The organism is Bradyrhizobium sp. CCGB01 (genome assembly GCF_024199795.1).
In the GTDB taxonomy this organism is placed as follows: Bacteria; Pseudomonadota; Alphaproteobacteria; order Rhizobiales; family Xanthobacteraceae; genus Bradyrhizobium.
This window is the reverse complement of the sequence record NZ_JANADK010000001.1, coordinates 1,367,289-1,591,678: the sequence shown is the minus strand read 5'-3', so window position 1 is coordinate 1,591,678 and position 224,390 is coordinate 1,367,289. Positions and strand designations below refer to the sequence as shown.

The window sequence follows — 224,390 nt, the reverse complement described above, 5'->3', positions numbered from 1 at the left end:
GGCCCGGCCGCGAGCGACGACGCCGCGCCGGCCGCCAGCGGCCAGCCGCTGCTTCCGGGCGGCGCCGCGAGCGCAATCGACGTCGCCACCATTCAGGGCCAGGTCCACGCCCAGTCCGTTCATCGCGTCGGCGAGCTCGCCGAACGCAACCCCAACGAAACCGTCGCCATCATCCGCCAATGGCTGACCGAACCAGCCAAGTAATCCTAGCCAAGTGAATCAAGAAGTGATCTGACATGGCCGCCTCCTTGCAAAACGCCAACTCGAACGACATCACCAGCGTGATCTCCACGCTCGGCCAGCGCGCCGGCAGCCGCACGGGCGCCAAGGCCGAAACGGTGGCGGGACCGAAGCGCGCCGCGATCCTGATGCTGGCGCTCGGCGAGCAATATGGCGGCAAGATCTGGTCGCTGCTCGACGACGACGAGGTGCGCCAGCTCTCGCTGGAGATGTCGACGCTCGGCACCGTCGAAGTCGACACGGTGGAGGACATGCTGCTCGAATTCGTCTCGCGCATGTCCGCTTCCGGTGCGCTGATGGGCAATTTCGACGCCACCGAGCGGCTGCTCCAGCAATATCTGGCGCCCGAGCGCGTCAACGGCATCATGGACGAGATCCGCGGCCCCGCGGGCCGCAACATGTGGGAGAAGCTCTCCAACGTGCAGGAAGAGGTGCTCGCGAACTATCTCAAGAACGAATATCCGCAGACAATCGCGGTCGTGCTGTCGAAGCTGAAGCCGGAACACGCCGCGCGCGTGCTCGGCATCTTCCCCGAGGAACTCGCGCTCGACGTCGTCAACCGCATGCTGAAGATGGAAGCGGTGCAGAAGGAGGTGATCGAGAGCGTGGAAAAGACGCTGCGCACCGAATTCATGTCCAACCTGTCGCAGACCCGCCGCCGCGACGCCCACGAGGTGATGGCGGAAATCTTCAACAATTTCGACCGCCAGACCGAAACCCGCTTCATCACCTCGCTGGAAGAGGACAACCGCGAATCGGCCGAGCGCATCAAGGCGCTGATGTTCACCTTCGACGACCTCGTGAAGCTGGATTCCGGCTCGGCCCAGACCCTGATGCGCAACGTCGACAAGGACAAGCTCGGCGTCGCGCTCAAGAGCGCCAACGAGGACGTCCGCAACTTCTTCTTCGGCAACATGTCCTCGCGCGCGGCCAAGATGCTCCAGGACGACATGGCTGCAATGGGACCCGTGCGCCTGCGCGACGTCGACGAGGCCCAGGCGCTGCTGGTCAACCTCGCAAAGGACCTCGCCGCCAAGGGCGAGATCATGCTGACCAAGAACCGCGCCGACGACGAGCTGGTGTATTGATGGGCGCCCCGGCCAAATTCCTGTTCGACACCGACTTCGCGGCGCCGGAGCGGACGACGCGCGAGAAGGCTGCGACCGCGGCCGAGATCGCCCAGAAGGTCGCCGAAGCCGAGGCGCGCGCCTATCAGGACGGCTTTGCCGCCGGCCAGCGCGAAGCCAAGGCCGAGAGCGACCGCCGCGTCGCGCTCGCCATGGAAGAGATCAACATCGCCGTCCGGGGCATCGCGTCCGGCATCGGCAACATCGAGTCCAAGATGGAGACCGAGGCGGTCGACGTCGCGGTCGCGGTGGCGCGCAAGCTGTGCGCCGATCTGGTCGCCGCCGAACCGCTGGGCGAGATCATGGCGCTGGTCAAGGACTGCTTCTCGCACCTGGTCGCGACGCCGCATCTCGTCGTCCGCATCAACGACGCGCTCTACGACAGTGCGCGCGAGAAGATCGAGCGGCTCGCCAAGCAGAGCGGCTTCGAGGGCCGGCTCGTGATCCTGGCCGAGCCCGAAATCATCACCGGCGACTGCCGGATCGAATGGGCCGATGGCGGCGTGGTGCTGGAACGCGGCGCCATCGCGGCCAAGATCGACGAAATGGTCGGACGCTATATCGCGTCCCGCAGGGGGAGCTAAACCATGAGCGATACCGACGGACAGGTCCCGCTGCCCGATCTCAACGGCCCGCTGCCGCCGACCGCCGACGTCGGCTACAACGAGGACGAATATGCGACGCGCGCCGCCGCCGACCTCGAGGCCGTGTTCGACGTGCCGGTGCAGGTCTCGGCCGTGCTCGGCCGCTCCAAGATGGACGTCAGCGAGCTGTTGAAGCTCGGGCCCGGCACCGTGCTCGAGCTCGACCGCCGCGTCGGCGAGGCCATCGACATCTACGTCAACAACAAGCTGGTCGCCCGCGGCGAAGTCGTCCTCGTCGAGGACAAGCTCGGCGTGACCATGACCGAAATCATCAAGACTGAACGCAGCTAGTAGCGCAGGACATGACGCGCGGCAGCGCGACCAGACGGACAGGAGATTGACATGCGGCTTCTCATCGTTGGCACATTGAAGGGCCAGCTCACCACCGCCACCAAGATCGCGATGGAGAACGGCGCCACCGTGACCCACGCCGAGGATCACGAGCAGGCGATGCGCGTGCTGCGCGGCGGCAAGGGTGCCGACCTCCTGCTGGTCGACGTCGCCCTCGACATCCGCGACCTCGTGATGCGGCTCGAAGCCGAGCACATTCACGCTCCGATCGTCGCCTGCGGCATCACCAACGACGCCCGCGCCGCGGTCGCCGCGATCCATGCCGGCGCCAAGGAATACATCCCGCTGCCGCCGGATCCGGAACTGATCGCAGCCGTGCTCGCCGCGGTCGCCAACGATTCCCGCGAACTGGTCTATCGCGACGAGGCGATGGCCAAGGTGATCAAGCTCGCCCAGCAGATCGCGGGTTCGGACGCCTCGGTGATGATCACCGGCGAATCCGGCACCGGCAAGGAAGTGCTGGCGCGCTACGTCCACACCCGCTCGGCGCGCGTCAAGCGCCCCTTCATCTCGATCAACTGCGCCGCGATCCCCGAGCATCTCCTGGAATCCGAACTGTTCGGCCACGAGAAGGGCGCCTTCACCGGCGCGGTCGCCCGCCGCATCGGCAAGTTCGAGGAGGCGACCGGCGGCACGCTGCTGCTGGACGAAATCTCGGAGATGGACGTCCGCCTGCAATCAAAACTGCTGCGCGCCATCCAGGAGCGCGTCATCGATCGCGTCGGCGGCACCAAGCCCGTCCCTGTCGACATCCGCATCATCGCGACCTCGAACCGCAATCTGGCGGAGGCCGTGCGCGAAGGCACGTTCCGCGAGGATCTGCTGTTCCGCCTCAACGTCGTCAACCTGAAGATCCCGCCGCTGCGCGAGCGCCCCGCCGACATTCTCGAGCTGGCCCAGCACTTCGTGAAGAAATACGCCGAGGCCAACGGCGTGCCGATGCGCCCGATCTCGGCGGAAGCGCGCCGCGTGCTCTCCACCAACCGCTGGCAGGGCAACGTCCGTGAGCTCGAAAACACCATGCACCGTGCGGTGCTGATGGCGCAGGGCGACGAGATCGGCCCCGACGCGATCATCACGCCGGACGGCGACCGCCTCGACCTCGCCAAGACCGCGCCGGCCGTGGCGCATGCCACCATGGCCGCCGAGCAGGTGACGCGCGCGCTGGTCGGCCGCACCGTCGCCGACGTCGAGCGCGACCTGATCCTGGAGACGCTGAAGCACTGCCTCGGCAACCGGACCCACGCCGCCAACATCCTCGGCATCTCGATCCGCACGCTGCGCAACAAGCTCAACGAATATTCCGACGGCGGCATTCCGATCACACCGGCGGGGACGCCGGGTGAGTATCCGCGGATGCCGATGGTGGGGGCGTAAGGCTCCAGAGCACACAAGCTGACGAACGAATGCCCGGGCCAGTCCCGGGCATTCTCACGTGAAGCGGGCGAATGGCCGGGACGCGCCGGCCATGGCGACCGAGTGTTTTGCCTCATCGCGGCGCCACGATCACATCAAGCTACTTGCCCGGCGGAACGTAGACGCTTGCAAGCTTCGCGGCCTTTTCCGCGATGCTCTTGAAGTCGCCCATCTTCCAGGCGCGTACGGTTTCGATCTTGGCGATGGCGCCGCTCGCCGCGGCTGCCATTCCGATGGCGACAGCATCGGCTCCGTCGGGGAACTCCGCAACGATCAGCGCGTCATGTGCGCCTGTCGTCATGAACGCTCCCTGGAGCTTCCCGCCAGCCTTCTCGATCATCGCACCAATGACCGCGGTGCGATCGGACGGCTTGTCGACCAATCCCTTGATGCCGGCATTTGAGTATGAGACGTACGAGATGAACAGCGGCATGTTTTCCCTCCGTCGAAGCTAGAACGATGACAAATGTCGCTTTGGAAAGAGCTCTTCGAGCGAGAGCAAGGCACGGCCTGCCGACGGCACGCAAGCTGCCTTGAAAATTCAGTCACGGACTTCGGCACGTCCAACTGGCAGCTTGTCCGAATTATAACTGACACTGCAATGGTGCGCGAACGGTAAGCCAAGCCGACCCATTTGGAACGTTACCATTGTGCCGGGCAGGACAAATTCGTTTTCGGAACCAAGGCCTGCTGCGCGTGAAGCAGTTCACTATCGATACGCGCCGGGACCGGTAGAATTTTCGAGTGAGGCGACATCGGCGAGAGACCGCCTCCGCCTTCGCACACGTCCTTCACCTCGAAAGGGCAAGCCATGAAATACTCCTCCACGACGATCTCCCGCCTATCGATGGTCGTTTTGCTGCTCGCGGCCTCGGCGACGCTCGCGCGCGCTGACGTGATCATGGACTGGAACGCAAAGGCCGATGCGATCGCGGCCGAGAAGCAAATTCTTCCGGCACCCCACAGCCGCACCTTGTCCATGATGCACGTCGCAATGTTCGAAGCCGTCAACGCGATCGACCGCCGTTACACGCCGTACAAATTCTCGTTGTCAGCGGACCGTTCGACGTCGCGGGAAGCTGCCGCAGCAGCGGCCGCTCACGATGTGCTGCTGTCGCTCCATCCAGACCTCAAGCAGGACCTGGATGCGACGTTGACGAACTCTCTGGCGCCGATTGCCGACGGTGTGACCAAGGTCGCCGGCATCAACCTTGGGAAAGAGGCCGCGACGAAGATCATCGAGCTTCGCGCCAATGACGGCAGCGCCGCCACGGAAACCTACCGGCCCCTGACGACAGCGGGCGCCTACGTTCCGACCGCCGTCCCGCTCTTCTCGACCACGGGTGCGACGACGCCATGGGTCCTGGCCTCCGGATCGCAATTTCGCCCCGCAGCGCCGCCGGCGCTCGATTCAGCAGTCTGGACTCGGGACGTCAACGAGATCCGTGAGGTCGGTAGCCGAAGCAGTACAACCCGGACGCCTGAGCAAACGACGATTGGTCGATTCTGGTTCTTCGTCGGCGCCCGCACCTACAATCCCATCGTGAGACAGGCTGCAATGGCCAAGGGCATGGATCTCGTCGACTGCGCCCGGCTGTTCGCGTTGACGTCAATTGCCGGCAACGACGCCATCGTCGCCGTATTCGACGCAAAGTACCATTACAATCTGTGGCGACCAATCACGGCCATACGCAACGCCGACCTGACCTCAAATCCGGCGACGCCCCGCGATCCATCCTGGCTGCCGCTGGGGCAAACGCCGATGCATCCGGAATATCCCTGCGCTCACTGCATCGTCTCGGCTGCGATTTCGACCGTGCTCCAGAATGTCGTCGGAGATTTCGGCGAGTTCTCATTGACCAGCCCCACGGCGCCGGGTGTCACGCGAAAATGGTCGCGGCTGCAGGATTATAGCGACGAAGTCTCCAGCGCCCGCATCTGGGCCGGCTTTCACTACCGGTTCTCGACCGAAGTCGGCAAGGAGATGGGTCGAAAGATCGGCACGTTGACTGTCGCGACGCAGCTTCGCGGCGTGGAGGCGAAAGCAGAACCGCGCCGTTAGACCGTTGCCATCTTGGAGAAAGCATCGTAGGGCGCATGAGCGGAGCGACATGCGGGACAGTGCCGGCACGGCGGCTCCCCGGATATCGCTTCGCTCATCCGGGCTACCGGAGCGAACACATGGCGGCACCGCATCCGGCGACTAGGTCGGGCGCACGCCATGCCCTATAACCCCGCGTGAGAACCACGCGAGGATGACAATGTCTCAATCCCAAATCACGGACTGGCTGGCGTCGCAGCGGCAGGCGATGATCGATCTGCTGCGCGATGTCGTGAACATCGATTCCGGATCCTATGACAAGGAAGGCGTCGATGCGGTCGGTGCGCGGTTCGAGCGGCATTTTGCCGAGCACGGCATTCCGTTCCGGCGCGAGGCCAACGCCACCTTCGGCGATGCGATCCATGCCGATGTCGCCAAGCCCGGCAGCAACGAGAAGCCGGTGCTGTTGATGGGCCATCGCGACACCGTGTTCGGCAAGGGCGAGGCCGGGCGGCGGCCGTTCACGATCAAGGACAACCGCGCCTATGGACCCGGCGTCTCCGACATGAAGTCCGGCCTCGTCATGAACGTGTTCGTGGCAACCGCTTTCCACAAGTTCGGCGGCTCACCGCATCCGATCAAGGTGCTGATCACCTCGGACGAGGAGATCGGCTCGCCCTCCTGCCGCCCCGTGATCGAGCGCGAAGGACGCGCCGCGCGCGCAGTGTTCAACTCCGAGCCGGGCCGGCCCACGGGCAACGTCGTCACCGGCCGCAAGGGCGGCATCTTCATGCATTTTGCCATCACCGGTAAAGCCGCGCATTCCGGCGCCAATTTCGCCGCCGGCGTCAGCGCGATCGGCGAGCTCGCGCACAAGATCGTCCAGATCCACGCGCTGACCGATCTCGACAAGGGCATCACGCTCAATGTCGGTCTCGTCTCGGGCGGCCAGTCCGTCAACACCACGGCGCCTTTCGCCGAAGGCCAGATCGACCTGCGCTATGTCGATCCCGCGGATCGCGCGCGGATCATGGCCGCGATCGAGAAGATCATCGCGACACCTTACGTGCCGGGCACCAGCGCGACGCTGACGATCAAGGGCGAGTTCGTGCCGGTGGTGCAGAGCGCGGAGTCGAAGGCGCTGTTCGAAGGTTATCAGGCCGCCGCAAGGCAGGTCGGCCTCACCACGCTGCAGGGCGAGTTCTCCGGCGGCTGCGCCGATTCCGGCTTCACGGCTGCGGTCGGCACCCCGACCATCTGCGGCCTCGGGCCGGTCGGCGGGCTCGCGCACACGCCGGAGGAATATCTGGAGATCGACAGCATCGTGCCGCGCGCGCAGGCCCTGGCGCTCGCGATTTTAAAGGGTTAGGTGCCGTAGGGTGGGCAAAGCGAAGCGTGCCCACCATTGCTGCTACCGCGAAAGGTGGTGGGCACGGCGCAAGTGCGCCTTTGCCCACCCTACGAGACTGACCAAGTTCTCACGAATAGCTCGGCGCGTCGGGCTTGCGGAAGATGTGGATGGGGTCGCCCGGCACGATCGGCTGGCCTGAAAGCATCGCGTATGCATAGAGCGCGAGATAGGCGATCGCCAACGCGCCGATGGCGTAGAAGGCTAGGGTCGCGACGCGCTTCATCGTTCCGCTCCGTTGCCGTCCCGGCGGGACGCCTCAGGGCGCTTCTAGAGCGATGACGGGGAAAAGGCCAGCCTGAGCGGCCGGCAGCGATCAAACGCCGCGCCGGCCGCGCGCGGGAACGCTGACTTCCGCGAGACGGGCCGCGTCTTCGTCCTGGTCGACCGCCACATACTGGCCGTGCCAATAGGCCAATGCGGCGTTGCGCGTCGAATTCCTGACGTCCCTGACGCGGCCGATGACGATGCCGTGCGAGTGGCGTTCGACGATCTCCTCGACCTCACAATCGACGGCGGACAACGCGCCGACCAGCAGCGGAACACCGGAGACTGATGTCACCCAACGGCTGCCCGCAAAGCGATCAGGGCCCTTCAGCCCGCCCTTGCCGGCAAAACGCTCGGCGACGTCCAGCTGGTCAGCCGCGAGGATGTTCACGCCGAAGGCGCCGTAGCGGCGGATCAGCGGGAAGGACGAGGCATCTCGGTTGATGCTGACCAGGAGCGTGGGCGGCTCGACCGACAGCGAGGTCACCGAGGTCACCGTCATGCCGGTGATGTCCTTGCCCCGCCCGGCGGTGATGACACTGACACCGCCGGTGAGGTGGCGCATGGCACCGCGGAAATCGGCAGGCGAGACGGCAATTTCGGTCATGAGATCGCGGGGCACTACATTCATGGCAAGCTCCCCGAAGTGGGGTTCCCTTCTATTTAGGTACGATCGTCCGCCGACAAAAGGTGGCTCAGGATCGAGCCTTCGAGGCTCGCAAGCTCGGCGGAGCCGCGCTGGCGCGGCCGGGCCGCGTTAACCGTGACGTCGTGGGCAATACGGCCCTCCTCGATCACCAGCACCCGGTCCGCCAGGGCCACGGCCTCGGCGACGTCGTGGGTGACCAGGATCGCGGTAAAGCCCTGATCGCGCCAAACGCGCTCCAGCAGCCGCTGCATCGAGATGCGGGTCAGCGCGTCCAGCGCGCCGAGCGGCTCGTCGAAGGCGAGCACGCGGGGACGAGAGACCAGCGCGCGGCCGAGCGCGACGCGCTGCCTCTGGCCACCCGACAGCACCGAAGGCCACTGGTCGCGCTTGTCCGCGAGCCCGACCTCGGTCAGGGCCTGCTCCGCGCGGGCATGCGCATCGCTGGATGAGCGGTCGCGACCGAGGCCGACCTCGACATTGGCGAGCACGCGCGCCCAGGGCAGCAGGCGGGGCTCCTGGAACATCACGCGGATGTCCTCCGCCTGGACTTCGTCGCCAAAACCGATGCTGCCGGCGTCGAACTTCTCGAGGCCGGCGATGAGCCGCAGCAACGTGCTCTTGCCGCAACCACTCTTGCCGACGATGGCGACGAACTGGCCGGCGGGGATGTGCAGATCGATGCCGCGCAGCACCTCGTTATCGCCAAAGGATTTGCGCAGGCCGCGGATGCTGAGCGGCAGGCCGCTGACCTGCGCCGGGCGATCCTCGCGCACGACGCGGGCGTGAGGCGCGAAATTGGCGCGGCTGGCGAGCTCGGTTTCGGGAAGGGACGTACGAAGCGCTGTCTGCATGTGATTCCCAGTATTTCTGCTCAACGTTTCTGGAAGGCTGGGTGCCAGGAGAGCGTCAGGCGCTCCAGCACGCGGGAGGCGCTGTCGGCGAGCTTGCCGAGCAGGGCGTAGATCAGGATCGAGAGCACGACGACGTCGATCAGCATGAACTCGCGCGCCTGCATCGCCATGTAGCCGAGGCCCGAGGACGCCGCGATGGTCTCGGCGACGATCAGGGTGAGCCACATGATGCCGAGCGCGAAGCGGATGCCGACGAAGATCGAGGGCAACGCGCCCGGGAAGATCACGCGGCGGAACAGCTCGCTGTCGGTCATGCCGTAGATGCGGCCCATCTCGATCAGCTGCGGATCGACGGTGCGGATGCCGTGCAGCGTGTTGAGGTAGATCGGGAAGAACACGCCCAGCGCCACCAGGAACAGCTTTGCGCTCTCGTCGATGCCGAACCACAGGATGACCAGCGGGATCAGCGCCAGATGCGGCACGTTGCGTACCATCTGCAGCGTGGTGTCGGTGAGCTTGGCCGAGAGCTGCGACAGGCCATTGGCGAGACCGAAGGCGAAGCCGATGCCGCCGCCGATCAAAAAGCCGATCGAGGCGCGCCAGAACGAGACCCAGATGTTGCGGCCGAGCTCGCCGGACAGCAGCAGCTTCCAGCCCGCGAGCAGAACGTCGCTCGGCGCCGGCAGCACGCGCGTCGGCACGAAGCCGGTGACGCTGGCGACCTGCCAGACCGCGATGATGGCAAGCGGCACGATCCACTGGATCAGGCCGTCGACGCGCGGCAGACGCAAGCCGCGCGGAAGCGAAACGCTGTCGATCAGGCTCATGACTGCGATACCTTATGCTGCGGACGGTAGTCGCTGCCGACCGTTTCACCGAAGGGACCGCCATTGAAATGCAGCCTGGTCACGTTAGAAGGTTGCTCCAGCGAGAGCAGCGGGAACACCAGCTCGGCGAAGCGATAGGCTTCCTCCAGATGCGGGTAGCCCGACATGATGAAGGTATCGATGCCGATATCCTGATACTCCTTGATGCGGGCCGCGACGGTCTGGGCGTCGCCGACCAGCGCCGTGCCGGCGCCGCCGCGCACGAGGCCGACGCCGGCCCACAGGTTCGGGGCGATCTCGAGCTTGTCGCGCTTGCCGCCGTGGAGCTGTGCCATGCGCTGCTGGCCGACGGAGTCCATGCGGGCAAAGTTCTTCTGCGCGGTCGCGATGGTGTCGTCGCTGACATGCTTGATCAGCTCGTTGGCTGCGCGCCAGGCTTCTTCGTTGGTCTCGCGAACAATCACGTGAAGGCGGATGCCGAAGGAGAGCTTTCGTCCGCGCGCGGCGGCGACTTCCCTCACCTTCGCGACCTTCTCGGCCACCAGCGCCGGCGGCTCGCCCCAGGTGAGGTATTTGTCGACGGCGTCCACGGCGACGTCGATGCCGGCATCCGACGAGCCGCCGAAATACAGCGGCGGGCGCGGCGACTGCACTGGGGGAAACAGCAGCTTGCCGCCCTCGACATGGATGTGCTTGCCCTCGACATCGACGGTCTTGCCGGCGAGCAGGTCGCTGTAGACGCTGAGGAACTCGCGGGTGACCTCGTAGCGCTCGTCATGGCCGAGGAAGATGCCGTCGCCCTTGTTCTCGACGGGATCGCCGCCGGTGACGACGTTGACGAGCAGCCGGCCGTTGCTGATGCGGTCCAGCGTCGCGGTCATGCGCGCGGCGACGCTCGGCGATTGCAGGCCGGGGCGAACGGCCACGAGATAGCGCAGCCGCTCGGTGAAGGGCGCGACGCTCGACGCGACGATCCAGGAATCCTCGCAGGATCGCCCCGTCGGCAGCAGCACGCCGTAATAGCCGAGCTGGTCGGCAGCCTGCGCGATCTGGCGCAGATAGTTGAAGTTGACCTCGCGGCCGCCGATTCCCGTGCCGAGATAACGACCGTCACCGTGGGTCGGCAGGAACCAGAGGATGTTGGCGTTAGACTGCTTACTCATGAACCTGGCCTCCGCGCCACGTCGGAAATCTTGATTGCTTTCGGGATCAGGTTGAGCGCGAAGAACGCGTCCGCAACCTGCTGCTGATCGGCGATGACGGCATCCGTGATCGGCTTGATGCCGTAGGCCTGCCGCTTCAGCGCCACCTCGACCACCGGCACGGACAGCCCGATCGCCGGCGCGAGTTGCTCGGCGACTGCGTGGATGTCGCCCTTCGCCCAGTCGTCGACCGCGCTGAGCTCGGCGAGCACGGCGTCGACGATCTTCGGATTGGCGTCGAGGAATTTCTTCGAGGAGAAGTAGAACTGGTAGTTCGCAACGATGCCGGTGCCGTCGGCGAGCGTGCGCGCACCGGTGGCAGCTTCGGCGGCGGCCTGGAACGGATCCCAGATCACCCAGGCATCGACCGCACCACGCTCGAAGGCGGCACGCGCATCGGCAGGCGCAAGGAACACCGGCTCGATCTCGGAATATTTGACGCCCGCCTTCTCCAGCGCCTTGACCAGGAGATAATGGACGTTGGAGCCCTTGTTGAGCGCGACCTTCTTGCCCTTGAGCTCAGTGACCGACTTCAGCGGGCTGTCCTTCGGCACCAGGATCGCCTCGCCCTTCGGCGCCGGCGGCTCATAGGCGACATACTGGATCGGCGCGCCCGCGGCCTGCGCGAAGATCGGCGGGGCTTCGCCGGTGTTGCCGAAATCGATCGCGCCGACATTGAGCGCCTCGAGCAGCGGCGGGCCGGAGGGAAATTCGGTCCACACCACCTTGTAGCCGTCGGCGGCGAGCTTCGGCTCCAGCGTGCCCTTGCTCTTGAGCAGCACCAGCTTGCCGTATTTCTGGTAGCCGATGCGGACCACCTTGTCCTGGCCATAGGAGGTGCCGACCGCGGCGGCGACGATGCCGATCGACAGCACGATGGCCGCGATCAGACGCTGAATGATACGCCTCATGTTCAAACCCTTGTGCGTGGGGAGAGTGGTCGGCACGATCAGGCTGCCGGGTTGCGCCAGACGATGTCGCGGATGACGATCGGCTTCGGGATCAGGCCGAGCTTGTGGAAGCGGTCGGCGACGCCCTGCTGGGTCACGACGATGTCATCGGTGACGGGGCCGACCACGAAGTTCGCGCGATTGGCCGCGACGGTCTGGATGTCCATCGGGACGCCGGTGATCGCGGCGAGCGATTTGGCGACCTCGTCGCGGTGCTGCTCGGCCCATTTGCCGGCCGCGGTGGTCACATCGACGATCTGTTGCAGGATGGCGCCGTGGTTCTTCGCGAACTCGCGGTTGGCGATGTAGAAGGAATTGGTCTTGGTGACCTCACGCGCATTGATCAGGATGCGGCCGCCCTGCTTGGTCTCGCCGATCGCAAAATACGGGTCCCAGATCGCCCAGGCCTCGATGCTGCCATTGGCAAATGCCGGACCCGCGTCTGGCGGCGTCAGATAGACCGGCGTGATGTCGGCATAGGTGAGACCGGCCTTCTCCAGCGTCTGCACCACGATGTTGTGCGCGCTGGAGCCCTTGGTGAAGCCGATACGCTTGCCCTTCAGGTCGGCGATGTTGCGGATCGGCGAATCCTTCGGCACCAGGATGCCCTGGCCGTTGGTGATGGGTTGGCCCGCGGCATAGACGATCGCAGCGCCCGCCGCCTGGGCGAACACCGGCGGTGAATCGCCGACCGAGCCGAAATCGACGCTGCCGACATTCATCGCCTCCATCATCGGCGGGCCCGACGAGAACTCGACCCATTTCACCTCGATGCCCTGCGGCGTGAAATGTTTTTCCAGGGACGCCTGCTGGCGCGCGATGACCAGCACGCCGCTCTTCTGGTAGCCGATACGAATTTCCTTCACCGCGCCTTGCGCGCTCGCTCGCGAAGCGAATGCAGTAGCGGCTGCTGTTCCAAGGGACAATTTCAGGAAGTCACGACGCTGCATTCAACACTCCGGGCCGCGTGCGGCCGTCATCATTCACGTTTCGAGAATGATGGTGCGGAGCGGCGGAGGTGTCGAGACACGCGGAAAAATAGCGATGCGAGCACTGCGCGCGTGGCGGCGCGCATGATTAATCTTTCAAGCGGCCGCACCAATGAAGATGGAATTTTTCTGCACGCGGATGTGAAGGCCGAGCGCGTTCGCGCCTTGGGACTCGCGACCGGAACCAAATCTGCGAAAACAACCCCATGCACAGTAGCCGGAGCATGGGAAATCAACGACTTACGTATTATCCGAAGTCGATTTGACTCGTCGGGCAAAACAGGGGCATGATGGCATCATGGCGGACCGGGGCTGCTGAGGCGAAAAGCTCGTTCCACCACCTCACTGTCATTCCCGCGAAGGCGGGGAATCCAGTATTCCAGAGATGCCGATGCTTCACACGACTGCCGCGGCGTACTGGATCGCCCGGTCAAGCAGGGCGATGACACCGCACGACTTTGCAAGCTAGTGCCACTTCACCGGCAAATTCTGCAAGCCCCTAAACGCCCAGCCGCCGATGCGCACCGGCTCGTCACCGGCGATCTCGAGCTGTTTGGCACGCGCGAACACCGTCGGCAGCGCGACGTCGGCGATCATGGCGCGCGAAGCCCAGGCGCCGGCGCAGAAGTGCGGGCCGGCGCCGAAGGCGACGCTCTTGGACGTATCACGCCGCACGTCGAACTGATCGGCCCGCTCAAAATGTTTCTCGTCGCGGTTGGCAGAGCCGAACATCAGGAACACGCGCTCATCGGTTTCGAACGTCACGTCGCGGATCGACCACGGCTTTGCGATGCGCCGCGGCGACATGCCGATCGGCGAGATCCAGCGGGCGTATTCCTCGAACGCCTCGAGCCAGGACACCTCGCCCTTGCGCACCAGATCGAGCTGATCGGGATGGCTCAGCAGCGCCCACACCGTGCCGGCGATCGCCTTGCGCGGTTCGTTCTGGCCGCCCGAGATCGCAAGCTTGACGTTGGCGCGCACGCTCTCCATCGGCATGCCGGCGGCGAGGAGCACGCCGAGAATGCTCTGGTCGGGGTTCTTGCGCATCACCGGCAGGATGTCGTCGATCGCGGCATCGATGCCTGATGTGGCCGCATGGCAGCGCGCTTCGACAGCGGGATCGCCGGAATAGTTGGCGATGCCCTCGATCATGCCTTGCGACCACGCGTCCATGTCGCCAAAGCCGATATTGGTGAGGCCGGTGATCGACTTCAGGCATTCGCCCGAGAACGGCAACGCGAAGTCGCGCATGAAGTCGATCCGCCCGGGCTCTACGCAATCGAGAATGCGGTCGGCATGAGCCTGGAACAGCGCGGTCCAGTGCGCCTTCACCGTCTTCGGCGACACCGTCGGAAACATCGCGCGCCGCTCGACCTGATGCGCCTCGCCGTCCTTGCGCATCATGTTGTGGCCCATCAGCCGATTCATCAGGCCGGCGGGCTGGTGCGAGGAGAACACGTCGATCTGCTTCTCGGAGATCGAGATGTCGTCGCGGCTGGTCAGCAGCGTCGAACCGAGCTGCGGCACGAAGGCGATCGGCGCCTCCTTGCGCATTCTTGCAAGCATCGGATAGGGATCGGCCCAGAACGAAGCAGGGTCGATGTCGATGCGCGGCGCGGTGCTCAAGGCCGTTTCCTCTGGATTGTTGTGTCCTTGGGGCCAGACTAGCGCACTACGGTGCGGGCGTCTGTCCCTAGCGATGGGGACAGACGGGAGAAGAGCATTTACTTGCAAGTCAGGTTGACGGGACAAAGCGGCAAGGAATTCCCCGCGGCACAACCTCGATACATGCCAGGTTTGGAGATCGTCGCGACGCAGGCGTCGAAGTTGCCGTGGCAACCGGTTCCTGTACACTCGGCCGGCAAATCCAAGATCTGCAAATCCAAAATCTGCAAATCCAAGACGGGATGATCATGACCACATTGCTCATCGTAGGCGCGACGGGGCTGGTTGGCGGCCGCGCGATGAGGCTCGCCCTTACGGACCCTCGCATCACGCGCATCATCGCGCCGACGCGGCGTGCGATGCCGCCCGAGGAGCGGATAGCCAATCCTCGGCTCGATGATCTGATTGCTGGTGCCGGCGGTGAGGAATGGCGAGCCGACGGCGCAATCTGCGCGCTCGGCACGACGCGGGCGGCGGCAGGGTCGGCAGCAGCATTTCGAGCGGTCGACTACGAACTGGTGCTGCTGATCGCGCGGCGGCTGCGCGACGCTGGAGTCGGTCGGTTCGCGCTGGTGTCGTCCTTGGGCGCCGACCCGCGATCCCCGTTTCTCTACACACGGACGAAGGGCGAGGTGGAGGAGGCGATCGGGGCGCTCGCTTTCCCGTCCCTGACGATCCTGCGGCCAGGTTTCCTGGATGGCGAGCGGGCCGAAAGCAGGCCGGTCCAGCGCGCGGTGCGGAACGTCTTGAGCTTCGCGTCCCCCCTGTTGCCGCGCGTTGCGCGCATCAGCTCGGTGACCAACGTGGCCCGCCGGCTCATCGACGCGGCTGTTGCCGGCAAGCCGGGAACACAAATCATTGGAGCTGCGCAGCTGGCCGAAGCTGGGCCTATCGGTGAGCACGTGGGCTAAGAGCCGCAAGCCGACGTTCGGCAGATTGTCATCTGCTGAGGCAGCATTTAATCTGTTGGCCGCACGCCCTAAGCCGACTGGACTGGAAGTTGAGCAGGCCATGACCAAAGACGATGAGTTCGTTAATTGGTTGGCGACTGGTTATTCACGACAGCGCCGCATCATCGGTAGTCGCCAAAGAACCAATATCGGAAGTAACGGACACGAAGTTGCAGCGTAGGCAGAGGCAGCGTTGAATCCGACAGACGAGGAACGCGACGTATGGAGGCGAGCGCGATAGGATGTGAGGCAAAGGCGTTACAGCCTTGCTTGCCGATCGGGCGCGTTGCCCAATGACTTAAGCAGCGCCGCCAATGCATTTCTGAGTTACACCGACCGTTTTAGCTACCAGACCGTATCAAATACGGATCCAAGGACCCAGCTAATCGGTCCGCCACCTGTATGGCGCTCGGCGTGGACTGCTTTTCGCGATGAAGCGAGCCGACGGAATTCACGACCAGCCCACTACAAGCAAGAACAGCTATCGCAATCGCAGCGAGATATTTGGTCCTCATGACGATGGTCCCCTTTATCGCGCCATGAACTAACCGGGCACTCTCAGAAATGGTTCCCGAACGCTGCACCCCAATGTTTTCGGCCGCATCGGAAGCTGCTTCCATGGCGCCAGCGACTAGCCGCTGGGCAGGTTCCTCTTTCGAAATGGAACATATCGGTCGCGATCAGAAATTGAGGAACGAAAGCGTCCGCCAGGCTTTAGAAAAAGTGAGGCCGTCGCTCGCCGGTAGTAACACGGCGCATGTCGCGGATAGCCAAAGGTCGTGGCGAACGACCCGCTGTTCTTAATACAAGCGCTCGCGCAGATAGCAAAAAGCGACGGTCTTCGGTTTCAATTAAAATCGCCAGCAGTGCCCCGATCGGTTGCGGGGGAGTGCACGGGGGGCTGGCGGAATCGAAGGCTCCGTCATGCGCAACCGAATTGACATTGACCATATACACTGTCGGGCCATCATTCGAGAGATCGGCGAGAGATTACGTGCGTCGCTGAAACCAGAGCCGAAACTACCGGCGAGTCTGAGAGCGCAAATCGATCGGCTCCGCGATCGAAGCGCCCGAGCATTGGAACAAGCCGCGCGGTTGAGCCGCAGTCGGCTCGGCCGAACATGGATGAACGATGCCGCCGGTGAAGCTTCGCGCATCGACGATCTTGAACGAGTACGGTAAGGCGCAATCCGAATTGATCGGCAAAACCGTCGTCCTTACCGACGGAAAGGCAGGCACGGTCGAGAACGTTTGGCTGGATGAATTGCACGGGCTTCGGATTTCAATCAAGGGGCATGACGGAAGATGGCCGGTCTCAACCATCAAGTTCGAGGAGAACTAGACCTCGCACCCGCTGCGCATCATCCCAATAGCGCGTTCAGAACATTCCGATCAGGATGAAAAACCCAATCTCAATCAGGAACGTGGTGCCCGTAAGGAACACGTCGCTCGCCGAAACAGGGTTCATGAATGCCTCGCATCTTGCGAAGCCCCGGGAGTAAATCATTCAGGCTAGAAAATGTTTCAGTTCCAAACGCAGACGGCGCGAGATGCGAGCGGGGTGGACATCCGAGGCGGCCTAAGGCAAGGCCCGCTTCGGGTCACAAGCGGTAGTCGAGGCGAAGGCAGCCCCGCGTCCGGCTTACCACCGACAGCCGACGTGACGATGGGCGCCTCGTTGTTCGGCTTTGGGCCATGAGCCGACATCGCTCCAATCAAGCGGCGATACTTGTCAGGCTCCTTAGCGGCCGTAGGGGAAGCAGCGGTTGCGATCGAGTGTAAGACCGAAATGCGCTCCCAGTGCAGCGATGGCCGCGTCCTGCTGAGGATAAGGATCGGCATTGGATGCGGCAACGATGATGATCCGGAACCCGTCGCGATCTTTGCCACCCGGTGGCAGCATCGCTGTAGTTAGTGCATTGCCCTCCATGTCGCGCAGCGTGAGGAAAAGCGGCATCTCTCGCTGTACATGGGCCTCGAGGCCGATGTCGCGCTCGATCGCGTTGGGCCGCTCGGGACGCCAGGACTGGACTGCCTTCTCCCGCTCGCGGCGGAAATATTTCTCAACTGTGTGGCCCATCAGGCGCGACTCATACATCGCTTCACCTTCCGTCTCGATACGGAACCAGGTCTTGCCCTTCGGCGCGTCGCAAACATACTGCATTTCGCCCGTCCTGCGATCGCCGCAATTCTAGGGCGGTGGGCCTGCAAAGCCAATATGAGACTAGCTCCCGTGTATAGCGCTGCACGATCAGAGGGGCTAAGAGTATTTGATTGGACGTTGAAGTTTTAGTGAGCCCAAACAATACCAGGTCGACCGGAATAATCCTCTTCAAGGAGCGTCCCGATGCCTGACGTAAGGGAGAAGCAACGCGAAGCCCGCCGGAAGATCATTCGCCAATGGGCGAAGCTTCCGAGGGATAAACGGCAGTCTATGGAGGGGATTTCTGAATTCGCCAGGACCGCCGCTCAGCAGAACGAGAACGCATTCGTCCGCAGTCGTCGCGATCCGTATCAGAAGATCATGGGATGGCTATTGTCGCGTGCTCATCTCTGAACGACTGAGTCCTCTGCACATCCTTCGAAGGCGACACCGAAATTTCGGCAAAGTCATCGAATGTCCTGCCGTGTCCGAACCCCCGGCGGGGCCGTCACAAAGCGACGAGATAAGTGTGAAGCTGAAAGCAACAATCATCGTCGTAGCGCTGCTAGCTGCAACGGCTGCACATGCCGAGACGATCGATCTGAAATGCTGGGCGCGGGGCCTTACCGGCGGCGAGCGCAACTCGGTCTACTTAAACGGGGAACAGGTCACCGTTAATCTGGACGAGGGGACGATGCACTCTCGGACATTCGGAAGCAATTTGGCCGTCCACGCCACGGATACGCACTTGTTCTTTGAGACGGCGCTTACGCTCGGCAACATTTGGCAACATCTGTTCGACCCGACCGCTGTCTGGCAAGGTTTCATCAACCGCGTCGACGGCACGCTTAAGGCGCATAAACGCGACGGTACTGTCATCAGCGGGCACTGCCAGCTGGTCGGCTGAACCTGCCCATGTCGCAGATGGGTCAAAAGTCGACTATCCAGGAAGGCGGACTGCGTGTCCGCTTTGCTCTCGGAAGCAGATATCGCGAACCTAGAGTACTCCCTAGTTCAGGCTGCGCGGCCCCGCGAGCAGCCGCAGCACGATCGAAAACAATTCGCTCTGCGAGGAGATGCCGAGCCGTTCATAGGCGCGCTTGCGGTAGGTCAGGGTCGAATGCAGGCTGATGCCGAGCGCCTGCGAGATCGCCTCGGAGTTGAAGCCTTCGAGGATGCGCCGACACACCTCCTGCTCGCGCCGGGTGAGAGCGGCGAGTGGCGCGCGGGTCGCGAACAACGCGTCGAGCGTCTGATCGGGCGTTGCGCCCTGCTGGAAGTGGCGTGCTACGCTGGCGCCGATGGCCGGCGCGATCGCCCGGAGCCGCTCGCGCTGCGCGGCGCTGAAGCGGCCCTGGGCCGTAATGCGGTAGAAATTGACGTAGAAGCAGGTGTCGCCAGTCCAGATCGCGGTGGCGCATTTGTCGACGATGCCGGAATCGTGGAAGAAGATTTTCCGGTATCGCGCGCCGTACATGCGCGGTGCGAATGCCGGCAGCATGATCGGCGCGCCGCCCTCGCCTTCGAACAGCGCATCGCGATTGGGATCGGATTCGTGGAATTGCCCGGCATAGGCGGCGCCGAGATCACCGCCGATCGGGATGTTGCCGGCATCGAGCAGGCAGTGTGCGGCGCCGGCACGGCTCAGCGCGAACACCATGCAATGGCCGACATCGGCCTGCCGGCGCAACGTGTCGATCAGGACTTTTGGGAAATCCGGCCGGCCAATGGCCAGCACCGCGGGCGTGACATCGCCAGCCGCCGGATCGAGGGCCATCCCGTGGGGCCGCATCGTTCTCTCCCTATCGCTTTGCGCCGGTTTTACCAGCAACGGCGATATGCCGAAAGACGGGGGCTGCCGGGATATCACCTGGCCTGCGGCTCGGCCTTGCCACGCGTCGTCCGGTTGGGATCGACTCGGCACACTCAATGCTGGTGGCGCATCCGGCGCCAGAAACGAGCGCCAGGAGTGGCACGTCGCGGCACGACCGGATCGGATCAGCCATCACGACTTATCGTGCGCGTACTTCTCCAACAGCAGCCGATTATATTCATCCCTCACGGCCCTCCGCGAGACATGCCCTCTTCGGTCTTTGGCGATCCTCAGAAGATCAGGATCGGTCGGTGCCCGTGATTTCCGGCTAAATTTCGCAAAAAGTCGGGTAGCAGGCGCCGACGTCCTTCCTAACAGTCGGTCAAACCATCCCATGGTCATGGTGTCCTCCCGGACGGATGCGAGTGACAAGCCTATCACCACGAATCTGGCGGTTCAAACGGACAGTTCAACTGCATCTTTTCGAAATGCCAGCCGCCACATCGTCCGCAACGGCGCCCTACTCCGCCGCCGCCCTGGCCGGCGGCACGTTGATCGCGAGCTTGCCGTAGCGGTCGGTGAAGGCCTCGGTGTCGATCTCCTCGAGCTTGATCTCGCCGCTCATCACGCCCCGCTTCCAGGCGGCCTGGGCCGGGTCGTTCTGGAATTCCGGCATCACCTCGCGGCCGAACAGCTCCAGCGACTCGCAGATGTGCTCGTGGCTGTTCTTGCCGGCCTGGTTGAGCAGGATGACCTGGTCGATATGCGAGCTCTGGAAGCGCTTCAGCTTCTTGCGGATGGTCTCGGGCGAGCCGATCAGGCCGCCGCGCAATGCCGCCTCCTGCGCTTCCGGATTGTCGCGCTTCCACTTGTTGTACTCGTCCCACATGTTGACGGTGTAGGGCGCGGGACGCTGGCGGTTCTGCGAGGCGCCGTAGAAGCGCAGCGCGAACTGGAAGAAGGTGGCGCCGTCGGCCCGCGCCCGCGCCTCCTCGTCGGTCTTGGCGCACATGAAGAAGGAGACCAGCGCCATGTTCGGGTTGATCTCGTAATCGGCCAATTTGTGCAGCCGCTTGGTCATGGCATTGTAATAGGCATGCACCCAGGCATGCGCGGCGTCCGCGCTGACGAACTGGAAACCGAGCGCGCCAAAGCCGTGGCGGCCGGCGCGCTCGATGGTCGGCAGCTGCGAGCACGCCATCCACAGTGGCGGATGCGGCTTCTGCACCGGTTTCGGCACGACGTTGCGCAGGGGGATGTCGAAATACTTGCCGTGGTGCTCGGACCCTGCGTCCTTGAACATCGGGAAGATCGCCTGGACGGCTTCCTCGAAGACTTCCTTCTTGGTCTCCATATCGCGGCCGAACGGCGTCAGCTCGGTGATGGACGCGCTCTCGCCCATGCCGAATTCGCAACGGCCGTTGGAGAGCAGATCGAGCACCGCGACGCGCTCGGCGACGCGCGCCGGATGGTTGGTGGTGAGCTGGAGGATGCCGTGCCCGAGCCGGATGTTCTTCGTGCGCTGGCTGGCCGCGGCGAGGAAGGATTCCGGCGAGGGCGAGTGCGAGTATTCTTCGAGGAAGTGATGCTCGACGACCCAGGCGTGGTCGTAATTGAGCTTGTCGGCGAGTTCCATCTGCGAGAGCGCGTTCTGGTAGAGGGCGAGCTCGTCGCCCGCCACCCAGGGCCTTGGCAGTTGCAGCTCGTAGAAGATGCCGAACTTCATGACGCCGTCTCTCCCGCATTATTGTTGTTAACGTCATCTTAATGCGTGAGGGGCGGCTGTCTACGGAATCGCAATTCCGCCGCGCGGGAGATGGATCCCTCACCCGCACGTAGCAAAGCAAGCCCGATCCGGCGCGTACTACAGGGTGCGGCCAAGTCGACAGGTTGATCCAGATCAACGCGTTAGCGGCTCGAACCTATCTAAAGTGCAGCAAGGTAACGGCCCGGATGCCGTCCCGATTCCCATACCATTCAGAGAGACCGAATATGTCGGCCCCTGACGACACGACTTCGCGCGTGCGCCGTAAGCGCATGGAGATCTTTGCGTTCCTGTTCCTGACCGCGGTCGTGATGCCCGTCCTCGCGGTCGGAACGGTCGGCTCATACGGGCTCGGCGTCTGGATCTACCAGATGTTTGCCGGCCCTCCCGGCCCACCGCCCTCCCCGCATTGATCCCCGAACAGCGAAAGACAGCCATCATGGCACAAGCCACACTCAACCGCCGCGCATTGATCACCGGCCGGGTGCTCAGCACCGAGCGCGTCATCTCCCCGCCCGGCTGTGAGATCGCCAGCATCGTGGTGCAGGCGCGTCCCGAGCGCCTGGACGAGCTGGAGGCCGAGATCACCGCGCTGCCCGGCTGCGAAATTCACGGCCGCGACGCGCGCGGCAAGCTCATCGTCGTGACCGAGGCGCCTGACGCCGGCAGCCTCGGCACGCTGCTCAACACCATCCAGTCGCTGCCGAACGTCTATTCCGCGGCGCTGGTCTTCCACGCCATCGAAACCGCCTGAGTCAGGAAGAGCCACCATGACATCACCAAAGCTCGACCGCCGCCAGATGCTGAAGCTCGAGGCCGCCGCGATCGCGGCCGCTGCCGCGGGCATGCCGGCACCGGCGCTCGCTGCCAATCTCGTCACCGAGCGCGACACATCCGAATTGAAATGGGACAAGGCTGCCTGCCGCTTCTGCGGCACCGGCTGCTCGGTGATGGTCGCGACCAAGGACAACCGCGTCGTCGCCACCCATGGCGACATCAAGGCCGAGGTCAATCGCGGCCTCAACTGCGTCAAGGGCTACTTCCTGTCCAAGATCATGTACGGCCATGACCGCCTGACCCAGCCGATGCTGCGCAAGACGGGCGGCAAGTACGACAAGAACGGCGAGTTCACGCCGGTGTCCTGGAACGAAGCCTTCGACATCATGGAAGTGAAGTGGAAGGAAGCCTTCAAGAAGCGCGGGCCGAACGGCGTCGCCATGTTCGGCTCCGGGCAGTGGACGATCTGGGAAGGCTATGCCGCGTCAAAGCTGTTCAAGGCCGGCTTCCGCACCAACAACATCGACCCCAATGCGCGCCACTGCATGGCCTCCGCCGTCGCCGGCATGATGCGCACCTTCGGCATCGACGAGCCGGCCGGCTGCTATGACGACATCGAGGCCACCGACGCCTTCGTGCTGTGGGGCTCCAACATGGCGGAGATGCACCCGATCCTGTGGACGCGCCTGGCCGACCGCCGGCTCTCCGCGCCGCATGTCCGCGTCGCCGTGCTCTCCACCTTCGAGCACCGCTCGTTCGACCTCGCCGACATCGGCATGGTGTTCAAGCCGCAGACCGACCTCTACATCCTCAACGCCATCGCCAATCACATCATCAAGACCGGGCGCGTCGACAAGGACTTCGTCGCCGCCCATACCATCTTCAGGCGCGGACAGACCGACATCGGTTATGGCCTGCGGCCCGAGCATCCGCTGCAGAAGAAGGCAACGGGCGCGACGAAGGCCAACGACTCCACCGACATGAGCTACGACGAGTACGTCAAGTTCGTCTCGGAGTACACGTTGGAGAAGGCCGCCGAAATGTCCGGCGTACCGCTCAATCGGCTCGAGGCGCTCGCCGAGCTCTATGCCAATCCCAAGACGAAAGTGGTCTCGTTCTGGACGATGGGTTTCAACCAGCACACCCGCGGCGTCTGGTGCAACAACCTCGTCTACAACATCCACCTTCTGACCGGAAAGATCTCCTCGCCCGGCAACAGCCCGTTCTCGCTGACCGGCCAGCCCTCGGCCTGCGGCACCGCGCGCGAGGTCGGCACCTTCTCGCACCGCCTCCCCGCGGACATGGTCGTCACCAACAAGGCGCATCGCGATCACGCCGAGCACATCTGGCAGCTGCCCGAAGGCACCATTCCCGACAAGAACGGCGCACACGCCGTGCTGCAAAGCCGGATGCTGAAGGACGGCCTGATCAACGCCTATTGGGTGCAGGTCAACAACAACTTGCAAGCCGGCCCCAACGCCAACGAGGAGACCTATCCGGGCTTCCGCAATCCCGACAATTTCATCGTGGTCTCGGACGCCTATCCCTCGGTGACGGCTCTGGCCGCCGATCTGATCCTGCCCACCGCGATGTGGGTGGAGAAGGAAGGCGCTTACGGCAATGCCGAGCGGCGCACGCAGTTCTGGCATCAGCTCGTCTCCGCGCCCGGCGAGTCGAAGTCCGATCTCTGGCAGCTCATGGAATTTTCAAAACGCTTCAAGATCGAGGAGGTGTGGCCGGAGGAGCTGATCGCCAAGAAACCGGAGGTTCGCGGCAAGACGCTGTTCGACGTGCTCTACAAGAACGGCCAGGTCGACAAGTTTCCGACCTCGGAGATCGAGGAAGGCTACGCCAACGAGGAATCCAAGGCGTTCGGCTTCTACGTGCAGAAGGGCCTGTTCGAGGAATACGCCTCGTTCGGCCGCGGTCATGGCCACGACCTCGCGCCGTTCGAGAGCTATCACCGCGAGCGCGGCCTGCGCTGGCCTGTCGTCAACGGCCAGGAAACGAGATGGCGTTTCCGCGAGGGCAGCGATCCCTACGTCAAGCAAGGCGCCGGCGTGCAGTTCTACGGCTATCCGGACGGCAGGGCGCGCATCTTCGCGCTGCCCTACGAGCCGCCGGCGGAATCCCCCGACGGCGAATATCCGCTCTGGCTCTCGACCGGCCGCGTGCTCGAGCACTGGCATTCCGGCACCATGACGCGCCGCGTGCCCGAGCTCTACAAGGCGTTCCCCGAGGCCGTGTGCTTCATGCATCCGGACGACGCGTCGGAAGCAAAGCTCCGGCGCGGCGACGAGGTGAAGGTGGTCTCGCGGCGCGGCTTCATCCGCGCCCGCGTCGAGACGCGCGGCCGCGACCGGCCGCCGCGTGGCCTCGTCTTCGTGCCGTGGTTCGACGAATCCAAGCTGATCAACAAGGTGACGCTGGACGCCACCGATCCGATCTCGCTGCAGACCGACTACAAGAAATGCGCCGTGCGCATCGAGCGGGTGAACCTGTCATGATGAAACGATTTGCAATCGCCCTGCTCGCGGTCGCGATCGCCGCCGGCGCGAGCTCGCTGACCGCGCAGACGGTGACGTCAGGCCTGCGCGGTTCGACGCCGCTCAATGACGAGGGCCCGGCGCCGCCGATGCTGCCGAACCGCAACACCTCCGAAAGGGAGTCGCGCAACTATCCGGAGCAGCCGCCGGTGATCCCGCATACGATCGACGGCTACCAGATCGATCTCAACGGCAACAAGTGCCTGTCCTGCCACGCGCGGGCGCGCACCGCTGAATCGCAGGCGCCGATGGTCTCGATCACGCATTTCATGGACCGCGACGGCCAGTTCCTGGCCTCGATCTCGCCGCGGCGCTTCTTCTGCACCGAGTGCCACGTGCCGCAGAACACCGCCACGCCGCCGGTGAGCAACGACTTCACCGACATCGACACGCTGCTCTCGCGCGCCAGCCCCGGTGGTCGGCGATGACGACGACCGCTGACGAGCCCAAAGAAAAGCTGGAACCCAGGCGCGGCTTCATCGCGCGAAGCTGGGCCTTCGCGCTCGAGCTCTGGCAGGTGCTGATCCGGCCGAGCTCGGTGTTCGGGCTCGGCGTGCTGGTGCTCGCGGGCTTTGCGGCCGGCGTGATCTTCTGGGGCGGCTTCAACACCGCGCTGGAATTGACCAACACCGAGAAGTTCTGCACCGGCTGCCACGAGATGAAGGACAACGTCTACGCCGAGCTGAAGTCGACCATCCACTTCACCAATCGCTCCGGCGTGCGCGCGACCTGCCCGGACTGCCACGTGCCGCACAACTGGACCGACAAGATCGCGCGCAAGATGCAGGCCTCCAAGGAAGTCTGGGGCAAGATTTTTGGCACGATCGACACCCGGGAAAAGTTCCTGGACCACCGGCTCGAGCTGGCGGCGCATGAATGGGCGCGCTTCAAGGCCAACGATTCGCTGGAGTGCCGCAACTGCCACAGCGCCGATTCCATGGACATCACGAAGCAGTCGCCGCGGGCCTCAGTGGCGCACCAGCGCTTCCTGTTCACCAAGGAAAAGACCTGCATCGACTGCCACAAGGGCATCGCCCACCACCTGCCCGACATGCGCGGCGTTCCGGGGTGGCAGTAGGGTGGTCTGCGCGGCTTGAAGCCAGGGCGCTTGGTGCGGCTTGAGCAAGCGCCTCGTCCTTCGAGACGACCGCTTGCGCGGTCTCCTCAGGATGAGGCTGACCGGCATCTTTCGCTGTAGAAGACTGCCGCCGCGCACTCCGCCCTCATCCTGAGGAGCCCGCCAAAGGCGGGCGTCTCGAAGGATGGCCACAGAAACAAGGCTCTAAATGCAATTGCCCCGCGCTTGAACCGGCGGGGCGAATGGTTAGTTTTGGGGGATGGCGAATCGGTCGATTTCGCCCCTTCTCAAGACAGATATGACCAATTTCTCCCCGCATCAGGACGCCGCGCTCAAGGCCGTCGGCGACTGGCTCAAGGCAAAACCCGGCCGGAACGGCACGCCGCCGATCTTCCGGCTGTTTGGCTTTGCCGGCACCGGCAAGACCACGCTGGCGCGGCATATCGCCGAGGGCGTCGACGGCGAGGTGAAATTCGCCGCCTTCACCGGCAAGGCGGCGCTCGTCATGCGCAACAAGGGTTGCGACGAGGCCTCCACCATCCACTCGCTGATCTACCGCGCCCGCGAATCCGGCGAGGAGCAGCCGAGTTTTGAACTGTGGGACGACGCGCCGGCCTCCAAGGCCAAGCTGATCGTGATCGACGAATGCTCGATGGTCGATGCTGAATTGGGGCGCGACCTGATGTCGTTCGACTGTCCGCTGCTGGTGTTAGGGGATCCCGCCCAGTTGCCGCCGATCCAGGGCGGCGGCTTCTTCACCAACACCGAGCCCGACGCGATGCTGACCGAAGTGCACCGCCAGGCCCAGGACGATCCGATCGTGCGGATGTCGATGGACGTTCGCGAAGGCCGCGAGCTCGACATCGGCCGCTACGGCGAGAGCGAAGTGGTGTCGCGCAAGGAGCTCGACCCCGACCGCGTCATGGGCGCCGACCAGGTCCTGGTCGGCCGCAACAACACGCGGCGCGCGTACAACATGCGGGTGCGCCAGCGCCAGAACATCGAGGACGTCTTCCCGGTCGCCGGCGACAAGCTGGTGTGCCTGCGCAACAACCGCAAGAAGGGCCTGTTCAACGGCGGCCTGTGGCGCGTGAAATCACGCAACACCTCGCGCTCGAAGTCGCGCATCCTCTCCATGCGGCTGTCGCCGGACGAGGATTTCGGGCACAAGGTGACCAAGGTCTCCGTGCGCGCCGATTGCTTCGAGGGCGGCGTCGAGCAGATCGCCTGGGAGCAGCGCAAGCCCTATGACGAGTTCGACTACGGCTACGTGCTGACCGTGCACAAATCGCAGGGCTCGCAATGGGACGACGTCGTGCTGTTCGACGAGAGTTTTGCGTTTCAGGATTCGCGGGCGCGGTGGCTGTACACCGGCATCACGCGCGCGGCGAAGCGGTTGAGTATCGTGGTGTGAATTCCAGCGGTCATTCCGGGGCGGCTCGAAGAGCCGAACCCGGAATCTCGAGATTCCGGGTTCGATGCTTCGCATCGCCCCGGAATGACGCATTGAGTTGCTTCGCAACCCAATGCCTCACTTCCCCGCAACAAAATAAAAATCCTCCCGCCCCGGCGGCGAGCCGTACGAAAACGGCTGCTGCTCGTGCTTGGTCACGGCCCAGACGTCGTCGCGGATGATGTCGAACAGTTTCCGGATCTCGACCTTCGGCACCTTGATCTCGCGGGCGAGCGCGGTGGCGAAGGGGCTGTCGGCACCGCCGTCGCCGTCCATCGCGGTCTCGCCGTGCTTGGCGGCGTAGACCACCATGAAGCCGGCGCCGGGCTCGATGTTTGAAAAGCCCTTGTCGACCAGCTTGAGCGACAGCGTGCGCTGCATGGTCGGTGCGAACGGATTGTCGCGGCAGGCATCGAGCATGACCAGGCGCACTTTACGTGCAGCGCCCACGGCTGCGATCACCTGCTCCAGCGCGACCGCCTGGGTCTCGGCGTCCCTGTCGGCGGCGAGCTTGGCATCGACGGGCACGAGATAGTTCACGCCGCCGATCTCGAAACCGTGGCCGGCGTAGTAGACCACGGCCCAATCCGCCGTCTCCGCTTCCGCCGCAAACCTCTGCAGCGCTTCGAAGAACTTGTCGCGGGTCAGGTCGCTGACGGATATCACGGTCTGGAAGCCGACATCGCGCAGCACGCCCGCGATCAATTTCGCGTCGCGGGGCGGATTGGGCAATGCGTGGACGTTGTTGTAGGCGCCGTTGCCGATCACCAGCGCGACGCGGCGTCCGGTGGACCCGGCCGGCGCCTGCGGCGTCAGTGCGGCGAGCCGCTCCTGCGCGACGGCGCGCGCGCGCGCGACGTCGAGGTCGTCGAACCTCGTCAGCGAATAGGCCGCGGCGCGATAGTCGGCACGGGCCTGGGCAAGATCTTTCCTGCGCTCGTAGATCTGGCCGCGGCCGGAATGGGCGCGCACACTGTTCGGGTTGATCTGGATGGCGGTGTTGTAGTCCTTCAGCGCGGCGTCGAGGTCGCCCTTCAGCATGCTGACGCCGGCGCGATTGTTGATCGCGAACACGTTTCTCGGCTGCTTCTCGATCAGGCCGTTGCAGTCGGCAAAGGCCTGGTCGAACTTGCCCATCAGGCCCCAGGTGACGCAGCGATTGCCGGCAATCTGCGGCGCGGCCGGATCGATCTTCTCGGCCTCCGCGAAATCGGCGATCGCTCCGTTGAAATCCTTCGTCAGCGTGCGCACGCGGGCGCGGTTGGTCCAGCCGAGCAGGAATTTGGGTGTGTATTTGATCGACAGGTTGAAATCGTCGAGCGCGCTTTGCAGCGCCCCGCGGCGCAGCTGGATGACGCCGCGGTTGTTGTAGGGAACGCCGTAGGTCGGGCGCTTCTGGAGCGCGAGATTGTAGTCGGCCATCGCGAGATCGTCCTGGCCCCTGCGCTCATAGCCGAGGCCGCGCAGGTTGAGCGCCACGACATTGTCGGGATCGAGGTCGATGGCCATGGACAGGGTCTCGATCGCACGGACGTTGTCGCGCTTGTTGATCAGCGTGTTGCCGCGCACGGTGAGCGCGATCGCCTTGTCCTTGCCGGTGAGACGGTCGGCGTTCAGCAGATTGTCGCAGGCCGTCGCGCGGGCCTGTGCCTCCGCCTGGCGGTCGCGACAGGTGGCGAGGTCGTCGCCGGCTGGCGGCTCGGCCGTGGCAATCGCAGCACTCGAGATCAGGATGGCGAAGCTCAGGGGAATGACGCGCAGCATGTTGTCAGGTCAGCTCCAGCCACCAGATTTCAAGGGGATCGTCGATCGCGCGGGGTCATCTAGCCCGGAGTTCCCGGCCTCGCCAAGTGGCGCTGTCTGAGGCTTTTTTTCACAGACTCGTGTCCGTCCCCCCGTAACAATTGCAGCCTGCGCCCGTATCTCCATTGTCCGAAAACGCGGCCAAACGGGCTGTTCGCGCCTCCCCGGCCGCCCTACACTGTCAGACCTTCCGAAAGAGGATCACCATGCGCCGCTCCGCCCTCGCCTCGCTGCTCGCCGCCACCACCGCACTGACGCTGGCCTTTGCCCTGCCGTCCAGGGCCGCGGAGGATGCGGTCGTGATCCCCGCGCCCGCCATGGATGCGGCGCCCGCGTCCGGAATCCAGACCGCCGTCATCGCCGGCGGCTGCTTCTGGGGCGTGCAGGGCGTCTTCCAGCACACCGCTGGCGTCGTCAACGCGGTCTCCGGCTATGCCGGCGGCACCAAGGCGACGGCCGATTACCAGACCGTCTCGAGCGGCCGGACCGGCCACGCCGAGTCGGTCGAGATCAAGTACGATCCGAAGAAGATCTCCTACGGCAAGATCCTCCAGATCTACTTCTCGGTGGCGCACGACCCGACCCAGCTCAACCGCCAGGGCCCGGACACCGGCACGCAATATCGCTCGGCAATCTTCACCACCTCCGACGAGCAGAAGAAGGTGGCGGAGGCCTATATCGCCCAGCTCAACACCGCCAAGGTCTTCAGCAAGCCGATCGTGACCAAGGTCGGCGCGCTGGAGGCGTTCTACCCGGCGGAGGCCTATCACCAGGACTATCTGACGCTGCACCCGAACCAGCCCTACATCGCCTACAACGATCTTCCGAAGGTCGAGAACCTGAAAAAGCTGTTCGCGGATAACTACATTGAGAAGCCGACGCTGGTGAGTGCCAGCAAGGCCACCAACTGATCCTGAGATCACAGAAGAAACGGGAGACCCATGCCCGACACCAAGACGAAAACCACCGACGACAAGGTCATCAAGAGCGAAGAGCAGTGGCGGCGCGAATTATCGCCGATGCAGTACGCGGTGCTGCGCGAGAAGGCGACCGAGCGTCCCTTCTCCGGCGAATATGAGCACGACCACCGCGCCGGCACCTATGTCTGCGCCGGCTGCGGCAATGTGCTGTTCGAGTCCGACGCCAAGTTCGATTCCGGCTGCGGCTGGCCAAGCTTCACCCAGCCTGCGGTCGAGAGCCATATCGACGAGGAGCACGATGCCAGCCACGGCATGATCCGCACCGAGGTGCTCTGCTCCAAATGCAGCGGCCATCTCGGCCACGTCTTCCCCGACGGCCCCGGCCCGACCGGCCTGCGCTACTGCATCAACTCGGCCGCGCTGAAGCTTGAGCCGAAATAACATTGCGTGCCGCCGGTTCCGTCATGGAACCCGGCGGCGCGATGTGCTTTTCTTCTCTGGCGGTGCGGCCGATGAGCGCAGTCCGGCGGCCGCCAGGGAGGACGCCATGACACTCGGGACCATCCTGATCATCCTGGTGATCATCTATCTCGTGGGCGGCATGTCCGGCCGGATCGGGGGCTACGGCTACGGCATGGGCCATTCCGGCATGGGGATCGGCGGTCTCGTGCTGGTGGTCTTGGTCGTGTTGCTGCTTCTTGGCAAGCTGTAAACCATATAAACCATTGAAATTACTTTGTTTATTGCGCCTGCGGGGCTGCCATGCGCGGATTCATCATCTCTCATCGCAGGGGTCGCATTTCTGTCAAATCGGCCTATATTAGTGAGTGAAAATGACCGGTGCGGCGGGCCCACCCGATTGTGGCCCCCTGCCCTTCAAAACCCCACGCGCTTAAAGCCCCAGAGAGATCACGAGGTCTTTGACCATGCGTCCACTGCGTCCGTTCAACTTCAACACTTCCGCCGAGCTCTTCCCCGCCGCAATCCGCAAGAAGAAGCGCGCGGGCTTCACCTATCGCCGGTTCGGCACCGCCGCCGAAGCCGTGCAATTCGCGATGGAGCAGTTGCCGACGGATTCGCTGAACGGCGCCTATCTCCAGGTCGAGGAAGCTCGCTTCGACCAGAACGGCATCCGTTCGCTCTATGAGAGCGAAGCCTTCCCGCTGCCCCGCCGCCCCAAGCCGGTGGAAGCGACCACCGACGCCGACGCGGCGTAAGTTTTCGCAAAGCCCGATGTGCGCTGAAAGCGCGATGGCCGAACGGCCGTCGCGCTTTTTGAGTTTCTGGGCGGGCTCTTTCGTCTCCCTCGCCCCGCTTGCGGGGAGAGGGTCGGGGTGAGGGGGAGTCTCCGCAGGGACGGTAGCAGTCGGATTCGCGGAGACTCCCCCTCACCCGCCACGCTTCGCGTGTCGGCCTCTCCCCGCAAGCGGGGCGAGGCGAAGGAAGAACTCCGTTCCTATATCCGCGGCTGCTTGTCGAGCCAGCGGCGCAAGAGGCGCACGTTGCGCATGTTGGCGCGGAACATGACATCGAAGGCATCGCCCGCGAACGGCACGATGCCGACCACACCGTCGACCGCGACATTGCCGAGCATGCGCGCGGTGATGTACCAGGGCGCGCCGAGCGCGCGGGCCTCGCGCACCAGCCACAGCGAGATCGCGGTGGTGATGATGTCGCCGACGACCGGGATCAGCCCGATCAGCCCGTCGATGCCGTAGCGGATATTCGTGCCGGGCAGGATGAAGGCGACGTCGAGCAGCTTTGCGATGGCCTCGATCCGCGCGATGCGCTGCTCGCGCGTCAGATTGCCGAACGGATTACCGGCGAACGGATTGTCCTTGCCGAATTCGAAGCGAAATTCCTGAAACCCCTGCTCCAGGGTTTCGGGACGGATCTCGCGGCCGTCCTGGTCGATGATCGGCCCGCGTGCTTGGGCGCGCGAAGAACTCGCGCGCGAGCCGGCCCCGGAGGAGGGTCTGCGCGGAGCAAGAATGTCGTCGTCGGACATGGTCATGGCCTTGAGAGAACGCACCAGCGGCGCGGAGGTTGCTGCACCGCGCCCGAACGTCGCGCGTTCAGGTCGGCGACGCAGCCGGCAGCGGCTCCTCGACATATCTATGCACGAGCCAGGATGAAATCACGGCCGGCACGAATCCGACGAGGCCGTACAGGATGAACTGCACCGCGCCCGAATCCGGCCCGCGCGAGCTGTAGGTCAGCGACGCCAGCACGAAGGCGAACAGGCCGACCAGGAGCATCCGCAGCACCGGACCGATCCGTCGGACGTGGATCAGGATGTCGTCGACCGCACCGATCATCAGCGAGGGCAGGAAGCCGAACAAATAGCTGTATTGCAGCGATTTGAAGAACACGGCGAACAGCTTTCCGACCTCGCCCAGACTGGTCTGGGCCCAGTAGCCGGACTGATAAGTCGTCGTCAGCAGCAGCAGGAACCCGCCGACGAACGGACCGACCAGCGCAAACACCAGATAGCGTTTCATCAAGTATCCTCATCCTTCGCCGCTGTTATAGCAGCGGCGCGGGAACCTTGAATAGCGGGGCGCGCGCCCCTGCCGGGGGGAACAAGCGGCAAGGCGACGAGTTCAGACAGGACTGAAATTCATACCCGCAGTCAGATTGGAGTTGTGTCGATGTCCCGGAAATCCGTCCTTATGGCAACGCTCGTCCTGACAACCCTGAGCGGTATGTCGATCACGCCTGCTCTCGCGCAGGGCCACATGGGTACGCCGCAGGAGCAGAACGCCTGCTCGCGGGACGCCTCGCGGTTCTGCCGCAAGGACCTCGGCAATGACGGCGCGGTGCAGGGATGCCTGCAAGCCAACCGGTCCAGGCTGTCGAAGGCGTGCAGCAAGGTATTCCAGAGCCACGGCATGTGAGGCCGGGGAACGATCCCCGGCGAACCGGAGAGTGAAGCCATGTTGCGCGACGAACAGCTCTCGATCCTGCGGGACATCAGCCAGTCGGTCGCGTTTGCCGACGACCGGCACGGCAAGATCGGCGAGCTGATCGCCGATGGCTATGTGATGAAGGACGGCGATCTGTTCGAGCTCACCGCGAAGGGCGTTACCGCCGTCGAGGAACACGCCGCAGCGCTCGGCGCGAGTGACGCGGACGAAGCGAGCGCATCGTCCGATCGGTTGATCTGATCTCGCGCCGCTTTGTGCGTGACGGACTCGTTGTGCGTGACGGACGCGCAACAACTGCGAATTCATTCGAGCGGACCATTGCAGCCGCGTGACAATCGCGCATACTCGAATCGGGCGGCGCAGCACTTTTCGATTCGAACATCACGAGAGATCGAGCGACCACATGCGGGACTAAGGTTCCCGGCGTGAAGGCTGTGACATGCGGCAGATCAAGCCGCGTGCGGCGCCCCAAAACCAAGTGGTTCAACCCACGGAACTCGGGGACGCATTCGTCATGACACGCTACAAGACCATCGTTAAGACCACCACTTCGCTGTTGGCCTTCGCCGCAACCGCCATCGCATTCCAGACATCGCCCGGCCTCGCCTTCTCGTCCGAAGCGCAGCAGATGTGCACGGGCGATGCGATGCGGCTGTGCTCCAGTGAGATTCCCGACATCCCCAGGATCAGGGCCTGCATGGTGCGGAACAAGGCGCAGGTCAGCCCCGGCTGCCGCGCCGTGATGGACCGCGAGCACGCGGCACGGAAGCGGGAAGCCGCCGCGCAATAGGCCGGCTCAATCTCGATTGAATCGTCGGAGAGTTCGGTTCACCTCTCTCGTCGAGAGAGGTGAACATCGGTGATGCGCCGGCCCTAGTCGCCCCACTGCGCGAACGCTTCGTTGAAGGCGCGCTCGCCGGGGGCGCCCTTCTCGATCGCGATGATGGCGCGACGCTGGTTGGCGTAGACCAGCGGCACGTCGAACCACGAGCGCTCCTTCAGGAGCTGGACGTTGCGCGCGCGGTCGGCGTCGACATTGGAGAGGCCGACCAGGAAGAAGCCGTCGGTGACCTTGACCGCGAGACCCGCGAGCGGCGTGCCGCGCGCCTGCTCGTTCGACTTCATCAGGATGCCCGGCACGTTGGAGACGCTGCCGCCCGGGAAATCCGGCGGCAGGATGAAGGTCAATTCCGCGGTGTGGCTCGCCGGCAGCGACGAGTCGGTATTGCGGCGGAACGACATCGTCATCTTGAACTTGCGGTCGGGGATCTCGATGTCGGCGCGCACGGCGACGTCGGCCTTCTGGTTGCCCGACGCCTTGATCGGCTCGAGCCGCCACACTACCGAGCCGACATATTGCTTGCCCTTCGGATCGGCCGGATCCTCGTCATAGAGCACGACCTTCTGCGCCACCGGCGCGACCGGCTGATCGCTGGCCGAGGGCTGGCCGACGCGATCCGGAATCTTGGGCTTGCTCTGCGGCTGGGCCGGATCCTTCGGCGCCTCCACCACCTGGGTCGGCGAGGACTTGAACAGATTGGTCGCGGTCTGGACCAGCTGTTTGCCCCAGAGGATGCCGGCGCCGACCAGGATCAGCACGATGCCGATGGCGATCGCGCTCTTGAACGGGAACATGGAGCCGGTGCGGGCGCGCTTCTTGGCCTCGCGCTCGGGCGCGATGCGCGGACGCGGCGATGGCGGCTGCGGCGTGTAGCGCTCGGCCTCCTCGATCGACTCGTCGTAGGAATAGGGCGCGTCCTGCTCGCCGGCGCGATTTTCCAGGCTCGGCTCCAGCCGGTCGAACTCCGGCGAGGGCGAGGGCACATTGGCGTAGGTGCGGCGCGCGGCGCGGTTGGCCTGCGCGGCGGCGCCGCCGAGATCGTTCACGTCGGCGGTGATGTCACGAAAACCGCGCACGCCCGGCGCTGGCGGCACGGGCAGCGGCGGACCGACGTCCGGCGCGCGGCGAGCGCCCTGGCGGTCACGCCCGGCCGGCGGAGGCGCCGGCGGCTCCGGCATCGGCGACGGCGCCGAGGGACCCGGCGGGCGCGGCGCGTCGAAACGCGGGGCGCGGGGCGGACGCGGGGCCTCGTCCTGGTCGTCGACGTTGAAGGACGGGCGGTCGGCACGCGGCGGCGGCGGAGCCGGACGGGTGCGCGGAGCGGTCGGCTGCGACGGGGGCGGATTGCCCTCGGCGGCGCGGGTGCTGGCCCGGCGGAAAGCGTCACCGCTGCCGCCGCTGCGGGTGGGGCCACCACCGGGGCGCGACGCCTCCCGGGCACGCTGCGCGGCCTCCGATTCGACCTTGCGAACCGCCTCTTCCAGCGACAACCGTTCGCGGGTGATCTCGGATTCGGAGAGCGGCGGCTGCACGCTGCGGAGCTGCGCAATCAGGGCCGTGCGCGCCCGCTCATAGAGCGCGCGACGGCTTTCGCCGGGAGCATTGGGGTCCAGGGCGGCAATAGCGCGGGCGATCAGCGGATAGTAATCAGCCATTTCAACTCAACTATACGCCCGTCCCGGTAAGATTTCGTTAAGCCTCAAACGGATTTTGCACCAGGATAGTATCCTCGCGTTCAGGGCTGGTGGAAAGCAGAGCGACCGGGCACCCCACCAGTTCCTCGATCCGGCGGACATATTTGATGGCCTGAGCCGGCAGGTCGGCCCACGACCGTGCATTGGCGGTCGGCTCCTTCCAGCCCTCGATGGTCTCGTAGATCGGCTCGACCCGGGCCTGGGCGCCCTCGCCGGCCGGGAAATGGTCGATCTCCTTGCCGTCGAGCTTGTAGCCGGTGCAGACCTCGATCGAATCGAAGCCGTCGAGGATGTCCAGCTTGGTCAGCGCCAGGCCGTTGATGCCGCAGGTCCGGACCGCCTGGCGGACCAGCACGGCGTCGAACCAGCCGCAGCGGCGCGGACGGCCGGTGTTGGTGCCGAACTCGCGGCCGCGCTCGCCGATCTTGCGGCCGGTCTCGTTGTCCTGCTCGGTCGGGAACGGGCCCTGGCCGACGCGGGTCGTATAGGCCTTGCACAGGCCGAGCACATAGCCGACCGCGCCCGGCCCGAGGCCGGCGCCGGTCGCGGCCTGCGCCGCCACCGTGTTGGACGAGGTGACGTAAGGATAAGTGCCGTGGTCGACGTCGAGCAGCGCGCCCTGCGCGCCCTCGAACAGCATGCGCTTGCCTTCGCGCCGCTTGATGTCGAGCAGCCGCCACACCGTCTCGGCATAGGGCAGCAGCTCAGGCGCCAGCGCACTCAGTTCCTTCAGGATGACCTTGCCGTCGAACTCCGGCAGGCCGAGGCCGCGGCGGAGTGCGTTGTGGTGAGCAAGGAGCCGGTCGATCTTGTGCGGGAGCGTGTCGAGATCGGCGAGGTCCATCAGGCGGATGGCGCGGCGGCCGACCTTGTCCTCATAGGCCGGGCCGATGCCGCGGCGAGTGGTGCCGATCGCGGTCGCAGCACTCGCGGATTCGCGGTGCGCGTCGAGCTCGCGGTGCAGCGGCAGGATCAGGGTGACGTTCTCGGCGATGCGCAGATTCTCCGGAGAGACCGCAACGCCCTGGGCCCTGAGCTTGGTGACCTCGTCGAGGAAGGCGGCGGGATCGAACACCACGCCGTTGCCGATCACCGACAGCTTCTGCTCGCGCAGCACGCCGGACGGCAGCAGCGCGAGCTTGTAGGTCTTGCCGTTGATGACCAGCGTGTGGCCGGCGTTATGACCGCCCTGGAAGCGGACGACGATGTCCGCCTGCTCCGACAACCAGTCGACGATCTTGCCCTTTCCTTCGTCGCCCCATTGGGCGCCGACGACGACAACATTGGCCATTCGCGGGTAATCCTTCGAAGATTTTAGATGCGCAAGCCCAGCTGACGGCCGGAGCCGTTCGCATGCGAGACAGCCCAACCGGATAAAGGAAGCAGCCTCTCTAGGCAAGCAAGAACGGGGCTTTTTCGGGGCTCTAGAGACTATTTAAGCCTTTGATATCCCCGGAAAATCCAGAAACCTTTTGGGCGGCCCGCAAGGCTTCGACCAAAGCGTGAGATGCTGATCTGCCATTGCATGGTCGCGATGCGTCCGCCCCCCGTTGATGCCACCTCGATTTCCGTGTCTTTGAGCAGGGCCGGGCCATCAGCCGGCCCGACCTCGCCGGGCCGGGGCCTCGGCGCAGTCCACGCGGGGCCATAACAATCACAATGTCCGCCACCAGCCAGACCACGGGCACCGAATCATCCGCCCCCAGCTGGATCGCGAACCAGCCTTATCTGCTGCTCAGCATCACTGCGCTGTGCTGGGCCGGCAATGCCATCGTCGGACGGCTCGCCGCCGGCCACATCCCGCCGGTCACGCTGTCATTCCTGCGCTGGACCTTCGCCTTCCTGCTGGTGCTGCCCTTCGCCTGGAAACATCTCGCCCAGGACTGGCCCGCGATCCGCAGCAGGCTCGGCCTGATGATCGTGCTGTCGATCACCGGCATCGGCGCCTTCAACACGCTGCAATACTGGGCGCTCGAGCATACCCAGGCGCTCAACACGCTGCTGCTCCAGTCGGCCGCGCCGCTGGTGGTGGCGCTGTGGTCGCTGGCCATCCTCGGCGTCCGCCTCACCGCGGCGCAGGCGTTCGGCGTGCTGCTGTCGATGTGCGGCGTGCTGACGATCCTGCTGCATGGCGATTTCACCACGCTGTCGAACATCGCGTTCAACAAGGGCGATCTCATCTTCATCGTCGCGCTGATCATCTTCGCGCTCTATTCGGTGCTGACCCTGAAGCGGCCGCCGATGCACGGCCTGTCGTTCCTCGCCTTCACCTTCGGCGCCGGCGCTGCCTGTCTCATCCCGCTGGAGATCTGGGAATTGTCCGCGCGCCCCGTGATGAAGCTCGACGGGCCGAACCTGCTGACGCTGTTCTATGTCGCGGTATTCCCGTCGACGCTCGCCTATCTCTGCTTCAATCGCGGCGTGCGTCTGATCGGCGCCAACCGCGCCGCGCCGTTCTTTCATGTCGTGCCGGTGTTCGGCTCGATCATGGCGATGGCTTTCCTCGGCGAACACCCGCAAGCCTTTCACTTCATTGGCTTCGCGCTGGTGCTGGCCGGCGTGTTCGCGGCGTCAAGGAAGCAGGCGAGCTGAACGGCAGACCGGCGCACGTTGCGTGCCCGCTGGCGGCCCGTTTGCGGCGGCCGCCCGGCTTCCTTGCAATTTTCCGGAGATCAAGGTTCAATATCGCCATTGCAGGCTTCCCGATCCGATAACCCCAACTTTGATTGTCAGGGAGAGTGGTATGGGCGCGTTTATGGCCGAAGACGATATTTATATCGGTCCGCTTTTCGATCTTTTCAATTTGAGGTTTGGCCCCGAGCAGAGAGATGTCGAACTCACCGCCGGGGGCGTGTCCGAGATCAAGGCCCTGCAGGACGAATTCGAAATCTTCCGGGAAGGGCGGCCGTTCGTCGAAAGCGCAAAGCTCCTCGGACTGGGCGGTCTGCACAACAGCCGCGCGAAGAACCGCTGGTTCACCGTGCTGGCCTGGTTGGCCAAGGTCCCGTCGGACCAGGACGACGAAACAGGCGACCAGCGCATCGTGAATGCACTGATCAAGAACTTTGCCCGCAAGTCGCCGCTCCCCTGCTTCATGCAGGCCCATGATGCCCGCGCGACCAGCGGCGACTATTACGGGCTACGCGTGATCGTTCGTGAGGACAATCCGGTCTTCTACATCGAGCGAACATACCTCACGATCTCGCTGCCGATGGCGCCCAACGTCCCGGGCAAGGGCATGGGTAAGGGCAAGGGCAAGGGCAAGAAAAAGAAGAAATAGAGCGATGCGCGCCGCCGCCGTCGCTCGGGAGCTTGCCTCTCCCGACGAAGACCTGAGCCGGATCTACGCCGGAATCGCCGCGTATTATTCGGGGACCGTCGCGCGCTACGGCGCGACGCCGCCCGGGGTCGACTGGACCTGCCAGGCCACGCAGGAGATGCGCTTCGTCCAGCTCCTGAAATTGTGCGACTTCGGGTCGCCCTTCTCGCTGAACGATCTCGGCTGCGGCTATGGCGCGCTGATCGCCTTTCTCGACCGCCGGCATCACGACTGCACCGTCGACTATCTCGGCATCGACCTCTCGGACGCGATGGTTCGACGGGCGCGGCGGTTGTGGCAGGACCGCAGCAACGCCGCCTTTGTCCTCGGTCATGCCAGCCCGCGGATGGCCGACTATGCGGTCGCCAGTGGCATCTTCAACGTCGCGCAGCAGCAGCCGCGGCACGACTGGGAGCGCTTCATCGCAGCGAGCCTCGACGACCTCCATCGCACCACAAGGCGCGGCTTCGCCGTCAATTTCATGAAGAGCCCGCCAGGAGCGGCCGTCCGCCCCGGCCTCTACACCACCGACACCGCGTCGTGGGCGCGCTACTGCGCCACCCGGTTCAATGCCGCAGCCGAGGTGCATGAAGGCTACGGATTGATGGAGTTCACGCTCATCGTACGGAGAGTCTGAAGCGCGATGAGATCAGGAGGAATCGTCATCGCGCTTCATGCGCCGACCGACAGCCGTCGTCGCGTCTCCTCCAGCAGCCGCCAGTAGATGCCGGTTCCCGTCAGATTGATCAGGGCTTCGGCGCGGTCGACCAGGCGCTCCACCTCACCGAGGTGATCCGCCTCGTTGCTCGCCGCCAGCGCGGCCGCGAGCGTGATGGTGGCGCGGCATTCCGGCAGGCGGGCGTGCCGCTCCTGGGCGACCGCGATCGCTTCCCGTGCTTTCTCGGCGGCCGCAGCATGGGCGCCGGAACGGAGCTGATGGTCGGCGATGCTCGCGAGCATTTCCGGCTCGATCTCCATGGCGACGCGCGCTGCGCGCACGAACTCGACGCCCTCCGTCAACGACAGGATCGACGCCTGATAGTTCTGGGCGATGCCCTGCGCCGTACCGAGGCAGGCCAGCGAATAGGCGCGCAGATAGGGGGTGGCTTGGCGCGCCGCGAGTTCGACCACGCGCCAGGCATGGGTCGAGGCCATCGCGGAATCGCCGAGGCACCAGGCGAGATCGACGTATCCGAGATTGGCGATGAACTGCACCGTCGGATCGATCCGTGTCGGATCGATGGACAGGATGCGATCGAAGCACAGCCGCGCCTCGTCGAAACGTCCGAGCCGACACAGGATCCGGCCGCGCAGGCTGAGGATCCAATGCTCGACATTGTAGCCGAGAAACTGGTGCTCGAAATCGGAGATGCCGGGGGCGCCGGCGAGCGCCGCATCGCTCGCCGCGAGCGCTTCGCGCAAAAGCCCCGCCCACCCATAGGCCTGGCTGAGCGAGGCATTGAGCGTCGCAGCGCGGCTGTTGAGCCGGCGCGATTCCGTCAGCGCCAGCGCCTCCTTGACCGTGCCGACATAGGCATCGGCCTGCCCGCCGCTCGCCCCCGCGATCCGTCCTTCGACGAACAGCAGGAGCGGGATCATGGAATCGTCGATGTCATGCGCCCATTCCAACGCTTCCTGGATGAAGGGCTTCGCATCCTCCGACGTCATGCCCTCGCGCCAGCCGAGCCAGGCGATCTGACTGCTGGCGGCGATCCTGAGCGCATCGCCGGCCGGGCTGCGCTTCTGTCCCGCCTTCAGCGCGCGCACCTTGTGCCAATGCCGGATCGCTTCCGCCGGGTTGGTCGAGCCGATCCAGCGGGCGGCGCGCGCGGCATATTCGGCGGCGGCATCGGCCTCGCCGGCCTGCTCGAAATGGTGCGACAGCAGCGCCGCGAACTCTTCGAGCCGCTCCGGATAATATTGCTCGATCGCCCGCGCCACCCGCGCGTGCAGCAGGCTGCGCCGCGCGCGGAGCTGGGTTGAATAGGCGATCTCCTGGATCAGGGGATGACGGAAGCTATAGCCCTGCCCGTCCTTGCCGCCGCGCGCCTGAAGCATCTCGCCGGAACAGAGCCGGACAAGCGTCGCCTCGAGCTCGGCTGCGGGCAGGCTGGCGACGCTCTGCAGGACCGCGAGCTGAAACTCCTTGCCGATGATCGCCGCCGTGTGCAGGAGGTCGCGATCACCGGGCGCCAGCCGGTCGATCCGCGCGCCGATCACGGCCTGCACGGTCGGCGGCAGCACGTCCGAGGCGCCGGAGATGCCGCGCCGGTAGCCGCCCTGCTCGCCGACGATGACCAGATGCTCGACCAGGGAGCGGATCAGCTCCTCGGCGAAGAACGGATTGCCGCCGCTACGCTCCGCAACGCGCCGCCGCACGTCGAGAAGCTCGTCCTCCGGCCCGAGCAGCTCGTCGACGAGATCGTCCGTATCCGTCGGCGACAGCTCGGCGAGCTCGATCTGCTGGTAGAGCGGCCCGCTCATCCAGGGCGCGAAATAGGCCGGCCGGAAATTCACGATCAGGACCGTCTTGGTGGAGATCACCGCGTCGACGAGCGTTGCGACGAATTCCTCGCTCGCCGGATCGAGCCAATGCAGATCCTCGATGATGATCACCGACGCCGACGCGCCGCGCTGGCGGATCATGTGCCGGATGATGTCGAGCAGACGGACGTTGCGGGCGCGCGGACTGAGCCAGGAAGGCGGGCCCTGGCCATGCCTGATGCCGAGGAAATCGCAGACCAGCCAGAGGTCCGCCTCGAAGGTCGAACCGAGCTCGGCCAGGCGCGTGGCGATCTGCTTCACCGCCAGATCGGGCTCGTCATCCGGAGAGACGTTGAAATAGCTCGAGCGCAGGAATTCCAGCACCGGCTGCAGCGGCGTTGCCGCGCCATAGGGCTGTGCGCGGGCCTCGAACACCGGAATGAGACGCGCGCGGCACCAATCCGCGAACTCGTAGCACAGCCGGCTCTTGCCGGTGCCGGGCGGGCCGACGATGCCGGTGACGCGCGAGCCGCCGGTCTCCACTGCCGCCAGGGTCCGCTGCAACAGGGTCATCTCCCGCTCGCGCCCGCGGAACGTCGCCAAGGCGACGCCGCGGAATTGCTGGCTGGCGACCGCCGGCTTGAGGTTCTTCAGAAGATAAAGTTCGATCGGCTCCGGCACGCCGCGCAGGCGATGACGGCCGAGCGGGCCGACGTCGCAGAACGAGCGCACCAGACGGTAGGTCTCGTCGGTCAGGCAGATCTCGCCCGGCTCCGCCTTGGCCGGCAGGCGGCTTGCGAGATGAATGGCGAGGCCGTAAGCGCCGTGCTCGGTGACGGTGTCGACGATCGGAGCATCCGCGACGATCTCGCCCGAATGCAGGCCGACGCGCACCAGCATGCCATCGTCGCGCGCGCGAAACGCGTCCCGGATCGCCAGCGCGGCCTCGCATGCCAGCAGGGCGTGACCTTCCTGCGCGCGGGGCGCGCCGAAGAAGGCAAGGATGCCGTCGCCGAGCGTGCGCACCACCGTGCCCTCGAACCGCTCCACGGCGTCACACATGGCATCGAGCGCAGGCTTGAGGCGCTGCATGGCGTCTTCGGCGGTGAGGCCGGCAACGATCTCGGTCGAGCTGACGAGATCGGCGAACAGCACCGTCACCTGCTTGAGCTCGCCCCGAACTGGCCTCGTGAAATGCCCCGCCGGTGCCGGGACTGGCCTGCCCGCGGCGCTCAGCGCCGTGCCGCAGGCCCCGCAGAAGCCGGAGCCGGGCGGACTCAGATGATTGCATGCGGGACAGGCCACCGGCAGAGCGGCGCCGCAACCATGACAGAAGCGATTTGTCGCCGGATTATCCCCGCCGCATCGCTCACAAAGCATCTGATCCCCTAACGAAGCAATCATCGACGAGGAGGAAGCAGCACCGGAACGCCTCATGCCGGGCCTGCAATGCCCCGACATGCGCGCCAAGGGCACCATCTTTGGCACCCGCACGCAACCGAATAGTTCACATTTGGCGCGCAACTGCGCCGAAGCTGGGTCGAAAAGGTTGCAAAACCCGGCCCAAACCCGCGCCTCCGGCCGCAGGCCGGCGGCGTCAGCCGGCGCTGAACTTGCTGTACGCCTCGCTGGTCGCGATGATCACATGCTCGGCGCAGCCGTTGAGGCGATGCGGATCGGCCTCGCGCTCGTAAGCCTCCGACGTCATCATGTCGAGGAAGGCCGCGACCGACGGATAAAACACCAGCGCAACGAAATCCCAGCGATTGCCATCATGCGGGCCGAGCGCGACCGCCTTCGCCTCGCCGGTCCAGAGCAGCGTGCCGCCGCGCGCCTTGATCATTGGCACCGTGACCGCACTGTAGCGGAGATAAGCGTCCCAGCCCGAACCGTCGCCGTCGCGCGAGCGCGCATGGAAGCGCATCAGGTTCAGCATCACCACGGGCGCCTGCTGGTCGAGCCCTTCCAGGCCCTCGATGTTCAACATATTAACCGCCAATGGCGCCTCCCCGGGTCAAGCCTGCATTGTAGCATTGCGGCGGCGTGACTTGTGTCACGACGGCAATCCAGCGCAAGGTCGCATGTGACGCCAATGACGATTGCTTCGCCCGCGCCAAAGGCCTCGAATCCGGCCAGTTGGCTCAACAACCAGCCTTATCTGCTGCTGAGCCTGAGCTCGCTGTTCTGGGCCGGCAACATCGTGCTCGCGCGCCATGTCGGCGCCCATGTGCCGCCGTTGACGGTGACCACGATCCGCTGGTTCGGCGTGTTCCTGATCCTGTTGCCGTTCGCCTGGCCGCATCTGAAGCGCGACTGGCCGAATTTGCGCAAAAGCCTGCCGCTGATGCTGTTCCTGTCGCTGGTGGGCTTTGCCTTCAACAATGCGATCTCGTACTGGGCGCTGCAATACACCGAAGCGCTCAACGCGCTGCTGATCCAGTCGGCCGGACCGCTGTTCGTGGCGCTGTGGTCGCTGGTGCTGTTCGGCGTGCGGCTGACGGGCGCGCAGCTCGCCGGCATCGCGATCTCGCTGCTCGGCGTGCTGATCATCATCCTGCGCGGCGATCTCGCCGCGCTCGCGAGCATCAGCTTCAACAGGGGCGACATCATGTTCGCCTCCTCGCTGGTGGCGTTCGGGATCTACTCCGCCTTCATCCCGCGGCGGCCGAAAGTTCATCAGCTCTCCTTTCTTTCGTTCACTACCTGCTGTGGCGCAATCATGCTGCTGCCGACCGCAATCTGGGAAGCCTGGAGCGGCAGCGTGCTGCAATTCGACACGGTGACGCTGGCGACGCTGGGTTACATCCTGATCTTTCCCTCGACGCTCGCCTATCTGTTCTTCAACCGCGGCGTGGCGCTGATCGGCCCGAACCGGGCCGCACCGTTCTTCCATCTGGTGCCGGTGTTCGGCTCGGCGATGGCGATCCTGCTGCTCGGCGAAAAGCTCCAGCCGTTTCACCTGATCGGCTATGCGCTGGTGCTCGCCGGCGTCGTGATCGCCTCGCGCCAGGGTTCTGCGGTGAAGTAATTCCGCGGAGCGGGCGACAAACTCACGCCTTCCGATTTCAGCGAAGAGAAGCTAGGTTCCCCGCCAACGAAAAAGAGGGAACGTCCAGACATGATTTCAGCGCTGTTTCGAAACCTGCGTGCCGTCGGCACGGCCGCCCTTTGTCTCGCCGCCGCATCCGCCGCGCAGGCCGACAATTATCCGAGCCGCAACATCACGCTGGTGCTGCCGTTCGCGGCGGGCAGCGGCACCGACACCACGACGCGGCTGATCTCGCAGCATCTGTCGCAGGCGCTCGGGGTCGGCATCGTGATCGAGAACAAGGCGGGCGCCAACGGCATGATCGCCGCGACCTATGTCGCGCGCGCCGCTCCCGACGGCTACACGCTGCTGGTGACGACCAACACCACGCATTCGGCCAACCCCTATCTGCTCAAGAGCCTGACCTACGATCCGGTCAAGGATTTCACCCCGATCGCGCGGACCGGCGACCTGCCCTTCATGCTGGTCGTTCATCCGGATGTGCCGGCCAAGACCGTGGGCGAGCTTGTCGCCTACGGCAAGGCCAATCCGGGCAAGCTCAGCTACGCGTCGGGCTCGTCCTCGGCGATCGTGTCGGGTGCGACCTTTGCGCACAATGCCGGGCTCGATCTCCTGCACGTGCCGTACAAGAGCTCGCCGCCCGCGCTCAACGACGTCATGGGCGGCCGCGTCTCGATGATGTTCGTCGACATCCTGACCGGCCTGCCGCACGTCAACGGCAACGCGCTACGCGCGCTCGCCGTCACCACCAAGGACCGCTCGCCGCTGGTGCCGAACCTGCCCTCGATGCAGGAGGCCGGCGTGCCGGATTTCGATATCTCGTCATGGCAGGGCTATTTCGGCCCCGCGGGCATGCCCAAGGAGATCGTGACGCGGCTCAACGCCGAGATCAGGAAGATCGTCGAGAAGCCGGAGATCAAGGCCCAGCTTGCGACGCTCGGCATGGACGCCTTCTCCGGCACGCCGGAGCAGCTCGGCACGTTCGTGAACGAGCAGCTGGTGCTGTGGGAGAAGCTGATCAGCAACGCGAAGATCGAGAAGCAGTAGGACGGTCTCGTAGGGTGGGCAAAGCGTAGCGTGCCCACCGAAAGGTCACGGCGCACTCAAAACGAAAAGGTGGGCACGACGCTTTCGCGTCTTTGCCCACCCTACGAATTCAGCTCGAGAACTTACGCCGCGCGGACCTTGGCGAGGAAGCCGTCGACCGCGCTGCGCTGCGCGCCGGACTGGCTGTCCAGCTCGCGGGCGTTGGTGAGCACGTCGGTGGCGGCGTTGCCGGTCGCTTCCGCGGCCGAGGTGACGCTGCCGATATTGGCGTTGATCTCGTTCGAGCCGGCCGCGACCGACTGGATGTTGCGGGCGATCTCGCGGGTGGCTTCGCCCTGCTGCTCGATCGAGGCGGAAATGCCGGCGGTGATCTCGCTCATCTCGGCGATGGTCTGGGTGATGCCGGAGATGGCCGTGACCGCGTCGCTGGTCGAGGTCTGCATCGCCGCAACCTGGGCGGAGATTTCCTCGGTCGCCTTCGCGGTCTGGTTCGCCAGCGCCTTGACCTCGGAGGCCACGACCGCGAAGCCGCGGCCGGACTCGCCGGCGCGCGCCGCTTCGATGGTGGCGTTGAGCGCGAGCAAATTGGTCTGCGCCGCGATCGAGTGGATCAGCTTGACGACCTCGCCGATCTTCTCGGCGCCGGTCGAGAGCACCTGCACGGTGGCGTTGGTGCGTTCGGCGTCGCTGACGGCGCGGCTTGCCACTTCGGTCGAGCGCGTGACCTGGCGGGAGATTTCCGCAACCGAGCTCGACAGCTCTTCGGCGGCTGCGGCAACCGTGCCGACATTGCCGGAGGCCTTTTGCGAGGCAGCGCCGACCGTCGCCGCACGCGACGAAGCGTCGCTGGCCGTCGCGGTCATCGACTGCGCCGTCGACTGCATGCCGGCGGCGGCCGAGGAGACCGAGCGGACGATGCCGTTGACGCTGCGTTCGAAGTCGCTGGCGATGCCTTCCATCGCGCTGCGACGTTCCGCCGCAACACGCTCCTTGGCATCGGCCTCGGTCTTCTCGAGGTCGCGGATGCGGACCGCGTTGTCCTTGAAGATCTGGACGGTCGCGGCCATCGCGCCGACCTCGTCGCCACGGCCGACGCCGGGGATGTCGCCCCCGAGCTTGCCGTCGGCGAGCTCCTTCATGCGGGTACCGAGCAGCGCCAGCGGCACGCTGATGCTGCGGCCGATCAGCCAGGCGACGCCGCCGGCAACGACGAGGATGCCGAGGATGGCGAGGCCAAGCGACCAGAACACCGGGCCCATCTTGGCGTCGATGTCGTCGAGATAGGCGCCGGTGCCGAGATACATGTCGAAGCCGGGGACAGCGACCGCGTAGCCGATCTTGCGGATCGGCGTCTCCTGGCCGGGCTTCACATATTCATAATACAGCAGGATCGAACCGTTGGCCTTGACGCCGTTCATCAGCTCGACCGACAGCTTGCGGCCGTTGGTCACGACATCCATGCGGTTGGTGCCGATCTGCTTCGGATCGGGCGCGAGCTGGGTGATGCCGTCATAGGACGTGCCGAACAGATAGCCCGAGCCGTTGTCGTAGGTCATCGCATTGCCGTAGCGACGAAGGTCGGCCATCGCCGCATCCTTCGTCAGCTCGCCGGCATCGACGCGCTTCTTCAGCGCTGCGGCGTAGTTGCGGCCGAGATCGACGATCGACTTGGCCTGGTCGATTCGCGCATTGACCATCTCGCGCTTCATCAGATAGCCGGCCAGAAGACCGGAGATGCACAGGCCCAACAAGGTGACGGCGACGAGGATGCCGAGCTTGGAGGCGATCTTCAGATTGCTCAACTTCACGGGATGGCTCCGGCAAAAATGGGATACAGGCAAGCGAGTGAATCGATCGAAATTGAATCAACTCTTAGTGTATGACCTCTTAGCAAGTTACTTACACGTCTCCGTAGAAGCCCGGACGATGCCGCGAAAACCGGCAAATTATTCGCACCCCCAACAACCGGGAATTGTACGCGACTGCATCGATTTCGCGTAAAAGACGCAAAGGCCCGCCCAAGAAGGCCGGGTCACAACAAGAACCGACAGACCAAATCGGGAGCAGGAAATGCCGAAATACAGGGTGGTGACGCCGAAGGGCGCGAGCTTCACGGTCGCAGGCAGCGACTATTCCTATGAACGCGAGGCACTCGATCCGATCGACGCCGAGATCGTCGAGGCGCCGGCCGACGAGGCCGGGTTCATCGCCGCCGCAAGAACCGCCGACGCCATTTACGCCAAGGGCATCCCCATCACCAAGTCGATCATCGACACGCTCGACAATTGCAAGGTGATCACGCTCGGCTCGGTCGGCGTCGACAGCGTCGACGTCAAGGCCGCGACCGCTCGCGGCATTCCCGTCACCAACATTCCCGACACTTTCATCGAGGAGGTCGCCGACCACGCCATGATGCTGCTGCTCGCGGGCTTCCGCCGCCTGGTCGAGCAGGACAGGATGGCGCGTGACGGGCGCTGGGCCGAAGGCCGCCCGGCGCTGCTCAAGATCCCCAGGCTGATGGGCCAGACGCTCGGCTTCATCTCGTTCGGCCGCGTCGCGCGTGCCGTTGCGAAACGCGCCGCCCCGTTCGGCCTGCGCATGATGGCCTACGATCCCTTCATCCAGGAAACGCTGATGTACGACCACGGCGTGATCCCGGCGACGCTGAACGAGGTGCTGTCGCAATCCGACTTCGTGTCGATGCACGCCCCCGCCCGGCCCGAGGTGCATCACATGCTCACCGAGAAGCATTTTCGGCAGATGAAGAAGGGATCGGTCTTCATCAATACCGGCCGCGGCGCCACGGTGGACGAGGAGAGCCTGATCAAGGCCCTCCAGGAAGGCTGGATCGCCCACGCCGCCCTCGACGTGCTGGAGAAGGAACCGCCCTCGCACAACAATCCCATCCTCGGCATGGAGAACGTGACCCTGACCGCCCATGTCGCCTCGGCCTCGGCACGGTTCGACGAAGCGCGCAAGCGCCGGGTGGGCTACGAATTGTCACTGGTGCTTCAGGGCATGTGGCCGGTAAGCTGCGTCAATCCGTCGGTGCTGCAAGACACCGCGCTCCGCCGCTGGCAGCCCGTCAGCATGGACCGCGGTCCGAACAGCTGAGGCGGCCGGCCGCAAGACGCGCCGGAAACCGGAACGGCCCTTCACCGGCGATCAACGCCGGGAAGGGAGACATCATAGGGAGGAACTGATGAGGAACGACATCACACGTCGTGATGCCTTGGCGCTGGGCCTGTCTGCTGCGGCGGTCGCCGCAACCGGTACCACCGCGAATGCCCAATCCACGATCAAGGCCGCGGACGTCCCCGCACCGAAACTGCCGATCGAAAAGGGCGCAACCCTGCGCATGCTGCGGCCGGTGCGCTTCGTGCAGGCCGACGAAGACGTGTTCCGCGCCAACGCGGCCAAATTCACCAAGGAGACCGGGGTCGAGGTCAAGGTCGACTTCGTCGGCTGGGAAGACATCAACCAGCAGACCGCGGTGACCTCGAATTCCGGCGCCGGCCCCGACATCATCATCGGCTTTTCCGATGCGCCGCACATCTATGTCGACAAGTTGGTCGAACTCACCGACGTCGCCGACTATCTCGGCAAGAAGTACGGTGGCTGGCAGAACCTTGCGAAGGCCTACGGCATGAAGGCCAAGAGCGATACCTGGATCGGGCTCCCGTTCGGGGCTACGGCCGGTCCGCTGATCTATCGCAAGTCCATTCTAAAATCCGTCGGGTTCGACAAGGCGCCGGAAGACCACGCCGGACTTCTCGACCTCTGCAAGAAGCTGCACAAGGCCGGCAAGCCCGCCGGCTTTGCGCTCGGCAACGCGGTCGGCGATGGCAACGGCTTTGCGGACTGGATGATGTGGTCGCACAACGCCGCGCTGCTGGATGAGGAAGGCAATGTCACCATCAACAGCAAGGAGACCATCGCGGCGCTGAACTACGTGAAGGAGATCTATCCGACCTTCATCGCCGGCACGCCGTCCTGGAACGACGTCAGCAACAACCGCGCCTACTCTTCGCAGGAAATCGGGCTGACGGCCAACGGCGTCTCGCTGTATTTCTCGCTCAAGAACGATCCGGCGACCGCGGCCATCGCCGAAGACTCCGAACATCAGTTGCTGCCGAAGGGCCTTGCGGCGGCCTCGCCGATGTCGGGGCTGACGCTGAACGCCATGGTGTTCAAGCACAGCCAGTATCCCAATGCCGCGAAGGCCTTCCTGCAGTACATGCTGGAAAAGGACCAGTACGAGCCGTGGCTCAACGCCAACAGCGGCTACTGGTCGCAACCGCTCGCGGCCTATGCGGATGCGGCGGTGTGGAAGGGCGATCCCAAGGTGGCGATCTTCAAGGACACCATGAACAGCAAATACTACGCCGGCTACAAGGGTCCGATCTCGACCGCGACCGGTGCGGTTCGTGCGGACTATGTCACGGTGCAGATGTTCGCCTCGGTCGCGACCGGCGCGGCGACGCCCGAAGCCGCGGCTGCGGAAGCCGAGCAGCGCTGCAAGCGGTACTTCCGGCGGCAAAATCGGTAAGGACCGACAGAAGAAATCGTCATTGCGAGCGAAGCGAAGCAATCCAGTCTGTCTTTGCGACTACGGCCTGGATTGCTTCGTCGCTTCGCTCCTCGCAATGACGGCGTCGTGACTTTCACAGACGGGACAAAAAACCGATGTCCGTGACGACACTCTCTTCCCCTGCACTGGCCCAGCGGCAGCCGTCCTGGCTGGTTCGACTGTTCGACTACAAGCCGTTCCTGATCGTGATGTGCCTCGCACCCGCGATCGGGCTGCTCGCCGTCTTCCTCACCTACCCGCTGGGCCTCGGCATCTGGCTCGCCTTCACCGACACCACGATCGGCAAGCGCGGCATTTTCATCGGGTTCGAGAACTTCCAGTATCTGCTCACCGATCCGCTGTGGTGGAACGCGGTGTTCTACAGCGTGTTCTACACGGCGATCGCGACCTTCGGGAAGTTCGCGCTCGGCTTCTGGCTCGCGCTGCTGCTCAACAACCATTTCCCGTTCAAGAGCCTCTTGCGCGCCATCGTGCTGCTGCCCTGGATCGTGCCGACGGTGCTCTCGGCGCTGGCCTTCTGGTGGATCTACGATCCGCAATTCTCGATCATCTCCTATCTCCTGGTCGACGTGCTGCATTGGCGCACGAGCAATATCGACTTCCTCGGCTCGCCCTGGCCGGCGCGATTCTCGCTGATCGCCGCCAACATCTGGCGCGGCATTCCCTTCGTCGCGATCTCGCTGCTGGCGGGCCTGCAGACCATCTCGCCCTCGCTCTACGAGGCCGCGATGCTCGACGGTGCCAGCGCCTGGCAGCGCTTCCGCTACATCACCTTTCCGATGATGATGCCGATCCTCGCCATCGTCATGACCTTCTCGATCATCTTCACCTTCACCGACTTCCAGCTGGTCTACGCCATCACCCGCGGCGGGCCCGTGAACTCGACCCACCTGCTTGCCACGCTGGCCTTCCAGCGCGGCATCGCCGGCGGCGAGCTCGGCGAAGGTGCGGCCATCGCGGTGTCGATGATCCCGTTCCTGGTGTTCGCGACGCTGTTCTCATATTTCGGCCTGGCGCGCCGCAAATGGCAGCAGGGAGAGGCCAATGACTGATACCGTGGTTCAACCGGCCACCGCCGACGCCAAGGCCGCACCCGACACCATGGCCTGGGATTCCGGGCTGCGGCGGCTGATGATGATCTATTTGCCGCTCGGCTGCTTCGTGCTGATCCTGCTGTTTCCGTTCTACTGGATGGCGATCACGTCGTTCAAACCGAACGCGGAACTCTTGAACTACAAGGACCACAATCCGTTCTGGATCTCCTCGCCGACGCTGGCGCACATCAAGCACCTGCTGTTCAACACCGCCTATCCGCGCTGGCTGTGGACGACGATGATGGTCGCGATCGGCTCGACCACGCTGTCGCTGATCGCCAGCACGCTCGCCGCCTACGCCATCGAGCGCCTGCGCTTCCGCGGCAGTCCCTATGTCGGTCTCGGCATCTATCTCGCGTATCTCGTGCCACCGTCGATCCTGTTCATCCCGCTCGCCACCGTCGTGGTGCAGTTCGGCCTGTTCGACTCGCCGATGGCGCTGATCCTGGTCTATCCGACCTTCCTGGTGCCGTTCTGCACCTGGCTCCTGATCGGCTATTTCAAGTCGATTCCCTACGAGCTCGAGGAATGCGCGCTGGTCGACGGCGCGACGCGTCTGCAGATCCTGCGGCGGATCACGCTGCCGCTGGCGGTGCCCGGGCTGATCTCGGCCGGCATCTTCTCCTTCACGCTGTCCTGGAACGAGTTCATCTACGCGCTCGCCTTCATCCAGAGCGGCGCCAACAAGACCGTGCCGGTCGCGATCCTGACCGAGCTCGTCACCGGCGACGTCTACCAGTGGGGCGCGCTGATGGCAGGCTCGCTGCTCGGCTCCCTGCCGGTCGCGATCTTCTACTCGCTATTTGTGGATTACTACGTGTCCTCGCTGACCGGCGCGGTAAAGGAGTAACGGCTTCCGCGCGATCACGAAGGTTCGTGCAATCGTGATAGATCGCTGACCTGTTTCGTTCGATCTTGCCGCGCAGACGGCGAGGGTCGCCCATTGACGCCGTCGTTGATCGCTCGAGATCGCGAGATTCGCATGACATCGTCACGACCTCATCAACTCTCTAGACGCGGCTTCTGTTTGTGTTGCGTCGGCGGCGCGGCGTTCGCCGCCACCGGCGGATGGCTCACCCCGAGGCAGGCCTACGCGGAAGCGCGTGGCCTCGTCAGCCTGATCAAGGACAGCGCGGCGACATCACCGATCAAAACCTACAAGCTGCGCAACAATATCAGCGTTCTGGAAGGATCCGGCGGCAACATCGCCGTACTCACGGGACCTGACGGCAAGCTTCTGGTCGACGCCGGCATCGGCGTCTCGCGCCCGCAGCTCAGCAAGGCACTGGCCGAGCTTGGCAACGAGCCGATCGCGCATCTCATCAACACGCACTGGCACTTCGACCATGCCGACGGCAATGAATGGCTGCATGCGGCCGGCGCAAAAATCATCGCCCACGAGAACACCCGCAAGCATCTCTCCAGCATTCAGCGGGTCGAGGACTGGGACTACAATTTCCTGCCTCTGGCGACGAAGGCAGTCCCGACGGAGGTCTTCGCCAAGGAGCATCATCTCAAGGTCAACGGCGCATCCATCGCGCTGAAATATAGCGGTCCGGCTCATACCGATGGCGACATCTCCGTCATGTTTGCCGAGGCGAACATTCTTCACGCCGGTGACACCTACTGGAATAACATCTACCCCTTCATCGACCATTCGACCGGCGGCAGCATCGGCGGCATGATCGCGGCCTGCGACGCCAATCTGGCGGCCGCCAACAACGACACCATCATCATCACCGGTCACGGCAAGCCCGTCAGCAACAAGGCCGAGCTGCAGGAATTCCGCGACATGCTGGCCGCCATCAGAGACAATGTCGGCAATCTCAAGAAACAGGGAAGAACACGCGACGAGACGGTCGCCGCCAAGCCGACAGCCGCGTTCGACGCGAGGTGGGGACAATTTCTTATCGACCCCGGCTTCTTCACCAGACTGGTCTACGAGACCGCGTGAGACGCAGCGCGCGGTAGAGGAATAGCCTAAGCCTGCGGCCTTTCGCCCGGTTTCACAAAACTGCAATATGCCGACCGCATAAGGCGTCGTCCGCCAACAGGAGACGCACATGCGCGCGACTTTTCTCAGCACCGTCGCAACGATCATTCTCACCGCCAGCACCGCGCTCGCGCAGAGCGAAGGCGAATTCCCCGCCAAGCTCGCCGGCCACGTGGTGATGCCGGCCGCCTCGTTCATCGACGCGCCGGCCGATGCCCCCGCCGATCTCAAGACTTCCGGCAAGTACACCACCGGCAAGCGCGTCGACGCGCTCGGCACCGTGATGGGCAAGTCCTATGAGCGCGCGACCGGCGTCTCGCTGCCGTTCAAGGGCCAGCCGCTCCAGGGCCATTCCGGCATCAAGACCATGCCCGACGGCACCTTCTGGGTCATCACCGACAACGGCATGGGCGCGCGCGCCAACTCGCCGGATTCGATGCTGTACCTCAACCGCTACAAGATGGATTGGGCGAACGGCAACATCGAGCGCCAGGAAACCATCTTCCTGCACGATCCCGACAAGAAGGTGCCGTTCCGCATCGTGCATGAGGACACCCAGAAGCGCTATCTCACCGGCTCCGACTTCGACACCGAAGGTTTTCAGATCATCGGCGATACCTTCTGGATCGGCGACGAGTTCGGCCCCTACATCCTGAAGGCCGACAAGACCGGCAAGATCCTCGGCGTGTTCGAGACCGTTGCCGACGGCAAGCCGGTGCGCTCGCCGGACAACTGGGCGGTGGGAACGCCGGGCGCGCCGGGTGCGACCTACACCAACGTCAACCTCCGCCGCTCCAAGGGCTATGAGGGCTTTGCCTCGTCGAAGGACGGCAAGTTCCTTTACGGCCTGCTCGAGGGGCCGCTGTGGGATGCCGACAAGAAGGACTGGGAGAAGGTGGACGGCAAGGAAGCCTCCCGCATCCTCGAATTCGACGTCGCCGCCGAGAAGTTCACCGGCCGCTACTGGCAGTATGTGTTCGAGCAGAACGGCAACGCCATCGGCGACTTCAACATGATCGATCAGGCCTCCGGCCTCATCATCGAGCGCGACAATGGCGAAGGCACAGCCGACAAGGCCTGCCCGCAGGGCCAGCGCGGCGAGAACTGCTTCCCCGACATCGCCAAGTTCAAGCGCGTCTACAAGATCGAGCTGACCGACGCCAATGTCGGCAAGCCCGTGCGCAAGATCGGCTATATCGATCTGATGAAGATCAAGGATCCCGACAAGAAGGCGAAGAAGCCGCTCAACGACGGCGTCTACACCTTCCCGTTCTTCACCATCGAGAACGTCGATCGCGTCGACGAGACCCACATCATCGTCGGCAACGACAACAATCTGCCGTTCTCGTCCAGCCGCGATCCCAACAAGGCCGACGACGACGAGTTCATGCTGCTCGAAGTCGCGGACTTCCTGAAAGCGAAGTAAGGCCCGGCTCTCTGATCCTCTCCCGCTCTACGCGGGAGAGGAGTTCAGTCACTTCCCGAAGATCACCGGGATGTTGATGGGGACCGTCGCGTATGTGATCTCGGGTGGCATCGCTGGAAATGGCTGGGCCTGACGCATCATCGCCGCGGCCTGGGCGTCGAGCGCGGATACGCCCGACGATCCGCTGACGCGGCTGGACAGAACCTGGCCCCCGCGGCCGAGTGTGAAGCTCAGCCTGACCACACCTTTCTGACCATTGGCACCTGCCGGATACTGGTGGAAGCGCATGAGGTGCGCACGGACGCGCTGGTAATAGGTCGCCATCGCCGATGCGACCGCGCCCGTACTCACGGCGGAGGCAAGTGGAGCTTGACGCTCCGCGCGCGGCGGCGCGCTGGTGCGCGGCGCGGGCGGTGCATCTGATGGCTTCCGGGCGTCGGGGCGCACCACCCTGGGCTTGGCCGGCGCCGGCGTCTCCACGGGTGCGACTTGCACTGGCTCCGGCTTCGGCGAACTTGGCTCGAGCTTCTGCTCCGGCGGCGCCACCACGTCCGGCTTTTCCTGCGGCGGCGTCGGCGCGATGGTTTCCTCGACGGCCTGTTGCTGCGTCGGCTCCGGCGGCGACGCATCCGCCTGCTCCATCACCGGGCCCGGCGCGATATCCAGCGGCGTTGACTGCGGCGCCGACGTCTCCGGCGTCATATCGATGAGGATGGCCGGCATGTCGACGCCCTGCTCGGGCTGCGACCTCAGCCAGCTCATCGCCAGCAGCGCGGCCGCAAGATGCAACGCGACGATCACCGCCGCCGAAACGCCCCAGCGCGCGGTCTCGCGCTCGCCGAGCGGCTCGTGCAGGGCAAAAGCGTTCGCAGACATCAGCTGCGCCCGTCGAGGCCGACCAGCGCGACCTTGAGGTAGCCGGCGTTACGCAAGGTGTTCATCACCTCCATCAGGTCGCCGTAGCTCACAGCCTTGTCGGCGCGCAGATAGATGCGCTCGTCCTTTCGGCCCTTGGTGGCCGCAGCGAGCGCAGTGGCGAGACCATCGCGTGCCATCGTGTCCTCGCCGACGGCGACGGTGAGATCCGGCTTCACCGTCACGAAGGTCGGCTTGTCCGGCCGCGGCGCCGGCTCCGCTGCGGTTGCCGGCAGCTCGACGCCGATGTCGACGGTGGCGAGCGGAGCTGCCACCATGAAGATGATCAGCAGCACCAGCATCACGTCGATGAAGGGCGTGACGTTGATCTCGTGGGTGACGTCGAGATCGTCAGGGCCGCCGCGCTTGAGCGGCGATCCGGAGCGTGCGCCGAGCTTCGCGCCCATGGTCTTACTCCGCTGCCCGTGCCAGGCGGAAATCCCTGTGATCGCGCTGCCGGCTCACCAGCAGCATCAGCTGCGCCGAGGCGTCGCCGAGCAGCGCGCGATAATTGGCGATGCCGCGAACGAGCTGATTGTAGATCACCACCGCCGGGATCGCGGCGACGAGGCCGAGCGCGGTCGCGAGCAGCGCTTCCGCGATACCGGGTGCGACCACGGCAAGGCTCGTGGTGTGGCTCTCGGAGATGCCGATGAAGGAATTCATGATGCCCCAGACCGTGCCGAACAGGCCGACGAACGGCGCGGTGGCGCCGATGGTCGCGAGCACGCCGGTGCCGCGCGCGATCTGCCTGGACATCGCGGCCTCGACGCGCTCCAGCCGCAGCGCAACGCGCTCCTGAAGACCGTCATCAAGCACGCCGCCGGAGAGCTCCGCCTCTTTGGCGCAGGACTGGATGAGTTGGGCGACCGCGTCATGCGCGTTGCCGGCACGCTCTGCGGCCTCCGCCAATTTGATGTTGCCCTCGAGCGCGCGCGTCCGCTGCAAGGCAAGCGCGCCCTTGCGGCGCAGCTCGATGGACTTGGCCAGCCACACCGTCCACGTCACCAGCGAGGCGACGGCCAGTCCCACCATCACCGTCTTCACGACGATGTCGGCACCGAGGAACATGCCCCATGGGGACAAATTGCGCGGCAGCAACGCCTCGTCGATCGCGAAGGCTGGCGCCGGCGCGAGCGCCAGCGCGATTGTTACGATCATTTGCCGAAGCCTGAAAATGCCCTGCATCCTGATCTCCCGACACATAGAAGAGCTACGCCGTGGGCCGTGCCGCGATCCGGTCCGCGAGCTGCCGGAACCGTGCCAGCTGGTCCCCGCGCAGCGCCCGGGTCTCATCGCGGCCGACGAACACCTTGAACATGATGCCGCCGTCGGCGTTCACGAAAGCAACGAAGGCCGAGCTCTTGCCCATGAAGGGACGCTCGACGAAGGCTACGCCTGCGCAGCGCTCGTGGCGGAGATGGCCGTGCAATCCCTTCGGCTGCATCAGGTTGAAATAGCCGCGCCCGATCTCGCCCGCCGGCACCCCACCCGTGAACTCGAAGATCGCATCATCCGTGTGGATGATCAGAGTGACCTCGCCCCATGCCGCAATGTCCTGCATCGCAGCGGCGAAGTGCTCGCCGCCGCCAATGCGCACCATCGACGACGGCAGCGCCTCGATCACTGCGCGCGGCGTGACCTTGCGCTCGCGCGCGACGTCCTCGATCACCGCGCCCGGATTGTCGGTCATGTACGCCTTGAGGTCGGCGAGATCGGTGCTCAACATATCCAGCTCCTCCTCTGCGCCGCCGCCTCAGGCGGCCGCGTTCGCCTTGCGCTCGGTCATGATGACCTCGAACCCCTCGAACTTGGGATGGCCGAGATAGAGGCTTTCCCCAGTCCTGTTGTCAGCACGCGCGTGGGCGCGGCGGAATTCCTCCGAGCGCGTCCAGGCCTCGAAGGCTGCCTTGTCGACCCACACCGTGTGCGAGGAATACAGCGTGTGGTCCTCGAGCACCGGTCCCTTGAGCAGGTGGAATTCGACGAAGCCGGCCATGCTGCCGAGATAGGACTCGCGGGTGCGCCAGACGGTCTCGAAAGCGGCTTCCGAGCCGAGCTTCACCTGGAAACGATTCATGGCGATGAACATTCGATCTTTCTCCTGTCAATCTTGTTGATCGGCGCATGCCGACCGGATGTTTCAGAACGCGCCGAAGCCACGCTGGGACTCAGCGTGGCCCTGGATGTCAATACGGCGTCCCGTTCGGGATCGGCGGCTACTCCCTAGATGCCGCCGAAGTGATACTTCAGGCCTCCCTTGACCACGAGCCCCGCGCCGGCACTCGCCCATTTCACGTCGTTTTGCGTGTCGGTCGTGCTGCCGGCGGGAAGTGCGTAGGGCCGGTAGTACTGGTTCAGAAGGTTCTCGACCGAGAAGTTGAGCGTCATGTCCCGCGTCGGCTGATACTGCAGATACAGGTTGACCAGTTGGTATGAAGTAGCCGGCAAATAGTTGGTCGGAATATCCGTGTTGGCGATCGCCGACGTCCACATCATCGACAGGATGAGCGAACGGTCGAGCAGGCGTACGCCGGCCGTCGTCGTGATCTTCTGCGGCGGAATGCTGGACAGCCCAAATCCGGTCTGGACGTTCTTGCCGTTCATGTAAGAACCGGAGAGGCCGAAGAACCAGAGATTGGCGTCATACATCGTCTCGGCTTCGAAGCCCTGGATCCGGGCCTCCGCGATGTTCTGGTACTGATAGAACGGCATCGGCCCTCCCGGCCCGCCGAGCGGCGCGCCAAAATTGACCAGGTCGATGAAGTTCTCGACGTCGTTGCGGAACACGTTGATCTTTCCGCGCAGCGTGTCGCCCGCAATGAACAGATCGTTCTTCTTGATATTGAAGCCGATCTCCTTGTTCTTGCCGACCTCCGGCCGCAGGTTCGGATTCGAAACGAAGCAGAACGTGGAGTCCGCGCCGGGGCCCGGCGTGCCGGACGGACAACGGAAGAAGCTGTCGAAGGGCGAGGCAGCGGTATGCGAGCCGGTGATCAGCGTCTCGGTGATCGACGGCGCGCGATAGCCTTCGGCATAGCTGACATAGGGCGTGACGACCGCGGTCGGCACCAGCGCGACCGTGATCTTCGGCGACAGCCGATCTCCACTGGAAGAGGTTGTGCCCGACGAGAGCTGGTAGTTGTCGTAACGCAGCGCGCTGATCACCTCGAGCATGGAGGTGTAGTTGGTCTTCCACTGCACGAAGCCGCCGGAAACCGTACGCTTGCCGCCGGGCGTCGTGATCTCGGACGTTCCGGTCGTGTCTCGCGACGAGACCTGATCCTGGAACGCGTCGAGGCCATAAGTAACTGCGTGGCGCCAGTCGCCGGTCACAAAGCGCGACGTGTTGTACAGATCGATACCATAGGTATCGAGCAGATATCCCCGCGTGCTGCCGATACAGCCGGACACCGCGTTGCCGGGCACGCCGCCGCAATAGGCCGATGCCGTGGTGCTGGTGTGCGCGGTCTTGACCTGGTCGTTCTCGGTGCGATTCCAGTAGATCTTCGAATCCCAGTCGAACAACTGATCGTCGGGCTGGTTGTACTTCCAGCCGAGCGTCGTGGTGTAGTTCTTCACATCGGTTTTGTAGATCGAGGTGCCGCCCAGGTTGAGCGTACCGTTCGCGTTGGTCGTGTTGGGATCGCCCGCTTTCCGCGGCGGCTGGCCCACGCTGTAGAGGTCCTCCTGGAAGATGGTCCCGAGCTTGACCTCGTGTCCGTCGGCGGGCCGCAACGTCAGCTTGGCAACGCCGCTCGACAGCCGGTTGCCGGTATTGGCGACCTCGTAGCCGGTCCCGTCCTTGTAGTTCTCCTGGGTGCTGTAGGTGCCACCCGCGAACACGTCGACATTGGGATTGACGTGAACGCCGCCGAAGGCCGAGCCGAGCGCGCGGCCGTAATTGCTGCCGAGCACCGACTTCACGTCGACGCCCCAGCGCTCGCCTGCGCGCACGACGTCTTCGATATCCTTGGTGCGGAACGACGCCACGCCGCCGATCGCGCCCGAGCCATAAATGTTGGCGGTCGGACCGCGGACGATGTCGATGCCGCTGATCAGCTCAGGATTGAGGAAGAACGAGCCGTTGGCGAAGTGACCCGTGCGCTGATAGTTCTGCCGCGCGCCGTCGACAACCACGGCGACCCGGCCGAAATCCTGCAGGCCGCGGATATTGATCGAGGTCGACGGCTCGTCGCCGCGATTCTGGACCCACACGCCCGGCACATTATAGATGAGATCGCCGACGGTGCTGGGCTGGCGGGCTTCGATCTGCCCTGAAGTCACGACGCTGACCGGTGCGAGCGCATCGACCGCGCGCTCTTCGGTCTTGGAGGCAGCAACCGTAATCGCGTCAAGCGTCTGGACAGGCGCGGCGCCGCCGGCCTGGGCACGCGCATTCATGACTGCGGGCGTCGCCTGCTGCTGGTCGGCCTGCGGCTTGGCCGGCTTGCGCTTGGCCTGTTTCGGCTTCGCAGGTTTGGCCGACTGCGCGGCTTGATCCGCGGTCTGGGCGAAACTGCTCGCCGGCAACATCGCAGCAATTGAAACCACTGACGCACCCAAAATCAGCGCGCGCGAATACCTAGCCCCGTCAGCCATAACCCCAACCCAATCATTATGTGTCTTGCTTGGCTGGCGTGCGCCGCACGAGGCGAGCGTCTGGCTGGCTATTTTCTGACGCAGGCCCCCCGGCCCGCATGGTCACAATTGGTTACGTGGCAACACTCTGACGGTCAATGACATCGCGTTGCAGTTTATATCGATTGTAAACTGCCGCCGTTGGAATGCGCCTGTTGCCGCTTATACAAACAAGACGCATCTGAAATTTCGAAAGCGCATCACACCCACCATGTCAGCAGCGTCCGGAGACCATAGCGGCGATGCGGCAGGGCCGACACAAAGCCCTTCTGCAACAACGAGAACTCTCACCATGCGCGGGAGCCGGATCGACAGCCGCGAGCTCTTTGCGGCGGAGCGCGAGATCATCATCGCGCATGGTGAGGACAGCTACCGCCTCCGCCTGACCTCGCAGAACAAGCTGATCCTGACGAAGTAAACCGCAATGACATTTTGTCGCACCCTCACAAACCTTCTGTTTTCCGGCACAATCGCGCTCGCATCGACCGCGCACGCTGCCGGTATCACGGTGCATGATGCGCGCAATCGCGATGTCGCGGTCACCGACTTCGCGCGCACGGTCTCAATCGGCGGCGCCATCACCGAGATCCTCTATGCGCTCGGGCTCGAGAGCCGGCTGGTCGGCGTCGACACCACGAGCCTTTATCCGGCGGCGGCGCTGCACGATAAACCTAGTGTCGGCTACATGCGGCAGATCTCGGCCGAGGGCGTGCTCGGCCTCAACCCCACGCTGATCCTGGCGATCCAGGGGGCAGGTCCACGCGAGGCCATGGACCTCCTGGAGACGGCGAAGGTGCCGCTGGTGCTGGTGCCCGAGACCTATTCCGAGGAGGGCCTGATCGAGAAGATCAAGCTGGTCGGCCATGCCATGGGCGTCGATGCCCGCGCAGAATGCCTGAGCGTCGCGGTCAGCGCCGATCTCAAGCAGCTCCGTGCCCTGCGCGCCAAGGTGACGAAGCCCGTGCGCGTGATGTTCGTGATGTCGCTCCAGAACGGACGTGCGATGGTCGCCGGCCACAAAACTGCGGCCGACGAGATCATCCAGCTCGCCGGCGCGGCCAATGCCGTCGAGGATTACGACGGCTACAAGATCATCGGCGACGAGGCGATCGTGGCGGCCAAACCCGATGTCGTGCTCTCGATCGACCGCGACAAGGATTCGCTCCGGGCCGACGCGGTCTATTCCCATCCCGGCTTTGCCCTGACACCGGTCGCGGCCAACAAGAGCTTTATCGCGATGGACGGGCTTTATCTGCTCGGCTTCGGGCCGCGCACGGCCGCGGCGGCGCGCGATCTGTCGGTCAAGCTGTATCCGGCTCTGGCCGATAACGGCGGCGCCTTCACGTCGGCTCTGTCGGCGACGAACTGCCGGCAATGAGCGTGGCGGCCGGGACCGAGGCGCGGAGCCCGCGACGACACGCCGGTGCAGGACGGCGGTTCTCCTCCGTTGCAATCCCCCTGCTGCTCGCAATGCTCGCCGTCACCACGGTCATCGCGCTGACCGTCGGCGCGGCCGGGATTCCCCTGTCTCGTCTGCCTGCCGCGCTGGGTTTCGCCGGCAACACGGCTTCCGATGCCATGACGGCACGCGACCAGCTCGTGCTGTGGGCGATCCGTATCCCGCGGATCGCAGCGGCCGCAATGGTCGGCGGCCTGCTCGCAGCCACGGGCGCGATCATGCAGGGGCTATTCCGCAATCCGCTCGCCGATCCCGCGCTGGTCGGTGTCTCCAGCGGCGGCGCGTTGGCTGCCGTGTCTGCGATCGTCTTTACCGATTCGGCTCTTGGCGATTCCTTGCGATTTCTCCAGACCGAGCTGCTGCCGCTGGCGGCGTTCGCCGGCTCGCTGGCGACGACCGTGATCCTCTACAGCATCTCCAGCCGTTCCGGCCGCACCTCGATTACGATCTTCCTGCTTGCCGGTATCGCCTTCACCGCAATCGCCAATGCCGGCATCGGCCTGCTCATCTTCATCGCGGACGATCGTCAGCTCCGCGACATCACCTTCTGGATGTTGGGATCGATGAGCGGAGCGAGCTGGGCCAAGGATGCCGTGCTCGCGCCGGTGCTCCTGGTCGGGCTTGCAGCCTGCACCTTCATCGCCCGCGGGCTCGACCTGCTCGTGCTGGGCGAAGCCGACGCGTTTCACGGCGGGGTCGATGTCGAGCGGCTGAAGCGCATATCGATCGTGCTGGTTGCCGCCATGACCGGCGTTGCCGTCTCGGTCTGCGGCGTGATCGGTTTCGTCGGCATCGTCGTGCCGCATTTGCTGCGACTCCTGATCGGGCCCGCGCACCGGCTGCTCTTGCCCGCCTCCGTCCTGCTCGGCGCGATCCTCATGGTCGGCGCCGACACCCTCGCCCGGACCATCGTGGCGCCGGCAGAAATGCCGATCGGCATCCTGACCGCGGCGATCGGCGCGCCGTTCTTTCTTGGCATCCTGCTGCGGCAGCGCGGGCTGGCCTCGCTGTGAGCGCCGTGATCGAGGCGCATGGCTTAACCAGGCGCGCCGGCCGTGCGAGGCTGCTCGATGGCGTCGGCCTGACGGTTTCGGCCGGCGAGATGGTCGCGATCATCGGTCCGAACGGCGCCGGCAAGTCGACGCTACTGCGGCTGCTCTCCGGCGACCTCCGCCCGAACCAGGGCGAGATCCGGCTGAAGCAGCGCGACATCAGCAGCTACACGCCGCGCGAACTCGCCGCGCGCCGGGCGATGCTGTCCCAGCACATCAACGTCACGTTTCCCTTCACGGTCGAGGAGATCGTGCTGATGGGCGCAGGTGACCGCAGCGCGCGCGATGCCGGCCCGCTCGTCGACGCCGCACTGGACGAGGTAGGGCTATTGCATTTCCGCGAACGGCAATTGCCGACGCTGTCGGGCGGCGAGCAGCAGCGCGCCCATTTCGCCCGCGTCTTGGTGCAGCTCGCCTGCGGCGAGGCCCAGCATGGACCGGGGCTATTGCTGCTGGACGAGCCGACGTCGAGCCTGGATCTGCGTCACCAGATCGACCTCGTCGAAGCGGCGCGCCGCCGCGCGGCCGGCGGCACGGCTGTCGTCGCGATCCTGCACGACCTCAACCTCGCGATCCGCTTCGCCGACCGGCTGATCGTGCTGAACGGCGGCAAGCTCGCCGCCGACGGCCCACGCGCCAAAATCGTCACGCGCGAGATCATCCGCGACATCTTCGAGATCGACGCCGTCGTCCATCAGTCCGACGACGGCGTGCCTTACGTGCTGCCGCAATCGATGCGGGCGCCGGGGCCTGCCTCGGGTACCTAGCCCGCCGGCACGATCACCATGCTCTTGTCCTTCGGCCAGCGGATGCGCCAGGCGAAGTTGATGTCCTTGACTTCGCCGGGCTTGGCGTCGAACGACCATTCCAGCACGCCGCGCTTGTCGCGGATGTTGCTTGCGGTCGGCGGCGTGGTCGCGGGCAGCATCTCGACGACGATGTCCTCGCTCTCGCTGACCGGCAGCTGATCCTCGATCACGACCTTGATCGGGAAGTCGTGACCGTTGCGGATCGTGGTCTTGAACGAACGCTCGTCGGTCTTCGACGTCGTCACGAGCAGGCCGGCCGAACCTTCGTTGCGCTTGAGCACGGCGCGCTCGATCCTGACCTTGTCGTCGGCGCCGAAGCCGAGCCGCACGACGTCGTCCTTGGCCGAAGCCGAGAGCTTGCCGCGGCCGACGAAGACGCCGTCACGATAGATCGCGACCTTGCCGGGCAGCAGGGTCGTGTCGTCGGTCTGCTTGAAGCTGGCTTCGAGGAAGGCGGTCGGGTCCATCACCGGTGCCGCGCGCACTGCGAGATCGGCGGGCACGCTCATGGAAGCGATGCGCAGGCTCTTGGCGCCCTCAGCAGCGCCGAGGCTGACGCGGCCCGGAATCTTGAACGTGGCCTGGAAGTCACCGATCTCGGCAACCGCCTGCTGCTCGTCGGCACGCTCGCGCTGCTCGGACGCTTCCGCAATCTTGGCCATTGCCGGCGATTGCGCCTGGCGCGTCATTGGCGCAGGCCGCGCCAGATCGGAGGCCGTGCCGAGTGCCATCGGCCTCGGCGGTTGCGGATATTGCGCCACCAGCGAGCCCAGCTCCGGAGCGCTGCCGCCGCGATTGATCCGGACCGTGGAGACGCCGAGCGTCACGTTCGACCAGTCCTCGCCGGTCGACTGCGTGATCTCGGCGCGGCGGACAAGCTCGAGCTGCGGCTTGCGGTCCTTGGCGCCGGTGTCGAGCCGGGCATCATAGAGCGGCAACCAGCGCGCATTGCGTACGTTATAAGTGACCCGCAGCGTCGCCTTGGTCGCGGCTGTCGCGGCAACATCCATGCGGACCTCGAGCTTGCTCGGCGGCTTGGCCTTGCGCTCGAGCTCGAGCTGGGCGATCTGCCGGTCGATCTCGCGCAGCTTGCGCGTGGCGTCACGGATGGCCGTATCGGCGCTCGCAATTTCGTCGCCGACGGCGGTAAAGGCCGTGCGCCATTCGGCGATCGGCCGTGCCTCGCCCTTCTCGCCGATGCCCACGGGGGAGACTTCCGCAAAGCGCTCCGCAAATTTGCGCCGCGCATTGGCCGAGTCGATGGCGCCTTGCAGGTCGGCGCGCTGGTCGTTCAGGGCCTCGATACGCTTTTCCAGCTCGGGCAGGTTGACCGGCGCGGCGCGCGGCGGCCGCGCATCGATCGTGCCGATGGTGAGTTTTGCGCCGCCTTCGCCCTCGACCCGGATGGAGGACGTATCGAGACCGAGCGGAAAGTCCTTGGCGACCAGCGTCGAGTCCCCAGACGGCAGGTCGATCGCAATGATGCGTGTGACAGTGGCGCCATCGGGGTAGACCGTGACGGCGTCGATCGCCGAATTGGTGTCCACATCGGCGGCCCATAACGGCGACGCCGCCGCCATGGTCACCAGAACCAGGCTCGTCGTTGCCAAACATCTTGCGGTGATGCGCATAAAGTCCTTCCTTCCGTTATCGCCGCGCCGTCAGCCGGACGCGTGATCAAAATGCCTCGCCAACAGGATTGGACGCGGCAGCGAAGGAACCGGTTCGATTGGGGTTTCCGTGGGGCGCCGCTGCGGCGGCACCATGGCCGCGGAACGCGTCATGGGTCTCGCGGTGGAGCCTTGAGGCGCTCCCAGGCTTTAGCCTTGCGTGGGCGAACCCTGGCCGAAGATGCGGCGGAGCAGATCGGTCACGTTCTTGGCGCCGGCCTTCTTCAGGATGCCGGCGCGATAGCCCTCGACCGTCCGTGCGCTCAGATGCATGCGCCGGGCGATTTCCTTGTTGGTGAGGCCGGCCGCAAGGTGCTCGAGCACATCGCCTTCGCGCGCCGTCAGGGGCTCGCAGCCGGGCAGCCAGCGTTGCCGGTTCGAGCCGGGTTGCCCAAACTCGTCGATGGCGGCATCGATCCGGTCGACGATGTCGCGGGTGCGGAAAGGTTTTTCGATGAAGTCGGCCGCGCCGCTCTTGATCGCGTCGACGGCCATCGCGATGCTGCCATTCGCCGAGGTCATCAGCACCGGCGCCATGCAATTCTCCTCGCGCAGCTGCTTGAGCACGTCGAGGCTGGAGCGATCCGGCGGCATCTCCAGCAGCACGCAGGCCGGCATCCGCGCCCTGGCTTCCGAGAGCAGCGACGCACTATCGGCAAAGCAGATCACGTCATAGGCGCTCTGCTGGAGCGCATTGGACAATTGTTCGCGCGAGGCGGCGTCAGTCTCAATGACGAATACCTCACCCTTGGAAAGCATGTTTCCCGGCATAACCTCGATCCAGCAATGTCTTGGTCAAATGGTCCGAGACAGCAGCGGGCCGCGTCGCGCCGCGCCGTCATACGCACGGCATTCACGCCCGTGCTTCGGTTTCCCTTATGTATGTTCCATCCTGTTCCCGGATTTGACGGATCGGGACAGAAACTTTACATTTCGGGACATCTGCGGGAATGGCTGGCAGGAACGGGTCGCATGATCGACCTCATTCGCAGCGCAGGCTTGAGCTACTACCCGGATGTTGCCCGGTCGGTGGGACTCGACCCGAAGCAAATGATGCGCAAGGTCAGGCTGCCGCTGGCCGTGCTCGACAAGCCCGATACGCCCATTGCCGTGACCAGCCTGCGCCGCCTGCTCGAATTGTCGGCAGAAGCGTCAGGTGCCGAAGATTTCGGCTTGCGGCTCGCCGAGCGCGGCGGTCTGACCAACTTTGGCGCGGTCGGCCTGATCGTGCGCGAACAGGCGACCGTCGGCGAGGCCATCGAAGCGTTCTCGCGCTTCATCCATGTCCATCACGACGGCATGAAGCTCGACGTCACCAGGGACAAGCAGACCGTGACCATCACGCTGCATTTGCGCGGCCGGCAGCCGACCGCGCTGCGCCAGTCGATCGACATGGCGCTGGGCAGCATCCACCGCATTCTCCAGTCGCTGTTCAGCAGCGATTGGCGGCCGCTCGAGGTGCATCTGCATTATTCGCCGCCGCACGACCGCAAGCGCTACCGCGACTTCTTCGGTTGCCGCGTGACCTTCAATGCCGATGACGACGCGATCCTGTTGTCGGCGCGCGACATGGAGCGGCGGATTCCGAGCGCGCATCCGCTGATCGCGAGCTATCTGCGCAAGCGGATCGAGGCCATCGAGACGCGGCCGGCAAGCTGGGAGCAGAAGGTCGACGAGGTGGTACGCATCCTGCTCGCGAGCGGCGACTGCACGGTCGAGCGCGTGGCCGAGCATCTCGCCTGCACCCGCCGCACCGTCCATCGGCACCTCGCCGAAGCAGGCACCAGCTTCTCCGCGATCCTCGACGCGCAGCGTGCCGATCTCGTGATCCAGCTGGTCGACGACGCCAGCCGGCCGCTGGCGGACATCGCCACGCAGCTCGGCTTCTCCGCGCAGAGCGCGATGGCGCGCTGGTTCCGCGGCCGCTTCGGTTGCACCGTCACCGAATGGCGCAAGGGCGTGCGGCCGCTGGCAAAGCCGTCCGGCGTTCCTTCGGCCAGCGCGGCTTGAGCTCAGCGTGCCGGGGCCGGCACGCCCATGATGGCCAGCGCGCGGCGGGGGTTGCCGGCGAGCAAGGGGCCGAACGCGATCGCAAAGCCGAGGAACGCGACAACCCAGCCGCAGGCGGCGATGTGCAGCAGCACATCGCCATGCGCCGGTAACACCACGGCGGCGACCCGTGCCACCGCCGCGACGATGATCGCGACGTAGATGCCTTGCGTCGCGGGCGCGGCCGTCAGCGCCTGCCCGGTATGACCGAGGCTTGCGCGCGTCATCACCGCGAGCGTCATGGTTCCGGCCGCGCCAGCCATCCAGGCATGAATGCCCGCGCTCGGCGGCAGCGCGCCGAAGACGGCCAGGGCATGCAGGATGAAGCCGAGCGGCACGAAGACGTACCCGACATGCAGGATCAGCAGCAGCCGCTCGCGTGTGGTGCGATCACCGGCCCAGCGTGCGAGCCGGACCAGATGCAGCACGCCGACGAGCGCCACCACCACCCCGGTCATCGCATTCAGCGGCGTTACGATCCAGGCGATGAGCGCGAGCGCGCTCAATCCGATCACCGCGCCGTCGAAGCGCCCGAACGGCACCGGCAGGCGGCCGGGATTGAACTTGACCAGCCAGTTGCGGGTGAAGCTCGGGATGATGCGGCCGCCGATCAGCGAGATCATCAGCACGACCACACTGATGCCGACGCGGATGCTGACATCGGCCGCGCCCTCGAAATGCGCTTCCAGATGGAACGCGACATTGCCGGCGAGCAGCACCAGCACGAGCACCACCACCGGCAGATTGCGCCAATTGCCGCCGGCGATGATCTCACGCGTTGCGGCCGCGACGACCAGCGCCAGGAAGGCGGCATCGACGACCAGCGCGAACGCCCAACCGATATCGGCGGACAGGGTCACGGCAAACCGTCCGGCAAGCCAGACCACCAGCAGCGCGCCCAGCGACGTCCCCTGGATCGGCAGCCGCCCGGTCCAGTTCGGAATCGCCGTGAACAGGAATCCCGTGATCACCGCCGGCAGGAAGCCGTAGAGCATCTCGTGGACGTGCCAGTCGCGCGGCGCGAAGGCGGAACTGACGGATAATTCGCCGTAGAACATCGGTAGCCAGACCAGGATCGACAGCCCCGCCTGGATCGCGGCGAGCAGGAAAAAGGGCCGAAAGCTGTTCGCAAACAGCGGCCAGCCCTCAAAATTGCGGGATCGGGCGCCAGCCATGGGGGCAACTCCTGTGAATTCGGACCGTTACTTGAATGGTCACTTGGAAAAATACTGCCGTCCGGGCGGTCCGTTTTGCGCTATCGCAAACTGCCTGACGATTGCAGGTGCCATCACACTCCCGAGCGCCAAACTCCTGAGCGCCAAGGAGGCAGAATGGCCAAGGTCGACACATCGCTGGTTGCGCATTTGCCGCTGTTCGCCGGCGTCAAGCCGGAGGACCTCGACGAGATCCTGCGCGAGGCCCGTTCGGCGCGTTATCCGAAGAACACAGCCATTTTCGAGCAGGGCGCCGATGCGCAATCCTTCTTCCTGCTGCTGCACGGCCATGTCCGCGCGGCCAAGACCACGCCGACCGGCGAGCAGATCGTGGTGCGCTATGTCGCCCCCGGCGAGACCTTCGGGCTCGCGATGGCGATCGGAGCCGCGCATTATCCGGCAACCGCGATGGCGGTCGACGACAGCGTGGTGCTGATCTGGCCGAATTCGGCCTGGCCGCGGCTGATCGAGCGGTTTCCGGCGATCGCCGCCAACACGCTCCAGACAGTCGGCGCGCGGCTGCAGGAGAGCCACACCCGCATCCTGGAAATGTCGACCCAGCAGGTCGAGCAGCGCGTCGCGCATGCGCTGCTGCGGCTCGCAAAACAGTCCGGCAAGAAGCTCGACCATGGCATCGAGATCGACTTCCCGATCAGCCGCCAGGACATCGCCCAGATGACCGGCACCACGCTGCACACCGTCAGCCGCATCCTGAGCGGCTGGGAGAGCCAGGGCCTCGTCGAGAGCGGCCGTCAGCGCATCATCCTGCGCGATCCGCACAGGATCGTGGTGCTGGCGGAGCGGACGGCGGACAGCGGCCCGGCGTAGCTCCTCTCCCTCTCCCCGTTCTTACGGGGAGAGGGTTGGGGTGAGGGGCGCTCTCCACACGTGAGATCGCGGTGGGACCTGTACCCCCTCACCCGGATCGCAAGAGCGATCCGACCTCTCCCCGCAAGCGGGGAGAGGTGAACACCACCGCGAGCTCGGAAAATAGGGGTGAGGGCGCTTCCGCTTACGGCGAAAAGTGCGCCCTCACCCGGGAATCCGCGCGCGACCCGCGCGAACTCCAACCCGCCTCACGCCGGCACGCATTCGCACAGCGCAGCGAGGAATTTGTCCTGGTCGATGCCATGCTCGCGGCAGGCGTCTTCCACGGTGTGGAAGGTCGCGATCGGACAGCCGACGCAGGCCATCCTGAAGGCGAGAAACACGCGGATCGTGTGCGGCGCCGTGCGCATGATGTCATCGACCAGATCGTCGGATCGGAAGGGCATGGTCAACTCCGTTCCGAAGTGACGATAGCGGAGCGGGGTGGTGTTTCTTTGTTGGAGCGCAAGCTGCGCTGTCATTCCGGGGCGCGCGCAGCGCGAACCCGGAATCCATCAGGCAGCACGTGACGCAGAACAATGGATTCCGGGCTCGCGCCAAGTGGCGCGCCCCGGAATGACGGAGGGAGCCTACACCGCCCTGCTATGCAACTGCTTCCCCGGATCCAGATGCGCGTCGAACGCGGCAGCAACGCTGCGGACCAGGAAGCGCGAGTCGTTTGCGACCGCGAGCCGGTCGCCGTCGAGCCTGACGATGCCGTCCGAGATCAGCGGCTTCAGGCGCGCGGCCGATTGCAGCATCGCTTCGGGCTGTGCGCCATGGCGCGCGCAGATGTCGCCGAGATCGGCGCTGAACTCGCACATGATGCGCTCGATGATGTCGGCGCGCAGCCGGTCGTCGTCGGTGAGCCCGTAGCCCTTGGCGGTGGCGAGGCGACCAGACGCGACGCTTTGCGCATAGCCTCCGATCTGCACCTCGTTCTGCACATAGCCCTGCGGCAGATGTCCGATGGCGCTGGCGCCGAAGCCGATCAAAACCTCACCCCTGTCGGTGGTGTAGCCCTGGAAATTGCGGCGCAACGTCCGGTCCTCGAAGGCGACGGCCATGGCGTCGCCGGGGCGAGCGAAATGGTCGAGCCCGATCTGCACGTAGCCGGCTTCCTTCAGCGCATTGGCGATCGCGCAGGCCTGGTCGTGACGCGCAAGGCCATCGGGCAGATGGTTCTCGTCGATCATGCGCTGGTGCTTCTTGAACGCGGGCACATGCGCATAGCCGAACACCGAGAAGCGGTCGGGCCCGAGCGCGAGCGAGCGCCGCACGGTGTCCAGGCACGAGGCAACGGTCTGGTGCGGCAGGCCGTAGATGAGATCGAAGTTGATGCCCTTGATGCCCGCATGCTGGAGCATGTCCACGACGGACGCCGTCTGCTCAAAACTCTGCACGCGGTTGATCGCGCGCTGCACGACCGGATCGAAGCTCTGTACCCCGAGGCTGGCGCGGTTGACGCCGGAGAGCCGCATCGCCTCCACCATCCCTGATGTCAGCGTGCGCGGGTCGATCTCGACCGCGATCTCGGCCGACGGCAGCACGAAGAACGAATGGCGCATCGCCGCCATCAATTCGGCAAAGGCCTCCGGCGCCATGATGGTCGGCGTGCCGCCGCCGAAATGGATGTGCTCGACCTTGATGCGGCGGCCGATGGTTTCGGCGACCTGTGCGATCTCGCTGCGCAGCGTCCGCTGATAGGCCGCAATCAGCCCGTCGCGGCGGACGATCTGGGTATGGCAGCCGCAATACCAGCACATCTCACGGCAGAACGGCACGTGCAGGTAAAGCGACGCGCCGGCGCCCGCGGGCAGCTCGGACAGCCACCTTGCGTAAGTATCTGCACCGATCGCCGGCGAAAAATGCGGCGCGGTCGGATAGCTCGTGTAGCGCGGCAGACGTTCTTCGCCATAGCTCGCTGCGAGATCTGTCCTCATGTCTTACCCATTCGTAAATCGATGCCGCGCGGTGGCGCGGCAATCCCGGATGGCATTGGATTACCCGTTTCCGGGCGGACCACCTTGCGCTCGCTCAAAGTCTGGGCGCCTGATCGCGAGCATGATGACGTTCAATCATTGCTTCCTGGAGATAGGCCATGACGTCGCTCGCGCTCGATCTCGTTCTCTGGCTCACCGGCGTTCGCGGCCATATCCCGCGCTTCGACGATTTTCGTCCCGTACCCGCCACGCCCACGGCGGGCGCAGGTCATATCGTGCGCGCCGTCGCGATCACGGCTGCCGTCTTTGCCGCACTGTCGCTCGCGGTCTGGGGCACGGTCTGGATTGCGATCCAGCTTCTCTAGTCGACAACCAAACATTCGCGATCAAAACGCAGTTGAAGATGCGAACGATTTGCCTCTGGCGAAATTGAGCCGCGCGGCAACGCGTCCTTCGCATCGTCGATGCGATCTTCGGCAAACCTCTTAAGGATTTTACCGGAGACGAATCCGGCAAAAGCTTGTCGCAGCGCAAACACTCTTGCCGCAACAGGCGCACACTGCATCCGTCATCAAAACCCTTTCAGATGAAGGATGCTTCCGATGTTCACCCGCAGAGCCGCATTGATCAGCGCCGCCGCGACCGCCTTGATTCTCGCGACACCCACGTTCGCGGCCAGCGAGCTCAAGCTGCCGCGGCAGAAGGTCGAGCTGGTCGCCCCGCCCTTCGTGCATGCGCATGAGCAGGCCACGACGCAGGGCCCCAAGATCATCGAATTCAAGATGACCATCGAGGAGAAGAAGGTGGTCATCGACGACAAGGGCACCACCTTCCAGGCCATGACCTTCAACGGCTCGATGCCGGGCCCGCTGATGGTCGTGCATGAGGGCGACTATGTCGAGCTGACGCTGGTCAATCCCGCGACCAGCACCATGCCGCACAACATCGACTTCCACTCCGCGACCGGCGCGCTCGGCGGCGCCGAGCTCACGCTGGTCAATCCCGGTGAGCAGGTCGTGCTGCGCTGGAAGGCAACGCGGACCGGCGTGTTCGTCTATCACTGCGCGCCGGGCGGCCCGATGATCCCCTGGCATGTCGTCTCCGGCATGAACGGCGCGGTGATGGTGCTGCCGCGCGAGGGCCTCAACGACGGCAAGGGCCACGCGCTGAAATACGACAAGGTCTACTATGTCGGCGAGCAGGACATGTATGTGCCGCGCGACGAGAAGGGCAACTTCAAGTCCTACGACTCGCCGGGTGAAGCCTTTACCGAGACCGAAGAGGTGATGAAGAAGCTGATCCCCTCCCATGTCGTGTTCAACGGCAAGGTCGGCGCGCTCACCGGCAAGAACGCGCTGACCGCCAAGGTCGGCGAGAACGTGCTGATCGTGCATTCGCAGGCCAATCGCGACAGCCGTCCGCACCTGATCGGCGGTCATGGCGACTATGTCTGGGAGACCGGAAAATTCTCCAACGCGCCGGAGACCGGCCTGGAGACCTGGTTCATCCGCGGCGGCTCTGCGGGAGCAGCGCTCTACAAGTTCCTGCAGCCCGGCATCTACGCCTATGTCACGCATAATCTGATCGAGGCCGCGGACCTCGGCGCCACCGCGCACTTCAAGGTCGAAGGCAAGTGGAACGACGATCTGATGACCCAGGTGAAGGCGCCTGCGGAGATACCGGTTCCCAACACCAACTAGACGCGACAAGGGGCCGGTCATCACCGGCCCCTTCTTTCTTCGGGGGACGACTATGTTGATCGCATTCAAGCTGAAGCTGCTGCTCGCCTGCGCCGCCGGGCTCGCAGGGCCGATCGCGATGGCACCGCTGGTCACCGACATCGCGGTGCACGGCACGGCGACGGAGCCCGCCATCATCAGGGTCGCGCCCGGAGATCTGTCCTATCGCGAAGCCGGCGATTTCACGCGCGGCGGGCGGCAGGCCGAAGTGCCGTTGCGCGCGATGCGCTTCAATCGGCCGCTGCACATCATGCGGCACCAGGTCTCGTCATCCGACTATCGGCTTTGCGTGCAGGACGGCGCCTGCCGTGCGCTCGATCGCGGCGTCGCGATTGCGTCTGATCGTCCCGCGGTACAGGTGAGCTGGCATGATGCGCAGGCCTATGCGGGCTGGCTGTCGCGCAAGACCGGCCACAACTACCGCCTGCCGAGCGATGCCGAATGGGCCTTTGCGGCAGGCTCCCGCTTTAGGGATGATGGCGCGCCGGTGGACGCAGACGATCCTTCGAAGCGTTGGCTCAGCCGCTACGAGCGTGAATCCGAGCGCGACCTCTCCGACACGACGGCCTATCCGTTCGGCAAGTTCGGCGCGAACGAGCATGGCATCGAGGATCTCGCCGGCAATGTCTGGGAATGGACCTCGACCTGCTTCGTGCGCTCGCGGATCGACGAGACCGGCAATGCCGGCCGGGCGACCGTGAATTGTGGCGTGCGTGTCGCCGAGGGGGCGCACCGCGCCTACGTCACCGACTTCATCCGCGACGCCCGCGCCGGCGGCTGCGCGCAAGGCGTGCCGCCCGCCAATCTCGGCTTCCGTCTGGTCCGCGAGGAGCCGTCATGGGTCGCGAGCGTGTCGGCGCGGTGGAGCAAGGTGTGGGCGAGGTCGTAACCGAGAACGTCGCGCCGCAAACGAAAATGGCCGGGACGACGCCCGGCCATTCACGCTTATTACGACCGCTGTCTTACGTGTTCTTCAGCGCGACGCGGAATTCGGCTTCGGTCTTGGCCTTGACCTCGTCGAGCGAGACGCCGTCGGCGAGCTCGATCAGGGCCATGCCACCATCACCATGCTTGTCGATGGTGAAGACGGCGAGATCGGTGACGACCATGTCGACCACGCGCTCGCCGGTCAGCGGCAGATTGCACTTCTTCAGCAGCTTCGAGCCGTCCTTGGCTGAATGCTCCATCACGACGACGACGCGCTTGACGCCGGCAACGAGGTCCATCGCGCCGCCCATGCCCTTGACCATCTTGCCGGGGATCATCCAGTTGGCGAGATCGCCGTTCTGGGCCACCTGCATGGCGCCGAGGATCGACAGGTCCATGTGGGCGCCGCGGATCATGCCGAAGGAATCCGCGCTCGAGAAATACGAGGTCGAGGGCAGCTCGCTGACGGTCTGCTTGCCGGCGTTGATGAGGTCGGCGTCCACCTCGTCCTCATAGGGGAACGGTCCCATGCCGAGCATGCCGTTCTCGCTCTGGAGGCTGACATCGACCCCGTCGGGGATGAAGTTCGAGACCAGCGTCGGGATGCCGATGCCGAGATTGACGTAGTAGCCGTCGCGCAATTCCTTCGCGGCGCGCGCGGCCATCTGTTCACGGGTCCAGGCCATCTTCGTCTCCTGTTATTGCTGGCGCATGATCTTGCCGGAAAACCGGTGTCCACTTTTCCGGATCATGCGCGCCTCAAGCTGCCGTGCGCGGGCGGGTGTTGCGGAATTCGATGCGCTTCTTGGCCGTACCGACCTCGACGATGCGCTTCACGAAGATGCCGGGCGTGTGGATGTGGTCGGGATTGAGTTCACCGGCCGGAACCAGATGCTCGACCTCGGCGACCGTGATCTTGGCGGCAGTCGCCATCATCGGGTTAAAGTTGCGCGCGGTCTTGCGGTAGATGAGGTTGCCGGCGGTATCGCCCTTCCAGGCGTGCACGATGGCGAGGTCGGCGAACAGGCCGCGCTCCATCAGATACTTCTCGCCGTCGAACTCCTTCACTTCCTTGCCTTCGGCGATCAGCGTGCCGACGCCGGTCTTGGTGTAGAAGGCCGGGATACCGGCGCCGCCGGCGCGGATGCGCTCGGCCAGCGTTCCTTGCGGATTGAATTCGAGTTCCAGCTCGCCGGCCAGGAATTGCTGGGCGAACAGCTTGTTCTCGCCGACATAGGACGAGATCATCTTCTTGATCTGGCGGGTTTCGAGCAGGCGGCTGAGGCCGATGCCGTCGACGCCGGCATTGTTGGAGACGACCGTCAGGCCCTTGACGCCGGACTCGCGGATCGCGTCCGACAGCTCCTCGGCGATGCCGCAGAGGCCGAAGCCCCCCGACATGATCATCATGTTGTCTTTCAGAATGCCGTCGAGAGCCGACTTGGCGTCGGGATAGACCTTGTTCATGCAAATAACCTTCGACTGAACCTTCGGCGGGCAGGCGTCGCGCCTCATTGGCGGCGATTATTAGGCGAAATCCTCCAAAGCCGTCAATGATACGGGGTTCTCCGTTCCGCGCCCGGGTGATAGAAGCTGCCCACGCCGTGGGCAGAACCGCCCGCGGCCTTGAAAGCGACAAGAAAACCCATCAAGTTGCGGGGGTTGGGTGTGGGCATGCAGGTTTTCCGGCCCGCCCTTCTGGCTCCAACGACCAACCCGATCAGGACATGCCATTGACCATGGCCCAAGGAATGAAGCGCCTCGGGACGCCGATCGCGGCGCTGCTCGGCGTCGCGCTGATCGCCCTGATCGCGACCTCCTGGCTCATCAACCGCGACGCACTGCGCAAGGCCGTGGAGGCGCAGATCCGCGACGTCACCGGGCTCGAGCTCAGCGTGGCAGGGAGCATCGATATCTCGGTGCTGCCGGCAAGTTACATCTCCTTCCATGACGTCGGCCTGAAGGGCGGCGGCACCAGCGACCCGGCTCTGCATGTCGACGTGCTCACCGCCAATCTCCGGCTGCTGCCGCTGCTGCTGCAACGCTTCGAGATCGCCGACCTGACGCTGCTCCGGCCTCGCATCCATGTCAGCCTGAAGCAGGATGGCGAAAGCAACTGGACGCCCTTCATCCAGACCATCGCGCGCACCATGAAGCCGGGCGCCGACAACCAGGTGTCGTTCTCCGAGATCAGGATCCAGGACGGTGTGCTCAATTACGAGGACGCCGTCACCCACGCCTCCGAGAAATTCGAGGATATCGACCTGTCGCTGGCCTGGCCCTCGATCTCGCGGTCGTTCGCCGCGACCGGGCAATTCGATTGGCGCGGCGAGCGCGTCGACGGCTCGATCAGCTTCGCCGACTTCGTCGCCGCCCTCTCCGGCGACCGCTCCGGGCTGAAGGCGCGGATCGCCAGCGCCCCGCTCAAGCTCGCCTTCGACGGCAGCGTCGCCAACCGCACCAGCCCGATGATGGAAGGCACGCTCACCATCGACAGCCCGTCCTTGCGCAACGCGCTACGCTGGACCGGCCAGCCGCAGCCCGGCAGCGGCGGCTTCGGCCGCTTCGCGCTGAAGGCGCGCGCCAATGTCGTCGGCGCCTCGATCGCGCTCACCAACGTCAATGTCGACCTCGACGGCAACACCGCCGAAGGCGTGATGACCTACGCCAATAACGGCCGGCAGACGCTGCAGGCGACACTCGCCGCCGACGCGCTCGACTTCACACCCTACATCTCGACCTTCCGCCTGCTCGCCAGCGGCGCCCGCGACTGGAACAGGCAGCTGTTCGATCTCAACGGGCTCTCGACCACCGACCTCGACATGCGCCTGTCGGCAGCCAGGCTGACGGTCGGGACGTCGAAACTCGGCCGCACCGCGATCGGCGCCAATTTGCGCAACGGCACGCTGGCGCTCTCGGTCGGCGAAGCCCAGGTCTATGGCGGCATCGCCAAGGGCTCGTTCGGGATCGCGCGCTCCGACACCGTCGCCGACGTCAAGGCGCAATTCCAGTTCACCGATGTCGATCTTCAGGCCTGCGCCTCCGAATTGTTCGGCCTCAACAAGCTGTCCGGCCGCGGCAACATCAACGTCTCGCTGCTGGCCTCCGGCTCGAGCCCGTTCGGCCTCGTGCAGTCGCTCGACGGCACTGCCACGGTGACCGGGCACGACGGTGCGATTTCGGGCTTCAACGCCGAGCAACTCCTGAAGCGGCTGGAGCGGCGGCCGCTGTCGGGCGGCGGCAACTTCCGCAGCGGCTCGACCCCTTACGACACCCTCACCATCGCGGTGAGGTTCTCCGACGGGATCGCCACCGCCGAGGACATCCGCATCGAAGGCCCCGCTGCGAAGATCACGCTGACGGGCACCGCCTCGGTGCCGACGCGCGAATACGACATGAAGGGCGTGGCGAGCCTCAACACGTCGTCCGGCTTTCAACTGCCGTTCATGGTGCAGGGTCCCTGGGACGATCCCCTGATCTTCCCCGACCCTGAAAGCCTGATCCGCCAGTCGCCGGCGGCGTCGCCCTTCCTCGACCTGCTGAAGCGGCGTATCACCGGTGAGAAGCACCCTGCGCCGACAGATTCGCCGACGGCCGAGAATGCCAAGGACAACGCAAAGTCCAACTGAGGACGGCGATCGTCGGGCGCTACCGGATCATCGCGAATTGATCCGGCCGAATTGATGCGGCGATTGGATCGATGCGCGCATTAAGCATCTGGTCCGGCCCAACACCCCACGACCTATGTCTGACAAGATGCCGCTAGATCGGCTGACGGCCATGCGCTAGTGTTTTATACGACCGGTTAAAAACACCGGCCGTTTGAGGGAGAAAAACGTGAAATCCAAGGCTATTGGCGCAGTATCATTGGCGGTCGCTGCGGTTGGGCTGTTTGCGGCCACTGCACCCGCTTTTGCGCAGCAGAAAACGATCACGGTCTGGTGGGGCAAGGGCTTCTATCGGTCCGAAGACGACGCGCTGATCGACACGATCAAGAAGTTCGAAGCCAAGACCGGCATCAAGGTCGAATTGTCGCAGTACGCGATCCAGGACATGATTCCGAAGACGGTCGCCGCGCTCGATGCCGGCACCGTGCCCGATGTCGCCTATTCCGATTCCTATGACGTGCAGGCGCAGGGCAAGTGGGCCTATGAGGGCAAGCTCGAGGACCTCTCGGACGTCATGGAGCCGATCAAGGGCCGGTTCGTGCAGAACACGCTGGATGCCTCGATCCTCTACAACGACGTCACCAAGAAGAAGGCTTATTACGGCTTTCCGCTGAAGCAGCAGAGCATGCATGTCGAGATCTGGAACGACATGCTGGAGAAGGCCGGCTTCAAGCTGAGCGACATCCCGACCGACTGGGCCGGCTACTGGACGTTCTGGTGCGACAAGGTGCAGCCGGGAATCCGCAAGGCGACCGGCCAGCGCATCTACGGCGTCGGCCAGCCGATGGGCGTGGAATCCACCGACGCCTTCCAGTCGTTCTACACCTTCATGGACGCCTATCACGTCAAGCTGGTCGACGACGACGGCAAGCTCCTGGTCGACGATCCCAAGGTGCGCGAGAACCTGATCAGCGCGCTGAAGGACTACACCGACACCTATATCAAGGGCTGCACGCCGCCCTCCTCCACAACCTGGAAGGACCCGGACAACAACGTCGCTTTCCACAACAAGACCATCGTGATGACCCACAACTTCACGATCTCGATCGCGGCGAAGTGGTTCGAGGACTCGCAGAACCAGGCTCTCACCCAGGAGCAGCGCGACGCCGGCAAGAAGGCCTATGAGCAGGACATCGTCACGGCGTCCTTCCCGAAGGCGCCGGATGGTTCAACCATCCGCTACCGCTCCGACGTCAAGACCGGGCTGGTGTTCACCGCGGCCAAGAACAAGGCCGAGGCCAAGCAGTTCATCAGCTTCCTGCTCCAGGAAGAGAACGTCCGCCCCTATATCGAGGGCGCGCTCGGCCGCTGGTTCCCGGTGACCAAGGAAAGCCAGGCCAGCCCGTTCTGGCAGGCCGACAAGCATCGCAAGGCGGTCTACGCACAGTTCACCGGCGGCACCGCGGCGTTCGACTTCACCAAGAACTGGAAGTTCACGATCCTCAACAACGAGAACGTCTGGGCCAAGGCGATGAACCGGGTCGTCAGCGAGAAGGTCCCGGTCGACAAGGCCGTCGACGAGCTGATCGCCCGCATCAAGCAGGTTGCAGGCTAAGTTCTCTTTTCTTCCTCTCCCCGCTGGCGCGGGGAGAGGCGAAACGCTAATACCGGCCGCCTCGTGCGGCCGGAAGTCCTTTCAAAGAGTCCTGAAGAATGGCGATCACGCTCTCTGGCGATCAGTCGATGCCCGCTCCGCCCTTGTCGTCGCGGCTGACCCCGGCGCAGGTCTGGGGCATCGTGCTGCTCGCGCCCTATCTGCTCGTATTCCTCGCCTTCGTCGTCTATCCCGTCTGCTACGGGCTGTGGCTCGCGCGGGCCCCGTCGAACTATGTCGCGCTGTATCACGATCCGATCTTCGCGCGCGCCGCGGTCAACACGCTGATCTTCCTGGTCATCGGCATCAACATCAAGATGCTGATCGCGCTGTTCCTGTCCGGCTTCTTCGCGCAGCAACGCACCTGGATCAAATGGCTCTCGGTGATCTTCATCCTGCCCTGGGCGGTGCCGTCGATCCCGACCATCCTGTCGGTGCGGTTTATGCTCAATCCCGAATGGGGCGTGATCAACCACATCATCTTCTCCTTCACCGGCGATGACGGCCCGAACTGGCTGAACGACCCGACCGTGGCGCTGGCCATGGCGATCGGCGTGCACATCTGGAAGTCGCTGCCGTTCTGGACGCTGATCCTGATCACCGGGCGCCTTGCGATCCCGCATGATCTGTTCGAGGCCGCCGAGGTCGACGGCGCGAGCTGGTGGCAGAAATTCCGTTTCATCACCTGGCCGTCGATGCAGACCCTCTACATCACCTGCACGCTGCTCTCGATGATCTGGACGCTCGGCGATTTCAACAGCGTCTATCTGCTCACCGGCGGTGGCCCGGCTGACCTCACGCACGTGCTGGCGACGCTCGGTATCCGCTATCTCCGGCTCGACCAGCTCTCGCTCGCGATGGCTTCCATCGTCTGCGCGATGCCGTTCGTCCTGCCGCTCGTGTACTTTATGATGAAACGGTTGTCGCGATGAAGCTTCCCGGCGTAAGCGAATTTTCCTGGCGCGACGTCGCGACCGAAGCACGGTTGCTGCTGATCGGCATTCCCGTGTTCCTGTGGACGATGATTCCGATCTACCACATGTTCCTGTTCGCGATCTCTCCGAAGGAGGACGCGTTCTCGGGCAAGCTGTGGCCGGATCATCCGACGCTGCACAACTTCGAGATCGTGTTCAAGCAGCAGCACTACTTCCTGCGGGACTTCTACGTGCAGTTCTGGAATTCGCTGGTGATCGCCGCATCCGTCGGCGTGCTGACGCTGGTCATCGCGACCGCCGCGGCGTTCTCGATCTCGCGGCTGAAGGTGCCGGGCGGTCGCGCTGTGCTGAACCTCGCGCTGTTCACCTACTTCATCCCTGCGGCGTTCCTCGCCGTGCCGATGTACCGCACCATGGGCAATTACGGCCTGCTCAACAATCACTGGTCGCTGATCCTGGCCATGGTGACGATCGCCAGCCCCTACGCGATCTGGGTGCTCAAGCAGGCCTCCGACAAGCTGCCGGTCGAGCTCGACGAAGCCGCGGTGATGGACGGTGCCACGACGCTCCAGATCTTCCGCCTTGTCTACCTGCCGCTGATGATGCCCTCGCTGGTCGCGATCGGCACCTATGCCGTGCTGCTCGCCTGGAACGAATATCTCTACGCGTTCCTGCTGCTGTCCAACGACCGCGAGATCACCCTCCCCGTCGCGCTCGGCAACTTCCTCGCTGCCGACGATTCGCCCTGGGAGCTGTTGATGACCACCGGCTTCATCTACGCGCTGCCGCCGGCCGCGGTCTATTACGCCTTCCGCCGCTACATGGTGGGCGGGCTCACGGCGGGTGCGGTGAAGTCCTGACGCAACAGGGCGCATCGGGGCGCCCGCAAGCAGGGCGTTCGAGCGACAACGTGGACAATAGCGGGTTGTCCACGCCTGCTCTAACCGCGCAGCCACGGCGCGCGCAAAGGCCCTCAGGCCGCCTTGCGCACAGTCTGCAGAAACTCGGCGACAGCTGCCTTGAGAGCGCGTGCCTGATCTTGCAATGCTGAAGCCGCCGTGAGTGCGGCTTCGGCACCGGCATCGGTCTCGCCGGCCACGGTACGGACGGCGCCGACCTGGTCGGTCACGGCCGTGGTGCCGTTGGCGGCCTGCTCGACATTGCGCGCGATCTCGCTGGTTGCCGCACCCTGCTCCTCGACGGCTGAGGCGATCGTCGTCGCGATCTCCGTCATCTCGGCAATGGTTCTGCCGATCTGGCCGATCGCAGCGACCGACTGCCCGGTCGAGCCCTGGATCTCGGCGACGAGCCCTGCGATCTCCTCGGTGGCACGCCCGGTCTGGGTTGCGAGGCTCTTCACTTCGTTGGCGACCACGGCAAAACCCTTGCCGGCATCGCCGGCCCGCGCCGATTCGATCGTGGCATTCAATGCCAGCAGGTTGGTCTGGCTTGCGATCGCCTGGATCAGTTGAACCACAGTGCCGATCCGCTCGGCCGAATCCGACAGCGCGCGCATCAGCGCCTCGGTACGCGAGGCCTCCGCCTTGGCCTGATCCGACACCGATACGGAGCGCGCGACCTGGCTCGAAATCTCCTTGATCGAGGCGGCGAGCTGATGCGTCGCGGCCGCGACGGTCTGCACGTTCGAAGACGCCTGGGCCGACGTCGCGGCGACCTGCTCGGCCAGCGAGCGACCGCGCTCGGCGACGCGGGCGAGACTTCCGGCGCTCTGGCCCATCTCCTCGGCGCGGCTCGAGACGCCGCCAATGACGCCCTCCATGCCGCGATCGAAGCGGTCGGCGAGCTGAGCCATCATCGACGCGCGTTCTGTCTCGGCTGCGGCACGCTGCGCGGCAGCGTCCTGCTCCATGCGCCGGACGGTCTGCGCGCTCTGGCGGAACACCTCGACAGCTCCGGCCATATGACCAATTTCGTCGCCGCGCTCACCGCCCGGGATTGCCTCATCGAGCTCGCCTGCCGCAAGGCTCTGCATGCGCAAGGTCATCTGACCGATCGGGCGCGACACGCTGCGTCCGATCAGCCAGGCCAGCAACGCGCCCAGGATGAGCGCGAACGCGGCCACCGTGAACACGAGATTGCGGGTTTGATCGACCGAACCGGCCGTCAGCCGGCTCTGCTCGGTGCGCGTCGCACCGAGGGCCCGGCTGATCTCGGCCGCCTTGGCGTCGATCGCGCTGCTGGACTTGACGAGATCGGCCTGCGCCTTGCGCAGCTCGCCCATCGCGGCAGACAGCTCCGTCAGCGTCGCCGATTGATCGGCAAGCACCTTTTTCAGGGCCGCGATCAGGTTCTTCAGTCGCGGCGCTTCGACGTTGGCGATCTCCGCCTCGCTATCGGCCACCGCGGCCAGCGCGTAGCCGATCGTCATCCCGGCATCGTCGGCGTCGACCTGGGCCTGAGTGATGGTGAAACGCAGCATCGAGACGCGCATCGCATCCACCGTACCGGCCAGACGCAGCGGCTGGAGCAGACGGTCAGGCTGGTTGGCAAGCGTCACATTGATCGCGCCAACGTCGAGGCCTGCCGAGGCGCCGAGCGCCTCGCTCTTGGTGCTCGCGCTGCGCAGACGATCGACCGCGGCGGCAACAGCCGTGAAGGATTTGCGATAGGTGCCGAGCGCATCGACCAGCGCGCTCCGGCCGGCGGCAATCGCCGGCAGGCGGGCGAACTGCTGATCGACCTGGTCAAAGGTCTGGCCAAAGCCGTCGATCGCCTTCATGGCGCTATCGCGGTCGCCGAGATTGCGCGTCCGGATGAACTTCTCGGCGGTGACGTTGGACGAGAGCAGCGCGGCATGCACCCTCGCCATGCCGGCATCGCCGTCGGCGCTGGTGACGAGCTCGCCAACAGTGCCGCCGATCTCGGACAGCCGCATGACGGCAAGCAGCGCCAGCACGCAGAGGAAACCCAGGACCAGCGTGAAGCCGCCGAAGATGCGCGGGCGGATGCCGATGCGCGACAGGAGCAATGACAGGTTCATGATGTTTCCCGCGATTACGGCGTAGCCCGGATCCGGGCGAGCAGATCCTTGCCGAAGCGCTTCTCGAATTCGGGCTCCAGGGGCTTCACGGCGTCGATGAAGGGTTGGCGATCGACCTTCTCGATGATCTCCATGCCGGCCTTGCGCAGCTCCTCGATCTTCTTTGTCTCTTCCGCGACGCCACTCTGCCAGGTCGCCTCCGCACCGGCCTTGGCCGCGGCGATGATCGCGGCCTGGTCGGCGGGCTTCAGGGCCTGGAACACGTCGCGATTGGCGACGAAGGCGATCGGCGCGAAGAAATGCCCGGTCAGGCTGGCATATTTCTGCACTTCCTCGAGATGGCTGGTGGCGATCGTCATGACCGGGTTCTCCTGCCCGTCGATGCGGCCATCCTTCAGCGCGGAATACACCAGTGTGAACTCCATCGGCACGACCTCGGCGCCCAGCGCCTTGAAGGTCATCTGATAGACCTCGTTCGGCAGCACGCGGATCTTCAGGCCGCGAAGGTCCGCCGGAGAATGAATCGGCCGCTTCGAATTGGTGACGTTGCGAAAGCCCTGCTTGCCGATCGCGAGCAGCACCAGTCCCTTGTCGGCGAAATGCTTGGCGAACAGCGCGCCAACCGGCCCCTCTGCGACCGCCTTGGCCTGCGCCGCATCACGAAACAGGAACGGCACGTCGAACACACCGAACTCGGGCACGGCGGAGCTGACCACCGAGCCGGACAGCGTCGCCATGTCGACCACACCGCCGCGCATGGCGGCAAGGATCGCCGTCTCACTGCCCAGCGCGTTGCCGGCGCGTGCATCGAGGATGATGCGACCCTGTGCGAGCTCGGCGAGCTTGCGACGAAATTCGTCGGAGCCGATCTGCTGCGGCGACTGCGGCGAACCGTTGTACAGCAGCGACACCATCTGCGTCGCAGCAGCCGACGGCCGAACAGCAAAACAGAATAAAGCCAGAACCGTGCTGGCCACACCAACGTAAAGCCGCTTCATCGCCCCTCTTCCCCAAGCGAGGCGACGATAACGAGATAAGCTATATGAATTGTTAACCTAGATTCCGGGCGGTGCCCGAGCACCATAGGCGTCCGGCTTCACCGCGCACTCCGGTCGCACTGATCATCTCCCCGCGCTCTTGCGTCGATACGCGACCAGCAGCGCAATGGTCGAACCTATGAAATAACCGGCGGTGGCGCCGGAGATGGCACGCCCAATGATGATCGCGAGCGCGCGGTCGCTGGCATCGATCGCCGAGATCACGCCGACCGCATATTGAAGAGAGAACACGACGACGTTGCGGATCAGGGCAAAGGCGCTGCCCGGCCGGATGATCTCACCGGTGTTGTGATCCACATCGAAAGGCTGCGGCGTCAGGACGCCTAGCGGCAGCAACGCCAGTGCGGCCGCGATCCAGGCGACCAGCGGCCACGCGTTGTCCTGAGGACTGAAGCCGATTCGCGAAATCCCCCAGACGATGAACACGACCGGCACGATCAGCGCGCGCCAGATCGGCGTCGTGCGCGGCTGCATCGCCTGAACACCCTGCCACACCAGATAGGCGAACAGGATCCAGACCCAGACCGGCGTATGGATCAGGACCTGGTAGGCGAATGTCATGATCAATCCTCCCCTACAGCGGCGCCGCGCTCTCGCCCTGCGAGCTCGACAATTTCGAGGCCAGCGAGGCGATGACGATGACCACCGCGATCAGGGCAATCACCAGGGTGCAGATCGCGTTGATCTCGGGCTTCACGCCGAGCCGCACCTCCGAATAGATCCGGATCGGCAGCGTCGCCGAGCCGGGCCCGGTGGTGAAGCTCGCGATCACGAGATCGTCGAGCGACAGGGTGAAGGCCAGCATCCAGCCCGCCACGATCGCGGGCGCGATCAGCGGCAGCGTCACGGCGACGAACGCGCGAACCGGGTTGCAGCCGAGGTCCATCGCAGCCTCCTCCAGCGAACGATCCAGCGAGCCGAGGCGGGACTGCACGACCACCGCGACGAAGCACATCGTCAGCGTGGTATGCGCGATCGTCACCGTCCAGAAGCCGCGCTCGGCGTTCAACGCGACGAACAACAGCAGCAGCGACAGACCGGTGATCACCTCGGGCATGACGAGCGGCGCGTAGAGCATGCCGGAGAACAGCGTGCGCCCGCGAAACCGCTCGCCGCGCGACAACGCAACGGCTGCGAGGGTGCCGAGCAGCGTGGCGATGGTCGCGGAGGAAGCCGCGACCCTCACGCTCATCCAGGCCGCCTCGATCATGGCGCGGTCATTGAAGAACTCGTGATACCAGCGCAGCGACCAGCCGCCCCACACCGTCACCAGCCGCGAGGCGTTGAAGGAATAGATGACGAGGATGAGGATCGGCAAGTAAAGGAACGCCAGCCCCAGCGCGAGCGAGGCGATGTTGAAGCGGGACAGGCGGGAGACCTTGCGCATCGCCTCACCGCCCCTGTTCCAGTTGCCGCTTCTGGAGCCGCTCGTACAGCAGCAGTGGCACCAGCAGCACCGCGAGCAGCACGATGGCCGCCGCGGACGCGACCGGCCAGTCCTTGTTGGTGAAGAATTCGAGCCACAGGGTCTGGCCGATCATCAGTGAGTTGGACCCGGCCAGAAGATCCGGGATCACGAACTCGCCGACGATCGGGATGAAGCACAGCAGCACACCCGCGCCGACACCGGGCAGCGACAGCGGAAAGGTGACGAGCCAGAACACCTGCCACGGCGGCGCGCCGAGATCAGAGGCCGCCTCCTCCAGCACCGGCTCCATCTTCGCGAGCGTGGCGTAGAGCGGCAGGATCATGAACGGCAGATAGGAATAGACGATGCCGATATACATGGCGCTGTCGGTCGAGAGCCACACCACCGGCTGGCTGACCAGATGCAGAGCCAGCAGGATCTGGTTGAGCAGGCCGTCGTGCTGGAGGATGTTGATCCAGGCGTAGATGCGGATCAGGAACGAGGTCCAGAACGGCACGATCACCAGCACCATCGCCACCGCCTGCCAGCGTTTCGGCAGCCGCGCCATGCCGTAGGCGATGGGATAGCCGATCAGCAGCAACAGCGCCGTCGCGGTGAGAGCGACGGTCAGGCTGCGCACATAGGCGAACACATAGATGTCGTCCGAGGCGAGCAGCTTGAAATTGTCGATCGACAAAGCGGCAAAGGCCGCCGTCAGCGCCTCCCATCCCGCAGTCAGGGCGAACACCGGCTCGTAAGGCGGCTGCGCGATCGCGGTCTGCGACAGGCTGATCTTGAGCACGAAGCCGAACGGCACCAGGAAGAACAGCACCATCCAGACATAGGGCGCGATCGCGGCAAAACGCGCCGGTCGCGCGAAGATGCGGCGGGAGCTCATGACGGCAGCACCACGCAGTCGTCAGGCGTGAACCAGGCGACGACGCGCTGGTTCAGGCTGTAGGCGTCGACGTCGAGGCGCGCGCTGTTGGCGACGGAAGCCTGTATCATCCCGCCCGTATCGAGCTTCACCTTGTAGGTGGTGGTGCCGCCGAGATAGCAGATGTCCGCGATCACGCCGTCGAGCGTATTGATCGCGGTTTCACGACCGGCCTCGCTCACCGGGCCGCGGCGCGACAGCTTGACCTTTTCGGGACGGATCGCGATCGAAAATTTTCCTGCGCCAAGTGGCTCGCGCGGCTCGGCCACCACCAATGCACCTGCATCACGCGTGCCAATGACGAGGCGGTGACCGTCGCGCAATCTGGACTCGCCGTCGAACAGATTGACGTCGCCGACGAACTCCGCGATCCAGCGCGAGCGCGGCGCCTCGTAGAGCTCGCGCGGGGGCGCAACCTGGACAAGCTTGCCGTCCCTCATCACGCCGATCCGGCTCGCCATCGTCATCGCCTCCTCCTGGTCGTGGGTGACGATGATGAAGGTCATGCCGAGCCGGCGCTGCAATTCCATCAGCTCGCCTTGCGTGCTCTCGCGCAGCTTCTTGTCGAGCGCCGCGAGCGGCTCGTCGAGCAGCAGTAACTGCGGCCGGCGCGCCAGCGCGCGGGCCAGCGCCACGCGCTGGCGCTGGCCGCCGGACAGCTGGTCGGGCTTGCGCTTCTCCAGTCCCTCGAGCTTCACGAGCGCGATCATCTCCGCGACGCGCGTCGCGATCTCTGCACGCGCCATGCCGGCGCGCTTCAGGCCGAAGGCGATGTTGTCGCGCACCGACAGATGCGGAAACAGCGCGTAGTTCTGGAACATCATGTTGATCGGCCGCTCATGCGGCAGCGCCTGCGCGATGTCCTTATCCCCGAGCAGGATGCGCCCCTCGTCCGGCGCCTCGAAGCCGGCGAGCATGCGCAGCAACGTGGTCTTGCCGCAGCCGCTGGGCCCGAGCAGCGCGAAGAACTCGCCGGCCTTGATGTCGAGCGACACGCCGTCCACGGCCCGGAACGTCCCAAAGGTCTTGGCGACGCCCTCGATGCGCAGCAGCGGCTGACCCGCCACAGGGGGCGCATCTCCGCCGGCCGCTTTCGCCGCGGCGTCTGTTCTGGGCAATTCGTCCGTCATGGTCCCTGCCAACCCCGATTCCGCCGCACGCTAGCGGCCGATCGGCGTTTGCTCAACCGGTCCGGCAATAACTTACATTGCAGTCTGTGGCCCGGATGGAGCGCCAGCGTAGTCCGGGCTACGCCATGAATGCCGCCAGCGCGTCACGATCGGCGGCCGGCATGGTCAGGCCGAGCTTGGAGCGGCGCCACAGGATGTCCTCGGGGAAGCGCGCCCATTCGTGGGTCATGAGATAGCGCACCTCGGCGCCAGTCAGTTCGGGGCCGAAGGCGGGGCCGAGCTCTTCGCGCGTCTTCGCCTCGCCCAGCACCGCCGGCAATCGCGAGCCATAGGCCGCGACCAGGCGCTGGGCCTGCGGCTCCGAGAGGAAGCGCCAGCGGTCGCGTGCGAGGTCGACTTCGGTGTCGAAACGATCCCAGGCAAAATCGCCGCCGGGCAGCGCGGCGCCGGCGGTCCAGCGCGGCGACATCGGATAGAACGGCGTCAGCCGCGTCACGGCCCGCTCCGCGCGCAGGCGCGAGGTGGTGACGTCGCCGCCGAACATCGTGATCAGCGGCGCCTTGCGCCGGCGCGCGTGGAACAGCGCCGTGCCGTCACGCCGCCGCGCGGACGCCGGCGTCAGGTTGACGCCGGAGACCGCGCGCACCACGTCGGTCGGCGCAACGCGCTCGCGGAAGTAACGGCTGGCCGCCTCGCAGAGATAGCTGACATCATCCCCTCGCATCGCGACGATCGCGGGATCGCCGGTGAAGTCGCGCGTGACCGTGCCGATCAGCGTGAAATCACGCTCAAGAGGGCTCGCGAAGATCAGTCGGCCATCGCTGTTCTGGAAGACGTAGACGTTGTCGGACTCGAACAGCCTGGGCACGATGATCTGGCTCATCTGCATCGCCGCCATGGCGGGCTGCGGCTGCCGCAGCACGGTCTCCGCGACCATCGAGGTCCAGCCGCCGGTGGTGTTGGCGAGCGACCGGGCCGTGATCGCGCGGCGATGGCCGCGATCGACCACCGCGAGGCGCCAGGTGTCGGTTCGATCGGCGCGGACACAGCGAGCCCCGGTCCGGATCGTCGCGCCACGCTCGGCGGCATCCAGCGCCGTGAGCACCACCAGGCGGGAATCGTCGACGACGCAGTCCGAATATTCGAAAGCCGTGCCGAATGGCCGTTTCAATGCGTTGCCGACCGGATGATGCGTGATGTCGAGCGTGGTCGATCCCGGCAAGCCGCTGCGGTTCGTCAGGCTGTCATAGACATAGAGCCCGGCGCGCAGCAGCCAGGGCGGGCGCTCCTCGGAATGGGCCGGGATCACGAAGCGCATCGGCCGGACCAGATGCGGCGCGATGGCAAGCCAGGTCCGGCGCTCGGCCAAAGCCCGGCGCACCCGCCAGAAACCGCGGCGCTCCAGCACCGAGAGATCGCCATGGATCAGCCGCGGCGTCGCCGACGAGGCGGCGCCGCCGAGATCGCCCTGCTCCAACAGGATGACGCGCAGGCCGCGGCCGGCCGCATCGCGGGCGAGGCTGACACCGTTCAGGCCGCCGCCGATGATCGCAAGGTCGTAATCCGCCATGAATCCGTCGAATGGGAGCTGAGCGCTCGCCATCACTAGAGCCATTTCCGTTCCGATGAAATCGGAACGGAGCGCCAGATTATGTTTTGACGCGTTTTCTTTACGCGACCCGGGATCCGCTTGGCTCGAAGACGCTCTAGCCGGTCTTGAGCGCAAGCTCCAAGGTCTCGGCGCGGCCGACGAGGCCGGCATATTTCCCGATCGGCAGCGGCTTGCCGAGCAGGTAGCCCTGCACGCCGTCGCAGCCCTCCTTGGCAAGGAAGGCGAGCTGGTCGAGGGTCTCGACGCCCTCGGCGATGATCGACATTTCGAGGCCATGGCCGAGATCGATCACGGCGCGCACGATGGCCGCCGATTGCGGATTGCGGCCGAGATTGATGATGAAGGCGCGGTCGATCTTGATCTTGTCGAACGGGAACGCCTGGAGATAGCTCAGCGAGGAATAGCCGCTGCCGAAATCGTCCATGGAGATGCGCACGCCGAGCGCCTTCAGCCGGCGCAGCAGTGCGAGGCCCCGATCGAAATCCTCGATCAGCACGCCCTCGGTGATTTCCAGCTCGAGCCGGCCGGGTGCGAGGCCCGTCTCGATCAGGATTGAATGGACCAGCCCGACCACGTCGCCGTGCATGAACTGCGCCGGCGACAGATTGACCGCGACCTGGAGCGGCTTCGGCCAGGACGCCGCCTCTCGGCAGGCCTCGCGCAGGATCCACTCGCCCATCTCGACGATCAGGCCGCTCTCTTCCGCGATCGGGATGAATTCGGCCGGGGAGACCTGGCCGCGCACCGGATGCTGCCAGCGCGCCAGCGCCTCGAAACCGATGATGTCGCTTTCCATGACGCTGTGGCCCGCGACGCCCTGCGGCTGGAAGGCGAGCGAGAGCTCGCCGTTCTTGATCGCCATCGAGAGGTCCTGGTGCAGCACGCGGCGATCGCGGATCTGCTGGTCCATCTCCGGCTGGTAGAGGCTGATCGTGCCGCGCGACTTCTGCTTGGCGCGGAACAGGGCCGCGCCGGCATTGGCGAGCAGCGAGGCGGCATCGGTGCCATTGTGCGGGAAGATCGACATGCCGGTGGTGACGCCGGCGCGGACCGCCCGGCCGTCGATCTGGAATTCCTGGGCGACGGCGTCGCCGATTTGCTGCGCCAGCGCAAGACCCGCCTCCGGCTGCTTGCCGTCGATGATGAGGCCGAACTCGTCGCCGGACAGGCGCGCCACCACGCCGCCGCGCGCGGAGTCCTGGAGCCGCTTGGCCACCTCGATCAGGAGCTTGTCGCCGAGCGCATGGCCGAAGACGTCGTTGACCTCCTTGAGGCCGTCGAGGTCGACGCACAGGACGGCGAACTCCTCGCTGGTCCCCTCGCAGGCCTCGATCATCTGGGTCAGCGCCTGCAGGAAGGCGGCGCGGTTCGGCAAATCGGTGAGGCCATCGTGATAGGCCATGTGCGCCATGCGCGACTCGGTCTGCCGGCGGTCGGTGACGTCTTCGTGGGTCTTGATCAGATATTGCGGCTCGCCGGCATCGCTGAGCACGGTGGCGCGGCGGGTCAGGAACAGCCGCAGGCCGTCCTTGGTGGAGATCGGGTGCTCCTCGGTGATCATCCCGCGCTTCTTGATCGCGGCCTCGTCGCGCGCGATGATCAGCTTGGCTTCCTTGGGATTGAAGATGTCGGACGCGGTCAGGCCCGTGGCCTCTTCGCGCCGGCGGTTGAGGATCGTCTCCGCACTGCGGTTGGCGAGCAGATAGCGGCCGTCCTTGACCTCCTCCACGATCAGCGCCACGGGGATGTTGTCGACCACGAGCTCCAGGAACTTCTTCGTGCTCTCCAGCTCCTGCGACAGCGAGCGGCGGTCGGTGATGTCCTCGAACACGAGCATCAGGAATTCGGGCTTGTTGCTCTCGTTGCGGACCACGATCCGCATCGAGGCGACCATGCGCCGCTCACCGGCGCGGTCGACCTCGAATTCATTGCGGAACTGGCCATCCGGCGAATTCAGTGCCGCCCGATCGGTCGCCTCGATGCTGGCCGCCGAGATCGGAGCGAACAGCTCACGCGCATTCTTGCCGACGACGTGGTCGCGCGAAAACCCCCAGAACCGTTCGTAGGCGCTGTTGGCGAAGATGTAACGGCCGTCCTCGATGTTCTTCGCGGCGACGCAGGCCGGCACGTTGTCCAGCACGGTTTCCAGGAATTGCTTGGTGGAGGCGAGCTGCCGCGACAGCCTGCGCTGCTCGCTGACGTCCAGATGCGTCGCGACCGAGCCGCCGTTCGGCAGCACGTAATATTTCACCAGGATGGCGCGGTCATCAGGCAGCTCGGTGATCAGACCGTTGGGACTCGCCGCCTTCTCATAGAACTCTTCGTCGGAGACGCCTCCGAGAACCCCGCGCTCGCGCCGCAACTTGAGGACGTCGTAGCCGGTCATGCCGGTCCACAGATCCGACCGCGACAGGCCGTAGATCTCGAGATAACGGTCGTTGCAGAAGATGATGCGCCGCTGCGCATCCGTCATCACCACGCCCTGGTTGAGATTGTTCATGGCGGAGGAGACGAAGGCGTTGCGCCGCAACTGCAAGCGCCTGGTCCGGCGCAGCGAGGAATGGATCCACAGCGCGATCGCGGCCAGGAACGCACAGACGACGATGCCGCCGATCAGGGCTTCCCAGACCACGTTGGGATCGAGCGTGCCGAGATAGCTCGGCGGGGCCAAACCGTCCGAGAGGGCAAAGGCGCGCGCAGGCGCGACCGCGCTGCCCAGGCCCACGACGGCCTGCACAGCAATCGGAAGCGTGCTGCCCTCGTGCCAGTTCTTCTCAGCCATCAGCCACCCGCGATTTCAACGTCGGATTGTCTGGCTTCACGGGTTTGGATCGGGTAAACGCCTGTACGCGCAACAGAAAAATGTGGCGCCAAATACGGCAATTGCCCTGACATGATAAATGCTTCCTTAATGCAAAACGGACCCGCGCCCTCATTCTCAGGCCTGACGCCACCGGCGCTTTCAGCGGATGCATTGCACAACCATGGATAAAGTCGATTGCGTCGTCATCGGAGCCGGCGTGGTCGGGCTCGCAGTGGCTCGAAAGCTCGCCCAGGCCGGGCGCGAGGTGATCGTGCTCGAGGAAGCCGAGGCCATCGGCACCATCACCTCCTCGCGCAACAGCGAGGTGATCCATGCCGGGATCTACTACCGCGCCGGGAGCTGGATGGCACGCATGTGCGTCAGCGGCAAGCACGCGCTGTACCGCTACTGCGGCGAGCGCGGCATCCCGCACAAGAATTGCGGTAAGCTGATCGTCGCGACCAGCGCGAAAGAGACCGAGAAGCTGCAATCGATCAAGGCGCATGCCGAGGCCAACGGCGTGCTCGACATGCAGCTGCTCACGGGCGAGGCCGCACGCGCGCTGGAGCCGGCGCTCGCCTGCGATGCAGCGCTGCTGTCGCCGTCGACCGGCATCATCGACAGCCACGCCTACATGCTCTCGCTGCGCGGCGAGGCGGAGGCGGCTGGCGCGGCCTTTGCGTTTCACACCCCGCTGCTCCGCGCCAAGGCCGCCGGCGGCGTGATCGAGATCGAGGCCGGCGGCGAAGCGCCAATGACGCTGCAATGCGACCTGCTCGTCAACGCCGCCGGGCTCTCGGCGACAAGTGTCGCACGCCACATCGACGGCATGCCGATGGACCGGATTCCGCTGGCCTATCTCGCCAAGGGAAACTACTTCAGCTGCAATGCCAGGGCGCCGTTCTCGCACCTGATCTATCCGGTGCCCGAGCCAGGCGGGCTCGGAGTGCATCTGACGCTGGACATGGCGGGGCAGGCGCGCTTCGGCCCCGACGTCGAGTGGATCGAGACGATCAATTACGAGGTCGATCCATCACGCGCCGAGCGCTTCTATCCGGCGATCCGGAAATACTGGCCGACGCTGCCCGACGGCGCGCTGATGCCGAGCTATTCGGGCATTCGCCCGAAGATCGTGCCGCCGGCGGTGGCCACGCAGGATTTCCTGATGCAGGGCCCGCGCGATCACGGCGTCGAAGGCCTGATCAACCTGTTCGGGATCGAATCGCCGGGACTGACGTCATCGCTCGCGATCGCGGATCACGTCGCCGAGCTCGCAAACGTCTAGCGCGATTTCGAGCGAAGCGGCTACCGGTGTGCGTCAGGAAAACCCGTCCGGACAAAAAAACACGCCGCGCAAATAGCTTTGCACGGCGCGCACCTTTCGGCAGGGGATGAGTGCAATAGCTCTCACCCCTGCGTGAAAGGGTACGTTCAACTCTATACTGTTACGGGGGTTACTAGTGGAGCGTGTCGCCGGTTTGCTTCAGACGCTCGATCTGGTCCTTGACCATCAACTTCCGTCGCTTCAACTCAACAATTTGCAGGTCGTCCGTTGAAAGGTGCACAAGAGCTTCGTGTAATTCATTTTCGAGAGTCTTGTGCTTCCGCTCCAATTCAACCAGATGTGCCTGAATTGTCATTCGAAACCTCCTCGGTAGGGGTAACCTTGGATTCGATCCGGACGACGAAGTGTACATCACCGATTCGTTCTGTCGATGGATATCCGTCGTCGCAGTGTCATTTTTGAAAATTCATATGTAACGAAGCGTGACCAATGTAATGACGCGCAACTAAGGAACCGCGGCTGAAAAATCCATGATATCAATGCGCTCGCGAAGCGCCGCAGCGGCCCGCAGAAATATGTTGCGGGAGATCGGCGCGCGAGGGTCGCAGATCGCTTGCGATCACGCCGCGCAAGGACGATAATTTCCACAGGCATCCACAGCCTTGAATCTCACGCTATCCGGTTTTCGGCCACCGCAAACATGACCAATGAAGACGAGCGTGAGCTCGAAGCCGAGCTCACCCGGTTGCAGCAGGAACACCGAGATCTCGATGCGGCGATCGATGCGTTGCATCAATCGCCCGCCCCCGACCTGTTGCGGTTACAGCGGTTGAAGAAACGCAAGCTGTTGTTGCGCGACCGTATCGCGTTCATCGAAGACCAGATCACGCCGGACATCATCGCCTGATCCGCGAGCCCCTTTTCGCGGCGGCTCGCCACACGCGAATCCGCTTGACTCGAAAAGAACAAAATAGGAACATTCGGGCATCCCAACGCGCGCCAGGAAACACCCAGGAACCCCCGAGGACAAACGCAGATGTCGGCAACCGCCCTTCTCGACAACAGCCATTATGAACAGGCCTGCGATCAGGCGATCGCGATGTGCGACGGCAACCTGCGCAGCACCATCAAGGCGCTGATCATGGCCAACGAATATCTGGAAGCCGAGCTGGAAGAATTGCAGGCGGCGATTTCGGCCGGCTGCATTCCCGAGGCCTCGCGCAGCAAGATCCGGAGCACCAGCAGCGCCGCCTGAGTTCAACATCGGAGCAACGCCATGTCGGATGTGACCTACTACGTTGCAATGCCCTTCCTGATCGATGCCGACGGATCGCCGGTCGCGGGCGCCGCGGAGGAATGCCAGAGCTCGGAGGCCGCGTTGCGGCGCGCCGAGATCCTGGCGCACGGTGCCGGCCATATCGGCGCGGTTGCGTTCAGCCGCAGCGGCGATCCCATGACCGGCGAATTCGGCGACGCCACGCTGCTGCGCAAATTCGGCAACGTGCCCGAAGATCTGGCCACGCTGTAAGATCAGTTGCTGACCAGCCTGATCCCCGGCTCGTGCCGCCGGTGCGCCTTGCGCACATACATGGCGGCATCAGCCTCCTCCAGCGCGCGGCCTGCATCGGACTGCGCCCCCAGCAGCGCGACACCGGCGGAAGCGCCCGCGGTCACGTGCTGACCGCGAAAGTTAAACGACAATTCGTCGATCGCCTGCTCGAAGGCCGCGGCCTTCGCCTTGGCATCGGTCTCGCTGAGATTCCAGAGCAGCAGCGCGAATTCGTCGCCGCCAAGCCGGCCGACCACGTCCGAGGCGCGGACCTGCTGCGTCAGGGTGGCCGCAATCGCCTTGAGCACCTCGTCGCCGGCGGCATGGCCGAAGGAATCGTTGATCGGCTTCAGACGATCGACGTCGAGTGCGATCAGCGCGCCGCTGGCGCGATAGCGTTTCATGTAGGCGATGGCGCGCGCGAGCTCGCGCTCGAAGCCGCGCCGGTTCGGAATCTCGAGCAGGAAATCGGTGTCGGCCGCGGCTTCCAGTTCCGCGACCCGCCGCTCCGCCTCCTTGAGCTTGCTCCGCAAGCCACGGATGGTCGCCTTGGCGCCGTCGGCGGCCGACGCGCCGCGCCGCGCCGGCCTGGCCGGGCGCCTGGAGGCGGCTTTGGATCGGCTGACGCTGGTTTTCCGGCCCTTTTTGGCCTTCGCAGCGCTTGCCCTTTTTGGTTTCTTCATGGGCATCCTGCTCAATGAAGGCTTGCGGGGATTCACCAAGACAGGATAGTGCATTCCCTTCTCCTTGCCACCGCCTTGCGAGCCACCGGCCGGAACCGTTAATCTGGCCTATCTTTCTGTTTTCCGAGCACAATTGACGTCATGACCGCGCCTATCGCCATCATCATGGGAAGCCAGTCGGACTGGGAGACGATGCGGCATGCCGCCGACACGCTCGCAGCGCTCGGCGTTGCCGCCGAGACCCGCATCGTTTCGGCACACCGCACCCCCGACCGGCTGTTTGCATTCGCCAAGGGCGCCAAGGCCGCGGGCTACAAGGTCATCATCGCCGGCGCGGGTGGCGCTGCGCATCTGCCCGGCATGGCGGCGGCGCTGACGGAACTGCCCGTGCTCGGCGTTCCCGTCGAATCGAGGACGCTGAAGGGCATCGATTCGCTCTATTCGATCGTGCAGATGCCTGCAGGAATCCCGGTCGGCACCCTCGCCATCGGCAAGGCCGGCGCGATCAACGCGGCGCTGCTTGCGGCTTCAGTGCTCGCATTGTCCGACCCGGCCCTGTCCGACCGCCTTGTCGCCTGGCGCAAGGCGCAGACCGAGGCGGTTGCCGAGCGCCCGGAGGACAAGGCGTGACTGACGCAAAGCAGGTGACGCTGAAGCCCGGCGACACCATCGGAATCCTCGGCGGCGGACAATTGGGGCGGATGCTGGCCATGGCTGCGGCGCGGCTCGGCCTGCGCTGCCAGGTCTTCTCGCCCGACCCGGACTCGCCCGCCTTCGACGTCGTGCTGAACGCGACCTGCGCCGAATATGCCGACGTCGAAGCACTCGAGCTGTTCGCCAACGACGTCGATGTCATCACCTACGAATTCGAGAACGTGCCGTCTGCCGCCGCGATGGTGCTGGACGCGCGCCGCCCGGTGCTGCCCAACCGCAAGATCCTCGAGACCACCCAGGACCGGCTCGCCGAGAAGGATTTTGTCACACGGCTCGGCATCGGCACGGCCGCTTACGCCGACGTCACCTCGGTGGCTTCGTTGCGTGAGGCCATCGTCAGGATCGGCCTTCCGGCCGTGCTCAAGACCCGCCGCTTCGGCTATGACGGCAAGGGCCAGGCCATCATCCGCGAGGGCGACGACATCGCCAAGGTGTGGACCAGCCTCGCCACCAAATCGGCGATCCTGGAAGCCTTCATTCCGTACGAGCGCGAGATTTCCGTGATCGCGGCGCGCTCGGCCACGGGCCAGGTCGAATGTTTCGACGTCACCGAGAACGAGCACCGCGACCACATTCTGAAGATATCCCGCGCGCCCGCGCCGATCCCGGATGCGCTGGCCGAGGAGGCCCGCAGCATCGCCGGCAAGATCGCCAGCGCGCTCGACTATGTCGGCGTGCTCGCGGTCGAGATGTTCGTGCTCGCCAACGGCACCGGGCCGAAGGTGCTGGTCAACGAGATCGCCCCGCGCGTGCACAATTCCGGGCACTGGACCCTCGACGGCGCCTCGGTCTCGCAATTCGAGCAGCACATCCGCGCCATTGCCGGCTGGCCGCTCGGCAAGCCCGTGCGCCACGGCGAAACCGTCACCATGACCAATCTGATCGGCGACGAGATCAACGATTACGAGAAGTGGCTGACCGTCCCGGGCGCGACCGTGCACATCTACGGCAAGGGCACCCCGCGCCCCGGCCGCAAGATGGGCCACGTCACCGAAGTCAGGCCGGCGAAGGGCAAGTAGCGGGACCGCGGCGCATGCTGCGATCCCGCCTTTCGATCAGGCCGTCTTCGCGCCCGCGACGACGCCCGAAGGCTCCTCGCTGAGCCAGCGATAGATCACCCCGCCCAGCGCGCCGCCGATCAGCGGTGCGACCCAGAACATCCAGAGCTGCGACAGCGCCCAGCCGCCGACGAACAGCGCGGGCCCCGTGCTGCGCGCCGGGTTCACCGAGGTGTTGGTGACGGGGATGCTGACGAGATGGATCATCACCAGCGCGAGCCCGATCGCGAGCGGGGCAAAGCCCGCAGGCGCGCGGCCATGGGTGGCGCCCATGATGATGAACAGGAACATCATGGTCATCACCACCTCGGTGACGAAGCAGGCGACCATGCTGTACTGGCCGGGCGAATGCGCATCATAGCCGTTCGAGGCAAAGCCCTTGGTAACGTCGAAACCGGGCGCGCCGCTGGCGATCACATAGAGCAACTGGGCGGCGACGATCGCGCCGCAGACCTGCGCGATCACGTAAGGCAGGATCTGTCCTGCCGGGAAGCGCCCGCCGGCGGCAAGCCCGACGGTGACGGCCGGGTTGAGGTGGCAGCCCGAGATGTGCCCAATCGCGTAGGCCATGGTGACGACGCTCAAGCCGAACGCCAGGGACACGCCGACCAGGCCGATCCCGACCTGCGGGAAGCCGGCGGCGATCACCGCACTGCCGCAGCCTGCGAATGTGAGCCAGAATGTGCCGATCGCCTCGGCAGCGTATTTCTTCATATCCATGTGGCGTCTCCCCTGATTCCTGGATTTCCGGAGCTAAGCTCCGGGAACTGCCCCGACCTTGGCGCTAAACCACCCAAATCGGGGCCGTCCAGAGGTATTTTCGCCGCATTTAATGGCTGAACTTGGCCCGAAAACCTGCTTGGCAGGTGGACATCGCGGGTTTTGTCTGATACATCCGCGCCCTCAAGGTTAAGGGCTTGCGCGTTTCGCCATCCCCTTTGACTTACCAGAATTCAAATCCGATCCACTGAAGAGGATGCCGCGTGCAGGTTCTCGTTCGCGATAACAATGTCGACCAAGCCCTCAAGGCGCTGAAGAAGAAGATGCAGCGCGAAGGCATTTTCCGCGAGATGAAGCTCCGCGGTCATTACGAGAAGCCCTCCGAGAAGAAGGCCCGTGAAAAGGCCGAGGCCGTGCGCCGTGCGCGCAAGCTGGCCCGCAAGAAGCTGCAGCGTGAAGGCCTGCTGCCGATGAAGCCGAAGCCGGTGTTCGGCGCCGGTCCCGGCGGTGATCGTGGCGGCCGCGGCGGCCCGGGCGCAGGTCCGCGCGGACCGCGCTGATCTTGTCTCTCTGCAAGACTTGAGTTTTCGATGACGCGGGCCCTTGGCCCGCGTTATTGTTTTGTGAGCGGTGCCTTCTCTGGGACGGGGGCACTACCGATGCGGCACCAGCGCGAGCGAACCGTAGATGGCCTCCCCTTTCCCCGAGCGCAGCTTGGCGCGGCTGCGCCCGATCTGGCGACAGCCGCTCGCGCTCGGTTTGATGGGGATCGTGCTGTGCAGCTGCTCCTTCGACCTGGGCTCCCTGATGCCGGAGAAGGAGAAGCCGCAGGAGGCACCCAAGGCGGCCGCCGCTCCCTCCGACAGTGCCGTCAGTGCCGCGAGTGTCAGCGAGGCCCAGGCGCACACCGCAAAAGGCCAGGCCCTGGCGAAGTCGGGGGAGACAGCCGGCGCGCTGGACGAGTTCAACCGGGCCGTCGCGCTCGATCCCTACAATGCGCAGGCGCTCTATGGCCGCGCGCTGATCTACCAGGGCAACAACGAGCACAACTTCGCCATCGCCGATTTCAGCGCCGCCAACGGGCTCAATCCGCAGAAGGTCGAGCCGCTGCTCGGCCGCGCCGCCAGCTATCTCGCCCTCGGCAAGATCAAGGAAGCGGCAGCCGATCTCGATGAGGCCTCCGAGGCCGATCCGCACAATGCACTGGTGTGGACCGCACGGGGACAGGCCTACGAGCGGCTGGGTGACAAGGCTAAGGCGGCGGCGTCCTACAACAAGGCGGTCGCGCTGCGTCCACGCGACGATGCCGCCCGCAGCGGCCTCGCCCGCGTCGGCGGCTGACGGCGCGGCAGCTACCGGTCTTAATCGGGGGTGGAGTTCTTCGGCAGGACCGAGTGGAACATCGACTTCATGCCCGACAGCATCTCGTCAGCCACGTTGGTCTTCTTCGGCCGCGGCATGGCGCCACCGGCATCGGCGCGCAGATCGAGCGGCGGCGCGATCATCGGGACCGGAATGTCTGCCGGCGGCGTCATCCGGTTCGGATCGTCATTGCCGACCGAGGCCGTGTAGGACGGCGACGAACCGTTGTTGCCATAGGCCTCGGTTGAAGGCGTCGACACCGTGATCGGCGGCGGCAACGGACGCACCGTGGCCGGATCCGTGCTGATGACGCGCGGCGCCTCCGGGGCGCGGGCGGCCTCCCGGACGGCAGGCTCCGGCGATCGCTCGGCCGATTTGGTCTCGGAAGATCTGGCCTCGGCGGCCTTGCCCTCAGGCGACTTGCGCAGGCGCTCGATGGCGGCGCGCGCGAGGTCGTTGGCGTCGGGGGTCGCAGCCGGGGAAGCCGACGCCGAATTGGCCTCGACCACCGGAGCGGTGGCTGCCGGGGGCGCCTTGGCGGCGGCCTTCTCACGCGCCGCCGGGCGGCCGTGCGAAGTGGTCTCGGCGGGCGCAACGTCCGCAGCCTTGGTGTCCGCAGCCTTGGTGTCCGCAGCCTTGGCCTCGGACTTGTCGGCGGGTTTCTCGACCGCCGCCTTCTCGGTCACGTTCTTCTCTGAGACACCCTTGGCCTTGACGCCGGGTGCGGGGAGGTTGGCGGTATCCGCCGGCTTGGCGTCCTTGCCGGCCTCGGCAGGCGCCACCACGGCCGCGGGGGCATCGGCCGCCGGCTTGGCGTTGATGTAGTGGTTAACGATGTACGCCCCGATGATCGTCGCGAGCACCGAGGGGAAAATATCCATCGAGATTTTAGCGAAGTATTTCAGCATTTCTCGGCCACTCCCCGCGCGATCAGATGCGGGAACTTTGGGGCATTGTAAGGGATCAACTGCGACGGATCGATGGCAAAGGGTAACCGGCTCGCCTTACGGCTTCAGCTCGATCTCAAGGAACACGATCTCGGTTGAGGTTTCGTTAAGTACGTCATGTTGGACCCCGGCCTTGCGGAAATAGGATTTTCCAGCCGCCAGCTGCGCCTTGGAACGCTCGCCGCCGGGCGCCACGATGGTCATCTCGCCGGCGACGACGGGAACAATGACATAGTCCATGCCGTGGGTGTGGTGCCCGGTCGCGCTGCCCGGGGCGAGCCGCCATTCGGTCACCCGGACCTCTTCGTTGTCGATCTGAACCTCGGACCTGGCGGCAAGCATCGGAATCTCTCCTGGGGGGAATCGTGCCTCAGGGCACGAAAACCATGAACACGTAGACGGCAAATACCACCATATGGACCAGCCCGAACAGGACGTTCGTCCTGCCCGTGCCGAAAGTCAGCATGCTCAACAAGAATGTCAGGAACAATAGTGCCGTGTTCTGGGGATTGAGGCCGAGCACGAGCGGCTGGTCGAGCGCGTAGGTGGCGAGCCCGACCGCCGGAATGGTCAGGCCGATGGTTGCGAGCGAGGAACCGAGCGCCAGATTGATGCTCTTCTGGAGATCGTTCTTTCGGGCCGCAGCGATCGCGGAGACCCCCTCCGGCATCAGGATCAGGAGGGCGACCAGCAGGCCCGCGAACGCCGGGGGAGCGCCGATCTGGACTGCGACAGCATCGACCACCAGCGAGAACTTCTTGGCGAGGAGAACGACGGCGAGCAGCGAGACCAGCAGCAGCGCGACGCTGAGCGCCAGCATCCTCCCCGACAGGTGCGCCTCCCCGCCCTCGCTGTCCGCCCGGTCGTGGACGAAGTAATCCTTGTGCAGGACGATCTGGGTGTAGAGGAATACGCCGTAGAGCACGATCGTCACGAGATCGACGAAGCCGAGCTGGAGTGTCGAATACATCGGGCCCGGCGTCGTCAGCGTGTAGTTGGGCATGATCAGCGTGATGGTTGCCATTGCCATCAGCACGCTGAGATAGACGTTGGCGCCCGAGACCTGAAAACCCTGCTCGCGGTAGCGCATGCCGCCGATGAAGACGCAGAGGCCGACGAGGCCATTGCAGACGATCATCACGACCGCGAACACGGTGTCGCGCGCGAGCTCCGGCGCCGGCTTGTCGCCCAGCATGATCGTGGTGATCAGCGCGACCTCGATGATGGTCACCGCCAGTGTGAGCAGCAGCGTGCCGTAGGGCTCGCCGATGCGCTCCGCGATCACCTCGGAGTGATGGACGGCCGCGAACACGGTGCCGAACAGGATCACAAGGAGCACGATCGCGAACAGGCCGCCGCTGGCCGACAGGGTGAAGCCGTAGCCGGTCGCGGTCACGATCAGGAACAGCAGCACCGCCAGAGCGGGGAAGATCCATGACGACCGCGGCATCGGTCCGTGTGCGCTCATGCAGGCGATTCCTTCAAGTGACAGACCGATTATGCGCGAGAAGATCGCGCCCGTCAGCCCTCAGGAGCCGTTGATGAACTGCCGCGCCGTCTCGGCGATGCCAAAGTTGCCGAGATCGTCGTGCCCGCCGCCGGGGATCCGAACGAACTGCTTCGGCTCGTGCGCCAGCGCAAACAGCTGCTCGCCGAATGCAATCGGGATGGTCTGGTCCCGTGCACCGTGGACGATCAGGAGCGGTGCCGTGACGCGAGCGATGCGCTCATCCGAGTGGAAGGGGTCGCGGATCAGGAGCCGGACCGGAGCGAACCAGAAATGCGCGGCGGCGACGTCGGCGATCGACGTATAGGGCGCCTCGAGGATCAGCTTTCCGACCGGGTGCCCGGACGCGATCGCAACCGCAACGCCGGTGCCGAGCGAGAAGCCCCACGCAACGATCCGCTGGGGATCATAGCGTGCCGTCGCGAATGAATAGGCGGCCGCGCCATCCCGCAGCAGGCCGTCTTCGCTCGGCGCACCGCTGGAGCCCGCATAGCCGCGATAGGACAGCGCGACGAGGCCGGTGCCGTCGGCCGTGATGTCCCTGAAGCGGCCAGCGAGGCCCGCGAGAGAATCGCCATTGCCATGGAAGAACAGGATGACGGCACGACCCGGCTGTGGCGGAACGTGCCAGACGATGACCTTCTCGCCGTCCGACGTCGTCAGGACGTGCTCCTCGGCTTGTGGAAATCCCGCCGCGGAAGGTGCCGTGCGCTCGGCGGTCGGGATCGGAAACAGCATGCTGCGCTGCTTCACGAACAGCAGGACGAGACCGGCGAGGTAGCCGGACGCAAGAACGATGGCGGTCCATTTCAGGAATGTCATCGCGGCCCCGCTATTCCAGAGCTCAGGGCTTGCGACGACTCTCGAGCAATTTGAGGACGTCGGCACGGATGCTCAAGGGAATCTCGCGGCAGCCGCACGCTTCGGCATGGGCTCTGTGCCAAGCGACGCGCTGCTCGCGCGTCGCCTTGTGTGGCATGCGATGGGACCGGTGCCACTCCTTGTTCATGGCCAGGTCCGCTCGCCTTCTCGCCCTACATCGCCTTGACGATGTTCTCGGTGACCTTCTTGGCGTCGCCGAGCAGCATCATGGTGTTGTCGCGATAGAATAGCGGATTGTCGATACCGGCATAGCCCGAGGCGAGCGAGCGCTTGATGAACATCACGGTGCCGGCCTTCCAGACCTGGAGGACGGGCATGCCGTAGATCGGCGAGGTCTTGTCCTCTTCGGCCGCCGGGTTGGTGACGTCGTTGGCGCCGATCACGAAGGCGATGTCGGCCTGCGCGAATTCGGAGTTGATGTCCTCGAGCTCGAACACCTCGTCGTAAGGGACGTTGGCTTCGGCGAGCAGCACGTTCATGTGGCCGGGCATGCGGCCGGCGACCGGATGAATGGCGTACTTCACCTCGACGCCTTCCTTCTTCAGGATGTCGCCCATTTCACGCAGCGCGTGCTGGGCCTGCGCCACCGCCATGCCGTAGCCGGGCACGATGATGACCTTCTGCGCGTTCTTCATGATGAAGGCGGCGTCGTCGGCCGAGCCGAGCTTGGCGGGCTTCTGCTCGCCGCCGCCACCGCCCGCCGCCGCGGTCTCGCCGCCGAAGCCGCCGAGGATGACCGAGATGAAGGACCGGTTCATCGCGTGGCACATGATGTAGGACAGGATCGCACCCGACGAGCCGACCAGCGCGCCGGTGATGATCAGCGCGGAATTGCCGAGCGTGAAGCCGATGCCCGCGGCGGCCCAGCCAGAGTAGGAGTTGAGCATCGAGATCACGACCGGCATGTCGGCGCCGCCGATCGGGATGATCATGAGCACGCCGAGCGCCAGCGCGAGGATGACGATCATCCAGAAGTCGAACGCGCTGCCGCTCAGCACGAGGCCGACGATGAACACGACCAGCAGGATAGCGAGGACGATGTTGATGGCGTGGCGGAACGGCAGGATGATCGGCGCGCCGCTCATGCGCGCGGACAGCTTCAGGAACGCGATCACCGAGCCGGTGAAGGTCAGCGCGCCGATGGCGACGCCGAGCGACATCTCGACCAGGCTCTGCGGATGGATGTTGCCGGGGGTGCCGATGTCGAAGGCCTCGGGCGCGTAGAACGCGCCGGCGGCGACCAGCACCGCGGCCATGCCGACCAGCGAGTGGAAGGCGGCGACCAGTTCCGGCATCGAGGTCATCGGCACGCGGCGGGCGATGACCGCACCGATGCCGCCGCCGATCGCGACGGCGAGGATGACCAGCACCCAGGCCACGCCGTCCGCCGGCGGATGGCTCGCGAGCGTGGTCGCGACCGCGATCGCCATGCCGATCATGCCGAACAGATTGCCCTGGCGCGACGAAGCCGGGCTCGACAGCCCGCGCAGCGACAGGATGAACAGCACTCCCGCCACGAGATACAAAAATGCAGAGAGGTTGGCGCTCATCTCAGGTCCCCATTATCCCATCAGCCCGAGGTGGCCGCTTACTTCGACTTCTTCTTGTACATCGCCAGCATGCGCTGGGTGACAAGGAAGCCGCCAAAGATGTTCACGCAGGCGAAGATCAGCGCGACGAAGCCGAAACCGCGCGCCCAGCCGGAGCCGCTCGAGACGTTGGCGACGCCAACCGCGAGCAGCGCGCCGACCACGATCACCGAGGAGATCGCGTTGGTCACGCTCATCAGCGGCGTGTGCAGCGCCGGCGTCACCGACCACACCACGAAATAGCCGACGAAGACGGCGAGGACGAAGATCGACAGCCGGAAGATGAAGGGGTCGACGACCTGTGCAGCATGCTCCATGGCGGCTCTCCTTAAACCTTCGGCTGGAAGTTCGGGTGGATCACGGCGCCGTCCTTGGTCAGGGCGGTGGCCTTGACGAGCTCGTCGTCCCAGTTCACGGTGAGCTTCTTCTCCTTCTTGTCGACCATGGTCTCGATGAAGGAGAACAGATTGCGTGCGTAGAGGCTGGAGGCCGAGGCCGCGACGCGGCCGGCGACGTTGGTGTAGCCGACGATCTTGATGCCATCGAGGTCGACGACCTCGCCGGCCCTGGCGCCCTCGACATTGCCGCCGCGCTCGACGGCGAGATCGACCAGCACCGACCCCGGCTTCATCGACTTGACCATCTCGCCCGAGACGAGCTTCGGCGCGGGCCGGCCGGGAATCAGCGCGGTCGTGATCACGATGTCCTGCTTCTTGATGTGCTCGGCGGTGAGCGCGGCCTGCTTGGCCTGGTATTCCTTCGACATCTCCTTGGCGTAGCCGCCGGCGGTCTGCGCGTTCTTGAACTCCTCGTCCTCGACCGCGAGGAACTTCGCACCGAGCGATTCCACCTGCTCCTTGGTCGCGGGCCGCACGTCGGTCGCGGTGACGACGGCGCCGAGACGGCGCGCGGTCGCGATCGCCTGGAGGCCGGCAACGCCGACGCCCATCACGAACACCTTTGCGGCGGGCACGGTGCCGGCCGCGGTCATCATCATCGGGAAGGCGCGGCCGAAGGCTTCGGCACCCTCGATCACGGCGCGGTAGCCGGCAAGGTTCGCCTGCGAGGACAGCACGTCCATCACCTGCGCACGGGTGATGCGGGGCATCAATTCCATCGCGAAGGCGGAGACGCCGGCATCGGCGATCGTCTTCAGCGCAGCCTCGTTGCCGTAGGGGTCCATGATGGCGATGACGAGCGCACCGCGCTTGTACTGCGCGAGCTCGGAGGCTTCGGGGCGCTTCACCTTGATGATGATGTCGGCGTCCTTCAGCGCATCGGCGCTGACGGTGGCGCCCACGGCGGTGAATTCGGAATCCGGCAGGCCCGATTTGAGGCCGGCGCCCGGCTCGACCGCGATCTCGGCGCCCAACGCCTTGAACTTCTTCACCGTATCGGGCGAAGCGGCGACACGCGGCTCCGACGGATCGATTTCCTTGGCAACGGCGATCTTCATAGGTCCTCCGGCGGCGCGGGACAGCGCGCGCGCAAACTTAAGCGTTACTCCCGCAGCGTTCGATACCGGTTTTGTGACCGGCTTAGATGCAAATATTCTGGGCAGCAGCTGCCGTTGACGTGTGCAGCTGCCGATAGGTCAGGTCAGGAAGATCGCCATCAGAATCACGATGAGCGCGACCGAGGCCGTGCCGTACTTCACCAGCTTGATGAAGCCCTCATAGGTCTGCTCGTGGGCAACGTAGTCGTTGCCGTCTGCGGTGGTGTACGCCACTTCGCTATGGTCAGCCATGTATTGTCCCCAGTCGAAAGTCTAAATCTTGGGCTGGGATACCGCAAACCTTCGGGCAGGGCAACGGCAGGGATGCTGGGTTTTCCCGCAAATCAGCCGATTTGGAATTCCGATTGCCGGGATACCGCCGCTCAGCCCTGATCGATCATCGCCGCTGTCGCGCTCGCGGCCTGCCGCTGACGTACCGGAAGACCGAGCGCCTCTCGCACCGCGTCGATCGCCGGCTCGCCCGCTTCGGTGAATCGGGCCATATGCGGATCGACACCGCACCCGACCGCGACCGGATTGTCACCGGACAGGAAACCGTGAGCCATGTGGAAGCCCAGCGCGCGGTAGACCTCGAACTGCTCTTCCGAGAAGAACTGGTCGCCCGTGGTCTCGTGCGGGAAGCGGTCGTTTCGCCGCGCGTAGTCCCGGATGTAGTCGTTCTCGTCGCCATTGAGCGACGATTTGACATAGACGAGGTAACCCTGCTCGTCGCCGCCATAGTCGATGGTGCCGATTGCGACGTGGACGAGGTCCCGCGCAGTCTCGTCATGTTCGTCGGCCGCGCCGGGATCGCCCGCCTTGTCGGCATTGCGCGCCATCAACGCACGCGTGCGCTCGCGAATCGGCGTCCAAGGCAAGTCGATCCGGACGCCGAGATCGATGCGGGCGTAACGCTGCAGCGTCATCAGGGAACCGAAATTCATCGGCGCGTCGGCTTCCGCATCGACCGCGATGATCACCTTGCAGCGGCGGCGCAACAGCTCGTAGACGCCGAGATTCTCGATATGGCCGCCGTCCGTGAGATAGACGCTGTCGCTGTTCTCGTACAGGCGCCCCGAGATCTCCGACCAGAAATAGAGCGGCGTCGAGCGGCGCTGCGGCCGCACGCGCTCGTCGACGTAACGCGGGTTCTTCAGCCAATAGCCAAGCCGGACGTTGAGCAGCGCCAGCGTGGGCGTCAGCGCCTTGATCGAGCTCGACCCCATGTTCGAGGAGGCCGCAGCTCCGGAGATCGCCATTGCGGTGGCGAGGTCGAGACTCTGCTCGTCGTCCTGCACCAACGCCGTGGGCGCATAGCCCGTCGCCTCGCTGCCGACGTTCAGGGCGGAGAACACGAAGAAGTCCGCGTTGCGCCCGCGCCGGTTGGCAAAGTCGGAGCCTTGAATGTTCAGCGCCGTATTGATGAGCTGATAGGGCGCGTGCAGTTTCGGCGTCGCCGGCTGCCCTGGAATCCGGGCCATCGCGGCCGGAGCCGCGTAGAGATCGGTCAGCTTCATGCGATCGAGCGCCTTGAAATCGCGCCCCTGGTCGAGACTGGCTTCGGCGGGCGCGACGCGCCCGTCGGCCGAACGCGTCGGATCGAACAGGAAGGCCTTGCTCAGGCGATCGCGATAGAGCCGATGCAACGAGTTCGCATTCGGCGTCAGGCAGAACGAGATGGCGAACAGGACGACGCCGGCGAACGTGTACAGGATCACCATGTGAAGACTGTAGGAGTAGCCGAGTTCCGACGCCTTGCCCTGGAAAAGGTCGGGAAAGCGGGCCTGAACCACATGTCCCGCCTTCTGGGCCAGGAATTCGAGCCACGCGGGAGCATGCCAGGTCGGCGTCAGCCGCTCGGCATCGGCCACCACCGGCGGCGCGGCCGTCGGCATGATCTCGGCTGACAGGGTTCCCTTGCCGGCATCGAACTGCAGCCTGCCTGCCAGATTGCCGGACGGCGCGTTCGACTTGGCGCTGGCCAGGCACTCTCTTTGCGAGATCGCGCCCAGGGTCGACGGGCACCTCTCGAACAGATCGTTGGCGATGCCCCAATACGACAGATAGAGGTATGCGACCCAGATGACGAGCGGAAGCGCAAGGCCCGCGATCCATAGCGCGACCTTGGCGACGACCGCGAGCACCAGCGAACCCCATTGCGAGGAAGCGCTGTTGCCCTTCAGCAATTCCACGAATTGCTGCCTGAACGCGGTGACGAAGACACCAATGGGCGCAGCCACCGCCGCGAGCGACTTGATCCAGGTGATGGCAACCGCACCCGCCGGTCCACCGATCGCGCTGCTCTCGGCGACATCGAACATCTGCCCCAGCATGAAGGGCTGAAACTCGAAGAACGCAATCACCGCCAGCAGCACCAGGAAGGTCGCGCCCATGCTCGGCCAATGCGAACGGAACTCCTGCCGCTTTCCGGGACTTGCGAGCGACTGCTTGAGGGCCCAGCCGAAGAACAGAAAGCCCCCGATGATCGCGATCGCCAGGGACAGCGCGAAATGCTGGACCTTGAGAAACCGCGCGAAGTCGCACGCGACGCCCAGCAACAACGCGATCCCGCCAATGTAGGCGAACACGACGCTGGGACCGCTGCCGCGGACGGAGCGGGAGGCGAGATAGGCCAGCCCGCTGCAAAGGAACATCACCAGCGCGATCGCCAGGCCGAAGGTGCTGAAGCCATAACGGTCGATGTCGCTGAAATCGTGCAGCTCGCACAACGTCCTGTTGTTGAGACTGACGCCGAAGATGTTCGCATCCGTCAGGCAGCTCCGCAGCGGCGTCGACCAGATGGTGACGGCGGCAAGCAGCAGCACGATGGGCAACGTCAACCCGATATTGGCGACCAGTCCCCGCACGACGATCGCGACGCCGGTCAGAAGATCGCGGGCACCGGCAGGGATCAGATAGTTGGAATAGTTGCGCAGGTGTCCGACCGACGGCGTGTCGCTGATCTCGGCGGCCGTGACGCTTCCGCCGGCGGGCCTTTCGCCGAAGACAAAGCGCCGTGCCGTCGTCATGGTGGCACTGAGAGAGGTGCCGATATAGCCGCCGCCCGATACCGTGGAGAGATAGTCGATCCGGCCGATCAAATTGTGGTGGTTCAGTGCCTGCAGCACACCGAGGCAAACGGCCGACGAGCGAATGCCACCGCCGGACAACGCAAGCCCGACGACGTCGAGCAACTGGCAGGGTTGCAGGCCATCGGCATCGAGGCGCCGTTCCGGCTCGCGCCGCGTGTTGATCGCCTCGATTTCATCGCGGACGATCTGATGGTGTTTCTCGCACCAGGGCGTTTCCTGATCGACGGCAGCAGCATTTCTCGCCATCGGGGCCGGCGCGGCGGGGCTTTGATCGAGCATGGGTGCCTCCCCAGGCAGAAACCGATCAATCCACAATCAATGATAGAAAATCATTTCCCGAGTATCTGTTGAGTTAGTCTTGCGGACTGCGCGAACGTTCAATCCCACGTAGCAGGATGCCGGCCTCCGCCGCGAAGGTCGCCCGGCGCGCAGCAATGGAACTCGTGGCCGCAAAGGCTTGCAGCACCCGCATTCCGCGCACCGGCAAGGATCTCGCGCTTCGCCTCAGCCCATCGCCTCGAGCTCGTCGATCATCCCGGCGATGACCGAGAGGCCGCCGTCCCAGAACTTGGGGTCCTTGGCATCGAGCCCGAACGGCCGCAGCAGCTCGGAATAATGCTTGGTGCCGCCGGCGGCGAGCATGTCGAGATAGCGCTCGGCAAACCCCTCGGCCGCGTTCTCGTAGACGGCATAGAGCGAGTTCACGAGACAATCGCCGAAGGCATAGGCGTAGACATAGAACGGCGAGTGGATGAAGTGCGGGATGTACATCCAGTAGTTCTCGTAGCCCGCCTTGATCTCGATCGCCGGCCCCAGGCTCTCGCCCTGCACCGACAGCCAGATCTCGCCGAGCCGCGTCGCGGTGAGCTCGCCGTTCTTGCGTTCGGTGTGGACCGCGCGCTCGAACGAATAGAACGCGATCTGCCGCACCACGGTGTTGATCATGTCCTCGACCTTGCCGGCGAGCAGCGCCTGGCGCTGCTTGGCGCTCTTGGTCTGCGCCAGTAGCCGCCGGAAGGTCAGCATCTCGCCGAACACGCTCGCGGTCTCCGCCAGCGTCAGCGGCGTCGGCGCCATCAGCGCGCCGTTCTTGGCCGCCAGCACCTGGTGCACGCCATGGCCGAGCTCGTGCGCGAGCGTCATCACGTCGCGCGGCTTGCCCTGGTAGTTCATCAGCACATAAGGGTGCGCCGACGGCGTGGTCGGATGCGAGAACGCGCCCGGCGCCTTGCCGGGGCGAACCGGCGCGTCGATCCAGCGGTCGGTGAAGAAGCGCTCGGCGATATCGGCCATCTCGGGCGAGAAGCCGCGATAGGCCGTCAGCACCATGCTGCGCGCGTCGGGCCAGCCGATGACGTCGGTCGCGGCGAACGGCAGCGGCGCGTTGCGGTCCCAATAGGCCAGCCGCTTCTTGCCGAACCATTTCGCCTTCAACGCATAATAGCGATGCGACAGCTTCGGATACGCCGCACGCACCGAGGCGACCAGCGCATCCACGACCTCGCGCTCGACCCGGTTGTTGAGATGGCGGGAATCCGCGACATCCTGAAAGCCGCGCCAACGGTCGGAGATGTCCTTGTCCTTGGCGAGCGTGTTCGTGATCAGCGCGAAGGTGCGCTCATTGGCCTTGAAGGTTTTCGCCAGAGCCTCGGCGGCGCTCTTGCGCTTGGCACCGTCGCGGTCCTGCAACAGATTGAGCGTCGGCTCGATCGCGAGCTCCTTAGGCCCGACCTTGAAGCGCAGGCCCGAGATGGTCTGGTCGAACAGCCGGTTGAAGGCGGAATAACCGGTCTGCGACTTCTCCAGGAAGAGCTGCTCGAGCTTGTCGTCGAGCTGATACGGCTTCTCCTTGCGCAGATCCTCGATCCAGGGACGGTAATGTGCGAGCTCCGGCGCCTGCATCGCGCGGTTCAAGATATCGTCATCGACGCGGTTGAGCTCGAGCGCGAAGAACAGCAGATGCGTGGACGCCGCCGTCAGGCGCTCCGAGACATCGCCGTAAAACTTTGAAATCGCAGGGTCCACGCTGTCGCCGGCATGGACGAGACCGGCGTAGGAGCCGAGACGTCCGGCGAGATCGTCGATCGCCTCATAGCGTCGCACGGCCCCGGCGAGCCATTTTCCGCCATCTTCATTTGCTGTCCCTGTCGCGAGCTTGCCCTTGTAGTCCGTCTCGAACGCGACGCAATCGGCATCCATCTTTTCGAGATCGCGCGCCACTTCCGGCGCATCGATCCCGGAATAGAGATCGGCGAGGTTCCACTCCGGAAGCTTGCCGGTCTTGCTCGCAGGCTTTGCGGGTGCAGGCTTGGCGAGCGAACGTTTGGCGAGTGAAGCCTTGGCGAGTGAAGCCTTGGAGGGTTTGGCCTTGGCGGCGGATGTCTTGGTGCTCGGCTTGCGGAGAGCGGGCTTGCTGGAAGCGGGCTTCTTGGGAGCAGACGTTTTGAGAGCGGTCTTCTTGAGAGCGGGCTTGGAGCGCGAAATCATTGTGTGGGAAACCTGTGTTCAACAAGCGCGACGGCGGGCGGGGGCATCAAGGTTTAAGAGTGCGTTAATCGGCTTCGGCCAGAGTGCCCCGATTCGAGACAGATAGTAGTAGCGTGCGGGGAACACCATGGCTGCCTGTATTTTGATCGCCGACGACGACGCTGTAGCCCGCCGGCTGGTCGAGAACATGGTGCAGAAATGCGGCTATGAAACGGTCGTCGTGGACTCCGGCGATGCTGCGATCGCCGCCCTCACCGCCCCCGATGCACCGGCGATCGACGGCGTCATCCTCGATCTCGTGATGCCCGGCCTCGACGGCATGGGCGTGCTGGCGAAAATCCGCGAGGCTGGCCTCGGAATCCCCGTCATCGTGCAGACCGCCCATGGCGGCATCGACAATGTGATCTCGGCGATGCGCGCGGGCGCGGCCGATTTCGTCGTCAAGCCGGTCGGCCTGGAGCGGCTTCAGGTCTCGTTGCGCAACGCGCTCAATGCCTCCGCGCTCAAGGGCGAATTGCAGCGCATCCGTCACAGCCGCGAGGGCCGGCTGACATTCTCCGACATCATCACCCGCGCCGAGGCGATGGCCGGCGTGATGCGCGCCGCGCAGAAGGCCGCGGGTTCGTCGATCCCTGTGTTGATCGAGGGCGAGTCCGGCGTCGGCAAGGAGATGTTCGCGCGCGCCATCCATGGCAGCGGCGAGCGCAAGGCCAAGCCGTTCGTCGCGGTCAATTGCGGTGCGATCCCCGACAACCTCGTCGAGTCCATCCTGTTCGGTCACGAGAAGGGCGCCTTCACCGGCGCCACCGAACGCCACACCGGCAAGTTCGTCGAGGCCCATGGCGGCACGCTGTTTCTGGACGAGGTCAGCGAGCTGCCGCTGACCGCGCAGGTCAAGCTGCTGCGCGCGCTCCAGGAAGGTGCGGTCGAGGCGGTCGGCGGCCGCAAGCCCGTGAAGGTCGATGTCCGGATCGTCTCGGCAACCAACCGCAAGCTGCTGGAGCGGGTGAAGCAGGGACACTTCCGGGAAGACCTGTTCTATCGCCTCCACGTGCTGCCGCTGACGATCCCGTCGCTGCGCGCCCGTCGCGAGGACATCCCGCATCTGCTCCGGCATTTCCTGGCGCGCTTCGCCGCCGAGGAGAACCGCCCCATCACCGGGATCAGCGGCGAGGCCGTGGCGCATCTCACCCAGCTCGACTGGCCCGGCAACATCCGCCAGCTCGAGAACGCGGTCTACCGCGCCGTGGTGATGAGCGACGGCGACCAGCTTGACCTTGCCGACTTCCCCCTGCTCACCTCGCAGCTGCCTGCCGAGACCGACATCCCGACCGCCCCGCTGCTGCTGGAGCCGATGGCCGCGCCCTCGGTGGTATCGGGTGGTGAAATACCGATCGCGCCGCTGCCCCTGGCGGGTACCCTGTCCATGCTGACCTCCACCGGCGACGTCCGCCCGCTGGAGGACATGGAGAACGAGATCATCCGTTTCGCGATCTCGCATTATCGGGGCCAGATGTCCGAAGTCGCCCGCCGCCTCAAAATCGGCCGGTCCACCCTCTACCGCAAACTCGATGAAGCCGGGGTTCCCGGACATGGCGGAAAAAGCGGTGAGGAGACGCACTGAGCCTCATGCGAACGGAGGTTCGCGTGGCGCTGCGATGAGGCCGCAAGCCCTTCGCATTACGGCAAAATTCGGCCGCGGCGTGAACCGTGACTTGGAAGTGACAGACACAGGGAAAAGCGCGTGGCAAAGCCGCACAATCCGTTGCAAACGGGCGTCCTTGAAGTCAGTTTGTCGTGAGTTGTCCCGGGTAGCGCTGGCTGCAAAATCGGGGCCTGTATATCGTCCGCGTAAGATTCGTCTGCGTAGGAATCGTTGCGTGCAGGCGTGCAACTTTCGAGAGGCCGGCGCAGTTTAGCCGAAGCTCAATTAGGCGATAACGAAGCTGTTCCACGAGGGACAGTTCACCCGAGGGGTGCGAAATGCGTGACTGTTTGAACCACCGTGCAGGCTTTGACCGCGTCTTGATGACGGTCGCGGCGACCTTCCTCACGGTATCGGCCAGCGCAGCGCTGGCGCAGGATCAGGCGCGCAGCAGCGCCGCCGAGCTCGCGATCGAAGCCGCGATTCCGCGCCCCGAGCCCGCAAACGTCCCGCCCCCGACCGCATCCGACATCAAGCTCGACACCACCGCCACGGTTCAGGATTCCGCGAAGGAGCCGGCCAAGGACCCCGTGAAGGCTGAAGCTGCCCCGGCCCCGGACAAGGTCGAGACCAAGCCGTCCGACGTCGCCACGACGCCCGCCCCCGAGGCGCCGAAGAGCGAAACCGCCAAGACCGAGCCTGCGAAGACCGAGCCCGCCAAATCCGAACCAGCCAAGGCCGACACTGCGACGGTAACGCCGGCCGCGCCTGCGGCACCCGCCGCTGCAGCAATTCCCGCCGCCGAGCCGGTCAAGGCCGCGAGCAACGTTCCCGCCGCCGACCAGCCGGTCGCCGACAAGCTCAAGGACATCATCGGCGCCAAGACTTCGCGCCATTTCGACCGCAAGAACGAGCGTGCGGCGATCGAGAAGTTTTACGGTGCGCGCGACTTCGCGCCGGTCTGGACCCAGGGCGGCAGCCTCACATCCGCGGCCAAGGGCGTGATCGCGCGGCTGAAGGATGCGGCCTCCGACGGTCTCAATCCCGCCGACTATCCGGTGCCGGATTTTGCCGCCGCCACGACGCCCGATACGCTCGCCGATGCCGAGCTGAAGCTCACCGCCAGCATGTTCGACTATGCGCGCCAGGCCCAGAGCGGCCGCATGCATTGGTCGCAGGTCAGCGGCGACATCCTCTATCCCGAGCACCCGGTCGATCCGAGCGAGGTGCTTGCCAAGATCACGACCGCGACCGACGCCTCCGCTGCGCTCGACAGCTACAACCCGCCGCAGAAGCTCTACAAGGAGCTGAAGGCCAAGCTCGCGGAGCTCCGCGGCCTGGGCAACGGCCCGGTGATCGAGATCGGTGACGGTCCGGCGCTGAAGTACACCCCGGCCGGCAAGAAACAGGCTGAAATCGTCGTCGACGATCCGCGCGTGCCGCAGCTCCGCGCCAAGCTCGGCCTCACCGAGAACGCCAGCGACACCCGCTATGACGCCACCGTCGCCGAAGCCGTGCGCAAATTCCAGAACAGCGTCGAGATGAAGCCGACCGGCGTCCTCGACGACAAGACGGTCAGGGCGATCAACACGCCGAAGCGCGACAAGCAGATCGACACCGTGCTGGTGAACATGGAGCGCTGGCGCTGGCTGCCGCGCGACCTCGGCGTCCCCTCGCTGGGCGATGCCTATGTCATCCTCAACATTCCCGACTACACGCTGAAGGTCATGCAGCGCGGCCAGCAGGTCTGGACCACCCGCGTCGTCACCGGCAAGCCGGGCACGCATGCGACCCCGCTGCTCACCGAGACGATGAAGTACATCACGGTCAACCCGACCTGGAACGTGCCGCCGTCGATCGTCTACAACGAATACCTGCCGGCGCTTCAGCAGGACCCGACCGTGCTCCAGCGCATGGGCCTCAAGCTCGAGCAGAACCGCGACGGCTCGGTGCACATCTCGCAGCCGCCCGGTGAAGCCAACGCGCTCGGCCGCATCCGCTTCAACTTCCCGAACAAATTCCTGGTCTATCAGCACGACACGCCGGACAAGAACCTGTTCGCCAGGGAAGATCGCGCCTTCAGCCACGGCTGCATGCGCGTGCAGAATCCGGATCAGTACGCCTCCGTCCTGCTCAACATCGCCATGCCGAACGAAAAGTACACGCCGGAGCGCGTGCGCAGCATGTACGGCAAGAGCGAGATCGATCTGAAATTCCCGACCCCGATCCCGGTCAACATCACCTACCAGACCGCGTTCGTGGACGACGGCGGCAAGCTGCAATTCCGCAAGGACGTCTATGGCCGCGACGCGACCATGATCAACATCCTGAAGAACGGCCGCGGCAAGGACCTCGAGAACGTCGTCGCACACTCCCAGCCGAGCTATTCGCGCCCGGCAACGACGCTGCCCTCGGGCGTGGCGGTGGCCAACAATGGCGGCGGCTTCGGCTCGTCCGGCCCGAACTTCTTCGAGCGGCTGTTCGGCGCCCCGACCCCGCCGCCGGCTCCGGTCGGCCGTCGGCCGCAGCGGGTGTTTACCCGCTGAGCCCGGATCGGCGCCTCGTTTCCTGAAATTCTACAATAAAATCAACGGCCCCATCCTCTGGATGGGGTCGTTTAACGTTAACCATTCTCCACCCGATCTCGGGCAGCGGGCGTTTTTTTGCCACACTAAACCGTTTAGGATTGTAGCCTGACTTGGTTTTGGGGGCGGGAAGGTCAACCTCGAATTAACCTTCTCGCTTTAAGAAAGCGTTCACCCTCTTTCGCGCGCTAACGGGGTTGGCGGGAGAGTCCATTTGAACGCTCGTCGACTGGGTGGGCTCAAACGTGCTGACTGGTCTTGCACGCCAATTCTCTGTGCTGTCGTTGTCCCATGCGGGAGTGAAGGCCGGATCCCGGATCGGCCTTGCTTCCGTATTGCTGCTTGCTGCCGCAGGCTCGGTTCATAACGCCGCCGCGCTGAACGAGACCAAGACCCTCTCCTTCCACCACACCCATTCCGGCGAAGATCTCACGGTCACCTTCAAGCGCGATGGGCGCTACGACGAAGCCGCGCTGAAGCAGCTCAACCACTTCCTGCGCGACTGGCGCACCCAGGATGAGACGGTCATGGACCGTCACCTCTTCGACATCCTCTGGGAAGTCTACCGCGACGTCGACGGCAAGCAGCCGATCCAGATCATCTCCTCCTATCGCTCCCCCGCCACCAACGCCATGCTCCGCCGCCGTTCCTCCGGCGTGGCGCGCTTCAGCCAGCATATGCTGGGGCATGCGATGGACTTCTACATTCCGGGCGTGCCGCTGGAGCAGATCCGCTTCGCCGGCCTGCGCCTCCAGCGCGGCGGCGTCGGCTTCTATCCGACCTCCGGTTCGCCCTTCGTGCATCTCGACACCGGCAGCATCCGGCACTGGCCGCGCATGACGCATGACCAGCTCGCCCGCGTGTTCCCGGACGGCCGCACGGTCCACGTTCCGACCGATGGCACGCCGCTGAAGGGCTATGAGCTCGCCAAGGCCGACATCGAGCGCCGCGGCAGCGGTGACGACGCCGGCAGCAAGCCGAATTTCTTTGCCGCTTTGTTCAAGGGCAAGTCGGCTCCGGCCGCCAGCAGCAGCGACGAGGATGATGAGGGCGCGCCCGCGCCGGCCGCCAAGCCCGTTGCGCCGACCGTGGTCGCCGCCGCAGCCAAGCCCGCCGAACCGGTGCCGACGCCGCGCGCCAAGCCGTCCATGGCCGCCACGATTCAGCTCGCCTCGGCCGATGCGCAGCTCGTTGCGCCGCCCAAGCCGAAGCCCGCGCCCGTGGCTGACAAGCCGGCCGCCGGCAAGCCCGAGACCCCGGCCGACATCATCAATGCCCGCGGCTTCTGGGATGATGTCCCGGCCGCACCGCAGCAGGCGACGCCGGCTCAGGTCGCCGCGCTGAAAGCCCGCCAGGCGCTCGCCGCCGCGACTGACCCGCAGCCGACCGCGAGCGTCACGAGTGCTGCCTTTCAGGCACTGGCCTATGCGCCGGCCGCCTCCCCGGTCGACCGTGCCAACGTCGTCGCCGCCTCCGCGCCGATGCCGCGCTCGACCCGCCCCGCCACGGCGTCCCGCAACGTCGCTCAGGCGACCGAGATCAACACGGTGGTCGGCAAGAGCATCGACGGCATGGTCGCCACCGCCACCCGGCTCTCCGCCGCCAAGAGCGAGAGCATCTGGCTCAAGATCGTGATGCTGTCCCCGAGCGCGAGCCGCGCGATGTCGGTGACGCTGATGGGCGAGCTCGATACGGCAGCCCTGCGCGGTTATTTCGTCAAGCCGCAGGCCGTGATCGCGATGGGCTTTGCGGACGATCCCATGCAAGGCCTGTCCTGCGACAGCTTCTCGGGCAGCGCGACCGCGAAGCTCCAGACGACGTCGTTCGTGATGCGCACCGCGGCGCTGCGCTGAGGCCGGTAGCCCTCGCTGTTTCCAAGCATTCAGTCTCGTAGCCCGGATGAGCGAAGCGATATCCGGGACAGCCGCGCGCGCCGAGACATCCCGGATGTCGCTTCGCTCATCCGGGCTACAAGTGGCCCTACCGCGCTTTCCTGCTCCGCCGGTCCAGATGATATGTCAGCGCCAGCGACAAGCAGACCGATAGCTCCCGCTTCGGCAGCTTGCCCGCCACGGGCAACAGCAACGCCCGCGTCTGCCGGTACTCAAATTGATCCGGAAAGCGCTCGCGAAAGGTGTCGACCAGCGTCGTCTTGCAGTTGAACAGAATGGCGGCGTGCTCGGAGTCCTTGAGGCGCCCGAGCCGGATCGTCGAGCCACTGCCGGTCTCATCGGTCAGGTAGGCCGGCTCGCCCCACTTCAGCGTCTCGGTGAGTTGGCCGACATCCTCATGCGCCGCAGCGGTCACGAAGATCAGCTCGCGCACCTGAAACAGCCGCTTGCCGATCGGCGCCGGAAGGGCGCCAAAGGCACGGTCGACCTCGCGCGGCAGCGGCGGCACGGTCACGGCGGTCTCCGTTCACAGACGAAGTGCAACACGCCACGCTTGTAGCCCGGATGAAGCGAAGCGCAATCCGGGAAATGCTTCCTGTGCTGCACGAACCCGGATTTCGCTACGCTCCATCCGGGCTACGGCAGCAGTGCTGGAGGCGCGAACGCCTCACAGCATCCCCAGTGCCTGCATATAGGTTTCGAGGATCGTCTCGGCCTCGGCGCGCTCGTTCGGGTCCTGCTTGCGCATGCGCACGATGGTGCGCAGCGCCTTGACGTCGTAGCCATTGCCCTTGCTCTCGGCATAGACGTCGCGGATGTCGTCGGAGATCGCCTTCTTCTCTTCCTCCAGCCGTTCGATGCGCTCGATGATGGACTTGAGCTGGTCCTTGGCAAATTTCGTCGCGGGCTCGTCGTCGCGGACGGCGGCGGAGGTGGCCATCTTGGTACTCCCAATGGAACTGGCAAAACGAGGTGACGCCGGCATCCTCACCGCGCGTGCTGGGTAGACCCTTAGGGTTGGCGTCCCCCGCGTTCAAGCAAGCATCGCGCTCGTCCACAGCGCGCCCACACCTTCCTGCGGCGGGGCCAAGAAAGCTGTTGTGTGGTGCGACTCAGCGCGTCGCAGGAATCGAACAGGCCTGTCAGTGCCCGTGGGGGTGGACCTTCTTCATCGCCTCGATCTGCTCGGGCGTGGCCGTACCCTGGTATTTCGACTTCCAGGTCTCGTAGGGCATGCCGTAGACGGCCTCGCGGCTCTCGTCCTTGCTCAGCGCGACGCCTTGCGCGTCGGCGGCGTCCTTGAGCCAGTTCGACAGGCAGTTGCGGCAGAAGCCGGCCAGATTCATCAGATCGATGTTCTGGACATCCGTCCGCGTCTTCAGATGATCGACCAGGCGCCGGAAAGCGGCGGCCTCGAGCTCCGTTCTGGTTTTGTCGTCGATTGCCATGGCTGGATCCCTTGGGCCTGAATTGGCTCTGCCCCCGATGGGGGTCACCCTTACGGGATCAGGTGGGCCCTGTCACAGATTTTGCCAGATCGCGGCGCAAACGGCCCCTGAACCAGGCCCGGGGGCCCGTTCCCCGGCCCTACGCCAAATCGTCAATGATCTGATATAGCTTCCGCGACAATGATCGCCGAATCTCCCCGTTCCCCCCTTCGCCTGCTCGCCCGGTTGGTCCCGGTGCTGGTGGTTGCCCTGCTATGCCTCTGGGCCAAGCCGGCCGCGGCCGATTTCCGCCTTTGCAACAACACGTCGAGCCGGGTCGGCATTGCCTTGGGCTACAAGGACGCCGAGGGCTGGACCACTGAGGGCTGGTGGAACATCTCATCCCGCTCCTGCGAGACCCTGCTGCGGGGAACGCTGGTCGCCCGCTACTATTACATCTACGCGATCGACTACGACCGCGGCGGCGAATGGTCGGGCCAGGCCTTCATGTGCTCGCGCGACAAGGAATTCACCATCCGCGGCACCGAGGATTGCCTCGCGCGCGGCTATGACCGGACCGGCTATTTCGAGGTCGACACCGGCGAGCAGCGGGCCTGGACCGTGCAACTCACCGACGCCAACGAGCAGCCGTCGCAGCAGCAGCGCGTACCCGGCCTGCCAGGCCCGGTGGGCCCGGGTGGTGGCGTTCCGGGTTTGCCCAATAGTCCGCCCGGTGGTACGCCCCCCGCCGCGCCTGGCCTCGCGCCAGCCCCTCCGCCACCGTCTGGAAATAAGCCATGAGGCGTCTTCGCCGTATCAAGATTCTCGCGACCCTGGGACCTGCCTCTTCGGACCTCGCGATGATCCGCCGCCTGTTCGAGGCCGGCGCAGACCTGTTCCGCATCAACATGAGCCACACCCCGCATGACAAGATGCGGGAGCTGGTCGCGACGATCCGCAACGTCGAGAGCAGCTATGGCCGGCCGATCGGCATCCTGGTCGATCTCCAGGGCCCGAAGCTCAGGCTCGGCGCGTTCGCGGAAGGGGCGGTGCAGCTTCAGAACGGCCAGATCTTCACGCTCGATTCCGACAAGACGCCGGGCGATGCCACGCGCGTCAACCTCCCGCATCCGGAGATCCTGGCCGCGCTACGGCCCGGCCATTCGCTGCTGCTCGACGACGGCAAGGTGCGCCTGATCGCGGAGGAGACCTCGAAAGAGCACGCGGTGACGCGTGTCGTGGTCGGCGGCCGGATGTCCGACCGCAAGGGCGTCAGCCTGCCCGACACCGATTTGCCGGTCTCGGCGATGACGCCGAAGGACCGCGCCGATCTCGAGGCCGCGCTGGTGACCGGCGTCGACTGGATCGCGCTGTCCTTCGTGCAGCGCGCCGACGACGTGATCGAGGCCAAGAAGATGATCCGCGGCCGCGCCGCGGTGATGGCCAAGATCGAGAAGCCGCAGGCGATCGACCGCCTCGCCGACATCATCGACGCCTCGGACGCGCTGATGGTGGCGCGCGGCGACCTCGGCGTCGAGCTGCCGCTCGAGCGCGTGCCGAGCCTCCAGAAGCAGATGACGCGCATGGCGCGCCGCGCCGGCAAGCCGGTGGTGATCGCGACCCAGATGCTGGAATCGATGATCCAGTCGCCGGTGCCGACCCGCGCCGAAGTCTCCGACGTCGCCACTGCCGTCTATGAGGGCGCCGACGCCATCATGCTGTCGGCCGAATCGGCGGCCGGTAAATTCCCGGTCGAGGCGGTCTCGACCATGAACCGCATCGGCGAGGAGGTCGAGCGCGACCCGACCTATCGCTCCGTGGTCGCGGCCCAGCGCCCCTCGCCGGAATCGACCGCGGGCGATGCCATCGCAGACGCCGCGCGGCAGATCGCCGAGACGCTCGACCTGCCGGCGCTGATCTGCTGGACCAGCTCGGGCTCGACCGCCGTGCGCGTGGCGCGCGAGCGACCGAAGCCGCCGATCGTGGCGATCACGCCGAACATCACCGCCGGACGCCGGCTCGCCGTCGTATGGGGCGTGCACTGCGTGGTGGCCGACGACGCCCGCGACCAGGACGACATGGTGAGCCGCGCCGGCCAGATCGCGTTCCGGGACGGTTTCGTCCGCGCCGGCCAGCGCGTCATCATCGTCGCCGGCGTGCCGCTCGGCATCCCCGGCACCACCAACATGGTGCGTATCGCCTCGGTCGGCCCCGAGGGCGACGCGAATATCTAGGTCGCCGGCGCACGCCAAAACAAAAATTGTCGAAAACAACCCCATGCACAGTAGCCGGCTGTTCCGGCGAAGGTGCGCGGGTTTCTCGAAAAGACACGCTCAGGCAATGATTTGAGCGCGATCAGGCCTCCGCCTCGATCGCACTGCGAGTTTACGCCCCGACTAACGCCTTCGCCGCCGGCAACAGAGTCTGCTGCACCACAAGGCCGCGGGCGCGGGCGTCCATGACGCCGACAGCGCGCAGCGCCAGCAGCGTCACGGTCTGCACGGCATCGCGCATCCTGGCGGGATCTTCGAGATTGTCAGGCGCCAGCGGCCCGACCAGGGCCTCATGCAGCGCGCCGAGCAGCGCGGTGGCGGCAAGCGCGGTGTCCTGGGCCGGCAGGTGGCCGGCACGCACGGCGGCGTCGATCCGCGCGGCGATCTCGCCGGCGATCTCGCGGCGGCTGGCGAGGCGCGAGGCGCTGACATCGACATCGACGGGCTCGGCCAGGATGCCCCAGGCCAGCCTGCGCTGCGACAGCGTATGGACCGCCACGGTGGTGACGGCCGCCGCCAGCGCCGAGGATGGGCCGGGCGCGGCATCGGCCGCCCGGCGGATCGCCGCGAGCTCGTCGCGCGACACCTCGGCAATCAATTCGGAGATCAGCTCGGCCTTGGACGGGAAGTAGCGGTAGACCGTCCCCGCCGCGACACTGGCCCGGACTGCGACCGGCGCGATCTGCACCGCCGCCATCCCGCCTTCCGCCGCAGCTTCCCGCGCCGCCGCGAGGATCGCACTGCGCCTTGCCGCAAGGCGCTTCACCACTTGATGCGTCCGCCGATAAACCATGGCGCGCTTCCTGTCCCACACGCCAGCCACACGCCCTGCGGCCGCACGCTTCGTTGCAATAGATGCAAATCGTCCCGCAAGGACTGAACAACTATTCAGGGTGGATGACAAGGTCCAAATGCATGATGCGTCACAGCAAACGGACGGGAGCGCCATGTCTGGCCACGAACGCCGTCATGCCCGGGCCGGTCCCGCCTGCGCGGCCGAAGCCACTTCGGCGAGGCGAAGGTCCGGGCACCCACGTTCTTTGGGCAGCGGAGCCAGGACGTCGATGGCGGGGTCATGGCCAGCGGAAGCGGCGCCGTCCTTCGGATGGCTATGCCCGGTCATGACGGCTGTAGCGACACGACCGCCCAAAAGAAAAGAGCCCCGTCCAAGGACGGGGCTCTCGAAATTCCAGGATCGTCCAGTCTTACTTGAGGCTGGTCGAGATCGAGCCGAACTTGGTGTTCAGCGAGCTGCCGAGGTTGTTGACGACGGTGATGATCGCCAGCGCGATGCCGGCAGCGATCAGGCCGTATTCAATGGCGGTGGCGCCGGATTCGTCCTTCACGAAACGCGAAACGAGGTTCTTCATAGACTGCTCCCAAAGAGTACACGAGGCTTACAAATGGTCTGATCTTTCCGGCTTCCCAGCGCCGCCCGACCATGGAACCGAACGTAGACGCAAAGAATTGCGCCGCAGTTAATTCGACTGCGTAAACACGAAGCGGATTGCAGGTATTCGACGATGGTAAAGGGGAATTGAAAACAATCCGTTAAATTGCAGGTATCCGCGGCAATGCTGCGGGGCGCGATTTACTCCAAGTTATGACCGCCCATGGTCCAATGCCGTCCGCTCGAACAAGAATAAACAGGACGACGAGGCGGCATGTCCCTTTCCTTTGCCAATGCAATCGCAGTGCAGAGCCGCGCGCGCGCACTGGTGCCGCTGTGCGTCGGTGCCGGCGCCTATCTCTTCTTCCTCTTTGTCGGCGACACGCTGCTTCAGGACTCCGACTCGTTCTGGCAGATCAAGATCGGGCAATGGATCCTCGATCACGGCGCCGTTCCCTACACGGACTTCTATTCCTTCACGCGGACCGGCGAGACCTGGATCTCGACGTCGTGGCTCTCACAGGTGCTGTTCGCCTTCTCCCATGCGCAATGGGACTGGGCCGGCCCCGTGATCCTCACCGCGATCGGGGTCGCGCTCTCGGCCGCGATCTTCGTCTACCTGCTCGACGCGCAGATCGGCGCACCGCGCGCGGTGCTGTTCGCGATGCTGGCGCTGCTGCTGTCGATCCATCACGTGCTGGCGCGGCCGCATATCCTGGCGCTGCCCGTCATGGTGGCGTGGGTCGGCCTGCTGATGGCGGCAGCCGATCGCAAGAGCGCGCCGTCCTGGTATTGGCTGCCGCTGATGGCGCTCTGGGCCAATTTGCATGGCGGCTTCGTGCTCGGCCTCGCACTGATCGGCCCGATCTCGCTCGAAGCGGTCGAGCATGCCGAGAAGGGACAGCGGCTCCGGCTGTTCATGCGCTGGGTGCTGTTCGGCGTCGCTGCGCTGATCGCGAGCTGCTGCACGCCTTACGGCTGGCGGACGCTGATGGGCGCGACCAACATCCTCAGCCTCGGCGAGCTGCTGTCGCTGATCTTCGAATGGATGCCGGCGAATTTTGCCACCTTCACCTCGTTCGAAGGCGCGCTGCTCGGCCTGATCGCACTCGGCTATTACCGCGGCCTCGTGCTCTCGGCGCCCCGGATCTTCCTGATCCTGTTCCTGACCTGGAGCGCGCTGACCCATGTCAGGAGCATCGAGGCCTTTGCCTTCCTGGTGCCGCTGGTGCTGGCAAAGCCGCTCGGCGAGATGTTTGCGCGCCCGCCAGCGGACGCCGCCAGCGACGACCGCTGGCCGGCCCGCTACGTCACCGCACTCGGCGCGCTGATGATCGTGGCCGCAAGCTGGACCTCGACCTCGCTCTACATGGGCCATCACCGCTTCACCTTCACGATGGCGCAGACGCCGGTTGCGGCGGTCGACCTGCTCGAGAAGCTTGGGGTGCAGCGCATCTTCAACGCCTACCAGTTCGGCGGCTATCTGATCTCGCGCGATATCCCTGTCTACGTCGACGGCCGCGCCGAGCTCTACGGCGAAAAATTCGTCATGGACTTCTTCAAGGCGACGGAGGGCAAGAAGCCCGAGCTGCTGCCGCGCCTGCTTGACCAATACAAGATCGACGCGACGCTATTGGTCGCCGATGCGCCGGGCCCTCAGATCCTCGACCAGCTCAAGGGCTGGAAGCGGATCTACGCGGATGACATCGCAGTGGTTCATGTGCGGGAGAAGACGGACGGCGCGGCGGCGGCGAAGTGAGAGTGCGGCGCCAAGGCGTGTCCCGATAGATGAGACGTCTGTTTCCAGACGCGGAGCAGACTTAAGCAGGCGCTCCGGTCACTTCGCCGATTGACCCGAAGGCGACATCAGTCAGACCCCATCGGGGCCGCTTGAGCCGACATACGCATTGCTTCGCGCATCTCCCGCTTCACGCCACCGCCTGGGCAATGAAGTTGCGGACGATCCTGGAGGTCTCGCCACGCCGGAACGCCAGAGCCAAGCGCACGATTGGAGCGTCCCCTTTGACCTCACGATAGGTGACGCCGGTGACATGAAGCTGGCGCATTGACGCCGGCACGAGCGAAAAGCCAAGCTCAGCTGCCACCAGGCTGACGACAGAGCTGATCTGCGGCGCGGACTGCCCGAGGGTCGGCTCGAAGCCCGCCCGCCGACAGGCCGCGATGACGGTGTCAGCCCAGGCCGATCCGCGTGACGTCAGAACGAGCGGATCCCCCTTCAGCCTGACCAGATCGATTTCAGTCGACTTCGCCACCGGATGGCTTGCGGGCAATACGACGAGCAGCGGCTCGTTGGAGAGACGCCGAAACTGCAGATCGTCCTCGCCCTCATCGGGGCGCAGGAACACCGCGTCCAGCTCTCCTTCCCGAAGGCCCGCAACGAGGCGGGATGTGGTTGCCTCCTCCAGCGTCAGATCCACATCGGGATAGGCTCGGCGAAACGATCGGATTGTCGAGGTGACAACGGGATTAAATGGTGCCGAGTTGGTAAAGCCCACCCGCAGCGAACCGATTTGACCCCGCGCAGCCCTTTGCGCGGCGCGAATGGAGCGCTCCGCCTGCATAGGAATGACCCGCACGCTCTCCAGAAAAGCGCGCCCTGCGTCGGTCAGTTCAGCACCCTGGGGAATGCGATGGAAGAGCGCAGCCCCGACTTCGGCCTCGAGATCCTTGATCTGTTGGCTCAGCGGCGGCTGCCCGATCCCAACGCGCGCAGCGGCGCGTGTGAAGTTTCGCTCCTCGGCAACCGCGAGGAAATAACGGATGTGGCGAAGTTCCATGCCAGTGCCAAAAGCTATCGAGATCGTTCTCGCTATATATTTGACTGTGCGATGACTGAAATCAAATATCTCTTATCAGGAGCCCAATTGACTTGGACGTTGACTTGGACGATCGAAATTGGACCAGGATCTGAATGTCAGCCTGAAAAGCGAGTCCATCCCTGAGCCAGCGGTCAGGAACGAAGAACCTCGTCTCCCGGTTGCTGCACCTTCGCTGTCCGCGAGACCCGAACTCGATCGATCGCACGTTTTTTCGCAACGCCAGCGCGCCTTGCTGTTCCTCCTCGCCCTTGCAGCGACTTTCCTAGCCTGGTGGATGTCGGGCTATCTGTTCGCCTATACGGACGACGCATACGTCACGTCCGATGTGCTGTCGATCACGCCGGAAGTTACGGGTCCGATCGCAGCGGTTCCTGTGAAAGACAACGAATGGGTGAAGCGAGGAACGCTCCTCTTCACCATCGATCCGGTACCGTTCAGATTGGCTGTCGAGCAAGCGCGCGCGGAAGAAGCGCGAACTGAGGCTCAGCTGCCGGTCGACCGGGCACAGTTGCAGGTTCTGCTGGCGCAGAAGGAGGCGGCGGGTGCTGCCGAGAGGCTCGCCGCGGCAAATCTGCGCCGTGACACGCCGCTTGCCCAGTCCGGTACGATCTCCGCGCAGGCCCTCGACACGACCCGCACCACCGAGGAGCAAAGCGCGGCCCAGCAACATGCCGCCGAAGCTGCCTTGCAGAAGGCGAACGAGACTCTGAACCTGGATAAGGCTGCCGTCTCATCGGCCCACGCTGCCCGTCTTCTCGCCGAATGGCGCTTGGGCCGCACCAATGTCGTGGCGCCCGTTGACGGTTATGTGACGCATCTTGCCATTCAAACTGGCGACATGGCTTCCACGAGCCAGGCAGCGGTTGCGATCGTCGATGGGAACGCCTGGCGCGTCGTTGCCAATTACAAGGAATATTATCTACGACACCTCCATCCCGGCGGCCTGGCCTGGATCTGGCTCGACAGCCATCCCTGGCATCTCTACCGCGCGCGCATCCAGGGCCTGGCGCACGGCATCAGTCGCCAGCAAGGAAGCGAGACACTCGTCCCTTACGTATCTCCAACGGTGAACTGGATTCGCCTGCAACGACGGGTTCCTGTTCGATTCACGCTGCTTGAATCTCCTGGGAGGGACCAACTCTTCATGGGCGTCGACGCCCGCGTCCTGGTCATCTACTGATTGGGAGAATCTTGACGATGCCGCTCCTGATATCGGCCCTGCAACCCATACCGCGTGCCCTGGTGCGTGAACTCAAATCGCTCGAGCTTCGCGGCCCACGCGCCAGAGACGCAGCAAAACTCGTGATCTCGGTGTTGGCCGCTGTCGCGGCGGCAACCATTCTCAACCTTGATGATCTCTCCTGGGCAGCGTTCAGCGGCTACATGGTGATACGTGGCAGCCTTGCCGAGACATTCCGGCGGGGACTGATGCGCATCGTGGGCACTGCTGGTGGAGCACTGCTGGGCCTCCTGCTGGCGCCAGGAACAGCGAATGACCCTTTGCTCTTGATGGCCTTCCTCTTCCTGGTGTCATGGATCGGCACCTTTCAGTCGCTGGCGACCAACTACAGTTACGCATGGCTGTTCTTTGGCCTTACGGCCGGGATGGTAACCACCGAGGCGCTCGCCGCGCCAGGCTCTGTCGTGCATTTCGCTGCCACGCGGGTAGCGGAGATTACGGTCGGAACGTGCGCATGCCTTGTTGTTGCAAGCCTGTTCCCGGATACGCCGAGCCGCAGGGACAAACAATTTCACGACATGCTCTGGTGCGGACGCCTGCGTGATGTGTTGAATGAGAGCTGGCTGCGAGGGCATTGGCCGCTGCTCGAGCACTGTACACGCGCGGCACTGGCCGTCGCCTTGCTTCCCCTCATCTGGCGGTGGTTCGGCATCGAGGAGTTCTCACAAACTGCGGTCACATCGTACGTCATCATGATCGTCCCATCGGCCGCGGTGGGGAGCCGCCGATACGCTACGATCTACGAGAGGATAGCCCACAGGGCGCTCGGATGCCTGCTTGGTAGCGCGGTCGCTCTGGTCTCTATTGGCCTGTTCGGCACAGGATTGCTGGTAACCGTGCTCACCCTCGCTGCCGGCGTCTGGATCGGCTACCAAATCCAGACAGGACGGGAGATCAACTATCTCGGAACGCAGTTCACGCTCGGACTTCTCATCACCCTTGTTCAGGGACCAGCTCCGATCACAGATATTTCCCCCGGGCTAGAGCGTTTGGTTGGCATCGCGATCGGCTCAGCCATGCTCTGTCTGACGACCCTCGTCTGGCCTTTGGTTGAAGACCGGTAGCATCTCCGACGGAGGGTTGATCAAGTCATGCTGCGGCGCATGGGTCTGGAACTGGCCGACAGCGGACATTCGACGCTCGGGGCCGATGACCGCTTTTGACGCCGAAGCAGCACTTGCGATATATGAACCAATCGGTCTATATATGTCAGTCATGCCTCGCCAAACCCCAGCGCAGTCGCCCCGTGGGCGCCCCCGAAGCTTCGATGTGGATGCCGCCGTCGAGCGCGCGATGAACGCGTTCTGGTCGCACGGCTATCACGCTACCGCGCTGCCGGACCTGCTTCGTGCGACAAAGCTCTCGCGGGGCAGCCTCTACGCCGCGTTCGGCGACAAGCACTCGCTGTTCCTGCGGGCGCTCGATCGCTACATTGAGGATGCGGTGACACGGATGGATGTCGAGCTCGCGCCCGGCAGGGAGCCGGTCGCGGCCTTGCGGGCTTACCTTGCTGGCTATGTCGAGCGCACCAGCGGCGCCAATGGCCGGCGCGGATGCCTGCTGGTGGCCACGGCCATGGAGCTGGCTGGCCAGGATGCGGAAGTCGCTCGCCGCATCGCGGGCTTCTTCAAGGCGATGGAGACCCGGGTCGCGGGTGCATTGGCTTGCGCTGAAGCGGCAGGCAAGCTGGCCAAGGGGGTCGCCCCCTCAAGCGCCGCAAAAATTCTCGTCTGTTTCGTCGAGGGGCTGCGCGTGGTCGGCAAGACGGCTCCGGCGCGGGCCACATCGCAAGCCACTGCCGACGCGCTGCTCGACCGCTTCATCAAGTAAGTCATCCAATGAAGGCAAACGTCATGGATACCTCCCTCGTCGACTTGCCGACATCTGGACTGTTCGGTCTTGAAAAGAAGATGCCATGACGGCCCTCCAGATCGTCTACGCGGTGGCCGTGCCACTGCTCTGGGGCTATCAGTTCGTGGCCATCAAGATCGGCGTTGCGGAATTTCCGCCTCTGTTCTTCCTTGCGCTGCGTTTCCTCGCCATCGCCCTGCTGCTCGTTCCGTTCGTCAAAAAGCCCACGCGCTCGCAGTTCGGGCCCGTCGCCGCGATTTCGATTTTCCTGGGCGGCCTGAATTTCGGGCTGTTCTACGTCGGCCTCGGGCTCGGCTCGGGAAGCATGTCGGCCGTCGCATATCAACTCGCAACGCCCTTCACCGTGCTATTGGCCTGGCCATTGCTTGGCGAGCGGCCGTCTCTCACCACGACCGCCGGTGTGCTGCTGGCCTTCGCCGGCGTCGTCGTGCTGGCGGCGGGGCCGGGCCTGTCGGCAAACATCCTTCCGCTGCTGCTCGTGGTCGCCGCTGCCTTCGCATTCTCGGTGTCCAACGTCCTGACGAAGCGCTACGGCCCTTTTGATCCCCTGATGCTGATGGGGTGGTCGTCGCTGCTCACGGTGCCGCAGGTCATGGTGATGTCGCTGCTGCTTGAACACGGACAAATGGCGAGCCTCGTCACGGCGGATGAAATTGGCTGGCTGGCCCTCGCCTACACGATTTTCATCGGAGGAATTTTGGGGTTTGGCCTTTGGTTCTGGCTGATCGCCCGCTGCTCCATGGGCCGCGTCGCCCCCTTCGGCCTGCTGCTGCCGGTGTTCGCCTTGACGTCGAGCGTGTTGTTCCTGGGCGAGCGGATGACACCGAAGCTGATCGTCGGCGGGCTGCTCGCGATCTCGGGCGTGGCGATGACACAGGTCAGACCGGGCGTTCGATCCGTTTGAACGCTGTCCATAACGCCGGTGGTTCGGCACATGGCGCTCGCAGGTTTTCACGTCTTGGTGCAGCATCGTGTTGCGAGGTTACGCACCCGTACTACCATGCGGTAATGTCCTGTTGTCGAGCAGGAAGACGCATATGATGTTTCGCAATCTCTTCGTGGCGCTTCTCGTCACGGTCGCAATCGGCGCCGCGCATGCGGCGCCGCGATGGATGAGCCTGCCGCCGACGCCAACCTTGCCCAAGGCGGCGCAGAGCGGCCTCGCACCCGTCAATGGGGTGAAGATCTGGTACGCGGTCTACGGCCGCGGTGAGCCCGTCATCCTGCTGCATGGCGGCCTTGCCAATGCCAGCTACTGGGGCCACCAGGTCCGCGCGTTGCAGCGGCAGTACCAGGTCATCGTCATGGACAGCCGCGGGCATGGGCGCAGCAGCCGCAATCAGGAGCCCTACGGCTACGATCTGATGGCCTCGGACGTGGTCGCCCTGCTCGACCATCTCAAGATCAGGAAGGCCGCGATCGTCGGCTGGAGCGACGGCGCGATCATCGGGCTCGACATCGCCATGAAGCACCCGGAGCGTGTCAGCAGGCTGTTCGCCTTCGCGGCGAACTCGGATCCGTCGGGCGTTGCGGATATTGCGTCCAACGATGTCTTCAATGCCTACATCGCGAGGGCCGGCGAGGAGTACAAGCGCCTCTCGCCGACGCCGACCGAGTACAAGGGTTTCGTCGCGGAGATTACCAAGATGTGGGAGAGCCAGCCGAAATGGACGGCCTCGGATCTTGCGGCCATCAAGGTGCCGACCTGGATCGTGGACGGCGACCACGACGAAGCGATCAAGCGCGACAACACCGAGTTCATGGCCGCGAACATTCCCGGGGCCGGCCTGCTGATCCAGCCTGAGGTCAGTCACTTCTCGTTTTTGCAGGATCCCGAGCAGTTCAATGACGACGTGCTGCGTTTTCTCGGACGTCGCGGCGAGAGGGCTGGACCTGCGCCGAAGTGAGATATCGCAGGGTGGGCAAAGCGACAGCGTGCCCACCACTTCTGATGTGACTGCCGAGAGATGGTGGGCACGGCGCTATGCGCCTTTGCCCACCCTACGAGGCCGGTGCCACGTCATCACGAGCGCAGCTGCATCAACGTCGTCATTGCGAGCGCAAACCGCCATAGCCAACAAAAAACGCGGCGTTTCCGCCGCGTTTTTCGATTTCATCTGCCGCCCTGCCGTTACGCCTGCGGCTGCGGCTCCAGGCCGGGATCCGGATCGGGGCGCGGGCGCGACTTGCCGGCCGGGGGCACGGCGGAGGCGCGCGGCGTGGTCGGCTCGAGCACGGACTCGCGGTTCGGCTTCTTGCCCTTGAGCAGATCGACGATCTCGTCGCCGGAGAGCGTCTCGAACTCGAGCAGGCCCTTGGCGAGAGCTTCGAGATCGGCGCGCTTCTCGGTGAGAATGCGGGTCGCTTCGTTGTAGCCCTCTTCCACGAAACGCCGGATCTCGGTGTCGATCTTCTGAACCGTCGCTTCCGACGCGTTCTGGGTGCGCGACACCGACATGCCCAGGAAGACCTCGTCCTGGTTCTCGCCGTAGGACACGGTGCCGAGCGCCTCGGACAAGCCCCAGCGCGTCACCATCATGCGAGCCAGACGCGTGGCCTGCTCGATGTCGGAAGACGCACCTGACGTCACCTTCTCGCGGCCGAAGATCAGCTCTTCGGCAACGCGGCCACCCATCATGATGGCGAGCCGCGAGGTCATCTGCTCCAGAGACATCGACAGCTTGTCGCGCTCGGGCAGCTGCATGACCATGCCCAGCGCGCGGCCGCGCGGAATGATGGTCGCCTTGTGGATCGGATCGGTCGCGACGACGTTGAGGCCGACGATGGCGTGGCCGCCCTCGTGGTAGGCCGTCAGCAACTTTTCTTCTTCGGTCATGACGAGCGACTTGCGCTCGGCGCCCATCATCACCTTGTCTTTTGCTTCCTCGAACTCGGCCTGGGTCACCATCCGCTTGTTGCGGCGGGCAGCGGTCAGGGCGGCCTCGTTGACGAGGTTCATCAGGTCGGCGCCGGAGAAGCCCGGGGTGCCGCGCGCGATGGTCTTGAGGTTGATATCCGGCGCCAGCGGCACCTTGCGGACGTGAACCTTGAGGATCTGCTCGCGGCCGACGACGTCGGGATTGGGCACCACGACCTGACGATCGAAGCGGCCCGGACGCAGCAGCGCGGGATCGAGCACGTCGGGACGGTTGGTCGCGGCGATCAGGATCACGCCTTCGTTGGCCTCGAAGCCGTCCATCTCGACCAGCAACTGGTTCAGCGTCTGCTCGCGCTCGTCATTGCCGCCGCCGAGACCGGCGCCACGGTGACGACCGACCGCGTCGATTTCGTCGATGAAGATGATGCAGGGCGCGTTCTTCTTGGCCTGCTCGAACATGTCGCGGACGCGGCTCGCGCCGACGCCGACGAACATTTCGACGAAGTCCGAACCGGAAATGGTGAAGAACGGCACGTTGGCTTCGCCCGCGACCGCACGCGCGATCAGGGTCTTACCGGTACCGGGAGGACCGACCAGCAGCACGCCGCGCGGGATCCGGCCGCCGAGGCGCTGGAATTTGCCGGGGTCGCGGAGGAATTCGACGATCTCCTGGAGGTCCTGCTTGGCTTCGTCCACGCCGGCGACGTCCTCGAAGGTGACGCGGCCATGCGCTTCGGTGAGCATCTTCGCACGCGACTTGCCAAAGCCCATCGCCTTGCCGGCGCCGCCCTGCATCTGCCGCGACAGGAAGATCCAGACGCCGATCAGCGCGATGAAGGGCAGCCAGGAGACCAGCAGCGAGACGAACCACGGCACGTTGTCGCCGGGCGGCTTCGCGGTGATCTGGACCTTGCTGTCATAGAGGCGCTTCACCAGCGTCGGGTCGTTCGGCGCATAGGTCTGGAAGCTCGAGCCGTTGGTGAAGGTGCCGTGGATGTCCGGCCCCTGGATCACGACGTCGCGCACATTGCCGCGGTCAACTTCGCTCAGGAGCTGGGAGAAGGCGATGTCCTGCGAGGAGGCGCGCTGACCCGGATTCTGGAAGAGCGTGAACAACGCCAACAGCAGCAAGACAATGATGACCCAGAGGGCGAAATTGCGCAGATTGGCGTTCATCGATCTTCCTTCGTGGTCGCGCGGATCGCGGCCTGATCCTTGGGCAGTTAGCTGGGTGTGTACGAGGAAATCCCCAAGGAATCCTCTTGGTTAGACGCATACAATTTAGGTGCCGCCCCGGTCGCTGCCAAGGGAACGAGATGGGACTATTTATCCCATCTTAGGGCGATTCCGGCTGAAATAATGGCGACGTATCCGGGGTTTTTCCTGCCTGGTTAAGGTGGCCTGACGCCGTGCAGCGGAAACGACCGGTGTCATGATCCGCCTGTCACGTCCCCTCGACGTCCTGTTGGGGACCGCCGGGCCGGCGCCGGCACGATGTGGATACGCCCCCCCGCGAGGCTGATCAAGGCTCCGGCAAGGGTCTGCTTCAAGATCGCACGGCCATTTGCGGGTGCGCGGGGCTTTGCCGCCATGCCCTGATTCATGGCCTGATTCATGGCCTGATCGAGCGCGGCCGAGAGGGCCTCGACCTTGCCGAGTTCCGCCGGCCCCTCATGGCCGAGGGCATTGACGGCCCGCAGCAGCAGCCGCAGCCGGACCTCCTCCGGCAGATTGGCGAACGCCGAGGCCTCGAAGCTGCGAACGCCCGCCTGCGGCGCATCGCCGCGTGCCTGAAGCTGGAGGAAGCGTTCGGCGCCGTCGACCAGCACCTCGACCGCCGCATTGGCGCGCGAAAGCCGCGCCGCGAGCCGCGCCAGACTCCTGCTGTCGCCACCCTCGGCCGCGAGTTGCGGCAGCAGCGCGCGCAGCCGCGGCCGGGTGAAGGCGGTGTCGCGGTTGGTGGGGTCATCGGCAAAGCCGATCTTCGCCCGCTTCAGGGTCGCGATCAGCTGCGACTTCGGGACATCGAGCAGCGGGCGCACCAGCACGATGCCGTCGCGCTCCGTGAGGCGCGCCATCGCCGACAGCCCGGCAAGTCCGCTGCCGCGAACAAGGCGCATCAGCAGGGTCTCGGCCTGGTCGTCGCGGGTGTGGGCGGTCAGCACATGGCTCGCGCCGACGCTGCGCGCGGCTTGCGCAAGCAGGCGGTAGCGGGCTTCGCGTGCGGCCGCCGGCAATCCGGTCTTCGGCTTCGCGCCACGCCAGCGCAGCGTCCGGTGCGCCAGCCCGAGTTCAGCGGCCAGCCGCTTGACCTCGCGCGCCTCGCGCGTCGCCTCCGGGCGCAGGCCGTGATCGACGGTGGCGACGGTCAGTTGCGGACCGCGTGCAAGGCTGCGCTGCCAGCGCGCGGCGAGCCACATCAGCGCGACCGAGTCAGGCCCGCCGGACACCGCGAGCAGCAGAGCAGGCGCGCTTCTGAGCCCGGCGAAGAGCTGCTTCGCCGCGCGAGCGGAGATCGGAGAATTGTCGTCGTCTGACATGACGCGGCCCGGCAGAATGGCAGGCGCAATTTAGCGCAACGCCATTCGCGTTGTCAGGGACGATTGCCGCAGATCAGCACTTCACCCGCTTCTGCTCGCGATCGACCGCGGCTTTGACGCCGGCGGAGGCGCGCGGATATTTGCGGCCGACTTCGCCGAAGGCGGCGCAGGCGGCCTCCTTCTCCTTCAGCGCGGCCAGCGACTGGCCGAGCCGCAGCAGCGCATCCGGCGCCTTGCCGGACTTGTCGTACTTGGTGGTGACGGCAAGGAAGGCTTCCGCGGAGTCGCGGTATTGCTGGCGCTGGAAATAGCTCTCGCCGAGCCAGTATTGCGCGTCCCCGAGCAGCGGGTCGCTCGGATATTTCTGCGCAAAATTCTTCATGGTCTGCTCGGCCAGCGCATAGTCCTTGCGCTGCATGTAGCCGATGCCGAGGTCGAACTCGTCGCGCGGCGTTGCCGAGGGCGGCAGGGTGGTCAGACCGGCGCCGCCTGACGGCGCGGGATTCCCCTGTTGGGCGGGATAGGCCGGCTGCACGGGTGCTGCTGCCTGCGGGTAGCGGGGGCCGTTATTGGAGAGATCGAGCGGCTCGCCGTAGCCACGGCCGCCGGGCGCACCTGCCTGAGCGCCTGCCGGCATCGGCTGCTGCCCGCCACCGAGCGCGCGCGGCGCGCCCGGCGCATTCGGGTTCTGGTTCGGATCGAAGGAATCACCGCGGCGGCGTACGCCGGGCGCGCCGGGCGCCGGCTGCTCCTGAACGATCGGCGCGGGAGCAGCGATCTGCGGCTGCTCGTAGTTCGGCTGAGCCTGCTGCTGCTGGCGATAGGCCGGCGCAACCTGGGTCGGTGCGATCTGGGCTGGAGGCAGCGCCGAGACATTGGGCGCCTGTCCGGGCGCGCCCTGCGCGCCGCCCTCGAGCGCCCGCAGCCGCTCCTCGAGCTGGCGGTTGCGATATTGCAGCTCTTCGTTCTGGCCGGTGAGCTGACGCAGCTGGTTCTCCAGCCGCTCGATCCGCATCTCGGGGTCGGCATCGTCCGACTGCGCAAGTGCGGGCACGCACAAAGAGAGCAGCGCGGCGATCGCCACGGTGCCGGTAATTGCCTTGAATTTCGATGACATCTTGCCCTGACGACGAAAGCGACGTGGCGCACGGCGGATCGTTGGCCGCGGCCCACAATGAGGAAGGGAGTACGCCAAAACTGTGACTGCCACCAAGGGGTTTTAAGTCACGGATTGCTGAAACGAAACCGGCGCCCGAGAGGGCGCCGGCATAATCGGTTCCTGAAGATGAACGGCGCCTGACTGATCGTCAGGAGCTCGCGTTCAGCACGGTGACGGCGCGACGGTTCTGCGACCAGCAGGAGATGTCGTTACAGACGGCGACCGGCCGCTCCTTGCCGTAGGAGATCGTGCGCATGCGGTTCGGATCGATGCCGCGCGAGGCGAGGAACGAACGCACCGACTGGGCACGGCGGGCGCCGAGCGCGATGTTGTATTCGCGGGTGCCGCGCTCGTCGGCATGACCTTCGATGGTGAAGCTGTACTGCCGATAGTTCTGCAGCCACTGTGCCTGCTTCTCCAGGGTCACGATCGCCTGCGGCGTCAGATCGGTCTGGTCGCTCTCGAAGAACACGCGGTCGCCCACGTTCACGACGAAATCCTGCTGGCTGCCAGGCGTCGCAGCGTTGGCCATCGCATCCGTCGCTGCGTTCTTGTTCGCGCACGCGCCCATCGACAGCGCGATCGCGACCACCGCAGCCAGCTTCAATCCCTGGAGGATACGCATAGGATATTTCATTCCGGAGCCTCCACGCTCACGTTCGTCCACTGCTGTCCGGTCTACAGGGGGTTGGTTAAGCGAACGTTCCGTCAACCTTGATGGAACCTTGCCTCAGCCGGTCAAATGCCCCCAACCCGCGAAAAGCAACCGTCATGGTTAATGGGTTCTAAATGTGGCGCGAGGGTGAAGGCAAGCTGCGTGACCAGCAAAAACGCCGGTCTTTGCTGGAATTTTAGGCCCGAACGACGATGTGGGCGAACGGAGCCCCGGCCGAAAGGCGCGCGGCGGCTCGAGACCGTGACGGCGGGAATCAGACGTGCGCGGCTTCCGCCACCAGCACCGGCCGCTGCGGGACCTCGCGCTGCCCGCCGCGCCCGAACAGCATCCGCCGCTCGAAGGCGGTGGACCGCATGATCGGATAGCGCTCGAACACCTTCTTGCGGAAGGTCGGGAAATCCGCCGCCATCAATCCGAACGGTTTCGTCAGACCCGGAACCAGGCGGGGCTCGGCGATCGTCTCGTGCAGGAACACCCGGCGGTAAAACGCCTGATGCTCGGGACGCACGATGGCAAGGCCGAGGTCGGCATTGAAGTGCTCGCACGCCATGTAGGCAAGCCGGGTCGTCAGATAGGGCAATTCCGGAACCCGCTTCACCTGGTCGGGATCGGCGACAAAGCGGGTCGGGTCGATCATGACCTCGCCGCGATCGAGCCGCGGCATCAGGATCTCGGGGAAGACATCGGCCGAAGTGGACTCGCGCCATTCAGAGGTCAACACGCTGATGCGCACGGAGCTGCAGAGCTGGCCACGGAGATAGACGCCGAAGGTCCACGCGTTCGGCAGCTCGTCGTAGCGGTCGGTGACCCGGGCTTCCGCCGATTCCCTGACGGCGCCCTCGCGCAGATAGGCACGGTAGCGGAGGTTGTAAATTTCCTCCTTCTCCGCGGCCGTCTCCGCAAGGTGATAATCGACGTCGGTCAGGAGATCGGCTCCACGTCCAACAGCCGAAATGACAGATCTGGCTGAGGACTGCATTCCAACTCCTTACCCACCGCTCACGATGCGCGAGCCCCGGCCATTGCCGTCGGACAACTTGCGCGCGCGTGAGGATTCATTAACACCTCCTTAACAACGATGCAAAGCAATCGAGGCGATAGGGTTAATCTCCGTAGCACTACGGTAGGTCGGCAACTGCCTGAAACGACGGAAAATTTCTGGAGATGAGACTCAGGCGAAGGAGCGTGAGCTGACGACGTGAAGCAGGCTCTCGCCGCGCCGTCCATGCGAGGCGTTGAGGAGCTGGCGCATCCGCACGGCGGGCACCGGACGGCTGAACAGATAGCCTTGCGCCTCGGAGACGGTGCCGTCGGCGCTGATCAGCTCGAGCTGCTCGTTGGTCTCGATGCCCTCGACCACGACGGCCATGCCGAGATCGGCGGACAGCCGCGCCACGCCGCGCAGCAGCGTCAGCGGCCGGTCGGTGTCGATGCCCTCGAGGAAGGAGCGGTCGATCTTCACCTTCTGCATCGGGAAATTGTGCAGATAGCTGAGGCTGGAATAGCCGGTGCCGAAATCGTCGAGCGAGATGCGCACGCCGAGCGCATGCAGTTGCGACAGGGTGTCGTGGGTGAGCTGGGTGTTGCGCAGCAGCGAGGACTCGGTGATCTCGATCTCGAGGCGGTGCGCCGGCAGCCCTGAGACCTCGAGCGCGTAGCGGATTTCACTGAGCACGTCGCGCTGGTGGAATTGCTGCGGCGAGAAGTTGACGGCGACGCTGACGCCGTCGGGCCACTTCATGCATTCCATGCACGCGCGGCGCAGGATCCAGCGGCCGAGATCGACGATCAGCCCCATGTCCTCGGCGACCGGGATGATGTCGATCGGCGAGACCGTGCCGCGCACCGGATGATTCCAGCGCAGCAGCGCCTCGCAGGTGGTGATCTTGCCGGACTTCAGATTGACCAGCGGCTGGTAGAACAGCTCGAACTCCTCGTTCGCCAGCGCCTTGCGCAGGTCGAGCTCGAGGATGCGGCGGGCCTCGACGGTCGCCGCCATCTCGTCGCGGAAGAAGCAGAAGGTGCCGCGGCCGTCGGCCTTGGCACGGTAGAGCGCCATGTCGGCGTTCTTGAGCAGCGTGTCGGCGCTGACGTCGCCGTCCGGCGAGGTCAGCGCGATGCCGACGCTGGCGCCGATCTCGACCAGATGATTGTCGATGCGGTAGCGCTCGCTCAGCCGCTCGACGATGCGGCGTGCCAGGCTGGCTGCGTCCTCGGGCGAGGCGATGTTCTGCTGGAACACGACGAACTCGTCGCCGCCGAAGCGGGCGACGAAATCCTCGGGGCGCAGCATCTCGCGCAGGCGGTTGGCGACCGCGCACAGCAGCTGGTCGCCGCAGGGATGGCCGAGCGTGTCGTTGACCTGCTTGAACTGGTCGAGATCGACGAACAGCAGCGCGGAAGGGCGCTCGGCGTCGTGCGAGATCGCCAGCAGCCGTTCGATCTCGTCGCGGAAGCTGACGCGGTTGGGCAGCGCCGTGAGTTCGTCATAGCGGGCGAGATGGGTGATCCGGGCTTCGGCGTTGGTGCGTTCGGTGATGTCTTCCAGCAGCAGCACCGTGCCGCCGCCGGTCATCGGCTGGAACGTCCAGGCCAGCGCGCGGCCGCGCGCGGAATCCGGATCGGCGGTGACGATCTCGCGGATCCGCGCATGCTCGATCTCGGCCAGGATCTGCTTGCCGCTGTCCGCCGAGATGGAGCCTGCGGCGACACAGGCCGACACGATATCGGCGGCGGTGGCGCCGCGCTTGACCAGATCCTCGGGCAACGCCATCAGCTCGCCGAAGCGGTGGTTCATCACCGCGAGGCGCCCGTCGGCGCGAAACATGCACAGGCCATGCGGCATGTTGTTGAGCGCGGTGTCGAACTGGCTCGCCAGCGCGGATTCGCGAAAGCTCGAGGTCAGCGCCTTGACGAAGATCGCGTGCAGGGTGAGGTTGATGTTCTTCAGCCCGATGAAGAAGAACACGAGCAGGATGGCGAGCCCGATATGGTAGAAGCCGCCATGCAGCAGAAGCGCGAGCGACATCGGTCCGCAGGCGAGCGCGACGTGCCACTGGATCACCCGGGGCTGGCCGTAATTGCGGGCGGCGCCGCCGGCGGTGTAGCCGATGCCGATGGCGACACAGAGCATGTCGGCAACCGCATCCTCGTTGAGATAGATCACGACGAAGGCCCACACGCCGAGCACGGCCGCATAGCTCAGCGCGCCGAGCCAGTAGCGCGGCGCCAGGTGCCTGGCCTCGTCGAATGACAGCGCCTGCGTGCGGTTTTCGTATCGGCGCATCTGGAAGGCGCGCGCGGTGCCGATGGCGATCAGCAGGAACGCGATCGGCCATAGCCAGACGTCACCGGTCTTCAGCGCAGTCATGACCGCGGCCACGGCCGCGGAGGCCGAGCCGAGGAAGATCGCCCAGAAATTCTGCACCATAGAGTTGATGAGAGCGGCGTAGAGTATCGGCTCCAGCTCGTCTCGATCGCTCTGCTTCTGGTCGGCCAGCTGCATCGACTTGTTACGCGTCCTGTTTGGCGCGTACTTTTACCCAAACCAGATGAAGCCTTTCTGAGGGAACATCGTTAAAGTCGGGTTGTTTTTCGGCAATAGCGAACCTGTTTTTGCTGAAATATCAAGCAACTAGGCAAGCGTTGCCGGGCACAAGGTGAAGGAAAGCTTGCGTCCCGCAGGAAACCCGAAGAAATCGGCGCGTTTTTTCTAAACATCGCGCGTCTGAACGCGCGATGTTTTAGCGGCTCAGCCCGGTGTCGAGGACAGCAGCGGCGACCATGCCGGGTCGGAGGCGAAGCCCGGCGTCGGCACCTTGAGCTCGTTGCGGCCGGAGATGTCGACGGAGTACAGCGACGGTCCGCCGCTGCCGCCGGGATCGCGGAAGAACATCAGCACGCGGCCGTTCGGCGAGAAGGTCGGGCCTTCATTGTGATAGCCGGAGGTCAGGAGCCGTTCGCCGGACCCGTCCGGCTTCATGACGCCGATCGAGAACTGCCCGCCGCCCTGCCTGGTGAAGGCGATGTAGTCGCCGCGCGGCGACCACACCGGCGTCGAATAGGTGGCGTTGGTATCGTCCTTGGAGAAGGAGATGCGCTGCGCCGCCCCGCCGCCCGCCGCCATCACGTAGATCTGCGACCTGCCGCCGCGATCGGACTCGAAGCAGATGCGGGTGCCGTCGGGCGAGTAAGAAGGAGACGTGTCGATCGCCGGCGTGTCGGTAAGGCGCGTGGTCGAGCGCGAGCGCAGATCCATCACGAACAGGTTGGAATTGCCGCCCTGCTGGAGGCTCATGATGACGCGCTGGCCGTCCGGCGAGAAGCGCGGCGCAAAGGTCATGCCCGGAAAATTGCCGACGATCTCGCGCTGGCCGGTCTCGATGTTGAAGAGATATACCTTGGGATCGCCCTGACCGAACTCCATGTAGGTGATCTCTTGCGAGTTCGGCGAGAAGCGCGGCGTCAGCACGAGGTCGGAGCCGCGGGTCAGATAGCGCACGTTGGCGCCATCCTGATCCATCATCGCAAGCCGCTTGACGCGGCGCTCCTTCGGCCCGGTCTCGTCGACGAACACGACGCGGCTGTCGAAATAGCCCTTTTCGCCGGTCATCTGCTCGTAGATCTGGTCCGAGATGATGTGGGCGATGCGGCGCCAATATTCCGGCGAGGTGAAATATTGCTGTCCCGTGAGCTGCTGGCCGGTGACCACGTCCCAGAGGCGGAATTCGGCCTTGAGCCGGCCGTCCTGCTGCCGTGTCATACGGCCGGTGACCAGCGCCTGTGCGTTGAGGGTCTTCCAGTTCTGGAATTGCGGCGCGACGTCGATGTTGCTGATGCGCTCGATGAAGGCGGCCTGGTCGATCGGCGCAAACAGGCCCGAACGTTTCAGGTTGTTGGTGATGACCTGCGTGACGCCGTTGGCGACATCACCGTCGGACGGCGAGCCCGGCACGAAATTGGTGATCGCGATCGGGATCGGCCGAAATTCGGTGGGATCGATGCGAATTCGCGGCTGGCTCTGCGCGAAGGCATGTCCACCTCCGAGCATCGCGAGTGCCGATCCGGTAACGGTCATGAAGCGGCGGCGGGAGATCGATCGAGCGTCATTCATTGCAAAATTCTTTTGTTCGGATGTCACAACATGTCTTTCAGGCCAAAAGTCATCGGAATGAGCTTCCAGCTCTCGTACTGCTGCTTCGGCATGAACGAATAAACCTGACACTGCACAATGGCGCGCTTGGCGCTTTCGGCTATGGCCTGGGCAATCGACCGGGATGGTCCCCTCACCCCGACGATAATCGGTTCGGATGCGAGCGACCCGTCGATCTTCATGGGAATGTCGATGTCGGCTTCGTATTGATCGGCGTCCTGCCCGTTATAGGTCGGCGTGAAGCAGCGCTTGACCGCGCCCTGGAACGCACCTCGCCAGGTCGCGATGTTGTTGGCGGCAGTTCCGGTGGTCGATCCCAGCGAAGCCGACGCATTGAGGGTCGAGCCAGCGAGTTCGTGCCGGGTCGCAGCACGCTTGTCGAGATCGCGCTGAATCTGCGCGGGGTCGAAGCTGCGCTCCTTCGGCTTCGGCTGCTGCTGCGGCTGCACCGCCGCGACCTTCTGCTCCACCGGCTTCGGCGGCGGCTTCTTGGTCTCCAGCTTCTTCTGGAGTTCGGCGATCGGATCTTCCTTGGCCGGGTCAGGCTTCTTTTCCTGCGGCTTCGGCTCTTCCTTCGGCTTGGCCTCGGCGACCGGCTTCGGCGGCTCGGGCTTCTTCTCGACCGGCTTCTCGACGGGCTTTGGCGGCGGCTCCGGCTGCGAATTGGTCTTGATCAGCTCTTTCTTCTCGGTGACCTTGCCGACGGCGTCTTCCTCGGGCTTGGCTTCGGCGATCTTCTCGACCTTGGGCTTCGGCTCTTCCTTCTTACCGGTCTTCTGCCCCGACATCATCTGTGCGAGCTGGTCGGTGGAGATGATGTCGATCGGCAGCGACTCCTCCGGCGCGACGAAGGCCTTGCTGCTAAAGGTGACCAGCCCCCATCCAAGCACGAGGACGTGGAGAGCAATCGACGCAACCAGTGTCTTGTCGACGTTCACCTTCACTGGCCTACGACCCCTGATCCGCCTCGGTGACGAGCGCCAGCTTCTTGAAGCCTGCGCCGGACAACAGGCCCATGACCTTGGCTACCGTTCCGTAATCCGCCTTCTTGTCGGCACGCAGATAGATGCGCTCCTCGAGCCCGCCGCGCGCGTCCGTGATCGCCTTCAGCTTGGGCACCAGTTCGTTGATCGCGATCTCGGCGTCGTTGATGAACACCTTGCCCTTGATGTCGACCGACATCTGGATCGGCTTCTGGTCGTTGTTTTCGAGGCTCTTGGCCTGGGTCTGCGGCAGGTCGAGCGGCACGCCGACCGTCAACATTGGCGCGGACACCATGAAGATGATGAGCAGCACCAGCATGACGTCGACCATCGGCGTGACGTTGATCTCGGCCACGACCGGCTTGCGCCGGCCACGGCGTCCGCCGCCTCCGGACGAACTCGCTACGTTCATCGCCATGATCGAGTGCCCAAATTGCCCTTCACACTATACATGCCGTCCGTCAGCCCCGCTCGTCGATCTGACGCGACAGGATGGCTGAAAATTCATCGGCGAAGCCCTCGAGCCGCTGGGCCTGCCGGTTCACCTCGGAAGTGAACTTATTGTAGAAAATAGTGGCAGGAATGGCAGCGATAAGGCCGACAGCGGTCGCAAACAGCGCTTCCGCAATACCAGGGGCCACCACCGCCAGGGAGGTATTTTTCGATGCCGCGATCGACTGGAAGCTCGACATGATGCCCCAGACCGTGCCGAACAGGCCGACGAAGGGGCCGGCGGAGCCGACGGTCGCGAGCACCAGCAGCCGGCGTTCCAGCCGCTCGACCTCGCGCGCGATCGAGACGTTCATGACCTTGTCGATGCGCATCTGAAGGCCCGCGACCGAGCGCGCGTGGCTCTCGAACGAGCGCTTCCACTCACGCATCGCGGCGACGAAGCAGGCCGCCATGGAATGCGTCGGTTTCGCAGAGAGCGTGCGATAAAGCTCCTCGATCGACTCGCCCGACCAGAACGCCTGCTCGAAGCGGTCCATCGAACGGCGGGTGCGCGCATAGAGGAAGATCTTGTCGATCGCGATGGCCCAGACCCAGACCGAGCAGGCCAGAAGGCCCAGCATGACCCCCTTCACGATCCAGTGAGCCTGCCAGAACAGCGCGATCAGCGACACGTCCGCAGAAGCGGCAACCGGAAGGGCTGACTGAGCCACGTCGGCCGGATTCATAAGCAGTATCCTCTCAAGGCGATCGTTATCCGATGTTCCGCGGCAGCAAATGGCTGCCGGTTCCCCTAACAGCCGCGCTAGAACCGGCGCGGCCGGCAAGCCCGCTCAAAGCCTTGTCTTTCTGGGGTGCAGGGGCTCGTCCAAAGCCGGCCGCCTGCATTCCCTGCCAAGATGTCAAAACTATGGGCCTCGGCCCCAGGCCTTGACTTCGGGCTCCGGGCACGCCTGTCCACGCTTACCAGAGCCCGCCGATGGTTAATGCGGGGTTACCGGCGGCGAATTTGGCTGCGGGAAAGGTAGGCGGTGCAGGGGGATGGGGGCCGGCGGAGGCGGGACAGGATGCCGCGTGGCGCTGCCGGGTAAGAGGGCTGCCGGCCACGAGCGAGGTCGGTTCCCTCCCCCCTTGCGGGGGAGGGTTAGGGAGAAGGGTTCCCACGGGGATTCTCTCTGAGACGAAGATCCCCGGCGCAGAATGAACACCGTTTCCTGGGCCACCCCTCTCCCCCGCCCTCCCCCGCAAGGGGGGAGGGAGCGCAGAGTGCGGCTTGGCGGGCATCGAGCGTCACCACTCCTCCTGCTCCCCCAGCGCCCGCGAGCTGATAGGGTCCGTTCGCGGACAACAACGTGCCGGCATCACCGGCCAGCCCTAGGGAACACCCCATGCCGAAACCACAGACACATGTGCAGTGGATGACCGCTGCGGTCGTATCGATCTGCCTGGTCGCATCCAGCCCCGCGCGCGCGGCCTCGGTTGCGCCGGTCGCGGCGGAAAACGGCATGGTGGTGTCGGCGCAACATCTGGCGACCCAGGTGGGTGTCGATGTGCTCAAGCGCGGCGGCAATGCCGTCGATGCCGCGGTGGCCGTCGGTTACGCCCTGGCCGTCGTCTATCCGGCAGCCGGCAATCTCGGCGGCGGCGGCTTCATGACCATCAATCTCGCCGACGGCCGCAAGACCTTCCTCGACTTCCGCGAGACGGCGCCCAAGGGCGCGACTGCCAACATGTATCTCGACAAGGATGGCAACGTCATCAAGGGCATCTCGACCAAGGGACATCTGGCCGTGGGCGTTCCAGGATCCGTCTCGGGCATGGAATATGCGCGCGAAAAATACGGCACGATGAAGCGCGCCGAGCTGCTCGCCCCCGCGATCCAGCTCGCCGAACAGGGCTTTGCGCTGGACCAGGGCGACATCGACCTACTGCGCACGGCAACCGACGATTTCAAGGACGATCCCGCATCGGCCGCGATCTTCCTCAGGGACGGCCAGCGATTCGGTGTGGGCGACCGGCTGACGCAGTCCGAATTGGCGAAGACCCTGCGCGAGATCAGCAGCAAAGGCACCGACGGTTTCTATAAAGGCTGGGTCGGCAGCGCGATCGTGGCTTCGAGCCAGGCCGGCAAGGGCCTGCTGACGCAGGACGACCTCGATGGCTACAAGACCCGCGAGCTCGCCCCGGTCGAATGCGACTATCGCGGCTACCACGTGATCTCCGCGCCGCCGCCGAGCTCGGGCGGCGTCGTCATCTGCGAAATCCTGAATATCCTGGAGGGCTATCCGCTGAAGGAGCTGGGCTACCACTCTGCGCAGGCCGTGCACGTGCAGATCGAAGCCATGCGCCACGCTTACGTGGACCGCAACAGCTACCTCGGCGATCCGGACTTCGTGAAGAATCCGCTCGACCGCCTCCTCGACAAGGGTTACGCGACCAAGATCCGCGCCGTGATCGATCCGAACAAGGCTGGCGTCTCCAAGGACATCAAGCCGGGCGTTGCGCCCCATGAGGGCAGCAACACCACGCATTATTCAATCGCGGACAAGGACGGCAACGCCGTATCGGTGACTTACACGTTGAACGACTGGTTCGGCGCCAAAGTGACGGCGGCCAAGACCGGCGTCCTGCTGAACGATGAAATGGACGACTTCACTGCCAAGGTCGGGGTGCCGAACCTGTACGGCCTCGTGCAGGGCGAGGCCAATTCCATCGCTCCCGGCAAGCGGCCGCTGTCCTCGATGAGCCCGACGATCGTCACCAAGGACGGCAAGACAGTCATGGTGGTGGGGACGCCCGGCGGCAGCCGCATCATCACGGCGGTCTTGCAGACCATGATCAACGCGATCGATTACGGCATGAACGCGCAGGAAGCCGTCGACATGCCGCGCATCCACCAGCAATGGCTGCCGGACCTGACCAACGTCGAGAACTATGCCCTATCGCCGGATACGCAAAAGATTCTGGAAGGCATGGGCCACAAGTTCGGGCCGCCGCAGCCGGCCAATCATCTGGCAGTCATTATCGTCGGCGCACCATCGCTCGACGGCAAGCAAGTCGGCAACAATCGCTACTATGGCGCCAACGATCCCCGCCGCAACTCGGGGCTCGCCGCCGGGTATTGAGAGAACGCGCGATGCCCTACCATTTCTCCTTCGAGGTCCGCACATCGAGCTCGAAGGACCAGGCGCGTTCGGGCTGGCGGTAGAGGAAGGCGAAGGCATCGACGATGCCCTCGATGTCGATCAGGCTGTCCTCGCGCCCCGCCGCGTCCGGAAAGCGCGTAAAGATCTTGTCGCCGGCGATGGCGCCGTCGACCACGACATGGCCGACATGGATGCCGTCGCTCGCGTATTCCTTGGCCATGGCCTGCGCCAGCGTGCGCACCCCCGCCTTGGCCGAGTTGAAGGCGCCGTAGCCGGAGCGCCCGCGCAGCGAGGCGCTGGCGCCGGTGAACAGCAGCGTTCCCGTCTTCTTCGGTACCATGCGGCGCACCGCCTCGCGGCCGAACAGGAAGCCGCCGAAGCAGACCACGCGCCAGGCCTGCTCGAAATAGTCGGCCTCCATCTCGATGATCCTGCCCGGCGTGTTGTTGCCGGCGTTGTAGATGGCAAGGTCGAGGCTTTCGCCTGCGGCATCGAACAAGGCGGCGATGTCGCGCTCGCTGGTCGCGTCGGCGACGACCGGAACGGCAGCCCCGCCCGCCTTCGTGATGTCATCTGCAACCGCCTGCAACGCGGACAGCGTCCGGCCCGCGACAATCACCTTGAGTCCCTCTGCCGCAAAGCGCTTGCAGAGCCGGGCGCCGAGCCCGCGGTCCGGTCCGACGCCGATCACGATTGCCGTCTTCATTGCACGTCTCCGAAGGTTGAAAGCTGATGATGGTGAGCGGGTCAGGCCGCCGAGGCAGGTTCGGGGCAATTGGTCAGACGCGCGGGATTGCCGACGGCGGTGCAGCCGCCGGGAACGTCTGATGTGACGACCGTGCCGGCGCCGATCTTCGCGAAATCGCCGATGCCGATGTCGCCGAGAATGGTCGCGCCGGCGCCGATGAAGACGCCGCGGCCGATGCGAGGCGAGCGCGTCGGCAGTTCACCATCGCGGCCGATGCTGACATTCTGGAGAATGGTGACCTCATCGCCGATCACCACATTCGCACCGATCACGATGCCGGTGGCGTGGTCGAGATAGACTGACGACCCGATGTGGGCGGCCGGATGAATGCTGACCTGCAAGACGTTCGAGGCCTCGTTCTGAAACAGCAGCGCCGCGTCGCGATGGTCATGACGCCAGAGCCAGTTCGAGACACGCCAGGCTTGCAGCGCGACGTAGCCCTTGAAGTGCAGGAGCGGCGGCAGCAGGTCGGCGATGGCGGGATCGTGGATCGCGATCGCCCGCAGGTCGCGGGCGGCCGCTGCGATCAGGCCCGTCTCCTCGCGAAAGGCGTCGCTCGAAAAAGCCGTGAAGCGCGCACGCTCCGGCGCGCCACCACCAAGCCTGCGCCCGATCAGATCGGCGAGCGCAGCGGCAAAATCGTCATGGACGAGGATGGCATCGGCAACGGCTCTGCCGAAGACGGGGTCAGCCGCCGCAGCACGCTGCGCTTCGTCGCGGATCGCCTGCCAGAGGCCGTCGCCCGCCATGATCGCAGCTGTTGCCATCGTCGCCTCCGCTCGGCCTGCACCGGCAGATATAGGCGGTCCGCATGGAGACGCCAGTCAGGCCGACGGGATGGACCTCGTGCCAACGGGTTCTAAGGCGCCTGCTTTTCCCGCGCACCGGCATGGACCACGCCGCAAAAAGCCTGCCGGCCCGGACAGGGGCCAAAATGGCAGTCGGGATCGGCCGCGCATCCGCCATAGACGATGCCGATGTAGCCCAGCACCGCGAAAGCGGTCACGCCAAGTAGCAAGCGGGTCCAGATATCCATGATACGCTTTGTCCAGGCATGAGCTGCGCCAGCCGACGATACACCACCCGCACGTCTTGGTGTCGGATCGCCTTGGTGTCGGATCGCCAGCGATCGGCTCTCTCCGCCCTCCAAAACCAAACCGCCCGCCTGCGGGTTGCGCAGGCGGGCGGCTCGGGGCCATCAGGACTTTGGGGGCATGCGCCTGAAGGCTTTGAGATCTCGACCCAGATCAGCCTTTCTCAGATCAACCTTGCGGCTGGTCGGTCGGCGGCGGGGTCGGACGCGTCTTGTGCTGGGCCATGAACTGGTCGAACTCTTCCTTGTCCTTGGCGTGACGCAGACGGTCGAGGAAGTTCTTGAACTCGACCTGCTCTTCCTCGAGCCGGCGCAGCGTTTCAGAGCGATACTCGTCGAAGGCACGGTTGCCAGAGGTCGGCGGGCCGAAACCAAAGCCGAAGCCGCGGCGCTCCATCCGATCACGCATGCGGTCCATCTTGTACTGCATCCGCTCCATCTTGTTCTGCCAGCGATCCTGATTGCTCCAGCACGACATTCTTCTGCTCCCGAGTGTGAAAAAGAGAAGGGCAAGTCCGATCGGCCACCAGATGATGAAGCCGAGGATGGTCACGGCGATCCAGCCGGGATGCCACGGAGTGTCCAGCATGCGGGGACGCTCGTATTGTTGGTATTGATCCGAAGGGCCGCGCCATCGATTGACATCAGCGGTGTAGGCCATTTCCCATCTCCATCACGGCACCAGCGCCGTTGTGAATGTAAATAACATTTACATAGCTAGACCATCCCGCGATTTTGTCAAGCTGACCGCCTGACACGCCCGCGTGATTATTTGCGCAATTTTATTTCGGCTTGCCCCAGGGCCCGCCGGGCGGCACGCCAGAACCGGAGGATGCCTCCGGTGGCACCGGGGGCGGCTGAGGGCTTTTCGCCGGAGGACGGCGGTCAGTGGGGAAGCCGAGACCGCGCAGATAGATCAGCACCTCGGCCTCTAACAGCTCATCCGGCGACATCGGCAGTTTTCGCCGCGCGGCGTCGCCGCGTGAGAACAGCGAGGCCACGCCGTGCGCCATCGACCAGATGTGCAGCGCCATCATCATCGCCGGCGGGCGCGGCGTGCCGGGCGGCGCGAGCGCGGCAAGCCGTTCTGCCGCGGCGCGAATGATGTTGAAGGCGCGTTCACTTGCGGCCTGCAGCGCCGGATTTGAATCGACCGGCACGCCCGATTCGAACATCGCGTTGTAGAAAGCGGGCTCCTCGCGGGCAAAGGCGAGATAGGCCTTGCCGACGCGCTCGAACGCCGTGACCGTATCCGGGCGGCCGTCGTCCCAGGCCGCGGTCAGGCGCTGCTCGAACTGCTCGAAGCCGCGCTGTGCGATCGAGGACAGCAACTCGTCGCGGTCGCGGAAATGCCGGTAAGGCGCCGCCGCGCTGACGCCGGCCATGCGCGCGGCATCGGCGAAGGTGAAGCCGGCCGCGCCCTTCTCGGCGATCAGCCCGAGAGCGGCCTGCAACAGGGCTTCCTTCAGATTGCCGTGGTGATAGCCGCGCTCGGCGCGGCGCTGCTCCTTGCGCCAGCTCATGTGAACGGCTTTTACATGAGCCGGGCGCGAAGGTCACTAGCGGGAATGGGGTGTGATTAACCCGTACTCTCCCGGTCAGCCGGGCCGGTGCGTCGGCATCGCGCCCGGAAACGACCTCACCGAGGCTACATTTGCGGAATTGCCAGCACGGGCATGACTTCGACCGCCTCGCCGGGAAAGATCGCAAAATGCGGATGGTTCTCGAACAGCTTGGCAGCTTCCTCCTGCGAGGCAGCCCGCACCACCGTGAAGCCGGTCAACGCATTGCTGATCTCGGCGATGCCGCTTCCGTCGATCCTGCGGGTCTTGCCGAGCGGACCGCCCAACTCGACGATGACGGCCTTGTGCTTCTCGACCCAGCCATGCCAGGCGGCCATGCCCTCGCGCTCCTTTGCCTTGCGCTCGGCCTCGGGCATCGCTTGCCAAGCCTTCATTTTCGCCCCGCTCATGCTCCCGAGATAGACGGCGAGGAATTTGTGTTCGGCGCTCATGGGTATCTCCTGAGGTTGATAGGTTGAAAGTCGGGGCAGCGGTTCTCTCGTTTACTTCTTCAGATCATCAAAACCGGCGGCGGCTGCCTGCACCTCCGGCGGAAAGTCGGCCATTTCCTGCACCTGCCGGATCTCGATGACCTCGTTGGCGGAGGCCGGGCACTTCTTCGCCCAGGCGATCGCCTCCTCGCGCGAGGCGACCTCGATCATCCAGTAGCCACCCAGAACTTCCTTGGCCTCGGCAAAGGGACCGTCGGTCACGATCGGCTCGCCGGTCGCGAACGAGACGCGCGCTCCCGTCGACGGCGGATGCAGGCCGTCGAGCGTGATCAGCACGCCGGCATCCTTCAGCGCCTCGTTGTAGCGCATCATCGCGGCGACGCGTTCGGGATCGAGCTGCACGTCCGGCGGCGCGGTCTCGTAGCCGAGCGGGATCATCAGCATCATGAATCGCATGGGGTCCTCGTTGCTCTCGTCATTCCGGGCGCCGCGAAGTCGCGAGCCCGGAATCTATTCATCCACCATCACTGCCGACCGATGGATTCCGGGCTCGACCCTCCGCGTTGCCCCGGAATGACGGCCGAAAGCTATTTCTTTGCCGCGTAGGCGCGGGTGCGCTCTTCCTGCTCGCGCAGCTCGGGCGTGAAGGCTTCGCCAAAATCCTCGGCCGCGAACACCTGGCGGATCTCGATCTCGGCGCCAGCCTCGAACGGCGCGCGCTTCATCCAGGCGATCGCCTCGTCCAGCGAGGCGGTCTTGATCAGCCAGAAGCCGGCGATCAGGTCGGGGGAGATGTCGAACGGGCCGCGGGTGACGCTCGCCTCCGGCGCGCCATACTTGACGCGGGCGCCCTTCACCGTCGGATGCAGACCCTCGCCGGCCTGGATCACGCCGGCCTTGGCCATTTCCTCGTTGAACTTGCCCATGGCCGCCAGCATCTCGGTGGACGGCATCTTGCCGGCCTCCGTGTCCGGATTCGCCTTGACGATCACCATGAAACGCATCGCGTGCTCCCTGATATTCTCTTCGGTCGCGGGCCGATCCGGCCCTGCTCCCCTGTAAGACGAACGAGGTTTTAAGATACCGACAGGGGCGCGAAAATTATTTCGGAGGTCATTGTTCCAAACGCATCAGCGCGGCTGCGGCGCGAACCGGCCATCCTGGAAGGCCGCACCGAAATAGACCTCGATGCGGCGGACCTTGCCGCCGGCGAAGGTGAAGAATTCCGTGTTGCGAAAGCTCCTGCCATCTGTCGCCAGGCAGAGATAGGTGACGAAGGCCTCGTCGCCCCGGACGAAGATCCGCTCGATGTCGTGCCGCGCGATCCAGCCGGTGTCCTTCCAGCAGCGCTCGAAATAGGCCGCCTTGTCGAGGTCGTCGTCGAACGGACTGGTGAAGCGGAAATCGTCGACCAATGCGTCGGCGACCCGTTGCCGGTCGTTGCCGAGATAGGCGGCGAAGAGGTCTCGAATCAGGTGCTCGCGGTCGTCGGTCATCCTGGTCTCCTCTGCGACATCTGGAAGACGACACATGCGCGACCTCGCCGACATTTCCGGCGATGCGGTGCGAAAAATAATTGAATCGATTCCGTACAAATACGGCTCGCGCACGGATCGCTCTATGAATCTCGCTGTGCATATGGATCGAGAATGCACGTGCATTGAGGGATGTAGCCTCGTCACGTGAAGCTACGGAACCAATGCAGAGCCCTGCAAGGGTTTACGGTTGCTCAAGAAGCCTGTGCAACTTTTTTGATCAGGTGCGCGATCCCGTCGATTCGCCGGCAAACAATTGCGGAGCAACACGTGTTCAATTTTCAGAACAAAAAAGTCAGGCACGCGGTCGCAGAAGTCGAGGCGCTCGATCGCTCGCAGGCCGTGATCGAATTCGGCCTCGACGGCACCATTCTCGATGCCAATGAAAATCTTCTCAAGATGAGCGGCTATTCGCTCGCCGAGATCAAGGGCAAGCATCACAGCATCTTCGTCAGTCCGGCCGAGCGCGAGAGCGCCCGCTACCGCGACTTCTGGGCCAGCCTGAACCGCGGCGAGTTCCAGACCACGCAATACAAGCGCTTCGGCAAGAACGGCAAGGAAGTCTGGGTCCACGCTTCCTACGCGCCGCTGCTCGACGAGAGCGGCAAGGTGGTCAGCTTCATCAAGTTCGCCACCGACATCACGGCGTACAAGATCAAGACCATGGAAGACTCCGGCAGGATCGCCGCGATCAACCGCGCGCAGGCCGTGATCGAGTTCAACATGGACGGCACCATCGTCAGCGCCAACGAGAACTTCCTGGGCGCGATGGGCTACTCGCTCGACGAGATCAAGGGCAAGCATCACAGCATGTTCGTGACGCCCGAGGACCGCGCGAGCCCGGCCTATGCCGCGTTCTGGGCCAGACTGAACCGCGGAGAGTTCGAGGCGGCCGAGTACAAGCGGCTCGCAAAGGGCGCCAAGGAGATCTGGATTCTCGCGACCTATAACCCGATCCTCGACGAGACCGGCAAGCCGTTCAAGGTGGTGAAGTTCGCAACCGACATCACCGCGCAGAAGATGAAGGCGGCCGACAATGACGGCCAGCTCGCCGCGATCCAGAAGTCGCAGGCCGTGATCCAGTTCAACATGGACGGCACGATCCGCACCGCCAACGAGAATTTCCTCGCCGCGATGGGTTACGCGCTGGCCGAGATCAAGGGCCGGCACCACAGCATGTTCGTGGAGCCGAACGAGAAGAACTCGGCGGCCTACCGCCAGTTCTGGGAAACGCTCAACCGCGGCGAATACCAGGCCGCCGAGTACAAGCGGATCGCCAAGGGCGGCCGCGAAATCTGGATCCAGGCGTCCTACAACCCGATCTTCGACCTCAACGGCAAGCCCTACAAGGTGGTGAAATACGCCACCGACATCACCGCGCAGGCGATCGGCCGCAAGAAGGCCGAAAACGCCCGCGGCCTGATCGACGCGGTCGCGGCCGGCAGCGAAGAGATGAGCGCTTCGATCCGCGAGATCTCAGTGACCATGACGAAATCGCGCGAGAACTCCAAGGTCGCGACGAGCCGCGTCGAGGCTGCCGACGGCCAGGCACAGCGGCTGAACGCCGCGGCGCAGGCGATGAGCGGGATCGTCGAGATGATCTCGGGCATCACCGGCCAGATCAACCTGCTCGCGCTCAACGCCACGATCGAATCGGCGCGCGCAGGCGAAGCCGGGCGCGGCTTCGCCGTGGTGGCCTCGGAGGTGAAGAGCCTCGCCAACCAGGCCAAGCAGGCCACCGACACGATCTCCACGGAGATCGCTGCACTGAACACCATCGCCGGCGACGTCGTGGCTTCGCTGACCGCGATCAAGGCGGCGATTGCCGGCGTCAACGAGTTCATCGCCTCCACCGCCGCCGCGGTCGAGGAGCAGAGCGCGGTGACGTCCGACATGTCCTCCAACATGCAGCGCGCGGCAGCGGAGCTGTCGTAGGCAGTCTCTCCTTCTCCGTCATCCAACCGCGCAGGGGCTGTCGCTGGAGGCGCTCACACTGCAAAGCAGCGTGAGCCACGAAGCATGAACCGGCTCGGTCCGTGGCCGTCGCCCTTCGAGGCCGCTTCGCTGCCGCCTCAGGGTGACGGTTCAAACGCGTGAGCGTTCCGCTGCATCGGCAAGGGCCTTTCTCCCCCGGACAAAAGCGCAGTAAAAGGAGCGCGTGCTCACGCACGCCCCTCTTGGATTCAGGACAGATTAGCCCATGCCCGCCTCCCCGCAGAAAGTCGCCCTCGTCACCGGAGCCGCGCGCGGCATTGGACTTGCGGCCGCAAAGAAGTTTTTGGCCGAGGGCTGGCGCGTGGCGCTGCTCGACATCGAGGGGGAGCTGCTCGCCAGGGCCGTGGCTGATATCGGCCAAGGCGAGGCGACGCTGGCGCTGACCTGCGACGTCTCGGACACGCAAGCGGTCGCCGCTGCGATGAAAACGGTCGAACAGCGCTTCGGTCGGCTCGATGCTCTCGTCAACAATGCCGGCGTCGCCGTGTTCGCGCCAGTGCTGGAGACCAGCGACGCCGACTGGAACAGGATCATGGCGGTCAATCTCACCGGCCCGTTCCTGTGCACCAAGGCTGCCGCGCCGCTGATGCGCGAGCAGGGCGGCGGCGCCATCGTCAACATCACCTCGATCTCGGCGGTGCGCGCCTCGACGCTGCGTTCGGCCTACGGCACCAGCAAGGCGGGCCTTGCGCATTTGACCAAGCAGCTCGCGGTCGAGCTCGCCTCGCTCAACATCCGCGTCAACTCCGTCGCGCCGGGGCCGGTCGACACCGCGATGGCGAAGCAGGTGCACACCAGGGAGATCCGCGCCGACTATCACGACGCCATTCCGCTCAACCGCTACGGCCTGGAGGAGGAACTCGCCGAAGCGATCTACTTCCTGTGTTCGGAGCGTGCGAGCTACATCACCGGCCAAACTTTGGCCGTTGATGGCGGCTTCGATGCGGCTGGCATCGGCCTGCCGACGCTGCGTGGCGAACGGCGGAACGGATAGAACCTCGTAGGGTGGGTTAGCACTGCGGCTGCGCGAAGCGCGAGCCGCTGGGCGTAACCCACCTCTTTTCACGCCGCACGAAAGATGGTGGGTTACGCCTTCGGCTAACCCACCCTACGAAATCGAGTTCGTGGAGCGTTCATGCATCGCACGACCTTCCTCAAAGCCCTGACCCTCGCCATCGCGCTGCTCGCCGCCACGCCCGCTATGGCCGAAATCCGCATCATCCAGTCGCCGGGCGGGCAGGTCGGGCCGTTCCTCGATCTGTTCGAGAAGGTCCGCGAGAGCGGCGAGCGCGTGGTGATCGACGGTCCGTGCCTGTCCGCCTGCACGCTGGTGCTGAGCATCGTGCCGGGCGAACGCATCTGCGTCACCAAGCGCGCGGTACTCGGCTTCCACGCGGCGCGTTCGGTCGACCGGCGCGGGCGTTTTTATGCCGAGCCGGAAGCTTCCGACGCGGTGCTTGCCGCCTATCCCGGCCCGGTGCGCGACTGGATCAGCCGCCACGGCGGCCTCTCGTCCAGATTGCTTGTGTTGAAGGGCCGCGATCTTGCGGCGATTTATCCACGCTGCCGCTGAGCAGCAGCCGGCCGCCAGCCCCGTGACCGGGTTGAATCCGCCGCTGTCCGGCGATTAGGCAGTTTTGCAGAATTCCGACGGTCCAGGCGCGGAATCCGCTCAAGCGCTTCGCAACGCCTGCCCAATTTACGCGGTTTCCGGCTTTTTGCGACCGTCTATGATGATGCCGTCCAGATTGAGGCCGCCCGGAGGCGCGATGGCCGAGTTGCCGTCACAATCTAAGCAGTGGTCGCAGACTAGGATGGTTCCGCTTTTTCAGGATGACTCATTTTCAAACGGGTCGCAGGCCGTGCAGCCCCTCGATTTTCGCTACCGCCTGTCGGACCAGGGACGCATCGTCCTTGGCCAGCTGAGCTCCGAGGAAACCGTCGAATTCGAATTGCTGTCGCGGCGCGACCGCGAGGGCCTGATGGACCTGCCGTCCGAGCTGCGGCTGCTCGAACTCTATGTGAAGTATATCGGCGTGAAATATATCGCCTCGGGCGCAGGGGCCACGCTCACTCCACCGGAGCCCGCATCGCAGGCGAGCGGGCCACTCCAGCGGCGGAGGCCGCCGCCCGCGCGAGCGGCACGGCCGCGCGACTACATCCTTTCGATGATCGTAATCGCAAGCGTCAGCTTCACGCTCATCGCGTTGCTCATCGCCTAGGCAAGCGCCACGGCGCAATTGCGCCGGATACGCATTTCGTCAGGCCTAGTAGAACCTCTGGATGGTCTGCGCCAATTCCAACGTCGCGCAGATCAGCATTCCCCAAAGTGCGAAATTGATTTGTAGCGCCGCCACCATCGGTCGCTCCCCTTCCAAGTTACGCCCACCCCAGTTTGTAGAATTTATGAAGAAATTATTAGCGATTCTGTCCGGGAGTTCACAGCCTAATATTTCGCCAGTTGTTGTGCGATGCGATCAGGACCATTTCACGAAGCGGCCTCACTGCTCTCGCAATGTGATGCGACAGCACGATTCCATATTGGGCCCACCGGCCACGTCGTTTCCCTTAGGTTCCATTTAACGGCGCGATGCAAGCTTCCGCACGCGGAGTTTGCGTGTCGCGTACCGCACCAAGGGTCCGGCATGATACGATACCGCTTCGTCTTGCTCGCTTTTTGCGCAACACTCATGGGATGCGCGGTGGCGCACGCGCAGGAGCGCCGACCGATCGCATGGGACGGCCTCGGCCAAGACCCGAACAAGCACCCGAACAAGCATCCGAACCACGCCCCTCAGCGTTCCTCTGTCACAAAGCAGAGTGCAGCGAACCCGACGCCTGCGCCGGACGATCCCAATCAGGAGCGGGAAAGAGTGCTCGGCACCTTGCGCCCGTACTCGGAAGCGTGGTGGGCAGTCCGTGACGAAATAGAAGCCGAGAACGACAGGCAACTCGGCACGAAACTCATGATCTGCCCGCGCTGCGTTCAGTCGCCGCCGAGCGAAGACGCGACCGGATCGGTTCGATGAGAGAGCATACAGCCGACCGGCCGTGTGGCATGACGACGTCATAAGTGGCCCTCTCCCGCAACAACGGGAGAGGGATCGCGGCTTGTCGCATCAGGCGGTAGCGCCTGTCACATTCCCTCGGCCGGGCAGTTCACCATCCAGGGAATCCCGAACTTGTCGACGCACATGCCAAAACCCTTGGCCCAGAACGTCTTGCTGTAGGGCATGGTGACGGTGCCGCCGTCGGCGAGCGCGTTGAATTTGCGCTCACCGTCCGCGGGGTCCTTGACCGTGAACGAGATCGAGAAGCCCTGCGGCTTGCTGAAATGCTCAGGCGGGACATCGGAGGCCATCAGCACACTGCCGTCGGGCAGCGACATCCGCGCATGCATGATCATCTTCTCGCGGCCGGGCGCGGCGGGCATGTCCGGCGGCGCGTCCGACGACCGCATCAGCGCGTCGATCTTGCCGCCCAAAACCTTGGCGTAGAAGTTGAACGCGGCTTCGCAGGTGTCCTGATAGAACAAATAGGCATTGAGCATCGTCTCTCTCCTTCTTCGCTTCTTGTGGGCGTTACTTCTCGGTGAGCTTCTTCAGGCTGGCGAGGCCGGCCTCAAAGTCCTTGCCGATCATGCTGTCCATGTTGATGAAGACCTGCATCACCTTGGACATGAACGGGGCCGGACCATACATCGCCCATGTGACCAGTGTGGCATCGCCTTGCGGCACAAAGGTGAACTCGGCGGTGTTGTGGCCTTCGAACGGACGCTCGAAATCGAGCTTGATGCGGAGCTTCGACGGCGTGCTCGCCTCGAGGATCTCCATATGCCCGGCGCCGACATTATTATTGCCGTCCCACGCATAGGTCGCGCCCTTTCCTGCCGCGGTTCCGCCGAAGGTGCGCTTCATCGCGGGATCGCGGTTCTCATAGGGCGACCAGCCGGTCCAGCGATGGAAATCGGCGACTTGCGGATAGATCGCATCGGCTTGCGCCTTCACGGCGAGCGACCGCTCGACGCGGAACGTATCGGGTTTTGTCGACGCGAAGACGAGGATCGCGGCGATGCCGACGGCAAGCACGACAGCAATGATGGAAATGGCTTTCAGCATGAATGGCTCCCTGGATACGGGCTAAGGACGAACGGGGCGGGCTGGGGCCGACAAATGACGGAGTGATTTTTTGATCGTCATTCCGGGGCGGTCCGCGGGACCGAACCCGGAATCTCGAGATTCTCAGGTGCGCAATTGCGCACCATAGTCTGGTCCTTCGAACCATCCCGGAATGACGGCTTCGCCGTCACTTCGCCTTCGCGCCTTGCCTTGCGTCGGCGCCCTTCGGCTGACTGTCCCTGATCAGGCGATCGATGTGCATGCGGATATGGGCGGCTTCCGCCGAAGTATTGGCGAGGGCGATGGCGCGGTCGAAGGCGACGCGGGCTTCGTCGTTACGGCCGAGCTGCATCAGGAAGGCGCCGCGCACGCCGTAGAAATGGAAGTAGTTGGCGAGCTTCGGCGCCAGCGGCTCGATCAGCTCGAGCGCCGCTTGCGGCCCGCGCACCTTGGACACCGCAACCGCCCGGTTGAGCGTCACCACCGGCGAAGGCTGCATCACCTCCAGCGCGCCGTAGAGCAGGTCGATCTGGGTCCAGTCGGTCTCCTCCGGCGTCGCCGCACGGGCATGCAGCGCGGCGATCGCGGCCTGGATCTGATAGGGACCGCTACGGCGATGCCGCATCGCCTTGTCGATCAGCGCGAGGCCCTCCGCGATCATGGTGCCGTTCCACAGGGTGCGGTCCTGGTCGTCGAGCAGGATCAGCGAGCCATCCGCGGCAAAGCGCGCGGCGCTGCGGGCGTGCTGCAACAGGATCAACGCCGTGAGGCCCATGATCTCGGGCTCGCTCTGGAACAGCCGCAGCAGCAACCGCGCCAGCCGGATCGCTTCCTCGCAGAGCGGCTTTCGGATCTCCGCGGTGTCGCCGCTCGCCGAATAGCCCTCGTTGAAGATCAGGTAGATCATGGCGGCGACACCGGCGAGCCGCTCGGAACGCTCGATCGCGCCGGGCGCTTCGAACGGCGTCCCGGCTTCGGCGACCTTGGCCTTGGCGCGCGTGATGCGCTGCTCCATCGCTGCGTCCGAGACCAGGAAAGCGCGCGCGATCTGCTTCACGGTGAGACCGGAGACGATGCGCAGCGCCAGCGCGATCTGCTGGGTCGCCGGCAGCTGCGGATGGCAGCAGATGAACATCAGCCGCAGGATGTCGTCGCGGTAGTGCGAACCGTCGAGCCGCTCGGCGAGCGCGCCTTCGGCGTCGTCGAGATCGGAGATGGCCTGGTCGTCTTCCGGCAGCGGCTGCTGCTTGCGGGCGCGGCGCACCTCGTCGATGGCGACGTTGCGGCCAACCATGATCAGCCAGGCCGCGGGATCGCGCGGCGGCCCGTTCTGGGGCCAGGTCTTGAGCGCACGCAGGCAGGCGTTCTGGAAGGCTTCTTCGGCGGTGTCGAGATCGCGGAAGTAGCGCAGCAGCGCGCCGACCGCCTGGGGGCGCGCCGAGGTCAGCGCGGTCTCGATCCAGGCGGTATCGGTCTCGCTCACGTCAGATTTCCTCCGGGCCTGAACACGCCCACAGGCCGCACCTCATAGGCGCCGCCGGGATTGGCAGCGCCAAGGTCGCGGGCAACGTCGAGCGCGTCGTCGAGGTTCTTGCAGTCGACGATGTAGAAGCCGAGCAATTGCTCCTTGGTCTCTGCATAGGGGCCGTCGAGCACCAGCGGCGGGTCTTCCTTGCGCAGCGTCGCCGCCGCCGTGGTCGGCAACAGCCGCGCCACCGGGCCGAGCCGGCCCTGCTGTGTGAGCTTGTCCTGCACCACGGCGAGCTTCTTCATCACGGCCTCGTCCTGGTCCTTGCTCCAGGAGCCGACGAAGTCCTCGTCGTGATAGCAAAGGATCGCATAAAGCATGGGCAGTACCTTCCTGAACGCTTGTCTTGAAGACGATCCACTATGCATCGCCCCGACAGGGCTGCGGAAAAAATTTGCGAGAAAATTCCGTCGGATCGTGCCAAGGAGAGCCTTCAAGAGCGGAACCCGACGAGGCAATTCGAATGAGCAAAGGCACACTGGCCGTCCTGATCAACAGCACGCAGCAGAACTGGCTGCCGGAGCGCTGGAAGGCCCGGTTCGATGCGGTCTGCGGCGGCCGCCGCGTGGTGCTGCTGCCGGACTCCTCCATCGACCCGGCCGAGGTGCATTATGCCGCGGTGTGGAAGCCGGTGCCGGGCGACCTCGGCTCATTTCCGAACCTGCGTGCGATCTTCAATCTGGGCGCGGGCGTCGATGCGCTGATGGCGGACAGGAGCCTGCCTGATGTGCCGCTGGTGCGCGTCGCCGTGCCTGATCTCACCAACCGCATGACCGAATATGTCGTGCTGCACGTGCTGATGCACCATCGCCAGGAGCTTTACCTGCGGGATTCGCAGCGCGCAAAACGCTGGGAGCCGAAATATCAGTGGCCGGCGAGCGCGGTGACGGTCGGCGTCATGGGCTTGGGCACGCTGGGCGCCGATGCGGCCGACGTGCTGCGGCGGCTCGGCTTCCGCGTTGCCGGCTGGAGCCGCAGCCCGCGCAAGATCGAGGGCGTCGAGTGCTTCCATGGCACGGACGGAATGGATGCGTTCCTGCGCAAGACCGATATCCTCGTCAGCCTGCTGCCGCTGACGCCTGACACGCACGGCATCCTCAACCGCGACGTCTTCACCAAGCTCAACCGCAACAGCCCGCTCGGCGCGCCGGTTCTGATCAATGCCGGCCGCGGCGGCTTGCAGAACGAAGCCGACATCCTCGCCTGCCTCGACGACGGCACACTCGGCGCCGTCTCGCTCGACGTCTTCGTGCAGGAGCCGCAGCCGGCCGACAGCCGGTTCTGGACCCACCCCAAGGTGGTGCTGACGCCGCACAACGCAGCCGACACCGACGCGGATGCGATCTCGGCCTATGTCGCCGAGCAGATCGCGCGGTTCGAGGCGGGCGGGACGCTGGAGAACGTGGTGGACCGGGCGCGGGGGTATTAGGCGCCACGGTTGTCCGGAAGAGGCCCGCACACGCCCCACCCTCAGGTCGTCCCCGCGAACGCGGGGACCCATACCGCGTGATCTATCGATAGCGAGCGGTAGCAGTACCGAACGGCGAGTCGTCGCCAAAAACCTCCCCTGTGGCTATGGGTCCCCGCGCCCCGTGCGCAATTGCGCACTAGGCGGGGACGACAGCTTTGTTTTGGCAGGCAATCCCGCTCACATTTGCGCCGCTAGCCCCCCACAACCACCCCGCGCCCCGTCCCGTTCACCCTCTCTTAGCGAGAAGTTGATAGGCGTTCTTAACCAACGTTCAAAGAACGAGTCGGACATGCGGGCGAGCCTCGGCCTCAGGATGCGGATCACGGTTGCGCTGGCGGTGACGGCGGCGGCGACCGCGCTGTTTGCCGTCCTGGGCGCGATGTGGATCATCGCCGGGATCATCGACCGGGCCGACCAGAGGGAGCTGCGCAGCCATTACGATGCCTTGCAGTCGCGCATCGCCGAAGAATCGTACCGCGCCGCCGCGATGAGCGCGGTGGTGGCCGCGATGCCGGCGACCCAGGAGGCGATGGCCAAGCAGGATCGCGAGACGCTGGTGCGCCTGTTCGGGCCGGTGTTTGCTGCGACCAAATCCGATTACGGCGTCGATCAGTTTCAATTCCATGTGGCGCCGGCGACGTCGTTCCTGCGGGTGCATCAGCCCGCCAAATTCGGCGACGACCTCTCCGGCTTCCGCAAGACCGTGGTCGTCGCCAACCAGGACCGCAAGGTCGTGGTCGGCCTCGAGGGCGGCGTCGCCGGGCTCGGCATCCGCGGCGTCGTGCCGATCGCGCAAGGGACCAAGCATCTCGGCAGTGTCGAATTCGGCCTGACCTTCGGCCAGCCGTTCTTCGACGACTTCAAAACCAACCGCCATGTCGACGTCGCCTTCCATCTCGCCGACGGCTCGGGCTTCAAGCTGTTCGGCGGTACGCTGAAGGGCAAGAGCTTCTTCGAGGCAGCCGATTACAGCCGTGCCGCCGAGGGCAGCTTCACGGTGCGCCAGGCCAGGCTCGACACCACGCCGGTCGCCGCACTGCTCGGGCCGATCAAGGACTTCTCCGGCAAGCCGCTCGGCGCTGTCGAGCTGGTGATGGACAATGCCGATTACGAGGCGTCCGCCGACAGGGCCTGGATGCTCGCGATCGGCATCGCCGCGCTTGGGCTCGTGCTCGCCGCGATCGTCGGCTATCTCATCGCCCGCAGCATCTCGCGCCCGATCCTGTCCATCACGAACGTGATGCGCGAGCTCGCGGACGGACATCTCGACGTCGAAGTGCCCGCCAGCAAAGCCAATGACGAGGTCGGCGCGATGGTGAAGGCGGTCGCGGTGTTCCGCGACAATGCCGTGAGCTTTGGCAAGCTTCAGGCCGAGCAGCATGAGGCCAAGGCGCAGTCCGAAGCCGAGAAGCGCCGCGCCTTCGCCGCGCTCGCCGACAATTTCGAGGCCAGCATCCGCGACGTCGTCACCACGGTGTCCGCGGCCGCCGTCGAGATGGAGCACACCGCACGCTCGATGTCCGACATCGTCGAGCAGTCGCGCAACCAGACCCGCGCGGTCTCTTCGGCCTCGGCGCTGGCCTCGGAGAACGTGCAGACGGTCGCGGCCGCCGCAGAGGAACTATCCTCGTCGATGACCGAGATCAGCCGCCGGCTTGCGCATGCGACCGAAGTGGTCGGCAAGGCCGCGAGCGACGGACGGGCGTCGAATGCGCGGGTGCAGAGCCTCGCCGACGCCGCGCAGAAGATCGGCGACGTCGTCTCCTTCATCAACGGCATCGCCGGCCAGACCAATCTGCTCGCGCTCAACGCGACGATCGAGGCAGCGCGCGCGGGTGAAGCCGGGCGTGGTTTTGCGGTGGTCGCTTCCGAAGTGAAGGCGCTGGCAACCCAGACCGCGAAGGCGACCGAGGAAATCGGCGCGCAGGTGACGGCGGTGCAGGGCGAGACGACCGGCGCGGTGGACGGCATCCAGTCGATCTGCGCGACGATCCAGCAGGTCGACGAGATCTCGGCCGCGATTGCGGCTGCCGTCGGCCAGCAGGGCACGGCAACTCAGGAAATCGCGCAGAACGTCCAGCAGGCCGCGGCCCGCACCGGCGAGGTCTCGCAGAACATCTCCGGCGTCACCGCCGGCATCGCCGCGACGGGCACGGCCGCGGAGGAAAGGCTGGGCTCGGCGATCGAGCTGTCGAAGCAGTCGCAGCGGCTGCGGGACGAGGTCGATCGTTTCCTCGCGCAGATCCGCGCGGCGTAATTAGCCGGGATCGCGCGACGTTCTCAGTGTCGTCCCCGCGAACGCGGGGACCCATAACCACAGGGAGCAGTGCGACGCGAGACTGGTAACTCCGAGTCTTCGTAACCACGAAGGCCTGTGGTTATGGGTCCCGGATCTGCGCTCCGCTTCGCTGCGCTTGTCCGGGACGACAGCTCAGGCTTTGGCGCCAGAGCCCACCATCACGTCGATCGCGCCCTGCACGATCGCTTCGAGATCCTTGCGCGACACGCGGGCGCGCGAGCGGATGGCGATCGAGTGCACGGTCGATGACGCGACCTGCGCCAGCGCCGCCGGATCGGCGCTCTCCGGCAGTTCGCCCGTCTCCTTGGCCCGGCGAAAGCAATTCGTGAATGCCTTGTCGAGCTCGGTGAGCCCGTCGAGCACCATCGCGCGGATCTCGGGATCGCCGACGGCTTCGGACGCCGCGGTCACCACCGTGAAGCAGCCGCGCGGACCGGTCTCGCCGGACAGATAGATGTTCAGCGCGGCGGCGAAGATGCGCTCCAGCCGCTGGCGCACCGGCATCTCCTGGCGAAAGATCTCCACCATCGATGCGCGCGCTTCCTCGCGGTAGCGCTGGTAGCTCTTGATGTAGAGCTCGCGCTTGTCGCCGAAGGCGCCGTAGAGGCTCGGCCGGTTCATGCCGGTCGCTTCGCTGAGATCGTCCAGCGACGTCGCCGCAAACCCCTGCCGGCGGAACAGGTCGAGCGCCTTGCCGAGCGCGACGTCGGGCTCGTAGGCGCGCGGGCGACCGCGGCGCTTGGGTTCGTTGGCAGCAGCTGGCGGCTTCGCTTTTTGTACCATTTCGCAAATTAATCCTTGACCACCGATATATTATGCAAGATGGTACATAAATCAATCTGGCCAGGTTGAGCGACATTCCGAAAGTCACACGTGAAGAGTCACACCGAGGAATTGCCCAAGGAGGCCCAAGATGGATCTTTATTTCTCGCCGCTCGCCTGTTCGATGGCGACCCGCGTCGCGCTGTATGAAGCCGGCGCGGAGGCGAACTATCTCGAAGTCGATCCGCCGACCAAGAAAGTGCTGAACGACGGCACCGACTTCCGCACCGTGAACCCGATCGGCCTGGTGCCGACACTACGCACCGACGAGGGCGTGGTGCTGACCGAGAACGCGGCGATCCTGCAATACGTCGCCGACCGCTTTCCGCAGTCCGGCATCGGCACGCCGCCCGGCATCGATCGCACGCGGCTGCATCAATGGCTCTGCTTCATCGGCACCGAGCTGCACAAGGGCTTGTTCATCCCGGTGCTCGACCGCAAGGCGCCGCAGGAGGCAAAAGCCTACGTGCTGGAAAAGAACCTGTCGCGGCTCGACTATCTCGACAATTATCTGAAGGGGCGCGAGTTCCTGCTCGATCATTTCAGCGTCGCGGATGCCTATCTCGTCACGGTCATCAACTGGACCATGGCGACGCCGCCGATCGAGCTCGCCAAATGGCCGAATGTGAAGGCGTATTACGAGCGCCTGCGCCAGCGGCCGTCGGTCGCAAAGGCGATCGCGGAGGAGTTCGAGCTGTACAAGGCCGAGCAGGCGCGGAAGAAAGCCGCGGCTTAAGGCCAAAGCGATATCTTCGCATAGCCACGTCGTCCTGGCCAAGCCGGGACGGCGTGGTTCATCGAGCAATTCGGCTACCTCGGCGCTTGCAGTACGATCCCATAGCGACCGTATATCCGCTCGATCGTGCCGTCGTTGCGCAGCCGCTCCAGCGTTCCGTCGATCGCCTCGCGCAACGCATCATCCGGGCGAATCATGCCGACGGCGACATTCCAGTTGAGGTCGGCCACGCCCTCGTCGCGATCCAGGATCCGGAGTGCCTTGTCCGGATGTATCAGGTTGAAATAGCTCGCCGCGGTAGGCGTGACCGCAGCCGCATCGATCTCATGGTTTGATACGGCGTCGAGGCTGTCGGTCTCGAAGCCGAAGGTCGATGTGGGCACGTGCCGTTGACTGATGATCATGGCGGCGACAGAGCCGACCTGCACCCCCACCTTGGTGTGCTCGCTGAGGCTCTTGAACGATGTGAGCGCGCTGGATGACGGCACCGCGAGCGCGACGCCCGTGCGATAGTACGGTTTCGAGATCCTCAAGCGGGTTTCGCCTTGCGCTTCGCGGTCGGCGATGACATCCAGAAGAATGTCGCAACCGGCGCTGCGCATTTGGTACTGCGTGATGATCCAGTCGAGCCGCAGCGAGACACCGAGCTCGCGTGCCAGCACCTGTCCCAACTCGACCTGAAAGCCGGGCGGATCGCCGGCCTTGCTCGCAAAAGGAAGCGAGTTGGGATGCGCGCATAGTCCGAGCACGCCACTCGCGCGGATCGCGTCCAGGGTTCGCGCTTGCGTTGGCCCCGACAGCCCAATGGCAGCACCGACGATCACCAGGACAATTGCCTTCATTCCGCCTCCTCGTCTGGATGTATCAGGTCCCGGCGGGTCAGCCCTCGCGCGGTTTCAAGGCGCGGATATATTTGACGATCTGGTCGATCTGCGCGTCATTGAAGCTCTCGCCGAATGCCGGCATCGCACCTTGCTTGCCGCTCTTGATACGGTTGTGCAGAAACTCGTCGTCGCGTGGCGAATTCATCAGTTGCGGTCCCCTGCCGGCAGCCCGGCCGCCGTCGGAGTGGCAGAAGCCACAGGTCCCCGCGAACAACTGCTCGACGTCCAGCGACCCGTTGTCCGGCGCAGGCGTGGCAGATTGTGCCTGGGCCACCACGACGCAGAGCAACGAAGCGCCCAGCACAGCCGGAAGCGATCGCAAATACAGTTTCAACACGTCCGCTCCATTCCTGAATCACGCGCGGCCGCCGTAATCGATCGAGGAGTGGGCTTGCACCCACTCCCCGGCAGATCGTTTGAGGCAGGCTATTTCAAGCTGAAGACGACGAGGGCGCCGTCGTCACGCGGCATGCTTTTGTATGTGCCGCCGAAGTTTGGCGCGTATTCGTCCGCCAGCATGCCCCCGAAGCCGGCTACTACGGCGATATATTGCTTGCCGCCGACGGAGTAACTGACGATGCCGCCCTGGTGGCCGGTGCCGTTGTTGTGATTCCACAGCTCGGTCCCGGTTTCGGCATCGTAGGCGTGAATGATGCCGCGCGAGTCGGGCACGAACACGAGATTACCGCCGGTCGACAGCACGCTCCCAAGCGGCGGCTCGGGATAGCGAACCTCCCATTTCTTCGCTCCCGTGATCGGATCGCGCGCGTCGAGATGCCCGTAGATCTCGCCGCCCGGAGGAGGCGCCATCTTGAAGTCGGCGCCGATGTTGAGCTGGACCTGGGGCGTGGTGACCGGCGTCGTCTTCTGGACATCCAGCGTCATGCACCATTCCTGGCCGATCTTGTAGTACAGGCCGGTCTTCGGATTGTACGAGCCGGCATTCCAGCTAATGCCACCACCAATGAACGGACACAGCGGCGGTTCGGTGACTTTCCCCGCGGAGAAATCGCGACGACCGATCAGCGCGCCTGTCTTGGGATCGATATCCTTGACGAAGTTGATGTTCTCAACCAGCCGCCAGACGTTCTTCACGCCAAGGTTACGGTCATAGACGAAGACGAAGCCGCCCTTGTTCGGATGAACAACGTATTTCTGGCCGTCGCGCTCGAGCATCACGAACTCGCCGACGGCACTGTCGAAGTCCCAGGCGTCGTGCGGCAGTTCCTGATGGTAGGATTTCAGCTTTCCGGTATCGATATCGAGAGCGATAACCGAACTCGTATAGAGATTGTCGCCGGGACGCGCACCTTGCGTCTTGTAGTCAGCGCCCGACCAATCGTAGAGCGGCGCCGGGTTCGCGGTACCCCACAGGACACTGTTGGTCTCGGAATCGTAAGTGCCCGGCATCCAGCCGCCGCCACCGCCGGTGCGCCAGGAATCGTTGCCCCAGGTCTTCATGGCTTCGTCGGTGCCCGCGACCGTCAGGAACTCCCACTTCTTCTTCCCGGTCGTGGCATCGACGGCGAAGATCGGGCCACGGCCCGGCCATTCACCGCCTTGCGAGCCGATGATCACGCTACCTTTCGCGTAGAGCGGCGCGCCGGTGAAGCCGACCGTGAGCTTCTGCGAGTCGATCAGCCTGGTTTCCCAGAGCACCTTTCCGGACTTTGCATCGAGCCCGAAGAGACGACCGTCCATCGTGCCGACGAAGACCTTGCCCTCACCAAGGGCTACGCCGCGGTTGTAGGGCGAGTGGGTCTGTCGGCTGATGAGCGCCTCATCAAGCTCCGGAAAGAACGACCAGAGGACCTCGCCCGTTGCGCCGTTCAGCGCAAAGACCCGGCTATAAGACCCCGAGTAGTAGAGCACGCCGTCGGCCACCAGCGGCATTGACTGCAGGCCGCGCGTCGATCGTCCGGGAATATGGATCCATGCTACGCCCAGATTGCCTACGTTGTTCGCGTTGATCTGCGCGAGCGGGCTATAGTGATGGGATTTGTACGAACCGTGATAGGTGAGCCAGTCGTTCTGACCGGCGGCCTCGATCCGGGCAGTATTCACTGTTTGGGCCAACGCCGACGACACGATCAGCGTCGCTCCAGCAACAAGAGGTAGACCAGAATTACACCAACGCTTCTTCATCCGTTCCTCCCGCTTTTATGTTTGTTGAACTTGCGTCTCACAGACGCCGCGCGAAGGATGCTTGCAGCTCGTTATGTGTCGGTTCTTCTCCATCGCATATGAGCTGCCAACAGCTCTCGATCTCTCTCGGCGGACATCGCCAAAAGAAGCTACATTCCCAGGACTGGTTGCTGTTGCACTCCTGCTCGCTCTCACAGAGTACGCCGGATGACGGACAGCGCAAAGATGGAATGCGCACGCGGCGCGAATTTGACGCGCAGCATGAATTTGAAATGTCAGTTGCACTGACCGTTCGTCTCGACCGGCAGCTTTCAGACTCGCGCGTCGCAACGTCCGCGGAAAAACTTCGTCGCGTGATCGTTTGGACCAGGGCGGCGTCTTTTGAGCAATGCAAGAACCACCATGATACCGGACCGATATAGCCTTGCTCAAAGCGCGATACCGCGCCATACAAGCGACGCGACACACGACCATCGAATACAAGCATTAATTGATCAACTGACCGCTCTCCCTTCCGCGATTTTGCTCTGAAGACCGATCGGCACCGCTGCCGGCGGCCTGAGCGCGAAGCAGGGCCAAGTTGGAATAAGAAGAATGCCCGTTTCTTTGCGAATTGTTCGTTCGACAAAACGCGCCGCCCTCGTTGCGCTCGCCTGCACCGCGCTCGCGAAAGCCGCGCTCGCCGCCGACAAGCCGCCGCTCGCTCCCGATCCGCCGGCACCGCTCGCCACGACCTCGCGGGTGTCCGCAACCATCGAGTTCGGTCTGCCGGCGATCGCCAAGGCGATCGAGCAGGATATCCCGCAACGGCTTGCCACCATCGACGAGCGCGTCAACTGCGTTCACCGCCGCGTGCTGATGTTCCGCGTCAATGCCAATTGCGACGTCTATGGTTTTGTCAATCGCACCAGTGGTGTCTCGCTCCATGGCCGCGGCGACCGCGTTTATGGTGCGGTCTCGATCTACGGCGCGGCCGAAGGCCAGGGCGCTAACCGCTTCACCGCGCGCATCCGCGGTGAGACCGAGGCACGGGCGACCATCGAGGCCGAGGCACGCCCGTCGCTGCGCAAGGACTGGTCGCTCGACCTGAACTTCAGCGACTCCTTCCACTGGAGCGAGGCACCCTATCTGCACGTGCTCGGCCGCGAGATCGCTCTTGCGCCCTATGTCGAGCCGCGCATCCGCGGGCAGCTGGCACGCGTGCGATCGCGCGCGTTGGCTGCGGCGAAGAAGCTCAATTTGCGCGACAAGGCGAGCGCTGCCTGGGCGCGCGCGTTCGAGCCAGTGAAGCTCGCCGACGAACCGCCGGTGTGGCTGCAGATCACGCCGCAGGGCGCGGCGTTCGCCGGCGTGCGCGCCAACGACAAGGTCCTGTCGGGCACGCTCGAACTCTCCGGAAGCGCCGTGACGTCGATCGGGCAGCAGGGTGCGAGCGTCACGCCGACGCCGCTGGCAGCGCTTGGCACCGACGTGACCGCGCCGGGAACGTTCGACATCATCCTCCCTGTCCGTATCGGTTATGACGCGATCAAGGACAAGATCAGCCAGGCGATCGCCGCGCTGCCAGCTCAGGACACGACGCTGCGCGAGGTGCAGGTCTATCCGTCCTCGGGCAAACTGGTGATCGGCTTGCGCTTCACGAAGGCGTCCGACAGCGATCCCCATGCGGGGCAATGGACCTATCTCGCCGCCGCACTGAAGGCCGACGACGGCAACAAGAGCATCGGGCTCGGCGATCTCGATGTCGCCACACCGGACGGCGGCGAAACGAATCCGGCCCTGCAGTCGATCATCGCGCAACTGAAGCAGGCCGTGAACATCGACTACGGCGTCTCCTACCAGAACCTGCTGATGGCGGCGAACCAGCGACTGACGCGCCCGCTCAAGGACGGTTTTCGCATGGAAGGAAAGCTGTCTTCGGTTCAGTTCGACAAGGCACAGTTGCTGACCGACGGCATGACGCTCGCGCTGCGCGCCAGCGGCGATCTGAAAATCCTGTACGGAATGTGATCATGCGCAGGATCGGACGACAGATGCGGCGCATCTTCCGCCGCGCGACGATGACCGCGCTCGTCACCTTCGCTGTCGGGATGACAGCGGCGCACGCGCAGTCACCATTCTACGACGCGCCGGCATCGCTCGCGGACGGTCCTCCCGGCAGCCTCGTGCGACAGGAGCCAATGGATGGCGCGCCACTCGGCGCTTCGAGCTACCGCGTGCTCTACCGCTCGACCGGACTAAAGGGCGAGTCCATTCTGGTCTCCGGCGTCGTCATCGTGCCACAGGGCCCACCGCCGCCCGGCGGCCGCCCGATTGTGGCCTGGGCGCATCCAACGTCAGGCATCGTGCCGCGCTGCGCGCCGTCACTCGCGATATTCCTGTTTCAGCAGATCCAGGGACTGCGCTCGATGGTGGCGCGTGGGTACATCGTCGCGGCGACCGACTATCCCGGGCTCGGCACGCCGGGTCCGCATCCCTATCTCGTCGGCGAGAGCGAGGGCCGCGCCGTGCTGGATATCGCGCGCGTCGCGCGCGATCTGCCGGGTGCCGGCGGTGCTAGGGATTTTGCCTTGTGGGGACATTCGCAGGGCGGACAGGCCGTGCTGTTCGCAGGGCAGCTGGCGCCGAGCTACGCACCGGATCTCCATCTGCTCGGCGTTGCGGCCGCGGCGCCCGCGACGGATCTCGCCACGCTGATGAGCGACGACATCAATTCGGTCGGCGGCAAGAACATCACGGCGATGACGCTGTGGTCATGGCATCGCGTCTATGGCGCCGCACTCGACGATGTCCTCGATCCGCGCGCACTGCCGGTGATCGACCGGCTGGCGCGCGAATGCATCGAAGGTCCCTTCGACATCTTCGTCAGACAGCGGATCGAGCGGCCGCTCCAGCAATATTTTCTGACCGTGCCGGATCCGACCAAGCGCGAGCCCTGGCGCTCGCTGCTGGAGAAGAACAGCGCTGGCACATTGCCCGCCGGCGTGCCCGTGTTCCTCGCTCAAGGGACTGTCGACCAGATCATCCGGCCCGCGGTGACGCGCGCCTATATGGGCCGGCTGTGCAAGGCGGGCAACCCCGTGAAGATGGTCACCCTTCCCAATATCGGGCACGGCCGCGCGGCCCAGGCGAGCACCATCGCCGCGGTCAACTGGATGACCGACCGCTTCGCCGGCAAGGCGGCACCGAATGATTGCGGCGGGTAGCCCGAACTATCCGTACAGCACCCGCGGCAGGATCGTGACGATGCCGGGCCAGAGCGTCAGCAGCAGCACGAAGCCGACCATGATGATGAGATAGGGCATGGTGACGCGCGCGATGTAGCCGAGGCCGTCTTCGGTCAGGCCCTGGATCACGAACAGGTTGAATCCGACCGGCGGGGTGATCTGCGCCATCTCGACGGCGAGCACGAGGAAGATGCCGAACCAGATCTCGTCGAAGCCGGCGCCCTTCACGATCGGCAGCACGATCGGCAGCGTCATCACGATCATCGAGAAGCCGTCGAGGAAGCAGCCGAGGATCAGGTAGAAGATGATCAGCACCACGATCAGCATGAAGGGCGACAGGCCGAGGCCCTTGACGAAGGCGGCGACCGCCTGCGGGATGCCGAGGAATGCTGCCGCATTGCCGAGGATCGATGCGCCGAGCACGATCAGCGCGATCATCGAGCAGGTCACGACCGAGCCGATCAGCACGTCGCGCATCACCTGCTGAGACATCGAGCCCTGCGCCCAGGCGACCAGCCCGGCGCCGAGCACGCCGACGGCGGCGGCCTCCGACGGCGTCGCAAGCCCGCCATACATCGAGCCGAGCACGCAGGCGATCAGGAACAGCGCCGGCGCGAGGTCCTTCAGCGCGGCGAAGCGCTCGCCCCACGGCACCTGCGAGAGTTTCGCTTCCGTCTCCGGCACCATGCTGCGGTTCAGCGTCGTGTGCAGCATCACCCAGCCCATGAAGGTGCCCGCCAGCAGCAGTCCGGGCAGCACGCCCGCCGTGAACAGCTTCAGGATCGAGACGTCGCCGAGCACGCCGTAGATGATCATGATGTTGGACGGCGGGATCAGGAAGCCGAGCGTGCCGGCGCCGGCGAGCGAGCCGATCGCGATGTCGCGGGAATAGCCGCGGCGCAGCAGCTCGTTGAGCGACATGCGGCCGATCACCTGCGTGGTCGCCGCCGACGAGCCCGAGATCGCCGCGAAGATGGTGCAGCCGATCACGTTCACATGCAGCAGGCGGCCCGGCAGCAGGCCCGCCCAGGGCGCGAGCCCCTGGAACAGCGAGCGTGACAGGCGCGTGCGGAACAGCAGCTCGCCCATCAGAATGAACAGCGGCAACGCCAGCAGCTCCTGTGTGGTCAGGATATTCCAGGCGTATTGGGGCAGCAGCTTGTCGAGCGGGATCGAGCGGAACATCCCAAGCAGCAGCGTCGCGGTGAGCGCGAGCGTGAGGCCGATCCAGACGCCGCCCGCGAGCAGCGCGAAGAGAATGACAAAGAGGGCGACGACTTCGATGGTCATGCGATCTTGAATCCGGAAGCGAGCAAAGCTGTCATTCGACGGGGGAGGCCTTCATGCGGTGATCCTCCAGCGGCAAGCCGAGCACCGCCTGGATCGCGCGCGCCAGGAACTGGAGCGTGAGAAGGAGCATGCCGAAGGTGACCACGGCTTCCGGAAACCACAGCGGCGTATCGCTGGAGGTCGAGACCTGGCCGCGCACATAGGCGCCGTAGGCGAACTTCGCCATGGACGAGGTCAGGAAGGCCATGAAGGCAAAGCCGGCAGCGGCCGAGAGAATCTCGATCGCGCGCTGCACCGGTGGCGGCACGTTCTTGAGCAGCAGCACGACGCGGATATGGCCGCCGACGCGCAAGGTCATGGCGGCGCCGAAGGTGAAGGACGCTGCCATCAGATAAGAGGAGTATTCCCAGGCGATCGAGATGGTCGGCGGGAAGAACGGCAGGAAGTTCGAGAGGAAGCGGGTTGCGACCTCGCACAGCATCAACAGCGTCAGCATCAACAGGCAGCCGCCGCCTATCCAGCCGTCGAGCCGGCCGAGACGGTCAATGCCGTCGAGCAGGATACGCAGCGGCGCCGGCGCCGCCGCGTTGAGACTTTGCGGAGCCGCCGGTGAAACGCTGGTCATGAGCCGGACCTCAGCGCTTCATTTCGGCGAGATAGGCCCGCACCGGCTTGTCGGCCGCCGGCACGCGCTTCAGGAAGGCGTCGAGCTGCGGCGCGGTCTTGGCGCGAATGTCCTTGATCATGGCGTCCGAGACCGGCACCACCTCCATGCCGCCCTCTTTCAGGCGGTTGAGGCTGTCGACATCCGCCTTGAGCGAGTTCGCCCAGAACCCCGGCTCCATCTTCGCGGCGACGCTCGTGACGAGCTGCTGCTGATCGGCAGAGAGCGCCTTCCAGGAGTCAAGATTGACGGTGAGCATCTGCGACGACCAGACGTGGTTGGTCGGATAGACGTATTTGAGGAATTCCCAGAACTTGCCGTCAACACCCGATACCGCCGAGGTGGAGACGCCCGAGACAGCCCCCGACGCCAGCGCGGGGATCGTCTCGCCCCAGGGGATCATCACCGGCGCCATGCCGACCACGGCCAGCATGTCGACCGCGTTCTTGTCGGGGACGCGAATCTTGATGTTCTTCAGGCCCTCGACATCGGCGACCTTGACCTTGAGGTGCAGGTACTGCGTCGGCCACGGCACGATGTAGAGGATCTTCTGGTTGTTGCGCGCGGCGACCTTCTCGTATTCGGGCCGCACATATTTGTGCAGCACCTTCAATTCGTCCATCGAGCCACACAGGAACGGGATGCTCTCGACACCCATGAACGGCTCGTCGCCGACCTGCTGGATGTTGAGGACGTCGGCGAGCGGCACCAGGCCGTCACGCACGGCGCGCAGATGCTCGGGGCCCTTGAAGCCGAGCTGGCCGCCGGCCTTCACCGTGATGGCGACCGAGCCGTTGCTCTGCTTCTTCAGCTCTTCGGCAAAGGCCATCGCGTTCTGGGTGTGGAAATTGCCGTCGGGCCAGACCGTCGACATGTCCCAGCTCACCGTCGCGGCCCGCGCGCGGGTCGAGACGTGTCCGGCGGCGAGCAGCGTCGCGGCGCCCGCGGTGAAATTTCGTCGCGTGATCATTGAGCCCCTCCGTTGACCAAACGCACTGACGCATCAGCGCGCGTACCCATAAACCTCTGCTGCGTTCTCTGAAGACACGAAGCCGCTGTCGATGTCGTCCTTGACCGCCGCGCGATCACGCTCGGTCGGAGCACCGATGCCGGCGCCGCCTGGCGTGAGCACCACCAACCGGTCGTCCGGCGGCACCTGCTGGAAGCCTTTGCCGCGCAGCTTCTTGCCGGACTTCAACCCGACATAGCCGGCCTCGCCGTTCTGGCCGCCATCGCGTCCGCGCGGCGGATGATCGATGCGATCGAACGCGGCCAGGATGTCGAACGGCGCATCGACGCCGCTGCCGACCTCGATGATCTGGCCGAGACCGCCGCGGGTGCGCCCTGCCCCGCCGGAATCCGGACGCAGTTCCTTGCGCCAGAAGATCAGCGGCGTCTGCGTCTCCGCGATCTCGACCGGCGTGCCGCGCACGCCGCTGGGATAGGCGGTCGCCGACAGCCCGTCCTTGCCGAAACGCGCGCCGGTGCCGCCATTCGAAGTCACCGCCATCGAGAACCCGTAATTGCCGCCGACGCCGCTGCGGGTCTGTCCGCGCACGTTGAGATTCCACAGGCAGGAGGTGCCTTCCGCCGGCACGCGCTCGGGAATGATCTGGCGCAGGCAGCCGAACACGACGTCCGGCAGCATCTGGCCGATGATGTGGCGCGAGGCGACCGGCGCGGGTTTCGGCGCATTCAGGATCGCGCCCGCCGGCGCCGACACCGTCAGCGGCGAGAGCGAGCCGGCATTGTTCGGGATCTGCGAGGCAACGACGCAGCCGAGGCCGAACACGGTGTAAGCCGTGGTGTAGGACAGGGGCACGTTGATGCCGAATTTGGAGGCAGCCGAGGTGCCGTCGAAATCGACGTGGATGCCTTCGTCCGAGATCGTCAGCGTCGCCGCCAGCGTGACCGGCGCGTCATAGCCGTCGACAACCATGGTGTTGCGCCAGCTGCCCTTCGGCAATTTGGCGATCTCGGCCAGCACCGCCTCGCGCGAGCGGTCGCAGATGTAGTCGCCGATCTCGTCGAGCGTATCGATGCCGAACTCGGTCATCATCTCGACCAGGCGCTCGCAGCCGACGTCGTTGCAGCCGGCGAGCGAATAGGTGTCGCCCTCGGTGTCGATCGGCAGCCGCGTGTTGGTGCGGATCATCGCCATCAACGTCTCGTTGACGACGCCCTGGTCGATCAGCTTCAGCATGGGGATGTAGAGCCCCTCCATGAACACGTCGGTGGCGTCAGGCCCGAAGCCGATGCCGCCGATGTCCATGAGATGGCTGGTGCAGGAGAACAGCGCCACCGGCTTGCCGTCCTTGAAGCAGGGCGTGGTGACGACGAAGTCGTTGAGATGGCCGGTGCCCATCCAGGGATCGTTGGTGATGTAGGCGTCGCCCTCCTTCATCGTCTCGATCGGGAAATGCGCGATGAAGTGCTTGACCGACTCCGCCATCGAGTTGACGTGACCGGGCGTGCCGGTCACCGCCTGCGCCAGCATCCGGCCCTTGAGGTCGAACACGCCGGCGGAGAGGTCGCCGCATTCGCGCACGATCGGACTGAAGGCGGTGCGGAGCAGCACCTGCGCCTGCTCCTCGACCACGGCGATCAGCCGGTGCCACATGATCTGAAGGTCGATCAGGCTCGCGCCATTTGCCTTGCTCATGATCAGGCCGCCTTCCGTTCCATGACGATGCTGCCGGCACCGTCGATATGGGCGTCAAAACTGGTGGAGATAAAGGTGGAGGTTTCGTCCTCGGCGATCACGGCGGGACCGGCAATGGTCGCGCCGGGCGCCATGTCCTCGCGGCGATAAAGCGGGATCTCGATCACCTCGCCCGCCCGGCCGTCGAAGAACTTTCTGCTGCCGACGGCCTTGCCGGCAGGCTTGCGCGTCACGGCCGCGACCGTGGACGGATTGCGCGCCTCGGTGGTCGCAAGCACCGACCAGCTCAACACCTCGATCGCGGCGCCCGGGATCGGCCGCTCGAACATCGCCGAATAGTCGGCCTCGAACTTCTGGCGCAGGCCGGCGAGATCGGCCGACGTCAGCCGCCGGTTCGGCAATTCGACCGTGATCTCGTGGCCCTGTCCGACATAGCGCATGAAGGCGGCGCGGCGCTCGCGCACCGGCGCACCGGCCGCGCCCGGCTCGACCAGCGCGCGGGCTTCAGTCACCATTTCCTGCAAGAGGTCGGAGACCGCTTCGGTGTCGAAATCGTCGAGCCGGACGTGACGGCTGCGCACCAGCTCATAGGCAATGGGAGCAGCGAGGAATCCGACCGCCGAGCCGACGCCGGCATTCGACGGTACGATCACCCGGGAGACGCCGATCTTCTCGGCGACGCGCGCCGCATGTAGCGGCGCGGCGCCGCCGAAGGCGATCAGCGTGTGCTGGCCGACGATTTCACCGCGCTCGACCGCGTGCACGCGTGCCGCACTCGCCATGTTCTCGCAGACGACCTCGTGCACCGCATAGGCCGCGGTTTCCGCCGACAGCCCCAGCGGCTCGCCGACGGCGCGCAGCAGCGCCTCCTTCGAAAGCTCCGGGCTGAGCTTGATCGTGCCGCCGGCAAAGGCGTCGGGATCGATCATGCCGAGCGCAACGTCGGCATCCGTCACGGCGGGACGCTGGCCGCCACGGCCATAGCAGGCAGGTCCCGGCTCCGACGAGGCACTCTCCGGACCGACGGTGACGCGCTTCATCGCATCGACATGCGCGATCGAGCCGCCACCGGCGCCGATCTCGACCATCTCGATCACGGGAATACGCACCGGCAGGCCGGAGCCCTTGAGGAAGCGCGCAGCACGATCGACCTCGAACACGCGCGAAGTCTCGGGCTGGTATTTTTCGATCAGGCAGATCTTTGCGGTGGTGCCGCCCATGTCGAAGGACAGCACCTTGCTCTCGCCGAGCCGCGCTGCGATCTGCGCCGAGAAGATCGCGCCGCCGGCCGGACCGGACTCGACGAGCCGCACCGGAAAGCGCCGCGCAGTCTCGATCGAGGTGACGCCGCCGCCGGAGGTGACGAGATAGATGGCGCCGCGGAACTGCTCGACCTGCAGGGCATCCGCCATGCGGGCGAGGTAACCGTCGATCAGGGGTTGCACATAGGCGTTGGCGACCGCGGTGGACGTGCGCTCATATTCGCGGATCTCCGGACACACCGCAGACGACACCGTCACGGAGATGCCGGGCATTTCCTCACCGAGGATCGCGGCGGCGCGCCGCTCATGCTCGGGATTGGCGTAAGAGTGCAGGAAGGCGATCGCCACGCTCTCGACCTTCAGCTCACGCAATTTTGGCGCGAGTGCACGGACAGCAGCTTCGTCCAGCGGGAGGCGGACGGCGCCGTGCGCATCGATGCGCTCGGGCACGGTAAAGCGCAGGCTGCGCGGTGTCAGCGGCTTCGGCTTGTCGATGCTGAGATCATATTGATCATAGCGGCTCTCGGTGCCGATATCGAGCACGTCGCGAAAGCCGTCGGTCGCGATCAGCGCTGTCCTGGCGCCGCGCCGCTCGATGATCGCATTGGTCGCGAGCGTCGTGCCGTGAATGAAGACGTCGATGTCGCTGATATGCGCGCGGGCGTCGGTGAGAATGAGCCGCATGCCGTCCAGCACCGCCTGTTCGGGGCGCTGCGGCGTCGTCAGCACCTTGCGGGTTTTGCGCACCTCGCCCACGTCCAGCACGATGTCGGTGAACGTGCCACCAATATCAACGGCAAGCCGCACTTCGGCTCCCTCAAGCATTCCAAATTCTCCGGCTGATCGTCAGAACCCTGGGCGAAAACGCAGCAATTTCCGTGCCATCCAGCACGCGAAAGCGCTGCGCCCGGCTATTCTGCTTGGCACCCATGCAATAGGCAAGACGTGTCGGCGTCGCGCCTGATCAGAGCAGGAATGCAAGCGCCGCTTCGCAGCGCTCCTCGACCTTGAGCGTCAGGAGATCGTCGGCGCGGGTGCGGCCGAGATTGACCGCCGCGATCGGAATCTGCCGTTTCGCCGCAGCCTGCACGAAGCGGAAACCGGAATAGACCATCAGCGAGGAGCCGACGATCAGCATGGCATCGGCCTGCGCCAGATGATCGTGCGCGGTGGCGACGACGTCGCGGGGCACGTTCTCGCCGAAGAACACGACGTCAGGCTTGAGGATGCCGCCGCAGGCTTCGCAGGCTGGCACCTTGAACGACGAGAAATCCGCGTGCTCGAGGTCGGCGTCGCCGTCCGGCGCGTCCGCAGCGTCGAGCGTCAGCCATTCCGCATTGGCACGGCCAAGCGCGTCCTGGAATTCGTTGCGCGGGGTCTTGCGGCCGCAGCCCATGCAGCGGACCAGATCGAGCCGGCCGTGCAAATCGATCACCTGCCGGTGGCCGGCGGATTGATGCAGCCGGTCGACGTTCTGGGTCAGCAGCATCCCGCATTGCCCGTTCGCCTCGAGCCGGGCCAGCGCATGGTGCGCATCGTTCGGCCTGGCCTGGCCGAAGCGCCGCCAGCCGATCAGGCTGCGCGCCCAATAGCGCTGGCGCGTGTGCTCTTCCGACATGAAGGCCTGGAAATTGACCGGCTGGGTCCGCTTCCAGTTGCCGTGGCCGTCGCGGTAGTCGGGAATGCCCGAATTGGTGCTGCAGCCGGCACCGGTCAGCACGAACAGATTTTCGTGCCGGCCAATGAAATCCTGGAGCGGAGGGTTTGCCAGCGGAGCATTTGTCATGGCGCAGATGTAGTCTGCGCTGCCCGCTTTTGCCAGATGTGCTGCGGGCGCTCCGACGCAAGAGCATCACATTGTCGGGCACGGTATCGCGTGGATGAAGCCGGCGCGGTACGGCGTGGCGCCTGCGCGCGTGAATCCAAAAAAGAGCCCCGCTGGTGGGCCGGGCTCTCGTTCAGTGATTGATTCCCGGGGTCTGTGTCCGGGTTTCTAGGGGAACATCAAACTTCGCATCATTTGATTTCCCACGATGTGTTGTGCGGGATGTCCATTGCAAAATAATCGCCGGACCCGGCCAGCGCAGGCATGGCTATGCAAGCAAATGGCTCGCTCCCGGTGATCCCCTTATACTTTCCGGTACCGCCGGTGATAATATGGGTGCCACAATCCATCTTCGGCTGCGACTTATCGAGGTCGCGAGTATCGAAAGTCGAGAAAATCTTGTCGCCGTCGCTGTCGGCCAACACGCAGGCGCCGTCGATGTATTTCTTGTCACCTGACGAAACATTCAGCGCTACGCAACGTGCGGACATCTTGTCCAGCATCTTCTCTCCCTTCATATTTTGGGTGGTCCCGACCGCCTCCAGCGTGGTGGCTTTGCCGAGTTCGGCTGTGTCAATGCTCATCAAGGGTCGAAAAATGAAGTGCGTGACGTAGGGCGTGGTACCCTTCTTTTCAATCGGTTCACCCTGAATAGCCGCGGGGGCAAAGACCACGAGCCCCGCGACCAACGCCGCTGTTTTGGCAAACCTCATCGCTGCGGTGGGTGTAACGACTGTATCCAGGTTAATGGACTCCATTGGTTCCTCCTTGATTCGAGCGGCGGCCTCAGGGCTCTGCCGCGGAGTTGGAGACGATCTGCTTGCACACGCGTAAGAGCGAATATGGAGTTTTGCGTCGGCGCTGAGCGACAACGCGATCATGCTCTAACGACGCTTCGTCTCAACCGACGAAGTATGTGAGAGATTACGGCTTCGATCGCCGGTTCATGACCTTCTCTGGCAGAACCGCACTCGGGCTGAGCTAATGAACGGTCTATACACTTCAAGAAGGTATAACCGCACGATCGGAGCGAGTGGTACGGTAGCACGAAGTCTGGAGGAGGTCAGCCGGTCATGTCCAGAAAGCGCGGCGTGTATCGACAACTGCTCTGACCGATTCAGCCGGGGCAGCGGATTTGGTGCAACTTGGCGGTTGTACAAGATGAAGTCGCCACCCTTTTTCGCGCGGACCGCTATGAGAGGCGCAGCGGACCTTATACGCGCCCTGATTACAGCGCGGGTTCATCGGTACGCGCCCTAGCTTGCCCAATTCTCGCGGAATTCGGGAAACAGCGTCAGACCTCCGCAGGCATAGAGGGTCTGGCCCGTGATGTAGCTCGCATCGTCAGAGGCGAGGAAGGCGAACACGGCGGCGATCTCTTCCGGCGTGCCGACGCGGCCGAGCGGGATGTGGCCGGTGACGACGCCGCGTTTTGCGGGATCGCCGGTCCAGGCCGCGTTGATCGGCGTGTCGATTGCGCCCGGCCCGACCGCATTGACGCGAATGCCGCGGCCGGCGAATTCCAGTGCCAGCGTGCGCGTCAGATTGGCCATGCCCCCCTTGCTGATCGAATAAGCGAGATACCCGGGCTTCGGGACGATCTGGTGGACGCTGGAGCAATTGATGATGCTGCCGCCTGCGCCGCGCGCGACGAAATGGGCGAGCGCCTTCTGCGCGCAGAGCACGGCGCCGTTCAGATTGACGTCGATGATGCGGCGATAGGTTTCGATGTCGAGCGCCTCGCTCGGCGATTCCCGCTGGAAGCCGGCGTTGTTGACGAGACAGTCGAGGCGCTTCCAGCGCGCCAGGATCGTCTCGAACATCGCGCCGACCTCCTCCTCGTTGCTGACGTCGGCCTTGACGACGACATGATCGAGCTTGCCGTGGCCGCGATCGCTCGATGCCGTTCGTGCCAGCGCAAGCGACTCTTCGGCCCTCTCGGGGTGATCGACGTAGTTGATGGCGACGGTCGCGCCCTCCTGGGCGAGCCGGATGGCGACGGCACGGCCGATGCCTTGCGAGGCGCCTGTTACCAGCGCGTACTGGCCGACGAGACGCGAGTGAAACGAGGTCGAGCGATCGGTTTGTGGCATGAGTTCTCTCCGGGATGCCTGATCATCGACGGAACCGGCTTTTTGTTCCATCCCTCAGCGCATCGCTGTGATTCATTCGGCGCGCCGGGCGAGCGACGAGGTCAGGATCTGGTACAGGATGATGGCGCCAAAGGTTGCGGTGCCGATGCCGCCGATCGTAAACGCCCCGAACTTGAGCGTGAGGTCGCCGGCGCCCGCGGTCAGCGCCACGGCGACGGTGATCAGGTTCGCTGGGTTCGCAAAGTCGACCTTGTTCTCGACCCAGATCCGGCCCGCCATCGCCGCGATCAATCCGAACAGCACGATCGAGAGGCCGCCGATGACGGGGCCCGGGATCGACAGGATCAGCGCGCCGAATTTCGGCGAGAAGCCGAGCAGGATCGACACCGTGGCCGCGAAGGCAAACAGCAGGGTCGAATAGACCTTCGTCGCCGCCATGACGCCGATGTTCTCGGCGTAGGTGGTGACGCCGGTGCCACCGCCAAAGGCGGCCACGATGGTGGCGAGACTGTCGGCGAACAGGGCGCGGCCGAGATAGGCATCGAGGCTCCGGCCCGTCATCGCGCCGACGGCCTTGATGTGACCGAGGTTCTCGGCGACGAGAATGACCGCGACCGGCGCGATCAAGAAGATCGCATCGGCCTGGAACGTCGGCGCGGTGAAGCTCGGCATGCCGAGCCACGGCGCGGCCGAGAGCTGCGCAAAATCGATCGGCTTGCCGAAGCCGAGGCCGTTCGCGAGCAGCAGGTACAAGAGATATCCGCCGACCGCGCCGAGGATGATCGGCAGGCGGCGCCACAGGCCGGGAGCGGCAACGGCGACCACACCGATCATCAGGACGGTCGCGAGCCCGATCCCGGTGTCGAACCCATTGGCGCTCACCGCCTTCACCGCCACGGGCGCGAGGTTGAGGCCGATCGCGGCGACCACGGCGCCGGTGACGGCCGGCGGCATCAACCGCTCGACCCAAGCGATGCCCGACCACATCACGATCAGCGCGATCGCGCCGTAGAGCACGCCGGCGCCGACGATGCCGCCGAGCGCGACCGAGAGATTCGGATTCGGGCCCTGCCCGGCATAGCCGGTGGCGGCGATGACGACGGCGATGAACGCGAAGCTCGAGCCGAGATAGCTCGGCACCCGTCCCGCGACGATGACGAAGAAGATCAGCGTGCCGATGCCGGAGAACAGCACCGCAACATTGGGATCGAACCCCATCAGCAGCGGCGCGATGATCGTCGAGCCCGACATGGCGACGCAATGCTGGAGCCCGGAGACGACGGTCTGGCCCCATGACAGCCGCTCCTCCGGCATGATCACGCCCGAGGTCTTGAGCTTCCAGCGCGGAAAATAGCTCTGCCCTTGCTCGTCCGAGCCCGTTGCGATCGTCATGTTCCCCCCAGTTGCGGTGCAGCGATTGATCTTCGTGCGATCCGACAAAAATGTGATTGTCGCTTCTACGGCGGTCATCACATGATGCAAGACATACAAGATTCAAAGCTTGCAAGATTCAAATCCCGCAAGATCAATGCGTTCCGGGGCACACAATATGACACAAGTCGCGATCCAGCCAGCCGTCCATCGCCGGCATCAGCCCTGGTACAAGATCCTCTACATCCAGGTGCTGATCGCGATCGCGCTCGGAGTGCTCATCGGTTACTTCTATCCCGATCTCGGCAAGGCGCTGAAACCGCTCGGCGACGGCTTCATCGCGCTGATCAAGATGATGATCGCGCCGGTGATCTTCTGCACCGTGGTGCACGGCATCTCCTCGATGGGCGATCTCAAGCGCGTCGGCCGGGTCGGGCTGAAGTCGCTGATCTATTTCGAGACGGTCTCGACCGTCGCGCTGGCGGTCGGCCTTCTGGTCGGCGAGATCCTCCAGCCCGGCCACGGCTTCAACATCGATCCCGCCACGATCGATCCGAAGTCGGTGGCGACCTATGTCACCAAAGCCAAGGAAGAGGGCATCGTCGCCCATCTGATGGCGATCATCCCCGACAGCTATGTCGGCGCGATCGCGCGCGGCGACCTGCTCCAGGTGCTGCTGATCTCGATCCTGTCGGGCTTCGCCATCGCCTTCCTCGGCAAGGCCGGCGAGCCCATCGCGGAGGCGATCGACAAGGCCGCCAAGATGTTCTTCGGCATCATCCGCATCATCGTCCGCGTCGCACCGATCGGCGCGTTCGGCGCGATGGCCTTCACGGTGGGCGCCTACGGCCTCGGCTCGCTGCTCAACCTCGCGGCCCTGATCGGTACGTTCTACCTGACCAGCATGCTGTTCGTGCTGATCGTGCTGGGCGCGATCGCCCGGCTCGCCGGCTTCTCGATCCTGCGTTTCATCGCCTACATCAAGGACGAGCTGCTGATCGTGCTCGGCACCTCCTCGTCGGAGACGGTGTTGCCGCAGATGATCCAGAAGATGGAGCATCTCGGCGCCTCGCGCTCGGTGGTCGGCCTCGTCATTCCGACCGGCTACAGCTTCAACCTCGACGGCACCAACATCTACATGACGCTGGCGACGCTGTTCCTGGCGCAGGCGACCAACACCCATCTGACGATCTGGCAGGAGCTCGGCATCCTCGGCATCGCCATGATCACCTCGAAGGGCGCCTCGGGCGTGACCGGTGCCGGCTTCATCACGCTCGCCGCGACGCTCTCGATCGTGCCCGACATCCCGATTCAGTCGATCGCGATCCTGGTCGGCATCGACAAGTTCATGAGCGAGTGCCGCGCGCTGACCAATCTGATCGGCAACGGCGTTGCCTGCGTCGTCATCAGCATCTCCGAAGGCGAGCTCGACCGCGAGGCGCTGCACGAGACCATGGCCCATCCGCTGGAGATGGGCGAAGCGCTGGAGCCCGGCGGAGGTGCGTAGCACCACGCCCGCTCCGACGCGGTAGTTTCCCGGAGTGGAAAACCGGTGAGATACGCGTCACAACAATGACGTTGGGATCACCGATTGATAGTCGATCTTTTCGCCCGACGCGCTGGGGGCAGGGCGTCGGGCTTTTATTGTCGAACAATGAGCCTTAAGGAGCCGGGTTGGCGACCAGCTCGACCCTGCGCGTGATATCGATCGCCTGCAGGAACGCCTCGTCGTGACTGACCACGAGCAGCGCGCCGTCATAGGCTCTCAATCCTGCCTCGACCGCTTCGATGGAGTCGATGTCGAGATGATTGGTCGGCTCGTCCAGCATCAGCAGGGACGGCGGCACAGGCCCGCCCAGAACGCAGGCGAGGCCCGCACGAAACAGCTGTCCGCCGCTCAGGCTCCCCACGATCTGCGAGGCGGCATCGGCGCGGAACATGAACCGGGCCAGGGCGGCGTGGCACTCGTTCGCACCCGCCTTCGGATTGAGCCGCGCAAAATTGTCCAGGATGGAGACCGCTGGATCGAGCAGGCTGACCTTCTGGTCGAACGACGCGAAATCCGGCCTGACCCGCACGGTGCCCGAGACAGGGCGGATCTCGCCTGTCACGAGCTTGAGTAGCGTCGTCTTGCCGGAGCCGTTCGGCCCGACCAGCGCGACGCGTTCCGGCCCGACGATCGTGAGCGACAGTTCGCGCAGGACCGGCTGCTCCGGCCGATAGCCGGCGCTGACCCCGTCGAGCCAAAGCACCTCCCTGCCCGCCGGCAGATTGGTCGGGGGCAGTTTGACCGACAGCGGCTGAAGAATCTCGATGCGCCCGCGCGCCGTATCGACGGCCTCGAGCGCGTCCGCACGGCGTCGCTCGGCGATTTGCGCGCTCTTGCCGCCGGTGTCTTCGCTGCGATCCTTGCGCGCGCCGGCGAGGATGCGCGGCATGTCGCCCTTGGCGCGTTTCTTTCTTCCGCCGCTATCCTTTCGCGCCTTCTTCTCGGCAGCCTCCTGCGCCTTCCCGTCGATCTCGGACAGGCGCTTCTCGGCATGCGCGAGGTCGTGCCTCACAGCCGCAAGCTCAATGGCCTTCTGCGCGCGAAAACTGCTCCAGTTGCCGCCGTATCGTGTTGCCCCGAGTGACGTCAGCTCGACGATCACGTCCATGGTTTCGAGCAGGCCGCGATCGTGGCTGACGACAATCGCGCCGTCGCGCCAGGACGCGAGGAAATCGATCACGGTTTTGCGCCCGTCGCGATCGAGATTGTTGGTGGGCTCGTCCAGCAACAGGAAGTCGGGCTCGGCGAAGGCCAGCGCGGCGAGCCGAACCCGCGTGATCTGGCCGCCGGACAGGCAGGACAGCTCCGTATCGGGAGACGGATCGAACCCGAGGCGCGCCAGAGCGGCCTCCAGCCGCGCTTCAAGCGTCCAGTCAATCGCGGCGATATCATCGACTGAAGCATCGCCGCGTTCGGCACGGCGCATCAGCTCCAGCGCCTGCCGCACGCCGAACAGATCGGCCACAGTCGCGCCTGCAAGGACTTGCACGTCCTGACGCAACAGGCCGACGGTGCCGTTGATGAGAATGCGTCCGGACTGGGGAACGTGCTCCCCCGATATCGACGCAAGCAGCGTCGTTTTCCCGACGCCGTTACGGCCGACGAGACCGGTCCGTTCGGCTGAGAATGTCAGATCGACGTTGGAAAGAAGAGGCCGGCTGTCAGGCGTGGACAGCGACAGGTTCGACAGGATGATTGAAGCAGGCATGGAATTCCCCGTGAGCAAGGCAGGTCGGCTTTGCGGTCGGGGTAGAATCCATGGCTACGAATATCCTGGTTGAGAGACCCTCTAACTAGTCCCATCGAGGAGCGAGATCAAGTCGTAGCGCGAAAAGGACGCCAGCGCACGGAGCGCTGACGTCGCATCGACCTATCGCGATCAACCCTTGAGCGCGGTCACCACCACCTCGATCAGCGCGCCGCCGCCGAGATCGGCGACGCCGACGGTGGCGCGGGTCGGCAGATTGTCGCCGAAGAACTCGGTCCAGGCCGCGTCCATCTCCTTCTTCTTGGAGAGATCGGTGACGAAGATCGAGGTGCTGACGACGCGCGACTTGTCGGTGCCGGCTTCCTTCAGATAGCCGGCGATCTTGCCGAGGATGTTGCGGGTCTGATCGCCCATCGAGACCGAGGTGTCGTCGGCGATGGTGCCGCCGATGAAGACGAAGCCGTTGGCCTCGACGGCACGGTGCATGATGGGCGTGCGGATGCTGCGGGTGATGCTCATGATGTCCTCTTCTTAGAGCGTGGAAGGATGGAAACGGTCGATGCCGAGACCGCCGACGCGGGTCTGGGTGCCGCCGTTGACGATCAGCTCCGCCATCACGGCGCCGGCGCCGGGCCCGAGCTGAAAGCCGTGCAGCGAGAAACCGAACTGGTGATAGAGCCCCTTGTGGCGGCTGCTCGGCCCGAACACGGGAATATCGTCCTTCATCTTCGCCTCGATGCCGGCCCAGGCGCGGACGATGGTGGCGCTGCGCATCACCGGGAACAGCTCGAACACGGTGCGCGCGCTGATCGCGAGGCTCTTCCAGTCCAGCACGGTCTCGTTGCGGTCCTGATAGGGCGTTGCCAGATGGCCGCCGCCGATCAGCACGGTGCCGTTCTTGAATTGCTTGAACGAGAGCTTGCGTCCACGCAGGATCACCACGGGATCGATGAAGTGCGGCACGCGCGAGGTGATCATCAGCATCGGCGCGACGGTCTCGACCGGCACCGGCTCGCCGAGCGCGGCGGCGATGTTGCCGGCCCAGGCGCCGGCGGCATTGACGAGCACCGGCGCGGCAAAGGTTTCGGTGCCGACATCGACATGCCAGAGGCCGTCGCTGTGCCGGATGTTGCTGGCCGCCACGCCCTCGCGCACGGTGGCACCTAACTGCGCGGCCTTGCGCCGGAACGCCGTCGTGGTCTGCGCCGGATTGGCCGCGCCATCACGACGCGAGACGACCCCGCCGGGGCAGGTTTCAGCCACCGCCGGCACGAGGCGCCGTAGTTCAGTCGCATCGATCAGCTCTTCATGGGTGAAGCCGAGCGCGTTGAGCTCCGCGACGCGCGCGCGGCAGACCGCGAGCTCCTCCTCGTTCTCCGCGACGAGAACCTGGCCGTAACTCTCAAAGCTGCAATCGTCGTCCAAGAGCTCCGAAATCTTCTCCCAGATCCCCATCGAGCGGATCGAAAGCGGGATTTCGGGGATGTGCCGCGCAAGCTGGCGGACGCCGCCGGCATTGACGCCGGAGGCGTGGCGGCCGGCATAGTCCTTCTCGATCAGCACCGGCTTCAGGCCGGCGAGGCACAGATGCAGCGCGGTCGAGCATCCGTGGATGCCGCCGCCGACGACGATCGCATCCACGTTCCTGGTCATCCGCGCACCACCGCCTTGATGTCGTCTTCGCTCTTCGGCACGGCGGCGAGCTCGGCGAGCGTGATCGGCTTGACCGGCGCGCGCAGCCGGTAATAGCCGATCTCCTGCGGGGTCTTGCCGCGCGCCTGCGCCATCAGCTCGGTGACGGTGAGGCCGCAGAGCCGGCCCTGGCACGGCCCCATACCGGTGCGGCGATAGGCCTTGAGCTGGTTCGGCCCGGTCGCACCGATCGCGACGGAGTCGAGAACGTCCTTTGCAGTCACCTCCTCGCAGCGGCAGACGATGGTGTCGCCCGAGGGAATGCGGAACTGCGGCGACGGGCGGAACAGCGTGTCGAGGAAGACGCGGCCGCGTTCGGCCTTGGCAAGATCGGAACGGAGCGTTGCCATCGGCACAAGCTTCGCAGCAGCCGCAGGCGCCAGCGCCTCGACCGCCACGCGCGCCGCGATGCGGCCACGCACCACGGCTGCATTCGCACCACCGATGCCGGCGCCATCACCGGCGATCGCAATGCCGGCGACCGATGAATTGCCGCTCGCGTCGAGCACGGGCGACCAGCACAGCTGCAGATCGTCCCAGCGATGCTCGATTCCCGCTGCCATCGCCAGATTGACATTGGGCACGACGCCCTGATGCAGCAGCAGCAGATCCGCAGGAACGGTCTCGCGCTTGCCGTCGGCGACATAGCTCACGCTCGCGAGCTGGCCGTCGCCGGATGCGGCAAGCTCGGTGACGCCTGACACGACCTGCACCTTCGCCTTCACCTCGCGCATCATCGACAGGCCCTTGGCGAAATAGGGCGAGGTCAGGAAGGCGAAGGCGTGAGGCAAGGCGGCGAAATAATTGCCGCGCTCGGTGGTGTCGAGGATACGGTCAATGCGGCCGCCCAGGCGCAGGATTTGCGCGGCGAGCAGCCAGAGCAAGGGCCCCTGCCCCGCGATCACCGTGCGTCCGTCGGGCACCAGCGCCGACGATTTCAGCATGGTCTGCGCCGCACCCGCGGTCATCACGCCCGGCAATGTCCAACCGGGAATCGGGAACGGCCGCTCCAGCGCACCGGTCGCCAGGATCACGCGCTGGGCCTTGACGAAGGCGGAGGCGCCGCCGATCGAGACGGCGATCTCGAGGTTGCGATCGAGGCTCCAGACCGTCGCGCGATGAATGACCTCGGCGCTGCTCGCGCGCAGCGACTGCACGAGATCGGCACCGACCCAATAATCGGCGCCGAGCTGATTGCGCTCGGTGACCGGCGTCGACGAGATGGCGCGAAAGACCTGGCCGCCGGGGCCAATGTTCTCGTCGAGCAGCAGCGTCGACAGGCCGGCTTCGGCGGATGTCGCAGCGGCGGCGAGGCCGGCGGGCCCGGCACCGATTACCACGACGTCATAGGTTTCGCGCTTGGGAGCCACAGTCATCTTCCGATCTCCCGCTTGCCTTTCTGGATCTCGACCTGCATGCCCTCGGCGACGGGCACGAGACAGCCCTGGCGGTTGCCGACGCCGTCGATGGTCACGAGGCAATCGAAGCACACGCCCATCATGCAATAGGGCAGACGCGGCGCGCCGCTCACCGCGGTGGAACGCCGCGCGTCCCGACCGGATGCCAATAGCGCGGCGGAGACGGTGTCGCCCTGGCGCGCCGCGACGGCGACGCCGTCAACGAAGATCTGGACCTGCGGTCGCTTGTCCTGTTCGGATCGTGTAAACATGGGATGCCTCTTGGCTCCTTGATATCTCTAGTAGCCGCTGTTGTTCGCGGCGCCCGCGCCGCCGAAACGGCTGGCCGAGAACGCGCCGACCAGTTCCGGCTCGAGTGCGCCCTGCGCGACCATGCGCGCGATCTCGAAGGCGTGGTTCGAGGCCAGCGTCACGCCGGAATGGCAGCAGGCGACGAAAGCGCCGGGATGCGTCGCCGACTGGTCGTAGATCGGAAAGCCGTCCTGCGGCATGACCCGGATGCCGGCCCAGCTCCTGACCACGTTGAGCCGCGACAGATGCGGGAACATGCGCTGGGCGCGATCGGTCATCACGGCGCTGATCGAATGCTTCAGAGCGCGATCGTCGAGCTCGTCCTCCTTGCTGTCGCCGATCATCACCGTGCCCTCGTCGGTCTGGCGGATCGTGGTCAGCGGATGCGGCAGGAACGGCATGGTGCGCTCGGTCACCACGATCTGGCCCCGGGTCGGGCCCATCGGGGCGTAGAGGCCGACCATCGGCGCCAGCGTCTGGTTGGCGTTGCCGGCGGCCAGCACGATCTTGGCGGCGCGCAGCTCGCCCTTCGGCGTCGTCAGGCGGAATTCGCCGCCGCTCTTGCTGATGGCCGAGACCGGGCGCTCCGGGAAATAGTCGATGCCGAACGCCTTGAAGCCGGTGTGGAAGGCGCGGAACGTCCGCAGCGAATTGACGTGGCCGTCGAGCGGACAATAGCTGCCGCCGGAGACCTCCGGGCCGATCAACGGCAGCGACTTCTTGACCTCGGAGGCGGAAAGCATCTCCATCTTGTAGTCGGCAGCACCAGTCTGATTGTGCATGCGCTTGACGAGATCAGTGCGCTGGCCGAATTCGTCCTCGCCGAGCGTCAGATGGAAGCCGCCATTCTGCTGGAGCGAGACGTCGAGCCCGGTCTGCTGCTTCAGCTCCGAGGCGAGCCGGCCCCAGGCTTCGGAAGCCCGCACGGTCCAGACCGTATAAGCGGGCATGCCGAGCCCCTTGCTCTGCACCCAGACCAGCGCAAAGTTCGCGCGCGAGGCGCGCTTGGTGATGTCGCCTTCATCGAGCACCGCCACGCTCTTGCCGAGGCGGCCGAGGCCCCATGCAATGGCGGAGCCGAGCAGCCCGCCGCCGACGACGGCGACGTCGTAATCTCCTGACATAGGTTCTCCTATCGTCCCGTATCGCCCTTGCCGGCGAGCACACGGTCGAGCCCGTAGAAGCGGTCGAGCAGAATGAGGGCGGTCATGGTGATCGCGATCACGCAGGCCGAGACCGACGTCACCAGCGGATCGATGTTGTCCTGGATATAAAGGAACATGCGCACCGGCAACGTCTCGGTGCCGGGTGCCGCAAGGAAGACGGTCATGGTGAGATCGTCGAAGGACTGGATGAAGGCCAGCGCCCAACCGCTGATGACGCCGGGCAGGATCAGCGGCAGCGTCACGCGGCGAAACAGCGTCCAGCCGTTGGCGCCGAGCGAGACCGCCGCCATCTCGACCGAGAGGTCCATGCCGGTCGCGGCCGCCAGCGTCAGCCGGAGCGCGAACGGAAACACGATGATGACATGCGCGATGATCAGCGCAGCAAAGCTGCCACCCAGCCCGGCCGAGGTGAAGAAACGCAGGAAGGCGATGCCGAGCACGACATGCGGGATCATCAGCGGGGACAGGAACAGTGCCGCCAGCGCATCGCGGCCGCGGAAACGATAGCGCGCGATCGCCAGCGCCGCCGGCACCGCGAACAGCAGCGCCACGAAGGAGGAGAGCGCACCCAGCCCGAGGCTGACCCAGAACGCATGGATGAACTCGGGATAGTTGGCGATCGCCCTGAACCAGCGCAGCGAAAAGCCATTGGTCGGCAGCGACAGGAAGCCCTCGGGCGTGAAAGCAACGAGGCAGACCACCAGGATCGGCGCCACCATGACGATGACGAAGATGGTGTGGAAGATCAGCGCGAGCGGGCCGTTCCGGCTCATCGGAACACCTCCGCGTAGCGGCGCTCGATCAGCGCGTTGCTGCCGACGACGATCAGCACCAGCGCGACCAGCAGAAGCGTTGCGACCGCAGCACCAAGCGGCCAGTTCAGCGTGTTGAGGAATTCATCATAGGCAAGCGTCGCGGCGACCTTGAGCCGGCGGCCGCCGATGATCGCGGGCGTCGCGAAGGCACTGGCCGAGAGCGAGAACACGATGATGGCCCCCGACAGCACGCCCGGCATGATCTGCGGCATGATGATGCGGCGGATGATGGTCACGGGGCCGGCGCCGAGCGACATCGCGGCATTCTCGATCTGCGGGTTGAGGCGCTGGAGCGCGGCCCACACCGACAGCACCATGAACGGCATCATCACATGGGCGAGCGCAACGACCATGCCGGTCTCGGTGAACATGAAGGGAATGGGGGAGCGGATCACCCCGAGCGACATCAGCAGCTTGTTGACGAGGCCGTTGTTGCCGCCGAACAGCAGCGCCCAGCCGAGCGTCCGCGCCACCACGGAGATCAGCAGCGGCCCGAGGATGATCAGCAGGAAGAAGCTCTTCCAGCGACCGCTCATGCGGTTGAGGATGTAGGCCTCGGGTGCACCGAGCACAGCGGTGAGCAACGTGGTCAGGATCGCGATGCGGAACGTGCGCCAGAACATCTCGGCGTAATAGGGATCGGTCGCGATCTCGTGCCAGTTCTTCAGGATGAAGACCGGCTCGATGCCCTTGTACTGGCCCCAGTCGTGGAACGACAGCATCACGGTCATCGCCAGCGGAATCAGCAGCACGCCGACGAACAGCATCAAGGCAGGCGCCGTCAGCGCCCATGGCGCACGCACGCTGCGCTCCTCGGCAACCGCGCTCATGCGCCAGCCCTCGCGCGTACGCTCATGTCCTCGGGCCGCCAGGCGAGGCGGACCGTCTCGCCTTCGACGGGCTGCGCCTGCCCGTCATTCTGGCGAATCACGATCGCGGGGCCGCATTCGCTGTCGCACTGGAACAGCCAGTGATTGCCCTGGAAGATGCGGGTGACAATCTTTGCGCTGAGGCCGGTATCGCCAAAGCCGATTCTTTCGGGGCGAATGCTGACGGTGACAGGGCCGCTGAGGCCAGCCGGCGCCGGCGCATTCCAGGAGCCCGCCGTCAGCCGCGCTGGCGTCGCGGTCCGGTCGATGGTCGCGGCAAAGTCATTGGTCTTGCCCAAAAACTGCGAGACGAAGGCCGAGGCCGGCTTCTCATACGTCTCCTGCGGCGTGCCGATCTGCTCGATGCGGCCCTGGCTCATCACCACGATGCGGTCGGACAGCGACATCGCCTCGTTCTGGTCGTGGGTGACCAGGATCGTGGTGGTGCCGATGGTGCGCTGGATCTGGCGCAGCTCGATCTGCATCTCCTCGCGCAGCTTCGCGTCGAGATTGGACAGCGGCTCGTCGAGCAGCAGCACGCTCGGCTTGATCACTAGCGCACGCGCCAGCGCCACGCGCTGCTGCTGGCCGCCCGACATCCGGCGTGGATGGCGGTCCTCGTACCCCGCGAGGCCGACCATCGCGAGCGCAGCACGAACGCGCTCGGCCCGTTCGTTGCGCGGCACATTGCGCATCTCGAGGCCGAACGCGACATTCTCCGCCGCGGTCATGTGCGGAAACAGCGCGTAGCTCTGGAACACGATGCCGAGGCCACGCTTGGCCGGATGGATCGCGGTCAGGTCCTTGCCCTCCAGGCGGATTGCGCCGCGCGAGGGATCGAGGAAGCCCGCGATCATCTGCAACGTCGTGGTCTTGCCGCAGCCGGACGGGCCAAGGAAGGAGATGAACTCCCCCTTGCCCACCGACAGACTGAAGTCGTCGACAACAGTCTGCGCGCCGAACTGTTTTGCGACCCGATCGAGCTCGAGATAGGCCATGCGCTGTCCCCTACGAACGATCAGATCAACGCTCGACCTCGCGATTCCAGCGCTTGGTCCATTCCTCGCGCTTCTCGTTGATGATGGTCCAGTCGGGATTGTAGAGCTTTGCCGCGCGCTCGCCGATCGGCGCCATCTTGCCGAGCTCCGGCGGGATCACGAGCGATTTCAGCACCGGGCCGTAGCCATAGTCCTTCAGCATCACGAGCTGGATCTTGGGATCGAGCAGCATCTTGACGAAGCTCGAGGCCAGCGGCGAGGCGTTCGGCTTGGTGATCGGACACGCGGTCGTCAGCAGCGTCGCGGCGCCTTCCTTCGGATAGACGAAGTCGACGGGGAAGCCGGTGTTGGCAAAGCTCTGCACGCGCCCGGTGCCCCACACCGCGATCACGGCCTGGCCGGACTGGAACAGCTCGGTCATCTTGCCCGGCGACGGCTCGTAGGCGAGCACGTTCGGATTGATCTGTTCCTTGAAGATCTTGAAGCCCGAATCGACGTTGGACTCGCCGCCGCCGTTCATCTTCGACAGCATCACCAGCGCTTCGAGACCGTAGGTGTTGTTGATCGGCGGGATGACGAGCTGTTTGGCGTATTTCGTGTCCTTCAGATCGTTCCACGAGGTCGGCGGCGCCCAGCCCTTCTCGGCGAACGCCTTGGTGTTGTACATCAGGCCGGTCGCGACGATGCCGATCGCGACAGCGCGATCGTCCTTGAAGCGTGCGGTGTCGTAGAGATCGGCCGGCAGGCCGTCGAGCTTGCCGCAGAAGCCGAGCTGGATCGCCTGATACATCGGGCCATCGTCGACGATGGCGACGTCGATCTGCTGGTTGCCCTTCTGCGCCTGGAGCTTTGCCAGCGTGTCGGTGGAGTTACCGGCAACGTATTCGACCTTGACGCCGTTCTCCTTCTCGAAGGCCGGGATCACCTCGTCGCGAATGGTCTTCTCGAACGAGCCGCCATAGCCGGCGACGTAAAGCGTTTTCTGCTGGGCCGAAGCGGCCGACGGGACGGCGATGAGCGCTGCGATGCTGACTGCGGTCAGAAGGCTGAGAGTCTTCATATGGACCGATCTCCAATACCGGGATGGGGTGGGCGTGCCGAAAAATCTCTGGCTGAAGCGCCTTCCGCATTTCCTTCCGCGCAAATCCTTTCCGGACAGGGCTCCGGCCCCTGTACGGCGGGTTTTGGCGCGATCTGGAGGTTTGAACGCCTCCAATCTGCCGAAAAAGCGGGCTGACTCCAGTCCTGATGAAAAAGATCGCAACCTATACTTCCATCGTCCAATGAATAATGGCACCGTCTACATGCCAAAATGTTATGATTGGATGATGGGATGGCGCGGATCAATTCGCGGCAGGTGGAGGCCTTCCGGGCGATGATGCTGACCGGCAGCGTCACTGAGGCGGCCAAGCTGATGGCGGTGACGCAGCCGGCGGTCAGCCGGTTGCTGCGTGACTTCCAGGCGCTGCTGAAGACCGAGCTGTTCGAGCGGCGTGGCACCGGCCTGGTGCCGACCGCCGCAGCGACCGCGCTCTATACCGAGGTCGAGCGTTCCTTCGTCGGCCTCGAACGCATCACGGCGGCAGCCGAGGAAATCCGCGGCCGCCGCACCGGCTCGCTGCGGATCGCCGCGCTGCCGGCGCTGTCGAACGGTTATCTGCCACGGCTGGCCGGACATTTTTTGAAAGAGCGACCGAACCTCAACCTCGCCTTCTTCGGCGTGATCTCGCCGATCGTGGTCGACTGGGTGCTGAACAACCAATGCGACGTCGGCTTTGCCGAGGTGCCGATCGCCCATTCCGGCCTGCCGAGCCTGCGGCTGCCGGCGCTGGCGCGTGTCGCGGTGTTGCCGACCGGACATCGCCTCGCGGAAAAGGAGGTGCTGGAGCCCAGTGATTTCGAGGGCGAGACCTTCATCTCGCTGTCGGCGGGATCGGCGAGCCGCCATCTCGTCGACCAGATCTTTCACCGCAACGACGTCCGCCGCGTGCTGCGGGTGGAGACCGCGCTGTCGGAGATCATGTGCGGCATGGTGTCGTCGGGGCTTGGGGTCGCGATCTGCGATCCCTTCACCGCCGAGGAATTTTCGACGCGCGGCATCGTCGTGCGGCGTTTCCTGCCGCGGATCGATTTCGAGTTCTCGGCCGTCCTTCCCGCACAGCGCAGCGCCTCGCCAGTGGCGCTCGACCTCGTCGAGACAGTGCGCAAGGCGCTCGTCGAATTCGAGGAGAAAACGACGCTCAGCCGTTGAATGCGGCCTGCGCCTCCGGCAGATCCCAGATCTTGCCGATCGCAGCGGTCCCTGCCGCCGTGATCGCCGCCTCGTCGGCGCCGAGATAGCGGCCGGCATCGACCAGCACGCGGCCGTCGACCATGACCTGATCGATATTGGCGCGGTTGGCGAGCGCGATCAGCGCGCGGCGCGGGTCGAACAGCGGCTGAAGATGCGGATGGGTGAGATCGACCACGGTGAGATCAGCGGTCGCGCCCGGCTCGATCCGGCCGAGATCGGGCCGCTTGATGACGTCGGCGGCGACGGCCGTGTTCGCCTCGATCAGCTCCGGCGAGTTCGCGACGTCGGCGCGCTGCGACGTGACCTTGGAGATCAGCGAGGCCGCATTGAGCTCGCCGAGCAGGTCCATGTTGTAGCCGTCGGTGCCGACCACGGTGCGCACACCGTGCTCCGCAAACCGGCTGAACGCCGCGGTGACGCCGGCGCGCGCGAACACGCGCGGGCAGTTCAGCACGGTCATGCCACGCGCGGCCATCAGCTTGAGATCCTCATCGGAACTGAACATGCAGTGCGCCGCCATGAGATCGGGTGCCAGCAGGCCGAGCCAGTCCAGATATTGCGCCGGGGTGCGGCCGCCGTAGCGCTTGCCGATGGTCTCGACCTCGGCGCGGCTCTGCGCCATATGCGTCGTGATGGGCACGCCAAGCTCGCGCGCCCGCGTGGCGCAGGCCTTCAGCAGATCGGGACCGCAGGTGTCGGTGGCATGCGGGCTCATCGCAAGGCTGATGCGGCCGTCGCCGCGATTGTTCCAGCGCTGATAGAGCGCATCCCATGTCGCCATGTCGGCCACGCCGTCGTCGCCGGAATAGCGGACCACGCCATCCGGGCCGGCCTTGGCGTCCGACGTCGAGAACAGATAGGGCGCCCCGTAGAAGCGGATGCCCATCTCCTCGGCGGCATCGAACATCTCAGGAATGGAATTGCGGAACGGCTCCATCACCGTGGTGGCGCCGCCCTTCAGAAGCTGGAGGATACCGAGCCGCGCCACGGCCATGCGCTCCTCCACCGACAAGAGATCGGCGCCGCGCTTGGTCAGCGGCAGCAGCACCGTATAGACGATGCTCTGGTTGTTCTTGCGACCGTTGCCGTCCTCGGTATGGCTGCGCGCCACGGCTTCGGAGAAGCAGTGATTGTGCAGGTTCAAAAGGCCCGGCAAGACGAAACGGCCGGGACGATCGTAGACCTCGTCGGCGCTCGGCTTGTCGCGTGTGACCGCGGCGATCTTCTTGCCTTCGACCAGGACCCAATGGTCGCGCAGCACATCCTGCGCGCCGTCTTTGCGTGACAGCACATAGCTGCCGAAGATTGCGGTGGTGCTCATGCGGGGCGTACGTTCCAGAAGACGGCGGTGCCGTCGAGAATGCCGGTGATGGCTTTGCGATAGGCGGTCGGCTGCTTGTACAGGCCGATCGGAATATAGGGGATTTCCTCGAACGCCACCCCTTGGATCCCGCGGCAGATGCGCTGTTGCTCGGCAAGCTCGGAGGCCGCCAGCCACTGGCTGCGCAGGGTCCCCATCTTCTCGCTCGCATACCAGCCGGCGACCTTGCCTTCGCCGCGGATGTTGGTGTTGCCGGCGGGGTTGAGCCAGTCGATGCCCTGCCAGTTGCCGACCGCCGCGCTCCAGCCGCCCTGCCCGATCGGGTCTTTCTTGAGCTGGCGCTGCAACACGACGGCGAAATCGAGCCCGGCATATTCGACGTTCATGCCGGCCTTGCGCAGGCTGTCGACTGCGATCTCGCCGAGCGGTTTCTGCGCCAGCGAGTTGGTGGGAACGAGCACCACGATCTTCTCACCGTTATAGCCGGCGGCCTTCAGGTCGGCCTTGACCTTGGCGTAGTCGCGCGGCCCGCGGAACACATCGAGGCCGACATCGCTCGCCATCGGCGTGCCAGGCGCGAAGAAGCCGATCGGCGAGACCTGGAACGCCGGATCGGTGCCGGCAACCGCCGTCATGAACGCGGACTGGTCGATCGCTCCCAGCAGCGCACGGCGGATGGCGGGATTGTCGAACGGCGGCTGGAGGTGATTGAGGCGCAGCATGCAGGCATAGCCGCGGGGATCGAGGACGCGCGTCTCGATGTCGCCGGCGGCCTTGATGATCGGCAACAGATCGTGCGGCGTGGTCTCCTGCCAGTCCTGCTCGCCGGTCTGGAGCGCGGCGACGCCGGTGCCGGCATCGGGCGTGGTGGTCCAGACCACGCGGTCGTAATGCACGATCTTCGGCCCTGCCGTCCAATCCGGCTTGCCGTCGGGACGCGGCTGGTAACGCTCGAATTTGGCATAGGCGTTGCGCGCGCCCTGCACGCGTTCGTCCGTGAGGTAGCGGAACGGCCCGCTGCCGATCACCTCGGTCAGCGGCTTGAACGGATCCTGGCTTGCCAGCCGCTCCGGCATCATGAAGCAGGCGTTGATCGCGGCCTTGCCGAGCGCCTGCGGCAGCAGTGGGAACGGGCGCTTGAGGCGGAAGCGGATGGTGCGATCGTCGGCGGCCGACAACTCGTCGGTCGCTTCCATCAGTTCGCCGCCAAAGCCGTCGCGCGCCGCCCAGCGACGGATGCTGGCGACGCAGTCGCGCGCAAGCACGCGCTCGCCGTCGTGCCAGAACAGGCCATCGCGAAGCGTGAGGTCCCATTGCAGCCCGTCGCCGGAGATAACATGGCCCGACAGCATCTGCGGCGAGACCTGAAGCGAGGAGCTCATGCCATAGAGCGTGTCGTAGACCATGAAGCCGTGGTTCCGCGACACCTGCGCGGTCGAATAGATGGGATCGACGAAGGCAAGATCGATGACGGGAATGAAACGCAGCGTGGTTTGGGATTCGGCGCGCACGATGCCGGGCAGCGACAGCGCCGGCATGGCTGCGGCGGCCTTGAGGAGCGAACGGCGGGAGATAGGCATTACAAGGGGCTCCTGAAGGATCTTAAGTGTTCAACAAGACTGCGCCGATCGCGGCCGCGACGGCCTGCTGCGCCGGCTCGATGACGGGCACGCCGATCGCCTCCGCGATCGCCGCGCGGTGCGAGGCCATGCCGGCGCAGCCCATCACCACGACATCGGCGCGGCATTGCGTGACCAGCGCACGGCCGGCTTCGATCAGCCGCCCGCGGATGTCCGCGCCTGCAGTTTCCGCTGCGCTCGCGCCGACCGACCAGCTTCCGGCATAGCGGCCGTCGACGCCCATCACCCGCGCCATCCGTTGCTGGCGACGGATGCTCGACGGCGACAGCGCGATGACGCCGAAGCGTTCGCCGAGCATCAGCGCACGAAAGATGCCGCATTCGGCGATGCCCAGCACGGGGCGCCCGCCGGCCGCTTCGCGCACCGCATGCAGGCCGGGATCGCTGAAGCAGGCCAGCACGAAAGCATCCGCATCGTCGCGCGACACGCGATTGACCAGCGGCATCACGACGCTGTCGGCGTCGCGCTGCGAGCTGATGCCGGGCGGGCCCTCGGCAAGGCCAACCACTTCGATCTCGGGCCCGCCGGCGATGCGCAGCGGTGCGACTGCGTCGTCGATCGCCGCCGTCACCGACGCCGAGGAGTTGGGGTTGATGACGAGGATGCGGGTCATGGCGTTGCCTAGCGGTTGCCGGCCTCGTGGCGCAGGAAGTTGTCCGCGATCTTTTCGCCGGTCGTGATCCAGACATCCGGGCAGGATTTGGCGTAGGTGAGAAACTCCCGCAGCAGGCGCAGCCGCATCGGGCGGCCGCTGCATTGCGGGTGCAGCACGGTCGTCACCATCGCACCCCAGTCGCGGACCTCATCCAGCTCGTCCTTCCAGATCGAGAGCACGTGCTCCTTGGGGAAGATCGAGCGCGGGCTGAAGCGCGCCGATAGACCATGCATCCAGTCGTCATAGCTCGCGGTAACCGGCAGCTCGATCGTGCCGGGCTTGCCGTCGGCAAGACGATGGCGATAGGGCCGCACGTCGTCGCGGAACGAGGAGGTGTAGACGATGCCGTGGCGCACCAGTGCCGTGCGCAGCTCCTCGGTGAACTCGCCATAGGGCGCGCGATAGCCGGTCGGCCTGACGCCGAGCCGGCGCTTCAGTGCCTCGAAGCCACGCTCCAGCTCTTCCTCGATCCAAGGATCGCCGGGATCGGGCAGCAAATGGTGATAGCCGTGATGGCCGATCTCGTGACCGGCCTTGAGGATGGATTCCGCCATCGCCGGATGCGCATCGACCGACCATCCCGTGACGAAGAACGTCGCCTTGAGATCGAGCTGGTCGAGCAGCTCCAGCAGTTTTGGCGTGCCGACGCGCGCCTCGTAGCCGCCATAGCTCATGGTGATGAGCCGCTGGGCGTGGACCGCGTCCTTGCTGGTCCACGCACTTTCCGCGTCGACGTCGAAGGAAAGGAACATCGCCGAACTGTACGGCTGCGGCCAGGGATATTCCGGCGCGGGATCCGCGGTGTTGGCTGGGATGAGCGGGATGCTGAGGAGTGCCTTACTGTCCAGCATTGATGGTCGCCTTTTCGAGTGCGTTGTCGGTCAGTTTCCACTTGGCAAGCAGGGTGCGATAGGTGCCGTCGGCGATCAGCGCGTCGACCGCCTCCAGCATGGCCTGCTGAAGCGCCTTTTCCTTGACCGGCAGCGCGATGCCGGTGAATTGTTGTGCGATGGGCGAGCCGACCGGCGTATAGGCCCCGGGCTCGAGGTCCATGATGTAGGGCAGCGTCTCGTTGCCCTGCACAGCGGCATCGATGCGGCCCTGCTTGAGCTGGGTTCGGGCATCGGCCGAGCCGTCGGTGCCGACGAAGACGACAGGATTGCTGCCGCAACTCTTCTCGCTCCAGGCATTGATCATGGCCGGGAACATGGTGCGGCGGCTGGCGCCGACCTTCTTGCCGCAAAACGCGGCTGTGTCCTTGAACTCCGCCGCGCGCGACTGCTGCACGAAGAAATTCGGGCCGCTGCGCAAATAGTCGACGAAGGTCGCGGTCTCGTGGCGGCTGGCATAGTCGGTGAAGCCGGACAGGATCGCATCGACACGGCCGGTCGAGATCGACGGCATGAACTGGTCGAAGCTGGTCTCCTGCCATTCGATCTTGACGCCGAGCTTGCGGCCAATGGCTTCGCCGAGATCGATGTCGAAGCCCGTGAGCGTGCTGGTGGCGGGATCGCGGAACTCCATCGGCGGATAGTTCGGCACCAGCGCCACCTTGATGCTGCCGCGCTTGACGATCTCCGGCGGCAGCTCGATGGCCCAAGCCCGAACACTTAGAGCCGAAACGGTCATGGCACCAACCAGCGCCGCCGCAACCGAAAATCTCTTCATCAACACGCCCCCTGTCAGATCACTGCCGAAAGAAATGCCTTGGTGCGCTCCTCGCGCGGAGCGCCCAACACCTCGGAGGCGCGCCCCTGCTCGACGATCGCGCCCTGGTCCATGTAGACGACGCGGTCGGCGACCTCTCGGGCGAAGCCGAGCTCGTGCGTCACCACCATCATGGTCATGCCGCTCTTCGCCAGTTCCTTCATGACCGCAAGCACCTCGCCGACGAGCTCGGGATCGAGCGCGCTGGTCGGCTCGTCGAACAGCATCAGCATCGGCTTCATCGCGAGCGCGCGGGCGATGGCCACGCGCTGCTGCTGGCCGCCGGAGAGTTGGGCGGGATACCAGTCAGCCTTCGCCGAGAGCCCAACGCGCCGAAGCAATTCGAGCGCCTCAGCGCGCACCTCGTCGGACTTGCGGCCCTGAACCTGGAGCGGCCCCTCGGTGATGTTCTCGAGCGCGGTCTTATGCGGAAACAGGTTGAAGCGCTGGAACACCATGCCGGTCTTCAGCCGCTGCCGCCCGATCTCACGCTCGCTGAGACGATGGAGCCGCCCGCTTTGCTCGCGCACCCCCAGCAGCTCGCCGTCGAGCCAGATGCCGCCGGCATCGATCGCAGCGAGCTGGTTGATGCAACGAAGCAGCGTGGTCTTGCCGGAGCCGGAGGCGCCGATCAGGCACATCACCTCGCCGGGCCAGACGTCGAGCGAGACGTTCTTGAGAGCCTGGAACTCTCCGAAATTCTTGCTGACGGTGCGGATCGCGACGAGAGGTTTTGTCATCGCGCAAGCCGCAATGTGCCGCGGGCAAAACGGCGTTCGAGCAGCATCTGGAGCGGTGTCAGGATCGAGACCACGAGCAGGTACCAGAGCCCGGCGACGATCAGCAGCTCGATCACGCGAGAATTGGCGTAGTAGATGTTCTCGGCGTTGTGCAGCAGTTCCGGATACTGGATGACGCTCGCGAGCGAGGTCGCCTTCACCATGCCGATGAACTCGTTGCCGAGCGGCGGGATCACAACACGCATCGCTTGCGGCAGGATGATCCGGCGCAGCGCGCGTAGCCGTCCCATGCCGATCGCCTGCGCCGCCTCGTACTGCCCGATATCGACCGACAGCATGCCGGCGCGCATCACTTCGGAGGTGTAGGCGCCCTGGTTGATGCCGAGTCCGAGCAGCGCGGCGAGGAACGGCGTCATGACATCGACGGCGCGGGCGCTCCACAAGCCGGGAATGCCGATGGTGGGAAACACCAGCGCGAGATTGAACCACAGCAGCAGTTGCAAAATCAGCGGCGTGCCGCGGAACAGCCAGGTGTAGCCGGCGGCGACCGTCTTCAGCACCGGATTGGGCGACAGCCGCATGACCGCGACGACGATGCCGAGGAAGATGCCGAGCCCCATCGCCAGCACCGCCATCACCATGGTGTTGACGATGCCTTCGAGAATGACCTTTGCGGTCAGGAAGCGGCTGACATAGGACCATTCGATCTGGCCGCCGGCGAAGGCGCGCACGATCGCCGCCAGCACGAGGACGATGAGGGCCGCGCTGAGCCAGCGAAACCAGTGCGGCTCGCGCGCGATCCGCATTCCCGACAGGTCGGGAAAACCTTCCGCGAGTGCCGGCGCCGGCCTCATTGCGGCGCCGCGTTCAGCATGGGCTGGGCCACCGCGTTGGCGCCGAGGCCCCATTTGTCGAGGACGGACTTGTAGGAGCCGTCGGCGATCATGGCCGAGAGCTTTTCGGTCACCACCTCGCGCAAGGCGACATCGTCCTTGCGGAACATGATGCCCTGATAGCCCCTGGCGAAGGGCTCGCCGACGACGCGATATTTGCCGGGCTCCTGCGTCTGCGCATAAGGCAGTGTCTCGCTGCCCTGCACGGCGGCGTCGATGCGGCCCTGCTTGAGCTGGTTGCGGACGTCGATCGAGTTCTCGCCGGGCACGTACTGGATCGCAGGCTTGCCGGCCGGCTCGCAGTTCTGCTTGCTCCACTTCTCGATCTCGACCGGGAAGCTGGTGCTGCGGGTGGTGCCGACCTTCTTGCCGCAGAGATCCGTCGCGTCCTTGGCCGCGCTGTCCGCCATCACGAAGAACTGCGGGCCCGTCGCGAGGTAGTCGACGAAATCGGCGGTCTCGCGCCGCGAGGCCCGGTCGGAGATGCCGGAGATGATGAAGTCCGCCCGCCTGGTCTGGAGCGAGGGGATCAGCTCGGCGAACGGCGTCTCGCTCCAGACGATCTTCACGCCCAAGCGCTTGGCGAGCTCGTTCGCCAGATCAATGTCGAGCCCGACGAGCTCGTTGCTGGCGGGGTCGCGATATTCCATCGGCGCGTAGGTGGAGTTGACCGTGAGCTTGAGCGTTCCCGCCTGCTTGATCTCGGCCGGAAGCTCGGCCGCCTGCGCGGACGTCACGGCAGCCAATGCTGCGAGGGCGAGGAAATGCGAGAGGCCTGTCATGTCAGCTCCTTTGCTAACGCTGTGCCATTTGGTCAGTCCGCGTCGAGAACGGCCGGCTCGATGACGCCGGCGCGTTCGGTGATCACCCTGTATTGCTCCGGCCGCCGGTGGGCGGCGAAATTGAACATCTTGTCCTTGCCCTGGCGGCAGAGATCGAGATCGATGTCTGCGACGATCACCTCGTCAGCGAGCGTTTGGGCCTGCGCGACGATGCGGCCATTGGGATCGACGATGCAGGAGCCGCCGATCAGACCGGAGCCGTCCTCCTCGCCCGCCTTCGCAACCGAGATCGCCCAAGTCGCGTTCATGTAGGCATTGGCCTGCGTCACCAGCGTGGAGTGGAACGTGCGCAAGGAGGCATCTTCGGTGACGCCGCCGTTGGGATCGTAGGCCGCCGAATTGTAGCCGATGCAGACGAGCTCGACGCCCTGCAGGCCGAGCACGCGCCAGGATTCCGGCCAGCGGCGATCGTTGCAGATCATCATGCCCATGATCGCATGGGCCCAGGCCGAGCCGGCGCGGAAGGCAGGGAAGCCGAGATCGCCATATTCGAAATAGCGTTTCTCGAGCTGCTGGTAGCGTGCGCCCTCGCGCGGCTCGACCGAGCCCGGCAGATGCACCTTGCGATAGCGGCCGAGAATCTCGCCGTCGCGGTCGACCAGGATGGCGCAATTGTAGCGCCGTCCGTCAGCTGTCTGCTCGGCATAACCGACATAGAAGCCGACGCGCAGCGCACGCGCGCGGTCGAACAGCTTTGCCACGGCCGGGTTCGGCATGCCGCGCTCGAAATAATGGTCGAGCGCTTCGCCTTCGAGCAGCCAGCGCGGGAAGAAGGTGGTGAAAGCGAGCTCGGGGAACACCACGAGGCTGGCGCCGCGGCCGGCGGCCTCCTCCAGCATGTCGAGCATCCGCTTCAGCGTATGCTCGCGCGTATCGGCTTTTTGCGTCGGCCCCATCTGTGCGGCGGCGGCGCGAAGGACACGAACCAAGATTGCCTCCAATCTGTGCGCAGTGCTGCCTCAATGGGCGAATGAACCCTTTGATGCGACGTGCAAATCCGTCGCCATTACGCGGAAGCCGGGCTGTAAAATCAATTCGTTCTGCTATGATGTTTTGGCCCGGAGTATAATCGGCAGTGATATGAACCTGCGTCAGCTCGAGATCCTGCGTGCCGTCATCCGCCACCGCACCACGGTGGCGGCGGCGGACGAATTGGCACTGTCGCAGCCCGCGGTCAGCAACGCGCTGAAGACCATGGAGGCGCAGGCGGGTTTCGCGCTGTTCGAGCGCGTCAACAACCGGCTGTTCCCGACCGCGGAGGCGATGGCGCTCTACAAGGAGAGCGAGGCGATCTTCGCGCTGCACGCCAAGCTGGAGAACCGCGTGCGCGACCTGCGCGAGAACCGCTCCGGGCATCTCGCGATCGTGGCAACGCCGCCGCTCGCCTACAGCATCATTCCTTCCGCGCTATCTGCCTTCCTGCGTCGCCGCCCGGAGACGCGCGTGTTCTTCGACGTGAGGCGCTACGAGGGCATCATCGAGGGCGTGCTCAGCCGCGTCGCCGAGCTCGGCTTCGCGCTCGGGCTGACGCACCATCCCGGCATCGCGCATGAGGTGGTGCATACCGGCGAGATGGTGTGCGTGCTGCCGCCGCAGCACCCGCTCGCGGACAGGCCGGTGATCTCGGCTGCGGATCTGTCGGGCCTGCCCTTCATCGGCCTCGAACGCGGCACGCGCCTCGGCGAGGCCGTGCGCGACAGCTTTGCCCGCGCCGGCGCGCCGTTCCGGCCTACCGTCGAGGTGCGCTACTGCAACACGGCCTGCGTGCTCGCGGCTGCCGGCGTCGGCGCCGCCGTCGTCGATCCCTTCTCGCCGCGGCAGAACGGCGGCAGCGGCCTCGTCGTCCGGCCGTTCACGCCGACGACGCATGCGGTCGCCTATATGCTATGGTCGGAAGCCGAGCCGCTGTCGCGCCTCGCCAAGGCGTTTCTCAACGAGGTCCGCAAGGAGAGCACCCTGCTGGGGGGTACAGCGCCACACCAGCAACATGGGGCAGAAAGCGACTAGGCTACGCAACCATTTTACCTTGGGGAGCACATGGCACGCATCACCATCATCGAGACCGGCCAGGTCCCGCAAAAATATCGCGAACGGCATGGCTCGTTTCCGGACATGTTCGAGCGCATGGTCCGCGCCGAGGATCCCACCGCTACGGTGGACGTCGTCAGCATTCCGGATGGTGACGCACTGCCCGATCCAGGCAAGCTCGAAGCCGTGCTGATCACCGGTGCTGCCGCCGGCGTCTATGACGGGCTCGACTGGATCGCACCGCTGGAGGATTTCGTGCGCACGGCTTACGCCAACAAGACGCCGATGGTCGGAATCTGCTTCGGCCATCAGTTGATCGCGCAGGCGCTCGGCGGCACCGTGCGCCAGTCGGAGAAGGGCTGGGGCATCGGCCGGCACGTCTATCAGGTGCTGCCGGAGAACGGCGTGGTGGAGGGCGAAGCGGTCGCCATTGCTGCCTCGCATCAGGACCAGGTCATCGAGCCGCCAATCGATGCGCTGACGATCCTCTCGTCCGAGTTCACCCCGCACGCCGGCCTGCTCTACGCCAACGGCGCGACGCTGACCGTGCAGCCGCATCCAGAGTTCGACGTGGAGTTCGCGCAAGTGTGCTGCGAGCTGCGCGACGGCAAAGCGCCGGATGATGTCGTTGCGATGGCGAGGGCGTCGCTGGCCGAGCTGATGGACAACGCGAAGCTCGGTGGAGCGATTACGAGGTTTCTGACGAGCAAGTCCATCCCCTCATCCTGAGGAGCGCGCTCTCGCGCGCGTCTCGAAGGATAGAGGCCGAGCTGCAGCAGCCCGGCCTGCATGGTTCGAGACGCCGCTTCGCGGCTCCTCACCATGAGGGTTGAGAGTTAGAACGGCTCCGTTCCCAGCCCCGGCACATCCGCCGGCCGCGGGCCCGGCGCAGCCCAGTGAAACCGGCGGTCCTTCTCCGCAATCGCGATGTCGTTGATCGACGCCTCGCGGCGCCGCATCAGGCCGTGTTCGTCGAACTCCCACTGCTCGTTGCCGTAGGAGCGATACCACTGGCCGCCCGCATCGTGCCATTCGTACTGGAAGCGCACCGCGATGCGGTTCTCGTCGAAGGCCCAGAGATCCTTGATCAGGCGGTAGTCGTGCTCCTTCTCCCATTTGCGGGTGAGGAACGCGACGATGGCCTCGCGGCCCTGAAACACCTCGGAGCGATTGCGCCAGCGGCTGTCCTCGGTATAGGCGAGCGACACGCGCACCGGATCGCGCGAGTTCCAGGCGTCCTCGGCCATGCGCGCTTTCTGCGCGGCGGTCTCTCGGGTGAAAGGCGGAAGCGGCGGGCGCGACATGATGGCCTCATCGGTTGATTAGGGCCGCAATCTATCGCTGCATGCGATGGAGTCGAGTGGCCATCGCAAATCGGGTGATCACTTATCGGGCGATCACGAAATCAAATCGGCCTTCATCAATGTGCGGATGGATTTCGGGATCGGCTGGGCGCGGCCGCCGCTGATGAAGGCGACACGCACCTCGGCTTTCACCAGCACATCCGCGCCGCGGCGCACTTCCTGGGCCAGCATGATGGAGGCGCCCTTCACCGCGACCGGCCAGGTCACGACGTCGAGCACGTCGTCCATCCGCGCGGGTTTCAAAAAATCCAGATGCATCGAGCGCACCACGAAGGCGAAGCTGGCGTCTTCCGCCTCGGCCTGTTCGAACAGCGCCTGCTGCTCGGCGCCCATCAGCCGCAGATGGTTGGTCCGTCCGCGCTCCATGAAGCGCAGATAATTGGCGTGATAGACGATGCCGGAAAAGTCCGTGTCCTCGTAATAGACACGGACCTGCATGTGGTGGCGGCCGTCGCGGATCTCGCCGTCGAGATGAGCTGTCACGTCGCGAGCCTCTTCGCTTGTCGGTAACCAGCCCGTTTTGCGCAAAAACGGCCGGTCGTGCAAGCGTGGCTACACCACCAATGGTCCCCGCCCCAGCGTCACCTCGACGATCTCCGGCGGCACGCCGAAGCGGACGGGCATGATGCTGCAACCGAGGCCGCCCGAAACGATGAGGTCGCATTTCAGCCGGAAATGACCGTAGGCGAGCCGGATGCCGTGCTTCGGCGAAACCGCCGGCGACCAGCCAAGCAAGCGGATCTGGCCGCCATGGGTGTGGCCGGACAGTTGCAGCGCGACGCGCGCGGGCACGCGCAGCGCGACATCGGGCTCGTGCGCGAGCAGGATCACCGGCGCGTCGTCGGTGACCTTTGCCAGCGTGCCCGCAAGATCGTCGGCGCCGAACCGTTGCACGCGGCCAAAGCGTTTCGCCGGAAAATAGGCGAGCTGATCGCCGAGGCCGGCAAGCCAGAAGGAACGGCCGTCCTTGGTTAACCGCACGGCGTCGTTCTCGTAGACAGGGATGCCGGCCGCCTCCAGTGCGCGATGGGCAACGGTCGGCCCGTGGCCGGCCTGCTGCACGGTCCTGTCGTCCCAATAATCGTGATTGCCCATGACCGCATGGACGCCCAGCGGCGCCTTGAGGCCGGCCAGCACCCTCGCCCATTCGCTCGACGGAATGATGCGCGAGACCCGGTGAAGACCCGCGACATAGTCGCCGAGCAGCACGGTGATGTCAGCTTTCAGCGCATTGGTGCGGTCGACGATGGACTCGATCCGCTCCAGCGACATCCAGGGATCGCAGGCATGGATGTCAGTAACGACGGCGATCTTCAGCGGAAAATCCGCCGGCCATTGCCGCGGGGTCGGATGATAGCGGGTGACGCGGAGCCGCAGCGGCTCGACGCCGACGCCATAGGCCGCGCTCGAGATGCCGAGCGCGGACAGGGCGCCGATGGAGCGGATGAGATGACGACGCGTGATCATGGAAGCTCGATCGTGATGCGGCCCGTTGATGCGGTTCGATTGAAGCAGAATTGGGGTCCGCTCGTGCAGACGGTCTGCATTCGCGTGCAGAATTCTGCATAAAGGTTACCACCGGCTCTCGCCGACCAGTGCGTTCAGTCGCGCCTTCAATTCGTCGGGCGCGCGATGGTACCAGACGCCGCCAAGCAGGTCGCGAAAGCGGGCGTCGGCGCGCGCCTCGCGCTCGATGCGGTCGATCGTCCCGACGCTGATCACGTCTTCGAGGGGACCTGCGGCCAGCAGCGACAGCAGCACCGGATTGGACTCGATCTTCAGGATCTGAAGGATCAGGTCGATCATCCTGTCGGGATCGTCCTCGCGCAGGTCGCGCTCGAAATCCATGATCGCGAACAGGTTGTCGTCCTGGTCGCGTTCGGACCTGGAATATTGCTCGACCCAGGCGCGGGCGAGCTCGGCAACCGACATGCTGGCGCAATCGATCGGCTCGCGAGGCGTTCGCTGCGCCAGATGGTCGGCATGCCACGCCTCGCTGTCGGCCAGTCCCGCTATGCGCGACATCAGGGGATCGTCTGGCCCGACATGCACACCGCCAAGCAGCCAGCGCAGCCGATCATTGTGTCCGGCCTCCTGCTCGACACGCGCCATCATCTCCGTGCCGTGCGCGTAGAACAGCGCCAGCAGGAACTTGTCGTTGAGCTGCATCACCGTCGGCTTGTCGGCCTCGGTCCTGAGCACTTCCAGCACGAGATCGAGCGCTGCCTGCGGCCTACGATGCGGCAGGTGATCGAAATAGAGTTTGATGGCCCAGATGCTGCCGACCTGGTCGCGGCGGCTGACCCGCTGAAGCGCACACCACATCGATGCCAGTTCGCCGAGCGGCATCGGATCCAGGAACGCCTCGGTCTCGTCGGGCGTACGCAGCTGCGGCTCTGCCGCGATGGTCGCGAGCAATGTCGCGTCCGTCTGCCCGATGTCCGTCTGCCCCGTGTCTTCCCGCCCCATGTCTTCCCACTCCAATGTCGTTTCGCTCCGGTCATTGTGCGCGAGCGGCGATCCGATCGCCGCGCGTTCGCATTAGTGACGGAGTGAAACGCGTGGGTTCACCGACTGCTGCTGTCAGTCGTCCTCGGACTCGTCCGAGCCGAACAGGCCGAACTGTGTCGCCGCATCGCGCGAGGGCTCGGCAATGCCGAGATGGCGGAAGGCGTGCGAGGTGAGCAGGCGGCCGCGCGGGGTGCGCTGGAGATAGCCGCACTGGATCAGATAGGGCTCGATGATGTCCTCGATCGCATCGCGCGGCTCGGACAAAGCGGCGGCCATCGTCTCGACACCGACCGGACCGCCGCCGTAGTTCATCGCGATGGTCGTGAGATAGCGGCGATCCATGGCGTCGAGGCCGGCAGCGTCGACCTCGAGCGCGCTCAGTGCGTGGTCGGCAATCTTGCGGTCGATCGAGGCGGCATCGGCGGCGGAGGCGAAATCGCGCACGCGCCTGAGCAGGCGGCCGGCAATGCGGGGCGTGCCGCGGGCGCGGCGCGCGATCTCGTTGGCGCCATCAGTGCTCATGCCGACATTGAGCACGCGCGCACCGCGGGTGACGATGCTCTCCAGCTCTTCGATGGTGTAGAAATTGAGCCGGACGGGAATGCCGAAACGGTCGCGCAAGGGATTGGTGAGCAGGCCCGCGCGCGTGGTGGCGCCGACCAGGGTGAATTTCGACAGCTCGATCTTCACCGAGCGCGCCGCCGGACCTTCGCCGATGATCAGGTCGAGCTGAAAATCCTCCATCGCGGGATAGAGCACCTCTTCCACCGCCGGACTGAGGCGATGGATCTCGTCGATGAAGAGCACGTCGCGCTCTTCGAGATTGGTGAGCAGCGCGGCGAGATCGCCGGCCTTGGCGATCACCGGGCCTGATGTGGCGCGAAAGCCGACGCCGAGCTCCTTGGCCACGATCTGCGCCAGCGTGGTCTTGCCGAGGCCGGGGGGACCGACGAACAGCACGTGATCCAGCGCCTCGCCGCGCTTGCGCGCCGCCTCGATGAAGATCGAGAGATTCTTGCGGGCCTGCTGCTGGCCGACGAAGTCCGACAACGATTGCGGTCGCAGCGCGGTGTCGCCGACATCGTCGCTGCGGCGCTCGGGCGAGACCATGCGATTGGCCTTGGGGTCGCTCACTTCGCGAGCTCCTTCAGGCCGAGGCGGATGAGCTGCGCCGTCTCGGCGCCTTCACCGGCGCTGCGCGAGGCCGATGCGATGGCCGCGGCGGCCTGCGGCTGGCCGTAGCCGAGATTGACCAGCGCGGAGATCGCATCCGCCACCGGGCGCGGCGCGCGCTGGTCGTCGACGGCGCCGGCGAGATGTACGACGGCGGGATCGACATTGGCGAAAGCCGGCGCCTTGTCCTTCAACTCGGTGACGATACGCTCGGCAACCTTGGGGCCGACGCCGGGCGTGCGCGCCACCGCGGCCTTGTCGCGCAATGCAATCGCGTTGGCGAGATCAGCCGGCGCGAGCGTGCCGAGCACGGCGAGCGCGACCTTGGCGCCGACGCCCTGCACGGTCTGGAGCAGCCGAAACCATTCGCGCTCCTGGTCGGTGCGGAAGCCGAACAGTTTTATCGCGTCCTCGCGGACATAGGTCTCGATCGACAGCACGGCCGCTTCGCCGGGCGAGGGCAGATGCTGGAGCGTGCGCGTCGAGCAATGCACCTGATAGCCGACGCCGCCGACATCGAGGATCACGAAATCCTCGCCGTAGGAATCGATCAGGCCCTTGAGCTTGCCGATCATAACCCCGCCACCTTCAGCCTGAGCGCGGTGCTCTGGCGGTGATGAGCGTGGGTGATGGCGATGGCGAGCGCGTCGGCAGCGTCGGCTGACGGCGGCTCGGCCTTGGGGAGCAATATCTTCAGCATCATCGCGATCTGGTGCTTGTCGGCGTGGCCGGCGCCGACCACCGTCTTCTTGACCTGGTTCGGCGCATATTCGGCAACACTGATGCCGAACATCGCGGGCGCCAGCATGGCGACGCCGCGAGCCTGGCCGAGCTTCAGCGTCGCAACGCCGTCCTTGTTCACAAAAGTCTGCTCGACCGCAGCTTCCACCGGCTTGTGACTGGAGAGAACGGCTGCGAGCCCTTCGTGGATGCCGAGCAGGCGGCTCGCCAGCGGCAGATCGTCCGGCGGTTCCACCGACCCGCAGGCGACGTAGATCAAACGATTGCCCTCAGCCTCGATCACGCCCCAGCCGGTGCGGCGCAGGCCGGGGTCGATGCCGATGATGCGAACGGGGCCACGAATCGGGAGCGCAGTCATGGGCCAGTGATAGCGGCTGGCTGCCAGGAGCGAAACAGAAACAGAACGGAAGTAACAGGGGAAGTGGGGGGCCCCGTGCCCCGGGCGCGGCGCAGCGCGAAGCGGTGCGTTGCAGAACCGGGGCCCACATCGCCGATGGCACACGACGCACCATGGGTCCCGGCTCTGCGCAGCAGCGTTTCACGCTGCAGCGCGTCCGGGACACGCGCTGCCCTACCCGCCCATCTTCGCGACCAGCGCGTCCGACACCTCGAAATTGGCGTAGACCTGCTGGACGTCGTCGTGCTCGTTGAGCAGATCCATCAGCTTCAAAAGCTTCTCGCCGGTCTCATCGTCGACCGCGACCGTGTTCTGCGGCTTCCAGATCAGAGCGGCCTTGCGCGGCTCGCCGAACTTGGCCTCCAGCGCCTTGGCGACGTCGCGATAACCTTCGGTCGAGGCGTAGATCTCGTGGCCGCCTTCGCTCGAAATCACGTCGTCGGCGCCGGCCTCGATCGCAGCATCGAGCACGGCGTCGTCGGAGGCGACGCTGCGGTCGTATTCGATGATGCCGGTGCGGTCGAACATGAAGGACACCGAGCCGGTTTCGCCGAGATTGCCGCCCGACTTGGTGAAGAAGGAGCGGATGTCGGAGGCGGCGCGGTTGCGGTTGTCGGTCAGCGCCTCGACGATGACGGCGACGCCGCCAGGGCCGTAACCCTCGTAGCGGATCTCGTCATAGTTCTCGCCCTCATTGCCGAGCGCCTTCTTGACCGCGCGCTCGATATTGTCCTTCGGCATGTTCTCCTGGCGCGCCGCGATGATGGCCGCGCGCAGGCGCGGGTTCATGTTGGGATCGGGCGTCCCCAGCTTGGCCGCGACGGTGATTTCCCGCGCCAGCTTGCCGAACAACTTCGACTTCTGCGCATCCTGCCGCCCCTTGCGGTGCATGATGTTCTTGAATTGGGAATGTCCGGCCATGCGTGGTCTCTCGGGGTCTCTTGGAATCGTCCGCCAATGAGGATGGGAAGCGCGGCGTTATAGGCCGCCCACCCACCGGAATGAAAGGGGCTCTACGACTTTAAGGTAATACCGTAGTCCAGGTGCCCGGAAGTCAGGCACTGTTAACCCTGATTTCATTCCGGCTTGCGAAAATAGCGTCCGCCCGTCCCCCGACAAGAGTGACCTGATGGCGTTCGCATTATTTCGGAAGCGTCTGCCGGACTTGCCTGCGCCCGTGGCAACCCCACTGGCCGCGCAGTCGCCGGCCGATCCCGGGCCTGCCCCGGCCGCCGAGGGCGATTCCGCCAGGGAAATCCTGGAACTGCTGGAACTCGAGCTCGGCGCCATGATCCGCCAGCTCGAGCGGGCCGCCAATTCGGTGGCCGGCGGCGCGGAGGCGACCGCGGCAACGCTCGCGGATATTCGTGAGCGCACCGACGCCCTCACGGGCCGCACCAATGCAGCGCAATCGACCGCCTCCACCTTTGCCCATGCCGCCGACAAGTTCACCCAGTCCGCACAAGGCATCGGCGCGCAGGTGCGCGAGGCCGGCAAGCTTGCCGACGAAGCCAGCGCCGCGGCGCAGGAAGCCCGCGCCAATGTCGACCGCCTGCGCGAGTCCTCCGCCGCCATCGGCAATGTGGTCAATCTGATCGCCCAGATCGCGCGGCAGACGACGCTGCTCGCACTCAACTCGACCATCGAGGCCGCACGTGCGGGTGCGGCCGGCAAGGGCTTTGCTGTCGTCGCCACCGAAGTGAAGGCGCTCGCGGTGCAGACGCAAGGCGCCACCGAAGAGATCACACGGAAGATCGACGCGCTCCAGCGCGACGCCGCCGGCTCGGCCGATGCCGTCCACCGCATCTCGCAGGCGATCGAGGCGATCCGCCCGGTGTTCGACACCGTCAACGGCGCGGTCGCCGAGCAGAACGCGACCACGAACGAGGTGTCCGGCAACGCGACAAGCGCGTCGGAATTCATCATCTCGGTCAGCGAGAGCGCGGCCGAGATCGATGCCGCGACGAAGGCCGCCGAGACCCACGGCGAGAACGTCGCCAGCGCCGGCAAGGCGGTCACGACCTTCGCGCAGAAGCTGAAATCGCGCTGCGCGGTGCTGCTCCGCCAGAGCGAGCACGACGACCGCCGCAAGACCGAGCGACTGCCCTGCCATCTCAAGCTCGAAACCGCGCGTGGCGTGCTGCCGGTCTATGAAATCTCGATGGACGGCGTGCTGATCGGCGGCGCGGATGCGGCGAAGCTGGCCACGCAGGCTGTCATCGACGGCACGCTCGAAGACGTCGGCGCCTGCCGCCTGCGCGTGATCGAGCAAACCAAGGCCGGCGCCCGCGCACAATTCGTCAGCCCCAATGCCGCTCTGGCCGAGAAGATCGAAGACAGGCTCTGGTCGATCCACGAGGAGAACACCGAGTTCGTCACCCGCGCCATGGAAGCGGGCACCGCGCTGACCCGGATCTTCGAGCAGGCGGTTACGCGCGGCGAGGTCAGGATCGACGACCTCTTCGACACCGACTATGCGGAGATCGCCGGCACCAATCCGCAACAATACCGCACGAAATATCTGGACTGGGCCGACCGCGCGCTGCCGCCGTTCCAGGAGGCCTTTCTCGCCAAGGAACCGCGCATGGCATTCTGCGCCATGGTCGACCGCAATGGCTTCCTGCCGGTGCACAACAAGATCTATTCGCATCCGCAGCGGCCGGGCGATTCCGCATGGAACACCGCCAACTGCCGCAACCGGCGCATCTTCAACGATCCGGCGGGGTTGGCGGCCGCGCGCAACCTGCGCTCGTACCTGGTCCAGAGCTATGCGCGGGACATGGGCAACGGCAACACCGTGATGATGCGCGAGATCGACGTTCCGATCCGCGTGCAGGGGCGGCACTGGGGTGGATTTCGCACGGCCTACAAGCTGTAGTGCACGCTCAGGCAAGACGCCGACGCGCGAATCACCTTCTTGAATAAAACTGGAATGGGAATGCCGCGGTGAGCCGATCAACGGCTCCGCTTGGAGGAAGCCCGTACATGTCCCTTGCCCAGCTCGCAGTCATGGACACCGGATCCAACCGGACGCTTGCCGAACGGCTGATCGACCAGCTCGCCGACCGCATCGGCGGTCTCGGGGTCGAGCTTGCCGACATCGCCGGCAACGTCCAGGAAGTCGCAAACCGCGTCGTCAACCAGTCCGAACGGTTCCATCACCTCCAGAAGACGGCCGAGACGATGGTCTCGGCCAATCACGACATCGCCAATGCGTCACAGGCGGTGCAATCGACCGCTTCAGCGGCGGTCGGCGAGATCGCACAGTCGCGCGGCGCGGTCGATGCCGCGGTCAGCCACATCTCCGAGCTCGTCGCAGCCGTGGAGCGGATCGAGGGGCGCCTGAGCGCCGTCGGCTCGGCGCTGGCCCAGGTGGCAAAAGTGTCCGGCTCGATCGAGGCGATCGCGAAGCAGACCAATTTGCTCGCGCTCAACGCCACCATCGAAGCCGCGCGCGCGGGCAATGCCGGCCGCGGCTTCGCGGTGGTCGCAAGCGAGGTCAAGAACCTCGCGGAGGCCACCCGCCAGGCCACGCATCAGATTTCCGACACCGTGCGCGATCTCGACGGCCAGATCGAAGGCCTGATCGGCGAGAGCAGCGACGCCTCGCAGCGTGCCAAGACGGCCGGCGAAGGCGCCCAGCAGATCTCCGGCATCATCTCGCGGGTGCAGCAGGGCTTCGCCTCCGTGGAAGCCGAGATCGACAGCGTCACGCGCGCCGCGACCTCCAATCTCGGCCATTGCGACACGGTCATCAGCGAGCTCAACGAGCTCGCCAAGGGCGTCGACCTGTCCTCGCACGATCTCAGGAATGCCGATCAGCGCGTGACAAAACTGCTCGACACCTCCGAAGCGCTGATCGCAATGATCGCCGACAGCGGCGTGGAGACATCGGATGCGCCGCTGATCCGCGCCGTCGTCGAGACCGCAAAGCGGATCTCGGACGAGTTCGAGGCCGCCATCGACCGCGGCGAGATCACGCTCGACCAGCTCATGGACGAGAACTACCGGGAAATCCTCGGCACCGATCCCAAGCAGTACAAGACCAACTACGTCGAATTCACCGACCGCGTGCTGCCCGCCATCCAGGACCCGGTCCAGAAGTCCGATTCCCGCATCGTGTTCTGCGTCGCCTGGGCCAAGGGCGGCTATCTGCCGACCCACAACCCGAACTACCGCCTGCCGCAGGGCAAGGACCCCGTCTGGAATAACGCCAATTGCCGCAACCGCCGCCTGTTCAGCGACCGCGCGGTGAAGAAGGTCGCGGCCAACACCAAGCCGTTCCTGCTCCAGACCTATCGCCGCGACATGGGCGGCGGGCAGTTCGTGCTGATGAAGGACCTGTCCTCGCCGATCGTGATCCGCGGCAGGCACTGGGGCGCCTTCCGGATGGGTTTCCGGCAGAGCTGACGACCGGCACGACCGTGCTCCTGGGTCGCTGAATCAAAAAACCTGGAAAACAACCCCATGCACAGTAGCCGGGGCGTGGAGAATCAACGGCTTACGCCGAGAGGCCACGACGCGGTTTGACCCGTCGGGCAAAACAGGCGCATAATGCTATTATTCCGAAATCTCCATACACTCCTCTTCCCTTCTCCCCTTGTGGGAGAAGGTGGCGCGAAGCGCCGGATGAGGGGTCTCTATCGGCAGACAAAGCTGTTTCGGAATGAAAAGGGATCATGCACGGAGACGGTATCTTAGGGTAGGCAAAGCGAAGCGTGCCCACGCGCCTCCGTTGCGGTCTCGAAGAGCGTGGGCACGGCGCAAGAGCGCCTTTGCCCACCCTACAATTCCGGACTTGCGGAGAGATACCCCTCACCCGAACGCGTTCGTGTCTACCGGCGTCGCTGCCCTCTCCCTCAAGGGGAGAGGGCACAGCAATGGGCCGTGCACCTCTCGTGCACCTTGCTCGCCGCCGCCTGACTTTCGCAATCGCACGAGTTTCGTCTTCGCACGATTTTGCGCGTTCGCACGGTCATGCGCGCCGATCGACGGCGCTCGCGACGAAAATGCGTCAAAACATGACGCTTATCATATCAATTAGCCCAAAACGCTTGCAGCGATCGCCGCACAAATTCGTGAACGTCATGGCGTCACGCGCCTCTCGCGCAAATATGCATTGCCGGAAATTTCGATGCTTCATCGTTTCGCATCGTTATGATTATGGTCGCGCGCAAATTCGCCGACTTGATCGCCGCAAGCGATCGTCGAGCAAGGGGATGCATATGGCAACTGTTCTCACCATCAACGGCGAAACGAAATCCTTCGACGCGCCACCCGAGATGCCGCTGCTGTGGGTGCTGCGCGACATCCTGGGAATGACGGGCACGAAATTCGGCTGCGGCATCGCGCAATGCGGCGCCTGCACCGTGCACGTCGACGGCAAGGCGGTGCGCTCCTGTGTGCTGCCGGTCAGCGCCGTCGAGAACCGCGCCATCACCACCATCGAGGCCGTCGGCAATACGCCGTCGGGCGCGAAGGTGCAGAAGGCCTGGCTCGATCTCGAAGTGATCCAGTGCGGCTACTGCCAGTCCGGCCAGATCATGGCGGCCGCCGCGCTGCTGGCCGCAACGTCGCATCCTGACGATGCCGACATCGACGCTGCGATGGCCGGCAACATCTGCCGCTGCGGCACCTATGTGCGTATCCGCGAGGCCATCAAGCAGGCCGCCAACGGCCGTCAGTCGTGAGGTCCGCCATGATCGCAGGCAAGACTCTTCCCGCCGTCTCCCGCCGCTCGCTGCTGACCGGCGGCCTCGCCACCGGCTTCCTGCTCGCCTTCCATCTGCCGCTGCGCGCCGCGGTCAACGAGCCGGTGCAGCCTGCCGATTCGACCGACGGCAAGTTCGCGCCCAACGCCTTCATCCGCATCGACGAGACCGGGCGCACGATCCTGATGATGCCGCAGGTCGAGATGGGCCAGGGCACCTACACATCGATCTCCGCCGTGCTCGCCGAGGAGTTAGATGCCGACTGGAGCAAGGTCGAGGTCCAGCACGCGCCGCCGAACGACAAGCTCTACGGCAATCCGACCTTCGGTCTGCAAGTCACCGGCAATTCCAATTCGATCCGCGCCTGGTGGTTGCCGCTGCGCAAGGCCGGCGCCACCGCGCGCGCGATGCTGGTGCAGGCGGCGGCCAGCCAATGGGGTGTCGAGCCGGCAAGCTGCACGGCCGCGAAGGGCGAGGTCGCGCATGCCGCGAGCGGCCGCAAGCTCGGCTATGGCGCGCTGGCGCTCGCAGCCCAGGGCCAGACGCCGCCGAAGGATGCCGCGGTCAAGGACCCCAAGGACTTCGTCATCATCGGCCAGCCCCTGAAGCGGCTCGACACGCCCGACAAGGTCAACGGCAAGGCCGTTTATGGAATCGACGCGATTCTGCCCGGTATGAAGTTCGCCACCGTCGCCGCCTGCCCCGTGTTCGGCGGCAAGGTCGGCAAGGTCGACGACAGCGCCGCGGTGAAGCTCCCCGGCGTGCGCAAGGTCGTCGTGCTCGACGACATGGTCGCCGTGATCGGCGATCACATGTGGGCGGCGAAGAAGGGTCTCGAAGCGCTCAAGATCGAGTGGAACGAGGGACCGAACGCCAAAATCACCACCAGGGACGTCTGGGACGATCTGCGCAAGGCCAGCGAGAAGGACGGCGCGGTCGCGAAATCCGACGGCGATATCGCCAAGGCGCTCGCCAGCGGCGACAAGTTCGAGGCGGCCTACGAGCTGCCGTTCCTGGCGCATGCGTCGATGGAGCCGATCAACGCCACCGTGCACGTCAAGCCAGACTCCTGCGAAATCTGGACCGGCACGCAGATCATGACGCGCGTGCAGTCGGAAGCGGCGAAGGCCGCGGGCCTTCCGGTCGACAAGGTGATCGTCAACAATCACCTGCTCGGCGGCGGGTTTGGCCGCAAGCTCGAGCCGGACATGGTGATCGCGGCGGTGAAGATCGCCAAGCAGGTCGACTATCCCGTCAAGGTGGTGTGGACCCGCGAGGAGGACATCCAGCACGACGTCTATCGTCCGGTCTATCGCGACCAGATCACGGCATCGCTGGTCGACGGCAAGGTTGCCGGCTGGAAGTACAAGGTGGCCGGCTCCGCCGTGCTGGCGCGGTGGTTGCCGCCGGCGTTCCAGAAAGGCATCGACATCGACGCGGTCGACGCCGCCGTCGATGCGCCCTACGACTTCGCCAACTTCCACGTCGAATATGTCCGGGCCGAACCGCTGTCGATACCGACCGGCTTCTGGCGCGGCGTCGGGCCGAACAACAACGTGTTCGCGGTCGAATGCGCGATGGACGAGCTGGCGCGCAAGGCCGGCAAGGACCCGATCGAATTCCGCCGTTCCATGCTGACCAAGAACCCGCGCATGCTCGCGGTGCTCAACCAGGTCGCCGAGAAGTCCGGCTGGGGTCAGCCGCTGCCGCCGCGCGCCGGCCGCGGCATCTGTGTGCAGCCGTCTTTCGCGAGCTTCATCGCGACCGTGGTTGAAGCCGAGATCGACGATTTCGGCGAGATCACGCTCCGCCGCATCACCTCGGTGGTGGACACCGGCATCGCGGTCAATCCGGACACGGTGAAGGCGCAGATCGAGGGCGGCCTCATCTTCGGCCTCACCGCCGCGCTCTATGGCGAGATCACCATCGACAAGGGCCGCGTGCAACAATCGAACTTCCACGACTACCGCATGATGCGCATCAACGAGACGCCGAAGGTCGAGGTCATCGTGGTCAAGAGCGGCGAAGCACCCGGCGGCATCGGTGAGGCCGGCGTCAATGCCGGACCACCGGCGCTGCGCAACGCGATTTACGCCGCAACCGGCGTGGCGCTGCGGCGCCTGCCGATCGATCGGAAACTGCTGGCTGCGGGGAAGAAGGCATGAGCGGCAAGATGCGAATCCTCACAAGCCTGGTCGTGATCGCCATCGTGGTGGCGGGGCTCGGCGTCTGGATCATCCGCGGTCCCGGCCCGCTCGACTTCGCGGGCGGCACCAAGGTGGCGCTGGCGGACTACCGCGCGGGCAAGCCGACCGGCGTGCCGGCCAGGCTGGAGAAGGCTGGCATGGTCGAGCGCGGCGAATATCTCGCCAAGGCGGCCGACTGCATGGTCTGCCACACCAAGCCCGGCGAGAAGGAGTACTCCGGCGGGCTTGGCTTCAAGCTGCCGTTTGGCACGCTCTATTCGACCAACATCACGCCGGACAAGGACACCGGCATCGGCAATTACAGCGACCAGGATTTTCTCAACGCCGTCCAGCGCGGCAAGCGTCATGACGGCGCGCGGCTTTATCCGGCGATGCCGTACACGTCCTACACCTACATGACCGACGAGGACGTGCTGGCGGTGAAGGCCTATCTGTTCAGCCTTCCCGCGGTGCGCGCGAAGGCGCCCGACAACACGCTGTCGTTCCCGTTCGACCAGCGCTGGGCGATGATTGTCTGGTCGGCCGTGTTCAATCCGGACACGCGCTTTACGCCTGACACCTCGAAGAGCCCGGAGTGGAATCGTGGCGCGTATCTCGCCGAAGCGCTGGCGCATTGCGGCGAGTGCCACACGCCGCGCAATCCCGGCTTCGCGCTTGATAACCGCAAGAAATTCGCTGGCGCGATCACGGCCGGCTGGCGCGCCTTCAACATCTCCTCCGACAAGGCCACCGGTCTCGGCAATTGGAGCGATCAGGACCTGATCTCGTATCTGTCGCTCGGCCACGCGCCGGGCCACGGTTCGGCCTCGGGTCCGATGGGTGAAGCGGTCGACCACAGCTTCAGCAAGTTCGCGCCCGAAGACATCCGCGCCATCGTCGCTTACTTGCGCAGCGTGCCGCCGATGCCCTCGCCCGATCTGCCGGCCACCACGGCGCCCGTCGCGCCCGCCTCCCACAAGGAGGGCATCACGGCGGATGCGCGCGGCAAGAAGGTGTTCGCCAGCGCCTGCGCCAGTTGCCACGGCTGGAGCGGCGAGAGCCCGGTCTCGCCGATGGCGACGCTGACCGGTACCTGGGCCGTCAACGATCCCGCCGCCACCAACGTCGCGCAGATCGTGCTGTCAGGCACCAAGCGCCACACGCCCGACGGCGCGCTGTCAATGCCCGCGTTCGGAAGCGCCTACACCGACGACGAGATCGCAGCGGTGGCGAACTACGTCACAGCACGGTTCGGCACCAAGGGCTCGAAGCTGACGGCGAAGGATGTGGCTGAGCTGCGCGAGCAGACGGCGGAGTAACTATTGCAACAAAACAGGTGCCCCTTCTCCCCTTGTGGGAGAAGGTGGCGCGAAGCGCCGGATGAGGGGTCTCTTTCCATTTGCACGATGCGAACTCGTGGAGAGAGACCCCTCACCCGGCTCGCCGCTTCGCGGCGAGCCACCCTCTCCCACAAGGGGCGAGGGTGCACGGTGAATGCCGCTCGAAGAATTCAGCCCAACCAAAACTTCGGCGCGGGCTTCTCCCACCCGCGCCGACGCATCCCCTCACGTAATCGCGATCGGGCAGCCGTTGCTTCCCGTAGCGCCCTTGATCGGGGCCGGGGTGAAACTATAGACGAACTGGTATTTCTTGTCGGCGATCAGCTCGTCGAAGATCAGGTTCTCGTGGTTGTGGATGCCGTTCTTGGTTTGCAGCTCGGCGTGGACCACGAAGGCGAGCGTCTTGTCGGGATTGGGCACCACCTCGACGGCCCAGGTGTCGGCCCCCGTGAGCGCGAGATCCTTCTCGACGATCCATTTGGCAGCGTCGAGGCCGATGCCCGGCTCTCCGCTGTTGAAGCGATCATTGTTCTTCATCCAGAGCGAGCCCCAGCCGGTGTGGAACATGATCGCGTCGCCGGGCTTGATGTCGCTCTCGGGGATGTTCTGCTTCGCCAGCCCCGCCTTGATGTCGGCTGAGGAGATCTCCTGCCCCGCATCCATCATGCCGCCCTTGAGGGCGACCATGTCGATCAGATGCGCGCGGGTGAAGATCGGCTTGAGCTTCTCGATGCCGAGCTTCTTCAGGCCGTAGGCGTCGCTGATCTCGGCCGCTGTGAAGCCGTTGTAGAATCGCATCTCGCTCTTGTCGCCCTCCTTGCCCATCTGGATGCCGATGTGACCAAGACCGTCGAACTGCGTGCCGGTCTGGCCGATCTCGGTCGCAAGAAACTCGTCGTGATACACGAGCTTGTTGTCGCCGAACGGGCCGCCGGTCGGGCTGCCGGGAATGCGCAGCGCGAACACACGCGCGCCGAACAGCGGCATCGCGGCCTCGTAGACGCGACCGATCTTGTAGATCTTGCCGTCCTTGATCCATTTCGCCGCGTCGAGGACCTTCGCCGGGGTCATGTGGTTGGATGCGCCGGACTCGTCATCCTTGCCCCATTTCGAGGGCCACCATGGCTTGTCGACGTTCTTGGGCATGGAGGTGGCAGTCTGCGCCTGGGCCTGGCTGATCGGCGCGAGCGAGAACTTGCCGTGCATCGAGCCGGCGAGCGCCGCGCCAGCGACGCCGGCGATGCCCGCGGTGCGGAGCAAGGTCCGGCGGTCGGTCGTGGCGCCGCTGGCATCTTGATCTACGTCGTTGATCTCATTAGACATTGCACCCTCCCTGGTTGTGGTCAGAACAAGATCTGACTCTAAAATTGTTTCGGGTACCCTCCTCCTCCGCTACGCTGTTGTCCAGCGACAAAATTAAGACTGATGGCGCGAGAGCTTCCCATGAGCCTTTTCGAAAGTGACAAATCCGCGCAGCGACTTCCGGTCTCGCTGATCACCGGCTTTCTCGGCAGCGGCAAGACGACATTGCTCAATCGCCTGCTGCGCCACGACGGCATGAAGGACAGCGCCGTCATCATCAACGAGTATGGCGAGGTCAGTCTCGATCATCTTCTGGTCGAGCGCGTCGACGGCGAGGTCGCCGTGCTCGCAAGCGGTTGCATCTGCTGCACCATCCGCAGCGATCTGGAGCAGACGCTGCGAGATCTCCTGGTGAAGCGGGACCGCGGCGAGATTCCGCCGTTCCGCCGTATCCTGGTCGAGACCACCGGTCTCGCCGACCCCGCGCCGATCGTGCAGCTGCTGCTCAACAACCCACTCGTCTCGCACTTCCTGCGGCTCGACACGGTCGTGACCACGGTCGATGCGGTCAACGCGCCGCATCAGCTCGATCGGCAATATGAGGCGGTGAAGCAGGTGGCGTTGGCCGACCGGCTGTTGATCACCAAGAGCGATCTGGTCGAGAGCATCGCGGCGCTGGAGCTGCGCCTGCGGCGGCTCAATCCCGGCGCCAGAATCGAAAGCGTCAGTCACGGCGAGATCGATCCTGCGCAGCTATTCGGCGCCGGCCTGATCGATCCCGAATTGAAAAGGATAGACGTTGAGCGCTGGCTCAACGAGCGGGCCTTCGCGGAATCACATGCGCACGCCGGTCATTCGCATCACGATCATCACGCGCACCATGACCATGGCCATCATGATCACGATGCGTCGATCGCCAGCTTCGTGCTGGCGTTCGACGAGCCGCTCGACTGGATGGCCGTGACGCACTGGCTTGCGTATCTGCGCAACGCGCGCGGTGAGGACTTGCTGCGCGTGAAGGGAATTCTCAATCTCCATGGCGAGCCGACGCCGATCGTGATCCACGGCGTTCACCACGTCTTCCATCCGCCGGTGGCGCTGGCTGCCTGGCCCGACAGCGATCGCCGCTCACGCATCGTGTTCATCACACGCGGCATCGCGCGTGCGGACGTGCTCGAGCTCTGGCAGGCGGTCCGCGCGGCGGCGTGAGGAATGTCCCTCCGCGACCGCGGTATCGTAGGGTGGGCAAAGCGAAGCGTGCCCACCACCTTTAACGATCGAGAAAGATCGTGGGCACGGCGCAAGTGCGCCTTTGCCCACCCTACGATTCCGAAGGTGAGGCGCGGCCGCTCAGCTCAACCAGAACTTCGGCGTAGCCGGCTCCAGCCTTCCGCCGACGCGCACGGGCGCAATCTTCAGTGCGAGCCCTGTCGCGTCATCCGTCTCCACGGCAACGCCGCTCAACGTCGCAACACCCGCCGCCGGCTCGAAGCGGCCCGACGGAATTCCCGACGTGAACCTGCGCAGCGGCTCTTCCTTCTGCATGCCGATGATGGAGTCGTAATCGCCGGTCATGCCGGCATCGGTCATGTAGGCGGTGCCGCCGGTGAGGATCTGGTGGTCTGCGGTCGGCACATGGGTGTGCGTGCCGACGACGAGACTGGCGCGGCCGTCGCAGAAGAAGCCGATGCCTTGCTTCTCGCTGGTCGCCTCGCAATGGAAATCGACGACGATGGCGTCGGCGGCAACGCCGAGCGGACAGGCGCCGAGCTCGCGCTCCAGCGCCGCAAAGGGATCGTCGAACGGGGTCATGAAGACGCGGCCGAGCGCGTTGACGACGAGCGCATGCTTGCCGTTCTTGGTCTCGACCAGCGCGGCGCCGCGGCCGGGCGTGCCGCGCGGATAATTCGCGGGCCGCACTAGGCGCTCGGCGCGCTCGATGAACACCAGGGCTTCACGCTGGTCCCAGGAGTGATTGCCGAGCGTCACCGCGTCGGCCCCGGCATCGATAAACTCCTGATAGATCGCTTCCGTGATGCCGAAGCCGCCGGCGGAATTCTCGCCGTTGACGACGACGAGATCGAGCGACCAGTCCTTGACCATGCCGGGCAGATATTCGGCGATGGCGTTGCGGCCACTACGGCCGACGACATCACCCACGAAGAGAATGCGCAACTTCAGAACTCCGGAAATCGAACACGTCCGATTCCGTTAGCACATAATCCAGCGCCACGTCGTGGGATAGTGCCGGAACCGCCTTGATTTCCTGCGCTGCAAAAGCGAGCCCGATGCCGACGATCTGCTTGGCCTTGCGCAGATGAGCGAAGGTGTGGTCGTAATGTCCCGCGCCATAGCCGATGCGATGGCCGAGACGATCAAAGGCCGCGAGCGGCGTCAGCATGATGTCCGGAATGACTTCGCTTGCTGCCGGCGACGGCTCGGGAATGCCGAGCGGGCCGAGCATCAGGCGGTCGTTCGGGTGGAAGATGCGAAAGATCAGCGACTGGCCGCGCGCGGTGACGCAGGGCAGCGCCAGCCTTGCGCCCTCCTCGGCGAGCTTCTTCATCAGCGGCAGCGGATCGATCTCGCTGCGGATCGGGGAATAGCCGGAGACAATGCTGCCGGGCACGAGATCGAACGGCAGCCCGCGCTTGGCGAGCTTCGTTGCGGCGGCGGTGCGCTTCTTCTCGCTGAGCGCGTCGCGCGCCGCGAGGGCTTTGGCACGGAGCTCGGCTTTCGAATTCGACATGCGCTTTGGTCCCCCACGTCACCACCCGTCTTGTGCGCCCTTGCGCACTGGGGCGGGTGATCCAGTATTCCAGAGGCGGTGGTGATTCACACAAAGGCCGCGGCGTACTGGATGCCCCGGTCCTCCGTGCGCAATTGCGCACTCGGCGGGGCATGACATCTACTGAACAGGCCGCAGTCATTTCGACAGGCACGAACCAGAAGGAAGAAACAGTGCGAAGCCGCGGACGCCGTTGAAGCACTCGATCCCGGAGTTCCCTACGAAAGTAGGTGGGCACCATATGTCCGAGCCCACGGGCCCGGCCAGGGACAGTTCCCTAAAGGATCGATAAGGCCCCGGGGATATATGGCTCCTGACGCACGTCGCAGCCTCGCCGGGGCAATCTAACAACGATACTGACGAATCGCCAGTGGCGCGAAGCTCTTATGCGGCCATCCTTCGAGACGCCCGCTTTGCGGGCTCCTCAGGATGAGGACTGAGTGCTTAGCAGCAATTTTTACGGGCAAAGCTGCCGATCAGCCTCATCCCGAGGAGACCGCGGAGCGGTCGTCTCGAAGGACGAGGCGCTCGCTCAGGCCCCGCCAAGCTCGTACGCGATAGCTTCCCCCGCGAGCGGGGGAGCGAGCGCACCGCCCGCGTGGCAGCAGTCCCTACCCGATCGCGATGCCGTTGCCGACGGTCCGGTTCAGGACCTGGGTCGACTTCTCGATGCGCTCGGCCGCGGCGTTCAGGGCGTTCACCACCGCGGTCTGGGTCAGCCGGGCGCGCTCGACGGCGGCATTGCGGAAATCCCGCAGCTCGGTCAACTCCTGCTCCATGGTGCGGACGCGGTTGCCGACATCGACCAGCTCGTCGCAGACGGTCAGCGCCGCCATCACGGTGAGGCGCGCATCGCCGATCTCGCCGAATTTTCCGCGCAGCGACTGGATCCGCGTCTCCAGGCTTTCGGCGAGCTTCAGCAGCCGCACCTCCTGGCCCTCCTCGCAGGCCATGCGGTATTGCCGGCCGTTGATGGTGACGTTGATGTGGCTCATCCGTCCTCTCCGGTATCGAGCACCGAGCGTATCGTGACGATCGCAGAATCCAGCCGATCGGAGATCTCGCGATTGGTGCGCTCGAGCTTGCGCGCCTTCACCAACGCGCCGTCGAGCTCGTCGGCGAGCCGCGAACGATCCGCGCCCAGCGCCTGGATTCGCGCCGCGAGTTCGTTCTCGTCG

At 64.9% G+C, this 224,390-nt stretch carries 217 protein-coding genes and 1 other RNA gene (2 of these 218 cut by a window edge); 89 read left to right on the top strand and 129 right to left on the bottom strand.

Going from position 1 to position 224,390, the window contains the following annotated elements:
- The 5 genes in view from fliF to NLM25_RS07220 are tightly spaced (at most 51 nt apart) and all read left to right on the top strand, a layout consistent with a single transcriptional unit that may run on beyond the window.
- Positions 1-204, top strand: partial view of a flagellar basal-body MS-ring/collar protein FliF gene (fliF, locus tag NLM25_RS07240; RefSeq protein ID WP_254116263.1) — the 3' end only. The gene continues 1,413 nt to the left of window position 1, outside the view; the window shows 204 of its 1,617 coding nt (coding positions 1,414-1,617); its start codon lies off the left edge, out of view; its stop codon occupies positions 202-204.
- A 32-nt stretch (positions 205-236) separates the two neighbouring features.
- Positions 237-1,328 carry a flagellar motor switch protein FliG gene (gene fliG / locus NLM25_RS07235; RefSeq protein ID WP_254136549.1) on the top strand — a complete coding sequence of 364 codons (1,092 nt, stop codon included), beginning with the start codon at positions 237-239 and terminating at the stop codon, positions 1,326-1,328.
- A complete protein-coding gene (locus tag NLM25_RS07230) occupies positions 1,328-1,951 on the top strand; it encodes a FliH/SctL family protein (protein WP_254136548.1) in 624 nt (207 codons plus the stop codon). Before fliG ends, NLM25_RS07230 begins: the two co-directional genes overlap by 1 nt.
- A 3-nt stretch (positions 1,952-1,954) precedes the next feature.
- A complete protein-coding gene (gene fliN, locus NLM25_RS07225) occupies positions 1,955-2,302 on the top strand; it encodes a flagellar motor switch protein FliN (RefSeq protein ID WP_254116260.1) in 348 nt (115 codons plus the stop codon).
- A gap of 51 nt (positions 2,303-2,353) precedes the next feature.
- The gene (locus NLM25_RS07220; protein WP_254116259.1) at positions 2,354-3,739 is read left to right on the top strand and encodes a sigma-54-dependent Fis family transcriptional regulator; all 1,386 of its coding nucleotides are present in this window, start codon (positions 2,354-2,356) and stop codon (positions 3,737-3,739) included.
- A 139-nt stretch (positions 3,740-3,878) separates the two neighbouring features.
- Here NLM25_RS07220 and NLM25_RS07215 read toward each other — a convergent pair whose 3' ends face one another.
- Positions 3,879-4,211: a GYD domain-containing protein gene (locus NLM25_RS07215; protein ID WP_254116258.1), complete on the bottom strand. Its 333-nt coding sequence runs from the start codon at positions 4,209-4,211 to the stop codon at positions 3,879-3,881.
- Between the two features lie 378 nt (positions 4,212-4,589).
- Between NLM25_RS07215 and NLM25_RS07210 the strand changes: the two genes are divergently transcribed.
- Together NLM25_RS07210 and NLM25_RS07205 are read left to right on the top strand one after the other, a co-directional pair.
- Positions 4,590-5,840 (top strand): vanadium-dependent haloperoxidase, encoded by a 1,251-nt coding sequence (locus NLM25_RS07210; protein WP_254136547.1) that lies wholly within the window; start codon positions 4,590-4,592, stop codon positions 5,838-5,840.
- Positions 5,841-6,039: 199 nt separating this feature from the next.
- Positions 6,040-7,188 carry a M20 family metallopeptidase gene (locus tag NLM25_RS07205; RefSeq protein ID WP_254136546.1) on the top strand — a complete coding sequence of 383 codons (1,149 nt, stop codon included), beginning with the start codon at positions 6,040-6,042 and terminating at the stop codon, positions 7,186-7,188.
- A gap of 109 nt (positions 7,189-7,297) precedes the next feature.
- Here NLM25_RS07205 and NLM25_RS07200 read toward each other — a convergent pair whose 3' ends face one another.
- The 7 genes from NLM25_RS07200 to NLM25_RS07170 all read right to left on the bottom strand — a co-directional run bounded on the left by NLM25_RS07200 (position 7,298) and on the right by NLM25_RS07170 (position 12,923).
- A complete protein-coding gene (locus NLM25_RS07200; protein ID WP_254136545.1) occupies positions 7,298-7,453 on the bottom strand; it encodes a hypothetical protein in 156 nt (51 codons plus the stop codon).
- 90 nt (positions 7,454-7,543) lie between these two features.
- Positions 7,544-8,125: a flavin reductase family protein gene (locus tag NLM25_RS07195; RefSeq protein ID WP_254116255.1), complete on the bottom strand. Its 582-nt coding sequence runs from the start codon at positions 8,123-8,125 to the stop codon at positions 7,544-7,546.
- A 32-nt stretch (positions 8,126-8,157) separates the two neighbouring features.
- The gene (locus NLM25_RS07190; protein WP_254136544.1) at positions 8,158-8,994 is read right to left on the bottom strand and encodes an ATP-binding cassette domain-containing protein; all 837 of its coding nucleotides are present in this window, start codon (positions 8,992-8,994) and stop codon (positions 8,158-8,160) included.
- Between the two features lie 20 nt (positions 8,995-9,014).
- Positions 9,015-9,821, bottom strand: a complete 807-nt coding sequence (ssuC, locus tag NLM25_RS07185; protein ID WP_254116253.1) for an aliphatic sulfonate ABC transporter permease SsuC — start codon at positions 9,819-9,821, stop codon at positions 9,015-9,017.
- Positions 9,818-10,984, bottom strand: coding sequence for an FMNH2-dependent alkanesulfonate monooxygenase (gene ssuD, locus NLM25_RS07180; protein ID WP_254136543.1), 1,167 nt, complete (start codon positions 10,982-10,984; stop codon positions 9,818-9,820). Before ssuD ends, ssuC begins: the two co-directional genes overlap by 4 nt.
- Positions 10,981-11,934 carry a sulfonate ABC transporter substrate-binding protein gene (locus tag NLM25_RS07175; protein WP_254136542.1) on the bottom strand — a complete coding sequence of 318 codons (954 nt, stop codon included), beginning with the start codon at positions 11,932-11,934 and terminating at the stop codon, positions 10,981-10,983. The genes ssuD and NLM25_RS07175 overlap by 4 nt, the downstream gene beginning before the upstream one ends.
- A gap of 38 nt (positions 11,935-11,972) precedes the next feature.
- The gene (locus NLM25_RS07170; protein ID WP_254136541.1) at positions 11,973-12,923 is read right to left on the bottom strand and encodes a sulfonate ABC transporter substrate-binding protein; all 951 of its coding nucleotides are present in this window, start codon (positions 12,921-12,923) and stop codon (positions 11,973-11,975) included.
- A gap of 123 nt (positions 12,924-13,046) precedes the next feature.
- Here NLM25_RS07170 and NLM25_RS07165 point away from each other — a divergent pair, with 123 nt between their 5' ends.
- Positions 13,047-13,253: a hypothetical protein gene (locus NLM25_RS07165; RefSeq protein ID WP_254136540.1), complete on the top strand. Its 207-nt coding sequence runs from the start codon at positions 13,047-13,049 to the stop codon at positions 13,251-13,253.
- Positions 13,254-13,427: 174 nt separating this feature from the next.
- On the opposite strand, the gene NLM25_RS07160 is transcribed toward NLM25_RS07165, so the two are convergent.
- Positions 13,428-14,591, bottom strand: coding sequence for a cytochrome P450 (locus NLM25_RS07160; protein ID WP_254136539.1), 1,164 nt, complete (start codon positions 14,589-14,591; stop codon positions 13,428-13,430).
- A gap of 206 nt (positions 14,592-14,797) precedes the next feature.
- Between NLM25_RS07160 and NLM25_RS07155 the strand changes: the two genes are divergently transcribed.
- Entirely contained in the window at positions 14,798-15,541 is a 744-nt protein-coding gene (locus tag NLM25_RS07155) for an NAD-dependent dehydratase (protein ID WP_254136538.1), read from the top strand.
- Positions 15,542-16,712: 1,171 nt separating this feature from the next.
- Positions 16,713-16,922: a PRC-barrel domain-containing protein gene (locus NLM25_RS07150; protein WP_135217292.1), complete on the top strand. Its 210-nt coding sequence runs from the start codon at positions 16,713-16,715 to the stop codon at positions 16,920-16,922.
- 399 nt (positions 16,923-17,321) lie between these two features.
- Here the strand turns inward: NLM25_RS07150 and NLM25_RS07145 are convergent, their stop codons facing one another.
- A complete protein-coding gene (locus tag NLM25_RS07145) occupies positions 17,322-17,744 on the bottom strand; it encodes a hypothetical protein (RefSeq protein WP_254116247.1) in 423 nt (140 codons plus the stop codon).
- 183 nt (positions 17,745-17,927) lie between these two features.
- Here NLM25_RS07145 and NLM25_RS07140 point away from each other — a divergent pair, with 183 nt between their 5' ends.
- Entirely contained in the window at positions 17,928-18,137 is a 210-nt protein-coding gene (locus NLM25_RS07140; RefSeq protein WP_254136537.1) for a hypothetical protein, read from the top strand.
- A gap of 115 nt (positions 18,138-18,252) precedes the next feature.
- Positions 18,253-18,630, top strand: coding sequence for a hypothetical protein (locus tag NLM25_RS07135; RefSeq protein WP_254116245.1), 378 nt, complete (start codon positions 18,253-18,255; stop codon positions 18,628-18,630).
- Between the two features lie 102 nt (positions 18,631-18,732).
- Here the strand turns inward: NLM25_RS07135 and NLM25_RS07130 are convergent, their stop codons facing one another.
- Positions 18,733-19,515 carry a helix-turn-helix transcriptional regulator gene (locus tag NLM25_RS07130; protein ID WP_254136536.1) on the bottom strand — a complete coding sequence of 261 codons (783 nt, stop codon included), beginning with the start codon at positions 19,513-19,515 and terminating at the stop codon, positions 18,733-18,735.
- 541 nt (positions 19,516-20,056) lie between these two features.
- Positions 20,057-21,262 (bottom strand): LLM class flavin-dependent oxidoreductase, encoded by a 1,206-nt coding sequence (locus NLM25_RS07125; RefSeq protein WP_254116243.1) that lies wholly within the window; start codon positions 21,260-21,262, stop codon positions 20,057-20,059.
- Positions 21,263-21,528: 266 nt separating this feature from the next.
- Here NLM25_RS07125 and napE point away from each other — a divergent pair, with 266 nt between their 5' ends.
- From napE to NLM25_RS07095, 6 genes are all read left to right on the top strand, one after another.
- Positions 21,529-21,714, top strand: coding sequence for a periplasmic nitrate reductase, NapE protein (gene napE, locus NLM25_RS07120; protein WP_027532529.1), 186 nt, complete (start codon positions 21,529-21,531; stop codon positions 21,712-21,714).
- Between the two features lie 26 nt (positions 21,715-21,740).
- Positions 21,741-22,055: a chaperone NapD gene (locus NLM25_RS07115; RefSeq protein ID WP_254136535.1), complete on the top strand. Its 315-nt coding sequence runs from the start codon at positions 21,741-21,743 to the stop codon at positions 22,053-22,055.
- Positions 22,056-22,071: 16 nt separating this feature from the next.
- Positions 22,072-24,585, top strand: coding sequence for a nitrate reductase catalytic subunit NapA (gene napA / locus NLM25_RS07110; RefSeq protein WP_254136534.1), 2,514 nt, complete (start codon positions 22,072-22,074; stop codon positions 24,583-24,585).
- Positions 24,582-25,052: a nitrate reductase cytochrome c-type subunit gene (locus NLM25_RS07105; protein ID WP_254136533.1), complete on the top strand. Its 471-nt coding sequence runs from the start codon at positions 24,582-24,584 to the stop codon at positions 25,050-25,052. Before napA ends, NLM25_RS07105 begins: the two co-directional genes overlap by 4 nt.
- Positions 25,049-25,702, top strand: coding sequence for a NapC/NirT family cytochrome c (locus NLM25_RS07100; protein ID WP_254136532.1), 654 nt, complete (start codon positions 25,049-25,051; stop codon positions 25,700-25,702). The genes NLM25_RS07105 and NLM25_RS07100 overlap by 4 nt, the downstream gene beginning before the upstream one ends.
- Positions 25,703-26,000: 298 nt before the next feature.
- Complete coding sequence (locus tag NLM25_RS07095) at positions 26,001-27,116, top strand: ATP-dependent RecD-like DNA helicase (protein WP_254116238.1); 1,116 nt, start codon at positions 26,001-26,003, stop codon at positions 27,114-27,116.
- A 117-nt stretch (positions 27,117-27,233) separates the two neighbouring features.
- On the opposite strand, the gene NLM25_RS07090 is transcribed toward NLM25_RS07095, so the two are convergent.
- Positions 27,234-28,919 (bottom strand): caspase family protein, encoded by a 1,686-nt coding sequence (locus NLM25_RS07090; RefSeq protein WP_254136531.1) that lies wholly within the window; start codon positions 28,917-28,919, stop codon positions 27,234-27,236.
- A gap of 245 nt (positions 28,920-29,164) precedes the next feature.
- Between NLM25_RS07090 and msrA the strand changes: the two genes are divergently transcribed.
- From msrA to NLM25_RS07070, 4 genes are all read left to right on the top strand, one after another.
- Positions 29,165-29,869 carry a peptide-methionine (S)-S-oxide reductase MsrA gene (gene msrA / locus NLM25_RS07085; RefSeq protein WP_254136530.1) on the top strand — a complete coding sequence of 235 codons (705 nt, stop codon included), beginning with the start codon at positions 29,165-29,167 and terminating at the stop codon, positions 29,867-29,869.
- A 30-nt stretch (positions 29,870-29,899) separates the two neighbouring features.
- The gene (gene msrB, locus NLM25_RS07080) at positions 29,900-30,319 is read left to right on the top strand and encodes a peptide-methionine (R)-S-oxide reductase MsrB (protein ID WP_254136529.1); all 420 of its coding nucleotides are present in this window, start codon (positions 29,900-29,902) and stop codon (positions 30,317-30,319) included.
- Between the two features lie 106 nt (positions 30,320-30,425).
- Positions 30,426-30,590, top strand: coding sequence for a DUF3309 family protein (locus tag NLM25_RS07075; RefSeq protein WP_254116235.1), 165 nt, complete (start codon positions 30,426-30,428; stop codon positions 30,588-30,590).
- Positions 30,591-30,804: 214 nt separating this feature from the next.
- Positions 30,805-31,095 (top strand): hypothetical protein, encoded by a 291-nt coding sequence (locus NLM25_RS07070; protein ID WP_211382302.1) that lies wholly within the window; start codon positions 30,805-30,807, stop codon positions 31,093-31,095.
- A 239-nt stretch (positions 31,096-31,334) separates the two neighbouring features.
- Here the strand turns inward: NLM25_RS07070 and NLM25_RS07065 are convergent, their stop codons facing one another.
- Together NLM25_RS07065 and NLM25_RS07060 are read right to left on the bottom strand one after the other, a co-directional pair.
- Complete coding sequence (locus NLM25_RS07065; protein WP_254141125.1) at positions 31,335-31,892, bottom strand: DUF4112 domain-containing protein; 558 nt, start codon at positions 31,890-31,892, stop codon at positions 31,335-31,337.
- Positions 31,893-31,953: 61 nt separating this feature from the next.
- Positions 31,954-32,379, bottom strand: coding sequence for a DUF5413 family protein (locus NLM25_RS07060; RefSeq protein WP_254116234.1), 426 nt, complete (start codon positions 32,377-32,379; stop codon positions 31,954-31,956).
- A gap of 171 nt (positions 32,380-32,550) precedes the next feature.
- Between NLM25_RS07060 and NLM25_RS07055 the strand changes: the two genes are divergently transcribed.
- The 3 genes from NLM25_RS07055 to NLM25_RS07045 all read left to right on the top strand — a co-directional run bounded on the left by NLM25_RS07055 (position 32,551) and on the right by NLM25_RS07045 (position 33,595).
- Positions 32,551-32,775 (top strand): hypothetical protein, encoded by a 225-nt coding sequence (locus tag NLM25_RS07055; protein ID WP_375167810.1) that lies wholly within the window; start codon positions 32,551-32,553, stop codon positions 32,773-32,775.
- A gap of 39 nt (positions 32,776-32,814) precedes the next feature.
- Positions 32,815-33,045 carry a hypothetical protein gene (locus tag NLM25_RS07050; protein WP_254116232.1) on the top strand — a complete coding sequence of 77 codons (231 nt, stop codon included), beginning with the start codon at positions 32,815-32,817 and terminating at the stop codon, positions 33,043-33,045.
- A gap of 274 nt (positions 33,046-33,319) precedes the next feature.
- The gene (locus NLM25_RS07045) at positions 33,320-33,595 is read left to right on the top strand and encodes a hypothetical protein (protein ID WP_254136528.1); all 276 of its coding nucleotides are present in this window, start codon (positions 33,320-33,322) and stop codon (positions 33,593-33,595) included.
- Between the two features lie 83 nt (positions 33,596-33,678).
- On the opposite strand, the gene NLM25_RS07040 is transcribed toward NLM25_RS07045, so the two are convergent.
- Together NLM25_RS07040 and NLM25_RS07035 are read right to left on the bottom strand one after the other, a co-directional pair.
- On the bottom strand, positions 33,679-35,301 hold the full coding sequence (locus NLM25_RS07040) for a hypothetical protein (RefSeq protein ID WP_254136527.1): 1,623 nt from the start codon (positions 35,299-35,301) through the stop codon (positions 33,679-33,681).
- Positions 35,302-35,338: 37 nt separating this feature from the next.
- Positions 35,339-36,631: an adenylosuccinate synthase gene (locus tag NLM25_RS07035; protein WP_254136526.1), complete on the bottom strand. Its 1,293-nt coding sequence runs from the start codon at positions 36,629-36,631 to the stop codon at positions 35,339-35,341.
- A gap of 368 nt (positions 36,632-36,999) precedes the next feature.
- On the opposite strand from NLM25_RS07035, the gene NLM25_RS07030 reads away from it, so the two are divergent.
- From NLM25_RS07030 to NLM25_RS07020, 3 genes are all read left to right on the top strand, one after another.
- Positions 37,000-37,932 carry a DMT family transporter gene (locus NLM25_RS07030; protein WP_254136525.1) on the top strand — a complete coding sequence of 311 codons (933 nt, stop codon included), beginning with the start codon at positions 37,000-37,002 and terminating at the stop codon, positions 37,930-37,932.
- A gap of 151 nt (positions 37,933-38,083) precedes the next feature.
- Positions 38,084-38,620 carry a hypothetical protein gene (locus NLM25_RS07025; protein ID WP_254136524.1) on the top strand — a complete coding sequence of 179 codons (537 nt, stop codon included), beginning with the start codon at positions 38,084-38,086 and terminating at the stop codon, positions 38,618-38,620.
- A 4-nt stretch (positions 38,621-38,624) separates the two neighbouring features.
- Positions 38,625-39,296, top strand: a complete 672-nt coding sequence (locus tag NLM25_RS07020; RefSeq protein ID WP_254116226.1) for a class I SAM-dependent methyltransferase — start codon at positions 38,625-38,627, stop codon at positions 39,294-39,296.
- Positions 39,297-39,331: 35 nt separating this feature from the next.
- On the opposite strand, the gene NLM25_RS07015 is transcribed toward NLM25_RS07020, so the two are convergent.
- Together NLM25_RS07015 and NLM25_RS07010 are read right to left on the bottom strand one after the other, a co-directional pair.
- The gene (locus NLM25_RS07015; RefSeq protein WP_254136523.1) at positions 39,332-42,523 is read right to left on the bottom strand and encodes an AAA family ATPase; all 3,192 of its coding nucleotides are present in this window, start codon (positions 42,521-42,523) and stop codon (positions 39,332-39,334) included.
- Positions 42,524-42,740: 217 nt separating this feature from the next.
- Entirely contained in the window at positions 42,741-43,130 is a 390-nt protein-coding gene (locus NLM25_RS07010; protein WP_254136522.1) for a DUF1330 domain-containing protein, read from the bottom strand.
- 105 nt (positions 43,131-43,235) lie between these two features.
- On the opposite strand from NLM25_RS07010, the gene NLM25_RS07005 reads away from it, so the two are divergent.
- Positions 43,236-44,171 carry a DMT family transporter gene (locus NLM25_RS07005; protein ID WP_254136521.1) on the top strand — a complete coding sequence of 312 codons (936 nt, stop codon included), beginning with the start codon at positions 43,236-43,238 and terminating at the stop codon, positions 44,169-44,171.
- 90 nt (positions 44,172-44,261) lie between these two features.
- Positions 44,262-45,239 carry a tripartite tricarboxylate transporter substrate binding protein gene (locus tag NLM25_RS07000; protein ID WP_254136520.1) on the top strand — a complete coding sequence of 326 codons (978 nt, stop codon included), beginning with the start codon at positions 44,262-44,264 and terminating at the stop codon, positions 45,237-45,239.
- A gap of 122 nt (positions 45,240-45,361) precedes the next feature.
- Here the strand turns inward: NLM25_RS07000 and NLM25_RS06995 are convergent, their stop codons facing one another.
- Complete coding sequence (locus tag NLM25_RS06995; protein WP_254136519.1) at positions 45,362-47,047, bottom strand: methyl-accepting chemotaxis protein; 1,686 nt, start codon at positions 47,045-47,047, stop codon at positions 45,362-45,364.
- A 262-nt stretch (positions 47,048-47,309) separates the two neighbouring features.
- Between NLM25_RS06995 and NLM25_RS06990 the strand changes: the two genes are divergently transcribed.
- The 6 genes from NLM25_RS06990 (at position 47,310) to NLM25_RS06965 (ending at position 54,343) form a co-directional block, all read left to right on the top strand.
- Positions 47,310-48,353 carry a C-terminal binding protein gene (locus tag NLM25_RS06990; RefSeq protein ID WP_254136518.1) on the top strand — a complete coding sequence of 348 codons (1,044 nt, stop codon included), beginning with the start codon at positions 47,310-47,312 and terminating at the stop codon, positions 48,351-48,353.
- A gap of 88 nt (positions 48,354-48,441) precedes the next feature.
- Positions 48,442-49,788, top strand: a complete 1,347-nt coding sequence (locus tag NLM25_RS06985) for an ABC transporter substrate-binding protein (protein ID WP_254116219.1) — start codon at positions 48,442-48,444, stop codon at positions 49,786-49,788.
- Positions 49,789-49,925: 137 nt separating this feature from the next.
- On the top strand, positions 49,926-50,882 hold the full coding sequence (locus NLM25_RS06980) for a carbohydrate ABC transporter permease (RefSeq protein ID WP_254116218.1): 957 nt from the start codon (positions 49,926-49,928) through the stop codon (positions 50,880-50,882).
- Entirely contained in the window at positions 50,875-51,774 is a 900-nt protein-coding gene (locus NLM25_RS06975) for a carbohydrate ABC transporter permease (RefSeq protein WP_375166812.1), read from the top strand. Before NLM25_RS06980 ends, NLM25_RS06975 begins: the two co-directional genes overlap by 8 nt.
- Before the next feature lie 132 nt (positions 51,775-51,906).
- A complete protein-coding gene (locus tag NLM25_RS06970) occupies positions 51,907-52,878 on the top strand; it encodes an MBL fold metallo-hydrolase (protein ID WP_254136517.1) in 972 nt (323 codons plus the stop codon).
- A gap of 109 nt (positions 52,879-52,987) precedes the next feature.
- The gene (locus NLM25_RS06965) at positions 52,988-54,343 is read left to right on the top strand and encodes an esterase-like activity of phytase family protein (protein ID WP_254136516.1); all 1,356 of its coding nucleotides are present in this window, start codon (positions 52,988-52,990) and stop codon (positions 54,341-54,343) included.
- Positions 54,344-54,391: 48 nt separating this feature from the next.
- Here NLM25_RS06965 and NLM25_RS06960 read toward each other — a convergent pair whose 3' ends face one another.
- The 6 genes from NLM25_RS06960 to NLM25_RS06935 all read right to left on the bottom strand — a co-directional run bounded on the left by NLM25_RS06960 (position 54,392) and on the right by NLM25_RS06935 (position 59,860).
- Entirely contained in the window at positions 54,392-55,219 is an 828-nt protein-coding gene (locus NLM25_RS06960) for a TonB family protein (RefSeq protein ID WP_254136515.1), read from the bottom strand.
- Positions 55,219-55,665: a TonB system transport protein ExbD gene (exbD, locus tag NLM25_RS06955; protein ID WP_254116214.1), complete on the bottom strand. Its 447-nt coding sequence runs from the start codon at positions 55,663-55,665 to the stop codon at positions 55,219-55,221. Before exbD ends, NLM25_RS06960 begins: the two co-directional genes overlap by 1 nt.
- 4 nt (positions 55,666-55,669) lie before the next feature.
- Positions 55,670-56,446, bottom strand: coding sequence for a tonB-system energizer ExbB (exbB, locus tag NLM25_RS06950; RefSeq protein WP_375167809.1), 777 nt, complete (start codon positions 56,444-56,446; stop codon positions 55,670-55,672).
- Positions 56,447-56,471: 25 nt separating this feature from the next.
- The gene (gene hutX, locus NLM25_RS06945; RefSeq protein WP_254136513.1) at positions 56,472-56,987 is read right to left on the bottom strand and encodes a heme utilization cystosolic carrier protein HutX; all 516 of its coding nucleotides are present in this window, start codon (positions 56,985-56,987) and stop codon (positions 56,472-56,474) included.
- Positions 56,988-57,014: 27 nt separating this feature from the next.
- Entirely contained in the window at positions 57,015-57,350 is a 336-nt protein-coding gene (locus NLM25_RS06940) for an antibiotic biosynthesis monooxygenase (protein ID WP_254116211.1), read from the bottom strand.
- Positions 57,351-57,484: 134 nt separating this feature from the next.
- A complete protein-coding gene (locus NLM25_RS06935) occupies positions 57,485-59,860 on the bottom strand; it encodes a TonB-dependent hemoglobin/transferrin/lactoferrin family receptor (protein ID WP_254136512.1) in 2,376 nt (791 codons plus the stop codon).
- A gap of 250 nt (positions 59,861-60,110) precedes the next feature.
- On the opposite strand from NLM25_RS06935, the gene NLM25_RS06930 reads away from it, so the two are divergent.
- From NLM25_RS06930 to NLM25_RS06915, 4 genes are read left to right on the top strand one after another with little or no spacing between them, the layout of a single operon-like run.
- Entirely contained in the window at positions 60,111-60,317 is a 207-nt protein-coding gene (locus NLM25_RS06930; protein ID WP_254124160.1) for a hemin uptake protein HemP, read from the top strand.
- 6 nt (positions 60,318-60,323) lie between these two features.
- Complete coding sequence (locus NLM25_RS06925) at positions 60,324-61,277, top strand: hemin ABC transporter substrate-binding protein (protein ID WP_254136511.1); 954 nt, start codon at positions 60,324-60,326, stop codon at positions 61,275-61,277.
- A complete protein-coding gene (locus tag NLM25_RS06920; protein ID WP_254136510.1) occupies positions 61,274-62,371 on the top strand; it encodes an iron ABC transporter permease in 1,098 nt (365 codons plus the stop codon). The genes NLM25_RS06925 and NLM25_RS06920 overlap by 4 nt, the downstream gene beginning before the upstream one ends.
- On the top strand, positions 62,368-63,177 hold the full coding sequence (locus tag NLM25_RS06915) for a heme ABC transporter ATP-binding protein (RefSeq protein ID WP_254136509.1): 810 nt from the start codon (positions 62,368-62,370) through the stop codon (positions 63,175-63,177). The genes NLM25_RS06920 and NLM25_RS06915 overlap by 4 nt, the downstream gene beginning before the upstream one ends.
- On the opposite strand, the gene NLM25_RS06910 is transcribed toward NLM25_RS06915, so the two are convergent.
- Positions 63,174-64,850: a mucoidy inhibitor MuiA family protein gene (locus NLM25_RS06910; RefSeq protein WP_254136508.1), complete on the bottom strand. Its 1,677-nt coding sequence runs from the start codon at positions 64,848-64,850 to the stop codon at positions 63,174-63,176. The genes NLM25_RS06915 and NLM25_RS06910 overlap by 4 nt on opposite strands.
- A 189-nt stretch (positions 64,851-65,039) precedes the next feature.
- Entirely contained in the window at positions 65,040-65,660 is a 621-nt protein-coding gene (locus NLM25_RS06905; RefSeq protein ID WP_254136507.1) for a response regulator transcription factor, read from the bottom strand.
- A 201-nt stretch (positions 65,661-65,861) separates the two neighbouring features.
- On the opposite strand from NLM25_RS06905, the gene NLM25_RS06900 reads away from it, so the two are divergent.
- Positions 65,862-66,899, top strand: coding sequence for an AraC family transcriptional regulator (locus NLM25_RS06900; RefSeq protein ID WP_254136506.1), 1,038 nt, complete (start codon positions 65,862-65,864; stop codon positions 66,897-66,899).
- A gap of 2 nt (positions 66,900-66,901) precedes the next feature.
- Here the strand turns inward: NLM25_RS06900 and NLM25_RS06895 are convergent, their stop codons facing one another.
- On the bottom strand, positions 66,902-68,113 hold the full coding sequence (locus tag NLM25_RS06895; protein WP_254136505.1) for an NnrS family protein: 1,212 nt from the start codon (positions 68,111-68,113) through the stop codon (positions 66,902-66,904).
- 156 nt (positions 68,114-68,269) lie between these two features.
- Between NLM25_RS06895 and NLM25_RS06890 the strand changes: the two genes are divergently transcribed.
- Complete coding sequence (locus NLM25_RS06890) at positions 68,270-68,980, top strand: Crp/Fnr family transcriptional regulator (RefSeq protein ID WP_254136504.1); 711 nt, start codon at positions 68,270-68,272, stop codon at positions 68,978-68,980.
- 248 nt (positions 68,981-69,228) lie between these two features.
- Here the strand turns inward: NLM25_RS06890 and NLM25_RS06885 are convergent, their stop codons facing one another.
- Both NLM25_RS06885 and hemN read right to left on the bottom strand, forming a co-directional pair.
- Positions 69,229-69,426 carry a DUF1858 domain-containing protein gene (locus NLM25_RS06885; RefSeq protein ID WP_027561005.1) on the bottom strand — a complete coding sequence of 66 codons (198 nt, stop codon included), beginning with the start codon at positions 69,424-69,426 and terminating at the stop codon, positions 69,229-69,231.
- A 183-nt stretch (positions 69,427-69,609) separates the two neighbouring features.
- On the bottom strand, positions 69,610-70,962 hold the full coding sequence (gene hemN / locus NLM25_RS06880; RefSeq protein WP_254136503.1) for an oxygen-independent coproporphyrinogen III oxidase: 1,353 nt from the start codon (positions 70,960-70,962) through the stop codon (positions 69,610-69,612).
- Between the two features lie 158 nt (positions 70,963-71,120).
- On the opposite strand from hemN, the gene NLM25_RS06875 reads away from it, so the two are divergent.
- The 3 genes from NLM25_RS06875 (at position 71,121) to NLM25_RS06865 (ending at position 73,590) form a co-directional block, all read left to right on the top strand.
- Entirely contained in the window at positions 71,121-71,327 is a 207-nt protein-coding gene (locus NLM25_RS06875; protein ID WP_254116200.1) for a hypothetical protein, read from the top strand.
- A gap of 237 nt (positions 71,328-71,564) precedes the next feature.
- A complete protein-coding gene (nirK, locus tag NLM25_RS06870) occupies positions 71,565-72,662 on the top strand; it encodes a copper-containing nitrite reductase (RefSeq protein WP_254136502.1) in 1,098 nt (365 codons plus the stop codon).
- Positions 72,663-72,714: 52 nt separating this feature from the next.
- The gene (locus NLM25_RS06865) at positions 72,715-73,590 is read left to right on the top strand and encodes an SUMF1/EgtB/PvdO family nonheme iron enzyme (RefSeq protein WP_254136501.1); all 876 of its coding nucleotides are present in this window, start codon (positions 72,715-72,717) and stop codon (positions 73,588-73,590) included.
- A 73-nt stretch (positions 73,591-73,663) separates the two neighbouring features.
- Here NLM25_RS06865 and NLM25_RS06860 read toward each other — a convergent pair whose 3' ends face one another.
- Both NLM25_RS06860 and NLM25_RS06855 read right to left on the bottom strand, forming a co-directional pair.
- The gene (locus NLM25_RS06860) at positions 73,664-74,314 is read right to left on the bottom strand and encodes a 3-oxoacid CoA-transferase subunit B (protein WP_254136500.1); all 651 of its coding nucleotides are present in this window, start codon (positions 74,312-74,314) and stop codon (positions 73,664-73,666) included.
- Positions 74,315-74,387: 73 nt separating this feature from the next.
- Positions 74,388-75,095, bottom strand: a complete 708-nt coding sequence (locus NLM25_RS06855) for a CoA transferase subunit A (RefSeq protein ID WP_011089830.1) — start codon at positions 75,093-75,095, stop codon at positions 74,388-74,390.
- A gap of 272 nt (positions 75,096-75,367) precedes the next feature.
- Here NLM25_RS06855 and NLM25_RS06850 point away from each other — a divergent pair, with 272 nt between their 5' ends.
- The 4 genes from NLM25_RS06850 (at position 75,368) to NLM25_RS06835 (ending at position 80,685) form a co-directional block, all read left to right on the top strand.
- Complete coding sequence (locus NLM25_RS06850) at positions 75,368-77,257, top strand: AsmA family protein (protein WP_254141124.1); 1,890 nt, start codon at positions 75,368-75,370, stop codon at positions 77,255-77,257.
- Between the two features lie 208 nt (positions 77,258-77,465).
- Positions 77,466-78,851, top strand: a complete 1,386-nt coding sequence (locus NLM25_RS06845) for an ABC transporter substrate-binding protein (RefSeq protein ID WP_254116197.1) — start codon at positions 77,466-77,468, stop codon at positions 78,849-78,851.
- Between the two features lie 98 nt (positions 78,852-78,949).
- The gene (locus NLM25_RS06840; RefSeq protein WP_254116196.1) at positions 78,950-79,822 is read left to right on the top strand and encodes a carbohydrate ABC transporter permease; all 873 of its coding nucleotides are present in this window, start codon (positions 78,950-78,952) and stop codon (positions 79,820-79,822) included.
- Positions 79,819-80,685, top strand: a complete 867-nt coding sequence (locus NLM25_RS06835; protein WP_254116195.1) for a carbohydrate ABC transporter permease — start codon at positions 79,819-79,821, stop codon at positions 80,683-80,685. Before NLM25_RS06840 ends, NLM25_RS06835 begins: the two co-directional genes overlap by 4 nt.
- Positions 80,686-80,798: 113 nt before the next feature.
- On the opposite strand, the gene NLM25_RS06830 is transcribed toward NLM25_RS06835, so the two are convergent.
- From NLM25_RS06830 to NLM25_RS06795, 8 genes are all read right to left on the bottom strand, one after another.
- Positions 80,799-82,826 carry a methyl-accepting chemotaxis protein gene (locus NLM25_RS06830; protein WP_254136499.1) on the bottom strand — a complete coding sequence of 676 codons (2,028 nt, stop codon included), beginning with the start codon at positions 82,824-82,826 and terminating at the stop codon, positions 80,799-80,801.
- Positions 82,827-82,840: 14 nt separating this feature from the next.
- Positions 82,841-83,824, bottom strand: coding sequence for a TRAP transporter substrate-binding protein (locus NLM25_RS06825; RefSeq protein ID WP_254136498.1), 984 nt, complete (start codon positions 83,822-83,824; stop codon positions 82,841-82,843).
- Positions 83,825-83,947: 123 nt separating this feature from the next.
- Positions 83,948-84,445, bottom strand: coding sequence for a DUF6622 family protein (locus NLM25_RS06820; protein WP_254136497.1), 498 nt, complete (start codon positions 84,443-84,445; stop codon positions 83,948-83,950).
- 13 nt (positions 84,446-84,458) lie between these two features.
- Positions 84,459-85,271 carry an ABC transporter permease gene (locus NLM25_RS06815; protein ID WP_254136496.1) on the bottom strand — a complete coding sequence of 271 codons (813 nt, stop codon included), beginning with the start codon at positions 85,269-85,271 and terminating at the stop codon, positions 84,459-84,461.
- A 4-nt stretch (positions 85,272-85,275) separates the two neighbouring features.
- On the bottom strand, positions 85,276-86,190 hold the full coding sequence (locus NLM25_RS06810) for an ABC transporter permease (RefSeq protein ID WP_254136495.1): 915 nt from the start codon (positions 86,188-86,190) through the stop codon (positions 85,276-85,278).
- Positions 86,187-87,359 carry an ABC transporter ATP-binding protein gene (locus NLM25_RS06805; protein ID WP_254136494.1) on the bottom strand — a complete coding sequence of 391 codons (1,173 nt, stop codon included), beginning with the start codon at positions 87,357-87,359 and terminating at the stop codon, positions 86,187-86,189. Before NLM25_RS06805 ends, NLM25_RS06810 begins: the two co-directional genes overlap by 4 nt.
- Before the next feature lie 118 nt (positions 87,360-87,477).
- Positions 87,478-88,929: a glycerol-3-phosphate dehydrogenase gene (locus tag NLM25_RS06800; RefSeq protein WP_254136493.1), complete on the bottom strand. Its 1,452-nt coding sequence runs from the start codon at positions 88,927-88,929 to the stop codon at positions 87,478-87,480.
- A gap of 136 nt (positions 88,930-89,065) precedes the next feature.
- The gene (locus tag NLM25_RS06795; protein ID WP_254136492.1) at positions 89,066-91,753 is read right to left on the bottom strand and encodes an EAL domain-containing protein; all 2,688 of its coding nucleotides are present in this window, start codon (positions 91,751-91,753) and stop codon (positions 89,066-89,068) included.
- A 202-nt stretch (positions 91,754-91,955) separates the two neighbouring features.
- Here NLM25_RS06795 and NLM25_RS06790 point away from each other — a divergent pair, with 202 nt between their 5' ends.
- Positions 91,956-93,059 (top strand): NAD(P)/FAD-dependent oxidoreductase, encoded by a 1,104-nt coding sequence (locus NLM25_RS06790; protein WP_254136491.1) that lies wholly within the window; start codon positions 91,956-91,958, stop codon positions 93,057-93,059.
- Between the two features lie 172 nt (positions 93,060-93,231).
- On the opposite strand, the gene NLM25_RS06785 is transcribed toward NLM25_RS06790, so the two are convergent.
- Entirely contained in the window at positions 93,232-93,414 is a 183-nt protein-coding gene (locus tag NLM25_RS06785; RefSeq protein ID WP_057757317.1) for a YdcH family protein, read from the bottom strand.
- A gap of 345 nt (positions 93,415-93,759) precedes the next feature.
- On the opposite strand from NLM25_RS06785, the gene NLM25_RS06780 reads away from it, so the two are divergent.
- From NLM25_RS06780 to NLM25_RS06770, 3 genes are all read left to right on the top strand, one after another.
- Positions 93,760-93,966 carry a YdcH family protein gene (locus NLM25_RS06780; RefSeq protein ID WP_008546179.1) on the top strand — a complete coding sequence of 69 codons (207 nt, stop codon included), beginning with the start codon at positions 93,760-93,762 and terminating at the stop codon, positions 93,964-93,966.
- A 129-nt stretch (positions 93,967-94,095) separates the two neighbouring features.
- Positions 94,096-94,314, top strand: a complete 219-nt coding sequence (locus tag NLM25_RS06775; RefSeq protein WP_254116186.1) for a hypothetical protein — start codon at positions 94,096-94,098, stop codon at positions 94,312-94,314.
- 21 nt (positions 94,315-94,335) lie between these two features.
- Positions 94,336-94,587, top strand: a complete 252-nt coding sequence (locus NLM25_RS06770) for a hypothetical protein (RefSeq protein WP_254136490.1) — start codon at positions 94,336-94,338, stop codon at positions 94,585-94,587.
- A 2-nt stretch (positions 94,588-94,589) separates the two neighbouring features.
- Here NLM25_RS06770 and NLM25_RS06765 read toward each other — a convergent pair whose 3' ends face one another.
- A complete protein-coding gene (locus tag NLM25_RS06765; protein ID WP_254116184.1) occupies positions 94,590-95,291 on the bottom strand; it encodes a GGDEF domain-containing protein in 702 nt (233 codons plus the stop codon).
- A gap of 141 nt (positions 95,292-95,432) precedes the next feature.
- Between NLM25_RS06765 and purE the strand changes: the two genes are divergently transcribed.
- Together purE and NLM25_RS06755 are read left to right on the top strand one after the other, a co-directional pair.
- The gene (purE, locus tag NLM25_RS06760; RefSeq protein WP_254116183.1) at positions 95,433-95,921 is read left to right on the top strand and encodes a 5-(carboxyamino)imidazole ribonucleotide mutase; all 489 of its coding nucleotides are present in this window, start codon (positions 95,433-95,435) and stop codon (positions 95,919-95,921) included.
- Positions 95,918-97,024, top strand: coding sequence for a 5-(carboxyamino)imidazole ribonucleotide synthase (locus NLM25_RS06755; protein ID WP_254136489.1), 1,107 nt, complete (start codon positions 95,918-95,920; stop codon positions 97,022-97,024). Before purE ends, NLM25_RS06755 begins: the two co-directional genes overlap by 4 nt.
- Positions 97,025-97,060: 36 nt before the next feature.
- Here NLM25_RS06755 and aqpZ read toward each other — a convergent pair whose 3' ends face one another.
- Positions 97,061-97,783, bottom strand: a complete 723-nt coding sequence (gene aqpZ, locus NLM25_RS06750) for an aquaporin Z (RefSeq protein WP_254116181.1) — start codon at positions 97,781-97,783, stop codon at positions 97,061-97,063.
- Between the two features lie 263 nt (positions 97,784-98,046).
- Between aqpZ and rpsU the strand changes: the two genes are divergently transcribed.
- Both rpsU and NLM25_RS06740 read left to right on the top strand, forming a co-directional pair.
- Positions 98,047-98,343 carry a 30S ribosomal protein S21 gene (gene rpsU / locus NLM25_RS06745; protein WP_008546194.1) on the top strand — a complete coding sequence of 99 codons (297 nt, stop codon included), beginning with the start codon at positions 98,047-98,049 and terminating at the stop codon, positions 98,341-98,343.
- A 127-nt stretch (positions 98,344-98,470) separates the two neighbouring features.
- A complete protein-coding gene (locus NLM25_RS06740) occupies positions 98,471-99,124 on the top strand; it encodes a tetratricopeptide repeat protein (RefSeq protein WP_254136488.1) in 654 nt (217 codons plus the stop codon).
- Between the two features lie 20 nt (positions 99,125-99,144).
- On the opposite strand, the gene NLM25_RS06735 is transcribed toward NLM25_RS06740, so the two are convergent.
- The 10 genes from NLM25_RS06735 to NLM25_RS06690 form a co-directional block, all read right to left on the bottom strand.
- Entirely contained in the window at positions 99,145-100,053 is a 909-nt protein-coding gene (locus NLM25_RS06735) for a hypothetical protein (RefSeq protein WP_254136487.1), read from the bottom strand.
- Positions 100,054-100,149: 96 nt separating this feature from the next.
- Positions 100,150-100,434: a cupin domain-containing protein gene (locus tag NLM25_RS06730; protein ID WP_092186856.1), complete on the bottom strand. Its 285-nt coding sequence runs from the start codon at positions 100,432-100,434 to the stop codon at positions 100,150-100,152.
- A gap of 28 nt (positions 100,435-100,462) precedes the next feature.
- Positions 100,463-101,560 (bottom strand): calcium:proton antiporter, encoded by a 1,098-nt coding sequence (locus NLM25_RS06725; protein ID WP_254136486.1) that lies wholly within the window; start codon positions 101,558-101,560, stop codon positions 100,463-100,465.
- Positions 101,561-101,620: 60 nt separating this feature from the next.
- The gene (locus NLM25_RS06720) at positions 101,621-102,421 is read right to left on the bottom strand and encodes an alpha/beta hydrolase (protein ID WP_254136485.1); all 801 of its coding nucleotides are present in this window, start codon (positions 102,419-102,421) and stop codon (positions 101,621-101,623) included.
- 212 nt (positions 102,422-102,633) lie between these two features.
- Positions 102,634-104,031, bottom strand: a complete 1,398-nt coding sequence (locus NLM25_RS06715; protein ID WP_254136484.1) for an NAD(P)(+) transhydrogenase (Re/Si-specific) subunit beta — start codon at positions 104,029-104,031, stop codon at positions 102,634-102,636.
- A gap of 38 nt (positions 104,032-104,069) precedes the next feature.
- Complete coding sequence (locus NLM25_RS06710; protein WP_212248738.1) at positions 104,070-104,387, bottom strand: proton-translocating transhydrogenase family protein; 318 nt, start codon at positions 104,385-104,387, stop codon at positions 104,070-104,072.
- A gap of 11 nt (positions 104,388-104,398) precedes the next feature.
- A complete protein-coding gene (locus NLM25_RS06705) occupies positions 104,399-105,526 on the bottom strand; it encodes a Re/Si-specific NAD(P)(+) transhydrogenase subunit alpha (RefSeq protein ID WP_254136483.1) in 1,128 nt (375 codons plus the stop codon).
- Positions 105,527-105,664: 138 nt separating this feature from the next.
- Positions 105,665-105,817, bottom strand: coding sequence for an aa3-type cytochrome c oxidase subunit IV (locus NLM25_RS06700; protein ID WP_008136857.1), 153 nt, complete (start codon positions 105,815-105,817; stop codon positions 105,665-105,667).
- 131 nt (positions 105,818-105,948) lie between these two features.
- Positions 105,949-108,936 carry a cell division protein gene (locus tag NLM25_RS06695; protein WP_254136482.1) on the bottom strand — a complete coding sequence of 996 codons (2,988 nt, stop codon included), beginning with the start codon at positions 108,934-108,936 and terminating at the stop codon, positions 105,949-105,951.
- A gap of 225 nt (positions 108,937-109,161) precedes the next feature.
- Positions 109,162-111,144 carry a M3 family oligoendopeptidase gene (locus NLM25_RS06690; protein WP_254136481.1) on the bottom strand — a complete coding sequence of 661 codons (1,983 nt, stop codon included), beginning with the start codon at positions 111,142-111,144 and terminating at the stop codon, positions 109,162-109,164.
- 127 nt (positions 111,145-111,271) lie between these two features.
- Between NLM25_RS06690 and NLM25_RS06685 the strand changes: the two genes are divergently transcribed.
- The 3 genes from NLM25_RS06685 (at position 111,272) to NLM25_RS06675 (ending at position 117,227) form a co-directional block, all read left to right on the top strand.
- Positions 111,272-112,768, top strand: coding sequence for a sigma-54 dependent transcriptional regulator (locus tag NLM25_RS06685; protein ID WP_254136480.1), 1,497 nt, complete (start codon positions 111,272-111,274; stop codon positions 112,766-112,768).
- A 359-nt stretch (positions 112,769-113,127) separates the two neighbouring features.
- Positions 113,128-115,335 (top strand): murein L,D-transpeptidase, encoded by a 2,208-nt coding sequence (locus tag NLM25_RS06680; protein WP_254136479.1) that lies wholly within the window; start codon positions 113,128-113,130, stop codon positions 115,333-115,335.
- A 272-nt stretch (positions 115,336-115,607) separates the two neighbouring features.
- Positions 115,608-117,227 carry a DUF882 domain-containing protein gene (locus NLM25_RS06675; RefSeq protein WP_254136478.1) on the top strand — a complete coding sequence of 540 codons (1,620 nt, stop codon included), beginning with the start codon at positions 115,608-115,610 and terminating at the stop codon, positions 117,225-117,227.
- A 127-nt stretch (positions 117,228-117,354) separates the two neighbouring features.
- Here NLM25_RS06675 and NLM25_RS06670 read toward each other — a convergent pair whose 3' ends face one another.
- The 3 genes from NLM25_RS06670 to NLM25_RS06660 all read right to left on the bottom strand — a co-directional run bounded on the left by NLM25_RS06670 (position 117,355) and on the right by NLM25_RS06660 (position 118,714).
- The gene (locus NLM25_RS06670) at positions 117,355-117,780 is read right to left on the bottom strand and encodes a DUF1801 domain-containing protein (RefSeq protein ID WP_254136477.1); all 426 of its coding nucleotides are present in this window, start codon (positions 117,778-117,780) and stop codon (positions 117,355-117,357) included.
- 153 nt (positions 117,781-117,933) lie between these two features.
- Positions 117,934-118,206, bottom strand: a complete 273-nt coding sequence (locus tag NLM25_RS06665; protein ID WP_014492426.1) for a DUF2312 domain-containing protein — start codon at positions 118,204-118,206, stop codon at positions 117,934-117,936.
- Between the two features lie 202 nt (positions 118,207-118,408).
- Entirely contained in the window at positions 118,409-118,714 is a 306-nt protein-coding gene (locus NLM25_RS06660; protein WP_092186846.1) for a DUF1244 domain-containing protein, read from the bottom strand.
- A gap of 180 nt (positions 118,715-118,894) precedes the next feature.
- Here NLM25_RS06660 and NLM25_RS06655 point away from each other — a divergent pair, with 180 nt between their 5' ends.
- Together NLM25_RS06655 and pyk are read left to right on the top strand one after the other, a co-directional pair.
- Positions 118,895-119,494 carry a DUF1036 domain-containing protein gene (locus NLM25_RS06655; protein ID WP_254116167.1) on the top strand — a complete coding sequence of 200 codons (600 nt, stop codon included), beginning with the start codon at positions 118,895-118,897 and terminating at the stop codon, positions 119,492-119,494.
- Positions 119,491-120,927: a pyruvate kinase gene (gene pyk, locus NLM25_RS06650; protein WP_254136476.1), complete on the top strand. Its 1,437-nt coding sequence runs from the start codon at positions 119,491-119,493 to the stop codon at positions 120,925-120,927. Before NLM25_RS06655 ends, pyk begins: the two co-directional genes overlap by 4 nt.
- A 151-nt stretch (positions 120,928-121,078) precedes the next feature.
- Here the strand turns inward: pyk and NLM25_RS06645 are convergent, their stop codons facing one another.
- Both NLM25_RS06645 and NLM25_RS06640 read right to left on the bottom strand, forming a co-directional pair.
- A complete protein-coding gene (locus NLM25_RS06645) occupies positions 121,079-121,759 on the bottom strand; it encodes a TetR family transcriptional regulator (RefSeq protein WP_254116165.1) in 681 nt (226 codons plus the stop codon).
- 412 nt (positions 121,760-122,171) lie between these two features.
- On the bottom strand, positions 122,172-122,336 hold the full coding sequence (locus NLM25_RS06640; protein ID WP_166813359.1) for a Flp family type IVb pilin: 165 nt from the start codon (positions 122,334-122,336) through the stop codon (positions 122,172-122,174).
- Positions 122,337-122,630: 294 nt separating this feature from the next.
- Between NLM25_RS06640 and NLM25_RS06635 the strand changes: the two genes are divergently transcribed.
- Positions 122,631-124,115, top strand: a complete 1,485-nt coding sequence (locus NLM25_RS06635) for a hypothetical protein (protein WP_254136475.1) — start codon at positions 122,631-122,633, stop codon at positions 124,113-124,115.
- 169 nt (positions 124,116-124,284) lie between these two features.
- On the opposite strand, the gene NLM25_RS06630 is transcribed toward NLM25_RS06635, so the two are convergent.
- Positions 124,285-125,154 carry a LysR family transcriptional regulator gene (locus NLM25_RS06630; protein ID WP_254136474.1) on the bottom strand — a complete coding sequence of 290 codons (870 nt, stop codon included), beginning with the start codon at positions 125,152-125,154 and terminating at the stop codon, positions 124,285-124,287.
- A 118-nt stretch (positions 125,155-125,272) separates the two neighbouring features.
- Here NLM25_RS06630 and NLM25_RS06625 point away from each other — a divergent pair, with 118 nt between their 5' ends.
- The 5 genes from NLM25_RS06625 to NLM25_RS06605 all read left to right on the top strand — a co-directional run bounded on the left by NLM25_RS06625 (position 125,273) and on the right by NLM25_RS06605 (position 130,215).
- A complete protein-coding gene (locus NLM25_RS06625; protein WP_254136473.1) occupies positions 125,273-126,376 on the top strand; it encodes an HlyD family secretion protein in 1,104 nt (367 codons plus the stop codon).
- Positions 126,377-126,393: 17 nt separating this feature from the next.
- Positions 126,394-127,500 (top strand): FUSC family protein, encoded by a 1,107-nt coding sequence (locus NLM25_RS06620; RefSeq protein ID WP_254141123.1) that lies wholly within the window; start codon positions 126,394-126,396, stop codon positions 127,498-127,500.
- 151 nt (positions 127,501-127,651) lie between these two features.
- The gene (locus NLM25_RS06615) at positions 127,652-128,266 is read left to right on the top strand and encodes a TetR/AcrR family transcriptional regulator (protein ID WP_254141122.1); all 615 of its coding nucleotides are present in this window, start codon (positions 127,652-127,654) and stop codon (positions 128,264-128,266) included.
- Between the two features lie 85 nt (positions 128,267-128,351).
- Positions 128,352-129,212, top strand: a complete 861-nt coding sequence (locus NLM25_RS06610; RefSeq protein WP_254136472.1) for a DMT family transporter — start codon at positions 128,352-128,354, stop codon at positions 129,210-129,212.
- Between the two features lie 133 nt (positions 129,213-129,345).
- On the top strand, positions 129,346-130,215 hold the full coding sequence (locus NLM25_RS06605; protein ID WP_254136471.1) for an alpha/beta fold hydrolase: 870 nt from the start codon (positions 129,346-129,348) through the stop codon (positions 130,213-130,215).
- A 224-nt stretch (positions 130,216-130,439) separates the two neighbouring features.
- On the opposite strand, the gene ftsH is transcribed toward NLM25_RS06605, so the two are convergent.
- The 10 genes from ftsH to tolQ form a co-directional block, all read right to left on the bottom strand.
- Positions 130,440-132,362: an ATP-dependent zinc metalloprotease FtsH gene (gene ftsH / locus NLM25_RS06600; protein ID WP_008136887.1), complete on the bottom strand. Its 1,923-nt coding sequence runs from the start codon at positions 132,360-132,362 to the stop codon at positions 130,440-130,442.
- Between the two features lie 254 nt (positions 132,363-132,616).
- Positions 132,617-133,726, bottom strand: a complete 1,110-nt coding sequence (gene tilS / locus NLM25_RS06595) for a tRNA lysidine(34) synthetase TilS (protein ID WP_254136470.1) — start codon at positions 133,724-133,726, stop codon at positions 132,617-132,619.
- A gap of 73 nt (positions 133,727-133,799) precedes the next feature.
- Positions 133,800-134,843: a tol-pal system protein YbgF gene (gene ybgF / locus NLM25_RS06590; RefSeq protein ID WP_254136469.1), complete on the bottom strand. Its 1,044-nt coding sequence runs from the start codon at positions 134,841-134,843 to the stop codon at positions 133,800-133,802.
- 190 nt (positions 134,844-135,033) lie between these two features.
- Positions 135,034-135,522 carry a peptidoglycan-associated lipoprotein Pal gene (pal, locus tag NLM25_RS06585; protein WP_028152222.1) on the bottom strand — a complete coding sequence of 163 codons (489 nt, stop codon included), beginning with the start codon at positions 135,520-135,522 and terminating at the stop codon, positions 135,034-135,036.
- Between the two features lie 292 nt (positions 135,523-135,814).
- The gene (locus NLM25_RS06580; protein WP_254116156.1) at positions 135,815-136,540 is read right to left on the bottom strand and encodes a hypothetical protein; all 726 of its coding nucleotides are present in this window, start codon (positions 136,538-136,540) and stop codon (positions 135,815-135,817) included.
- Positions 136,541-136,732: 192 nt separating this feature from the next.
- Positions 136,733-139,066: a bifunctional diguanylate cyclase/phosphodiesterase gene (locus NLM25_RS06575; RefSeq protein WP_254116155.1), complete on the bottom strand. Its 2,334-nt coding sequence runs from the start codon at positions 139,064-139,066 to the stop codon at positions 136,733-136,735.
- Positions 139,067-139,312: 246 nt separating this feature from the next.
- Positions 139,313-140,674, bottom strand: a complete 1,362-nt coding sequence (gene tolB / locus NLM25_RS06570; protein WP_254116154.1) for a Tol-Pal system beta propeller repeat protein TolB — start codon at positions 140,672-140,674, stop codon at positions 139,313-139,315.
- Positions 140,675-140,697: 23 nt separating this feature from the next.
- On the bottom strand, positions 140,698-141,657 hold the full coding sequence (locus tag NLM25_RS06565) for a cell envelope integrity protein TolA (protein ID WP_254116153.1): 960 nt from the start codon (positions 141,655-141,657) through the stop codon (positions 140,698-140,700).
- Between the two features lie 4 nt (positions 141,658-141,661).
- Positions 141,662-142,114 carry a protein TolR gene (gene tolR, locus NLM25_RS06560; RefSeq protein ID WP_254116152.1) on the bottom strand — a complete coding sequence of 151 codons (453 nt, stop codon included), beginning with the start codon at positions 142,112-142,114 and terminating at the stop codon, positions 141,662-141,664.
- 43 nt (positions 142,115-142,157) lie between these two features.
- A complete protein-coding gene (gene tolQ / locus NLM25_RS06555; protein ID WP_254116151.1) occupies positions 142,158-142,874 on the bottom strand; it encodes a protein TolQ in 717 nt (238 codons plus the stop codon).
- Between the two features lie 660 nt (positions 142,875-143,534).
- On the opposite strand from tolQ, the gene ggt reads away from it, so the two are divergent.
- A complete protein-coding gene (gene ggt / locus NLM25_RS06550; RefSeq protein ID WP_254136468.1) occupies positions 143,535-145,271 on the top strand; it encodes a gamma-glutamyltransferase in 1,737 nt (578 codons plus the stop codon).
- Between the two features lie 16 nt (positions 145,272-145,287).
- Here the strand turns inward: ggt and NLM25_RS06545 are convergent, their stop codons facing one another.
- From NLM25_RS06545 to NLM25_RS06505, 9 genes are all read right to left on the bottom strand, one after another.
- Complete coding sequence (locus NLM25_RS06545) at positions 145,288-145,998, bottom strand: SDR family NAD(P)-dependent oxidoreductase (protein ID WP_254136467.1); 711 nt, start codon at positions 145,996-145,998, stop codon at positions 145,288-145,290.
- A 41-nt stretch (positions 145,999-146,039) separates the two neighbouring features.
- On the bottom strand, positions 146,040-146,807 hold the full coding sequence (locus NLM25_RS06540) for a serine acetyltransferase (protein WP_254136466.1): 768 nt from the start codon (positions 146,805-146,807) through the stop codon (positions 146,040-146,042).
- Between the two features lie 92 nt (positions 146,808-146,899).
- A complete protein-coding gene (locus NLM25_RS06535) occupies positions 146,900-147,076 on the bottom strand; it encodes a hypothetical protein (RefSeq protein ID WP_254136465.1) in 177 nt (58 codons plus the stop codon).
- Between the two features lie 226 nt (positions 147,077-147,302).
- Complete coding sequence (locus tag NLM25_RS06530; RefSeq protein WP_254116146.1) at positions 147,303-147,794, bottom strand: DUF2852 domain-containing protein; 492 nt, start codon at positions 147,792-147,794, stop codon at positions 147,303-147,305.
- A gap of 121 nt (positions 147,795-147,915) precedes the next feature.
- Positions 147,916-148,656, bottom strand: a complete 741-nt coding sequence (locus NLM25_RS06525; RefSeq protein ID WP_254116145.1) for a TetR/AcrR family transcriptional regulator — start codon at positions 148,654-148,656, stop codon at positions 147,916-147,918.
- A 125-nt stretch (positions 148,657-148,781) separates the two neighbouring features.
- Positions 148,782-149,147, bottom strand: coding sequence for a YciI family protein (locus NLM25_RS06520; protein WP_254136464.1), 366 nt, complete (start codon positions 149,145-149,147; stop codon positions 148,782-148,784).
- 51 nt (positions 149,148-149,198) lie between these two features.
- On the bottom strand, positions 149,199-149,603 hold the full coding sequence (locus NLM25_RS06515; RefSeq protein ID WP_254136463.1) for a YciI family protein: 405 nt from the start codon (positions 149,601-149,603) through the stop codon (positions 149,199-149,201).
- 131 nt (positions 149,604-149,734) lie between these two features.
- On the bottom strand, positions 149,735-150,151 hold the full coding sequence (locus tag NLM25_RS06510) for a YciI family protein (RefSeq protein ID WP_254136462.1): 417 nt from the start codon (positions 150,149-150,151) through the stop codon (positions 149,735-149,737).
- A 126-nt stretch (positions 150,152-150,277) separates the two neighbouring features.
- Entirely contained in the window at positions 150,278-150,643 is a 366-nt protein-coding gene (locus tag NLM25_RS06505) for a nuclear transport factor 2 family protein (RefSeq protein ID WP_254136461.1), read from the bottom strand.
- 309 nt (positions 150,644-150,952) lie between these two features.
- Between NLM25_RS06505 and NLM25_RS06500 the strand changes: the two genes are divergently transcribed.
- The 5 genes from NLM25_RS06500 (at position 150,953) to NLM25_RS06480 (ending at position 155,706) form a co-directional block, all read left to right on the top strand.
- On the top strand, positions 150,953-152,617 hold the full coding sequence (locus NLM25_RS06500) for a PAS domain-containing methyl-accepting chemotaxis protein (protein WP_254136460.1): 1,665 nt from the start codon (positions 150,953-150,955) through the stop codon (positions 152,615-152,617).
- A 265-nt stretch (positions 152,618-152,882) separates the two neighbouring features.
- Positions 152,883-153,671: an SDR family NAD(P)-dependent oxidoreductase gene (locus NLM25_RS06495; protein WP_254116139.1), complete on the top strand. Its 789-nt coding sequence runs from the start codon at positions 152,883-152,885 to the stop codon at positions 153,669-153,671.
- Between the two features lie 141 nt (positions 153,672-153,812).
- A complete protein-coding gene (locus tag NLM25_RS06490) occupies positions 153,813-154,250 on the top strand; it encodes a hypothetical protein (RefSeq protein WP_254136459.1) in 438 nt (145 codons plus the stop codon).
- 196 nt (positions 154,251-154,446) lie between these two features.
- Positions 154,447-154,899 (top strand): hypothetical protein, encoded by a 453-nt coding sequence (locus NLM25_RS06485; protein WP_254136458.1) that lies wholly within the window; start codon positions 154,447-154,449, stop codon positions 154,897-154,899.
- Positions 154,900-155,322: 423 nt separating this feature from the next.
- Complete coding sequence (locus NLM25_RS06480; protein ID WP_254136457.1) at positions 155,323-155,706, top strand: hypothetical protein; 384 nt, start codon at positions 155,323-155,325, stop codon at positions 155,704-155,706.
- Positions 155,707-155,813: 107 nt separating this feature from the next.
- On the opposite strand, the gene NLM25_RS06475 is transcribed toward NLM25_RS06480, so the two are convergent.
- The 4 genes from NLM25_RS06475 to NLM25_RS06460 all read right to left on the bottom strand — a co-directional run bounded on the left by NLM25_RS06475 (position 155,814) and on the right by NLM25_RS06460 (position 158,643).
- Positions 155,814-156,227: a VOC family protein gene (locus NLM25_RS06475; RefSeq protein WP_254116135.1), complete on the bottom strand. Its 414-nt coding sequence runs from the start codon at positions 156,225-156,227 to the stop codon at positions 155,814-155,816.
- Between the two features lie 31 nt (positions 156,228-156,258).
- A complete protein-coding gene (locus tag NLM25_RS06470) occupies positions 156,259-156,795 on the bottom strand; it encodes an SRPBCC family protein (RefSeq protein WP_254136456.1) in 537 nt (178 codons plus the stop codon).
- Positions 156,796-156,982: 187 nt separating this feature from the next.
- Positions 156,983-158,278 carry an RNA polymerase sigma factor gene (locus NLM25_RS06465; protein WP_254136455.1) on the bottom strand — a complete coding sequence of 432 codons (1,296 nt, stop codon included), beginning with the start codon at positions 158,276-158,278 and terminating at the stop codon, positions 156,983-156,985.
- Positions 158,275-158,643, bottom strand: a complete 369-nt coding sequence (locus NLM25_RS06460) for a YciI family protein (protein WP_254116132.1) — start codon at positions 158,641-158,643, stop codon at positions 158,275-158,277. The genes NLM25_RS06465 and NLM25_RS06460 overlap by 4 nt, the downstream gene beginning before the upstream one ends.
- A 143-nt stretch (positions 158,644-158,786) precedes the next feature.
- Between NLM25_RS06460 and NLM25_RS06455 the strand changes: the two genes are divergently transcribed.
- Complete coding sequence (locus NLM25_RS06455) at positions 158,787-159,752, top strand: glyoxylate/hydroxypyruvate reductase A (RefSeq protein WP_254136454.1); 966 nt, start codon at positions 158,787-158,789, stop codon at positions 159,750-159,752.
- A gap of 331 nt (positions 159,753-160,083) precedes the next feature.
- The gene (locus NLM25_RS06450) at positions 160,084-162,051 is read left to right on the top strand and encodes a methyl-accepting chemotaxis protein (RefSeq protein ID WP_254136453.1); all 1,968 of its coding nucleotides are present in this window, start codon (positions 160,084-160,086) and stop codon (positions 162,049-162,051) included.
- A 174-nt stretch (positions 162,052-162,225) separates the two neighbouring features.
- Here the strand turns inward: NLM25_RS06450 and NLM25_RS06445 are convergent, their stop codons facing one another.
- Positions 162,226-162,876: a TetR/AcrR family transcriptional regulator gene (locus NLM25_RS06445; RefSeq protein ID WP_254136452.1), complete on the bottom strand. Its 651-nt coding sequence runs from the start codon at positions 162,874-162,876 to the stop codon at positions 162,226-162,228.
- A 130-nt stretch (positions 162,877-163,006) separates the two neighbouring features.
- Between NLM25_RS06445 and NLM25_RS06440 the strand changes: the two genes are divergently transcribed.
- A complete protein-coding gene (locus NLM25_RS06440; RefSeq protein ID WP_254136451.1) occupies positions 163,007-163,651 on the top strand; it encodes a glutathione binding-like protein in 645 nt (214 codons plus the stop codon).
- Between the two features lie 74 nt (positions 163,652-163,725).
- Here NLM25_RS06440 and NLM25_RS06435 read toward each other — a convergent pair whose 3' ends face one another.
- The 3 genes from NLM25_RS06435 to NLM25_RS06425 all read right to left on the bottom strand — a co-directional run bounded on the left by NLM25_RS06435 (position 163,726) and on the right by NLM25_RS06425 (position 166,680).
- The gene (locus NLM25_RS06435) at positions 163,726-164,493 is read right to left on the bottom strand and encodes an ABC transporter substrate-binding protein (RefSeq protein WP_254136450.1); all 768 of its coding nucleotides are present in this window, start codon (positions 164,491-164,493) and stop codon (positions 163,726-163,728) included.
- A gap of 37 nt (positions 164,494-164,530) precedes the next feature.
- A complete protein-coding gene (locus NLM25_RS06430; RefSeq protein WP_254116126.1) occupies positions 164,531-164,872 on the bottom strand; it encodes a cytochrome c in 342 nt (113 codons plus the stop codon).
- Positions 164,873-164,961: 89 nt separating this feature from the next.
- Positions 164,962-166,680, bottom strand: coding sequence for a PQQ-binding-like beta-propeller repeat protein (locus NLM25_RS06425; RefSeq protein ID WP_254136449.1), 1,719 nt, complete (start codon positions 166,678-166,680; stop codon positions 164,962-164,964).
- Between the two features lie 594 nt (positions 166,681-167,274).
- Between NLM25_RS06425 and NLM25_RS06420 the strand changes: the two genes are divergently transcribed.
- Positions 167,275-168,690 (top strand): DUF4403 family protein, encoded by a 1,416-nt coding sequence (locus NLM25_RS06420; protein ID WP_254136448.1) that lies wholly within the window; start codon positions 167,275-167,277, stop codon positions 168,688-168,690.
- A gap of 2 nt (positions 168,691-168,692) precedes the next feature.
- Positions 168,693-169,886 carry an alpha/beta fold hydrolase gene (locus tag NLM25_RS06415; protein ID WP_254136447.1) on the top strand — a complete coding sequence of 398 codons (1,194 nt, stop codon included), beginning with the start codon at positions 168,693-168,695 and terminating at the stop codon, positions 169,884-169,886.
- Between the two features lie 6 nt (positions 169,887-169,892).
- Here NLM25_RS06415 and NLM25_RS06410 read toward each other — a convergent pair whose 3' ends face one another.
- The 9 genes from NLM25_RS06410 to NLM25_RS06370 all read right to left on the bottom strand — a co-directional run bounded on the left by NLM25_RS06410 (position 169,893) and on the right by NLM25_RS06370 (position 181,095).
- Positions 169,893-171,197, bottom strand: coding sequence for a TRAP transporter large permease (locus tag NLM25_RS06410; protein WP_254136446.1), 1,305 nt, complete (start codon positions 171,195-171,197; stop codon positions 169,893-169,895).
- A gap of 31 nt (positions 171,198-171,228) precedes the next feature.
- The gene (locus NLM25_RS06405; RefSeq protein ID WP_254136445.1) at positions 171,229-171,822 is read right to left on the bottom strand and encodes a TRAP transporter small permease subunit; all 594 of its coding nucleotides are present in this window, start codon (positions 171,820-171,822) and stop codon (positions 171,229-171,231) included.
- A 10-nt stretch (positions 171,823-171,832) separates the two neighbouring features.
- Positions 171,833-172,831 carry a TRAP transporter substrate-binding protein gene (locus NLM25_RS06400; protein ID WP_254136444.1) on the bottom strand — a complete coding sequence of 333 codons (999 nt, stop codon included), beginning with the start codon at positions 172,829-172,831 and terminating at the stop codon, positions 171,833-171,835.
- Positions 172,832-172,864: 33 nt separating this feature from the next.
- Positions 172,865-174,523, bottom strand: coding sequence for a hydantoinase B/oxoprolinase family protein (locus tag NLM25_RS06395; protein ID WP_254136443.1), 1,659 nt, complete (start codon positions 174,521-174,523; stop codon positions 172,865-172,867).
- A gap of 2 nt (positions 174,524-174,525) precedes the next feature.
- Entirely contained in the window at positions 174,526-176,610 is a 2,085-nt protein-coding gene (locus NLM25_RS06390; protein ID WP_254116118.1) for a hydantoinase/oxoprolinase family protein, read from the bottom strand.
- 139 nt (positions 176,611-176,749) lie between these two features.
- Positions 176,750-177,571, bottom strand: coding sequence for an NAD-dependent protein deacetylase (locus tag NLM25_RS06385; protein WP_254136442.1), 822 nt, complete (start codon positions 177,569-177,571; stop codon positions 176,750-176,752).
- A gap of 230 nt (positions 177,572-177,801) precedes the next feature.
- On the bottom strand, positions 177,802-178,368 hold the full coding sequence (locus tag NLM25_RS06380) for a hypothetical protein (protein WP_254116116.1): 567 nt from the start codon (positions 178,366-178,368) through the stop codon (positions 177,802-177,804).
- Between the two features lie 498 nt (positions 178,369-178,866).
- A complete protein-coding gene (locus NLM25_RS06375) occupies positions 178,867-179,703 on the bottom strand; it encodes an SDR family oxidoreductase (protein WP_254136441.1) in 837 nt (278 codons plus the stop codon).
- A gap of 72 nt (positions 179,704-179,775) precedes the next feature.
- On the bottom strand, positions 179,776-181,095 hold the full coding sequence (locus NLM25_RS06370; RefSeq protein WP_254136440.1) for a solute carrier family 23 protein: 1,320 nt from the start codon (positions 181,093-181,095) through the stop codon (positions 179,776-179,778).
- A 157-nt stretch (positions 181,096-181,252) separates the two neighbouring features.
- Between NLM25_RS06370 and NLM25_RS06365 the strand changes: the two genes are divergently transcribed.
- Positions 181,253-182,581, top strand: a complete 1,329-nt coding sequence (locus NLM25_RS06365) for a dicarboxylate/amino acid:cation symporter (protein WP_254116113.1) — start codon at positions 181,253-181,255, stop codon at positions 182,579-182,581.
- A 154-nt stretch (positions 182,582-182,735) separates the two neighbouring features.
- Here NLM25_RS06365 and NLM25_RS06360 read toward each other — a convergent pair whose 3' ends face one another.
- The 10 genes from NLM25_RS06360 to NLM25_RS06315 form a co-directional block, all read right to left on the bottom strand.
- Positions 182,736-184,331 carry an ABC-F family ATP-binding cassette domain-containing protein gene (locus NLM25_RS06360; RefSeq protein ID WP_254136439.1) on the bottom strand — a complete coding sequence of 532 codons (1,596 nt, stop codon included), beginning with the start codon at positions 184,329-184,331 and terminating at the stop codon, positions 182,736-182,738.
- Positions 184,332-184,502: 171 nt separating this feature from the next.
- Complete coding sequence (locus tag NLM25_RS06355) at positions 184,503-184,850, bottom strand: RidA family protein (protein ID WP_014492360.1); 348 nt, start codon at positions 184,848-184,850, stop codon at positions 184,503-184,505.
- A 12-nt stretch (positions 184,851-184,862) separates the two neighbouring features.
- Positions 184,863-185,984, bottom strand: coding sequence for an FAD-binding oxidoreductase (locus tag NLM25_RS06350; RefSeq protein ID WP_254136438.1), 1,122 nt, complete (start codon positions 185,982-185,984; stop codon positions 184,863-184,865).
- Positions 185,981-187,399 (bottom strand): NAD(P)/FAD-dependent oxidoreductase, encoded by a 1,419-nt coding sequence (locus NLM25_RS06345; protein ID WP_254136437.1) that lies wholly within the window; start codon positions 187,397-187,399, stop codon positions 185,981-185,983. Before NLM25_RS06345 ends, NLM25_RS06350 begins: the two co-directional genes overlap by 4 nt.
- Positions 187,396-187,692 (bottom strand): (2Fe-2S)-binding protein, encoded by a 297-nt coding sequence (locus NLM25_RS06340; protein ID WP_254136436.1) that lies wholly within the window; start codon positions 187,690-187,692, stop codon positions 187,396-187,398. Before NLM25_RS06340 ends, NLM25_RS06345 begins: the two co-directional genes overlap by 4 nt.
- Before the next feature lie 27 nt (positions 187,693-187,719).
- A complete protein-coding gene (locus NLM25_RS06335; protein ID WP_254136435.1) occupies positions 187,720-188,856 on the bottom strand; it encodes an FAD-binding oxidoreductase in 1,137 nt (378 codons plus the stop codon).
- 8 nt (positions 188,857-188,864) lie between these two features.
- Positions 188,865-189,671 (bottom strand): ABC transporter permease, encoded by an 807-nt coding sequence (locus NLM25_RS06330; RefSeq protein ID WP_071909709.1) that lies wholly within the window; start codon positions 189,669-189,671, stop codon positions 188,865-188,867.
- Complete coding sequence (locus tag NLM25_RS06325; RefSeq protein ID WP_254136434.1) at positions 189,668-190,543, bottom strand: ABC transporter permease; 876 nt, start codon at positions 190,541-190,543, stop codon at positions 189,668-189,670. Before NLM25_RS06325 ends, NLM25_RS06330 begins: the two co-directional genes overlap by 4 nt.
- Positions 190,540-191,580, bottom strand: a complete 1,041-nt coding sequence (locus NLM25_RS06320; protein WP_254136433.1) for an ABC transporter ATP-binding protein — start codon at positions 191,578-191,580, stop codon at positions 190,540-190,542. The genes NLM25_RS06325 and NLM25_RS06320 overlap by 4 nt, the downstream gene beginning before the upstream one ends.
- 25 nt (positions 191,581-191,605) lie before the next feature.
- Positions 191,606-192,640, bottom strand: coding sequence for an ABC transporter substrate-binding protein (locus NLM25_RS06315; protein ID WP_254136432.1), 1,035 nt, complete (start codon positions 192,638-192,640; stop codon positions 191,606-191,608).
- A 273-nt stretch (positions 192,641-192,913) separates the two neighbouring features.
- Between NLM25_RS06315 and NLM25_RS06310 the strand changes: the two genes are divergently transcribed.
- On the top strand, positions 192,914-193,831 hold the full coding sequence (locus tag NLM25_RS06310; RefSeq protein ID WP_254116104.1) for a LysR substrate-binding domain-containing protein: 918 nt from the start codon (positions 192,914-192,916) through the stop codon (positions 193,829-193,831).
- On the opposite strand, the gene NLM25_RS06305 is transcribed toward NLM25_RS06310, so the two are convergent.
- The 9 genes from NLM25_RS06305 to NLM25_RS06265 are packed head-to-tail and all read right to left on the bottom strand — an operon-like array spanning position 193,821 to position 202,600.
- Positions 193,821-195,194 (bottom strand): amidohydrolase family protein, encoded by a 1,374-nt coding sequence (locus NLM25_RS06305; protein ID WP_254136431.1) that lies wholly within the window; start codon positions 195,192-195,194, stop codon positions 193,821-193,823. The two genes, NLM25_RS06310 and NLM25_RS06305, sit on opposite strands and share 11 nt — an antisense overlap.
- Positions 195,191-196,774: an ABC transporter substrate-binding protein gene (locus NLM25_RS06300; RefSeq protein WP_254136430.1), complete on the bottom strand. Its 1,584-nt coding sequence runs from the start codon at positions 196,772-196,774 to the stop codon at positions 195,191-195,193. Before NLM25_RS06300 ends, NLM25_RS06305 begins: the two co-directional genes overlap by 4 nt.
- A gap of 22 nt (positions 196,775-196,796) precedes the next feature.
- On the bottom strand, positions 196,797-197,447 hold the full coding sequence (locus tag NLM25_RS06295; RefSeq protein ID WP_254136429.1) for an aspartate/glutamate racemase family protein: 651 nt from the start codon (positions 197,445-197,447) through the stop codon (positions 196,797-196,799).
- 8 nt (positions 197,448-197,455) lie between these two features.
- Positions 197,456-198,340, bottom strand: a complete 885-nt coding sequence (locus NLM25_RS06290) for a polysaccharide deacetylase (RefSeq protein ID WP_254136428.1) — start codon at positions 198,338-198,340, stop codon at positions 197,456-197,458.
- Complete coding sequence (locus tag NLM25_RS06285) at positions 198,327-199,157, bottom strand: ABC transporter substrate-binding protein (protein ID WP_254136427.1); 831 nt, start codon at positions 199,155-199,157, stop codon at positions 198,327-198,329. The genes NLM25_RS06290 and NLM25_RS06285 overlap by 14 nt, the downstream gene beginning before the upstream one ends.
- Positions 199,158-199,171: 14 nt before the next feature.
- Complete coding sequence (locus NLM25_RS06280) at positions 199,172-199,936, bottom strand: amino acid ABC transporter ATP-binding protein (RefSeq protein ID WP_254116098.1); 765 nt, start codon at positions 199,934-199,936, stop codon at positions 199,172-199,174.
- Entirely contained in the window at positions 199,933-200,790 is an 858-nt protein-coding gene (locus NLM25_RS06275) for an amino acid ABC transporter permease (protein ID WP_254116097.1), read from the bottom strand. The genes NLM25_RS06280 and NLM25_RS06275 overlap by 4 nt, the downstream gene beginning before the upstream one ends.
- Positions 200,787-201,611, bottom strand: coding sequence for an ABC transporter substrate-binding protein (locus tag NLM25_RS06270; protein WP_254136426.1), 825 nt, complete (start codon positions 201,609-201,611; stop codon positions 200,787-200,789). Before NLM25_RS06270 ends, NLM25_RS06275 begins: the two co-directional genes overlap by 4 nt.
- 32 nt (positions 201,612-201,643) lie before the next feature.
- Positions 201,644-202,600, bottom strand: coding sequence for an N-carbamoyl-D-amino-acid hydrolase (locus NLM25_RS06265; protein ID WP_256570667.1), 957 nt, complete (start codon positions 202,598-202,600; stop codon positions 201,644-201,646).
- 151 nt (positions 202,601-202,751) lie between these two features.
- On the opposite strand from NLM25_RS06265, the gene NLM25_RS06260 reads away from it, so the two are divergent.
- A complete protein-coding gene (locus NLM25_RS06260) occupies positions 202,752-203,678 on the top strand; it encodes a LysR family transcriptional regulator (RefSeq protein WP_254136425.1) in 927 nt (308 codons plus the stop codon).
- Between the two features lie 30 nt (positions 203,679-203,708).
- Positions 203,709-204,428: a type 1 glutamine amidotransferase gene (locus tag NLM25_RS06255; protein WP_254136424.1), complete on the top strand. Its 720-nt coding sequence runs from the start codon at positions 203,709-203,711 to the stop codon at positions 204,426-204,428.
- Between the two features lie 107 nt (positions 204,429-204,535).
- Here the strand turns inward: NLM25_RS06255 and NLM25_RS06250 are convergent, their stop codons facing one another.
- From NLM25_RS06250 to NLM25_RS06215, 8 genes are all read right to left on the bottom strand, one after another.
- A complete protein-coding gene (locus NLM25_RS06250; protein WP_254116093.1) occupies positions 204,536-205,003 on the bottom strand; it encodes a nuclear transport factor 2 family protein in 468 nt (155 codons plus the stop codon).
- A gap of 93 nt (positions 205,004-205,096) precedes the next feature.
- A complete protein-coding gene (gene ybgC, locus NLM25_RS06245; protein ID WP_254141120.1) occupies positions 205,097-205,501 on the bottom strand; it encodes a tol-pal system-associated acyl-CoA thioesterase in 405 nt (134 codons plus the stop codon).
- Between the two features lie 114 nt (positions 205,502-205,615).
- The gene (locus NLM25_RS06240; RefSeq protein ID WP_254136423.1) at positions 205,616-206,530 is read right to left on the bottom strand and encodes a metallophosphoesterase; all 915 of its coding nucleotides are present in this window, start codon (positions 206,528-206,530) and stop codon (positions 205,616-205,618) included.
- A 105-nt stretch (positions 206,531-206,635) separates the two neighbouring features.
- Positions 206,636-207,532 carry a DUF6869 domain-containing protein gene (locus tag NLM25_RS06235; RefSeq protein ID WP_254136422.1) on the bottom strand — a complete coding sequence of 299 codons (897 nt, stop codon included), beginning with the start codon at positions 207,530-207,532 and terminating at the stop codon, positions 206,636-206,638.
- Positions 207,533-207,646: 114 nt separating this feature from the next.
- Positions 207,647-208,684, bottom strand: a complete 1,038-nt coding sequence (ruvB, locus tag NLM25_RS06230) for a Holliday junction branch migration DNA helicase RuvB (protein WP_254141119.1) — start codon at positions 208,682-208,684, stop codon at positions 207,647-207,649.
- A gap of 20 nt (positions 208,685-208,704) precedes the next feature.
- Complete coding sequence (gene ruvA, locus NLM25_RS06225) at positions 208,705-209,322, bottom strand: Holliday junction branch migration protein RuvA (protein WP_254136421.1); 618 nt, start codon at positions 209,320-209,322, stop codon at positions 208,705-208,707.
- The gene (gene ruvC / locus NLM25_RS06220; RefSeq protein ID WP_254136420.1) at positions 209,319-209,846 is read right to left on the bottom strand and encodes a crossover junction endodeoxyribonuclease RuvC; all 528 of its coding nucleotides are present in this window, start codon (positions 209,844-209,846) and stop codon (positions 209,319-209,321) included. Before ruvC ends, ruvA begins: the two co-directional genes overlap by 4 nt.
- 213 nt (positions 209,847-210,059) lie before the next feature.
- Positions 210,060-210,806 (bottom strand): YebC/PmpR family DNA-binding transcriptional regulator, encoded by a 747-nt coding sequence (locus NLM25_RS06215; RefSeq protein WP_254136419.1) that lies wholly within the window; start codon positions 210,804-210,806, stop codon positions 210,060-210,062.
- A gap of 208 nt (positions 210,807-211,014) precedes the next feature.
- Between NLM25_RS06215 and NLM25_RS06210 the strand changes: the two genes are divergently transcribed.
- From NLM25_RS06210 to NLM25_RS06190, 5 genes are all read left to right on the top strand, one after another.
- A complete protein-coding gene (locus tag NLM25_RS06210; RefSeq protein WP_254136418.1) occupies positions 211,015-212,763 on the top strand; it encodes a methyl-accepting chemotaxis protein in 1,749 nt (582 codons plus the stop codon).
- A gap of 107 nt (positions 212,764-212,870) precedes the next feature.
- Complete coding sequence (locus tag NLM25_RS06205) at positions 212,871-214,295, top strand: methyl-accepting chemotaxis protein (RefSeq protein WP_254136417.1); 1,425 nt, start codon at positions 212,871-212,873, stop codon at positions 214,293-214,295.
- An 815-nt stretch (positions 214,296-215,110) separates the two neighbouring features.
- Positions 215,111-215,575 carry a (2Fe-2S)-binding protein gene (locus NLM25_RS06200; RefSeq protein ID WP_254116084.1) on the top strand — a complete coding sequence of 155 codons (465 nt, stop codon included), beginning with the start codon at positions 215,111-215,113 and terminating at the stop codon, positions 215,573-215,575.
- Between the two features lie 8 nt (positions 215,576-215,583).
- Positions 215,584-217,761 carry a xanthine dehydrogenase family protein molybdopterin-binding subunit gene (locus tag NLM25_RS06195; protein ID WP_254136416.1) on the top strand — a complete coding sequence of 726 codons (2,178 nt, stop codon included), beginning with the start codon at positions 215,584-215,586 and terminating at the stop codon, positions 217,759-217,761.
- Entirely contained in the window at positions 217,758-219,101 is a 1,344-nt protein-coding gene (locus tag NLM25_RS06190) for a c-type cytochrome (RefSeq protein WP_254136415.1), read from the top strand. The genes NLM25_RS06195 and NLM25_RS06190 overlap by 4 nt, the downstream gene beginning before the upstream one ends.
- A gap of 246 nt (positions 219,102-219,347) precedes the next feature.
- Here the strand turns inward: NLM25_RS06190 and NLM25_RS06185 are convergent, their stop codons facing one another.
- Positions 219,348-220,445 (bottom strand): cyclase family protein, encoded by a 1,098-nt coding sequence (locus NLM25_RS06185; protein ID WP_254136414.1) that lies wholly within the window; start codon positions 220,443-220,445, stop codon positions 219,348-219,350.
- A 120-nt stretch (positions 220,446-220,565) separates the two neighbouring features.
- Here NLM25_RS06185 and NLM25_RS06180 point away from each other — a divergent pair, with 120 nt between their 5' ends.
- Positions 220,566-221,633 carry a GTP-binding protein gene (locus NLM25_RS06180; protein ID WP_254136413.1) on the top strand — a complete coding sequence of 356 codons (1,068 nt, stop codon included), beginning with the start codon at positions 220,566-220,568 and terminating at the stop codon, positions 221,631-221,633.
- A gap of 141 nt (positions 221,634-221,774) precedes the next feature.
- Here the strand turns inward: NLM25_RS06180 and NLM25_RS06175 are convergent, their stop codons facing one another.
- From NLM25_RS06175 to NLM25_RS06155, 5 genes are all read right to left on the bottom strand, one after another.
- Positions 221,775-222,599 carry a TIGR00282 family metallophosphoesterase gene (locus tag NLM25_RS06175; RefSeq protein ID WP_254136412.1) on the bottom strand — a complete coding sequence of 275 codons (825 nt, stop codon included), beginning with the start codon at positions 222,597-222,599 and terminating at the stop codon, positions 221,775-221,777.
- Positions 222,577-223,173 carry a 5-formyltetrahydrofolate cyclo-ligase gene (locus NLM25_RS06170; RefSeq protein WP_254136411.1) on the bottom strand — a complete coding sequence of 199 codons (597 nt, stop codon included), beginning with the start codon at positions 223,171-223,173 and terminating at the stop codon, positions 222,577-222,579. The genes NLM25_RS06175 and NLM25_RS06170 overlap by 23 nt, the downstream gene beginning before the upstream one ends.
- Positions 223,174-223,386: 213 nt before the next feature.
- A non-coding RNA gene (gene ssrS / locus NLM25_RS06165) (6S RNA) lies at positions 223,387-223,547 on the bottom strand.
- Between the two features lie 276 nt (positions 223,548-223,823).
- Entirely contained in the window at positions 223,824-224,207 is a 384-nt protein-coding gene (locus NLM25_RS06160) for a cell division protein ZapA (protein ID WP_254116077.1), read from the bottom strand.
- Positions 224,204-224,390, bottom strand: partial view of a DUF4164 domain-containing protein gene (locus NLM25_RS06155; RefSeq protein ID WP_063694167.1) — the 3' portion only. The gene runs 134 nt beyond the window's last position; only the last 187 of its 321 coding nucleotides appear in the window; its start codon lies beyond the right edge, outside the window; it ends in the stop codon at positions 224,204-224,206. The genes NLM25_RS06160 and NLM25_RS06155 overlap by 4 nt, the downstream gene beginning before the upstream one ends.

What these genes read in the sequence shown, in the direction of transcription:
- fliG (WP_254136549.1), top strand. Translation starts at nt 237, where the DNA reads ATGGCCGCCTCCTTGCAAAACGCCAACTCGAACGACATCACCAGCGTG.
- NLM25_RS07230 (WP_254136548.1), top strand. Translation starts at nt 1,328, where the DNA reads ATGGGCGCCCCGGCCAAATTCCTGTTCGACACCGACTTCGCGGCGCCG.
- fliN (WP_254116260.1), top strand. Translation starts at nt 1,955, where the DNA reads ATGAGCGATACCGACGGACAGGTCCCGCTGCCCGATCTCAACGGCCCG.
- NLM25_RS07220 (WP_254116259.1), top strand. Translation starts at nt 2,354, where the DNA reads ATGCGGCTTCTCATCGTTGGCACATTGAAGGGCCAGCTCACCACCGCC.
- NLM25_RS07215 (WP_254116258.1), bottom strand. Translation starts at nt 4,211, where the DNA reads ATGCCGCTGTTCATCTCGTACGTCTCATACTCAAATGCCGGCATCAAG.
- NLM25_RS07210 (WP_254136547.1), top strand. Translation starts at nt 4,590, where the DNA reads ATGAAATACTCCTCCACGACGATCTCCCGCCTATCGATGGTCGTTTTG.
- NLM25_RS07205 (WP_254136546.1), top strand. Translation starts at nt 6,040, where the DNA reads ATGTCTCAATCCCAAATCACGGACTGGCTGGCGTCGCAGCGGCAGGCG.
- NLM25_RS07200 (WP_254136545.1), bottom strand. Translation starts at nt 7,453, where the DNA reads ATGAAGCGCGTCGCGACCCTAGCCTTCTACGCCATCGGCGCGTTGGCG.
- NLM25_RS07195 (WP_254116255.1), bottom strand. Translation starts at nt 8,125, where the DNA reads ATGAATGTAGTGCCCCGCGATCTCATGACCGAAATTGCCGTCTCGCCT.
- NLM25_RS07190 (WP_254136544.1), bottom strand. Translation starts at nt 8,994, where the DNA reads ATGCAGACAGCGCTTCGTACGTCCCTTCCCGAAACCGAGCTCGCCAGC.
- ssuC (WP_254116253.1), bottom strand. Translation starts at nt 9,821, where the DNA reads ATGAGCCTGATCGACAGCGTTTCGCTTCCGCGCGGCTTGCGTCTGCCG.
- ssuD (WP_254136543.1), bottom strand. Translation starts at nt 10,984, where the DNA reads ATGAGTAAGCAGTCTAACGCCAACATCCTCTGGTTCCTGCCGACCCAC.
- NLM25_RS07175 (WP_254136542.1), bottom strand. Translation starts at nt 11,934, where the DNA reads ATGAGGCGTATCATTCAGCGTCTGATCGCGGCCATCGTGCTGTCGATC.
- NLM25_RS07170 (WP_254136541.1), bottom strand. Translation starts at nt 12,923, where the DNA reads ATGCAGCGTCGTGACTTCCTGAAATTGTCCCTTGGAACAGCAGCCGCT.
- NLM25_RS07165 (WP_254136540.1), top strand. Translation starts at nt 13,047, where the DNA reads ATGATTAATCTTTCAAGCGGCCGCACCAATGAAGATGGAATTTTTCTG.
- NLM25_RS07150 (WP_135217292.1), top strand. Translation starts at nt 16,713, where the DNA reads ATGCCGCCGGTGAAGCTTCGCGCATCGACGATCTTGAACGAGTACGGT.
- NLM25_RS07145 (WP_254116247.1), bottom strand. Translation starts at nt 17,744, where the DNA reads ATGCAGTATGTTTGCGACGCGCCGAAGGGCAAGACCTGGTTCCGTATC.
- NLM25_RS07140 (WP_254136537.1), top strand. Translation starts at nt 17,928, where the DNA reads ATGCCTGACGTAAGGGAGAAGCAACGCGAAGCCCGCCGGAAGATCATT.
- NLM25_RS07130 (WP_254136536.1), bottom strand. Translation starts at nt 19,515, where the DNA reads ATGCGGCCCCACGGGATGGCCCTCGATCCGGCGGCTGGCGATGTCACG.
- NLM25_RS07125 (WP_254116243.1), bottom strand. Translation starts at nt 21,262, where the DNA reads ATGAAGTTCGGCATCTTCTACGAGCTGCAACTGCCAAGGCCCTGGGTG.
- napE (WP_027532529.1), top strand. Translation starts at nt 21,529, where the DNA reads ATGTCGGCCCCTGACGACACGACTTCGCGCGTGCGCCGTAAGCGCATG.
- NLM25_RS07115 (WP_254136535.1), top strand. Translation starts at nt 21,741, where the DNA reads ATGGCACAAGCCACACTCAACCGCCGCGCATTGATCACCGGCCGGGTG.
- napA (WP_254136534.1), top strand. Translation starts at nt 22,072, where the DNA reads ATGACATCACCAAAGCTCGACCGCCGCCAGATGCTGAAGCTCGAGGCC.
- NLM25_RS07105 (WP_254136533.1), top strand. Translation starts at nt 24,582, where the DNA reads ATGATGAAACGATTTGCAATCGCCCTGCTCGCGGTCGCGATCGCCGCC.
- NLM25_RS07100 (WP_254136532.1), top strand. Translation starts at nt 25,049, where the DNA reads ATGACGACGACCGCTGACGAGCCCAAAGAAAAGCTGGAACCCAGGCGC.
- NLM25_RS07095 (WP_254116238.1), top strand. Translation starts at nt 26,001, where the DNA reads ATGACCAATTTCTCCCCGCATCAGGACGCCGCGCTCAAGGCCGTCGGC.
- NLM25_RS07090 (WP_254136531.1), bottom strand. Translation starts at nt 28,919, where the DNA reads ATGCTGCGCGTCATTCCCCTGAGCTTCGCCATCCTGATCTCGAGTGCT.
- msrA (WP_254136530.1), top strand. Translation starts at nt 29,165, where the DNA reads ATGCGCCGCTCCGCCCTCGCCTCGCTGCTCGCCGCCACCACCGCACTG.
- msrB (WP_254136529.1), top strand. Translation starts at nt 29,900, where the DNA reads ATGCCCGACACCAAGACGAAAACCACCGACGACAAGGTCATCAAGAGC.
- NLM25_RS07075 (WP_254116235.1), top strand. Translation starts at nt 30,426, where the DNA reads ATGACACTCGGGACCATCCTGATCATCCTGGTGATCATCTATCTCGTG.
- NLM25_RS07070 (WP_211382302.1), top strand. Translation starts at nt 30,805, where the DNA reads ATGCGTCCACTGCGTCCGTTCAACTTCAACACTTCCGCCGAGCTCTTC.
- NLM25_RS07065 (WP_254141125.1), bottom strand. Translation starts at nt 31,892, where the DNA reads ATGACCATGTCCGACGACGACATTCTTGCTCCGCGCAGACCCTCCTCC.
- NLM25_RS07060 (WP_254116234.1), bottom strand. Translation starts at nt 32,379, where the DNA reads ATGAAACGCTATCTGGTGTTTGCGCTGGTCGGTCCGTTCGTCGGCGGG.
- NLM25_RS07055 (WP_375167810.1), top strand. Translation starts at nt 32,551, where the DNA reads ATGGCAACGCTCGTCCTGACAACCCTGAGCGGTATGTCGATCACGCCT.
- NLM25_RS07050 (WP_254116232.1), top strand. Translation starts at nt 32,815, where the DNA reads ATGTTGCGCGACGAACAGCTCTCGATCCTGCGGGACATCAGCCAGTCG.
- NLM25_RS07045 (WP_254136528.1), top strand. Translation starts at nt 33,320, where the DNA reads ATGACACGCTACAAGACCATCGTTAAGACCACCACTTCGCTGTTGGCC.
- NLM25_RS07040 (WP_254136527.1), bottom strand. Translation starts at nt 35,301, where the DNA reads ATGGCTGATTACTATCCGCTGATCGCCCGCGCTATTGCCGCCCTGGAC.
- NLM25_RS07035 (WP_254136526.1), bottom strand. Translation starts at nt 36,631, where the DNA reads ATGGCCAATGTTGTCGTCGTCGGCGCCCAATGGGGCGACGAAGGAAAG.
- NLM25_RS07030 (WP_254136525.1), top strand. Translation starts at nt 37,000, where the DNA reads ATGTCCGCCACCAGCCAGACCACGGGCACCGAATCATCCGCCCCCAGC.
- NLM25_RS07025 (WP_254136524.1), top strand. Translation starts at nt 38,084, where the DNA reads ATGGGCGCGTTTATGGCCGAAGACGATATTTATATCGGTCCGCTTTTC.
- NLM25_RS07020 (WP_254116226.1), top strand. Translation starts at nt 38,625, where the DNA reads ATGCGCGCCGCCGCCGTCGCTCGGGAGCTTGCCTCTCCCGACGAAGAC.
- NLM25_RS07015 (WP_254136523.1), bottom strand. Translation starts at nt 42,523, where the DNA reads ATGCTTTGTGAGCGATGCGGCGGGGATAATCCGGCGACAAATCGCTTC.
- NLM25_RS07010 (WP_254136522.1), bottom strand. Translation starts at nt 43,130, where the DNA reads ATGTTGAACATCGAGGGCCTGGAAGGGCTCGACCAGCAGGCGCCCGTG.
- NLM25_RS07005 (WP_254136521.1), top strand. Translation starts at nt 43,236, where the DNA reads ATGACGATTGCTTCGCCCGCGCCAAAGGCCTCGAATCCGGCCAGTTGG.
- NLM25_RS07000 (WP_254136520.1), top strand. Translation starts at nt 44,262, where the DNA reads ATGATTTCAGCGCTGTTTCGAAACCTGCGTGCCGTCGGCACGGCCGCC.
- NLM25_RS06990 (WP_254136518.1), top strand. Translation starts at nt 47,310, where the DNA reads ATGCCGAAATACAGGGTGGTGACGCCGAAGGGCGCGAGCTTCACGGTC.
- NLM25_RS06985 (WP_254116219.1), top strand. Translation starts at nt 48,442, where the DNA reads ATGAGGAACGACATCACACGTCGTGATGCCTTGGCGCTGGGCCTGTCT.
- NLM25_RS06980 (WP_254116218.1), top strand. Translation starts at nt 49,926, where the DNA reads ATGTCCGTGACGACACTCTCTTCCCCTGCACTGGCCCAGCGGCAGCCG.
- NLM25_RS06975 (WP_375166812.1), top strand. Translation starts at nt 50,875, where the DNA reads ATGACTGATACCGTGGTTCAACCGGCCACCGCCGACGCCAAGGCCGCA.
- NLM25_RS06970 (WP_254136517.1), top strand. Translation starts at nt 51,907, where the DNA reads ATGACATCGTCACGACCTCATCAACTCTCTAGACGCGGCTTCTGTTTG.
- NLM25_RS06965 (WP_254136516.1), top strand. Translation starts at nt 52,988, where the DNA reads ATGCGCGCGACTTTTCTCAGCACCGTCGCAACGATCATTCTCACCGCC.
- NLM25_RS06960 (WP_254136515.1), bottom strand. Translation starts at nt 55,219, where the DNA reads ATGTCTGCGAACGCTTTTGCCCTGCACGAGCCGCTCGGCGAGCGCGAG.
- exbD (WP_254116214.1), bottom strand. Translation starts at nt 55,665, where the DNA reads ATGGGCGCGAAGCTCGGCGCACGCTCCGGATCGCCGCTCAAGCGCGGC.
- exbB (WP_375167809.1), bottom strand. Translation starts at nt 56,446, where the DNA reads ATGCAGGGCATTTTCAGGCTTCGGCAAATGATCGTAACAATCGCGCTG.
- hutX (WP_254136513.1), bottom strand. Translation starts at nt 56,987, where the DNA reads ATGTTGAGCACCGATCTCGCCGACCTCAAGGCGTACATGACCGACAAT.
- NLM25_RS06940 (WP_254116211.1), bottom strand. Translation starts at nt 57,350, where the DNA reads ATGTTCATCGCCATGAATCGTTTCCAGGTGAAGCTCGGCTCGGAAGCC.
- NLM25_RS06935 (WP_254136512.1), bottom strand. Translation starts at nt 59,860, where the DNA reads ATGGCTGACGGGGCTAGGTATTCGCGCGCGCTGATTTTGGGTGCGTCA.
- NLM25_RS06930 (WP_254124160.1), top strand. Translation starts at nt 60,111, where the DNA reads ATGTCAGCAGCGTCCGGAGACCATAGCGGCGATGCGGCAGGGCCGACA.
- NLM25_RS06925 (WP_254136511.1), top strand. Translation starts at nt 60,324, where the DNA reads ATGACATTTTGTCGCACCCTCACAAACCTTCTGTTTTCCGGCACAATC.
- NLM25_RS06920 (WP_254136510.1), top strand. Translation starts at nt 61,274, where the DNA reads ATGAGCGTGGCGGCCGGGACCGAGGCGCGGAGCCCGCGACGACACGCC.
- NLM25_RS06910 (WP_254136508.1), bottom strand. Translation starts at nt 64,850, where the DNA reads ATGCGCATCACCGCAAGATGTTTGGCAACGACGAGCCTGGTTCTGGTG.
- NLM25_RS06905 (WP_254136507.1), bottom strand. Translation starts at nt 65,660, where the DNA reads ATGCCGGGAAACATGCTTTCCAAGGGTGAGGTATTCGTCATTGAGACT.
- NLM25_RS06900 (WP_254136506.1), top strand. Translation starts at nt 65,862, where the DNA reads ATGATCGACCTCATTCGCAGCGCAGGCTTGAGCTACTACCCGGATGTT.
- NLM25_RS06895 (WP_254136505.1), bottom strand. Translation starts at nt 68,113, where the DNA reads ATGGCTGGCGCCCGATCCCGCAATTTTGAGGGCTGGCCGCTGTTTGCG.
- NLM25_RS06890 (WP_254136504.1), top strand. Translation starts at nt 68,270, where the DNA reads ATGGCCAAGGTCGACACATCGCTGGTTGCGCATTTGCCGCTGTTCGCC.
- NLM25_RS06885 (WP_027561005.1), bottom strand. Translation starts at nt 69,426, where the DNA reads ATGCCCTTCCGATCCGACGATCTGGTCGATGACATCATGCGCACGGCG.
- hemN (WP_254136503.1), bottom strand. Translation starts at nt 70,962, where the DNA reads ATGAGGACAGATCTCGCAGCGAGCTATGGCGAAGAACGTCTGCCGCGC.
- NLM25_RS06875 (WP_254116200.1), top strand. Translation starts at nt 71,121, where the DNA reads ATGACGTCGCTCGCGCTCGATCTCGTTCTCTGGCTCACCGGCGTTCGC.
- nirK (WP_254136502.1), top strand. Translation starts at nt 71,565, where the DNA reads ATGTTCACCCGCAGAGCCGCATTGATCAGCGCCGCCGCGACCGCCTTG.
- NLM25_RS06865 (WP_254136501.1), top strand. Translation starts at nt 72,715, where the DNA reads ATGTTGATCGCATTCAAGCTGAAGCTGCTGCTCGCCTGCGCCGCCGGG.
- NLM25_RS06860 (WP_254136500.1), bottom strand. Translation starts at nt 74,314, where the DNA reads ATGGCCTGGACCCGTGAACAGATGGCCGCGCGCGCCGCGAAGGAATTG.
- NLM25_RS06855 (WP_011089830.1), bottom strand. Translation starts at nt 75,095, where the DNA reads ATGAACAAGGTCTATCCCGACGCCAAGTCGGCTCTCGACGGCATTCTG.
- NLM25_RS06850 (WP_254141124.1), top strand. Translation starts at nt 75,368, where the DNA reads ATGGCCCAAGGAATGAAGCGCCTCGGGACGCCGATCGCGGCGCTGCTC.
- NLM25_RS06840 (WP_254116196.1), top strand. Translation starts at nt 78,950, where the DNA reads ATGGCGATCACGCTCTCTGGCGATCAGTCGATGCCCGCTCCGCCCTTG.
- NLM25_RS06835 (WP_254116195.1), top strand. Translation starts at nt 79,819, where the DNA reads ATGAAGCTTCCCGGCGTAAGCGAATTTTCCTGGCGCGACGTCGCGACC.
- NLM25_RS06830 (WP_254136499.1), bottom strand. Translation starts at nt 82,826, where the DNA reads ATGAACCTGTCATTGCTCCTGTCGCGCATCGGCATCCGCCCGCGCATC.
- NLM25_RS06825 (WP_254136498.1), bottom strand. Translation starts at nt 83,824, where the DNA reads ATGAAGCGGCTTTACGTTGGTGTGGCCAGCACGGTTCTGGCTTTATTC.
- NLM25_RS06820 (WP_254136497.1), bottom strand. Translation starts at nt 84,445, where the DNA reads ATGACATTCGCCTACCAGGTCCTGATCCATACGCCGGTCTGGGTCTGG.
- NLM25_RS06815 (WP_254136496.1), bottom strand. Translation starts at nt 85,271, where the DNA reads ATGCGCAAGGTCTCCCGCCTGTCCCGCTTCAACATCGCCTCGCTCGCG.
- NLM25_RS06810 (WP_254136495.1), bottom strand. Translation starts at nt 86,190, where the DNA reads ATGAGCTCCCGCCGCATCTTCGCGCGACCGGCGCGTTTTGCCGCGATC.
- NLM25_RS06805 (WP_254136494.1), bottom strand. Translation starts at nt 87,359, where the DNA reads ATGACGGACGAATTGCCCAGAACAGACGCCGCGGCGAAAGCGGCCGGC.
- NLM25_RS06800 (WP_254136493.1), bottom strand. Translation starts at nt 88,929, where the DNA reads ATGGCGGATTACGACCTTGCGATCATCGGCGGCGGCCTGAACGGTGTC.
- NLM25_RS06795 (WP_254136492.1), bottom strand. Translation starts at nt 91,753, where the DNA reads ATGGCTGAGAAGAACTGGCACGAGGGCAGCACGCTTCCGATTGCTGTG.
- NLM25_RS06790 (WP_254136491.1), top strand. Translation starts at nt 91,956, where the DNA reads ATGGATAAAGTCGATTGCGTCGTCATCGGAGCCGGCGTGGTCGGGCTC.
- NLM25_RS06785 (WP_057757317.1), bottom strand. Translation starts at nt 93,414, where the DNA reads ATGACAATTCAGGCACATCTGGTTGAATTGGAGCGGAAGCACAAGACT.
- NLM25_RS06780 (WP_008546179.1), top strand. Translation starts at nt 93,760, where the DNA reads ATGACCAATGAAGACGAGCGTGAGCTCGAAGCCGAGCTCACCCGGTTG.
- NLM25_RS06775 (WP_254116186.1), top strand. Translation starts at nt 94,096, where the DNA reads ATGTCGGCAACCGCCCTTCTCGACAACAGCCATTATGAACAGGCCTGC.
- NLM25_RS06770 (WP_254136490.1), top strand. Translation starts at nt 94,336, where the DNA reads ATGTCGGATGTGACCTACTACGTTGCAATGCCCTTCCTGATCGATGCC.
- NLM25_RS06765 (WP_254116184.1), bottom strand. Translation starts at nt 95,291, where the DNA reads ATGAAGAAACCAAAAAGGGCAAGCGCTGCGAAGGCCAAAAAGGGCCGG.
- purE (WP_254116183.1), top strand. Translation starts at nt 95,433, where the DNA reads ATGACCGCGCCTATCGCCATCATCATGGGAAGCCAGTCGGACTGGGAG.
- aqpZ (WP_254116181.1), bottom strand. Translation starts at nt 97,783, where the DNA reads ATGGATATGAAGAAATACGCTGCCGAGGCGATCGGCACATTCTGGCTC.
- NLM25_RS06740 (WP_254136488.1), top strand. Translation starts at nt 98,471, where the DNA reads ATGGCCTCCCCTTTCCCCGAGCGCAGCTTGGCGCGGCTGCGCCCGATC.
- NLM25_RS06735 (WP_254136487.1), bottom strand. Translation starts at nt 100,053, where the DNA reads ATGCTGAAATACTTCGCTAAAATCTCGATGGATATTTTCCCCTCGGTG.
- NLM25_RS06730 (WP_092186856.1), bottom strand. Translation starts at nt 100,434, where the DNA reads ATGCTTGCCGCCAGGTCCGAGGTTCAGATCGACAACGAAGAGGTCCGG.
- NLM25_RS06725 (WP_254136486.1), bottom strand. Translation starts at nt 101,560, where the DNA reads ATGAGCGCACACGGACCGATGCCGCGGTCGTCATGGATCTTCCCCGCT.
- NLM25_RS06720 (WP_254136485.1), bottom strand. Translation starts at nt 102,421, where the DNA reads ATGACATTCCTGAAATGGACCGCCATCGTTCTTGCGTCCGGCTACCTC.
- NLM25_RS06715 (WP_254136484.1), bottom strand. Translation starts at nt 104,031, where the DNA reads ATGAGCGCCAACCTCTCTGCATTTTTGTATCTCGTGGCGGGAGTGCTG.
- NLM25_RS06710 (WP_212248738.1), bottom strand. Translation starts at nt 104,387, where the DNA reads ATGGAGCATGCTGCACAGGTCGTCGACCCCTTCATCTTCCGGCTGTCG.
- NLM25_RS06705 (WP_254136483.1), bottom strand. Translation starts at nt 105,526, where the DNA reads ATGAAGATCGCCGTTGCCAAGGAAATCGATCCGTCGGAGCCGCGTGTC.
- NLM25_RS06700 (WP_008136857.1), bottom strand. Translation starts at nt 105,817, where the DNA reads ATGGCTGACCATAGCGAAGTGGCGTACACCACCGCAGACGGCAACGAC.
- NLM25_RS06695 (WP_254136482.1), bottom strand. Translation starts at nt 108,936, where the DNA reads ATGCTCGATCAAAGCCCCGCCGCGCCGGCCCCGATGGCGAGAAATGCT.
- NLM25_RS06690 (WP_254136481.1), bottom strand. Translation starts at nt 111,144, where the DNA reads ATGATTTCGCGCTCCAAGCCCGCTCTCAAGAAGACCGCTCTCAAAACG.
- NLM25_RS06685 (WP_254136480.1), top strand. Translation starts at nt 111,272, where the DNA reads ATGGCTGCCTGTATTTTGATCGCCGACGACGACGCTGTAGCCCGCCGG.
- NLM25_RS06680 (WP_254136479.1), top strand. Translation starts at nt 113,128, where the DNA reads ATGCGTGACTGTTTGAACCACCGTGCAGGCTTTGACCGCGTCTTGATG.
- NLM25_RS06665 (WP_014492426.1), bottom strand. Translation starts at nt 118,206, where the DNA reads ATGGCCACCTCCGCCGCCGTCCGCGACGACGAGCCCGCGACGAAATTT.
- NLM25_RS06660 (WP_092186846.1), bottom strand. Translation starts at nt 118,714, where the DNA reads ATGGCAATCGACGACAAAACCAGAACGGAGCTCGAGGCCGCCGCTTTC.
- NLM25_RS06655 (WP_254116167.1), top strand. Translation starts at nt 118,895, where the DNA reads ATGATCGCCGAATCTCCCCGTTCCCCCCTTCGCCTGCTCGCCCGGTTG.
- pyk (WP_254136476.1), top strand. Translation starts at nt 119,491, where the DNA reads ATGAGGCGTCTTCGCCGTATCAAGATTCTCGCGACCCTGGGACCTGCC.
- NLM25_RS06645 (WP_254116165.1), bottom strand. Translation starts at nt 121,759, where the DNA reads ATGGTTTATCGGCGGACGCATCAAGTGGTGAAGCGCCTTGCGGCAAGG.
- NLM25_RS06640 (WP_166813359.1), bottom strand. Translation starts at nt 122,336, where the DNA reads ATGAAGAACCTCGTTTCGCGTTTCGTGAAGGACGAATCCGGCGCCACC.
- NLM25_RS06635 (WP_254136475.1), top strand. Translation starts at nt 122,631, where the DNA reads ATGTCCCTTTCCTTTGCCAATGCAATCGCAGTGCAGAGCCGCGCGCGC.
- NLM25_RS06630 (WP_254136474.1), bottom strand. Translation starts at nt 125,154, where the DNA reads ATGGAACTTCGCCACATCCGTTATTTCCTCGCGGTTGCCGAGGAGCGA.
- NLM25_RS06620 (WP_254141123.1), top strand. Translation starts at nt 126,394, where the DNA reads ATGCCGCTCCTGATATCGGCCCTGCAACCCATACCGCGTGCCCTGGTG.
- NLM25_RS06615 (WP_254141122.1), top strand. Translation starts at nt 127,652, where the DNA reads ATGCCTCGCCAAACCCCAGCGCAGTCGCCCCGTGGGCGCCCCCGAAGC.
- NLM25_RS06610 (WP_254136472.1), top strand. Translation starts at nt 128,352, where the DNA reads ATGACGGCCCTCCAGATCGTCTACGCGGTGGCCGTGCCACTGCTCTGG.
- NLM25_RS06605 (WP_254136471.1), top strand. Translation starts at nt 129,346, where the DNA reads ATGATGTTTCGCAATCTCTTCGTGGCGCTTCTCGTCACGGTCGCAATC.
- ftsH (WP_008136887.1), bottom strand. Translation starts at nt 132,362, where the DNA reads ATGAACGCCAATCTGCGCAATTTCGCCCTCTGGGTCATCATTGTCTTG.
- tilS (WP_254136470.1), bottom strand. Translation starts at nt 133,726, where the DNA reads ATGTCAGACGACGACAATTCTCCGATCTCCGCTCGCGCGGCGAAGCAG.
- ybgF (WP_254136469.1), bottom strand. Translation starts at nt 134,843, where the DNA reads ATGTCATCGAAATTCAAGGCAATTACCGGCACCGTGGCGATCGCCGCG.
- pal (WP_028152222.1), bottom strand. Translation starts at nt 135,522, where the DNA reads ATGAAATATCCTATGCGTATCCTCCAGGGATTGAAGCTGGCTGCGGTG.
- NLM25_RS06580 (WP_254116156.1), bottom strand. Translation starts at nt 136,540, where the DNA reads ATGCAGTCCTCAGCCAGATCTGTCATTTCGGCTGTTGGACGTGGAGCC.
- NLM25_RS06575 (WP_254116155.1), bottom strand. Translation starts at nt 139,066, where the DNA reads ATGCAGCTGGCCGACCAGAAGCAGAGCGATCGAGACGAGCTGGAGCCG.
- tolB (WP_254116154.1), bottom strand. Translation starts at nt 140,674, where the DNA reads ATGAATGACGCTCGATCGATCTCCCGCCGCCGCTTCATGACCGTTACC.
- tolR (WP_254116152.1), bottom strand. Translation starts at nt 142,114, where the DNA reads ATGGCGATGAACGTAGCGAGTTCGTCCGGAGGCGGCGGACGCCGTGGC.
- tolQ (WP_254116151.1), bottom strand. Translation starts at nt 142,874, where the DNA reads ATGAATCCGGCCGACGTGGCTCAGTCAGCCCTTCCGGTTGCCGCTTCT.
- ggt (WP_254136468.1), top strand. Translation starts at nt 143,535, where the DNA reads ATGCCGAAACCACAGACACATGTGCAGTGGATGACCGCTGCGGTCGTA.
- NLM25_RS06545 (WP_254136467.1), bottom strand. Translation starts at nt 145,998, where the DNA reads ATGAAGACGGCAATCGTGATCGGCGTCGGACCGGACCGCGGGCTCGGC.
- NLM25_RS06540 (WP_254136466.1), bottom strand. Translation starts at nt 146,807, where the DNA reads ATGGCAACAGCTGCGATCATGGCGGGCGACGGCCTCTGGCAGGCGATC.
- NLM25_RS06535 (WP_254136465.1), bottom strand. Translation starts at nt 147,076, where the DNA reads ATGGATATCTGGACCCGCTTGCTACTTGGCGTGACCGCTTTCGCGGTG.
- NLM25_RS06530 (WP_254116146.1), bottom strand. Translation starts at nt 147,794, where the DNA reads ATGGCCTACACCGCTGATGTCAATCGATGGCGCGGCCCTTCGGATCAA.
- NLM25_RS06525 (WP_254116145.1), bottom strand. Translation starts at nt 148,656, where the DNA reads ATGAGCTGGCGCAAGGAGCAGCGCCGCGCCGAGCGCGGCTATCACCAC.
- NLM25_RS06520 (WP_254136464.1), bottom strand. Translation starts at nt 149,147, where the DNA reads ATGAGCGCCGAACACAAATTCCTCGCCGTCTATCTCGGGAGCATGAGC.
- NLM25_RS06515 (WP_254136463.1), bottom strand. Translation starts at nt 149,603, where the DNA reads ATGCGATTCATGATGCTGATGATCCCGCTCGGCTACGAGACCGCGCCG.
- NLM25_RS06510 (WP_254136462.1), bottom strand. Translation starts at nt 150,151, where the DNA reads ATGCGTTTCATGGTGATCGTCAAGGCGAATCCGGACACGGAGGCCGGC.
- NLM25_RS06505 (WP_254136461.1), bottom strand. Translation starts at nt 150,643, where the DNA reads ATGACCGACGACCGCGAGCACCTGATTCGAGACCTCTTCGCCGCCTAT.
- NLM25_RS06495 (WP_254116139.1), top strand. Translation starts at nt 152,883, where the DNA reads ATGCCCGCCTCCCCGCAGAAAGTCGCCCTCGTCACCGGAGCCGCGCGC.
- NLM25_RS06490 (WP_254136459.1), top strand. Translation starts at nt 153,813, where the DNA reads ATGCATCGCACGACCTTCCTCAAAGCCCTGACCCTCGCCATCGCGCTG.
- NLM25_RS06485 (WP_254136458.1), top strand. Translation starts at nt 154,447, where the DNA reads ATGGCCGAGTTGCCGTCACAATCTAAGCAGTGGTCGCAGACTAGGATG.
- NLM25_RS06480 (WP_254136457.1), top strand. Translation starts at nt 155,323, where the DNA reads ATGATACGATACCGCTTCGTCTTGCTCGCTTTTTGCGCAACACTCATG.
- NLM25_RS06475 (WP_254116135.1), bottom strand. Translation starts at nt 156,227, where the DNA reads ATGCTCAATGCCTATTTGTTCTATCAGGACACCTGCGAAGCCGCGTTC.
- NLM25_RS06470 (WP_254136456.1), bottom strand. Translation starts at nt 156,795, where the DNA reads ATGCTGAAAGCCATTTCCATCATTGCTGTCGTGCTTGCCGTCGGCATC.
- NLM25_RS06460 (WP_254116132.1), bottom strand. Translation starts at nt 158,643, where the DNA reads ATGCTTTATGCGATCCTTTGCTATCACGACGAGGACTTCGTCGGCTCC.
- NLM25_RS06455 (WP_254136454.1), top strand. Translation starts at nt 158,787, where the DNA reads ATGAGCAAAGGCACACTGGCCGTCCTGATCAACAGCACGCAGCAGAAC.
- NLM25_RS06450 (WP_254136453.1), top strand. Translation starts at nt 160,084, where the DNA reads ATGCGGGCGAGCCTCGGCCTCAGGATGCGGATCACGGTTGCGCTGGCG.
- NLM25_RS06445 (WP_254136452.1), bottom strand. Translation starts at nt 162,876, where the DNA reads ATGGTACAAAAAGCGAAGCCGCCAGCTGCTGCCAACGAACCCAAGCGC.
- NLM25_RS06440 (WP_254136451.1), top strand. Translation starts at nt 163,007, where the DNA reads ATGGATCTTTATTTCTCGCCGCTCGCCTGTTCGATGGCGACCCGCGTC.
- NLM25_RS06435 (WP_254136450.1), bottom strand. Translation starts at nt 164,493, where the DNA reads ATGAAGGCAATTGTCCTGGTGATCGTCGGTGCTGCCATTGGGCTGTCG.
- NLM25_RS06425 (WP_254136449.1), bottom strand. Translation starts at nt 166,680, where the DNA reads ATGAAGAAGCGTTGGTGTAATTCTGGTCTACCTCTTGTTGCTGGAGCG.
- NLM25_RS06420 (WP_254136448.1), top strand. Translation starts at nt 167,275, where the DNA reads ATGCCCGTTTCTTTGCGAATTGTTCGTTCGACAAAACGCGCCGCCCTC.
- NLM25_RS06415 (WP_254136447.1), top strand. Translation starts at nt 168,693, where the DNA reads ATGCGCAGGATCGGACGACAGATGCGGCGCATCTTCCGCCGCGCGACG.
- NLM25_RS06410 (WP_254136446.1), bottom strand. Translation starts at nt 171,197, where the DNA reads ATGACCATCGAAGTCGTCGCCCTCTTTGTCATTCTCTTCGCGCTGCTC.
- NLM25_RS06405 (WP_254136445.1), bottom strand. Translation starts at nt 171,822, where the DNA reads ATGACCAGCGTTTCACCGGCGGCTCCGCAAAGTCTCAACGCGGCGGCG.
- NLM25_RS06400 (WP_254136444.1), bottom strand. Translation starts at nt 172,831, where the DNA reads ATGATCACGCGACGAAATTTCACCGCGGGCGCCGCGACGCTGCTCGCC.
- NLM25_RS06395 (WP_254136443.1), bottom strand. Translation starts at nt 174,523, where the DNA reads ATGAGCAAGGCAAATGGCGCGAGCCTGATCGACCTTCAGATCATGTGG.
- NLM25_RS06390 (WP_254116118.1), bottom strand. Translation starts at nt 176,610, where the DNA reads ATGCTTGAGGGAGCCGAAGTGCGGCTTGCCGTTGATATTGGTGGCACG.
- NLM25_RS06385 (WP_254136442.1), bottom strand. Translation starts at nt 177,571, where the DNA reads ATGACAAATGCTCCGCTGGCAAACCCTCCGCTCCAGGATTTCATTGGC.
- NLM25_RS06380 (WP_254116116.1), bottom strand. Translation starts at nt 178,368, where the DNA reads ATGGAGTCCATTAACCTGGATACAGTCGTTACACCCACCGCAGCGATG.
- NLM25_RS06375 (WP_254136441.1), bottom strand. Translation starts at nt 179,703, where the DNA reads ATGCCACAAACCGATCGCTCGACCTCGTTTCACTCGCGTCTCGTCGGC.
- NLM25_RS06370 (WP_254136440.1), bottom strand. Translation starts at nt 181,095, where the DNA reads ATGACGATCGCAACGGGCTCGGACGAGCAAGGGCAGAGCTATTTTCCG.
- NLM25_RS06365 (WP_254116113.1), top strand. Translation starts at nt 181,253, where the DNA reads ATGACACAAGTCGCGATCCAGCCAGCCGTCCATCGCCGGCATCAGCCC.
- NLM25_RS06360 (WP_254136439.1), bottom strand. Translation starts at nt 184,331, where the DNA reads ATGCCTGCTTCAATCATCCTGTCGAACCTGTCGCTGTCCACGCCTGAC.
- NLM25_RS06355 (WP_014492360.1), bottom strand. Translation starts at nt 184,850, where the DNA reads ATGAGCATCACCCGCAGCATCCGCACGCCCATCATGCACCGTGCCGTC.
- NLM25_RS06350 (WP_254136438.1), bottom strand. Translation starts at nt 185,984, where the DNA reads ATGACCAGGAACGTGGATGCGATCGTCGTCGGCGGCGGCATCCACGGA.
- NLM25_RS06345 (WP_254136437.1), bottom strand. Translation starts at nt 187,399, where the DNA reads ATGACTGTGGCTCCCAAGCGCGAAACCTATGACGTCGTGGTAATCGGT.
- NLM25_RS06340 (WP_254136436.1), bottom strand. Translation starts at nt 187,692, where the DNA reads ATGTTTACACGATCCGAACAGGACAAGCGACCGCAGGTCCAGATCTTC.
- NLM25_RS06335 (WP_254136435.1), bottom strand. Translation starts at nt 188,856, where the DNA reads ATGTCAGGAGATTACGACGTCGCCGTCGTCGGCGGCGGGCTGCTCGGC.
- NLM25_RS06330 (WP_071909709.1), bottom strand. Translation starts at nt 189,671, where the DNA reads ATGAGCCGGAACGGCCCGCTCGCGCTGATCTTCCACACCATCTTCGTC.
- NLM25_RS06325 (WP_254136434.1), bottom strand. Translation starts at nt 190,543, where the DNA reads ATGAGCGCGGTTGCCGAGGAGCGCAGCGTGCGTGCGCCATGGGCGCTG.
- NLM25_RS06320 (WP_254136433.1), bottom strand. Translation starts at nt 191,580, where the DNA reads ATGGCCTATCTCGAGCTCGATCGGGTCGCAAAACAGTTCGGCGCGCAG.
- NLM25_RS06315 (WP_254136432.1), bottom strand. Translation starts at nt 192,640, where the DNA reads ATGAAGACTCTCAGCCTTCTGACCGCAGTCAGCATCGCAGCGCTCATC.
- NLM25_RS06310 (WP_254116104.1), top strand. Translation starts at nt 192,914, where the DNA reads ATGGCGCGGATCAATTCGCGGCAGGTGGAGGCCTTCCGGGCGATGATG.
- NLM25_RS06305 (WP_254136431.1), bottom strand. Translation starts at nt 195,194, where the DNA reads ATGAGCACCACCGCAATCTTCGGCAGCTATGTGCTGTCACGCAAAGAC.
- NLM25_RS06300 (WP_254136430.1), bottom strand. Translation starts at nt 196,774, where the DNA reads ATGCCTATCTCCCGCCGTTCGCTCCTCAAGGCCGCCGCAGCCATGCCG.
- NLM25_RS06295 (WP_254136429.1), bottom strand. Translation starts at nt 197,447, where the DNA reads ATGACCCGCATCCTCGTCATCAACCCCAACTCCTCGGCGTCGGTGACG.
- NLM25_RS06290 (WP_254136428.1), bottom strand. Translation starts at nt 198,340, where the DNA reads ATGCTGGACAGTAAGGCACTCCTCAGCATCCCGCTCATCCCAGCCAAC.
- NLM25_RS06285 (WP_254136427.1), bottom strand. Translation starts at nt 199,157, where the DNA reads ATGAAGAGATTTTCGGTTGCGGCGGCGCTGGTTGGTGCCATGACCGTT.
- NLM25_RS06280 (WP_254116098.1), bottom strand. Translation starts at nt 199,936, where the DNA reads ATGACAAAACCTCTCGTCGCGATCCGCACCGTCAGCAAGAATTTCGGA.
- NLM25_RS06275 (WP_254116097.1), bottom strand. Translation starts at nt 200,790, where the DNA reads ATGAGGCCGGCGCCGGCACTCGCGGAAGGTTTTCCCGACCTGTCGGGA.
- NLM25_RS06270 (WP_254136426.1), bottom strand. Translation starts at nt 201,611, where the DNA reads ATGACAGGCCTCTCGCATTTCCTCGCCCTCGCAGCATTGGCTGCCGTG.
- NLM25_RS06260 (WP_254136425.1), top strand. Translation starts at nt 202,752, where the DNA reads ATGAACCTGCGTCAGCTCGAGATCCTGCGTGCCGTCATCCGCCACCGC.
- NLM25_RS06255 (WP_254136424.1), top strand. Translation starts at nt 203,709, where the DNA reads ATGGCACGCATCACCATCATCGAGACCGGCCAGGTCCCGCAAAAATAT.
- NLM25_RS06250 (WP_254116093.1), bottom strand. Translation starts at nt 205,003, where the DNA reads ATGTCGCGCCCGCCGCTTCCGCCTTTCACCCGAGAGACCGCCGCGCAG.
- ybgC (WP_254141120.1), bottom strand. Translation starts at nt 205,501, where the DNA reads ATGCAGGTCCGTGTCTATTACGAGGACACGGACTTTTCCGGCATCGTC.
- NLM25_RS06240 (WP_254136423.1), bottom strand. Translation starts at nt 206,530, where the DNA reads ATGATCACGCGTCGTCATCTCATCCGCTCCATCGGCGCCCTGTCCGCG.
- NLM25_RS06235 (WP_254136422.1), bottom strand. Translation starts at nt 207,532, where the DNA reads ATGGGGCGGGAAGACACGGGGCAGACGGACATCGGGCAGACGGACGCG.
- ruvB (WP_254141119.1), bottom strand. Translation starts at nt 208,684, where the DNA reads ATGGTCTCGCCCGAGCGCCGCAGCGACGATGTCGGCGACACCGCGCTG.
- ruvA (WP_254136421.1), bottom strand. Translation starts at nt 209,322, where the DNA reads ATGATCGGCAAGCTCAAGGGCCTGATCGATTCCTACGGCGAGGATTTC.
- ruvC (WP_254136420.1), bottom strand. Translation starts at nt 209,846, where the DNA reads ATGACTGCGCTCCCGATTCGTGGCCCCGTTCGCATCATCGGCATCGAC.
- NLM25_RS06215 (WP_254136419.1), bottom strand. Translation starts at nt 210,806, where the DNA reads ATGGCCGGACATTCCCAATTCAAGAACATCATGCACCGCAAGGGGCGG.
- NLM25_RS06210 (WP_254136418.1), top strand. Translation starts at nt 211,015, where the DNA reads ATGGCGTTCGCATTATTTCGGAAGCGTCTGCCGGACTTGCCTGCGCCC.
- NLM25_RS06205 (WP_254136417.1), top strand. Translation starts at nt 212,871, where the DNA reads ATGTCCCTTGCCCAGCTCGCAGTCATGGACACCGGATCCAACCGGACG.
- NLM25_RS06200 (WP_254116084.1), top strand. Translation starts at nt 215,111, where the DNA reads ATGGCAACTGTTCTCACCATCAACGGCGAAACGAAATCCTTCGACGCG.
- NLM25_RS06195 (WP_254136416.1), top strand. Translation starts at nt 215,584, where the DNA reads ATGATCGCAGGCAAGACTCTTCCCGCCGTCTCCCGCCGCTCGCTGCTG.
- NLM25_RS06190 (WP_254136415.1), top strand. Translation starts at nt 217,758, where the DNA reads ATGAGCGGCAAGATGCGAATCCTCACAAGCCTGGTCGTGATCGCCATC.
- NLM25_RS06185 (WP_254136414.1), bottom strand. Translation starts at nt 220,445, where the DNA reads ATGTCTAATGAGATCAACGACGTAGATCAAGATGCCAGCGGCGCCACG.
- NLM25_RS06180 (WP_254136413.1), top strand. Translation starts at nt 220,566, where the DNA reads ATGAGCCTTTTCGAAAGTGACAAATCCGCGCAGCGACTTCCGGTCTCG.
- NLM25_RS06170 (WP_254136411.1), bottom strand. Translation starts at nt 223,173, where the DNA reads ATGTCGAATTCGAAAGCCGAGCTCCGTGCCAAAGCCCTCGCGGCGCGC.
- NLM25_RS06160 (WP_254116077.1), bottom strand. Translation starts at nt 224,207, where the DNA reads ATGAGCCACATCAACGTCACCATCAACGGCCGGCAATACCGCATGGCC.